General features: G+C 64.3%; 191 protein-coding genes, 6 tRNA genes and 2 pseudogenes. 116 read left to right on the forward strand and 83 right to left on the reverse strand.

The window, feature by feature from the left end:
* The 7 genes and pseudogenes from AC1Y2B_RS04415 to AC1Y2B_RS04445 form a co-directional block, all read right to left on the reverse strand.
* Window positions 1–416, reverse strand: a pseudogene (locus AC1Y2B_RS04415) (homoserine dehydrogenase); the annotation flags it as partial.
* 66 nt (window positions 417–482) lie between these two features.
* Window positions 483–689, reverse strand: a complete 207-nt coding sequence (locus AC1Y2B_RS04420; RefSeq protein WP_482251852.1) for a hypothetical protein — start codon at window positions 687–689, stop codon at window positions 483–485.
* Window positions 690–827: 138 nt separating this feature from the next.
* The gene (locus AC1Y2B_RS04425; RefSeq protein ID WP_482251853.1) at window positions 828–1,739 is read right to left on the reverse strand and encodes a pirin family protein; all 912 of its coding nucleotides are present in this window, start codon (window positions 1,737–1,739) and stop codon (window positions 828–830) included.
* Between the two features lie 150 nt (window positions 1,740–1,889).
* Entirely contained in the window at window positions 1,890–2,468 is a 579-nt protein-coding gene (locus AC1Y2B_RS04430) for a TadE/TadG family type IV pilus assembly protein (protein WP_482251854.1), read from the reverse strand.
* Between the two features lie 10 nt (window positions 2,469–2,478).
* Window positions 2,479–3,024 (reverse strand): TadE/TadG family type IV pilus assembly protein, encoded by a 546-nt coding sequence (locus tag AC1Y2B_RS04435; protein ID WP_482251855.1) that lies wholly within the window; start codon window positions 3,022–3,024, stop codon window positions 2,479–2,481.
* A complete protein-coding gene (locus tag AC1Y2B_RS04440; RefSeq protein WP_482251856.1) occupies window positions 3,021–4,646 on the reverse strand; it encodes a pilus assembly protein TadG-related protein in 1,626 nt (541 codons plus the stop codon). The genes AC1Y2B_RS04435 and AC1Y2B_RS04440 overlap by 4 nt, the downstream gene beginning before the upstream one ends.
* 319 nt (window positions 4,647–4,965) lie before the next feature.
* Complete coding sequence (locus tag AC1Y2B_RS04445) at window positions 4,966–6,609, reverse strand: pilus assembly protein TadG-related protein (RefSeq protein WP_482251857.1); 1,644 nt, start codon at window positions 6,607–6,609, stop codon at window positions 4,966–4,968.
* Between the two features lie 372 nt (window positions 6,610–6,981).
* On the opposite strand from AC1Y2B_RS04445, the gene AC1Y2B_RS04450 reads away from it, so the two are divergent.
* From AC1Y2B_RS04450 to AC1Y2B_RS04510, 13 genes are all read left to right on the forward strand, one after another.
* Entirely contained in the window at window positions 6,982–8,415 is a 1,434-nt protein-coding gene (locus AC1Y2B_RS04450; protein ID WP_482251858.1) for a Glu/Leu/Phe/Val family dehydrogenase, read from the forward strand.
* 277 nt (window positions 8,416–8,692) lie between these two features.
* Window positions 8,693–9,943, forward strand: a complete 1,251-nt coding sequence (locus AC1Y2B_RS04455; protein WP_482251859.1) for a sarcosine oxidase subunit beta family protein — start codon at window positions 8,693–8,695, stop codon at window positions 9,941–9,943.
* A gap of 9 nt (window positions 9,944–9,952) precedes the next feature.
* Entirely contained in the window at window positions 9,953–10,222 is a 270-nt protein-coding gene (locus AC1Y2B_RS04460) for a sarcosine oxidase subunit delta (RefSeq protein WP_482251860.1), read from the forward strand.
* Entirely contained in the window at window positions 10,219–13,122 is a 2,904-nt protein-coding gene (locus tag AC1Y2B_RS04465) for a sarcosine oxidase subunit alpha family protein (protein ID WP_482251861.1), read from the forward strand. The genes AC1Y2B_RS04460 and AC1Y2B_RS04465 overlap by 4 nt, the downstream gene beginning before the upstream one ends.
* On the forward strand, window positions 13,115–13,639 hold the full coding sequence (locus AC1Y2B_RS04470; RefSeq protein WP_482251862.1) for a sarcosine oxidase subunit gamma: 525 nt from the start codon (window positions 13,115–13,117) through the stop codon (window positions 13,637–13,639). Before AC1Y2B_RS04465 ends, AC1Y2B_RS04470 begins: the two co-directional genes overlap by 8 nt.
* Before the next feature lie 164 nt (window positions 13,640–13,803).
* Window positions 13,804–15,738, forward strand: coding sequence for a DNA primase (gene dnaG / locus AC1Y2B_RS04475; protein ID WP_482251863.1), 1,935 nt, complete (start codon window positions 13,804–13,806; stop codon window positions 15,736–15,738).
* Between the two features lie 98 nt (window positions 15,739–15,836).
* On the forward strand, window positions 15,837–17,840 hold the full coding sequence (gene rpoD / locus AC1Y2B_RS04480) for an RNA polymerase sigma factor RpoD (protein ID WP_482251864.1): 2,004 nt from the start codon (window positions 15,837–15,839) through the stop codon (window positions 17,838–17,840).
* Between the two features lie 429 nt (window positions 17,841–18,269).
* On the forward strand, window positions 18,270–18,542 hold the full coding sequence (locus AC1Y2B_RS04485) for an HlyU family transcriptional regulator (protein ID WP_482251865.1): 273 nt from the start codon (window positions 18,270–18,272) through the stop codon (window positions 18,540–18,542).
* Window positions 18,543–18,608: 66 nt separating this feature from the next.
* Window positions 18,609–18,998 (forward strand): hypothetical protein, encoded by a 390-nt coding sequence (locus AC1Y2B_RS04490; protein ID WP_482251866.1) that lies wholly within the window; start codon window positions 18,609–18,611, stop codon window positions 18,996–18,998.
* Between the two features lie 248 nt (window positions 18,999–19,246).
* Complete coding sequence (nrdR, locus tag AC1Y2B_RS04495; RefSeq protein ID WP_482251867.1) at window positions 19,247–19,714, forward strand: transcriptional regulator NrdR; 468 nt, start codon at window positions 19,247–19,249, stop codon at window positions 19,712–19,714.
* Window positions 19,715–19,818: 104 nt separating this feature from the next.
* Window positions 19,819–20,256 carry a VOC family protein gene (locus AC1Y2B_RS04500; protein ID WP_482251868.1) on the forward strand — a complete coding sequence of 146 codons (438 nt, stop codon included), beginning with the start codon at window positions 19,819–19,821 and terminating at the stop codon, window positions 20,254–20,256.
* A 58-nt stretch (window positions 20,257–20,314) separates the two neighbouring features.
* Entirely contained in the window at window positions 20,315–21,235 is a 921-nt protein-coding gene (denD, locus tag AC1Y2B_RS04505; RefSeq protein ID WP_482251869.1) for a D-erythronate dehydrogenase, read from the forward strand.
* Entirely contained in the window at window positions 21,235–21,903 is a 669-nt protein-coding gene (locus AC1Y2B_RS04510; RefSeq protein WP_482251870.1) for an SDR family NAD(P)-dependent oxidoreductase, read from the forward strand. Before denD ends, AC1Y2B_RS04510 begins: the two co-directional genes overlap by 1 nt.
* A gap of 143 nt (window positions 21,904–22,046) precedes the next feature.
* On the opposite strand, the gene AC1Y2B_RS04515 is transcribed toward AC1Y2B_RS04510, so the two are convergent.
* On the reverse strand, window positions 22,047–22,496 hold the full coding sequence (locus AC1Y2B_RS04515; RefSeq protein ID WP_482251871.1) for a GNAT family N-acetyltransferase: 450 nt from the start codon (window positions 22,494–22,496) through the stop codon (window positions 22,047–22,049).
* A 108-nt stretch (window positions 22,497–22,604) separates the two neighbouring features.
* Between AC1Y2B_RS04515 and murD the strand changes: the two genes are divergently transcribed.
* From murD to recN, 15 genes are all read left to right on the forward strand, one after another.
* Window positions 22,605–24,008: a UDP-N-acetylmuramoyl-L-alanine--D-glutamate ligase gene (gene murD, locus AC1Y2B_RS04520; protein WP_482251872.1), complete on the forward strand. Its 1,404-nt coding sequence runs from the start codon at window positions 22,605–22,607 to the stop codon at window positions 24,006–24,008.
* Window positions 24,009–24,010: 2 nt separating this feature from the next.
* Entirely contained in the window at window positions 24,011–24,478 is a 468-nt protein-coding gene (locus AC1Y2B_RS04525; protein ID WP_482251873.1) for a GFA family protein, read from the forward strand.
* A 228-nt stretch (window positions 24,479–24,706) separates the two neighbouring features.
* Window positions 24,707–25,870: a peptidoglycan glycosyltransferase FtsW gene (locus tag AC1Y2B_RS04530; RefSeq protein ID WP_482251874.1), complete on the forward strand. Its 1,164-nt coding sequence runs from the start codon at window positions 24,707–24,709 to the stop codon at window positions 25,868–25,870.
* 1 nt (window position 25,871) lies between these two features.
* Window positions 25,872–26,984, forward strand: a complete 1,113-nt coding sequence (locus tag AC1Y2B_RS04535; RefSeq protein ID WP_482251875.1) for a UDP-N-acetylglucosamine--N-acetylmuramyl-(pentapeptide) pyrophosphoryl-undecaprenol N-acetylglucosamine transferase — start codon at window positions 25,872–25,874, stop codon at window positions 26,982–26,984.
* Entirely contained in the window at window positions 26,981–28,381 is a 1,401-nt protein-coding gene (murC, locus tag AC1Y2B_RS04540; protein ID WP_482251876.1) for a UDP-N-acetylmuramate--L-alanine ligase, read from the forward strand. Before AC1Y2B_RS04535 ends, murC begins: the two co-directional genes overlap by 4 nt.
* Before the next feature lie 305 nt (window positions 28,382–28,686).
* Complete coding sequence (locus AC1Y2B_RS04545) at window positions 28,687–28,971, forward strand: DUF2484 family protein (RefSeq protein WP_482251877.1); 285 nt, start codon at window positions 28,687–28,689, stop codon at window positions 28,969–28,971.
* 3 nt (window positions 28,972–28,974) lie between these two features.
* Window positions 28,975–29,226, forward strand: a complete 252-nt coding sequence (locus tag AC1Y2B_RS04550) for a DUF2484 family protein (protein WP_482251878.1) — start codon at window positions 28,975–28,977, stop codon at window positions 29,224–29,226.
* Between the two features lie 190 nt (window positions 29,227–29,416).
* Window positions 29,417–30,343: a UDP-N-acetylmuramate dehydrogenase gene (murB, locus tag AC1Y2B_RS04555; RefSeq protein ID WP_482251879.1), complete on the forward strand. Its 927-nt coding sequence runs from the start codon at window positions 29,417–29,419 to the stop codon at window positions 30,341–30,343.
* 35 nt (window positions 30,344–30,378) lie between these two features.
* A complete protein-coding gene (locus AC1Y2B_RS04560) occupies window positions 30,379–31,299 on the forward strand; it encodes a D-alanine--D-alanine ligase (RefSeq protein ID WP_482251880.1) in 921 nt (306 codons plus the stop codon).
* Entirely contained in the window at window positions 31,287–32,177 is an 891-nt protein-coding gene (locus AC1Y2B_RS04565) for a cell division protein FtsQ/DivIB (protein ID WP_482251881.1), read from the forward strand. The genes AC1Y2B_RS04560 and AC1Y2B_RS04565 overlap by 13 nt, the downstream gene beginning before the upstream one ends.
* Window positions 32,174–33,508, forward strand: a complete 1,335-nt coding sequence (ftsA, locus tag AC1Y2B_RS04570) for a cell division protein FtsA (RefSeq protein ID WP_482251882.1) — start codon at window positions 32,174–32,176, stop codon at window positions 33,506–33,508. Before AC1Y2B_RS04565 ends, ftsA begins: the two co-directional genes overlap by 4 nt.
* A 234-nt stretch (window positions 33,509–33,742) precedes the next feature.
* Window positions 33,743–35,341, forward strand: coding sequence for a cell division protein FtsZ (gene ftsZ / locus AC1Y2B_RS04575; RefSeq protein WP_482251883.1), 1,599 nt, complete (start codon window positions 33,743–33,745; stop codon window positions 35,339–35,341).
* Window positions 35,342–35,555: 214 nt separating this feature from the next.
* Complete coding sequence (gene lpxC, locus AC1Y2B_RS04580; protein WP_482251884.1) at window positions 35,556–36,476, forward strand: UDP-3-O-acyl-N-acetylglucosamine deacetylase; 921 nt, start codon at window positions 35,556–35,558, stop codon at window positions 36,474–36,476.
* A gap of 119 nt (window positions 36,477–36,595) precedes the next feature.
* Window positions 36,596–37,441: an outer membrane protein assembly factor BamD gene (locus AC1Y2B_RS04585; protein ID WP_482251885.1), complete on the forward strand. Its 846-nt coding sequence runs from the start codon at window positions 36,596–36,598 to the stop codon at window positions 37,439–37,441.
* 54 nt (window positions 37,442–37,495) lie between these two features.
* Window positions 37,496–39,139, forward strand: coding sequence for a DNA repair protein RecN (gene recN, locus AC1Y2B_RS04590; RefSeq protein WP_482251886.1), 1,644 nt, complete (start codon window positions 37,496–37,498; stop codon window positions 39,137–39,139).
* Here recN and AC1Y2B_RS04595 read toward each other — a convergent pair.
* From AC1Y2B_RS04595 to AC1Y2B_RS04605, 3 genes are all read right to left on the reverse strand, one after another.
* Complete coding sequence (locus AC1Y2B_RS04595) at window positions 39,122–39,502, reverse strand: DUF4440 domain-containing protein (RefSeq protein ID WP_482251887.1); 381 nt, start codon at window positions 39,500–39,502, stop codon at window positions 39,122–39,124. The genes recN and AC1Y2B_RS04595 overlap by 18 nt on opposite strands.
* Complete coding sequence (locus tag AC1Y2B_RS04600) at window positions 39,499–40,146, reverse strand: DUF1638 domain-containing protein (RefSeq protein WP_482251888.1); 648 nt, start codon at window positions 40,144–40,146, stop codon at window positions 39,499–39,501. The genes AC1Y2B_RS04595 and AC1Y2B_RS04600 overlap by 4 nt, the downstream gene beginning before the upstream one ends.
* Before the next feature lie 105 nt (window positions 40,147–40,251).
* On the reverse strand, window positions 40,252–40,950 hold the full coding sequence (locus tag AC1Y2B_RS04605; RefSeq protein WP_482251889.1) for a corrinoid protein: 699 nt from the start codon (window positions 40,948–40,950) through the stop codon (window positions 40,252–40,254).
* Between the two features lie 154 nt (window positions 40,951–41,104).
* Between AC1Y2B_RS04605 and AC1Y2B_RS04610 the strand changes: the two genes are divergently transcribed.
* On the forward strand, window positions 41,105–42,196 hold the full coding sequence (locus AC1Y2B_RS04610; RefSeq protein WP_482251890.1) for a PA0069 family radical SAM protein: 1,092 nt from the start codon (window positions 41,105–41,107) through the stop codon (window positions 42,194–42,196).
* 309 nt (window positions 42,197–42,505) lie between these two features.
* Here AC1Y2B_RS04610 and bmt read toward each other — a convergent pair whose 3' ends face one another.
* Window positions 42,506–43,522, reverse strand: coding sequence for a betaine--homocysteine S-methyltransferase (gene bmt, locus AC1Y2B_RS04615; protein ID WP_482251891.1), 1,017 nt, complete (start codon window positions 43,520–43,522; stop codon window positions 42,506–42,508).
* An 11-nt stretch (window positions 43,523–43,533) separates the two neighbouring features.
* Complete coding sequence (locus AC1Y2B_RS04620; RefSeq protein ID WP_482251892.1) at window positions 43,534–43,848, reverse strand: DUF1476 domain-containing protein; 315 nt, start codon at window positions 43,846–43,848, stop codon at window positions 43,534–43,536.
* A gap of 220 nt (window positions 43,849–44,068) precedes the next feature.
* On the opposite strand from AC1Y2B_RS04620, the gene AC1Y2B_RS04625 reads away from it, so the two are divergent.
* The 3 genes from AC1Y2B_RS04625 (at window position 44,069) to AC1Y2B_RS04635 (ending at window position 46,201) form a co-directional block, all read left to right on the forward strand.
* Complete coding sequence (locus AC1Y2B_RS04625; protein WP_482251893.1) at window positions 44,069–44,830, forward strand: phosphoribosylaminoimidazolesuccinocarboxamide synthase; 762 nt, start codon at window positions 44,069–44,071, stop codon at window positions 44,828–44,830.
* A 17-nt stretch (window positions 44,831–44,847) separates the two neighbouring features.
* A complete protein-coding gene (purS, locus tag AC1Y2B_RS04630; RefSeq protein WP_482251894.1) occupies window positions 44,848–45,087 on the forward strand; it encodes a phosphoribosylformylglycinamidine synthase subunit PurS in 240 nt (79 codons plus the stop codon).
* Between the two features lie 76 nt (window positions 45,088–45,163).
* The gene (locus AC1Y2B_RS04635) at window positions 45,164–46,201 is read left to right on the forward strand and encodes a zinc-dependent alcohol dehydrogenase family protein (RefSeq protein ID WP_482251895.1); all 1,038 of its coding nucleotides are present in this window, start codon (window positions 45,164–45,166) and stop codon (window positions 46,199–46,201) included.
* A 234-nt stretch (window positions 46,202–46,435) separates the two neighbouring features.
* Here AC1Y2B_RS04635 and AC1Y2B_RS04640 read toward each other — a convergent pair whose 3' ends face one another.
* The 8 genes from AC1Y2B_RS04640 to AC1Y2B_RS04675 form a co-directional block, all read right to left on the reverse strand.
* Window positions 46,436–47,530: an acyl-CoA dehydrogenase family protein gene (locus tag AC1Y2B_RS04640; RefSeq protein ID WP_482251896.1), complete on the reverse strand. Its 1,095-nt coding sequence runs from the start codon at window positions 47,528–47,530 to the stop codon at window positions 46,436–46,438.
* 143 nt (window positions 47,531–47,673) lie between these two features.
* A complete protein-coding gene (locus AC1Y2B_RS04645) occupies window positions 47,674–49,242 on the reverse strand; it encodes a CRTAC1 family protein (protein WP_482251897.1) in 1,569 nt (522 codons plus the stop codon).
* Window position 49,243: 1 nt separating this feature from the next.
* On the reverse strand, window positions 49,244–50,560 hold the full coding sequence (locus AC1Y2B_RS04650; RefSeq protein WP_482251898.1) for a vanadium-dependent haloperoxidase: 1,317 nt from the start codon (window positions 50,558–50,560) through the stop codon (window positions 49,244–49,246).
* A gap of 155 nt (window positions 50,561–50,715) precedes the next feature.
* Window positions 50,716–52,017 (reverse strand): xylose isomerase, encoded by a 1,302-nt coding sequence (gene xylA / locus AC1Y2B_RS04655; protein ID WP_482251899.1) that lies wholly within the window; start codon window positions 52,015–52,017, stop codon window positions 50,716–50,718.
* 8 nt (window positions 52,018–52,025) lie between these two features.
* Complete coding sequence (xylB, locus tag AC1Y2B_RS04660; protein WP_482251900.1) at window positions 52,026–53,465, reverse strand: xylulokinase; 1,440 nt, start codon at window positions 53,463–53,465, stop codon at window positions 52,026–52,028.
* Window positions 53,465–54,229 (reverse strand): ATP-binding cassette domain-containing protein, encoded by a 765-nt coding sequence (locus AC1Y2B_RS04665; RefSeq protein ID WP_482251901.1) that lies wholly within the window; start codon window positions 54,227–54,229, stop codon window positions 53,465–53,467. The genes xylB and AC1Y2B_RS04665 overlap by 1 nt, the downstream gene beginning before the upstream one ends.
* A gap of 8 nt (window positions 54,230–54,237) precedes the next feature.
* Window positions 54,238–55,566: a sugar ABC transporter permease gene (locus AC1Y2B_RS04670; protein WP_482251902.1), complete on the reverse strand. Its 1,329-nt coding sequence runs from the start codon at window positions 55,564–55,566 to the stop codon at window positions 54,238–54,240.
* A gap of 153 nt (window positions 55,567–55,719) precedes the next feature.
* Window positions 55,720–56,745 (reverse strand): substrate-binding domain-containing protein, encoded by a 1,026-nt coding sequence (locus AC1Y2B_RS04675; protein WP_482251903.1) that lies wholly within the window; start codon window positions 56,743–56,745, stop codon window positions 55,720–55,722.
* 234 nt (window positions 56,746–56,979) lie between these two features.
* On the opposite strand from AC1Y2B_RS04675, the gene AC1Y2B_RS04680 reads away from it, so the two are divergent.
* Window positions 56,980–58,257 (forward strand): ROK family protein, encoded by a 1,278-nt coding sequence (locus tag AC1Y2B_RS04680; protein ID WP_482251904.1) that lies wholly within the window; start codon window positions 56,980–56,982, stop codon window positions 58,255–58,257.
* 69 nt (window positions 58,258–58,326) lie between these two features.
* On the opposite strand, the gene iolE is transcribed toward AC1Y2B_RS04680, so the two are convergent.
* Complete coding sequence (gene iolE, locus AC1Y2B_RS04685; protein WP_482251905.1) at window positions 58,327–59,232, reverse strand: myo-inosose-2 dehydratase; 906 nt, start codon at window positions 59,230–59,232, stop codon at window positions 58,327–58,329.
* Window positions 59,233–59,430: 198 nt separating this feature from the next.
* Here iolE and AC1Y2B_RS04690 point away from each other — a divergent pair, with 198 nt between their 5' ends.
* Window positions 59,431–61,752, forward strand: a complete 2,322-nt coding sequence (locus AC1Y2B_RS04690; RefSeq protein ID WP_482251906.1) for a Tex family protein — start codon at window positions 59,431–59,433, stop codon at window positions 61,750–61,752.
* A gap of 127 nt (window positions 61,753–61,879) precedes the next feature.
* Here AC1Y2B_RS04690 and tldD read toward each other — a convergent pair whose 3' ends face one another.
* Window positions 61,880–63,301 (reverse strand): metalloprotease TldD, encoded by a 1,422-nt coding sequence (tldD, locus tag AC1Y2B_RS04695; RefSeq protein ID WP_482251907.1) that lies wholly within the window; start codon window positions 63,299–63,301, stop codon window positions 61,880–61,882.
* A 333-nt stretch (window positions 63,302–63,634) separates the two neighbouring features.
* Here tldD and coxB point away from each other — a divergent pair, with 333 nt between their 5' ends.
* The 12 genes from coxB (at window position 63,635) to AC1Y2B_RS04755 (ending at window position 74,063) form a co-directional block, all read left to right on the forward strand.
* Window positions 63,635–64,468, forward strand: a complete 834-nt coding sequence (gene coxB / locus AC1Y2B_RS04700) for a cytochrome c oxidase subunit II (protein ID WP_482252036.1) — start codon at window positions 63,635–63,637, stop codon at window positions 64,466–64,468.
* Between the two features lie 76 nt (window positions 64,469–64,544).
* Window positions 64,545–65,501 carry a heme o synthase gene (cyoE, locus tag AC1Y2B_RS04705; RefSeq protein ID WP_482251908.1) on the forward strand — a complete coding sequence of 319 codons (957 nt, stop codon included), beginning with the start codon at window positions 64,545–64,547 and terminating at the stop codon, window positions 65,499–65,501.
* Entirely contained in the window at window positions 65,501–65,716 is a 216-nt protein-coding gene (locus tag AC1Y2B_RS04710) for a hypothetical protein (RefSeq protein WP_482251909.1), read from the forward strand. The genes cyoE and AC1Y2B_RS04710 overlap by 1 nt, the downstream gene beginning before the upstream one ends.
* Complete coding sequence (locus tag AC1Y2B_RS04715; RefSeq protein WP_482251910.1) at window positions 65,716–66,294, forward strand: cytochrome c oxidase assembly protein; 579 nt, start codon at window positions 65,716–65,718, stop codon at window positions 66,292–66,294. The genes AC1Y2B_RS04710 and AC1Y2B_RS04715 overlap by 1 nt, the downstream gene beginning before the upstream one ends.
* A 27-nt stretch (window positions 66,295–66,321) precedes the next feature.
* Window positions 66,322–67,155 (forward strand): cytochrome c oxidase subunit 3, encoded by an 834-nt coding sequence (locus tag AC1Y2B_RS04720; protein WP_482251911.1) that lies wholly within the window; start codon window positions 66,322–66,324, stop codon window positions 67,153–67,155.
* Window positions 67,156–67,266: 111 nt separating this feature from the next.
* The gene (locus AC1Y2B_RS04725; protein WP_482251912.1) at window positions 67,267–67,944 is read left to right on the forward strand and encodes an SURF1 family protein; all 678 of its coding nucleotides are present in this window, start codon (window positions 67,267–67,269) and stop codon (window positions 67,942–67,944) included.
* Window positions 67,944–69,329, forward strand: a complete 1,386-nt coding sequence (gene thrC / locus AC1Y2B_RS04730; protein WP_482252037.1) for a threonine synthase — start codon at window positions 67,944–67,946, stop codon at window positions 69,327–69,329. Before AC1Y2B_RS04725 ends, thrC begins: the two co-directional genes overlap by 1 nt.
* The gene (locus tag AC1Y2B_RS04735; protein WP_482251913.1) at window positions 69,326–70,585 is read left to right on the forward strand and encodes a M16 family metallopeptidase; all 1,260 of its coding nucleotides are present in this window, start codon (window positions 69,326–69,328) and stop codon (window positions 70,583–70,585) included. Before thrC ends, AC1Y2B_RS04735 begins: the two co-directional genes overlap by 4 nt.
* On the forward strand, window positions 70,585–71,169 hold the full coding sequence (locus AC1Y2B_RS04740; protein WP_482251914.1) for a GNAT family N-acetyltransferase: 585 nt from the start codon (window positions 70,585–70,587) through the stop codon (window positions 71,167–71,169). Before AC1Y2B_RS04735 ends, AC1Y2B_RS04740 begins: the two co-directional genes overlap by 1 nt.
* Before the next feature lie 78 nt (window positions 71,170–71,247).
* Complete coding sequence (locus AC1Y2B_RS04745) at window positions 71,248–71,784, forward strand: DUF1697 domain-containing protein (protein WP_482251915.1); 537 nt, start codon at window positions 71,248–71,250, stop codon at window positions 71,782–71,784.
* A gap of 36 nt (window positions 71,785–71,820) precedes the next feature.
* Window positions 71,821–72,621, forward strand: coding sequence for an MBL fold metallo-hydrolase (locus AC1Y2B_RS04750; protein WP_482251916.1), 801 nt, complete (start codon window positions 71,821–71,823; stop codon window positions 72,619–72,621).
* Between the two features lie 38 nt (window positions 72,622–72,659).
* Entirely contained in the window at window positions 72,660–74,063 is a 1,404-nt protein-coding gene (locus AC1Y2B_RS04755) for an FAD-binding oxidoreductase (protein WP_482251917.1), read from the forward strand.
* Between the two features lie 271 nt (window positions 74,064–74,334).
* On the opposite strand, the gene AC1Y2B_RS04760 is transcribed toward AC1Y2B_RS04755, so the two are convergent.
* The 6 genes from AC1Y2B_RS04760 to ctaD all read right to left on the reverse strand — a co-directional run bounded on the left by AC1Y2B_RS04760 (window position 74,335) and on the right by ctaD (window position 79,943).
* A complete protein-coding gene (locus tag AC1Y2B_RS04760) occupies window positions 74,335–74,712 on the reverse strand; it encodes a DoxX family protein (protein ID WP_482251918.1) in 378 nt (125 codons plus the stop codon).
* Between the two features lie 82 nt (window positions 74,713–74,794).
* Complete coding sequence (locus tag AC1Y2B_RS04765; RefSeq protein WP_482251919.1) at window positions 74,795–75,343, reverse strand: adenine phosphoribosyltransferase; 549 nt, start codon at window positions 75,341–75,343, stop codon at window positions 74,795–74,797.
* 9 nt (window positions 75,344–75,352) lie between these two features.
* A complete protein-coding gene (locus AC1Y2B_RS04770) occupies window positions 75,353–75,676 on the reverse strand; it encodes a DUF2269 family protein (protein WP_482251920.1) in 324 nt (107 codons plus the stop codon).
* 677 nt (window positions 75,677–76,353) lie between these two features.
* Entirely contained in the window at window positions 76,354–77,217 is an 864-nt protein-coding gene (locus AC1Y2B_RS04775; RefSeq protein WP_482251921.1) for an S-methyl-5'-thioadenosine phosphorylase, read from the reverse strand.
* Between the two features lie 190 nt (window positions 77,218–77,407).
* A complete protein-coding gene (locus AC1Y2B_RS04780) occupies window positions 77,408–78,130 on the reverse strand; it encodes a hypothetical protein (RefSeq protein ID WP_482251922.1) in 723 nt (240 codons plus the stop codon).
* A gap of 136 nt (window positions 78,131–78,266) precedes the next feature.
* Entirely contained in the window at window positions 78,267–79,943 is a 1,677-nt protein-coding gene (ctaD, locus tag AC1Y2B_RS04785) for a cytochrome c oxidase subunit I (RefSeq protein WP_482251923.1), read from the reverse strand.
* A gap of 479 nt (window positions 79,944–80,422) precedes the next feature.
* Here ctaD and AC1Y2B_RS04790 point away from each other — a divergent pair, with 479 nt between their 5' ends.
* Window positions 80,423–82,366 carry a calcium-binding protein gene (locus AC1Y2B_RS04790; protein WP_482251924.1) on the forward strand — a complete coding sequence of 648 codons (1,944 nt, stop codon included), beginning with the start codon at window positions 80,423–80,425 and terminating at the stop codon, window positions 82,364–82,366.
* A gap of 13 nt (window positions 82,367–82,379) precedes the next feature.
* Here AC1Y2B_RS04790 and lipB read toward each other — a convergent pair whose 3' ends face one another.
* The gene (gene lipB, locus AC1Y2B_RS04795) at window positions 82,380–83,105 is read right to left on the reverse strand and encodes a lipoyl(octanoyl) transferase LipB (RefSeq protein ID WP_482251925.1); all 726 of its coding nucleotides are present in this window, start codon (window positions 83,103–83,105) and stop codon (window positions 82,380–82,382) included.
* An 81-nt stretch (window positions 83,106–83,186) separates the two neighbouring features.
* Between lipB and AC1Y2B_RS04800 the strand changes: the two genes are divergently transcribed.
* From AC1Y2B_RS04800 to speB, 8 genes are all read left to right on the forward strand, one after another.
* On the forward strand, window positions 83,187–84,422 hold the full coding sequence (locus tag AC1Y2B_RS04800; protein WP_482251926.1) for a peptidoglycan-binding domain-containing protein: 1,236 nt from the start codon (window positions 83,187–83,189) through the stop codon (window positions 84,420–84,422).
* A gap of 102 nt (window positions 84,423–84,524) precedes the next feature.
* A tRNA-Leu gene (locus AC1Y2B_RS04805) sits at window positions 84,525–84,611 on the forward strand.
* Between the two features lie 347 nt (window positions 84,612–84,958).
* A complete protein-coding gene (locus AC1Y2B_RS04810) occupies window positions 84,959–88,729 on the forward strand; it encodes a Hint domain-containing protein (protein ID WP_482251927.1) in 3,771 nt (1,256 codons plus the stop codon).
* A gap of 212 nt (window positions 88,730–88,941) precedes the next feature.
* Window positions 88,942–90,036: an ABC transporter ATP-binding protein gene (locus AC1Y2B_RS04815; protein WP_482251928.1), complete on the forward strand. Its 1,095-nt coding sequence runs from the start codon at window positions 88,942–88,944 to the stop codon at window positions 90,034–90,036.
* 66 nt (window positions 90,037–90,102) lie between these two features.
* Window positions 90,103–91,176, forward strand: coding sequence for an ABC transporter substrate-binding protein (locus tag AC1Y2B_RS04820; protein WP_482251929.1), 1,074 nt, complete (start codon window positions 90,103–90,105; stop codon window positions 91,174–91,176).
* A 55-nt stretch (window positions 91,177–91,231) separates the two neighbouring features.
* Complete coding sequence (locus AC1Y2B_RS04825; protein WP_482251930.1) at window positions 91,232–92,488, forward strand: ABC transporter permease; 1,257 nt, start codon at window positions 91,232–91,234, stop codon at window positions 92,486–92,488.
* A gap of 10 nt (window positions 92,489–92,498) precedes the next feature.
* Window positions 92,499–93,470, forward strand: coding sequence for an ABC transporter permease (locus AC1Y2B_RS04830; RefSeq protein WP_482251931.1), 972 nt, complete (start codon window positions 92,499–92,501; stop codon window positions 93,468–93,470).
* 23 nt (window positions 93,471–93,493) lie between these two features.
* Window positions 93,494–94,450: an agmatinase gene (speB, locus tag AC1Y2B_RS04835; RefSeq protein WP_482251932.1), complete on the forward strand. Its 957-nt coding sequence runs from the start codon at window positions 93,494–93,496 to the stop codon at window positions 94,448–94,450.
* A 115-nt stretch (window positions 94,451–94,565) separates the two neighbouring features.
* Here the strand turns inward: speB and AC1Y2B_RS04840 are convergent, their stop codons facing one another.
* From AC1Y2B_RS04840 to AC1Y2B_RS04870, 7 genes are read right to left on the reverse strand one after another with little or no spacing between them, the layout of a single operon-like run.
* The gene (locus AC1Y2B_RS04840) at window positions 94,566–95,501 is read right to left on the reverse strand and encodes an AEC family transporter (RefSeq protein ID WP_482251933.1); all 936 of its coding nucleotides are present in this window, start codon (window positions 95,499–95,501) and stop codon (window positions 94,566–94,568) included.
* A gap of 5 nt (window positions 95,502–95,506) precedes the next feature.
* Window positions 95,507–96,313, reverse strand: a complete 807-nt coding sequence (locus tag AC1Y2B_RS04845) for an MBL fold metallo-hydrolase (RefSeq protein ID WP_482251934.1) — start codon at window positions 96,311–96,313, stop codon at window positions 95,507–95,509.
* Entirely contained in the window at window positions 96,313–97,122 is an 810-nt protein-coding gene (locus AC1Y2B_RS04850) for a TatD family hydrolase (RefSeq protein ID WP_482251935.1), read from the reverse strand. Before AC1Y2B_RS04850 ends, AC1Y2B_RS04845 begins: the two co-directional genes overlap by 1 nt.
* 1 nt (window position 97,123) lies before the next feature.
* A complete protein-coding gene (locus AC1Y2B_RS04855; protein ID WP_482251936.1) occupies window positions 97,124–98,245 on the reverse strand; it encodes a DNA polymerase III subunit delta' in 1,122 nt (373 codons plus the stop codon).
* Complete coding sequence (gene tmk, locus AC1Y2B_RS04860) at window positions 98,242–98,865, reverse strand: dTMP kinase (protein WP_482251937.1); 624 nt, start codon at window positions 98,863–98,865, stop codon at window positions 98,242–98,244. Before tmk ends, AC1Y2B_RS04855 begins: the two co-directional genes overlap by 4 nt.
* A 7-nt stretch (window positions 98,866–98,872) precedes the next feature.
* Complete coding sequence (locus AC1Y2B_RS04865; RefSeq protein ID WP_482251938.1) at window positions 98,873–100,024, reverse strand: D-alanyl-D-alanine carboxypeptidase family protein; 1,152 nt, start codon at window positions 100,022–100,024, stop codon at window positions 98,873–98,875.
* 40 nt (window positions 100,025–100,064) lie between these two features.
* The gene (locus AC1Y2B_RS04870; protein WP_482251939.1) at window positions 100,065–100,925 is read right to left on the reverse strand and encodes an SPOR domain-containing protein; all 861 of its coding nucleotides are present in this window, start codon (window positions 100,923–100,925) and stop codon (window positions 100,065–100,067) included.
* Between the two features lie 608 nt (window positions 100,926–101,533).
* On the opposite strand from AC1Y2B_RS04870, the gene AC1Y2B_RS04875 reads away from it, so the two are divergent.
* The 6 genes and pseudogenes from AC1Y2B_RS04875 to msrB all read left to right on the forward strand — a co-directional run bounded on the left by AC1Y2B_RS04875 (window position 101,534) and on the right by msrB (window position 106,917).
* Window positions 101,534–101,623: transfer RNA gene (locus tag AC1Y2B_RS04875), tRNA-Ser, on the forward strand.
* Window positions 101,624–102,139: 516 nt separating this feature from the next.
* The gene (locus AC1Y2B_RS04880; protein WP_482251940.1) at window positions 102,140–103,582 is read left to right on the forward strand and encodes a hypothetical protein; all 1,443 of its coding nucleotides are present in this window, start codon (window positions 102,140–102,142) and stop codon (window positions 103,580–103,582) included.
* Between the two features lie 202 nt (window positions 103,583–103,784).
* Window positions 103,785–104,390 carry a helix-turn-helix domain-containing protein gene (locus AC1Y2B_RS04885; RefSeq protein ID WP_482251941.1) on the forward strand — a complete coding sequence of 202 codons (606 nt, stop codon included), beginning with the start codon at window positions 103,785–103,787 and terminating at the stop codon, window positions 104,388–104,390.
* Window positions 104,391–104,416: 26 nt separating this feature from the next.
* Window positions 104,417–104,809: pseudogene (locus AC1Y2B_RS04890) on the forward strand (efflux RND transporter permease subunit); the annotation flags it as partial.
* 26 nt (window positions 104,810–104,835) lie between these two features.
* Window positions 104,836–106,173, forward strand: a complete 1,338-nt coding sequence (locus tag AC1Y2B_RS04895) for an efflux transporter outer membrane subunit (RefSeq protein WP_482251942.1) — start codon at window positions 104,836–104,838, stop codon at window positions 106,171–106,173.
* Between the two features lie 297 nt (window positions 106,174–106,470).
* Entirely contained in the window at window positions 106,471–106,917 is a 447-nt protein-coding gene (gene msrB / locus AC1Y2B_RS04900) for a peptide-methionine (R)-S-oxide reductase MsrB (protein ID WP_482251943.1), read from the forward strand.
* A gap of 69 nt (window positions 106,918–106,986) precedes the next feature.
* Here msrB and AC1Y2B_RS04905 read toward each other — a convergent pair whose 3' ends face one another.
* The gene (locus AC1Y2B_RS04905) at window positions 106,987–107,982 is read right to left on the reverse strand and encodes a hypothetical protein (protein ID WP_482251944.1); all 996 of its coding nucleotides are present in this window, start codon (window positions 107,980–107,982) and stop codon (window positions 106,987–106,989) included.
* An 810-nt stretch (window positions 107,983–108,792) separates the two neighbouring features.
* Between AC1Y2B_RS04905 and AC1Y2B_RS04910 the strand changes: the two genes are divergently transcribed.
* Genes AC1Y2B_RS04910 through AC1Y2B_RS04920 form a run of 3 tightly spaced genes read left to right on the forward strand, consistent with a single transcriptional unit; the run spans window position 108,793 to window position 111,109 of the window.
* Window positions 108,793–109,692, forward strand: coding sequence for a TolB family protein (locus AC1Y2B_RS04910; RefSeq protein WP_482251945.1), 900 nt, complete (start codon window positions 108,793–108,795; stop codon window positions 109,690–109,692).
* Window positions 109,693–109,734: 42 nt separating this feature from the next.
* Entirely contained in the window at window positions 109,735–110,199 is a 465-nt protein-coding gene (locus AC1Y2B_RS04915; RefSeq protein WP_482251946.1) for a heme-degrading domain-containing protein, read from the forward strand.
* Between the two features lie 7 nt (window positions 110,200–110,206).
* Window positions 110,207–111,109, forward strand: coding sequence for a polysaccharide deacetylase family protein (locus AC1Y2B_RS04920; RefSeq protein WP_482251947.1), 903 nt, complete (start codon window positions 110,207–110,209; stop codon window positions 111,107–111,109).
* Here AC1Y2B_RS04920 and AC1Y2B_RS04925 read toward each other — a convergent pair.
* Both AC1Y2B_RS04925 and AC1Y2B_RS04930 read right to left on the reverse strand, forming a co-directional pair.
* Complete coding sequence (locus tag AC1Y2B_RS04925) at window positions 111,106–111,744, reverse strand: DMT family transporter (RefSeq protein ID WP_482251948.1); 639 nt, start codon at window positions 111,742–111,744, stop codon at window positions 111,106–111,108. The genes AC1Y2B_RS04920 and AC1Y2B_RS04925 overlap by 4 nt on opposite strands.
* A 6-nt stretch (window positions 111,745–111,750) precedes the next feature.
* Complete coding sequence (locus AC1Y2B_RS04930) at window positions 111,751–111,984, reverse strand: hypothetical protein (RefSeq protein ID WP_482251949.1); 234 nt, start codon at window positions 111,982–111,984, stop codon at window positions 111,751–111,753.
* An 87-nt stretch (window positions 111,985–112,071) separates the two neighbouring features.
* On the opposite strand from AC1Y2B_RS04930, the gene AC1Y2B_RS04935 reads away from it, so the two are divergent.
* The 3 genes from AC1Y2B_RS04935 to AC1Y2B_RS04945 are packed head-to-tail and all read left to right on the forward strand — an operon-like array spanning window position 112,072 to window position 114,063.
* A complete protein-coding gene (locus AC1Y2B_RS04935) occupies window positions 112,072–113,091 on the forward strand; it encodes an LLM class flavin-dependent oxidoreductase (RefSeq protein ID WP_482251950.1) in 1,020 nt (339 codons plus the stop codon).
* A 9-nt stretch (window positions 113,092–113,100) separates the two neighbouring features.
* On the forward strand, window positions 113,101–113,292 hold the full coding sequence (locus tag AC1Y2B_RS04940) for a 4-oxalocrotonate tautomerase (protein ID WP_482251951.1): 192 nt from the start codon (window positions 113,101–113,103) through the stop codon (window positions 113,290–113,292).
* Between the two features lie 3 nt (window positions 113,293–113,295).
* A complete protein-coding gene (locus AC1Y2B_RS04945) occupies window positions 113,296–114,063 on the forward strand; it encodes an alpha/beta fold hydrolase (RefSeq protein ID WP_482251952.1) in 768 nt (255 codons plus the stop codon).
* A gap of 453 nt (window positions 114,064–114,516) precedes the next feature.
* Here AC1Y2B_RS04945 and AC1Y2B_RS04950 read toward each other — a convergent pair whose 3' ends face one another.
* On the reverse strand, window positions 114,517–115,122 hold the full coding sequence (locus AC1Y2B_RS04950) for a TetR/AcrR family transcriptional regulator (RefSeq protein ID WP_482251953.1): 606 nt from the start codon (window positions 115,120–115,122) through the stop codon (window positions 114,517–114,519).
* Between the two features lie 70 nt (window positions 115,123–115,192).
* On the opposite strand from AC1Y2B_RS04950, the gene tgt reads away from it, so the two are divergent.
* The 3 genes from tgt to lon all read left to right on the forward strand — a co-directional run bounded on the left by tgt (window position 115,193) and on the right by lon (window position 119,491).
* Window positions 115,193–116,323: a tRNA guanosine(34) transglycosylase Tgt gene (tgt, locus tag AC1Y2B_RS04955; RefSeq protein WP_482251954.1), complete on the forward strand. Its 1,131-nt coding sequence runs from the start codon at window positions 115,193–115,195 to the stop codon at window positions 116,321–116,323.
* Window positions 116,320–116,862 (forward strand): hypothetical protein, encoded by a 543-nt coding sequence (locus AC1Y2B_RS04960; RefSeq protein ID WP_482251955.1) that lies wholly within the window; start codon window positions 116,320–116,322, stop codon window positions 116,860–116,862. The genes tgt and AC1Y2B_RS04960 overlap by 4 nt, the downstream gene beginning before the upstream one ends.
* 220 nt (window positions 116,863–117,082) lie before the next feature.
* Window positions 117,083–119,491, forward strand: a complete 2,409-nt coding sequence (gene lon / locus AC1Y2B_RS04965; RefSeq protein WP_482251956.1) for an endopeptidase La — start codon at window positions 117,083–117,085, stop codon at window positions 119,489–119,491.
* Between the two features lie 85 nt (window positions 119,492–119,576).
* Here lon and AC1Y2B_RS04970 read toward each other — a convergent pair whose 3' ends face one another.
* From AC1Y2B_RS04970 to AC1Y2B_RS04990, 5 genes are all read right to left on the reverse strand, one after another.
* On the reverse strand, window positions 119,577–119,783 hold the full coding sequence (locus AC1Y2B_RS04970) for a hypothetical protein (protein ID WP_482251957.1): 207 nt from the start codon (window positions 119,781–119,783) through the stop codon (window positions 119,577–119,579).
* 106 nt (window positions 119,784–119,889) lie between these two features.
* Window positions 119,890–120,096 (reverse strand): hypothetical protein, encoded by a 207-nt coding sequence (locus AC1Y2B_RS04975; protein WP_482251958.1) that lies wholly within the window; start codon window positions 120,094–120,096, stop codon window positions 119,890–119,892.
* A gap of 70 nt (window positions 120,097–120,166) precedes the next feature.
* A complete protein-coding gene (locus AC1Y2B_RS04980; protein ID WP_482251959.1) occupies window positions 120,167–120,373 on the reverse strand; it encodes a hypothetical protein in 207 nt (68 codons plus the stop codon).
* 116 nt (window positions 120,374–120,489) lie between these two features.
* Window positions 120,490–120,699 carry a hypothetical protein gene (locus AC1Y2B_RS04985; protein WP_482251960.1) on the reverse strand — a complete coding sequence of 70 codons (210 nt, stop codon included), beginning with the start codon at window positions 120,697–120,699 and terminating at the stop codon, window positions 120,490–120,492.
* Between the two features lie 110 nt (window positions 120,700–120,809).
* The gene (locus AC1Y2B_RS04990; RefSeq protein ID WP_482251961.1) at window positions 120,810–121,019 is read right to left on the reverse strand and encodes a hypothetical protein; all 210 of its coding nucleotides are present in this window, start codon (window positions 121,017–121,019) and stop codon (window positions 120,810–120,812) included.
* 315 nt (window positions 121,020–121,334) lie between these two features.
* Here AC1Y2B_RS04990 and AC1Y2B_RS04995 point away from each other — a divergent pair, with 315 nt between their 5' ends.
* The 7 genes from AC1Y2B_RS04995 (at window position 121,335) to AC1Y2B_RS05025 (ending at window position 127,331) form a co-directional block, all read left to right on the forward strand.
* Complete coding sequence (locus tag AC1Y2B_RS04995; protein WP_482251962.1) at window positions 121,335–121,829, forward strand: HU family DNA-binding protein; 495 nt, start codon at window positions 121,335–121,337, stop codon at window positions 121,827–121,829.
* 12 nt (window positions 121,830–121,841) lie between these two features.
* Window positions 121,842–121,916, forward strand: a tRNA-Val gene (locus AC1Y2B_RS05000).
* Between the two features lie 161 nt (window positions 121,917–122,077).
* Window positions 122,078–122,938 (forward strand): protein-L-isoaspartate O-methyltransferase family protein, encoded by an 861-nt coding sequence (locus tag AC1Y2B_RS05005; protein WP_482251963.1) that lies wholly within the window; start codon window positions 122,078–122,080, stop codon window positions 122,936–122,938.
* Window positions 122,939–123,092: 154 nt separating this feature from the next.
* The gene (locus AC1Y2B_RS05010) at window positions 123,093–123,962 is read left to right on the forward strand and encodes a protein-L-isoaspartate O-methyltransferase family protein (protein ID WP_482251964.1); all 870 of its coding nucleotides are present in this window, start codon (window positions 123,093–123,095) and stop codon (window positions 123,960–123,962) included.
* 14 nt (window positions 123,963–123,976) lie between these two features.
* Window positions 123,977–126,565, forward strand: coding sequence for a spermidine synthase family protein (locus tag AC1Y2B_RS05015; protein WP_482251965.1), 2,589 nt, complete (start codon window positions 123,977–123,979; stop codon window positions 126,563–126,565).
* A gap of 229 nt (window positions 126,566–126,794) precedes the next feature.
* Window positions 126,795–127,151 (forward strand): hypothetical protein, encoded by a 357-nt coding sequence (locus AC1Y2B_RS05020; RefSeq protein ID WP_482251966.1) that lies wholly within the window; start codon window positions 126,795–126,797, stop codon window positions 127,149–127,151.
* A 104-nt stretch (window positions 127,152–127,255) separates the two neighbouring features.
* Window positions 127,256–127,331: transfer RNA gene (locus tag AC1Y2B_RS05025), tRNA-Val, on the forward strand.
* A 95-nt stretch (window positions 127,332–127,426) separates the two neighbouring features.
* On the opposite strand, the gene purU is transcribed toward AC1Y2B_RS05025, so the two are convergent.
* The gene (gene purU, locus AC1Y2B_RS05030) at window positions 127,427–128,311 is read right to left on the reverse strand and encodes a formyltetrahydrofolate deformylase (protein WP_482251967.1); all 885 of its coding nucleotides are present in this window, start codon (window positions 128,309–128,311) and stop codon (window positions 127,427–127,429) included.
* Between the two features lie 379 nt (window positions 128,312–128,690).
* Between purU and AC1Y2B_RS05035 the strand changes: the two genes are divergently transcribed.
* The 5 genes from AC1Y2B_RS05035 (at window position 128,691) to AC1Y2B_RS05055 (ending at window position 135,287) form a co-directional block, all read left to right on the forward strand.
* Complete coding sequence (locus tag AC1Y2B_RS05035; RefSeq protein ID WP_482251968.1) at window positions 128,691–130,142, forward strand: aldehyde dehydrogenase family protein; 1,452 nt, start codon at window positions 128,691–128,693, stop codon at window positions 130,140–130,142.
* On the forward strand, window positions 130,139–131,134 hold the full coding sequence (locus AC1Y2B_RS05040) for a membrane dipeptidase (RefSeq protein WP_482251969.1): 996 nt from the start codon (window positions 130,139–130,141) through the stop codon (window positions 131,132–131,134). Before AC1Y2B_RS05035 ends, AC1Y2B_RS05040 begins: the two co-directional genes overlap by 4 nt.
* Window positions 131,131–132,786 (forward strand): hypothetical protein, encoded by a 1,656-nt coding sequence (locus AC1Y2B_RS05045; protein ID WP_482251970.1) that lies wholly within the window; start codon window positions 131,131–131,133, stop codon window positions 132,784–132,786. The genes AC1Y2B_RS05040 and AC1Y2B_RS05045 overlap by 4 nt, the downstream gene beginning before the upstream one ends.
* Complete coding sequence (locus AC1Y2B_RS05050) at window positions 132,783–133,424, forward strand: DUF3726 domain-containing protein (RefSeq protein WP_482251971.1); 642 nt, start codon at window positions 132,783–132,785, stop codon at window positions 133,422–133,424. The genes AC1Y2B_RS05045 and AC1Y2B_RS05050 overlap by 4 nt, the downstream gene beginning before the upstream one ends.
* 120 nt (window positions 133,425–133,544) lie before the next feature.
* Window positions 133,545–135,287 carry a hypothetical protein gene (locus tag AC1Y2B_RS05055; protein WP_482251972.1) on the forward strand — a complete coding sequence of 581 codons (1,743 nt, stop codon included), beginning with the start codon at window positions 133,545–133,547 and terminating at the stop codon, window positions 135,285–135,287.
* A 46-nt stretch (window positions 135,288–135,333) separates the two neighbouring features.
* Here AC1Y2B_RS05055 and AC1Y2B_RS05060 read toward each other — a convergent pair whose 3' ends face one another.
* From AC1Y2B_RS05060 to AC1Y2B_RS05115, 12 genes are all read right to left on the reverse strand, one after another.
* Window positions 135,334–136,044, reverse strand: a complete 711-nt coding sequence (locus AC1Y2B_RS05060) for a CpXC domain-containing protein (protein WP_482251973.1) — start codon at window positions 136,042–136,044, stop codon at window positions 135,334–135,336.
* Window positions 136,045–136,062: 18 nt separating this feature from the next.
* Window positions 136,063–141,189: a hypothetical protein gene (locus tag AC1Y2B_RS05065; protein ID WP_482251974.1), complete on the reverse strand. Its 5,127-nt coding sequence runs from the start codon at window positions 141,187–141,189 to the stop codon at window positions 136,063–136,065.
* A gap of 154 nt (window positions 141,190–141,343) precedes the next feature.
* On the reverse strand, window positions 141,344–142,180 hold the full coding sequence (locus AC1Y2B_RS05070; protein WP_482252038.1) for an NAD-dependent epimerase/dehydratase family protein: 837 nt from the start codon (window positions 142,178–142,180) through the stop codon (window positions 141,344–141,346).
* A 2-nt stretch (window positions 142,181–142,182) separates the two neighbouring features.
* Window positions 142,183–143,379 (reverse strand): pyridoxal phosphate-dependent aminotransferase, encoded by a 1,197-nt coding sequence (locus AC1Y2B_RS05075; protein ID WP_482251975.1) that lies wholly within the window; start codon window positions 143,377–143,379, stop codon window positions 142,183–142,185.
* 1 nt (window position 143,380) lies between these two features.
* Window positions 143,381–144,145 carry an HpcH/HpaI aldolase family protein gene (locus AC1Y2B_RS05080; RefSeq protein ID WP_482251976.1) on the reverse strand — a complete coding sequence of 255 codons (765 nt, stop codon included), beginning with the start codon at window positions 144,143–144,145 and terminating at the stop codon, window positions 143,381–143,383.
* Window positions 144,142–145,341 carry an NAD(P)/FAD-dependent oxidoreductase gene (locus AC1Y2B_RS05085; RefSeq protein WP_482251977.1) on the reverse strand — a complete coding sequence of 400 codons (1,200 nt, stop codon included), beginning with the start codon at window positions 145,339–145,341 and terminating at the stop codon, window positions 144,142–144,144. The genes AC1Y2B_RS05080 and AC1Y2B_RS05085 overlap by 4 nt, the downstream gene beginning before the upstream one ends.
* A complete protein-coding gene (locus tag AC1Y2B_RS05090; RefSeq protein WP_482251978.1) occupies window positions 145,342–147,051 on the reverse strand; it encodes a hydantoinase B/oxoprolinase family protein in 1,710 nt (569 codons plus the stop codon).
* 1 nt (window position 147,052) lies between these two features.
* A complete protein-coding gene (locus AC1Y2B_RS05095) occupies window positions 147,053–149,167 on the reverse strand; it encodes a hydantoinase/oxoprolinase family protein (RefSeq protein ID WP_482251979.1) in 2,115 nt (704 codons plus the stop codon).
* A 76-nt stretch (window positions 149,168–149,243) separates the two neighbouring features.
* The gene (locus AC1Y2B_RS05100) at window positions 149,244–150,134 is read right to left on the reverse strand and encodes a LysR family transcriptional regulator (protein ID WP_482251980.1); all 891 of its coding nucleotides are present in this window, start codon (window positions 150,132–150,134) and stop codon (window positions 149,244–149,246) included.
* A 105-nt stretch (window positions 150,135–150,239) separates the two neighbouring features.
* Window positions 150,240–151,079 (reverse strand): class II fructose-bisphosphate aldolase, encoded by an 840-nt coding sequence (locus AC1Y2B_RS05105; protein ID WP_482251981.1) that lies wholly within the window; start codon window positions 151,077–151,079, stop codon window positions 150,240–150,242.
* The gene (locus AC1Y2B_RS05110; RefSeq protein ID WP_482251982.1) at window positions 151,076–151,909 is read right to left on the reverse strand and encodes a 5-deoxy-glucuronate isomerase; all 834 of its coding nucleotides are present in this window, start codon (window positions 151,907–151,909) and stop codon (window positions 151,076–151,078) included. Before AC1Y2B_RS05110 ends, AC1Y2B_RS05105 begins: the two co-directional genes overlap by 4 nt.
* A complete protein-coding gene (locus tag AC1Y2B_RS05115) occupies window positions 151,890–152,885 on the reverse strand; it encodes a PfkB family carbohydrate kinase (RefSeq protein WP_482251983.1) in 996 nt (331 codons plus the stop codon). Before AC1Y2B_RS05115 ends, AC1Y2B_RS05110 begins: the two co-directional genes overlap by 20 nt.
* A gap of 89 nt (window positions 152,886–152,974) precedes the next feature.
* On the opposite strand from AC1Y2B_RS05115, the gene AC1Y2B_RS05120 reads away from it, so the two are divergent.
* The 3 genes from AC1Y2B_RS05120 to AC1Y2B_RS05130 are packed head-to-tail and all read left to right on the forward strand — an operon-like array spanning window position 152,975 to window position 156,135.
* Window positions 152,975–154,084, forward strand: coding sequence for a Gfo/Idh/MocA family protein (locus AC1Y2B_RS05120; protein ID WP_482251984.1), 1,110 nt, complete (start codon window positions 152,975–152,977; stop codon window positions 154,082–154,084).
* Window positions 154,081–154,965, forward strand: a complete 885-nt coding sequence (locus AC1Y2B_RS05125; RefSeq protein WP_482251985.1) for a sugar phosphate isomerase/epimerase family protein — start codon at window positions 154,081–154,083, stop codon at window positions 154,963–154,965. Before AC1Y2B_RS05120 ends, AC1Y2B_RS05125 begins: the two co-directional genes overlap by 4 nt.
* A 12-nt stretch (window positions 154,966–154,977) precedes the next feature.
* Window positions 154,978–156,135, forward strand: a complete 1,158-nt coding sequence (locus AC1Y2B_RS05130; RefSeq protein WP_482251986.1) for a Gfo/Idh/MocA family protein — start codon at window positions 154,978–154,980, stop codon at window positions 156,133–156,135.
* Here AC1Y2B_RS05130 and AC1Y2B_RS05135 read toward each other — a convergent pair.
* Together AC1Y2B_RS05135 and AC1Y2B_RS05140 are read right to left on the reverse strand one after the other, a co-directional pair.
* Complete coding sequence (locus AC1Y2B_RS05135; protein WP_482251987.1) at window positions 156,132–157,118, reverse strand: LacI family DNA-binding transcriptional regulator; 987 nt, start codon at window positions 157,116–157,118, stop codon at window positions 156,132–156,134. The genes AC1Y2B_RS05130 and AC1Y2B_RS05135 overlap by 4 nt on opposite strands.
* An 11-nt stretch (window positions 157,119–157,129) precedes the next feature.
* On the reverse strand, window positions 157,130–157,936 hold the full coding sequence (locus AC1Y2B_RS05140) for a DeoR/GlpR family DNA-binding transcription regulator (RefSeq protein ID WP_482251988.1): 807 nt from the start codon (window positions 157,934–157,936) through the stop codon (window positions 157,130–157,132).
* A gap of 96 nt (window positions 157,937–158,032) precedes the next feature.
* On the opposite strand from AC1Y2B_RS05140, the gene AC1Y2B_RS05145 reads away from it, so the two are divergent.
* From AC1Y2B_RS05145 to AC1Y2B_RS05185, 9 genes are all read left to right on the forward strand, one after another.
* On the forward strand, window positions 158,033–159,481 hold the full coding sequence (locus AC1Y2B_RS05145) for an L-fucose/L-arabinose isomerase family protein (RefSeq protein WP_482251989.1): 1,449 nt from the start codon (window positions 158,033–158,035) through the stop codon (window positions 159,479–159,481).
* Window positions 159,478–160,290: a transketolase gene (locus tag AC1Y2B_RS05150; protein WP_482251990.1), complete on the forward strand. Its 813-nt coding sequence runs from the start codon at window positions 159,478–159,480 to the stop codon at window positions 160,288–160,290. The genes AC1Y2B_RS05145 and AC1Y2B_RS05150 overlap by 4 nt, the downstream gene beginning before the upstream one ends.
* Window positions 160,290–161,246, forward strand: a complete 957-nt coding sequence (locus AC1Y2B_RS05155) for a transketolase family protein (protein ID WP_482251991.1) — start codon at window positions 160,290–160,292, stop codon at window positions 161,244–161,246. Before AC1Y2B_RS05150 ends, AC1Y2B_RS05155 begins: the two co-directional genes overlap by 1 nt.
* Window positions 161,243–162,688, forward strand: coding sequence for an FGGY-family carbohydrate kinase (locus tag AC1Y2B_RS05160; RefSeq protein ID WP_482251992.1), 1,446 nt, complete (start codon window positions 161,243–161,245; stop codon window positions 162,686–162,688). Before AC1Y2B_RS05155 ends, AC1Y2B_RS05160 begins: the two co-directional genes overlap by 4 nt.
* 107 nt (window positions 162,689–162,795) lie before the next feature.
* Window positions 162,796–163,710, forward strand: a complete 915-nt coding sequence (locus tag AC1Y2B_RS05165; protein ID WP_482251993.1) for a DMT family transporter — start codon at window positions 162,796–162,798, stop codon at window positions 163,708–163,710.
* A 145-nt stretch (window positions 163,711–163,855) separates the two neighbouring features.
* The gene (locus AC1Y2B_RS05170) at window positions 163,856–167,182 is read left to right on the forward strand and encodes a transglutaminase family protein (RefSeq protein ID WP_482251994.1); all 3,327 of its coding nucleotides are present in this window, start codon (window positions 163,856–163,858) and stop codon (window positions 167,180–167,182) included.
* Window positions 167,183–167,224: 42 nt separating this feature from the next.
* On the forward strand, window positions 167,225–169,867 hold the full coding sequence (locus AC1Y2B_RS05175) for a circularly permuted type 2 ATP-grasp protein (RefSeq protein ID WP_482251995.1): 2,643 nt from the start codon (window positions 167,225–167,227) through the stop codon (window positions 169,865–169,867).
* A complete protein-coding gene (locus AC1Y2B_RS05180) occupies window positions 169,867–170,763 on the forward strand; it encodes a transglutaminase family protein (protein ID WP_482251996.1) in 897 nt (298 codons plus the stop codon). Before AC1Y2B_RS05175 ends, AC1Y2B_RS05180 begins: the two co-directional genes overlap by 1 nt.
* Window positions 170,764–170,916: 153 nt before the next feature.
* Window positions 170,917–171,309: a DUF4177 domain-containing protein gene (locus tag AC1Y2B_RS05185; RefSeq protein WP_482251997.1), complete on the forward strand. Its 393-nt coding sequence runs from the start codon at window positions 170,917–170,919 to the stop codon at window positions 171,307–171,309.
* Here AC1Y2B_RS05185 and AC1Y2B_RS05190 read toward each other — a convergent pair whose 3' ends face one another.
* The 5 genes from AC1Y2B_RS05190 to fabI all read right to left on the reverse strand — a co-directional run bounded on the left by AC1Y2B_RS05190 (window position 171,310) and on the right by fabI (window position 174,988).
* Complete coding sequence (locus tag AC1Y2B_RS05190; protein ID WP_482251998.1) at window positions 171,310–172,413, reverse strand: pyridoxal phosphate-dependent aminotransferase; 1,104 nt, start codon at window positions 172,411–172,413, stop codon at window positions 171,310–171,312.
* Window positions 172,414–172,505: 92 nt separating this feature from the next.
* Complete coding sequence (locus AC1Y2B_RS05195; RefSeq protein WP_482251999.1) at window positions 172,506–173,006, reverse strand: DUF2127 domain-containing protein; 501 nt, start codon at window positions 173,004–173,006, stop codon at window positions 172,506–172,508.
* A 21-nt stretch (window positions 173,007–173,027) separates the two neighbouring features.
* A complete protein-coding gene (gene gpt, locus AC1Y2B_RS05200) occupies window positions 173,028–173,534 on the reverse strand; it encodes a xanthine phosphoribosyltransferase (protein ID WP_482252000.1) in 507 nt (168 codons plus the stop codon).
* An 18-nt stretch (window positions 173,535–173,552) separates the two neighbouring features.
* Window positions 173,553–174,164 carry a LysE family translocator gene (locus AC1Y2B_RS05205; RefSeq protein ID WP_482252001.1) on the reverse strand — a complete coding sequence of 204 codons (612 nt, stop codon included), beginning with the start codon at window positions 174,162–174,164 and terminating at the stop codon, window positions 173,553–173,555.
* Window positions 174,161–174,988 carry an enoyl-ACP reductase FabI gene (fabI, locus tag AC1Y2B_RS05210; RefSeq protein WP_482252002.1) on the reverse strand — a complete coding sequence of 276 codons (828 nt, stop codon included), beginning with the start codon at window positions 174,986–174,988 and terminating at the stop codon, window positions 174,161–174,163. The genes AC1Y2B_RS05205 and fabI overlap by 4 nt, the downstream gene beginning before the upstream one ends.
* Window positions 174,989–175,083: 95 nt before the next feature.
* Between fabI and pdxH the strand changes: the two genes are divergently transcribed.
* The 8 genes from pdxH to tdh all read left to right on the forward strand — a co-directional run bounded on the left by pdxH (window position 175,084) and on the right by tdh (window position 181,555).
* Window positions 175,084–175,686: a pyridoxamine 5'-phosphate oxidase gene (pdxH, locus tag AC1Y2B_RS05215; RefSeq protein WP_482252003.1), complete on the forward strand. Its 603-nt coding sequence runs from the start codon at window positions 175,084–175,086 to the stop codon at window positions 175,684–175,686.
* Window positions 175,687–175,825: 139 nt separating this feature from the next.
* Window positions 175,826–176,353 carry a cold-shock protein gene (locus tag AC1Y2B_RS05220; protein ID WP_482252004.1) on the forward strand — a complete coding sequence of 176 codons (528 nt, stop codon included), beginning with the start codon at window positions 175,826–175,828 and terminating at the stop codon, window positions 176,351–176,353.
* Entirely contained in the window at window positions 176,353–176,808 is a 456-nt protein-coding gene (locus AC1Y2B_RS05225; RefSeq protein ID WP_482252005.1) for a DUF192 domain-containing protein, read from the forward strand. The genes AC1Y2B_RS05220 and AC1Y2B_RS05225 overlap by 1 nt, the downstream gene beginning before the upstream one ends.
* Window positions 176,809–176,881: 73 nt before the next feature.
* Window positions 176,882–176,958: transfer RNA gene (locus AC1Y2B_RS05230), tRNA-Pro, on the forward strand.
* Between the two features lie 155 nt (window positions 176,959–177,113).
* The gene (locus AC1Y2B_RS05235) at window positions 177,114–178,544 is read left to right on the forward strand and encodes a protein adenylyltransferase SelO (RefSeq protein ID WP_482252006.1); all 1,431 of its coding nucleotides are present in this window, start codon (window positions 177,114–177,116) and stop codon (window positions 178,542–178,544) included.
* Between the two features lie 93 nt (window positions 178,545–178,637).
* Window positions 178,638–179,195, forward strand: a complete 558-nt coding sequence (locus AC1Y2B_RS05240; RefSeq protein ID WP_482252007.1) for a helix-turn-helix domain-containing protein — start codon at window positions 178,638–178,640, stop codon at window positions 179,193–179,195.
* 150 nt (window positions 179,196–179,345) lie between these two features.
* On the forward strand, window positions 179,346–180,533 hold the full coding sequence (locus AC1Y2B_RS05245) for a glycine C-acetyltransferase (protein WP_482252008.1): 1,188 nt from the start codon (window positions 179,346–179,348) through the stop codon (window positions 180,531–180,533).
* Complete coding sequence (gene tdh, locus AC1Y2B_RS05250) at window positions 180,530–181,555, forward strand: L-threonine 3-dehydrogenase (protein WP_482252009.1); 1,026 nt, start codon at window positions 180,530–180,532, stop codon at window positions 181,553–181,555. The genes AC1Y2B_RS05245 and tdh overlap by 4 nt, the downstream gene beginning before the upstream one ends.
* Before the next feature lie 184 nt (window positions 181,556–181,739).
* Here the strand turns inward: tdh and serS are convergent, their stop codons facing one another.
* Window positions 181,740–183,029 carry a serine--tRNA ligase gene (serS, locus tag AC1Y2B_RS05255; RefSeq protein ID WP_482252010.1) on the reverse strand — a complete coding sequence of 430 codons (1,290 nt, stop codon included), beginning with the start codon at window positions 183,027–183,029 and terminating at the stop codon, window positions 181,740–181,742.
* Between the two features lie 319 nt (window positions 183,030–183,348).
* Between serS and yajC the strand changes: the two genes are divergently transcribed.
* From yajC to AC1Y2B_RS05275, 4 genes are read left to right on the forward strand one after another with little or no spacing between them, the layout of a single operon-like run.
* Entirely contained in the window at window positions 183,349–183,681 is a 333-nt protein-coding gene (gene yajC / locus AC1Y2B_RS05260) for a preprotein translocase subunit YajC (RefSeq protein ID WP_482252011.1), read from the forward strand.
* Between the two features lie 7 nt (window positions 183,682–183,688).
* On the forward strand, window positions 183,689–185,368 hold the full coding sequence (gene secD / locus AC1Y2B_RS05265; RefSeq protein WP_482252012.1) for a protein translocase subunit SecD: 1,680 nt from the start codon (window positions 183,689–183,691) through the stop codon (window positions 185,366–185,368).
* A gap of 11 nt (window positions 185,369–185,379) precedes the next feature.
* Window positions 185,380–186,360: a protein translocase subunit SecF gene (secF, locus tag AC1Y2B_RS05270; protein ID WP_482252013.1), complete on the forward strand. Its 981-nt coding sequence runs from the start codon at window positions 185,380–185,382 to the stop codon at window positions 186,358–186,360.
* Between the two features lies 1 nt (window position 186,361).
* On the forward strand, window positions 186,362–186,715 hold the full coding sequence (locus AC1Y2B_RS05275) for an Mth938-like domain-containing protein (RefSeq protein WP_482252039.1): 354 nt from the start codon (window positions 186,362–186,364) through the stop codon (window positions 186,713–186,715).
* Between the two features lie 225 nt (window positions 186,716–186,940).
* On the opposite strand, the gene AC1Y2B_RS05280 is transcribed toward AC1Y2B_RS05275, so the two are convergent.
* The 4 genes from AC1Y2B_RS05280 to AC1Y2B_RS05295 form a co-directional block, all read right to left on the reverse strand.
* The gene (locus AC1Y2B_RS05280) at window positions 186,941–188,215 is read right to left on the reverse strand and encodes an NAD(P)/FAD-dependent oxidoreductase (protein WP_482252014.1); all 1,275 of its coding nucleotides are present in this window, start codon (window positions 188,213–188,215) and stop codon (window positions 186,941–186,943) included.
* Window positions 188,215–189,006 carry an exodeoxyribonuclease III gene (xth, locus tag AC1Y2B_RS05285; protein WP_482252015.1) on the reverse strand — a complete coding sequence of 264 codons (792 nt, stop codon included), beginning with the start codon at window positions 189,004–189,006 and terminating at the stop codon, window positions 188,215–188,217. Before xth ends, AC1Y2B_RS05280 begins: the two co-directional genes overlap by 1 nt.
* A gap of 35 nt (window positions 189,007–189,041) precedes the next feature.
* Window positions 189,042–189,740 (reverse strand): hypothetical protein, encoded by a 699-nt coding sequence (locus AC1Y2B_RS05290; protein WP_482252040.1) that lies wholly within the window; start codon window positions 189,738–189,740, stop codon window positions 189,042–189,044.
* A gap of 74 nt (window positions 189,741–189,814) precedes the next feature.
* Window positions 189,815–190,141 carry a HesB/IscA family protein gene (locus AC1Y2B_RS05295; protein ID WP_482252041.1) on the reverse strand — a complete coding sequence of 109 codons (327 nt, stop codon included), beginning with the start codon at window positions 190,139–190,141 and terminating at the stop codon, window positions 189,815–189,817.
* Window positions 190,142–190,534: 393 nt separating this feature from the next.
* Between AC1Y2B_RS05295 and AC1Y2B_RS05300 the strand changes: the two genes are divergently transcribed.
* Window positions 190,535–191,719, forward strand: coding sequence for a deoxyguanosinetriphosphate triphosphohydrolase (locus AC1Y2B_RS05300; RefSeq protein WP_482252016.1), 1,185 nt, complete (start codon window positions 190,535–190,537; stop codon window positions 191,717–191,719).
* A gap of 83 nt (window positions 191,720–191,802) precedes the next feature.
* On the opposite strand, the gene AC1Y2B_RS05305 is transcribed toward AC1Y2B_RS05300, so the two are convergent.
* Together AC1Y2B_RS05305 and AC1Y2B_RS05310 are read right to left on the reverse strand one after the other, a co-directional pair.
* Complete coding sequence (locus tag AC1Y2B_RS05305; protein ID WP_482252017.1) at window positions 191,803–192,267, reverse strand: disulfide bond formation protein B; 465 nt, start codon at window positions 192,265–192,267, stop codon at window positions 191,803–191,805.
* Window positions 192,268–192,274: 7 nt separating this feature from the next.
* Window positions 192,275–192,859: a YqaA family protein gene (locus AC1Y2B_RS05310; protein WP_482252018.1), complete on the reverse strand. Its 585-nt coding sequence runs from the start codon at window positions 192,857–192,859 to the stop codon at window positions 192,275–192,277.
* Window positions 192,860–192,968: 109 nt separating this feature from the next.
* Between AC1Y2B_RS05310 and ypfJ the strand changes: the two genes are divergently transcribed.
* The 4 genes from ypfJ to AC1Y2B_RS05330 all read left to right on the forward strand — a co-directional run bounded on the left by ypfJ (window position 192,969) and on the right by AC1Y2B_RS05330 (window position 200,063).
* Complete coding sequence (ypfJ, locus tag AC1Y2B_RS05315) at window positions 192,969–193,814, forward strand: KPN_02809 family neutral zinc metallopeptidase (RefSeq protein WP_482252019.1); 846 nt, start codon at window positions 192,969–192,971, stop codon at window positions 193,812–193,814.
* Between the two features lie 69 nt (window positions 193,815–193,883).
* Window positions 193,884–193,967: transfer RNA gene (locus AC1Y2B_RS05320), tRNA-Leu, on the forward strand.
* 956 nt (window positions 193,968–194,923) lie between these two features.
* Entirely contained in the window at window positions 194,924–196,633 is a 1,710-nt protein-coding gene (locus tag AC1Y2B_RS05325) for a Hint domain-containing protein (protein WP_482252020.1), read from the forward strand.
* A gap of 205 nt (window positions 196,634–196,838) precedes the next feature.
* A complete protein-coding gene (locus tag AC1Y2B_RS05330; protein ID WP_482252021.1) occupies window positions 196,839–200,063 on the forward strand; it encodes a Hint domain-containing protein in 3,225 nt (1,074 codons plus the stop codon).
* On the opposite strand, the gene AC1Y2B_RS05335 is transcribed toward AC1Y2B_RS05330, so the two are convergent.
* Entirely contained in the window at window positions 200,033–200,638 is a 606-nt protein-coding gene (locus AC1Y2B_RS05335; protein ID WP_482252022.1) for a nucleotidyltransferase family protein, read from the reverse strand. The genes AC1Y2B_RS05330 and AC1Y2B_RS05335 overlap by 31 nt on opposite strands.
* Before the next feature lie 123 nt (window positions 200,639–200,761).
* On the reverse strand, window positions 200,762–203,182 hold the full coding sequence (locus tag AC1Y2B_RS05340) for a GcvT family protein (protein ID WP_482252023.1): 2,421 nt from the start codon (window positions 203,180–203,182) through the stop codon (window positions 200,762–200,764).
* A gap of 202 nt (window positions 203,183–203,384) precedes the next feature.
* Between AC1Y2B_RS05340 and AC1Y2B_RS05345 the strand changes: the two genes are divergently transcribed.
* Window positions 203,385–204,635 carry a calcium-binding protein gene (locus tag AC1Y2B_RS05345; protein ID WP_482252024.1) on the forward strand — a complete coding sequence of 417 codons (1,251 nt, stop codon included), beginning with the start codon at window positions 203,385–203,387 and terminating at the stop codon, window positions 204,633–204,635.
* A gap of 35 nt (window positions 204,636–204,670) precedes the next feature.
* Here AC1Y2B_RS05345 and AC1Y2B_RS05350 read toward each other — a convergent pair whose 3' ends face one another.
* The 5 genes from AC1Y2B_RS05350 to AC1Y2B_RS05370 form a co-directional block, all read right to left on the reverse strand.
* Window positions 204,671–205,996, reverse strand: a complete 1,326-nt coding sequence (locus AC1Y2B_RS05350) for a branched-chain amino acid ABC transporter permease (RefSeq protein ID WP_482252025.1) — start codon at window positions 205,994–205,996, stop codon at window positions 204,671–204,673.
* A gap of 1 nt (window position 205,997) precedes the next feature.
* Window positions 205,998–207,005, reverse strand: a complete 1,008-nt coding sequence (locus AC1Y2B_RS05355; RefSeq protein WP_482252026.1) for a branched-chain amino acid ABC transporter permease — start codon at window positions 207,003–207,005, stop codon at window positions 205,998–206,000.
* A gap of 3 nt (window positions 207,006–207,008) precedes the next feature.
* Window positions 207,009–207,719, reverse strand: coding sequence for an ABC transporter ATP-binding protein (locus AC1Y2B_RS05360; protein ID WP_482252027.1), 711 nt, complete (start codon window positions 207,717–207,719; stop codon window positions 207,009–207,011).
* Between the two features lie 125 nt (window positions 207,720–207,844).
* Window positions 207,845–208,627 (reverse strand): ABC transporter ATP-binding protein, encoded by a 783-nt coding sequence (locus AC1Y2B_RS05365; protein WP_482252028.1) that lies wholly within the window; start codon window positions 208,625–208,627, stop codon window positions 207,845–207,847.
* 107 nt (window positions 208,628–208,734) lie between these two features.
* A complete protein-coding gene (locus tag AC1Y2B_RS05370) occupies window positions 208,735–209,931 on the reverse strand; it encodes an ABC transporter substrate-binding protein (protein ID WP_482252029.1) in 1,197 nt (398 codons plus the stop codon).
* 279 nt (window positions 209,932–210,210) lie between these two features.
* Here AC1Y2B_RS05370 and AC1Y2B_RS05375 point away from each other — a divergent pair, with 279 nt between their 5' ends.
* A complete protein-coding gene (locus AC1Y2B_RS05375) occupies window positions 210,211–210,570 on the forward strand; it encodes a DUF4189 domain-containing protein (protein WP_482252030.1) in 360 nt (119 codons plus the stop codon).
* Window positions 210,571–210,694: 124 nt separating this feature from the next.
* Window positions 210,695–211,105: a DUF805 domain-containing protein gene (locus AC1Y2B_RS05380; RefSeq protein WP_482252031.1), complete on the forward strand. Its 411-nt coding sequence runs from the start codon at window positions 210,695–210,697 to the stop codon at window positions 211,103–211,105.
* On the opposite strand, the gene AC1Y2B_RS05385 is transcribed toward AC1Y2B_RS05380, so the two are convergent.
* Complete coding sequence (locus AC1Y2B_RS05385; RefSeq protein WP_482252032.1) at window positions 211,102–212,127, reverse strand: GlxA family transcriptional regulator; 1,026 nt, start codon at window positions 212,125–212,127, stop codon at window positions 211,102–211,104. The genes AC1Y2B_RS05380 and AC1Y2B_RS05385 overlap by 4 nt on opposite strands.
* A 151-nt stretch (window positions 212,128–212,278) precedes the next feature.
* Between AC1Y2B_RS05385 and AC1Y2B_RS05390 the strand changes: the two genes are divergently transcribed.
* The gene (locus tag AC1Y2B_RS05390) at window positions 212,279–213,649 is read left to right on the forward strand and encodes a class II 3-deoxy-7-phosphoheptulonate synthase (RefSeq protein ID WP_482252033.1); all 1,371 of its coding nucleotides are present in this window, start codon (window positions 212,279–212,281) and stop codon (window positions 213,647–213,649) included.
* Window positions 213,650–213,739: 90 nt separating this feature from the next.
* Here the strand turns inward: AC1Y2B_RS05390 and AC1Y2B_RS05395 are convergent, their stop codons facing one another.
* Both AC1Y2B_RS05395 and AC1Y2B_RS05400 read right to left on the reverse strand, forming a co-directional pair.
* Window positions 213,740–214,168: a GlcG/HbpS family heme-binding protein gene (locus tag AC1Y2B_RS05395; RefSeq protein WP_482252034.1), complete on the reverse strand. Its 429-nt coding sequence runs from the start codon at window positions 214,166–214,168 to the stop codon at window positions 213,740–213,742.
* Window positions 214,169–214,230: 62 nt separating this feature from the next.
* Window positions 214,231–214,944: a PAS domain-containing protein gene (locus AC1Y2B_RS05400; protein ID WP_482252035.1), complete on the reverse strand. Its 714-nt coding sequence runs from the start codon at window positions 214,942–214,944 to the stop codon at window positions 214,231–214,233.
* 193 nt (window positions 214,945–215,137) lie between these two features.
* On the opposite strand from AC1Y2B_RS05400, the gene AC1Y2B_RS05405 reads away from it, so the two are divergent.
* The coding region (locus tag AC1Y2B_RS05405; RefSeq protein ID WP_482252042.1) for a YicC/YloC family endoribonuclease at window positions 215,138–215,235 on the forward strand (98 nt) is incomplete at its 3' end.

Consider the following 215,235-nt stretch of genomic DNA (forward strand, 5'->3'; position numbering starts at 1 on the left):
GCGACAGCGGCTTCAAACCGGATCACCCGGCCCGCAGATTCGGCCGCCATGGCCAGAGCCTGCCCATGATGCGCCAAAAGCGCCTTGTTGGCCGTCACCACATCCTTGCCTGCGGCAATCGCCGCTTCGGTCGCCAGACGGGCCGGGCCCTCATGACCGCCCATGACCTCAACGAAAACGTCGACGTCCGGGCGCTGCGCCAAGGTCACCGGATCGGTCTCCCAGGCATAGCCCGACAGATCCGCATCGCGGGCCTTTTTCGGGTCGCGGGCCGAGACGGCAACGATCTGAACCTTGCGCCCGCTGCGCGCCTCGATCAGCGCAGCATGGCGCTGCACGATCTTGACCACGCCGATGCCCACAGTGCCAAGACCAGCCAGTCCGATGCGAAGGGCGGGGGATGGGGTCTGGTGCATGGGTACCTCGTCTGAATTGCTGCAGAGCCTGTTAGCCGTTTCGGTCCGCCAGTGCAACGCAGCCGCTTAACGTGCCACCGATGCCGCCCAGTCGCGCAATGCCGCAGCCCCCGCAACCAGCGGCGCGCCGCGATTGGCGGTTCCCGCCTCCGGGGCGAATTGTGATTGCGGCAGCAAGGCCGGTGCAGCACCCGACCGCGTCCCTGCGGGCCAGTCAATCTTGGGATAGGCCGAACAGGCCGACAGCATCAGGGCAATCAGGGCATAGCGCATGAACCCTCTTACTCTGCTTTCGTCTTCGCTTTCCACAAATATCCTCGGGTGTGGGGTCTGGGGAGAGGGCAGACAGCCCGCTCCCCAGCTGGGTCGCCAGAGGCGCGCGCGGGCTTTGCCCGCGCGCCCTTGTTTGCCCTAGTGCGCCGGACGGATGAAGGTCCCGTTGCGCAGGTCCGTCATCGCCTGCCGGATCTCGGCATCCGTGTTCATCACGATGGGCCCGTGCCACGCCACCGGCTCCTGGATCGGCGCGCCCGAGATCAACAGGAACCGCACGCCGTTCTCGCCCGCCTGCACCGTCACCTCGTCGCCCGCGCCGAAGTTGATCAGCGTGCGGTTGCCCGACATGTCGCGGATGTTGACCTCTTGTCCGCGGACCTCCTTCTCCAGCAGCACGCCTTGCGGGCGGCTGGCGTCGCGGAAGTTGCCCTGACCCTCGAAGACATAGGCAAAGGCATTGCGGCGGGTGTCGACCTTGAAGGTCTTGCGGCGGCCCTCTGGCACGAAGATGTCCAGATACTGCGGCTCGGCGGCGATGCCGTCGACCGGGCCCTTCTTGCCGCGGAACTCACCCACGATCACCTTCACCACCGTGCCGTCATCCTCCAGGATGTCCGGAATGTCGCGGCCCTTGACGTCCTGATAGCGTGGCGCGGTCATCTTCAGCGCCTTGGGCAGGTTGGCCCAAAGCTGGAAGCCATGCATCTGACCCTTGGCGTTGCCGAAGGGCATTTCCTGATGCAGGATGCCTGACCCCGCCGTCATCCACTGCACATCGCCGCCCTTCAGCATGCCCTTGTTGCCAAGGCTGTCGCCATGTTCGACCGAGCCCGCCAGCACATAGGTGATCGTCTCGATCCCGCGGTGCGGGTGCCACGGGAAGCCCTTGACGTAATCCCGCGGGCTGTCGCCACGAAAGTCGTCGAACAGCAGGAAGGGGTCGGTCTCGCTGGTCTGACCAAAGCCGAAGGCGCGGTGCAGGTGGACGCCTGCACCCTCCATTGTCGGACGGGCAAGCGAGGCGGATTTGACGGGACGGATGGACATTGCGGTCTCCTGTAACGGTTGACTGCAAAATAGGATGCATTGGCCCCCTGCGCCAGTGCATGAAAGGCGCCTTTTCCACAGGTACTCTCTGCAATGCTGCACAGACGACGCCCGGATCAGTGCCTAGGCGACTTCAATCTGTTCGGCGCGTCAGGCCGGGCAGCTGACGGCATCCATGGGAATGCATGGCAGGAAACGTGGCCGCGTCACGATGAACTCGCTGAAGGTCTGGGCATTCAGGCCGACATTGAACGCCGGCACATAGGGCACCTGAACCTCCACGATCACCACATAGTCCCCCGCGGTCATCGTCGGGATCTGTGCGGTAAAGTTCTGCAAGGTGGCCGTCGTCAGGGCGGGCAGGTCCGCGGCGTTGGTGGTCCGCGACCAATGCACTTCAAAGCGCGAGTTGACCGAACTCCAGGTGACCGAGGTCACCCGCATCGTTGCGTTCTGATCGCGGTCGATCAGGTACTCCACCACTTGCTCCAGCCCGGTGATGTAGCTTGAGGTGATCCCGGTCTCGGCCCGCGACAGCATGTCCGAGACGGTATAGGTGGCCTTTTGCACGGTGTTGAGCGAGCGGAAACAGTCCCAATAGACGAACAGGCCCACATAGGCCCAAAGCAGCAGCGGTAGCACGATCACCGCCTCGGCGATGACGGCAGCATCCTCGTCGCGCAGGAAACGCCGGGCGCTTGCGGTCAGACGGTGGAGCATGGGTTTCATGGCCATCCCCTCAACTCGGTTCCACGACGAAGGCACTTCGGGCCAGAAGCGCATAATTGCCCTGACTGTCGAGTGGTATGGCCAGGGCCAGTCCCATGCCGGGGAACATGGCCGGCAGGCTGACGCAGACGCGCACCAGCATCATGTCATTCTCTTGCCCGGCGTTCAGCGAGACCACCGGCTGGACCGGTGCCGTGCGGTTCACACAATGGGTGATGTCGGTCGGGATCGACCAGGTTGTCGTGGTGATCCGGTCCAGTTCAATGGCGATGTTGTTCTGGCAGTTGGGGAAAATGATGGTGCGGTCGCAGATTTCCTTTTTCAGCACCGCGTTGGTGACCACCGGATAATGCCCCAGCCGCAGTTCGCGCATCGTCATGTCCACCGACTGTTCCAGCAGGATTTCCCGCGTCATCAGCAAACCGCTTTCGAAGGAGGACATGAAGATCAGCAGGATCACCGGCACGACGATCACGAATTCCATCGAGGCGGTCCCGTCCTCGCGCCGCAGCGCGCGGATCAGGCGATGGACAAGATGGCTCAGGGCGGGGATCATTGGGTCAACCTCAATTGGCTGATGTTGTTGGCAATCGCGGCAAAGGCCGTGCTGATCTGGATTCCGCTTGCATCAAAGTAATGCGCATCCGACGAGGCGCAGGCGCGGATCTGGGTTTGCCCGTTGGTCGGCGCTTCGAAGGCGATGCCATAGACGATGACCCCGGCCTGTTTGGCGGCGGTGCAGGCCGACTGCATCTGCGTGTCCATCGCGGTCGTGGCGGTCTGGGTGCGGAACAGGTTCATCTGGGTGCTGAAGGTGGCAATCCCCGGCGATGCATAGAAGGTTTGCGCAACATACTGCATCCCCAGCGCGGCCCAGACTTCCGGCCAGGTGCGGCCGGTGGTGCCGGCGATGACGGCGGCCGGGTTGTAGCAATCGGTGTTCAGCGGCGAGGCCCCGTTCCAAGGCCGCGATTGCCAGACCCCCAGATGCGGCACCCAGAACGGCCGGCTGGCGCAGATCGTGGCGGGCGAGGTGTTGTTGACCTTGCTGACATGAAAGATCGACCAGCGGCTGTCACTGGTGGCTTGCCACAGCGGCGACAGGCCGGTCTTGTACGCGGAATTGACCCGCTCTTCGGCGAAGTTCTCACCGTCGGTCATCAGCACGATGACCTTCATCGCATCCGGGGCAGCATAGTCCAAGGGCCGGCCGGCCATCGTTGCGGGCATGTTTCCTGCGGCGATGGTGCTGGTGTAGACCGACTGCACCGAGGGATCCAGCAGCGTCATCCCCCATTTCATCCCGGCGTTGATCGAGGTGGCCCCCACCGCCACCAAGCCGTTGATATAGCCTTGCAGGGTCGCGATATCCTGTTGCGGCAGCCGCACGATATTGCCGCCGGTGCCGGGCGGGTTGCCGGCGTAATAGATGCCGCCGCCGACTGTCGGGCACCATTTGTTGACCTCGGACGGGGTCTGGGTGCCAGAGCCGGAATAGGTATCGACGTTGGAGGTCATTGACAGCGGCGTCGCGGTGGAAATCGCATAGCTGCTGTAGACCGAAGCAGGCAGGTCCACGCAGTCCACCCCGGCTTGCGTGCTGCTGGCGGGCAAGCCGTTCAGATCGGCCATGGTGAACTTGCTGCGCAGCGTCGGCCCCAGATTGACCTGCCCGTTGAAGGGCACGATGCCGATGGATATCTTGTGCTCCACGTCATTGGTCAGAACGGACGTGACGAAAGCATTCGCCGCGTTCTTCAGATTGACCAGCTTGCTGTTGGACGCCATCGAACCCGACACGTCCAGCACCAGCATGATTTCCACATTGTTGATGCGCTGTTCGGCATCCGACACCCCGAAGGCATCCAGCTTGTCGATCCCCATCAGGTGCAGGAAGATCGGGTTTGTCTGCTCGAAGGCGTTGGCCTTGACGTTGCGGAAGTTCAACCCGCGCGTCACGGTGACCGAGGTCAGGTCCGACATCAGCCCGGCCTTGCGGAAGTAATCCTCTACCACGCTCTTGGGATCACGGGCCTGCGTCAACGAGGCCGCGGCCAGGGTGGAGCGGTCGAGCGTGTTCTGCAACGCGGTGCGGCGGGCTTCATAGCGCATAAGATCGACCGCAATGCCGCCCATCATGATCATCAGCATCATGAACATCAGGGCGAAAATGGTCATGGACCCGGTTTCGTCGTGACCAAAGCGCATCATCCGCCGCAAACCGAACCGGGGGCCCCGGCTTGTGAACGGCCCCGGACGCTGTGCCCGAACTGAGATTGCACGTTTCATCGACACTACCCGCTACCACGGCCCGCCGCGTGCCGCCCGGAATCGGGAAGTGGCACGGCATGGCTTTCCAAAGGCCATCTACTTTCAGGGCTGGGGCGAAATTATGTCGCGAATGTGAGCGCATTTTGCAGACCCACGGCAAAGAGGGGGAAGTGTCGGAAAATCCGGCGAACAGCGGCCGGAAACGCTCCGGCCCGCCGTGGTTTGCCTATTGCGTCAGCTTCAATTGGGTCAGGTTGGCGGCGATGGTCTGGAACACCTGCTGGATGGTGTTGCGATCGGCGATGAAGGTGTGATCCGCATGGGCGCAGGCCGTGATCACGTCATTGCCATGCTGCGGCGCCTCGACCGTGATGCCGTAGATCGAGACACCATTGGCGCGTGCCTGATCACAGCTGACCTGAAGCGAGGCATCCATGTCCGGCACTTGGGCATAAGTGGCCTGCATGGCATTGACCATCGTGTTGTACACGGTCGTGCTGGCATTGGTGGCGCTGCTGCCTTGCGGGCGGGCATAGAACTGCCAAGCCACGTAAGTCATCTTCAGATTGGCCCAGATGTCCTTCCAGTCCTGCTGCACCGCCGCCCCGCCACCGGCCCAGGCCGCCGCCTGATAGGTGCCCAGATGCGGCACATACCAGGTATTGGCCCCCGCCCAGGCCGGACGGCCCGAGGTGACCTGCACCGAATATTTGCCATCCGGCGCCTTCCAGATCGGCGAGGGGCCGGTCTTGTAAGCATCCACGATGCGGTTGTGCGACACATGCTCGCCGTCCGTCATCAGCACCACGATCTTCATCGCCTTGGGGTCGCCATAGTCGAAGGGGCGGGCGGGCAGGCTGGCCGGTATTTTGCCTGCCGTTATGAAGTCGGCATAGGTCGACCGCATCGAGGGATCCAACAGCGCAAGGCCCCATTTCATCCCCAGCGTGATCGAAGTGTTGCCGCCCGCCTGCAGGGCATCAATCTCGGATTTCAGCGTGGTGACGTCATTGGTGGGCAAGCGGACGATGTTCACCGTCGTCGGCTGACAGAAGGCAGAGCTGTAGTTCGGCTTGGCATAGTTCACATCGGTCGCCGAAACATAGGCGTTGGTCCGGTTGGTGGCATAGGCGATGTCGGCATAAGCCATCATCGGCATCGGATCGGTCAGCGACAGCGCCTGCGAGGCCCATTCGGATGTCGGGATTTCAACGCAGTTGACGTCCGCCACGCCAGCCCGGTTGGTCAGGTTGAACTTGGCCGCCAGATCTGCCCCGATGTTGACCTGCGCATTGTAGGGCACGATCGCGATCGACACCCGGTGGTGCGGGTCATTGCCCATCACGGTGTCGACGAACTGATCCGCCGCGATCTTCAGATTGGCGATCTTTTGCCCCGACATCGAGCCTGACACGTCCAGCACCAGCACGATTTCCAGATTGCTGATTGCCTGTTCCGCCTCGCTGATGCCGCCGGCATCAAACTGGTCGATGCCCATCATGTGCAGGAAGATCGGATGGGTGTCAGCCACGCCGACGCTGTGCACGATCCGCTCATTCATCGCCGAGGTGACCTGAACCGATTTCAACTGCTCGGCCAGCCCCGCCTTGCGCATGTAATCCTGCACCACCGCCGTCGGGTCCAGCGCCTGATCCAGCGAGGCCGCCGCCAGCGTGGCGCGGTCCAGCGTGTTCTGCAGCCGGGTGCGGGTGTGTTCGAACCGCATCAGATCGACGGCCAGCCCGCCCATCATCAGCATCAGGATCAGAAACATCAGCGCGAAGATGATCAGGGCCCCGTCGTCGTCGCGCTGAAACGTGCGGGCGCAATGACGGACGCGGCCAAGACCCCGGGCGATTGACTCAAGCATGGCATCCCATCCCAAAACCAAGGCGAGCCTGAAATCCGGCCCGATCCATGACGCCCCACCGCCATCCATTTGTCCAAAAGTTGTGAAGAAATAAAGGCAAATGTGTCATGGCTACACCTTTCGGGTAGGGTGCTGAACAATGGCCAAATCCGGCGCGGGATTGTCACGCGCAGCGCAACACCCAATTGGGACAAGGTCGGCGCAGACCGCCACAGCACCGTCAGAATTGCCTTTTTCCGAATCACTTCGAAGGCATTTTCAAGCCAAACCCGCGATTTTGACCGAAGCATTGGTGACCAAAGTGTTTATCCTACCCAAACGGATCGCAGCGGGACCGTGCCCCGCGACCCGCGATCCCTTGGGGAGGACGTCATGACATCCAATCAAGAACCCAGCTTTCGGGATTCGGTCGACCTGATGTTCCGCCGCGCGGCCAAGTTCATGGACCTTGGGCCGGGGCTGGAAGAAAAGATCCGCGTCTGCAATTCGACCTACACCGTGCGTTTCGGCGTCCGCTTAAGGGGAGAGATCAAGACCTTCACCGGCTACCGCTCGGTCCATTCCGAACACATGGAGCCGGTCAAAGGCGGCATCCGCTATGCCCTGTCCGTCAGTCAGGACGAGGTCGAGGCGCTGGCAGCCTTGATGACCTACAAATGCGCCCTGGCCGAAACGCCATTTGGCGGCTCCAAGGGTGGCCTTTGCATTGACCCGCGCGAATGGGATGAACATGAACTGGAACAGATCACCCGCCGATTTGCCTATGAACTGATCAAGCGCGACCTGATCAACCCGGCCCAGAACGTCCCCGCCCCCGACATGGGGACAGGGGAGCGCGAGATGGCCTGGATCGCGGATCAGTACATGCGGATGAACACCACAGACATCAACGGCCGTGCCTGTGTCACCGGCAAGCCGATCAACGCGGGCGGGATTCAGGGCCGGGTCGAGGCAACCGGGCGCGGCGTGCAATATGCCCTGCGGGAATTCTTCCGCCACCCCGAGGATGCGGCGAAAGCCGGCCTCTCCGGCGGTCTCGATGGCAAGCGGATTGTGGTGCAGGGCTTGGGCAACGTCGGCTATCACGCCGCCAAGTTCCTGTCCGAAGAAGATGGCGCCAAGATCATCGCGGTGGCCGAACGCGATGGGGCGGTGGTCAATGAGGCGGGCCTTGACATCGAGGCGCTGCGCCAGTGGATGGCCGCCAACAAGGGCGGCGTGAAGGGTTTTCCCGGTGCCACCTTCACCGAGCAATCCTCTGCCGCGCTGGAACTGCCCTGCGACATCCTGATCCCGGCCGCGTTGGAAGGTGTCATCAACCTCACCAACGCCGATCGCATCAAAGCCCCCCTGATCCTCGAAGCCGCCAACGGCCCGATCACCTTCGGCGCGGACGAGGTGCTGCGCGCCAGGGGCACGGTGATCATCCCCGACCTTTACGCCAATGCCGGCGGCGTGACGGTCAGCTATTTCGAATGGGTCAAGAACCTGTCGCACATCCGCTTTGGCCGCATGCAGCGCCGCGCCGAAGAGGCCCGCTCGCGCCTTCTGGTCGAAGAGCTGGAAAAACTTTCTGCCGAACAGAACCTTGGCTGGACCCTTGGCCCCGGGTTCAAAGAGAAGTTCCTGCAAGGTTCTGATGAACTGGCGCTGGTCCGCTCGGGCCTCGATGACACGATGCGTACCGCTTATCAGGCGATGCGCGAGGTCTGGCATGGCAGGGCAGGGGTCGAAGACCTGCGCGTCGCAGCCTACATCGTCTCGATCAGCCGGGTCGCCGCCACCTACAAATCCAAAGGCCTGTAACCCCTTCCGGGGATCATGCGCGGATCGCCCCTTGGGCCCAACCCAACCCGTGCGCCCGGTGATGTGCTTCTTGCCAAATACGCCTGCCGACCCCCGGGGCTGACGGCAGGCATCAAGCGCCCGCAGGATGGGCAATCTGCCCATGTTCCGGGCCGCCCGTCCCCCGCACCCCTTGCCTGCGACACCTTTTGTCGCGGGCAGGCCAGTTGTTTGCCGCCACCTGTTGAATAACCCTGTAAAACCCGCAACACTCGGGGCAAGTCAACAGGAGTCCGCGATGCGCTATTCGGGCTGGAACGTCATCAAAGAGGGGCTCTTTGGCAACAAGGGCTGGGGCAAGGCGTGGCGCGATCCCGCCCCCAAGGCCGAGTATGACGCCATCATCATCGGGGGGGGCGGACACGGGCTGGCCACCGCCTATTACCTTGCCAAAAACCACGGATTGACCAACATCGCCGTGCTGGAAAAGGGCTACCTCGGGTCCGGCAACATCGGCCGCAACACCACCATCGTACGCGCCAACTACTTCCTGCCCGGCAATTCCGAGTTCTACTCCCACTCTCTGAAGCTGTGGGAGAAGCTGGAGGGCGAGCTCAACTACAACGTCATGCATTCGCAGCGTGGTCACATCATCCTGTTCCACTCCGACGGCCAGCGTGATGCGGCGGTGCGGCGGGGCAATGCCATCGTCAATCAGGGCGATGACGCCGAACTGCTGTCCGTCCCGCAACTGAAAGAGATGCTCCCCTACCTCGACTACAGTCAGACCCGTTTCCCGATCTACGGCGGCCTGATCCAGCGCCGCGCCGGGACCGCCCGCCATGACGCAGTGGCCTGGGGCTATGCCCGCGCCGCCGACCAACTGGGCGTCGATCTGATCCAGAACTGCGAAGTCACGGGCATCGACATGGCAAACGGCAAAGTCACCGGTGTCCAAACCACCCGAGGACCGATCCGCGCCAAGAAGGTCGGCATGGTTGTCGCCGGGCGCTCCTCTCAGGTTGCCGCCATGGCGGGCATGCGTCTGCCCATCGAATCCCACGTGCTGCAGGCCTTCGTGACCGAGGGGCTGAAGCCCGTCATCGACAACGTCGTCAGCTACGGGATGGGCCACTTCTACATCAGCCAGTCCGACAAGGGCGGTCTAGTCTTCGGTGGCGACATCGACATGTACGCAAGCTACGCCTCTCGCGGCAACCTGCCGATGGTCGAACACGTGATGGAAGCCGGCATGACCCTGATGCCGATGCTGGCCCGCGCCCGCGTGCTGCGGTCCTGGGGTGGCATCATGGACATGACGCCTGACGGGTCCCCCATCATCGACAAGACCCATATCGACGGCCTTTTCGTCGACGCCGGCTGGAACTACGGCGGCTTCAAGGCCGCCCCGGCCTCGGGCTGGTGCATGGCCCATTTGATGGCCACCGGCCAAAGCCATGACGTTGCCCGCCGCTTCCGCCTTGACCGTTTCCGCACCGGACACGTCATGGACGAAGAAGGCACCGGCAGCCAACACAACTTGCATTGAGGCCCAACCATGCGCCTGACCTGTCCCCTCTGTGGCACCCGCGACCGGCGAGAGTTCTATTACTCCGGGTCCGACGACTACCTGAACCGCCCTGCCGCCGATGCGCCCATCGAGGCGTGGGATGACATGCTGCACCTGCGGACCAATCCCGCCGGGGTGACCAAGGACCTGTGGTACCACGAAACCGGCTGCGGTTCCTGGCTGGTGGTGACACGCAACACCGTGACCCATGCGGTGCTTGCCACCGAACTGGTCGCAGCCCGGAAAGGTGCCAAATGAGGATCGCAGGCAAAGGTCTGATCGACCGCACCGAACCCGTCACCTTCACCTTCGACGGCACCCGCTATCATGGCTTCAAAGGCGATACGCTGGCCTCGGCCCTGATGGCCAATGATGTCAAACTGGTGGGGCGCAGCTTCAAATACCACCGCCCGCGCGGCATCCTGACCGCAGGCCCCGAAGAGCCCAACGCCATGGTAGAGGTGCTCGACAACGGCAGCCAGACGCCCAACACCCGCGCCACTGTGCAGGAAATCTACGAGGGGCTGACCGCCCAAAGCCAGAACCGCTGGCCCTCGCTGCGCCATGACGTGATGGCGGTGAATGACCTTGCATCGCCATTCCTCGGCGCAGGCTTCTATTACAAGACCTTCATGTGGCCGCGCGCCTTTTGGGAAGGCCTGTACGAACCGATCATCCGCCGCGCCGCGGGCTTGGGAAAGCTGAAGCCGCAGCACGAAACCGCGTCTTACGAAAAAGCCTTCGCCTTCTGCGACCTTCTGGTGATCGGCTCCGGTCCCGCCGGCCTGATGGCCGCCCTGACCGCCGCCCGCAACGGGGCCGACGTGATCCTGGCCGAGCAGGACAGCCTGATGGGCGGTCGCCTGCTGTCCGATGACAGCGTGCTGAGTGGCGCGTGGTTGACGGAGACCCTTGCCGAGCTGAAGTCCCTACCCAACGTCCGCCTGATGGCCCGCACCACCGTTGTGGGCGCCTATGACCAAGGCACATATGGCGCGCTGGAGCGGGTCGGCCTGCACCTGCCCAACACACCCAATCTGCCGCGCGAATGCTTCTGGCGCATCGCGGCGGGCCAAGCCATCATGGCCACCGGCGCGCTCGAACGCCCGATCGCCTTCACCAACAACGACCGCCCCGGCATCATGCTGGCCTCAGGCGCACAGACCTACCTGAACCGCTTTGGCGTCACACCCGGCGACAAGGTCACGCTCTACGCCACCAACGACAACGCCCGCACCGTCGCCCGCCAGTTGATCGCCGCCGGCGTCAAGGTCGTGGCCATCCTCGACAGCCGCCCGGACGCCTCCCATGTCGAGGATTGCCCGGTCTACCTTAACGCTTCGATCACCGACACCGCCGGCCGCCATGGCCTGACGCAGATCTCTGGCCACCATCAGGGCGGCGATTTTCAGATCGACACCGATTGCCTCTTGATGTCCGGTGGCTGGAACCCGCTGGTCAACATCGCCTGCCATCAGAACGCGCGCCCGTCCTGGCGCGAGGATATCGCAGCCTTCGTCCCGCATCCCGGCATGGTGCCGGGCTTGGCGGCGGCGGGTGCGGCGAATGGCGCCTTCTCCACCCACGCCGCCCTGGCGGAGGGGCACGACACTGCACTTGCCGCGCTGACGGCGATGGGAAAACCTGCGGCCTCGCAAGACCTGCCGCAGGCCGAAGACGCGCCCTACACGCTGCAAGCTCTCTGGCACGTTCCCGGCAAGGGCCGCGCCTGGCTGGATTTCGCCAATGACGTCACCGTCAAGGATGTGAAGCTGGCCGCACAGGAGGGCTACACCTCGGTCGAGCATATGAAGCGCTACACCACCCAAGGCATGGCGCCCGACCAAGGCAAGAATTCCAACGTCGGCGCCCTTGCCGTGCTGGCGGATGCCACCGGTCGCGGCATCGCCGAAACCGGCACCACCACCTTCCGCCCGCCCTTCACCCCCGTCTCCATCGGCGCGCTCGGCGCAGGCGGGCAGGGCGCAGGCTTCGCCCCGCAGCGTTACATGACCTCCGACCAAGCCTCGCGCGACCGCAACGCGCCGATGGTCGAGGCAGGCCTGTGGTACCGCCCCAGCTACTTCCCCAAACCGAACGAGACCACCTGGCGCCAATCCTGCGACCGCGAGGTGCTGATGGTCCGCTCTGCCGTTGGCGTGGCAGATGTCTCGACGCTGGGCAAGATTGACATTCAAGGCAAGGACGCCGCCCGCTTCCTCGATTTCGTCTACACCAACACCTTCTCGACCCTCGCCGTGGGCAAGGTGCGCTATGGCCTGATGCTGCGCGAGGATGGCTTCGTCATGGACGACGGCACCACGGCGCGGCTTGGGGAAAACCACTACCTCATGACCACCACCACCGCGGCTGCAGGGCAGGTGATGCGCCACCTCGACTTCATCCACCAAGCCTACTGCCCCGACTTCCAGGTCCGCTTCATCTCGGTCACCGAAAGCTGGGCACAGTTCGCCGTGGCAGGCCCCTTGTCGAAGATGCTGCTGAACTCGCTCCTCGACACGCGGCTGGAGGATTTTCCCTTCATGTCCTGCGGCACCGTCTCGGTTGAAGGGGTTGCAGCCCGTCTCTTCCGCATCTCCTTCTCGGGCGAGGAGGGATATGAAATCGCCGTCCCCACCGCCTATGGCGAGGCGCTGTTCCGTGACCTCTTGGCCAAGGCCGAAACCCTCGGCGGCGGCCCCTACGGGATGGAAGCGCTCAATGTCATGCGGATCGAAAAGGGTCTGATCACCCATGCCGAAATCCATGGCCGCGTGACCGCCTTCGACATCGGCATGATGAAGATGGTGTCAGCCAAAAAAGACTGCATCGGCAAGGCCGCCAGCCTCCGCCCCGGCCTGAACGGGCCAGAGCGCGAACAGCTCGTCGGCCTGCGCTGCGAGGCCGCCATCGGTGCGGGCGCCCACCTTTTCACCCCCGGCGACAAGGTTGAGCGGGTGAACGACCAGGGCTATGTCACCTCGGTCTGCTGGTCGCCGACCTTGGGAACCAATCTGGCGCTGGCCTTCCTGAAGGACGGCCGCGCCCGCCATGGCCAGCGCATCCGCCTTGTGGACCACATGCGCAAGACGGATGTCATCTGCGAGGTGACCGACCCGGTCTTCCTCGACCCGGAAGGAGCGAAACTCCGTGCCTAACCTCATCGCCAAATCCGCCATTGCAGGCCATACCCCCGTCACCCGCGCCGCCACCACGCTGTCCGAGGCGCACGTCGGCCCGATCACCTCGATCGCGGTCTTCCCCGGCGCCTTGGCTGAGGTCACCACCCGCCTTGGCGCCTTTCCCGCCCCGAACACCATGGCTGGCAACCTGATCTGGACCGGCCCCGAACAGGCCTTCCTGCTCGGCACCGCAGCCCCTGACCTCTCGGGTCTGGCCGCTGTGACCGACCAGACTGGCGGTTGGGCCGCGCTGTGCCTGAAAGGTCCCCAAGCCGCCAACGCCCTGATGCGCCTGATCCCGCTTGACCTGCGCGAGGGGCATTTCCCGCCCGGCACATCCGCCCGCACCCCCCTGGGTCACATGCAATCGGTCCTGATCCGCGACTCCGACGGCTTCCTGATCCTCGTCTTCCGCTCCATGGCCCGCACCGCCTGGCACGAGATCGACACAGCGCTCCACGCTCTGGAGGCCCGCGCCACCGCCGGCGTCTAACGCCCGTCCCGCTTTCATCTGTTCCCAAATATCCCACCGGAAGGGTCCGGGGAGGGTGTGAAACCCTCCCCGGGCAGGGGGGTTCGGGCGGGGCTGCAGCCCCCCCGACACCGGGTCCGCCGAGCGTGCTGGACAGATGGGCCGCAAGACCACATATACAAGCCATGGCCCTCCCACCCGGATTCCTTGACGAACTGCGCACCAGGCTGACCCTGTCTCAGGTCGTCGGCCGAAAAGTCACTTGGGATGCGCGCAAGTCCAACATGGCCAAGGGCGACTTCTGGGCGCCGTGCCCGTTCCATCAGGAAAAGTCGCCGTCCTTCCATGTCGATGACCGCAAGGGGTTCTACTACTGCTTCGGCTGCCACGCCAAAGGCGACGCCCTGACCTTCGTCAAGGAAACCGAAAACCTGTCGTTCATCGAAGCCGTCGAACTTCTGGCCCGCGAAGCCGGCATGGTGATGCCCGCCCGCGACCCCGGCGAGGCGCAGCGGACGGAAACCCGCACCCATCTGGTTGACGTGATGGAGGAAGCGGTCAAATGGTTTCGCCTGCAACTGAAGACCTCCGCCGCGTCCGAGGCCCGCGCCTATCTCGCCAAACGCGGGCTTTCTCCTGAGGCGCAAGACCGCTGGCACATCGGCTTCGCGCCAGATCAGCGCCAAGGCCTGTTTACCGCCCTGACGCAAAAGGGCATCGCCCCGCAATTGATCATCGACGCCGGTCTTGCGATCAAGCCCGACGGCACGGAAGGTGGGCGCGAAGGCCCACCCTACGACCGCTTCCGGGGCCGCATCATCTTCCCGATCCGCGATGGACGGGGCAGGGCGATCTCATTGGGCGGCCGCGCGATGGACCCGGCCGCTCGCGCCAAATACCTCAACGGCCCGGAAACCCCGCTGTTTGACAAGGGCCGCAACCTCTACAACCTCGGCCCGGCGCGTGAGGCCGCAGGCAAAGGCCTGCCCCTCATCGTCGCCGAAGGCTACATGGACGTCATCGCCCTGTCCGAGGCCGGCTTCAAAGCCGCCGTCGCCCCCTTGGGCACGGCGATCACCGAGGACCAGCTGCGCCTGATGTGGCGCGTTGCCGACGAACCCCTGATCTCGCTGGACGGCGACAGCGCCGGGATCCGCGCCGCCCTGCGCCTGGTGGACCTTGCCCTGCCCATGCTGGAAGCCGGCAAGGGCTTGCGCTTTGCGATCCTGCCGGGGGGCCAGGACCCCGACGAACTGATCAAGGCGCAAGGCGCCCCCGGCATGCAGAAGGTGTTGGACACGGCGCAACCCATGGTCCAACTGCTCTGGCAACGGGAAACCGAGGGCAAGGTCTTTGACAGCCCCGAACGCAAGGCCGCCCTCGACAAGACCCTGCGCGCCCTGATCAACCGCATCGCCGACCCCTCGATCCGCAGCCACTACACCGAGGAAATCCGCCGCCTGCGCGCTGACCTCTTCGGCCCCGCCGTCAAACCGTTCCGTCCCTGGACGCCGCGCGCCAAGGGCCAGAAGCCCGACACCAACCCGCAGCCCCTGTCGTCGACCCGGGCCTCGGCGCTGGTGCGGGGCGACGAAAACATGGAAGAAGAACTGCGCGAAGCGATGATCCTTGCCACCCTGATCACCCACCCTTCACTGATCCATCGCTTTGAATCCGATCTTGACCGCCTTGACCTGATCACCGACGACCATCGCCACCTGCGCCAGATCCTGCTGTCAAACCCCGAGGCCGCGCTGCCCCGCGTCCTGCAAGGCCATCCCGCCCTTGACGCGCTGATGGCGCGTCCCCATGTGCAGATTGCTCCACCCGTTCGCAACAAACAGGATGCAGACCTCGCCATGCTCTGCCTTGCTGAGGAATTTGCCAAACTGGATGCCTTGCGCGGTGCCCGCCGCGAAGTGGCCGATGCGATGGAAGACCTGACCGGCATCGCGGACGAGGGCCTGACCTGGCGTCTGGCGCAAGCCGCCAGTGCCCGCCACCGCGCCGATCACCCCAACCGCAACGACACCGCCGACCTTGGCGAAGACCGCAACGCCCTGTCAAACCATCTGCAAGCCTTGATTGATTCGAAAGTCTGGGAAAAGAAACCGCGCTGACACCCTGCAACTCGCCGCCGATTCGGAGTATTCATCCGAACCTGCGACCGATTCGCTATGATTCGCACAACCGATTCGCATCCATGACCGGAGCCCCCATGGCCATCAAAGACACTGACGAAGCCAAGCCCGAAGGTGAAGATCCGGATGTCTCGCTCGACATGAGCCAGGCGGCGGTCAAGAAGATGATCGCGGACGCCAAAGAACGCGGCTACCTCACCTACGACCAGCTGAACTCCGTCATGCCGCCCGAGCAGGTCTCGTCCGAGCAGATCGAGGATGTGATGTCGATGCTGTCCGAAATGGGCATCAACATCATCGAAAACGAAGAGGCCGAAGAAGGCGAGGTCGAAGGCGGCGAGTTGGTGGAAACCTCCTCATCGTCGCGCGACGTCGCAGTTGTCTCAACCACGACCGAAGCGCTGGACCGCACCGATGACCCGGTCCGCATGTACCTGCGCGAAATGGGTTCGGTCGAACTGCTAAGCCGCGAAGGCGAAATCGCCATCGCCAAGCGGATCGAAGCCGGCCGCAACACGATGATCGCCGGGCTGTGCGAAAGCCCGCTGACCTTCCAGGCCATCATCATCTGGCGCGACGAACTTCTGTCCGAAGAAATTCTGCTGCGTGACGTGATTGACCTTGAAGCCACCTTCGGCCGCAGCCTTGACGGCGAAGACGGCATCGTGGGCGCCGATATCGAAGGCCTCGACATCGGCGGCGCACCCGCCGCCCCGCGCCGCGCCGCGGGCGGAGAGCCCGAGCTTGACGCCGACGGCAACCCCCTGCTGGGCGTGGTCGAAGACGACGAGGACGATGAAGACGGGGCTGCCATGTCGCTGGCCGCGATGGAAGCCGCGTTGAAGCCGAAGGTTCTGGAAACCCTCGACCTGATCGCGCGCGACTACGGCAAGCTGGCCGAGATGCAGAACCTGCGGATGGACGCAGCGCTCAGCGTCAAGGACCGCTTCACCGCCGTGGACGAAGCCGCCTACCAGAAGCTGCGCTCGGAAATCGTTGTGCTGGTCAACGAACTGCACCTGCACAACAACCGGATCGAAGCGCTGATCGACCAGCTGTACGGCATCAACCGCAAGATCATGTCGATCAACTCCGGCATGGTGAAGCTGGCCGACGCTGCCCGCATCAACCGCCGCGAATTCATTGACGAATACCAAGGCTATGAACTCGACCCGACCTGGGTGGACCGCATGGCCGCCAAAGCCGGTCGCGGCTGGCAAGTGCTGATCGAGAAGTCCCGCAAAGCCATCGACGACCTGCGCGCCGACATGGCCGAGGTCGGCAAGTATGTCGGCGTCGACATCTCCGAATTCCGCCGCATCGTGAACCAAGTGCAAAAGGGTGAGAAAGAAGCCCGCCAAGCGAAAAAGGAAATGGTCGAAGCCAACCTGCGCCTCGTCATCTCGATCGCCAAGAAATACACCAACCGCGGCTTGCAATTCCTTGACCTCATCCAGGAAGGCAACATCGGCCTGATGAAGGCCGTCGACAAATTCGAATACCGCCGCGGCTATAAATTCTCGACTTACGCCACCTGGTGGATCCGCCAAGCCATCACCCGCTCCATCGCCGATCAGGCCCGCACCATCCGTATTCCAGTCCACATGATCGAGACGATCAACAAGCTGGTCCGCACCGGTCGCCAAATGCTGCACGAAATCGGCCGCGAACCGACACCGGAAGAACTGGCCGAAAAGCTGCAAATGCCGCTGGAAAAGGTCCGCAAGGTGATGAAAATCGCCAAGGAACCAATCAGCCTTGAAACGCCCATCGGTGACGAGGAAGACAGCCAACTCGGCGACTTCATCGAAGACAAGAACGCGATCCTGCCGCTGGATTCCGCCATTCAGGAAAACCTGAAGGAAACCACGACCCGCGTTCTGGCCAGCCTCACCCCCCGCGAAGAACGCGTCCTGCGCATGCGCTTCGGCATCGGCATGAACACCGACCACACGCTGGAAGAAGTCGGTCAACAGTTCTCGGTCACCCGCGAACGCATCCGTCAGATCGAGGCGAAGGCCCTGCGCAAGCTCAAGCACCCAAGCCGGTCACGCAAGCTGCGGAGTTTTCTGGATCAGTAATGGCCAGCAATCGCGAAATCGCACAGTCCATCATCGAATGCTATGTCCGGTGCCGGCAAATGAGCGAAGTCGTTTTCTTGTCTTATGGCCAAATGTCTGACCTCATCGGTCGCCCCCGACAAAACCGTCTGTCGGGGGCGCCTTTGGGTTTGGTTCGTGATCTATGTCGCGACAGGGGCATTCCAGACATCGCCACGGTGGTCGTCGGGGTGGAAAGTCTCAAAGACGGCCCAGTGAAACCGGCTGAGGCTGCACGTGCCAAACATGGGGGTTGGCCGGGATTGAGGCGGCAGGAACAAGCTCGCGCGTTGTCCTTCGATTGGGCAACCTGACGATCATAGTCGGCAACACTCAAGACGCGCAGGCCTGATTGTACCGCCCCTTCGCCCGCACGGTGACATCTCGCAGCCTACAACCCGGAGCCCCGAAATGAACCTCCTTTCCCGCCTCTTCGGCAAATCCCCCGCCGCCGCCCTTCCAGACCCCATCCTGCACAAGTCTTGCCGCATCTTCCCGCAGCCCCTCCGCGAGGGGGGCAGCTTTCGGGTTGCGGCGCGGATCGAGAAGGATTTCGGTGACACCGTCAAAACCCATCTTCTGCAGCGCGCCGACACCTGCACCTCGTTGGAGGAGGCCACCGCCATCTCCATCGCAAAGGCAACGCAGGCCATCGACCAGTTGGGCGACACGCTCTTCGCCTGAGGGCCATGGACGCCGCGCCCCGCTTGGCCTAAGGCCAACCCAGCCCTTCCGCTCCGGAGCCACCCGATGTCCGATCCCAAAGCCGTAACCCCCCTGACCCTTGAACGCGCCGAGGCCACCCTCCGCATCGTGGCCGAGGCGGTGATCGCCGGCGAGGCGGCTTTGACCTATTCCGACCTTGCCCGTCGTCTGGGCATGTCGAAGGTCAACGGTCAGGGCCTCAACTCCTATCTGATCGCGGCCGCGGCACTCTGCGCCGAACGGGGCCTGCCCAACGTGGGCACGTTCATCGTCTCGCATGCCAGCCTGCAGGCGGGGCAGCCCTTGCCCGCCGAAGGCTCCTTCTCGGACATTTTCTACGTCAAGACCGGTCTTGCGCGCGAAGACGTGCCCGCCGAACAGGACCGCGTCCGCAGCTTTGATTGGCAAGGCATGCTCGCCCCGAAGCAAGACTGAAGCGCCCCAAGTCCCGGCGTGCGCCGCTTGCACGCCGGTCCATGCCCCCGCCCCGGGGCCCAAGGGGCAGCCAAGCCCAGTAACGGGGGCAGGGCCTGAGTCCGCGCCGCCACACCTTGGCCCCCATATCTAGCAGCTTGGCGATCTTTGTGGCCGAACCCTGCCCATCTCCTCTATGGTTAGGCGCAATAAGGGGGACAACCCCCAGACGTCCGAGGCAGGTTCCAACACATCAAAGGTGCACATCCATGCGCTGCCCATTCTGCGGCAATATCGACACGCAAGTGAAAGACTCCCGTCCGGCCGAGGATCACGTCTCGATCCGCCGCCGCCGGTTCTGTCAGGCCTGCGGCGGCCGTTTCACCACCTATGAACGCGTCCAGCTGCGCGACCTCGTGGTGATCAAATCCTCCGGCAAGCGCGAGGATTTCGACCGCTCCAAGCTCGAACGCTCCATCCGCATCGCCATGCAGAAACGCCCGATCGAGCCCGAACGCATCGACCAGATGATCTCCGGCATCGTGCGGCGGCTGGAAAGCCTGGGCGACACCGACATCCCCTCGAAAACCATCGGCGAGATCGTCATGGAAAGCCTCGCCCGGATCGACACCGTGGGCTATGTCCGCTTCGCCAGCGTCTACAAGAACTTCCAGGCGGCGGATGATTTCGACAGGTTTGTCAGTGAGTTGCGACCGACGACAGGTGGCGAGGAATAAGCCAAAGGCCCCATATGGGGCCTTTGCCATATCCAAGCCGCTGCCACAGAAATCCGGCTGCTTCATGCGGACCGGATCGGCGGCCTTCATGAGCAGGGCACCAGATGACGGTCAAGCGGATGGACAACGTGGGTATCGTCGTTGCGGACCTGTCCGCCGCGATAGATTTCTTCCTCGACCTCGGTCTAAAGCTTGAAGGCCGCGCCATGATCGAAGGCGAATGGGCGGGTCGTGTCACTGGCCTTTCGGATCAGCAGGTCGAAATTGCCATGATGCGCACGCCAGACGGTCACAGCCGCATCGAACTGTCGCGTTTTCTTGCGCCAAAGGTCATTGAAGATCATCGGACGGCTCCGGTGAATGGCCTTGGCTACTTGCGGGTCATGTTCACGGTAGAAGATATTGACGTCACACTCGCAAAACTCTTCCAGCGCGGTGCCCAACTGGTGGGCGAGGTCGTGCGCTATCAGGACATCTACCGTCTCTGCTACATCCGCGGGCCAGAGGGGATTCTGATCGGACTGGCGCAGGAACTGAAGTAAGGCCCCCTTGCCCCGCCTCCCGTCCTCCGCCATCCTCCCATCCAAACAGGGGGACACCATGCACATTCTCATCCTCGGCGCGGCAGGCATGATCGGCCGCAAACTCGCGGCTTCTCTCGCCCCTGACCACACCCTCACCCTCGCCGACGTCGTCCCGCCCCCTGCCTTTCCCGGCGCCACGACCCTCACGCTGGACCTGACCGCCGCAGCCGCCCAGACCCTGATTGCGGGCCGCCCGGATGCCATCATCCACCTCGCCGCGATCGTCTCGGGTGAGGCTGAGGCGGATTTTGACAAGGGCTATGCCACCAACCTCGACAGCACCCGCGCGCTGCTGGAGGCGATCCGCCTGACACCGGGTTACAAACCCAAATTCATCTTCGCCTCCTCCATCGCCGTCTTCGGCGCCCCTTTCCCGGCGAAAATCCCCGACGATTTCTTCCTGACCCCCCGCACCTCCTACGGCACCCAGAAAGCCATCACCGAGCTTCTGATCTCCGACTATTCCCGCCGCGGCTTCATCGACGGCATGTCGATCCGTCTGCCCACGATCTGCGTCCGCCCCGGAACCCCGAACAAAGCCGCCTCGGGCTTCTTCTCCAACATCATCCGCGAACCGCTGGTCGGCAAACCCGCCATCCTGCCCGTGGCCGACACCACCCGCCACTGGTTCGCCAGCCCCGCCTCGGCGGTGGGCTTCTTCCGCCACGCCCTGACGCTTGACACGGCCAAACTGGGCGACCGCCGCGCCCTTTCGATGCCCGGCCTATCGGCCACCGTGGCCGAGGAAATCGAGGCCCTGCGCCGTGTCGCAGGCCAGAAGGGCGTTGACCTGATCACGCACCAACCCGATGAAACCATAGCTAAAATTGTCGCCACCTGGCCGTCGGATTTCGACACGAGCCGCGCCAACGCCTTGGGCTTCAAGGCCGAGACCACTTTCGACCAGATCATCGCCGCCCATCTGGCCGAAGCCTGATGCGGCCCAAGACCCCCACAGCGCTCGTCACCGGCGGCAATCGCGGCATCGGCTATGCCATCGCCAAGGGCCTGATCGCCCAAGGCATCAGCGTCACCATCGGCGCGCGCAGCGAGTCCGAAGGCCGCACCGCCGCCCAGGCCCTCAACTGCCGGATGGCCCATATCGACCTTCTCGACCCCGACACTTATTTCGACGCCTTCACCAAGTCGGGCGGCTGGGACATTCTGGTCAACAATGCGGGCATCCTGAACGACGTCTCGCTCCTCGACAAAGGCTCCGACTTCGCCACGGCGATGGAGGTGATGGTGTCGGCCCCCCTTGACCTGATCCGGCTGAACACACCCCATTGGCGCAACACCGGCTGGGGCCGCATCGTCAACCTGTCCTCGGGTCTGGGCAGCCACGCCAGCGGCCTGAACGGTCCCGGTGCCTATTCGGTGGCCAAGGCCGCGCTCAACGCCCTGACCCGGGTGCTGCCGCGCGACCTGCCACCCGGTGTCAAGGTCAACGCCTGCGACCCGGGCTGGGTCGCCACGCGCATGGGCGGCCCTTCCGCCCCCCTCGTCGTGGAACAGGGCGCCGACACCCCGATCTGGCTGGCGCTTCTGCCCGACGACGGCCCGACCGGCGGCTTTTTCCGCAAGCGCCAGCCTGCCGCCTGGTAGGCGCCGCGCTCTGCGGACCCAGCCGGGGAGGTTTCACACCTCCCCGGACCCCTCCGTGGGATATTTGGAGAAGGCGAGAGGAAACAGTCTCCCGCACCTCCATTTGCTCCTTTTGAAATACGCCCCGCGGAGCGTCCGGCCTGTCAGCTCTCGACCGGGATGGAATAGAGGATGAAATCGGATTTCGGTCGGTAGCTGTCATAGAGCCTGCGTCCGGCATAGTTGTACTCCTGCGTCAGCCAGCGCACGTTGCCGATGCCCCGCGACTTGGCAAAGCCGATCACATGGTCGATCAAGGCCCGCCCCACGCCGCCGCCCCGCACATCCGGGCGGACGTAGAGGTCCGAGAGGTAGACGACCTTGCCGCCCGACAGCGAGCGGTGGATCAACTGGTATTGGACCATCCCTGCCACCTTGCCGTCCAAGACTGCCACATCGGCCCAGAAGTCTTCGGCGCCGCCAAAGATCCAGTCCCAGACCGCCGCCTTTGCCTCGGCCGGGGCCGTGGTCTTGTAGAAGGCCGCATAGGCGTCAAACAGCTCTTCCCAGACCTCGCGGTCTTGAGGTGTCAATGGGCGGATTTCAACAGACATGGCATTCTCCCTTTTCTGCGACCCTCGCCGCGTCATGCGACGCCGTCAACCGCTTGCGGCCCATACCCCGCTTCGGGCATGGTCCCGGCGCAAGCAAAGGATATGCGCATGATTCCGGTCATTGGCTACAACGGGCAAAAGGTTGCGGTGCTGGGGCTTGGCCGCTCGGGACTTGCCACCGCCGCCGCTCTCATCGCCGGTGGCGCCGAGCCGCTGTTGTGGGACGACGCGCCAGAGGCCCGCGCCAAGGCGGAAGCCGCAGGCCACATCTGCACCGACCTCAACCGCGCTGCGGCGCTGGACGGCGTGGCCGCCCTGATCACGTCTCCCGGCATTCCGCATCTGTACCCGGCCGCCAACAAGATCATCGCCCGCGCGATGGAATTGGGCATCCCTGTCGACAATGACATTGGCCTGTTTTTCCGCTCCTACGCCACACAGGACTGGGATGGGTTCGAAACCGCCCCTCGCGTCGTCTGCGTCACCGGATCAAACGGCAAATCCACTACGACGGCGTTGATCCACCACATCCTCGAAGAGGCCGGACGCCCCACTCAGATGGGCGGCAACATCGGCCGCGGCGTCCTTGACCTCGACCCGGCGGTGGATGGAGAAGTCGTCGTCCTTGAACTCTCCTCCTACCAGACCGACCTTGCCCGCTGCCTGACCCCGGACATCGCCATCTTCACCAACCTCTCGCCCGACCATCTGGATCGCCACAACGGCATGGGCGGCTATTTCGCCGCCAAGCGTCGCCTGTTTGCCGAAGGCGGCCCTGACCGCGCCATCATCGGCGTCGACGAGGTGGAGGGCCGCTACCTTGCCAACCAGATGGCCGACGGCCCGAACGACGACCGGGTGATCCGCATCTCCTCGGGTCAGAGGCTCGACAATTTCGGCTGGACGGTGTTTGCCCGCAAAGGCTTCCTCTCCGAATGGCGGCGCGGCAAGCAGTCCGCCTCCATCGACCTGAGGGAAATCAAGGGCCTGCCCGGCGCCCACAATCACCAGAACGCCTGCTGCGCCTATGCCGCCTGCCGCACGCTGGGTCTGGCGCCCAAACAGATCGAGGCCGCGCTGCATTCCTTCGCAGGCCTGCCGCACCGCAGCCAACTGGTCGGTGAGCGGGCAGGGGTCCGCTTCATCAACGACAGCAAGGCCACCAACGTCGACAGCGCCGCCAAAGCCCTGCAAGCCTTCCCGAAAATCCGCTGGATCGCCGGAGGCTTGGGCAAAGAGGGCGGCATCAAGGGCCTGTTGCCGTTTGTCGGCTCGGTCCAGAAAGCCTACCTCATCGGCCACTCCGCCCGCGACTTCGCGCTCGAACTGGGCGACCTGCCGCATGAGATCTGCGAAACGATGGACCGCGCCCTGACCGCCGCCGCGTCTGAGGCCCAGCCCGGCGAGGTCGTCCTCCTCGCCCCCGCCGCCGCCTCTTTCGACCAATACCCCAACTTTGAAAAGCGCGGCGAAGACTTTACCGCTCGCGTCAAAGCCCTGCTGGAGGCCTGAACATGAACGGCAAATGCACCTGCGGCGCGGTCCACTACCGCCTGACCCAGAAACCCCTCTTCACCCATTGCTGCCACTGCACCTGGTGCCAGCGCGAAACCGGAAGCGCCTTCGCGCTGAATGCCATGATCGAAACCGAATGCCTTGAGGTGACCGGAGCGGTCGAGGAGATCGTCACCCCCTCCAACTCTGGCAAGGGCCAGATCGTGGCCCGCTGTCCGGCCTGCAAGGTGGCGCTCTACAGCCATTACGCCGGGGCAGGGCGCCTGATCGCCTTCGTCCGCGCAGGCACCCTTCTCAACCCGGCCGAGTGTCCGCCCGATATCCACATCTTCACCTCCACCCAGCAGCCGTGGCTGACGCTTGACAACCGCGTGCCAGTCTTGCCGGGCTATTACGACCGCAAGGCCCACTGGCCGCAAGCCAGCCTTGACCGCCGCACGGCCCTGCTGGCCCGCGCGGCGCCCTGACCGCCGCCCGCACCGCAGGCCCCATTTTAATTTGCTCCTTGCCAAATACTCCCGCCGGAGGCGAACGCCGGCCAATGGCGTGGCATTTGCCGTACTTGCCTTGGGCGATCTGCCCATCTTCGGCCAGCCCGCCAATACCGTCTAGCCAGCCCCGCCAACATGGGCTAGTCTTGCGCGTGATCCGGGGCCAACCCGGACATATCGGCAGTCAGGCAAGCAGGCGGTCCCATGACAGAAATGGTTTACGGCTCAATGCCCTCGCGGGCGCGGGAGCCGGTTCTTCCGCGCTGGTGGCGCACCATCGACAAATGGACGCTGACCGCCATCCTGGCGCTCATGGGCATCGGATTGTTGCTGGGCCTCGCCGCCTCGGTTCCGCTCGCCTCGCGCAACGGCCTGCCGCCCTTCTACTACGTGCAGCGCGAATTTGCCTTCGGGGCCGTTGCGCTGGCCACGATGCTGGGCTTTTCCATGCTGTCGCCCGACGCCATCCGCCGCATCGGCGTGCTGGGCTTCGGCTTCGCCTTTGTGTCGCTGATCTGTCTGCCCTTCCTCGGCACCGACTTTGGCAAGGGCGCCATCCGCTGGTATTCGCTGGGATTCATCTCGTTCCAGCCGTCCGAGTTTCTCAAGCCCGGTTTCATGATCGTCTCCGCCTGGCTGATGGCCGCCTCGATGGAGCTGAACGGCCCGCCCGGCAAGCTGTTCTCCTTCGGCCTGCTGGTCGTGATCGTGGGATTTCTGGCCACCCAGCCTGACTTCGGCCAGACCATGCTTTGCGTCTTCGGCTGGGGCGTGATCTATTTCGTCGCCGGCGCGCGGATGACGCTGATCGCCGTGATCATGGGCCTCCTCGTCTTCGGCGGCAACTTCGCCTACCACCATTCCCAGCACTTTGCCCGCCGGATCGACGGCTACCTCAACGCCGATGTCGACCCGCGCAGCCAGATCGGTTACGCCACCAACGCCATTCAAGAGGGCGGCTTCTTTGGCGTCGGCGTCGGCAATGGCCAGGTCAAATGGACCCTGCCTGACGCCCACACCGACTTCATCATCGCCGTCGCAGCCGAGGAATACGGCCTGATCCTCGTCCTTGTCATCATCGGTCTCTATTGCGCCATCGTCATGCGCTCGCTGATCCGATTGCAGCGCGAGAGGGACCCCTTCGTCCGTCTCGCAGGCACCGGGCTGGCCTGCATCTTCGGTGTGCAAGCCATGATCAACATCGGCGTCGCCGTCCGCCTGCTGCCCGCCAAGGGCATGACTTTGCCCTTCGTTTCCTACGGCGGCTCCTCGGTCATTGCGGCCGGCATCACCGTCGGCATGCTTCTGGCCCTGACCCGCACACGTCCGCAGGGCGAAATCAGCGACCTCTTCAAGCGGGGCCGCTAAGGTGGCCCCCCGCACGGAACACCCGGCCCCGCTGCTGCTGATCGCGGCGGGCGGCACCGGCGGCCACATGTTCCCCGCCCAGGCCCTGGCCGAGGCGATGGTGGCCAAGGGCTGGCGTGTCCGCCTGTCCACCGATGCCCGCGGCGCCCGCTACGCCGGTGGCTTCCCCGAGGCGGTTCAGCGCGTCGTGCTCTCGTCCGCCACCTTTGCCCGGGGCGGCATCCTGTCCCGCCTGTTCGTCCCGATCCGCGTTAGCGCGGGCATCATCTCGGCCCTCTGGCAGTTTTCCCGCGACCGGCCCGCTGTCGTGGTGGGCTTTGGCGGTTACCCGACGATCCCGGCCCTCACCGCCGCCTGGCTCTTGAAACTGCCGCGGATGATCCATGAACAAAACGGCGTCCTTGGTCGGGTCAACCAGATCTTCGCGCGCCGCGTCGACAAGGTCGCCTGCGGCACCTGGCCCACCCAACTGCCCGAGGGCGTCACCGGCGACCCGGTTGGCAACCCGGTGCGCCAGGCCGTCCTCGACCGCGCCGGCGCACCCTATATCCCGCCGGGGGATTACCCGATGAGCCTTGTGGTCATCGGCGGCTCGCAAGGCGCTCGCGTCCTGTCCGATGTCGTGCCCGCCGCCCTCGCGGCCCTGCCTGAAACGCTCAAGTCCCTCCTGCGCATCGCCCATCAGGCCCGGGCCGAAGATCATGACCGCGTCGTGGCCTCCTACGCCGCAGGCGCACTTGAGGCCGAGGTTCAGCCCTTCTTCACCGACATCCCACGTCGCCTGTCCGAGGCGCAGCTGGTGATCTCGCGCTCGGGTGCCTCCTCGATCGCCGACATCTCGGTGATTGGCCGCCCCTCGATCCTGATCCCCTATGCCTTGGCCACCGGCGACCACCAGACCGCCAACGCCCGTGGTCTGACCGAAGCGCAGGCCGCCATCACGGTGCAGGAAGCCACCCTTGACACCGCCCGCCTGACCGCCGACATCGCCGCCATCCTGCAGGCCCCCGAAAAGGCCGAACACATGGCCGCCGCCGCCTTGGCCCAAGGTCGCCCGGACGCCACCATCCGCCTCGCCTCTCTGGTCGAAGCCCTAGCCGGAGTTCCAAAATGAACGCTGCCACCAAACTGCCGATGGAACTCGGCCCCATCCATTTCATAGGCATCGGCGGCATCGGCATGTCCGGCATCGCCGAGGTGCTGATCACCTTGGGCTACCGCGTCCAAGGCTCCGACGCCCGCGCCTCCAAGATCACCGACCGCCTTGTAACCCTTGGCGCCACCTTTTTCGAGGGTCAGGCCGCCACCAACATCGGCGATGCCGCCGTGGTCGTGATCTCCTCGGCCATCAAAAAGGGCAACCCGGAACTGGAAGAAGCCCGCCGCCGCAAGCTGCCCGTCGTCCGCCGGGCAGAGATGCTGGCCGAACTGATGCGCCTCAAATCCAACATCGCGATTGCAGGCACCCACGGCAAGACCACCACCACCACGATGGTCGCCACGCTTCTGGACAAGGGCGGCTTTGACCCCACCGTCATCAACGGCGGCGTCATCCACGCCTACGGCTCCAACGCCCGCGCCGGGGCAGGGGAGTGGATGGTGGTGGAAGCCGACGAATCCGACGGCTCGTTCAACAAACTCCCCGCCACCATCGCCATCGTCACCAACATCGACCCCGAACACATGGAGCATTGGCACACCTTCGACGCCCTGCGCAAAGGCTTCCTCGATTTCGTGTCCAACATCCCTTTCTATGGTCTGGCCGTCTGCTGCACCGATCACCCCGAAGTGCAGGCGCTGGTCGGTCGCGTCACTGACCGCCGCGTGGTGACCTTCGGCTTCAACGCCCAAGCCGATGTCCGCGCCATCCGTTTGCGGCACGAGTCTGGGAAAACCACCTTCGACGTCCTGTTGCAAAATGAAGACGGCCAACCCGTCATCGAAAACTGTACCCTGCCGATGCCGGGTGATCACAACGTCTCCAACTCCCTCGCCGCCATCGCCGTCGCCCGCCACCTTGGCATGAAGCGCGACGAGATCCGCGACGCGCTGGCCAGTTTCGCCGGCGTCAACCGCCGCTTCACCAAAGTGGCCGAGGTGAACGGCGTGACCATCATCGACGACTATGGCCACCACCCGGTCGAAATCGCCGCCGTCCTGAAGGCTGCGCGGCAAGCCACCAAGGGCCGCGTCATCGCCATCCACCAGCCGCACCGCTACACCCGGCTTGCGAACCTCTTCGAAGAATTCTGCACCTGCTTCAACGAAGCTGACGTGGTCGCCATCGCCGACGTCTACGCCGCCGGCGAAGACCCGATCCCCGGCGCCGCGCGGGATGATCTTGTCGCAGGCCTGATCGCCCACGGCCACCGCCACGCCCGCGCCTTGCTGGACGAGGCCGACCTGACGCGGCTCGTCAAAGAGCAAGCCCGTCCCGGTGATCTTGTGGTCTGCCTCGGCGCCGGCTCCATTTCGGCCTGGGCCAACGCCCTTCCCGCCAAGCTGGTCTGAGCCCCGAATTTTCTGCGAAAATTCCCGCCGCCGAATTTTCGCAGAAAATTCGCCCCACCCTCTCGAATTTTCGCCGAAAATTCGGTCTCCGATTTTTCGCAGAAAAATCGTGAAGCCTGGCAATTTCCTAAAAGATCCTTAACGGAATTCAGAAAACATAGCCAATTCAATCCCTTAACCTGCATTGCACGCGTGCAATCGCGCAGCTTTCAGACCCGGCCGCCGCCAAAAAGCCGCCCTTCCTCCGCACCCAGGCCGCTTTCCCCCCGCATCCTCGCCGCCATCACATCGCAAGTGGAGGCCCCATGACCCCCCTCATCCTCGGCGCCCTTTGGGTCATTGCGGCCGCCCTTACCGCCATCCTGCCCTTGCGCAGCCAGATGGTTCCCGGCCTTGCCCTCCTCGCCACCGCCCCGATCCTGCTGATCTGGATCGGCGTCACCCAAGGCTTCGTCTGGGTGGCCGCCGGCCTCTTCGCCGTCCTGTCCATGTTTCGCCGCCCGCTCAACTACCTGATCCGCCGCACCCTCCACCTCCCGCTCCCCGACCTTCCGCCCGAGCTGCAATCCCGCGCCGCCCCAAGGCTGTGACCCATGCTGCCCCTCACTGCCGCCTTCCTCTGGCTCATCGCCGCCAATCTGATCGCCATGTTCCCCAGCAAAGACCACCATTGGCGCGCCGCCCACGCCCTCATCGCCATCGGCCTCCCCCTCCTGATCTGGATCTTTCAAACCCACGGAGCCCTCTGGACCCTGGCATTCCTCACGGCTGCCGGATCGATCCTCCGCTGGCCCCTCTGGTTCGTACTCCGCTGGTGCAAAGCCCGCTTTCTTGGCCGGCTCTGAGGGCATCGTGCACCCCAGCATCGGCCTTCTGCGCGAAAGGTTAACACATCGGCGGTCTTGCGCGCGTAGAGACGGAAGGAAGACCGAAGGAAGTCGTCGGCAAGACCGCCCGCTTGGACCACATCGCTCCCCTTCTTGCCACATCGCACGCACTCTTGCGTCGATTTCGCCCCACGGCTAGCAAGGCCACATGAGCACGCTTCCGATCCCCCGTGGCACCCTGACCCCCAACCGTTCGCTTGCGGACCTCACCTGGCTGCGCGTCGGCGGGCCGGCGGACTGGTTGTTTCAGCCCGCGGATGAGCAGGATCTTGCCGCCTTTCTGGGCGGTCTGGACGCCTCTATCCAAGTTTTCCCGATGGGGGTCGGCTCGAACTTGATCGTGCGGGATGGCGGCGTCAGGGCGGTGGTCATCCGCCTCGGGCGGAATTTCAATTCCATTGAAATTCAAGAAGATAGGGTGATTGCCGGGGCGGCGGCGCTGGATGCGCATGTGGCAAGGCGGGCTGCGGAAGCGGGGTTGGACCTGACCTTTCTGCGCACCATTCCGGGCTCCATTGGCGGGGCGGTGCGGATGAATGCGGGGTGTTATGGGTCTTATGTGAAGGACCACCTGATCGAAATCCGCGCCGTGACAAGGGCCGGAGAGGTCGTGACGGTCCCGGCGAAGGACCTGCATCTGGCCTATCGGCAATCGACCCTGCCCGAAGGCCATGTGATCACCCAAGCGGTTTTCCGCGCAACCTATGGCGATCCTGCAGCGCTTGAGGCCAAGATGTTGGAACAGATCGCCAAGCGCGACGCCAGCCAACCCACCAAGGACCGCTCGGCCGGCAGCACCTTCCGCAATCCGGTCGGCCACTCCTCTACCGGCAAGGCGGATGACAGCCACGAGTTGAAGGCCTGGAAGGTGATTGACGACGCCGGAATGCGCGGTGCGAAAATCGGCGGGGCGCAGATGTCGCTGATGCACTCCAACTTCCTGATCAATGCCGGTGGCGCAACTGCCGCCGATCTGGAAAATCTCGGTGAGGAAGTGCGAAAAAGGGTTTTCCAAGACTCCGGTATCAGGCTAGAGTGGGAAATCATGCGTGTCGGCGAACCGACGGCAAAATAATAATAAAACCGGCTTCAAGTCCGGATGAGGCAGTGATGGTGGGCAAGTCTGCAACAGCAGGCTCCCGCGTGGCGGTTTTGATGGGTGGGCTTTCCGCAGAGCGGGAGGTTTCCTTGTCATCGGGGCGCGAATGCGCCAATGCCTTGCGGGTGGCAGGTTACGACGTGGTTGCGCTGGACGCGGGCCGCGACCTTGCCGCACGTTTGGCCGACATCAAGCCTGCCTGTGTCTTCAATGCGCTGCATGGTCGTTGGGGCGAAGATGGCTGCGTTCAGGGGCTGCTGGAATGGTTGGGCCTGCCCTATACCCATTCTGGCGTACTGGCCTCTGCCCTTGCGATGGACAAGTCGGCGGCCAAGGCGGCCTATGTGGCGGCTGGCCTGCCGGTCGTGCAGTCCGTGCTGGCCACCCGGGATCAGGTGGCGGCCGCGCACGTCCTTCCGCCGCCCTATGTGGTCAAACCCAACAACGAAGGCTCCTCGGTTGGGGTCTATATCGTGCGTCCGGGCGCCAATGCCCCGCGTCTGGCAGAGACGATGCCGGACACCGTGATGGTAGAAACCTATGCGCCAGGGCGAGAATTGACGGTCGCCGTGATGGGCGATCGCGCACTGGCGGTCACTGACATCATCACCGAAGGCTGGTACGACTACGACGCCAAATACAAGGCCGGCGGCAGCCGCCACGAAGTTCCCGCTAAACTTCCGGCAGAGATTTCAGCAGCTTGCCTTGATTACGCCCTGCGCGCCCATCGGGCCTTGGGCTGCCGCGGCCTAAGCCGCACCGACTTTCGCTGGGATGAGAGCCGCGGGTTGGAAGGTCTGATCCTGCTGGAAACCAACACCCAGCCGGGCATGACGCCGACATCGCTGGCCCCCGAACAGGCCGCCCATTGTGGCATCTCGTTCCCTGAATTGTGCGCCTGGATCGTGGAGGATGCCTCATGCAATCGTTAGGTCGCGCCATTCCCTTGCGCCGGGATCCGGCGCCATCCCGTTGGGCCTATCGGATGCACCGGCTGTGGCTGACGCCGCTGTTCCGCGTCACCATGCGCGTCGGAATGCCCGCGTTTTTCGTCGTGCTGGCGATGGGGATTTACCTGTCAGATGCCACGCGCCGCGAGAATTTCGCCAACCTGGCCACCGCCGCCCGCGACAAGGTGACCGAGCGCCCGATGTTCATGGTCAACCTTCTGTCGATCGACGGCGCGTCGCCGGAACTGGCCGACGCCGTGCGCCAGAAACTTGACCTGCACTTGCCGCAATCCTCGCTTGCGCTGGATCTCGACGCGATCCGGGTCAATGCCGGCAAACTGGACGCGGTGGAAAGCGCCGTGGTGTGGCTGGGCGCGGGCAATGTGCTGCAAGTCTCGATCACCGAGCGCAAGCCGGCGTGGGTCTGGCGCACCGGGCAGGGCCTGATGCTGCTGGATGCCACCGGCCACCGGATCGCCGGACTTGCCACCCGGGCTGACCGGGCGGATCTGCCGCTTGTGGCGGGTGAGGGCGCCGACACCGCGGTGGTCGAGGCGACCGCCATCCTGCAGGCGGCCAGCCCGCTGGCCTCTCGCGTGCGGGGCCTGGTCCGGGTCAGCGATCGCCGCTGGGACCTGATGCTGGACCGCAATCAGACCGTCCTTCTGCCCGCAGATGGCCCCGTTGCCGCCGTCGAAGGGCTGCTGGCGCTTGATAAAGCCGAAAACATTCTCGCCCGAGACCTTGTTGCCGTTGACCTGCGCAACCCGCAGCGTCCCGTCCTTCGCCTTGCCCAGACGGCACTGGATGCCTTGCGCCAGTCTGAGGGCCTTACCGTTTCCACGGAGTCCAAGACATGACCGACCTCTATCAGTCTCAGCGCGCCATGCGGAACATGCGCAAAGCCGCCCTTCAGCGGGGTGTGATTGCCATTCTGGACGTGGGCACCTCGAAGATCGCCTGCCTGATCCTGCGGTTCGACGGGCTGGAAGAGGGGGTGGAGCCTGATGGCGTGGGGTCCATGGCCGGGCAGTCGGATTTCCGGGTGATCGGGGCCGCGACGACCAAATCGCGCGGCGTCCGCTTCGGTGAAATCTCGGCGATGAACGAGACGGAACGCGCGATCCGTACCGCCGTGCAGGCCGCGCAGAAGATGGCCAATGTGCGGGTCGATCATGTGATCGCCTGCTTCTCGGGCGGCGAGCCGCGCAGCTACGGGCTGGCCGGAGAGATTGAACTGCAAGACACCGTGGTGAAGGAAAACGACGTGGCCCGCGTGTTGGCCGCCTGTGACGTGCCCGACATCGGCGAAGAGCGCGAGGTGATCCACGCGCAGCCCGTCAACTTTGCACTCGACCATCGCACCGGCCTTGGCGATCCGCGCGATCAGATCGGCAACCGTCTGGCCTGCGATATGCACCTGCTGACGGTGGATGCGGCGGTCGTGCAGAACCTGCTGTACTGCATCAAGCGCTGCGATCTGGAATTGGCGGGGATCGCCTCGTCGGCCTATGCCTCGGGCATTGCTTCGCTGGTCGAGGATGAACGGGAACTGGGGGCGGCCTGCATCGACATGGGCGGCGGGTCGACCGGCATTTCGATCTTCATGAAAAAGCATATGATCTTCGCGGATTCCGTGCGCCTGGGTGGCGATCATGTCACCTCTGACATCGCGCAATGCCTGCATGTGCCGACCGCGGTGGCCGAGCGGATCAAGACCAAGCATGGCGGCGTTCACGCCACCGGCATGGACGACCGTGAGATGATCGAGATCGGCGGCGACAGTGGCGACTGGGACAAGGACCGCCGTCAGGTCAGCCGCACCGAACTGATCGGCATCATTCGCCCCCGGGTCGAGGAAATTCTGGAGCAGGTCGCCGAACGGCTGGATGCCGCAGGCTTCTCGCACCTGCCCAGCCAGCAGATCGTGCTGACCGGTGGCGCCAGCCAGATCCCCGGACTGGATGGCTTGGCCAGCCGAATCCTTGGCCAGCGCGTCCGGATGGGGCGTCCGCTGCGCGTGCAGGGTCTGCCGCAGGCGGCCACCGGGCCGACCTTCGCCTCGACCGTCGGGCTCTGCCTGTTCGCGGCGCACCCGCAAGACGAGTGGTGGGATTTCGACATTCCGTCCGAACGCTATCCCGCGCGGTCGTTGAAAAGGGCCCTCAAATGGTTCCGCGACAACTGGTAAACCGCAAGATCCAGAGGTTTGGCCGATATGCGGGGCCAAACCGGCACAATTCCCCATATTTTGTGGGCAACGTAATGTTTTTTCGTGACCTTGAGGTGCACTGTGGGTAGAATCGGGGATAAGTCGGGTTCTGTCTCATCGCTTGGGGCAAAAGGGCAGGGGCCGGGCGTGGGACAGAATGATAAAAGGCAGCGCGGGGCCGCTGCTTCACAACAAGAAACGGCGGGTCGTAGAATGACATTGAATTTGATGGTCAATGCAGAGCGCGAAGAATTGAAGCCGCGCATCACGGTGTTTGGCGTCGGCGGTGCCGGGGGCAATGCGGTCAATAACATGATCGACAAGAACCTTGAGGGCGTCGAATTCGTCGTGGCCAACACGGATGCGCAAGCGCTGCAACAAAGCCGCGCGGGCAACAAGATCCAGATCGGCCTGAAGGTCACCGAAGGGTTGGGCGCTGGGGCGCGCCCCTCCGTCGGGGCGGCCGCGGCCGAGGAATCGATCGAACAGATCGTGGATCACCTGGCTGGTGCGCATATGTGCTTCATCACCGCCGGGATGGGCGGCGGCACCGGAACGGGTGCGGCGCCGATCATCGCGCAAGCGGCCCGCGAGTTGGGCGTGCTGACGGTGGGCGTGGTCACCAAGCCCTTCCAGTTCGAAGGCAACAAGCGGATGCGTCAAGCCGAAGAGGGCATCGAGGCGCTGCAAAAGGTCGTCGATACCCTGATCGTCATCCCCAACCAGAACCTGTTCCGGCTGGCCAACGAACGCACCACCTTCACCGAAGCCTTCGCGATGGCCGATGATGTGCTGTATCAGGGCGTCAAGGGTGTCACCGACCTGATGGTGCGGCCCGGCCTGATCAACCTCGACTTCGCCGACGTGCGGTCCGTGATGGACGAGATGGGCAAGGCGATGATGGGCACCGGGGAAGCCACGGGCGCGGATCGTGCCGTGCAGGCGGCCGAAAAGGCCATCGCCAACCCGCTGCTTGATGAAATCAGCCTGAATGGCGCCAAGGGTGTTCTGATCAACATCACCGGCGGCTATGACCTGACGCTGTTTGAATTGGATGAAGCCGCCAACATCATCCGCGAGAAGGTCGATCCGGACGCCAACATCATCGTCGGCTCTACCCTCGATGTCTCGATGGAAGGCATCCTGCGCGTGTCGGTCGTGGCGACCGGTATCGACATCAAGACGGCCAAGGCGGAAACGCCCGTCACCCGCCGCTCGATGCACGAGCCTTTGAAGCCGATGCCCGCACCGCAACCCGAAGCGCGCCGCGAGCCGCCGATGCCGCTGACCCAGCCGGTCGCGCAACCGCGTCCGGCGCCGCAGCCGCAAGCCCGTGCGCCCGAACCGGTGCAAGAGCAGTACGAAGAGCAGGAGGCCTATGAACCGGAAGTCGACGAGGTTCCGGCCCCGGCGTACCGTCCCGCTCCGCAGCCCGAGCCGCGTCAGGCGCCCGCCGCCCGCGATCAGCGGGACGCCGACGCGTCCAGCTTCATCGCGCCGCGTCCGCGTCCGATGGGGTCGCCCTCGCCGGAAGCCATGGCGCGCCTGCAAGCCGCTGTCAGCAAGCCGCAAGGCGCACAGCAGCAACCGGCCCGCAGCCCCGCACCGCTGTCCAAGCCGCAACCCAAGCCGGCGGAACGTCCGCGCTTTGGGATCGGCAGCCTGATCAACCGCATGGCCGGGGCGCACGCCGAAGCCACCCAGCCGGGCCGCGCCCAGCCGCAAGTCACCGCCTATGATGACGAGCCGGAATTGTCGGCCGATCAGGAACGGATGGAGATTCCCGCCTTCCTGCGCCGTCAGGCCAACTGAACCGGTCCGAACAGACCCGTAACACAATAAGAAAGCCCAAGCATCGTCTTGGGCTTTTTTCTAACCTTATCATGGTATTGGCGGGCGTTCTTGCCCTGTTACACTCCGTCACAAATGGTGAGTTGAGATTAGGGGTCTTGCGCCTTAGCTAGGGGCCAAGCAGGGCGGACCTCAACAAACCGCCAGAACCCCTAGTCAAGCGATTGAGGCCTTCGTGCAAAATACAGTCAAATCCGCGGTGACGTTCAAGGGCATGGGTTTGCACTCTGGCAAGCCCGTGCGCATGACCGTGCGCCCGGCGTCGGCTGACTATGGCATCTGGTTTCGCCGCACCGATCTGATGGACGGCGACACGCTGATCCCGGCCCGCTGGGATGCAGTTGTGTCCTCCAAGCTGTGCACGCTGGTGGCCAATGACGATGGCGCGCAGGTGTCGACGATCGAACACATCATGGCGGCGCTGGCGGGTCTGGCCATCAACAACGCCCTGATCGAGATTGACGGGCCGGAAGTGCCGATTCTGGATGGCTCTGCCGCTCCCTTTGTTGCGGCGATTCTGGCCAAGGGTATTCGGGCGCAGGCTGCTCCGGCGCGGGCAATCCGGGTTCTGAAGACCATTGAAGTGCGCGATGGCGCGGCTGTGGCCCGCCTGGAACCGGCCGAAATGCTGGAGATCGACTTCCGCATCGACTTTGCCGAAGCGGCGATTGGCCAGCAGGCCCGCCACCTCAACATGTCAAATGGCGCTTTCGTGCGCGAACTCTGTGATTCCCGCACCTTCTGCCGGCAGTCCGACGTTGATGCGATGCGCGCGCGCGGGTTGGCTTTGGGTGGCACGCTGGACAATGCCGTGGTCTTTGACGGGGACCGCGTGCTGACGCCGGGTGGTTTGCGCCATGCCGATGAACCGGTGCGGCACAAGATGCTTGACGCTTTGGGCGACCTTGCCCTCGCCGGGGCGCCCCTCTTGGCGCGTTACACCGGTGAGCGGGCCGGTCACGCCCTGACCAACCGTCTGTTGCACAAGCTGTTCGCCACGCCGGGGGCCTTTGCCATCGACGATTGCGACGCTTTGGCCGGTGGAAAGCTGCCCGGCGTCGGTGTGCACCGTGGCGATCTTCCCCTTTACGCATAAGCCTGTGCGGCAACGGTGAAACCCGTTTTGCGCCCCGGATTTTTCTGTGCTAGGACACCGTCAAGGATAGGCGGGCGCCGGGTGCGTTCTGCTTCGTTGGGTTGGGGATAGGTTGGACGATGGCAGTCGGAAGGTCAGGCGCGGCGCGTGGGGTGGGCATGGCGCTGATGATGGCCGTCTTGACGGCATGTGCGGCGCCCGCGCCCACAACACTCCCGCTGGAGAATTACACCGCCGAGGAAATCTACAAGCGCGGCGATCTTGAGCTGACTGGCAAGAATGATCCAAAGACCGCCCTGACCTATTATCAGGAGGTCGAGCGTCTTTATCCCTACACCGAATGGGCCAAACGCGCGCTGATCATGCAGGCCTTTACCCTGCACAAGACCAAGAACTACGAAGAGTCGCGGGTGGCGGCACAACGCTACCTTGATTTCTACCCGGCGGGTGAGGACGTGGCCTATGCCCAGTACCTTCTGGCCCTGTCCTACTATGACCAGATCGACGAGGTTGGTCGTGATCAGGGTCTGACCTTCCAGGCTTTGCAGGCGCTGCGTGTGGTGATCGAACAATATCCCAACAGCGAATATGCCAAGTCGGCGATGCTGAAATTCGACCTCGCCTTCGACCACCTTGCCGCCAAGGAAATGGAAATCGGGCGGTTCTACCTCAAGCAGGGCCATTACACCGCTGCCTTGAACCGGTTCCGCACCGTGGTGCAGGATTATCAGACCACCAGCCAGACCGCCGAGGCGTTGGAGCGGTTGGTGGAGTGCTACCTTGCGCTTGGCTTGCCGAACGAGGCGCAGACCGCTGGCGCGATCCTGGGCTACAACTATCAGTCCAGCCCCTTCTATCAGGATGCTTTCGCGCAGCTGAAGAAGCAGGGTCTGGCCCCCGAGGCGCGTGGCACCAGCTGGCTTTCCACGATCTATCGCCAGATGATCAAGGGCCAGTGGCTGTGAGGTCACGGTCGGGACGTTGGATGCGCACGGTTTGCGCATCCGTTGGATGGCGTGATGCTGCGCAGTCTTGATATCCGCGATGTGCTGATCATTGACCGGCTGGAACTGGCCTTTCAGCCCGGCCTCAATGTTCTGACCGGCGAAACGGGCGCGGGAAAGTCCATCCTGCTGGATGCGTTGGGATTCGTTTTGGGCTGGCGGGGTCGCGCCGACTTGGTGCGGGCCGGCGCCGCGCAGGGCGAGGTGATCGCGGTCTTTGACCTTCCAGAAGGCCATGCCGCCCGCGCCGTGCTGGAGCTGGCCGGGATCGAGGTCGAGGACGAGTTGATCCTGCGCCGCACCAACTCGGCCGATGGCCGCAAGACCGCTTACATCAACGACCGCCGCGCCAGCGGCGAGGTGCTGCGCGACCTGTCGGACACGCTGGTGGAATTGCACGGCCAGCACGACGACCGGGGTCTTTTGAACCCGCGCGGTCATCGCCAGTTGCTCGACACGTTCGCCGCCTTGGACCTGTCCGGCCTGCGCACGGCGTGGCGGGCGCGGTCTGATGCGCTGCGCGATCTGGCTGAGGCCGAGGCGCGCCTTTCGGCGATCCGCAGCGAAGAAGACTTTCTGCGCCATGCCGTGGCCGAACTTGACAAGCTGAACCCCGAGGCGGGCGAAGAAGCCAAACTCGACACCGCGCGTCGCACGATGCAGGCCGCGGCCCGCATCCGCCAAGACATCGCCCGCGCACATGAGGTGCTGGGGCAGGGGGCGGACCATGCGATGCAGGACGCGCTGCGCTGGCTCAATGGTGCGGCGGACAAGGCCGAGGGCAAGCTGGACGCCGCTTTGGCCGCGCTGGAGCGCGCCATGGTGGAATTGTCAGAGGCGCAGACCGGGGTGGAAAGCTGCCTTGACGCGCTCGATTTTGACGTGGGCGCGCTGGAGCGGCTGGAGGAGCGCCTGTTCGCCATCCGGGCGTTGGCCCGCAAACATGGCGTTCTGCCTGACGATCTTGGCCCCCATGCCGCAACCCTGCGGACCCGGCTTGAGGCGCTGGATGGCGGCGAGCGGGGCCTGATGCGCCTGAAACAGGCAGCGGCCTTGGCGGAAGCCGATTACATGCGCCGGGCCGAGGCGATGAGCACGGCACGCCGTCTGGCCGGTGCCCGTCTGGATGGCGCTATGGCAGCCGAACTGGCCCCGCTGAAGATGGAGCGCGCCGTCTTCCGCACCGATTTCGCCCCAGCCCAGCCCGGCCCCGAGGGTCAGGACGAGGTGACCTTCACCGTCGCCACCAACCCGGGCGCACCTGCGGGGCCGTTGAACCGCATCGCCTCGGGCGGGGAACTCAGCCGGTTCCTGCTGGCGCTGAAGGTCTGCCTGACCGGCCAAACCCCCGGCCTGACGCTGATTTTCGACGAGATTGACCGGGGTGTCGGCGGGGCCACCGCCGATGCCGTGGGCCGCCGTCTGGCACAACTGGCGTCTGGCGCGCAGGTTCTGGTGGTGACGCACTCACCGCAGGTGGCAGCGCTTGGCGCGCATCATTGGCGGGTGGAAAAGCGCGTGGTGGATGAGGTGACGCTGTCCACCGTCACGCCGCTGGACCCCGACGCCCGAACCGAGGAGATCGCGAGAATGCTGGCCGGTGACACGATCACCGAGGCCGCGCGGGCCGCTGCCCGCGCGCTATTGGCTGGTGGCTGAGAAGGTCAGGCTGACCGCCCGCCACCCCGTCTCTGCCGTCACCACCGCCGTCAGCAGGGCGCCAAAACGCGGCAGTTCCTGCCCGGCTTCATCCTGCGCACCAGACACGACAAAGCGCTGCGTCAACACCGTGACCTGCGGCCCCAGATCGCGCAGCTTGACCTTGCCTGTCACCAGACGCGACGCCGCGAAGATCCCGGCAAACTCTCCGGCAAAGGCGGCGTCAGCCTCTTTCGCGCCGGTCAGACTGGCGCCCGTCAGGGTCAGTACATCAGCATCCTCGACCAGCAGGGCGGCCATGCCAGCGGAATCCTGCCGCCCGAAGGCCGTGGCGAACCGTTTTGCGAAGCTTTCGGGCGTCATGCCTGGGCCACCCGCTCCATGGTGGTGGCCAGATCGCCATACCCGGTGAAGCGACGTTCATAGGCCAGCCCAAGCCGGCGGGCGCAGTCTTCGGCCTTTGCGTCAAGCGCGGGGTCATTGGTCTGTGCCTGATAGACCAGCTTGGTGTAATTGCCGAAATACATGTCGCGCAACTGCGGATGGCGGTCGAGGCCCATGGGTTTCCAGACAAAGGCATCGAACTGCCGGACCAGAAAATCCGTGAGGTAGAAGGCCGTGATTTCGCTGTCCAGATGGGTGGCGAACTGGGCATTGCCTTCAAAGAACGAATAGCAATGCGGCCCTTCAATCATCTCGACGCCCAATTCCTTGCATTTTTGCTGCAATTGGCCGCCGGTGCCGCAATCGGCGTAAAGGATGAACATCGCGGCATAGGTGGGCCGCTGCTCGGTGACCACGCGTGCCACTTCGGCGGTGATCTTGTCGGGGTAAAGGTGCAGTTTGGCGGGCAGGCACTGCAGGTCCATGTGGGTCCAGCCATTGGCCTTGATGACGGCCAGCACCTCATGGGCCAGCGCCCCGCAGGCGATCAGCAGGACGCGGCCGTGGTGGGCGGGCGCAAGGCCGGCCTCCGTCAGGGTGATGTCGTCGGGAAGTTCTGCCATCGGTCACTCCGTCCCCAGAAGATGGGCGCTGCGCAGGCGCTTGCCAAGCGGCAAAAGAAAAGCCCCGGGCCATCGACCCGGGGCGTGACGTACCTGAAGCCGAACTCAGACGTTCGGGCGGTTGTGCTTGCGGGCGACATAGGCCTTGGCGGTTTCCACGGCCACGGCAGCATCCCGGCAATAGGCGTCTGCGCCGATGGCCTTGGAGAATTCTTCATTCAGCGGCGCGCCACCGACCAGAACGATGTAATCGTCCCGCATGCCCTTTTCCTTCATCGTGTCGATCACGACCTTCATATAGGGCATCGTCGTGGTCAAAAGTGCTGACATTCCAAGGATATCGGGCTTTTCGCTTTCCAGCGCTTCCAGATATTTCTCGACCGAGTTGTTGATGCCAAGGTCTTTGACTTCAAAGCCTGCGCCTTCCATCATCATGCCGACAAGGTTCTTGCCGATGTCATGAATGTCGCCCTTGACGGTGCCGATCACCATCTTGCCCATGCGCGGCGCGCCGGTGGCGATCAAGAGCGGCTTCAGGATCGCCATGCCGCCCTTCATTGCGTTGGCGGCCAGCAGCACTTCGGGCACGAAGAGGATGCCGTCGCGGAAGTCGGCGCCGACGATGGTCATGCCGGCGACCAGCGCCTTGGTCAGCGCGTCATAGGGCGCCCAACCGCGCGAGATCAGAAGGTTGACACCCTCTTCAATCTCTTCGCGCAGACCGTCGTAAAGGTCGTCATGCATCTGCAGGACAAGTTCATCATCGGACAGTTCAGAGAGGATGATTTCGTCATCGTCGGCCATGCTGAGGCTCCTTCGGGGCGTTTTGTCGTCAATGGGGCCAAAGCCTGCGACGGACTTTTCCTTTAGCGACATGCGCCGGATGAAAGCCGACAGCAAGGGAAAAGGAAAGCAGAATCGTCTGGAAAGTGTTCGTGAAATGTTCCAGATTGGAGGCATGGAACCCAAAGAAAACAGCATTTTGCCGGGACAGCGCCTGCGGGGACGTGGGGCGGGCAGCAATGACACCGGGCGGTATGAGGCGACGTCGCGGGTCGCTTATGACGATGGGTGGGATATTGCCGAGGAGATGAAGCTGGTGCGGACCGAGGTGCGGGTGGAAAATCCGCGTTCGGCAATCACTTACAACACCTCGCCCGATCTGCCGTTTGACCGGTCGATCAACCCCTATCGCGGGTGCGAGCATGGCTGCATCTACTGCTTTGCAAGGCCCTCGCATGCCTATCTGAACCTGTCGCCGGGTTTGGATTTTGAGACGCGGTTGGTGGCAAGGCCGGGGATTTCGGCGGTGCTGGAGCGGGAGCTGCGGTCGAAGTCCTACAGGGTGGCGACGATTGCGATTGGGACGAATACTGATCCTTATCAACCGATTGAGGCCGAATATGGCGTGATGCGCGCGGTGTTGAAGACCTTGTGGACCTTCCGCCATCCGGTCGCCATCACGACAAAGGGGACGCTGATTGAACGCGATCTGGACCTGCTGGTGGCTTTTGCCAAGGCCGGGCTGACGCGGGTCGGGGTCTCGGTGACGACGCTGGATGCGGTTCTGGCGCGGCGGATGGAGCCGCGGGCGGCCTCTCCGGCGCGGCGGTTGGAGGTGATCCGGCGGCTTTCGGCGGCGGGAGTGCCGGTCAGGGTGATGATTTCCCCAATGATTCCAGGGCTTTCCGATCACGAGCTGGAGCCTGTCATGGAGGCCGCGGCCGCGGCGGGAGCGGTGGCGGCGAGTTTCATCAACCTGCGGCTGCCGCGGGAAGTGTCGCCTTTGTTTCAGGATTGGCTGGCGGCGCACTACCCGGACCGGGCGGCCAAGGTGATGGCGCGGGTCCGGGAGCTGCATGGCGGCAAGGATTATGACGCGGCCTGGGGCAAAAGGTTCAGGGGCGAGGGGATTTGGGCGGAGTTGATGGCGCGGCGCTTTCATGTGGCGCTGGCGCGGCTGGGGCTGGACCGGGTGCAGCCGCCGTTGCGGACGGATTTGTTCGCCGTGCCGTTGGAACAGGGGGCGCAGCTTGGGTTTGATCTGTGACGCGCAGGTGTTGCCGAAAGGTGAATGCGCAACACCGGTGGGGAGCGAATCAGCGTGTATTTCAAAGGTTAATGCAGGAAATCAGCGGTTTGGGCGCGTATGTTTTGCGTCGTTTATCCGTCGGTTTCCCGTCGTTCTTTTGTAGGTACAGACCGTCCCGAGGGGTGGGGTTAACGCAACGTTCGTTGGGGTCGATGGTGCGCAGAAGCGCACCCTACGGGCGTGGGTTTCAGGGGTGGCTTTGGCGTTGGGTAGGATGGGCCATTGGCCCATCTTTGGGTGAGATGGGCCAATGGCCCATCCTACCTTTTAGCCGCGACGGTTGCGGCGTTCGCGCTTGGGGTCGCCAGAGGTGTCGCCGGTGCCATCGGAGGCCGAGGAGAAGGCTCCGAGTTTGGCCTGAATGTCATCCGTCGTGGGCTTGGGACCACGGGGACGCGACTCCAGTGCGGCGCGCATGGCGGCGAGGTGGTTGGGCATGGTGCCACAGCAGCCGCCGATGATCTTGACCCCGGCGTCGCGGGCGAGGACGGCGTATTCGGCCATCAGCTCTGGCGTGCCATCATAGTGGATGTGGCCGTCGTGATACTTCGGGATGCCGGCGTTGCCCTTGGCGATGATCGGGCGCGAGGTGCCGGTCATCTCAAACCCCAGCACGGTGCGCATCAGGTCAGAGGCGCCGACGCCGCAGTTGGCGCCGAAGGCCAAGGGCGGGTGGGCCATTTTCTCGACCTTCTCGGCCAGAGAGGCCGAGGTGATGCCCATCATGGTGCGACCGGCGGTGTCAAAGCTCATCGTGCCGCACCACGGCAGGCCTGCGTTCACCGCAGCCTCGGCGGCGGCGGCGTATTCTTCGAAGGCGGACATGGTTTCGATCCACAAAACGTCCGCGCCGCCTTCTTTCAGCGCCTCGGCCTGTTCCTGGAAGATTTCGACGGCCAAGGCATGGGTCATGCTGCCCATCGGTTCAAAAATCTCACCGGTGGGGCCGATGGAGCCTGCGACCACGACGGGGCGACCGGCGGCATCGGCAATCTCGCGCCCCAGAGCGGCGGCGACGCGGTTGAGGTCGCGGACCTGACCTTGGGCGTTGTGCAGCTTCAGCCGGGCTGCGTTGCCGCCGAAGGAGTTGGTCAGGAACAGGTCAGACCCGGCATTCACCGCATTGCGATAGAGCGTGCGGATGTTGTCGGGCTTGTCGAGGTTCCAGAATTCCGGAGGCTCTCCGGAGGAGAGCCCCATGTTGAACAGGTTGGTGCCCGTGGCGCCATCGGCCAAGAGCCAGTCACGCGTCGAGATCAGGCGGGACAGAAGGTCTTGGGCCATCGGGCTTCCTTTCAGAATTCGTTCATCAGTTGCGCTTTGGCGACCGGCAGAAGTTCGGCCAGTTTCCGGCGCACGTCCTCGGCGCTGGCTTTGCCGCCCAGATCGCCCGCGACCTTGCGCACGACGTCTTCGGTGCCGGCTTCTTCGAAGTCGGCATTCACCACGTCGAGTGCATAGGCGGCGGCGTCATCGCCGGATTTGCCCAGCAGGTCCGCGGCCCACAGGCCCAGAAGTTTGTTGCGCCGGGCCTCGGCACGGAACTGCATTTCGGAATCATGCGCGAACTTTGATTCAAAGGCGTGTTCGCGGTCGTCGAACGTGGTCATGATGTGGCCCCCGGCTTCACGGTTTTGTTCCCCCTCCATATGCCTTCCGGATTGCGTTACCGCAAGAGGAAGCGGGTGCAAAAGCCCGTGGTCGGGTGTGGCCGGGACTTGCCACCTTGCCGGGGCCATGGGCTTGGCTTATAGCCCGAGGAATGAGGGGCCGGCGCCCATGGTGCCGCTAAGGGCATGCGCGCGCGCCCCCGAAGGGTTCGGAGCGTTCATGGCACGGCGCAAGAAGATCTACGAGGGCAAGGCGAAGATCCTGTACGAAGGGCCGGAGCCGGGCACCCTTGTGCAGTATTTCAAGGACGAAGGGGCTGCGGGCCCCACCGCGACCGAGGGGGAAAACCTCGCCTCGGAAGGCAAGGGCGTGCTGAACAACCGGCTGTCGGAATTCTTCATGTCGGGGTTGAACTCGATCGGGGTGCCGACGCATTTTATCCGCCGGATCAACATGCGCGAGCAGTTGGTGCGGGAGGCGGAAATCGTGCCGCTGGAGGTGGTGGTGCGCAACTTTGCCGCAGGCGATCTGTCGGCGCGGTTGGGGATCCCCGAGGGCACGCCGCTGCCGCGGCCGATTGTGGAGTATTTCTACAAGGACCCGCGGCTGAACGCTCCGCTGGTGTCTGAAGAGCATATCATTGCCTTCGGCTGGGCCAGCCAGCAGGATCTGGACGATATCATCGCACTTGCTCTGCGGGTGAACGACTTTCTGTCCGGCGTGATGCTGGGCGTGGGCATCCGTCTGGCCGATTTCCGCATCGAAGTGGGCCGGATCTGGGAAGGCGATTACATGCGCCTGATCGTGGCGGATGAGATCAGCCCGGATTCCTGTCGTCTGTGGGATCTGCGCCGCCCGGAAGGGGCCGCCTCGACGCCCGAGCCGGGGCCTTTGGCCGATGTCTATACCGAACTGGCGCGGCGCTTGGGGGTTTTGCCCTCTAACGTCACCCATGCGCCGAAACCGACCTTGATCAACTGAAAAAGCGGAGACCCCGAATGAAAGCCCGTGTGACCGTCATGCTGAAGACCGGGGTGCTGGATGTGCAAGGCGAGGCCGTGCGCTTTGCGCTTGGCACGCTGGGCTTTGCCGGGGTGAATGGGGTGCGGCAAGGCAAGGTCATCGAGCTGGATCTGGCCGAGACCGACCGGGCTGTTGCCGAGGTGGCGGTCAAGGCGATGTGCGAGAAGCTGTTGGCCAATACGGTGATCGAAGGCTACAAGATCGAGATCCTGTAAGGCGCGCCGGACGCCTTCGGGCCTCTTGACCCTGCCGACGCACTGGTTCACCCCTTGGCAAAAGGGGAGGCTGCCGATGCGCGCTGCTGTGATACGGACCTATCAAGCTGACCTCAGTCTGGAGACCGTGCCGGACCCGGTGTGCGAGCCGGATGGCGTGGTGGTCAAGGTGCTGGCCTGTGGCATTTGCCGCAGCGATTGGCATGGCTGGATGGGCGAACATGCCAAGGTCAAGCCGGGGGCCATTCCGGGGCATGAATATGTCGGCGAGGTCGTGGCCGCAGGGCCTTTGGCGCGCTGGTCCGTCGGCGATCAGATCATCGCGCCCTTCATTCTGGCCTGTGGCGACTGCCCGGAATGCCGGTCAGGCCAGACCACGACCTGCCGGGCGCAGCGCGTGCCGGGCTTTGGCGAACCGGGGGCCTGGGCGGAATATGTCTCGGTGCCGCATGCGCACAACCTGACGCGGTTGCCCGAGTTCCTGACGCCGGCCTTGGCGGCGGGGCTTGGCTGCCGGGTGACGACGGCCTATCACGCCTTGACCGGGCGGGCTGCGATCCAGGCGGGCGAGTGGCTGGCGGTGCATGGGACGGGGGGCATCGGCCTTTCGGCCTTGCTGATCGGGCAGGCCTTGGGCGCGCGGGTGGTGGCGGTGGATGTGGTGCCCGAACGGCTGGCCCATGCCAAGGCGCTGGGGGCCGAGGCTGTCCTCAACGCCGCGGAGGGCAATACCGCGGCGCGGATCGTCGAGCTGACGGGCGGCGGGGCGCATGTGTCCATCGAAGCCTTGGGGATCGAGGCCACGGCCAATGCCTCCATCGAGTGTCTGCGGCCCTTGGGGCGGCATGTGCAGGTGGGGATGCCGACCGGGCATCAGGCCAGGATGGTGATCAACATGAACGCGGTCTACATGAAGCAACTGGCGCTTTATGGCACACGGGGGATGCCGGCCTGGCGCTATCCTTCCCTTCTGAGCCTGATCGAGACGGGCAAGGTCGATGTGCGCCCCATCGTGGCGCGGCAGGTGCGGCTGTCGCAGGCCAGCGCCGAGCTGCGCATGTTCAACGGGCCGATGCCGCCCGGCGTGGCCGTGATCACCGATCTTCTGGGCTAGCGCCTCGCCCTCGGTGCGGGCCGGGTCACGATTTTTCTCCGAAAAATCAAGGGCGCTCCGCGCGGGAGTATTTGGGAAGGCGCAAGCGCAAGGGGGCTGCATGCCCTATGCCGCCGATCCCCGCGGCCCCCCCCCCGAAAGCACCCCCCCAAGCCCCCCCCTTCATTCAGGTTCAAATATCCCACGGGGGTGCGGGGGTGTGAACCCCCCGCGTCTGCCGCCGGGGCAGGGCGATCACGGCCGGTCTTCGGAAAAGCGGTCGATGCCGGCGGTGTTGGTTTGCAGCCGGGCGTTGGAGACCATGATCGGGCCCGAGAGGATGTCGCGCAGCGGTTCGGTCAGGGAATAGGGGCCCGCGTCGCTGTAGCCGCGCAGGCCGGTGATTTCGAGGCAGGCCAGCACCACGTCGCGGGCGGCGGTGGAGGCGAGGATCTTCAGGCGGTTGATGCGGGCGGCGGCATCCAAGGGCGCTGCGGCGCGGGCCTCGGGCAGGTTGTCGCGGATCAGGGCGTTGATCAGGTAGTGCTGGTTGCGCAACTCGGACAGGCGGGTCTGGACGGCGGGTTGGGCGGCGTCTGGCACCTCGGCCTTGGCATAGCGACGGGCGGTGTCCAGTGCGCGGGCGGCCAGACCGCTCCAGACCGCGGCCCACAGAAGATGGCTGGCGGGGGTCATCGTGGCCGAGGCGATGCTGGCGAAAGGCTCTGCGAAGATCGCCTGCGGCGGGTAGCGGAAAGTGAAGCGGTAGGCGGCGTTGTGGATGCCCTGCATGCCCAGAAGCTGATGCGGGTGGCGGATGACGGCCTCGGTCGCGTCGGCGCGGACAAGGACCATGCGCTGGACCGGGCGGGGCCCGCTGTCGTCCATCGCGGTGACCAGAAAGGCTGCGGCTTGGGGGACATAGGAGGTGTTGGAGGTGTCCTTGACGAGGACGCCCGCCTCGATCCGGGCGGTGGCGCGGTGGATGTTGCCGCCGGTCAGGGGTTCGGAGACCACGGAGGCGATCAGGCCCTGCACCGCCACCAGCGCGCGGAGTTCGCCCGCGAGGTAATCGGAGCCGGCCAGATGGCCAGCCCAGACCGCCAGTTGCGCCATGTGCATGGCGTAGATCAGCCCGGCGGAGGCGGAGCGGCGCGACAGGTCGAAGGTGACGGCCACGGCGTGAGACAGGGGTGCTGCCTCGCCCCCAAGGGCTTGGGGCAGGGTGAAATGCAAAAGGCCCGCGGCGCGGCACCAATCGATCAGCGCCGCGCAGATCGCGACCGGGGTGCCCTGCGGATCGGGCAGCGTGGCGAGGCGTTTGGCAAGGGCGGGATCGGAAATCGGCATGGGCGTCCTGTCGTGCAACAGGGCCAGTCTAGTCGGCGGAAGGCTGCGGCGAAAGCGCCTTCCGCCGGGGGCCGGGTGCGGCCTGATTGCGCAGTGTTTCCGTGCGCGGTGGTTCCGTCTGCGGTGGTTCCGTGGGCGGTGGTTCAGTGCGCGGTGGGGGCCTTGCCTTTGGTCAGGTCATAGAAGGCGTCGCCGGTGACCTTGGCCCAGTCGCCCTGCGTGCCATCGGGCCACAGAACGCGGACCTCGGCCTCGGTCTTGTCCCCCAGACCGAAGTGCCACCAGCCCAGTTGACCGCCGGCATGGCCGCCGCCGGAGGTGATCTCGCGCTGCTGGACCTTGTCGCCGAGGCGCACTTCGATCCAGGCGCCGATCGCATCGCGGTTGCCGCCGTCCTGATGCAGCGCCAGTTGCAGCCAGTGGCCGAGGGGTTCGCCAGCGATGCCGGTGCCGGCGTTGCGCCAGACCTCGGCCCCGTCGTTGCGGTTGACCACCACAAGGTCCATCTGGCCGTCGCCGTTGAGGTCGATCACCGAAGCGCCGCGCGCCTGCTTCATGCTGGCTACGCCCGCCTTGTCACCGGCCTCGGCGAAGGTGCCGTCGGGCTGGCCGAGCATCAGGTTGTTGGGGTCCTTGGCGGCGAAATCGGGCATGGCGGAGACATTGCCCTTGGCCACGAACAGGTCTTGCCGGCCGTCATTGTTCACGTCCTGAAACTCTGCATGCCAGCCGGTCGAGGGGCGCAGGTCGCCGCCGGTGTAGGGGCGTTGGGCGATGGCATGATCGGCGAAGGCCACGTCCTTGTAGGTGGCCTTGTCGGGGGCACCGGCCAGAACCTGCAGTTTGCTGTCGGCCATCGAGGTCATGAAATAATCCGGCAGGCCGTCGCCGTTGACATCGGTGGAGGCGATGCCCATGCCCCAGATCTTCAGGGGTTTCCACCCCTCTGCCGCGGTGTAGAGGGCCGGGGCCTTGCCGGGGTCGACGTGCCACATCTGTTCGGTGCCGCCCTTGTAATACTCCCGGTCGTTGGCCACCCGCAGCCCGGGCGTGCCCGAACGGTTCCAGTCGGTGAAGAGCATGGAGAGGGCGCAGAAGCTGGGTTTCAGGGGCAGGGGGGCGTCGAAGGCTTGGCCTTTGGGGCGGTAGAGGGCGTTTTCGGTGCAGCTTCCCCAGGGGAAGGCGTCTTGCGTGCGGTCGATATAGGTGCCGATGGCGAGGGTGGGCCAGTCGTTGCCCTTCTCCCATGTGGCCGAGAAGGCGGTGGACCACAGGTCGCGGCCTTGAAAGCCCCAAGCCTCGTTGGCGCGGTGGAAGTGGCAGTTGCCCTCGCCCTGCATCACCACGTCTTCGCCCGAGCGCAGGATGACGAGGTCAAGGATGCCGTCGCCGTTGATGTCGAGCGGATAGGCGCCGGTGACGCGGTCAAGTTCCGTGCCCGAAGCGATGGCGGTGAACTTCAGCGCGCCGCCGGTGGCGCTGTCGTTGCGGTAGAGCGTGGCTTTGCTGGTGCCACCAGCCATGAAGAGGTCGGGCTTGCCATCGCCCGAACAGTCAAAGGCTGCGACGCCACCGCCGGCCATGAACTCCCAATCGCCGGTATAGGCGCTGGTGATGCCGGAGGTGGCGGTTTCGTCGAGGTATTTCGGGATGATGACGGCATCATCGGCGAAGGCGGGGGTGGCGAGGAGGGCAAGGATCAGGCGACGCATCTTAAGCCCTTGTCTTGAGGTTGACGGCGAACTGGCCGACGCAGGCACCCAGCTTCTGGCCGTTTTCAATGGCGGGGCGGAAGTGGATGCCGCCGTAGAGGCGCGAGATGGCGGCCTCGTTCGCGGCATCCCAGAAGCCCTTGAAGCTGCGCTGGGGCACGCCGTCGGGGGTGGGGCTTTGGTCGGTGAAGCCGTAGTTTTCGCCGAAGAGGGCGGTCAGTACGGTGGCCCCGGCAGCCGATTGCACCGAGTGGCCGGATGGGTATTCCGGGAAGGGTGGCGTGGTCAGGATCGGGTTCCAGGTCTTGTCGATCAGTTTCTGGATGTAGGTGACGGGCCGGATCGTGTCGTAGTGGTATTTGGCGGCCCAGCAGGCGATGAAGGCATCGGCTTGCGCCACGCCGACGCGGGCGAGGGCCTCGACCAGGGCGGTCAGGTCCAGCGATTTTTCCTGCGCCACCTGCATGAGGATGGCCACCCAATGGCCGGGCGGCGTCCAGGTCAGCATGGCGTCATCGGACCAGAATCGGGCGATGGTGGTTTGTTCGGGCGTGAGAGATTGCGTGGTCTGATAGACCTCGTTCGCCTGCGCGTAGAAGGCCGAGGCCTTGTCTTCGGAATAGGGCGTGGGATCGGCGATGCCGCAGGGGTTGGGCGAGGGCAGCGCGAAGGGGCGGTTCTGGCCCCAGGACGGCAGGAGGGGCGCCTGTTGCAGCACGATCTTGGAGGTGGGCACCCATTCGCCGGGGACTTTCTTCAGGTCCCACTTGGCGGGGAAGCCCATGTTGTCGATCACCGCGCCGCCGTCGGTGTTGCCCCAGTCGAGGACCGCCTTGGCCAAGGTGGCGCCGTAGCTGCGCGAGGCGGCGACGACATCGGCGGCGACGCCTGCGGCGGATTGGTCCGCCAGTTTGGCGGTCAGCGTTTGCAGGGCGTGCTGGCCGGTCGGGCCGGTGTTGGCAAAGAAGCTGTGGATCAGGGGATCAAGCACCGCGTTCAGGATGACGGCGGTGTCATAGGGCTGCGAGGGCGCGCGGTCGGGCAGTGTGGCAAGGCCGTTCAACTGGCCGGCCAGCGAGCGCAGGGCCTTGTCGCCCGAGGCCAACGCCTCGAACACGGCCACACCCATATAGGCCAGCGCGCGGCTGGAGACGGGGGGCGTCATGGTGGGCGTGTGGCGCACCAGTTCGAGCGCCAGTTTGTACCAGGTGTCCAGCACCTTGGCCGCCACCGCATCCCGCGTGTCGGCATAGGCCGAGCTGGTTCCGGCCAGAACGGCCAAGGCCACGCCGGCTGTCAGAAATGTGCGCCGTTTCATCGTCCGCCCTCCCAAGCTTTGATCTCGCTGTGCGGGGGGCAAACCCTGCTCCGCCCGCCTGTCACCAATAGACCCTGCCAGACCGAACGATTGTCCGCGCATGTGGTCCGCAATGCCCCGGGGATGTGCGCCCCCGGGGAAGGGTCTGCTTCGGTTCAGACGAAGCGGTTCCAGAGGTTTTCCAGCCGTTCCTGACGGCCCGACTTCGGCTGCGGTTCCAGCCCTTCGGCGGTGACGCGGGCGGCGGCTTCGGCAAGCCCGCCCTTCAGCATGGCTTGGGCGGCGGGGGTGGCCCAACCGGCGTAACGCTCGGCCCGGGCCTTCTCCAACCCGCCGTCTTCCAGCAGGGCGGCGGCGGCTTTCAGGGCGCGGGCGCAGGTGTCCATGCCGCCGACGTGGCCGAGGATCAGGTCTTCGGCGTCAAGGCTTTGGCGGCGGATCTTGGCGTCGAAGTTGGTGCCACCGGTGTGCAGGCCGCCGTTCTTCAGGATCTCGTAATAGGCCAGCGCCATTTCGGGGGTGTTGTTGGGGAACTGGTCGGTGTCCCAGCCGGACTGGTAGTCATTCCGGTTCATGTCGATGGAGCCGAGGATGCCCAGAGAGACCGCCAGCGCCAGTTCGTGTTCGAAGGAATGGCCGGCAAGGATGGCGTGGCCTTGTTCGATATTGACCTTCACCTCTTTCTCCAGCCCGAACTGGACGAGGAAGCCGTAGACGGTTGCCACGTCGTAGTCGTACTGGTGCTTGGAGGGTTCCTGCGGTTTCGGTTCGATCAGGATCGTGCCCTTGAAGCCGATCTTGTGCTTGTACTCGACCACCTGTTGCAGGAAGCGGCCGGCATGTTCGCGCTCGGCCTTGAGGTCGGTGTTGAGCAGGGTTTCATAGCCTTCGCGACCGCCCCAGAGAACGTAGTTCGCCCCGTTCAGCTTGTGGGTGGCGTCCATGTTCGCCTTCACGGTGGCGGCGGCATAGGCGTAGACGTCCGGATCGGGGTTGGTGGCAGCCCCGCTCATCCAGCGGCGGTTGGAGAACATGTTGGCGGTGCCCCAGAGGAGCTTGGTCTTGTGGGTCGCCTGCTTTTGCCCAAGGTAATCAACGAGTTCTTCGAGGTTCCTTGTGCTTTCCGCGAAGGTCGCACCCTCGGGGCGCACGTCGGCGTCGTGGAAGCAATAGAAGGGGGCGCCAAGGATGTCGAACATCTCGAAGGCGGCGTCGGCTTTCAGTTTGGCCAGTGCCATCGTCTCGCCGAACCACGGGCGCAGCAGGGTCTGGCCGCCGAAGGGGTCGTGGCCCTGATACGCGAACGAATGCCAGTAGGCCACGGCGAAGCGCAGGTGGTCTTCCATCCGCTTGCCCATGACCAGTTCATCGGGGTTGTAGTGGCGGAAGGCGAATTCGTTGGTGGAATTCGGGCCCTCGTATGTGATCGCCGGGATGTTCTTGAAGAAATCGGTCATTTTGGGCCTCAGTGGCTGAGTTTCTGAATGGCAGCAGCGGCCGCCTTGTAGCGGGCGTGACCGGCGTCGAAGGCGGCGGTCAGGCGGGTGTCGGGGTCGATGGTGCGGGCGATGGGGGGCATGGTGGCGATTTCGGCGCCACCGCCGGTGGCGGCCATCAGGCCCAGGCGGGCGGCACCCAGCGCGCCGCCGAAGTCACCGGCGGCGGGGACGAGGACGGGGCAATCCAGCGCCGTGGCGATGGCCTTGAGCCAGTAGTCGGATTTCGAGCCGCCGCCGACGGCGAGCAGGCTTTCCAGCTTGGTGCCGGTGGCGGCAAGGGCGTCTCGGCTGTCGCGGAAGGCGAAGGTGACGCCTTCCAGGACGGCGCGGGTGCCTGCGGCGCGGTCGGTCTGGTGTTCAAGGCCCAGAAACGCACCGCGGATGGCGGCGTCGTTCAGGGGGGTCCGCTCTCCGCCAAGGTAGGGCAGGAACAGGGCTTTGCCGGGGGCTTGCAGCGGGCCCAATTCACCGGTGAGGGTGGCGGCGGTCTGGCCGACGAGGGTGGCGTACCAGTTCAGCGCATCTGTTGCCGCCAGCACAACGCCCATCTGGTGCCAGGTGTTGGGCAGGGCGTGGCAGAAGGTGTGGACGGCGGTGGCCGGATCGGGCTGATAGCCGTCATTGGCGGCGAAGAGCACGCCCGAGGTGCCAAGGCTGACAAAGGCCTGACCGGCCTTGACCACGCCGACGCCGACGCCCGCGGCGGCGTTGTCACCCGCGCCGCCCGCCACGACCACGGCTTTCGGCAGGCCCCAGCGGCTGGAAAGTTCGCCGCGGACATGGCCAGAGACGGCGGAGCCTTCGACCAGGCGGGGCATCTGGGCGCGGGTCAGGCCGGTGGCTTTCAAGAGGTCATCCGACCAATCGCGCGCGCCGGTGTCGAACCATGCGGTGCCGGCGGCGTCGGACATTTCGGAGACATGCTCTCCGGTCAGCCAGAGGCGCAGGTAGTCTTTCGGCAGCAGGACCTTGGCGACCTTGGCCCAGATTGCCGGTTCGTGTTTGCGGACCCAGTTCAGCTTGGGTGCGGTGAAGCCCGGGAAGACGATGTTGCCGGTGACGCGGCGGAAGATGGGATCGTGGTCCATCTCTGCCGCTTCCTCGAAGCTGCGGGTGTCGTTCCACAGGATGCATGGCCGCAGCACGTCGTCCGCCCCGTCCAGCAGGGTGGCGCCATGCATGTGGCCCGACAGGCCGATGCCACGGACGGACCCCAGCCCATGGGCCGCCAGCTTGTCAAACACCGCTTCGGCGGCGGTGATCCAGCTGTCGGGGGCTTGCTCGCTCCACCCGTCATGCGGGCGCTGGACGGTCAGGGGGGACACGGCTTCCGCCACCACCTTCTGATCGTCGTTGATGAGAATGCCCTTCAGGCCCGAGGTGCCAAGGTCCAGTCCGATATACATCACGCAGCCTTTGCCGGTTTCTTGCCGAGGATGATCATGCCGAGGATGTCTTCATCGGTCACCTCGTTCACATTCACGGTGCCGACCAGCTGGCCGTTCTTCATCACCGAGGCGCGGTCGCAGAGTTTCATGACGTTGTGAATGTCATGTTCGATCAGGAAGATGCCAAGGCCCTGGGCCTTCAGCTCTTCGATCAGCTCTGAGACCATCTGGGTTTCATGCGGACCAAGGGCGGCGGTGGGTTCGTCCATGATCAGGATTTTCGCGTTGAAATAGACCGCGCGGGCGATGGCGACGGACTGGCGCTGGCCGCCGGACAGCGCGGACACCGGCACGTTGAACTTGCGGAAGTTCGGGTTCAGGCGGCCCATGATCTTGCGGGTTTCAGCCTCCATCGCGGATTCGTCGAGGAATCCGCGCGACGACACCAGTTCCCGGCCGAGGAACAGGTTGGAGGCGGCGTCGAGGTTGTCGGCCAGGGCGAGGGTCTGGTAGATCGTTTCGATGTTCTGGGCGCGGGCGTCGCGGGGGTTGTTGATCTCGACCTTCTGGCCGTTGATCAGGATGTCGCCGCTGTCGGCCTTGTAAGCGCCCGACAGGCACTTGATCAGCGTGGATTTGCCCGCACCGTTGTGGCCCAGAAGGCCCACGACCTCACCCGGGTGCAGGTCGACCGTGACGTGATCAACCGCCTTGATGCCCCCGAAGGAAATCGAGATGTCGCGCATCTCGACCAGAGGGGTGCCTTTGACTGCGTTTGCCATGTTGTCCCTCACTTGGTTTTCTTGCGGTAGATGTTGTCGACATAGACCGCCACGACCAGAACCGCGCCGACCACCATGCTTTGGATCGAGGTGTCAAAGCCGATCAGCACCATGCCGGTGCGCAGGGATTCCATGACCAGCGCGCCGAGGATCGCGCCGTAGATCGTGCCGACGCCACCCGCCAGAGAGGTGCCCCCGATGACGGCGGCGGCGATGACGTAGAGCTCGTCCGAGAGGCCAAGCGCGTTGGTGGCCGAGTTCAGGCGGGCCGAGGAGACGACGGCGGAGAGGCCCGCCAGCATGCCCATCAGCGCGTAGATGCGGACCAGCATCCATTTGGTGTTGATGCCGGCCAGGGCCGCCGCCTCGGGGTTGCCCCCGATGGCGAAGACATAGCGGCCAAAGCGGGTGCGGGTCATCAGGAAGGTCATGCAGATGCCGACGACGGCGAGGATCAGGACCGGGATGGCGTAGCCGTGGCTGATGAACAGGCCTTCGGGCGGCACGGTGATGTTGTTGGCGGCGGCATAGGCCTTCACGATGCCGGCGGGCCAGGGGTAGGAGTTGACCAGAAGGGTGGCCCCGATGATCAGGCCGCAGCCGAGGATGGCCATGAAGATCTCGGCCCACATCGGGCGGGTGGCGAACTGGTGCTTTTGCCGGTTGGCGCGGCCCGAGCGCAGCGCCAGCAGCACCGCGACGCAGCCAAGCGCCCCCACGACCCAGCTGCCCCAATAGCCAATCGCCCCGTAAGGCCCGCCGCCCAGCAGGGCGAAGTCGGCATCGACCGGGGAAATCGTCTTGCCGTTGGCGACAAGGAAGGCGGCGCCGCGGAAGAACATCAGCCCGCCGAGTGTGACGATGAAGGAGGGAATGCCAAGATAGGCGATCAGCAGGCCGTTGAAGGTGCCGACGACGATGCCCAGTAGCATGCCGACAATCACGGTGATCACCCAGATCATCGGGCTGCCAAGGCCCAGGTAATCCGGCAGGATGTTGACCTGCAGCACGCCCATGATCATGGCGATGAAGCCGAGGACCGAGCCGACCGACAGGTCGATGTTGCGCGTGACGATGATCAGCACCATCCCCGTCGCCATGATCCCGATCGACGAGGTCTGGACCGACAGGTTCCACAGGTTGCGCGGCGTCAGGAACGCCCCGCCGTCGCGGAAGATCGCGCCGTAGAAGTGAAAGCCCAGCCAGATCACCAGAAGCGCGCCCGCCATGCCCAGAAGGCGGGTGTCGATCTCGGTGGCTTTCAGGAAGCGGGTCACGGGGTTGGCGGCAGCGTCGGCCGTGCTAAGCGGCGGGGTCGGTCGGGTCTGATCGCTCATGCGCTCATCCTCCTCGTCATCTGACCGTTGAAATTCAGGCGGGGAACGGTCTTGCACCGCAACATCCCGCAAAAACGGAGCGGGCAGAGGCCCGGCTCGTCGTAAAGGAAGACCGGCGCCACCCAAGGGCGGCGCCGGAGATCAGGTCAGGCCTTACTTGCAGGCGGCGACGTCGGGCAGGGCACCTTCACAGGCTTGCGCCTTGGTGATGTGGCCGCCGTCGATGGCGAGGTTCAGCGTGTCCTTGGTCAACGCCGTCGGCGTCAGCAGGATCGCGTTCATCTCGACCTTTTTCGGGCCGTCAGAGAACTTCACAGCGCCCTTGATGGCGTCCATCTTGGCGCCGTCTGCCAGCTGTGCGGCGATTTCGCCGGCAGCCTTGCCCAGAGCGCGGCTGTCTTTCCAGACCGAAACGGTCTGGGTGCCACGTGCCACGCGGTTGATCGCGGCAAGGTCACCGTCCTGGCCGCCCAAGGCAACCGTCAGGCCCTGTGCTGCCAAGGCGGCGGCAGCGCCACCGGCCATGCCGTCGTTTTCCGACAGAACGGCGTCAACCTTGTTGTTGTTGGCGGTCAGGATCTGCTCCATGTTCTTCTGAGCATTTTCCGGCTTCCAGCCGTCCGAGAACGACTCGCCGACGATCTTGATATCGCCCTTCTTCACGGCATCGCCGATGACCGACATCATGCCTTGCAGCAGGAAGCCCGCGTTCGGATCGCCCGGGTCGCCCTTGATGATGGCATAGTTGCCCTTCGGAACGGCCTTCGAGACTTCGGTGGCGATGATCTTGCCGACGCCGATGTTGTCGAAGGTCAGATAGAAGGTGCGGTTGTCTTCGATCAGGCGGTCGTAGCCGATGACCGGGATGTTTTCGGCAGCGGCCTTGTCGACGGCCGGCCCGATGGCATCCTTGTCCCAGGCGTTGATGATCAGGACATTGGCGCCTTGCGCGATCAGCGCGTCGACGTCATTGAGCTGCTTTTCCGACGAGGATTGCGCATCGGCGGAGATGTAGGTGTCACCCGCAGCTTCGATCGCGGCCTTCATGGCAGCTTCGTCGATTTTCCAACGCTCTTCCTGGAAGCTGGCCCACGACACGCCAATCTTCTTGCCATTGGCATAAGCGGCGGTCGAAAGACCGGTCGCCGCGATGATCGCGGCCAAAAGTATCTTACGCATTCAAATCCTCCCATGGATGCGGCCAGCGTATGGCCGTCCCTGCAGATTCGCCGGGACTGGGCGGAAATTGCCGCGAATAAATTCAGTTGTCAAAATAAAAGTGATGGGCCACACTGGAACGTGTCGGATTGCGGGCAGATTTTACGCCGCAATGCGGAAAATATGACAGAAGCAGTGACCGAAATCCAAAGTCGTTGCGTAGGGCGGTTGGGCTTTCGTTCGGGGTGTGAAGAAATGCGCAGGGGACTGCCCGGATCATCGGAAGACGACATGCGCGTGGGCTGCGGCCCGCTGATTGCGCCGTGGTCTGAACAGATGCGCCCGCTGCGGCAGCAGATTTTCGACCGGGTGCGCGCCTCGGGTCTGGTGGCGCGGGTGCAGTTGGCCAAGGACCTGGGGGTCTCGCCGGCTTCGGTGACCACGATGACTTCGGAACTGATCGAGGCGGGGCTGATCGAAGAGGTGGCGGTGCCGCGCGAGATCGATTCCGGGCGCGGGCGTCCGGCGGTGGCCTTAGGCGTGCGCGGCGCGGCGCATTGCGTGGTGGGCATGAAACTGTCGGACCGTGAGCATACCGCCGTGGTGGTGGATTTTGCCGGCACCATGCTGGCCGATGCCGCGATTGCGCGCGAGCCCGGACCCTCGACCCTGCCCGCCATGCTGGACGCGGTGGAGCACCTGCTGGATCAGGTCTGCGCCAAGGCCGGGCTGGCGCGGGCCGATCTGTCGGCGGTTGGGATCGGCGTGCCGGGGTTTGTCGATCATACCGAGGGCATGGTGCACTGGTCCTCGACCCTGACCGAACGGGCGGTGCCGCTGGCCTCGGCGGTGCAGGGGCGGCTGGGCCTGCCGGTCACGATCGACAACGATGCCAATCTGGTGGCGCTGGCGGAGCTGTGGTTCGGCGCCGGGCGCGCGCTGGCCGATTTCGCGGTGGTGACGATCGAGCATGGCGTCGGCATGGGCTTTGTGATGAACCACCGCATCTATCGGGGCGCGCAGCGTCTGGGGCTGGAACTGGGCCACACCAAGGTGCAGCTGGACGGCGCGCTGTGCCGCTGCGGCCAGCGCGGCTGTCTGGAGGCCTATGTCGCCGACTATGCCCTCGCGCGCGAGGCGGTGACGGCGCTGAACCTCAACCACAGCCAAAGCCTGTCGATGCCGGTGCTGCTGGAAAGCCTGTATCAGCACGCCAAGGCCGGCAATGGCACGGCGCGCAGCATCTTCCGCCGGGCCGGGCGCTATCTGGCGATGGGGCTGGCCAATGTCGTCAACCTGTTCGATCCCGCGCTGATCATCCTGTCCGGCGAGCGGATGAAGTACGACTATCTTTATGCCGCCGAAACCCTGGCCGAGATGCAGGATCTGGTGATCAACTCGGGCCGTCCCAGACCGCCGATCGAGATCCACGCCTGGGGCGATCTTCTGTGGGCGCATGGCGCGGCGGCGCTGGCGCTGTCGGTGGTCACGGAAAAGGCGCTGGCGGTGCAACGGGATATGGCGGCGCAGTGATGCTTTCGCGGCACTGTCCCCGCGCGGTGTCCGCGTAGGGTGGGGTTGAACCCCACCCTACCAGAGGCGTCAGGCTGCCACGACCGTGTAACCCGCAGCCGCCATCACGCGGTGCAGTTCCTTGTTGCCCTTGGTCGACCATTCCAGCGGCGGCGCCTTCTTGGGGTCCTGCTCGGCTTCCACGACGAACCAGCCTTCATAGCCGTACCCGGCCAGCTTCTTCACGATGGCTTCGAAATCGAGGCTGCCATCGCCCGGCACCGTGAAGGCACCCTTCACCACGGCGTCGAGGAAGCTTTCCTTGCTGCGGTCCAGCGCGTTGATGACATCCATCCGCACGTCCTTGGTGTGGACATGGGTGATCCGGGCATGGTGGTTGTCGATGGCGCGCAAGACGTCGCCGCCGGCAAAGGCCAGGTGGCCGGCGTCAAACAGCAGCGGGATGCCCGCGCCGGAGTGTTTCATGAACAGGTCCAGCTCGGCTTCCGTCTCGATCACCGCGGCCATGTGGTGGTGGTAGGACAGCGGCATGCCCTGTTCGGCGCACCATTCGCCGAACTTGGTCATGTTGCGGGCATAGGCCTTGATCTGCTCTTCGTCGAGTTTCGGCTTCGTGGACAAGGGCTTGGAGCGGTCGCCCTGCACCGAGCGCGCCACTTCGCCGTAAACGATGCACGGCGCCTTGGCTGCGATGAACAGGTCCATCTGGGCGCGGATGCGGTCCTTGTTCTCTTCCAGATCGCCCTCCAGCACGGTGCCCGAGAACCAGCCGCCGCAGACCGAAATCCCGTATTTGGTCAGGATCGGCCCCAGTTCGCCCATGTTCATCGGGAAGCGGCGGCCGGTTTCCATGCCGGTATAGCCTGCGACCGAGGCTTGCCGCAGGCATTCCTCAAGGCTCACGTCATCGGACAGTTCCACCAGATCGTCGTTCCACCAGCAGATCGGGGAAATCCCCAGCTTGGCTTTCAGCATCGCAGCACCTTTGGGTTTGGATTTTCCTTGGCCTAGCGATTCCTCCGATTCCCGGCAAGAGGTGTAGAATAAAAATTCCAAAAATGGCGCATCTTGTCACAGACATGTCATCGTTTCACGTCGGTGTCGCGGGGGATTTTCGGGTTGCGAAAGCGGCCCGGGGGACTATGTTCACCCTCCCTTCCAAAGGAGACTGCCATGGCCAGCCCGCGTCCCATTGCCCAGATCATCGCCAGCGAAATCGCAGCCACGCCGGGTCAGGTTCAGGCGGCAGTGGAGCTGTTGGATGCCGGCTCTACCGTGCCCTTCATCGCGCGCTATCGCAAAGAGGTGACCGGGGGGCTGGATGACACGCAACTGCGCAACCTGGCCGAACGGTTGGTCTATCTGCGCGAATTGCAGGCACGGCGCGAGGGGATTGCCGCCTCGATCACCGAGCAGGGCAAGATGACGGAGGCCCTGGCCAAGGCGATTGCCGGGTCGGTGACGAAGGCGGAGCTGGAAGATCTGTATCTGCCCTACAAGCCCAAGCGCCGGACCAAGGCGATGATTGCGCGGGAACTGGGGTTGCAGGGGCTTTATGAGGCCATCGTGGCGGATCATGCGGCCGATCCGGTGAAGCTGGCGGCGGCTTATGTGAAAGAGGGTGTCCCGGATACCAAGGCCGCGCTGGAGGGGGCGCGGGATATTCTGGCCGAGGGTTTGGCCGAGAATGCCGACCTTCTGGGCCGCCTGCGCCACCATATGAAGCAGGTGGCGCGGCTGTCTGCCAAGGGTGTGGCGGGCAAAGAGGCGGAAGGGGCGAAATTCTCGGACTATTTCGCGCATTCCGAACCCTGGCATTCGGCCCCGAGCCACCGGGTGCTGGCGATGCTGCGCGGGCAGAACGAGGGGGTCCTGGCGCTGGATCTTGAGGTGGACCCAGAGGCTGCGAAGGGCGAAAGCCCCTGTGAACGGGCCTGCGCCGCGGTTGTTGGCGCCTCTGGCCGTGGTCCGGGCGATGCCTGGCTGCGGGAGGCTGCGGCCTGGGCGTGGCGGATCAAGCTGCGCACCAGTCTGACGCTGGACCTGATGGGCGAGATGCGCGAGCGGTCAGAGACCGAAGCGATCCGGGTTTTTGCGCGGAATTTGAAGGACTTGCTCTTGGCCGCGCCGGCCGGGGGGAAGGCCACGATGGGGCTGGACCCCGGCATCCGGACGGGTGTCAAGGTGGCGGTGGTCGATGCCACGGGCAAGGTGGTGGCCACGGATGTCATCTATCCGTTCCAGCCGAAGAGTGAGGTGCGGCAGAGCCAAGTCACCTTGGCGCGGTTGATCGGGGCGCATGGCGTCCGGTTGATCTCGATTGGCAATGGCACCGGGTCTCGGGAGACCGAGAAGCTTGTGGCCGATATGCTGGCGGTCTTGCCGGGCGAGAAGCCCACCAAGGTGATCGTGAGCGAGGCAGGGGCCTCGGTCTATTCGGCGTCGGAACTGGCGGCCAAGGAGTTTCCGGATCTGGATGTGAGTTTGCGGGGGGCTGTCAGCATTGCGCGGCGCTTGCAGGACCCCTTGGCGGAGCTGGTGAAGATCGAACCCAAGGCGATTGGGGTTGGGCAATATCAACATGATGTGGATCAAAGCCGTTTGGGGCGCAGCCTTGGTGAGGTGGTGGAAGACGCCGTGAACGCGGTGGGGGTGGAGTTGAACACGGCCTCGGCCCCCTTGCTGGCGGCGGTTTCCGGGCTTTCGGCGGGCTTGGCGCAGGCGATCGTGGCGCACCGCGATGCGAATGGGCCGTTCAAGACGCGGAAAGAGCTGCTGAAAGTGGCGCGGCTGGGGCCGAAGGCCTTTGAACAGGCGGCAGGGTTCTTGCGCATCCGCGGCGGGGCGGAGCCGTTGGATGCGTCAAGCGTTCACCCGGAGGCCTATGATGTCGCTCGGAAAATCGTGGCGGCCTGTGGGCGGGACATTCGGGCGATCATGGGGGATTCTGCCGCGTTGGCGCGGCTGGACCCGCGGGCCTTTGTCGATGAAAAGTTCGGGTTGCCGACGGTGAAGGACATTCTGGCGGAGTTGGAGAAACCGGGCCGTGACCCACGCCCCGAGTTCAAGACGGCGACCTTTGCCGAAGGTGTCAATGAGATCAAGGACTTGAAGGTTGGGATGCTGCTGGAGGGCACCGTCACCAACGTCGCGGCCTTTGGGGCATTTGTTGATATCGGCGTGCATCAGGACGGTTTGGTGCATGTCAGCCAGTTGGCCGACACGTTCGTGAAAGACCCCCATGCGGTGGTCAAGGCGGGGGATGTTGTGCAGGTGCGGGTGGTCGAGGTGGATGCCGCCAGAAAGCGCATCGCCCTGACAATGAAGAAGGATTCCAGCGGAGCGCGCGAGCAGGTGCGGGAACGGGGGGCCGCGGCACAAGGCCAAGCGGCACCGAAGGGCAAGCCGGGGCCGATGCAGGCGGCGCCGAAAGCGCAGCCGTCCTCGGGCGGGGCTTTTGCCGACGCGTTGAAGGGCAAGTTTCCGGGCCGCTGACGGTTCGCGGCGCGGTCGAAGCCACGAATTTTCGTCGAAAATTCGAGAAAGTCCAATTTTCGACGAAAATTGGAAGCCAGATTTTCGCCGAAAATCTGGCCGCAAAATCTTCGTCGAAGATTTTGGCTTAGCTGGCCGATCCACCGACGGTGAGGCCGCCGATCATCAGGGTGGGTTGACCCACCCCCACCGGAACCCATTGCCCGGCCTTGCCGCAGTTGCCGATGCCGGGGTCAAGCTTGAGGTCGTTGCCGATGGCGCGGATCTGCTTGAGCGCGGTGGCACCGTCGCCGATCAGAGTGGCGCCTTTGACGGCGTTGCCTATCACGCCGTTCTTGACGCGGTATGCCTCGGTGCAGGAGAACACGAACTTTCCGTTGGTGATGTCGACCTGACCGCCACCGAAGCCCACGGCATAGATGCCGTCTTTCAGGCTGGCGACGATGCTTTCGGGGCTGTCGGTGCCGGCCAGCATGTAGGTGTTGGTCATGCGCGGCATCGGGATATGGGCGAAGCTTTCGCGCCGGCCATTGCCAGTGGCGGCCACACCCATCAGGCGGGCGTTCTGGCGGTCTTGCATGTAGCCAACCAGAATGCCGTCTTCGATCAGGACATTGCGCTGCGAGGGCGTGCCCTCGTCATCGACCGAGATCGAGCCGCGACGGTTGGGAATTGTGCCATCGTCCAGTACGGTCACGCCCTTGGCGGCGATCTGCTGGCCCATGAGGCCGGCGAAGGCCGAGGTTTGCTTGCGGTTGAAATCCCCCTCGAGCCCGTGGCCGATGGCTTCGTGCAAGAGGATGCCGGGCCAGCCAGGCCCGAGGACGACATCCATCATCCCGGCCGGGGCGGGTTCGGCGTGCAGGTTGACAAGGGCGATGCGCAAGGCTTCGCGCAATTGGGCTTGCCAGAAGGCGGGTTCCAGCAGGGCGGCCAGACCGTGGCGGCCGCCGCCACCGGTGCCGCCTTGTTCGCGCTTGCCGTTTTCCTCGACCACGACCGAGACGTTCAGGCGGGCCATCGGGCGGATGTCGGACAGGCGCAGGCCTTCGGGGCGCAGGATCTCGACCTCTTGCAGGCCGGCGGCGATGGTTGCCGAGACCTGGATGACACGGGGGTCAAGCGCGCGGGCGTAGGCGTCAATCTCTTTCAGGATGTCGATCTTGGCGGCGAAGACGGCATCGGCCATCGGATCGGCATCGGTGTAAAGCTTGATGTTGGTGCCCTTGGGGGGCGGGGCCATGGTGCCGCCGCCATCGCCCACCGCCAGTTTCGTGGTCTCGGACGCACGCTTCATGGCGGATTCGGAGATTTCGGTGGCATGGGCATAGCCTGCGACTTCGCCGCGCACGGCGCGCAGGCCAAAGCCTTCGGAGGCGTCGTAGCTGGCGGTCTTGATGCGGCGGTCATCCAGCACGATGGCCTCGGACCGGCGGCGTTCGAGGAACAGCTCGCCGTCATCGGCGCCGGATGTGGCGTCGCGCAGGATGGCCAGGGCGGCGGCCTCGTCGAGGTTGGTTTCAAACGGGCGGAAGGGGGCGTCGGTCATGTCGGGGGCTTTCCAAGGGATGGATGCAACCTAGGTGTTGCGCGAGGGCATCGCAAGGCGGCGGCGATGACTTCCTTGTGGCGGGGCAGGGTGCGGTTGCCCCGTTCTGTGGGCGCCACCTGTTGCCGGAGCGGGCGAAGCGGTGGGCAAATTCGGGCGCCGGGCCTTGAAACTGCAGCCAGCGCACCATCTTCCTCTTCACTTTCTCTTGTCGCCGCCCGGCTAATATGGTTTCAGGAGCGACAGAAACAACGGGATTCTGCCTGGCATCAGGCATGTCCGAAATAGGCGGCGGGACAGCCGCGTAGGGAACGGGAATTGAACATGAGTGTTATGACCCAACTTCGCGGTCTTTCGTCTCTGGTGCTGGCCGGTGTGACGACTTTGGCGCTGGCTGGTTCGGCAGCGGCAGAGGCTTTGCAGGAAATCGGCGTTCCGCAGGCGGAGAAGATGGGCTTTCAGCCGCCGTCGACCCCGGTTGCCGTGGAAGCGCAGGGGCTTGAGACGATGGTCATGTGGATCATCTCGGTGATCACGGTGTTTGTCTGTGTGTTGCTGCTGTATGTGATCTTCCGCTTCAACGCCAAGCGCAACCCGGTGCCGGCGAAGTTCACCCACAACACGCCGCTGGAAGTGGCATGGACGCTGGTGCCGATCCTGGTGCTGGTGTTCGTGGGCTCGTTCTCGCTGCCGGCGCTGTTTGATCAGATGGAAATTCCTGCGGCCGATCTGACCGTGAAGGTCACCGGCAACCAGTGGTTCTGGTCCTATGCCTATCCGGATGCGAACGTGTCGTTCGACTCGGTTCTGCTGGAGAAGAAGGATCTGGCCGCGGCGGGCTACAAGGACAGCGACTATCTGCTGGCCGTCGACAACGCGCTGGTCGTGCCGGTGAACAAGGTGGTCAAGGTCGAGATGACCGGGGCTGACGTGATCCACGCCTGGGCTGTGCCGGCGTTTGCTGTGATGCACTCGGCCGTGCCGGGCCGTCTGGGCGAGACCTGGTTCAAGGCGACGCAGGAAGGCATCTACTTCGGCCAGTGCACCACGCTGTGCGGTCAGGGCCACGCCTACATGCCGATCGAAGTGAAGGTTGTGAGCCAGGAAGCCTACGACAAGTGGCTGGAGCAGGCCAAGGGCGGCAACTATCAGCTCGCCTCGAACTGAGGTTTGCGGCGGAACCAATGGCAGGGGCCCCCGCGCGGGGGCCTTCGTCTTGCAGGGACTAGGGAAAGCTGGGCACATGACGGATACGCAGGTTTTCAGTGACGCGGGCGCAAGCGCTGACGTTGCGGCGGCCGAGCCGGGCTTTGGCGATTTCGTGCAGCTTCTGAAGCCGCGCGTGATGTCTTTGGTCATCTTCACGGCCTTTGTGGGGATGATCGTGGCGCCGGTGCATCTGCCGCCGGTGGCCTCTTTCACCGCGATCCTGTTCATCGCGCTTGGCGCGGGGGCGTCCGGTGCGCTGAACATGTGGTGGGATGCCGATATTGATGCGCTGATGCGGCGGACCATGAAGCGCCCGGTGCCGTCGGGCCGCGTGCAGCCGGGCGAGGCCTTGGGGCTTGGCATGGCGCTGTCGGTGGCTTCGGTGATCATGCTGGCGCTGGCGGCCAATCTGTTGGCGGCGGGGCTGCTGGCCTTCACCATCTTCTTTTACGTTGCGATCTATTCGATCTGGCTGAAGCGCCTGACGCCGCAGAACATCGTGATCGGTGGCGCGGCCGGGGCTTTCCCGCCGATGATCGGCTGGGTGGCGATGACCGGGTCAGTCTCGCTGGAAGCCTTCCTGATGTTCGCGCTGATTTTCATGTGGACGCCGCCGCACTTCTGGGCCTTGGCGCTGTTCATGAAGGACGACTATTCCAAGGCCGGGATTCCGATGCTGACGGTGACGCATGGCCGCAAGTCCACCCGGCGGCATGTCATGGTCTACACGGTTCTGCTGGCCCCTGTGGCGCTGGCGCTGGGGTTCACCTCGATTGGCGGGCCGGTCTATCTGGCAACTGCGGCGGTCTTGAACGCGGTCTTCCTGTGGGGGGCCTGGCGCATCGTGCGGCGTGACGAGGTCATGGCCGAAGCGGACAAGTACAAGGTGGAAAAGAAAGTCTTCACCTTCTCGTTGCTTTACCTTTTCGGGCATTTCGGCGCATTGCTGGCTGAGGCCGTGCTGCATGGCCTTGGATACGGAGCACTGTGATGGCCTTCAAACCCGAGCATGAAATTTACGGTCGCCGCCTGTCGCGCAACGTGGGCGTGGGCGTGGCGCTGGCGGCTTTCGTCATCCTGTCCTTCGCGCTGACGGTCGAGAAGGTGACGCATGGCGACCCGATGCACGCCCTTGAGGGCAAGGGCGCGGTCAATCCCGACGGCACGCCGATCGTGCCCGGTGCCGTGGTTCAGGACGGCAACTGATGACCGAGCGTACCCCTCAACAAAAGACGGCGCGCTGGCTGGTGCTGGTGGCACTGGTCATGGTGTCGCTGTCGTTTGCGGCGGTGCCGTTCTATTCGTGGTTCTGCAAGACGACCGGCTTTGGCGGCACGACCTCGGTCGCCAAGCACGCGCCCGCACAGCCGCTGGAGCAGACGGTGACGGTGCGCTTTGACGCCTCCAAGGACCGCGACATGCCCTGGACCTTCAAGCCGGTGCAGAATTCCATGGTCCTGCACATCGGCGAGACGGGGCTGGCGTTCTTTGAGGCCTCTAACCCGACCGACCATGCCGTGGCGGGGCAGGCCAGCTACAATGTCACCCCGGATGCGGCGGGCGGCTACTTCACCAAGATCGCCTGTTTCTGCTTCACCGCCCAGATTCTGCAGCCGGGTCAGACCGTGCAGATGCCCGTCACCTTCTACGTTGACCCTGCCATCGTGAACGACCGCGAAAGCAAATATGTCAACGAGATCACCCTATCCTACACGTTCCACCAAATCCCGCTGGATGTCGCCGAGGCAGCCCTTGCCCAGACGACGTCCAAGCCGATAAACTGACACATAAGAAACGAGGGAGCCCGAGCCATGGCCACCGAAGCTGCGCACGCCAAGAACCACGACTACCATATTCTGCCGCCGTCGCTGTGGCCCTTCCTGGGGGCCGTGTCGGCCTTCCTGATGCTGGGCGGCATGGTGATTTGGATGAACCACGGCGCTTCGACCCGGGGCACGCCGTTTGTGGCGCTGATCGGGCTGCTGGGGGTGTTGTACACCATGTACGGCTGGTGGTCGGCGGTCATCCGCGAGGCCAACACCGGCGACCATACCCCGGTCGTCCGCATCGGCCTGCGCTATGGCTTCATCATGTTCATCATGTCCGAAGTGATGTTCTTTGCCGCCTGGTTCTGGACCTTCTTCAAGCACCGTCTGTATCCGATGGGACCGCTGAGCCCGATCCAGGACGGTGTCTGGCCGCCCGCCGGGATCGAGACCTTCAACCCCTGGCACCTGCCGATCATCAACACGCTGATCCTGCTGTGCTCGGGTGCGGCGGCGACCTGGGCGCACCATGCGCTGGTGCATGACAACAACAACCGCAAGGACATGAAGCAGGGGTTGGCGCTGGCCGTCATTCTGGGCGTGATGTTCACCTGCTTCCAGGCTTACGAATACGCCCATGCGGGCTTCTCGTTTGCCGGCAACATCTATGGCGCGTCGTTCTTCATGGCGACGGGCTTCCACGGCGCCCACGTCATCATCGGGTCGATCTTCCTGCTGATCTGCCTGATCCGCACCTATCAGGGCGATTTCACCCCCGAGGCCCACATCGGCTTTGAAGCGGCAGCCTGGTACTGGCACTTCGTGGACGTGGTCTGGCTGTTCCTGTTCGCGGCGGTCTACGTCTGGGGTCAGGGCTGACCCCAAGGCTGGGGGGCTTCGCGTCCCCCCAGACCCCCCTGCGGGATATTTGGACCTGGATGAGAAGGGGGCGCGGGGTTTGCGCCCCTTTTGCTTTGGCGGAGAGATGTGATGCGGCGGATGATCGGGCCTGTGCTGTTTGGGGTGATCGGGGTGGCTACTCTGCTCTCGCTGGGCGTTTGGCAGCTGGAGCGGCTGACCTGGAAAGAGGCCAAGCTGGCCGCAATCAACCATATGCTGGTCGATGCGCCGGTGGCTTTGCCTGCCGCCGTGACGCTGGAGGCGGACCGCTATCGCGGGGTGACCGTGACCGGCGCCTACACGGGCGAAGTGGTTTTCAAGCTGGACAGCCTGCAGGATCAGGGCCCGGGCAAGAAGGTGATTGCGGTGTTCCAGACCGCCGATGGGCGGCGGGTTCTGGTGGACCGGGGGATCTGGCTGGATGGCACCACGGCCACGCCGGCGGCCGGGCATGCAGCGACCGTGGTCGGCAATCTGGACTGGCCGCAGGAGGCTGACAGCTACACGCCGCCGCCCGACCCCAAGACCGGGTTGTGGTTTGCCCGCGATGTGCCGGCGATGGCCAGGGTCCTCAACACCGAGCCGACACTTATTGTCGCGCGCGCACCCACCGGTGACGGGATTGTGCCGATGCCGCTGGACACATCCTCTATTCCCAATGACCACTGGCAATATGCCATGACATGGTTTTCGTTGGCTCTTGTCTGGTTCGTGATGACAGTCTTTCTGTTGTGGCGTATCAGGCAGCAAAGTTCGAAGGCGGCATGATGCGTTATATCTCTACCCGGGGTACGGCCCCGGTCCTGACATTCGGCGAAGCGATGATGACCGGGCTGGCGCGCGATGGCGGGCTTTATGTGCCCCAAGCGGTGCCGCAGTTTTCAAGTGCGGACTTCGCGGCACTGGCGGGCAAGTCTTATGAAGAGATTGCCTTTGCGGTGATGAAGCCCTTCATGGGCGATACCTTCACGGATGACGAATTCCGAGGGCTGATCGCCAAGGCCTATGCGGGATTTGGCCATCCGGCGCGGGCGCCCTTGAAGCAGCTGGCCCCGAACCATTTCCTGCTGGAGCTGTTCCACGGGCCGACGCTGGCCTTCAAGGACTTCGCCATGCAGTTGATCGGGCAGATGATGCAGGCGGACTTGGCCAAGTCGGGCGAACGGATCACCATTGTCGGCGCGACCTCGGGCGATACCGGGTCGGCGGCGATCGAGGCGTTTCGGGGCTTGGCCAATGTCGATGTGTTCATCCTGTTCCCGCATGGCCGGGTCAGTGATGTGCAGCGGCGGCAGATGACAACCCCGACCGAGGCGAATGTCCATGCGCTGGCGATTGACGGGTCATTTGACGATGCGCAGGCGCGGGTCAAGGACATGTTCAACGACTTCGCCTTCCGCGACGGCGTTCGGCTGGCGGGCGTGAACTCGATCAACTGGGCGCGGGTGCTGGCGCAGGTGGTGTACTATGTCAGCAGCGCGGTGAGCCTTGGCGCGCCGCATCGGAAGGTCAGCTTCACGGTGCCGACGGGAAATTTCGGTGACATTTTCGCCGGGTATATCGCGCGCTCGATGGGGTTGCCGATTGAGCAACTGGTGATCGCCACCAATCAGAACGACATTCTGGATCGGGCGCTGCGATCTGGTGCCTATGCGATGGATGGCGTGAAGCCGTCGATCAGCCCCTCGATGGACATTCAGGTGTCGTCGAACTTCGAACGCGCCTTGTTTGATGCCTACGGGCGGGATGGGGCGGCGGTTGCAGCCCTGATGGACGAGGTAAAGGCGGGCGGGTTCACGATTTCGCAAGCCGCTTTGCAGATGCTGCGGGCGACCTTTGCGTCGGGGCGGTGTTCGGAAGCGGAGACGCTGGCGACGATCCAGCGCACCTTTGCCGAGACCGGCGAGTTGCTGTGTCCGCATGGCGCGGTGGGGGTCAAGGTGGCGGAAGAGCATTTGGGGCCTGTCCCGATGATCACGCTGGCCACGGCGCATCCGGCGAAGTTCCCGGATGCGGTTGAGCAAGCCTCGGGCCTGCGGCCCGGCTTGCCGCCGCGCATGGCGGATTTGTTTGACCGGCCCGAACGGGTCACACGGGTGCCCAATGACCTTGGTGCCCTTCAATCTTTGGTCCGCGAAAGGATCGCCCGGTGACTGTACGCCTGACCACGCTCGACAATGGCCTTCGGATCGTGACCGAGCATATGGCGGGGCTGAAAAGCGCCTCTGCCGGGATTTGGGTGATGGCGGGCGGGCGGCATGAGCGGCCTGAACAGAACGGCATTGCCCACTTTCTGGAGCATATGGCCTTCAAAGGGACCGAAAAACGCACGGCCTTGCAGATTGCCGAGGAGATCGAGGACGTTGGTGGATATATCAACGCCTATACCTCGCGTGAGATGACGGCCTATTACGCGCGGGTGTTGGAAAGCGATGTGGGGCTGGCGCTGGATGTGATTGGGGATATCGTCCTCAACCCCGCCTTCCATGAGGCGGATATCGAGACCGAACGGCATGTCATCCTGCAGGAAATCGGGCAGGCGCTGGATACGCCGGACGATATCGTGTTCGACTGGCTGCAAGAGGTGTCCTACCCCGACCAACCGTTTGGCCGCACGATCCTTGGGCCCGAGGAGCGGGTTGGCGCGTTTTCGGCTGCGGATCTGAAGGGCTTTGTCGGTGAACGCTATGCGCCCGGAGAGATGATCCTGTCGGCGGCGGGGGCGGTGGACCATGACGCCATCGTGCGCGAGGCGCAGGCCACGTTCGGCGGATTAAAGGCGCGGCCCGCGCTGGGGTTCGACGTGGCGCGTTTTGCCGGGACCGAGCGGCGCGAGGTCAAGGATTTGGAGCAGGTCCATTTCGCCATGGCCTTTGACGGGCCGGGCTATCGCCATGCCGATGTGCATACGGCGCAGGTCTATGCCACGGCGATGGGCGGCGGCATGTCCTCGCGTCTGTTCCAGAAGATCCGCGAAGAGCGGGGCCTGTGCTACTCGATCTTCGCGCAGGCGGGTGCTTATGAGGATGCAGGTCAGATCACCTTGTATGCCGGAACCTCGGAGGACGAGATCGAGGATCTGATGCATCTGACGATGGATGAGATGAAGCGCGCGGCCGAAGACATGACCGACGCCGAAGTGGCGCGGGCGCGGGCCCAGATCAAGGCCGGGATGCTGATGGGGCTGGAAAGCGCCTCGTCCCGGGCAGAACGGATTGCGCGGCTGATGGCGATCTATGGCCGGGTGCCGGATGTCGACGAGGTGGTGGCCAAGATCGACGCCGTCACCACGGCGGATGTGCGCCGCTTTGCCGAAGGGCTGACCACGGCGGGATCGGCGCTGGCGCTGTACGGCCCGGTTGAGGCGGCCCCGACGCTGGAGGCAATCCGGGAAAGGTTGCGCGGCTGATGTTCGGCCTGAAGAAGAAGCCGAAGATCGAGACAGAGCGCATGACGCTGCGCTTGCCCAGCCATGCCGATTACCGCACCTGGGCCGAGTTGCGCGAAGGATCCGCCGATCATCTGGTGCAATGGGAGCCGGTGCGGGCGCCCGATCATCTGTCCCGCAAGGCCTTTACCAACCGGGTCTACTGGGCGGCGCGGGCCGAGGCGCAGGGCACGGCGCTGCCGCTTATGCTGATCCGCCGGGCCGACAACCTGCTGATCGGGGCGATTACGCTGGACAATATCCGCCGCGGGCCGGTGCAGGCGGGGACTTTGGGCTATTGGATCGGCCGGCCCCACGCCCGGCAAGGCTATATGCGCGAGGCGATCCAGTCGGTCGTGCATCACGCCTTTCAGGTGATGGACCTGAGCCGGATCGAGGCGGCCTGCCTGCCGGAGAATGCGCCCTCGCGCGGGGTGCTGGAGAAATGTGGCTTCAAGTATGAAGGGGTGGCGCAAAGCTACCTGCAGATCAACGGGCGCTGGCGCAACCACGTGCTTTACGCCAATCTGCGCCATGACCGGCGCGGCAAGACCGAGGTCGGGTAACGGGGCCCTTGCTGGGCTGCGCACCCCCCTTGGGGCACTCTGGCGGGATATTTCCGCGAATGTGAAAGGGGGAAGAAGGTGGAGCCTTTGATCCTGATGTTGCGCGGGGTGAATGTCTCGGGCGCCAACACGCTGCCGATGGCGGCCTTTCGCGAGATGCTGACGGGGTTGGGGCTGCGGCGGGTGCAGACCTATATCCAAAGCGGCAATGCGGTGTTTCTGGGCGAGCGGGACGGGCTTGAAGCCCGGGTGGCCGATGGGTTGCGGACCAATTTCGGGCTGACGGTGCCGATCTTCGTGCGGACCTTGGACGCGATGGCCACGACCCTGACGGCCAATCCCTTCGCGGCAGAGGGCGCTTTGGAGGGCGCCAAGGTGCATATCCTGTTCCTGCAGGGCGATGTCACGCTCAAGCCCGGGCTGGAGGCCCATGCCACCCGCGGAGAGCGCTTTCATCTGGGGCAGGGGGCCTTCTATCTGCACACGCCGCAGGGCTTTGGCACCTCATCGGTGGTGGAAAAGCTGCCGCGCTATCTGAAGGGCGCGATGACGGCGCGCAATCAACGCTCGGCCCTGGCCATTCTGGATATGGCGCGGGGATTGACGGGAACGTGATTGCGCGCGGGTGGGCTTCGGTGGCAGGCTGGCGTCATGCGGTGGTTGCTGGCCCTTTTGCTGATCTTGCCGGTCTGGGCGCGGGCAGAGACCCTGCCCTCGGACTGCGTTGCTTTGGCTGATACCGGCGCCACCGTGATCCCGGCGCGCTATGGGGTGCCGCCACCCGCAGGTCTGGTGCGGATCCGCTACATCGACCATGCGATGTTCGCCATCGAAACGCCGGGCGGCTTGATGGCCGTGACCGATTACAACGGCAAGATCGGCAATGCGGATGTGGTGCCTGACATCGTCACGATGAACAACTACCATGACAGTCATTTCACCAACCACCCCGACCCCCGCATTCCTTTGGTGATCAAGGGCTGGGGGCCCCCGGGTCAGCCGGCGGCGGTCGACATTGACTTGGGCGAGATGCGGCTGCGCAATGTCACCAGCGACCTGCGCGGGCCCTTTGGCGAGGGGGCGCGCAAGGACGGCAACTCGATCTTCATCTTCGAGGTGGCGGGGTTGTGCATCGTGCATCTGGGCCATCTGCATCAGATCCTGACGCCCAGCCAGTTGGCCTTGATCGGGCGGGTCGATGTGCTGATGGTGCCGGTGGATGGCGAATACACCATGTCGCAAGCCGCGATCATCGGCGTGGTGCGGTCGCTGCACCCGCGCATCGTGCTGCCGATGCACTGGTTCACGCCCGAGATTCTGGCGCAGTTTCTGGTGGACATGAAGGCCAATTACCCCGCGCATATCGTGGGGGGACCGGAAATCGAGGTCTCTCGGCAGGGTCTGCCACTGGCCCCCGAGATTGATGTTCTGACGCCGCAACCTTTCCCCTGAGGATGCGAGGCGCTAAGACGGGGGCAAGGAGACCCGATATGCTCAACCCCGCCGACCCCGCTTTTCTGTCCGCCCTTGAAGGCCAACTGCCGCCCGGTACGCTGCGCCCGGCAGAGCCGCGCTATCTGGAGGAGCCGCGTGGCAAATGGCGGGGTGAGGCGGCGGCGGTGGCCTGCCCTGATTCCACCGAAGCGGTGGCGGCGATCGTCAAGGCGGCGGCGGCGTCGCGGGTGGGCATCGTGCCATGGGGCGGTGGCACCGGGCTGGTGGGGGCGCAGGTGATGTCCGACGGGCCCTTGCCGCTGATCGTGTCACTGGAGCGGATGAACCGCATCCGCGGCATTTTCCCGGCCGAAAACGTACTGTTGGCCGAGGCGGGGGTCATCCTGTCGGATGTCCACAAGGCGGCCGAGGCGGTGGGGCGGATTTTTCCGCTGACGCTGGCCAGTCAGGGCTCGTGTCGGATCGGCGGCAATCTGGCCACCAATGCGGGCGGGGTGAATGTGGTGCGCTATGGCAATGCACGCGATCTGTGTCTGGGGCTGGAGGCGGTGCTGCCGGATGGCAGCATCTGGCATGGGCTCAAGCGGCTGCGCAAGGACAACACCGGCTATGATCTGCGCGGGCTGCTGATCGGGGCAGAGGGGACCTTGGGCGTGATCACCGCCGCCAGCCTGCGGCTTTTCCCGCAGCCCAAGGCCGAAGGCGCCGCGCTGATGGTGGTGCCGGACCCGGCCGCCGCACTGGCGCTTCTTGCCATGGCCCAGGACCGGCTGGGCGGCGTCTCGGCCTTCGAACTGATCGCCGGCATGGGGCTGGAGTTTCTGGCCGAGACGATGCCGCAGATCCGTCAGCCCTTTGCCGACAAGCCGGATTGGATGGTGCTGATTGACATCGGTCTGGCCGTGGGCGCGCCGGAGGAGGCCTTGACCGATCTGTTCGCCGAAGCCTTGCAAGCGGGGTTGGTCACCGATGGCATCATCGCGCAAAGCGGTGCGCAACGGGCCCGGTTCTGGGAGCTGCGCGAGACGATCCCTTTGGCCAACCGCGCCGTTGGGGCCATCGCCAGCCATGACATCGCGCTGCCCTTGGGCGAGGTTGCGGGCTTCATCCGCGACGCGGGGCCGGCGCTGGCGGCCCTTGGCCGGTGGCGTATCAACTGCTTCGGCCATCTGGGCGATGGCAACCTGCATTACAACGTCTTCCCGCCGAAAGGTGAAAAGCCCTCGGCCTACAAGGCGATGGTCGGGCCGGTGCAGGATCTTGTGCATGCCATGGCGGTGGCGCGCGGCGGGTCCTTCAGCGCCGAACATGGCATCGGCCGGCTGAAGGTGGCCGATCTGGAGCGCTATGGCGATCCGGCCAAGCTGGCGGCGATGCGGGCGGTCAAAGCCGCGCTGGACCCCTTTGGCATCATGAACCCGGGGGCCGTGCTGCGCTGAAGCGCCCTTTTCATACTTGTGCAAATATCCCCGGGTGGGTCCGGGAGGGCAGGCGGCCCTCCCGGCCTGAATGAAGCAGGCAGGGGCCAAGAAACCAGCACGCCCTGCCGGAGAACCGACAGGGCGCTGGGGTGGGTAGGTGGGTCACGTGTTGCAAGCAGCGCCCATCCGGCTGGGTGAACCGGACAGGACTGGTGTATGCCGATTCGGGTTAGCAATTGGTAAACGCGAAACGGCACAGGTCCGTTGGGCCACCGGAACGTGACAGGACCTAGCGCCGTCCGGGCCAGCGCAGGGTCCACCGCCCCGGTCCCTGTGCCGCCAGAATGAACAGGCCCCCTGCGATCGACCAGTTCTTGACCATGATCGTCACCTGCCAGGGATCGGCACGCAACTGCCAGTGAAAGTAGCTGGTAAACAGGCAATAGCCCGCCATCACCAGCGCCCAAGCCGCAATCCCCGGTCCGAAGATCAGCGCCAGCCCGGCCACCAGATCAAAGGCCGCAACCGGCCAGACCAGCCCCGCAGGCAACCCGATCGAGGTGATCATCTGCACCACCGGGGCCGGATCGGTGGCCTTCTGCACGGCGCCGCCAAGAAACAGCAGGGCGATCAGCAGGCGGCCCAGAAGGTTGATGATATCTTTCATCCGCCAAAGCTGGCAGAGCCGCGCCGCCAAGGCAAGAAATCTGTCCCGCAGGGCCGGTCACCTTGGCGTGTGGCCTGCGGTTCTAAAGCCCGTCGAACGCGCAGAGCGCGTGGACCTCCATGCCCATCGCCTCCAGCTTCTTGCGGCCGCCCAGGGCGGGCAGGTCGACGACGAAGGCGCAGCCGACGACCTGCGCGCCCAGACGCTCGATCAGGCGGATGCCGGCCTCGGCGGTGCCGCCGGTGGCCAAGAGGTCATCGACCAGCAGGACCTTATCGCCCGGTGCCATGGCGTCATCATGGACCTCGACCACCGCTTCGCCATATTCCAGCTTGTAGGATTGGCTGATGGTCTGGCCCGGCAGCTTGCCCTTCTTGCGGATCGGCACGAAGCCGGTCGAGAGCTGGTGCGCCACGGCACCGCCCAGGATGAAGCCCCGCGCCTCCAGCCCGGCCACCTTGTCGATGCGCAGGCCCGCATAGGGTTCAAGCAGCTGATCGACACACATGCGAAAGCCGCGCGGATCGGCGAACAGCGTGGTGACATCGCGGAACAGGATGCCCTCATGCGGGAAATCGACGATGGTTCGGATGTAGTCCTTGACGGTCCGGGTCTTGACGGCCTTGTTCATCGCTTGTCCTCAGGTGAAGTCGGGTTTCGATACCATGAGCCGGAAGATCGCCACAAGCGCGGTGAAGGCGGGCCAAGGCATGTCGAACCAGATCTGGCGCAGGCCGAGTGCCGCAGGCAGCACCGGGCCACCGGCGGGGCGGCGGCTCAGGTCGCGGATGCGCCGCTGCAGGTGCCCCACGGGCGCCCGGGCAGAGAGGGCGAGGCCCTGCACCGCATCGGCCGCCATCACCCCGGGCTCGGTCTTTGAACAGCCGGTCAGCGGCTGGATGACGCCGGCGGGGAGGCGGAAGACCCAGTCCGCCCTTACCACGCCAGCGGCTGTGCGGGCCACGCTGCCCGCCGTGCCGCGCGTAGACCATCTGGAATGCGGCGCCGAAAAAGACGGGCGAGAACAGGCTGTGCAGGGTCTTCGCCACGACGGACAGGTCCCTCACCGCGCCTCAACCCGGGGGAGGGGGCTCGATCCAGCCAAGGCCTCGGCACCTGCAGGGCGGCGAAGGCGCACGGGGCCTTGGAACCGCCGAACGAGGACCTGGTCATAACCAGACCGGGGGCCGGATGGTGTTCCCGGCCACCCGTGCCGCCATCTGGCGTTGTCCTTGGGCGACGGGGCGATCTGTCTGCAGGCCGAGGGCCGAGATCAGCAGGGCGTGCCGGTCGGGTTCAAGGGCTGTGGGCGCCGCGCTCGGGGTCTCCTGATGGACCGTGCGGCCATGCGCCTTTGTGCCGGTCAGATGGCCTGCGGCGTCGATCGGGTGGGCGTCCCGCTGTGGCGGGCGCTTTAAGGCGGGTCATGGCAGGCGGGCGCGATGATTTGGGCCTTCCCCGAGGCAAACTCATCGCCGCGCGGTGTTCGAGGCGGCGGTCCGTGGTTGGGACCGCGCCCCCCCAGTCGCGCAGGACAAAGGCGATGGTGGAGCCAAACAGGCCTTCCGCGCCAGGGCCCAGTACTTCATGCTATGGCACCTTGATCCCGCCCCGGCGACGGACCCGAAGCGGCGTTGGGTCTTACAGCACCCGCCCGGCCACCGCGTCAAGTTTGGCCAGAAGATCAGGGTCGCGTTTGGCCGGGGTGGTCATCAGGGCGAAGCTCAGCGCGCGGTCACAGCCGCAGGGACACGGCGTGGGATGGGTCAGGTGGCGGGGCAGGGCGGCGACCAGAGAGCGCGCCTGCGCGGCGTTGGCGGTGAGGGTGGCAATGACTTGGGCCACATCCACCGCGCCGTGGCCTTCGTGCCAGCAGTCGTAATCGGTGACCATGGCGATGGAGGCGTAGCAGATCTCGGCCTCACGGGCGAGTTTGGCTTCGGGCATGCCGGTCATCCCGATCACATCGGCACCCCATTGCCGGTAAAGGCGACTTTCGGCGAGGGTGGAGAACTGCGGCCCCTCCATCGCGAGATAGGTGGCGTCTTGGTGGAGCGGGATGCCTGACGCGGCGGCGGCTTGGGTGACGGCCCTGCCCAATCGGGCGCAGGTCGGGTGGGCGACCGAGACATGGGCGACGCAGCCGGGGCCGAAGAAGGACTTCTCGCGGGCGAAGGTGCGGTCGATGTACTGGTCGACGAGGACGAAATCACCGGGCTTGTAGTCGACCCTCAGGCTGCCCACGGCGGAGACGGCGAGGATGTCGGTGCAGCCGAGGCGCTTCAGGGCGTCGATATTGGCGCGGTAGGGGACGGTGGTGGGGCTGTGGACATGGCCGCGGCCGTGGCGGGGCAGGAAGGCCATGGGAGTGCCGTTCAGGGTGCCAGTCAGAACCTCATCCGAGGGGGCGCCCCAGGGGGTGTCGAGGGTGACCCACTGGGGCGCCTCGATCCCGTTGATTTCATAGACGCCCGACCCGCCGATGACGCCGATTTTGGGGGACATTTGGGGCTCCTGTGGTGGTTTGAAGGGGAGAATAGGGGGGAGGTGGGGGAGAGTCTACGGGTGTGAAATGCGGGGGATTGCACGCGTGCAATGGGGGGTAAGGGGTTGATTTTGTGATCTTATTGGGTGTGGTGTTAAGGGTTTGTTAGGATTTTAGGCGGGCAGAGTCGGGGCAAGCCCCGACCTACGGTCACCGTGACAGGGCGATGATCAGGCGCGGCGAGGCGTTGAGTTTGAGGAGCAAGGCTACGGGGACGGCGACCGGGTTCTGGCACGGCGTGTCGATATAGGCCATGCTGTATGGCATGAGCATCAGGGCATGGGCTTTGGCATCTGGCCAGATCAGGAAGCTGTGGGTGTCGTGGGTCAGGACGTCGGTGCAATCCAATTCGTTGGTGTCAGGGTTGTTCGCGGGGTCATGGGCCCAGAGGCTCAGGTAAAGATCGGTCAGGGGTTTCACACCTGCGAGCGCCTTTTCCTCGCTCCATGTTGCCGGATTTTCATCCTCTGGCAGCGGGCGCAGGGCGTTGGGAAGGAGCGAAACTGGGTCGATGGACTCGCCGGATTTCAGATCGAACAGCAGGACCCATCGGTCGGTCCAAGGGTGGCCGGTGTTGCAATAATAGCTTTGGCCGTATTGGATCCCGAGGAAGTATGGGCCGTTGAGGGTGACATCCGCCCAGCTGGAAAAGTCTGCGTTCGGTTCTTCAAGGCAGTCGTTTCGGGCTTCGATAGCCTTGGCGTCTTCTGCGGCAAGCACGGCGTTGATCTTCTGCACGAAGGTGTCGTTGCCTGCGACCCTTGGCAGGGCGGCAAGGTCAGGGGCAAGGGGGGGACGGACGATCAGAGCGAGGTGCTGTCCGTCCGCCTTCAAAGGCAGGGGAAGCAAACTGGCAAGGATGGCAGCGATCAAACGGCGCGTTGAAATCCTTGGGCGGGAAAGGTGGGGTGAAACCCCACCCTACGAGACGTGGCGGGCTTTTGTAGGGTGGGGTTTTACCCCACCTTACAAAAGCAAAAGGCCCCGGTTTCCCGGGGCCTTTGTCGCTTTAGTGTGCGTGGGAGTGGTCCCAGTCTTCCCGCTTGGGCAGCTGCTCGAACGTGTGTTCGGGCGGCGGGCAGGTCAGGGTCCATTCCAGCGTATCGGCGTATTCGTTCCAGTAGTTCTTCACGGTGATCTTCTTGCCGAAGAACAGCGAGTAGAAGATCACGACGATGAAGAACACGAAGGAGGCGAAGGACAGGAAGGCGCCGTAGGACGAGATCTTATTCCAGTAGGCGAAGGCTTCCGGATAGTCGATGTAGCGGCGCGGCATGCCTTGACGGCCGAGGAAGTGCTGCGGGAAGAACGTCAGGTTGGCCCCGATGAACATCGCCCAGAAGTGCAGCTTGCCCGCCCATTCCGGATACTCGCGGCCCGACATCTTGCCGAACCAGAAGTAGATCCCCGCGAAGATGCCGAACACCGCACCCAGCGACATCACATAGTGGAAGTGCGCCACGACGTAGTAGGTGTCGTGATACATGCGGTCGACCGGAGCCTGGCTGAGCATGATGCCCGTCACGCCGCCCACGGTGAAGAGGAAGAGGAACCCGAAGGCCCAGAGCATCGGCGTCTTGAACTCGATCGAGCCGCCCCACATGGTGGCGATCCAGCTGAACACCTTCACGCCGGTCGGAACCGCGATGACCATGGTGGCCATCATGAAGTACGACTGCTGGGTCAGCGACATGCCGACGGTGTACATGTGGTGCGCCCAGACGACGAAGCCCAGAACACCGATCGCAACCATCGCGTAGACCATCGGCAGGTAGCCGAACACCGGCTTCTTGGAGAAGGTCGAGATGACGTGGCTGATGATGCCGAAGGCCGGGATCACGATGATATACACTTCCGGGTGGCCGAAGAACCACAGGATGTGCTGGTACAGGATCGGGTCGCCGCCGCCCGCCGGGTCAAAGAAGGTCGTCCCGAAGTTGCGGTCGGTCAGCAGCATGGTGATGGCGCCAGCCAGAACCGGCAGCGACAGAAGGATCAGCCAGGCGGTCACGAAGATCGACCAGGCGAACAGCGGGACCTTGTGCATGGTCATGCCGGGGGCGCGCATGTTCAGGAAGGTGGTGATCATGTTGATCGCGCCGAGGATCGAGGAGGCACCCGACAGGTGGACGGCGAAGATCGCGAGGTCCATCGCGTAGCCGTCTTCCTTGGCCGACAGCGGCGGGTAAAGCACCCAACCAACGCCCGCGCCGTGACCACCCTCACCGCCCGGTGCAAACACCGACAGCACGGCGAGCGCGGAGCCGGCAACATACATCCAGTAGGACAGGTTGTTCATGCGGGGGAAGGCCATGTCCGGCGCACCGATGTGCAGCGGCATGAAATAGTTGCCAAAACCGCCGAACAGGGCGGGGATGACGACGAAGAACATCATCAGCACGCCGTGCGCCGTGATCAGCACGTTGTACTGGTGGCCGTCGGGTGTGCAGGGTGTGCTGGCATCGGCAAACAGCCGCAGGCCTTCGGCGCAGAAGTACTGCACGCCGGGGTTCATCAGTTCCAACCGCATGTAGACGGTGAAAATGACCGAAATGAAACCGACGAGCCCGCCGGTGAAGAGGTAGAGAACCCCGATATCCTTGTGGTTCGTCGACATGAACCAGCGGGTGAAGAACCCCTTCTGCTCATGCCCATGGTCGTGGCCATGGATGGCTGCGTCGGCCATTGGCGTCTCCCGTTGTCGTTGCCTCGATTGGGGTCAGGAGTCGCCCCCTGTCCCGTAACAAAGGTGGTTCTAGTGTGGGTGCGGACGCAGGGCAATGGCGGATATGTGCCGAAGTGTTGAAAACAAGGGGCCAAGCCGGGGTCGTGCCCTTGAACAGGCGAGGGTGGCGACAGGGCGCGGGGCGATGCCACGGGGCGGCGCCACGACGCTCTGGGGCGTTGTTTCCAGTTCGCTTTCCTTTTGATGCAAATTTTCGGAGTTGCTTCGGGCGGTCGGGCCTCATAGCGTTTTTTGGAGCGCTGCGGTCCGGGTCGGGCTGGCGAGGCGTGGGACGTGGGATTGGCGTGCGATTGAGAGTGTGATGCTGGCGGTGTGATCTTTGGAAGGGTGGCGCGAAGGATTTGGCGGCTTAGGTTGGGCGGCAGGGATTTTGCTTCGGGTATGGGGCGCGGGATATTCAGTAAGGTGATTGGGACGCGATGACTGTTTTCAAACTGACGGCCAAGGACGATGATTTCATCAAATTCGACGGCAGCACGGCTGGTGATGACACGGTCTATGGCTATGCGGGCAATGACAGCATTGATCCGGGTGCTGGCAGCAACGTGGTCTATGGCGGGGCGGGCAACGACAACATCTCGGCCTTGGCGGCGCTGGACGTGCAAAATCAGATGTTCGACGGCGGGTTGGGTGATGACCGGCTTTTTGTCAGGGTCCGGGCTGACAGCCATGACACGCTGACGGGCGGCGACGGTAATGATGTGCTTGGCACCTACGGCACCTATTTCAGCGGTCACCAGTTTGGCGTCGTGCTCGTGCCCAGCTATGTCCTGACGGCGGATGCCGGGGCGGGCAATGACACGGTCTATGTCGGATCAGTCCTGTTTGATGTGCAGGGCGGCGCGGGAAACGATCTGTTGGTCCTGCAATATGACAAGGCCGAAGACGCGCTGGTCTTTCATGTAGAGGGTGCCGTGGTGTCGGGTCAGTTGGGCGCTGACACTTTGGGCACGATCCTGGGGTTTGAGTCCTATGATGTGCATGGTGGCGCGGGCAATGACCTGATCTTGCTGGGTTCGGGCAATGACAGTGTCGTGGACAACGCAGGCGATGATACGGTCTATGGCGGTGCGGGCAATGATGTGATCGGTCTGGAAGGGCCGGATGGAGCGATCCCCGGCCATGACGCCTTTTACGGCGGGGCGGGCAAAGATATCATCGTCGCCCATGCAGGCTTTGCCGTCGCCTCTGGCGGTGACGGGGCCGATAGGGTCGGTGCCCGTTTTGATATGTCCGATCCCACGCGCGGCGCCATTCTGGCAGGGGGCGCGGGGACGGACGCGCTGTTCCTGGAGTTCGACACTTCGGGCCAAGGTCCTGAGGCGCATGATCTGGTGCTGAACAAGACGGCCTCGGGTTGGGCCGTTGTCTTGGACGGCGCAAGTCTGAGCCTTGCCACCGGATTCGAGCAACTGAGCTTCAAAGGCCAGTTCGATCACCTGTCGATGCAGGGCAAGGCCCTGACGGATCGCGTCACCGCGACAGCCGCAAGCGCCGATCTGGCGATGGGGGGCGGCGATGATCACATCAAGCTCACTCTGTCCGGGGCGGGGCCGAACCATCTGGACGGCGGTACGGGAACCGACCGTCTGGTGATGGACGTCGCCTATGTCGCGGATATCGGGCCGATGAGTCTGGACACGCGAACCGCGGCGGGCACGCTTCAGATCGGCTCTGCCGCGGTGGGCAGCGTGACGGGGTTCGAGTCGATCTGGGTGACCGGGTCCACCTATGGCGACGTGATCCGTCTGGGTGCCGGAGATGACCATATCTACGGCGGTCTTGGCGGTTGGGTGAGCCATGACCTGACGGGCCTTGGCATGAGCGATCTTCTGGATGGCGGCGCGGGCAACGACCTGATCCGGTCCGCGATGACGGCGCCGAACCTGTTGCCCGAAACGCCCGTTCAGGACACGCTGATCGGCGGCACCGGCAATGACACGCTGGTCGGCTGGTCCGGCGATGACAAGCTTTATGGCGGCAGCGGCAATGACCTGCTGACCGGTGGGCGGGGCGTGGACATTCTGTCAGGCGGCACGGGCGATGACGTATTCCTTTTTGCGGCTGCCGACAGTGGTGTGGACACCGGGTCGATCGACAACATCCTTTCGTTCATCAGTCATACTGTCAGTGCCAGCCATCACGACCGCATCGACCTGTCGCAAGTCTTGCAACCGTCCAACGCACATTTGACCTTCATCGGGACGGCGAACTTCACCGCAGATCATCAGGTGAGGCTGAACCAGATTGGCAACAGCACCTTCGTCGAGGTGGATTTCGACGGGGTGCGCGGCGTGGATATGCGGATTTGTCTGGTCGGTATCAACGCCAGCGCGGTGAACGCGTCCGACTTCATTCTGTAGGCAAGAGGGCAGGTCAGGTCTGGCAGGCGGCCGCCTGGTGGGGGGAGAATGCGCCAAGCGTTTGAAAATGATTTGGAAATTCGGCGATCAGGGCGACGTCAAGGTCGGCCAGGGTCACTGGCAGGCCAAGGTCGACCAGCGAGGTCACGCCGTGGTCACGGATGCCACAGGGCACGATGCCGGAGAAGTGGCTGAGGTCGGGTTCCACATTGATCGAGATGCCGTGAAACGACACCCAGCGGCGCAGTTTGACACCGATGGCGGCGATCTTGTCCTCGCGCATCGAACCGTCGGGATTGGCGGGCTTGTCGGGGCGGGTGACCCAGACACCGACACGACCGGACCGGCGCTCGCCCTTGACGTTGAAGCTGGCCAGCGTGCCGATCACCCAGTTTTCCAGATGACAGACGAACTGGCGCACATCGCGGCCGCGCCGGTTGAGGTCCAGCATCACATAGGCCACGCGCTGGCCGGGGCCGTGATAGGTGTACTGGCCGCCGCGCCCGGCGTCGAAGACCGGGAAGCGGGTTGGATCGGTCAGATCCTTGGCCTGGGCCGAGGTGCCGGCGGTGTAAAGCGGCGGGTGTTCCAGAAGCCAGATCGCTTCGGGCGCGGTGCCGGCCGAGATGGCGGCGACGCGGGCCTCCATCGCGGTAAGGGTCTCGGCATAGGGGGCGAGGCCGGGCAGGGTGGTGATGTCCGGCAGGGACAAGGCCGGGAAAGCTGCGTCGTTTTGCATGACGGATTTATTCAGTATTCACTTTGGACAGTCCAAAGTTCTGGTAGAGTGACGTCATAGGGATTTTGGTGGAGAATTGAAATGCGTTTCAGAGCCGTGGGCGCAGTTTGTATTGCCATGATGGCCTTGCCAGCGCCGGTTTATGCCAATGGCGGCGATATTGTGGGTGGCTTTATCGCGGGCATGATCGGGGCCGCGATCGTCAATGACGCCAGCCGGCATTCGCATCGGGTCTACGCCATGACCGAGGCGGAACGGCAATCCAATCTGGAGGTGCAAACCTCGTTGAACTATTTTGGCTATAATGTCGGTCCGCCTGACGGGGTTTTCGGGGGCCGCACGCGGCAGGCGATTGACGCCTATCAGGCCTTTCTCGGTGACCCTGTCACCGGCACTTTGAACGAGTTCGAACATGGCATCCTGGTGGGGGCCTATAACCGCGGCATGGCGGGCGGGCCTGCGGTGTCACAGTTGATCCTGACCGATCCCCTCGGTTCGCGCGCGCTGTTGATGCAGCAGCGCGATCAAATGGCCGGGATTCAGGCCCCGGCGGCGCCCGCCGTCCAACCGGCCCCGGCCGTGCAACCCACGACCCAGCCTGCGCCAATGGCCCTGCCGAATTTCGTGGGGTCGGGGTCGGCGCTGGTCTCGCTGGCCTCTCACTGCAACAAGATCAGTCTGCAGACCAACGCGAATGGCGGTTTTGTCACTGACGCGACAATGTCCGACCCGGAATTCGCACTGTCGGAACAATTCTGTCTGGCGCGGACCTATGCCATGTCGGAGTCCGAGGATTTGCAGGCCAAGATCACCGGCTTCACGCCGCAGCAAATTCAGGACCAGTGCGCGGGCTTCGGGCCGCTGTTGAAAGATTATGTCGCGGCGGTCTCGCTGAAGCCCGAGGCAGAGGTGCTATCGGGCGTGCAGGGCTTTGCCATGAGCAGCGGCATGGCTCCGGCGCAACTGGCCGCAACGGCGAAGATCTGTCTCGGCGTCGGCTATACCACCGACAACATGGATGTCGCCGTGGGCTCTGCCTTGATCCTGACCGCGCTGGGCCAGAATGCCTATGCCGAGTTTCTGGGCCACCATCTGACGCTGGGCTTTGGCACCAGCCAGCGCCGCGATCTGGCCCTGGCCTGGTATGACACGGCCCTGAAGGCGATCTTGGCCGGTGAGGCGGGGGTGGTACCTGCGAACCCGGATCGGGCCAAGGTCTTGCAGAAGGCCACTTTTCTGATCGGGGGCGGTACGGCGCCGCAGACCGCGCCCAAGCCCGTGGCGGTGGCTTTGCCGAACTTTTCGGCCAATCCCTGAGCGGGAGCTTCGGCGGCGCGGATTGATGCGGTGGGCGCGCAGATTCCCTCTTTTCTTCCGCGCCTTCACCCGCTAAGAACCCCGCACCTGAGCCGGATCGATGCGGATGTGGCGGAATTGGTAGACGCGCAGCGTTGAGGTCGCTGTTCCTTAACCGGAGTGAAAGTTCGAGTCTTTTCATCCGCACCAATCCGGCCAGGTTACCCTCCCCACCACCAAAAAGCGGTCGAGCCAGAGTGGCGAGATCCGTATGTTTGGAAGACGGGCCGCTTTGCGGCATTGTCAGGTCAATTCCTTAAAATTGCTGCTTTAACCTAACCTTAGGCGCTGTGTCGCACTGTGCTTGGGCTGGGTGCGTTGGTCCCGGCCCGGGGGCGGATATCATGGCGATGCGAGGGGCAGGGGGCGCGACGAGGGCGCCGGTTGGGGCAGGACCGCGCCGACCGCCTGTTTGGCGCATTGCTGCCCGCGTGACGGGGGGCTGAGGCATGGCGTCAAGCTCTGGAAGTTCCGGAAGTTCCGGAAACGCGGGCGGATTGAGCCCGACGTTCAACTGGATCTATCTCGGCACCTCCTCGACCCAGATCGACCCGACCGAAGGCAATCAGACGGCAGAGGATGCCGGCAAGCTGGTGGGCACCAGTTACGGATCGAAGGACGATCCGCTGATGCACCATATCACCGCAACCACGCTGATCGACAATGGCGGTCTGGCGGGCACGCTGGATATGGACAACACCGGGTCAAAGACCGAAGTCGGATCCAACGATCAGTTCACCACCGACACCGGCACCGGCAAGGCAACCTATACGTTCGACGGCACCTCGATCTACGAGGCGACGGTGACCTATACCGACGGCACCACGGCCTCGGTCACGGCGGTGGTGGTGCAAGATACGACGGGCAAGCTGTTCTTGGCACCCGAGACGACCAATGACAACGACACCGCGGCCTATGAGGCGAGGCCGATCCAGTCTGTGACCCTGACCGGGATGAGTGGTGGGAATGCCTATCTGGGTCTGTCCAGCAGCCGCTATGTCACCGGCTTTGACGACGGCTATATCGACGGCACCGCCAACGGCGACTTGATCAACAACAATTTCGTCGAGGCGCTGACCGGTGGCACCGACAAGGTGGACAATGGCGACGCCGGGCCGGGTGGCGTGGGCGATGACGATGTCATTCGGGCGGGGGCGGGCAATGACAGCATCTATTCCGACAAGGGCAATGACACGGTCTTTGGCGGCGACGGCAACGATCTGGCCTATGGCGGCGATGGCAACGAGTCCCTGCTGGGCGAGGCGGGCGACGACACGCTGAACGGCGACAAGGGCAATGACCAGATCTATGGCGGCACGGGCAATGACCAGGTTTTCGGCGGCGATGGCAACGACTACCTCAGCGGTGACGATGGCAACGATACGCTGAACGGCGATGCCGGGGATGACACGATCTATGGCGGTCTGGGCAATGACCTCGGCTATGGCGGCGACGGCAATGACTATGTCAGCGGCGATGATGGCAACGACACGCTGTCTGGCGATGCGGGCAGGGACGCGGTCTATGGCGGCACCGGCAGCGATCAGCTTTTTGGCGGCGCGGATGATGACAGCCTGTACGGCGGCGCTGACGCGGATACGCTGACCGGCGGGGCCGGGGCTGACAGTCTGGACGGTGGCGCGGGGACAGACACGGCGGACTATTCCGCCTCGGGGGCGGGGGTCAATGTCACGGTCAACGGGTCCGCCAACACCGGCGGCGATGCGCAGGGCGACACGCTGACCGGGATCGAGAATCTGACCGGCTCGGGTTATGCCGATACGCTGGGCGGCGACGGCGGGGCCAATGTGCTGTCCGGTGGGACGGGCAATGATGCGCTGTCGGGGGCTGCGGGCAATGACAGCCTGTACGGCGGCGCTGACGCGGATACGCTGACCGGCGGGGCCGGGGCTGACAGTCTGGACGGTGGCGCGGGGACAGATACGGCGGACTATTCCGCCTCGGCGGCGGGGGTCAATGTCACCGTCAACGGGTCCGCCAACACCGGCGGCGATGCGCTGGGCGACACGCTGACCGGGATCGAGAATCTGACCGGCTCGGGTTATGCCGATACGTTGACCGGCGATACCGGCAACAACATGCTTTATGGCGGGGCTGGGGCCGATCAGATGTTCGGCGGCGGCGGCAACGACCTTTTCTACGGCGGGGCGGATGGCGACTATGTTGTGGGCGGCGCGGGCGATGACCAGCTCTATGGCGATGCCGGCAATGATACGCTGTATTTTGGGGCGGGCAATGACACGGTCTATGGGGGCGATGGCAACGACCTCATCGACGACACCAACGGCGCGCAGGATGCCGGGGTCAATCTGGTCGATGCCGGGGCGGGCAACGACACGGTCTGGACCGGCGACGGTGCTGACACGGTGCTGGGCGGCGACGGCGACGATGTCCTGTCCGGAGAGAGCGGCAATGACAGCATGGACGGCGGCACTGGCAACGACATCGTCGATGGCGGCGATGGCGATGACAGTCTGACGGGCGGCCTTGGCCAGGACATCCTGTACGGCGGTGCCGGCAATGACAGCCTCGACGGCGGCCTTGGCAACGACCAGCTTTACGGCGGGGCGGGCAATGACGTGCTTTATGGCGGCGGCAGCCTTGGGATCCTGACCGACCCGACCGGCAATGATGTGATCTATGCTGGCGATGGCAATGATCTGGCCTATGGCGGGTCCGGCGACGACACGCTCTACGGTGGCTTGGGCAATGATCTGGCCTATGGTGGCGATGGCAACGACCTGATTTTGGGCGACGCCGGCAATGACACGATGATCGGCGATGCCGGAAACGACAGCCTGTTGGCCGATGTCGGCAATGACCAGATCTTTGGCGGTGCGGGCAATGATGCCGAATGGGGCGGCGACGGCAATGACCTGATGTCGGGCGGCGACGGCAATGACCTGCTGCAGGGCGAGGCGGGGGATGACAGCCTGTCCGGCGACGCCGGGGCCGACACGCTTTATGGGGGTGATGGCAATGACGCCATGGATGGCGGCACGGAAAACGACCTGATCTATGGCGGCGCCGGTCAGGATTCGGAAGCGGGCGGTTCGGGCAGCGACTCTTTGTATGGCGATGCCGGCGATGACAAGCTGAGCGGTGACGCCGGGCAAGACCTGCTGGTGGCGGGCGATGGCAACGATGTCATCTCAGGTGGCGACGATCAGGATTGGGTGGAAGGCGATGCCGGCAATGACCTGATCTATGCGGGCAGCGGCGACGACGTGGCCCTTGGCGGGACCGGGGACGATACGCTTTTTGGCGAGGCCGGCAATGACCTCCTGCTGGGGGCTGAAGGCAACGATGCCCTTGATGGCGGCGCTGGCGATGACACGCTGCTGGGGGGCAGCGGCGCTGACACGCTGACCGGCGGAACCGGCCACGACCTGTTCGAACTGTCGGCGGGTGACGGTGCCGATCGCATCGCAGATTTCGAGATGACGGTGAAGGAGGGGCAGACGACCGACCAACTGGACGTCTCGGGCCTGAGCAACCCGGACGGCTCGCCCCTCAAAAGCTTCGACATTGCGGTGTCGGATGATGGCCATGGCAATGCCCTGTTGCAGTTTCCGGGCGGCGAAAGCGTGGTGCTGGTGGGCGTGAGCCCGCATGAGGTGTGCCAGCCTGGGATGCTGCATCAGATGGGGGTGGTCTGCTTTTCCCAAGGCACGCGGATTGCCACACCGCAGGGGCCGCGCGCGGTGGAGGGACTGGCCTGCGGTGACGTGGTGATGACACAGGCCGGGGAGGCGCGGATCCTGTGGCGCGGCATGCGGCGGCTGGATGCGGCGGCGTTGGCGGACCGGCCCGATCTGCGGCCCGTGCGGCTGCGGGCCGGGCACTACGGGCTGACCGAGGATCTGGTCGTCTCGCCTCAACATGGGATCAAGGTGGGGGACGCATTGATCCGGGCGCGGCATCTGGCGCTGTGGGGGCAGGGGGCGCACGTGGCGCGCGGGCTGCGGGCCGTGACCTACCATCACCTGCTGTTGCCGCGACATGCCCTTGTTCAGGCCGCGGGTGGATGGAGCGAAAGCCTTTATCCGGGGCGGGAGGCGCTGCGGACACTGGACTGGCAAGACCGCGTCTGCGTTGCCCGCCGGATCGCCGGCGCGGATCGAATCGAGATGGCGAGGCTTGAGGCCTTTTACGGTCCACGCTGCCTGCCGCTGCTGTCGGGCCGGGCGGCCCGGCTGGCGTTGAGCCTTCAGGCGCGGCAGATTCGCCCACTGTTGAGCGGCTGAACCCGGCCGGTCTGCCGCCCGGTCTTGCAAACTGCCGCAATTCTAGCCGCCTTGCCGTTCTTGAGGGCAAATCCGGCGCAAAAAGCCCGATAGCCGCCGCATCTCCATGGGTAGCCTTGTCGTCAAAGAAGCCAATTGCAATCAGCTTCAGCAATGGCTTAACTCTTGAGCAACAAGGCCGGAAAACGGCTGTGACAGACGGGGAGAACGGCGTGACAGCACTTGGCGCCAACGATGCTTTTGTCGCTTTTGACCATGTTCAGAAAAGTTACGACGGCGTTTCGCTGGTCGTGAAGGATTTGAATCTGTCGATCGGCAAGGGCGAGTTTTTGACGATGCTGGGGCCGTCGGGTTCTGGCAAGACAACCTGTCTTATGATGCTGGCCGGGTTCGAGACTGCCACGCATGGCGAAATCACGCTGGACGGCACGCCGATCAATCAGGTGCCGCCGCACAAGCGCGGCATCGGCATGGTCTTCCAGAACTACGCCCTTTTCCCGCACATGACGGTGGGGGAAAACCTGTCCTTCCCGCTGGAAGTGCGCGGCATGGCCAAGGACGCGCGCGAGGTGAAGGTCAAGCGGGCGCTCGACATGGTGCAGATGGGCGCCTTCATCAACCGCCGTCCGGCGCAGCTTTCGGGCGGCCAGCAGCAACGCATCGCCTTGGCGCGGGCGCTGGTGTTTGACCCGAAACTTGTGTTGATGGACGAACCCTTGGGCGCGCTGGACAAGCAGCTGCGCGAGCATATGCAGTTTGAAATCAAGCACCTGCACGAAAGTCTTGGCATCACGGTGGTTTACGTCACCCATGATCAGGGCGAGGCGCTGACCATGTCGGACCGGGTGGCTGTGTTCAACGACGGCCGCATCCAGCAGCTGGCGACGCCCCAAGACCTGTACGAACGCCCCGAAAACAGCTTCGTCGCCCAGTTCATCGGCGAGAACAACCGCCTGCCCGGCACGATCGAGGATATCGGCAATGGCCGCTGCCTTGTTCGTCTGGAAACTGGCGAGTTGATTGACGCGACCCCGGTGAATGTCACCACCAAGGGCGCCAAGACCGTGGTCTCGATCCGGCCGGAGCGGGTGGAGGTGGAAAACCTCGCCCCCGGCGCCCATGCCATCGAGGCCGAGGTGCTGGAGTTCATCTATATGGGCGATCTTTACCGCACGCGGCTGCGCGTGGCCGGGTCAGAGGATTTCGTCATCAAAAGCCGCAATGCCCAAGGACAGCGCGTTCTTGTGCCGGGCGAAAAGATCAAGGTCGGCTGGCATCCGCAGGATGCCCGGGCGCTCGACCCTTGAGACGACGCTGAACGGGCGCCATGCCCCAAGGCCAACAATGAAACGACGTTCAACAAGGAGAGTTGCATGAAGAAGTTCCTGATCCTGACGACCGCCCTGACCGGCTTTGCCTTCGCGGCACAGGCCGACATCACGGTGATGTCCTGGGGTGGTGCCTATGGCGCGGCCCAGACCGAAGGCCACCTGAAGCCCTTCACCGCCAAGACCGGCATCGGCGCCGTGATGGTTGACAGCGACAACCCCGCAACGCCGATCAAGGCGCAGGTCGAAGCTGGCAACGTCACCGTCGACGTGGCTTCGGTGGAATATGCCGACGCGATCCGTCTGTGCGACGAAGGCGATCTGGAAAAGATCGACCCGGCCTCGCTGCCGGCTGGCGACGATGGCACGGCGGCCAAGGATGACTTCATCGCCGGCGCTGTGACCGATTGCGGCGTCTCGACCGACGTTTGGGCAACCGCGTTTGCCTATGACACCAGCAAGATCACTGGTGACGGCCCGAAAACCGCGGCCGACTTCTTCGACCTGACCAAGTTCCCCGGCAAGCGCGGCCTGCACAAGGGCGCCAAGGCCGTTCTGGAATTCGCTCTGATGGGCGACGGCGTGGCCCCGGCTGACGTCTACAAGACCCTGTCGACCCCGGAAGGCGTCGACCGCGCGTTCAAGAAGCTCGATACCATCAAGAAGGACGTTGTCTGGTGGGAAGCCGGTTCGCAGGCCCCGCAACTGCTGGCTGACGGCGAAGTCGCCATGACCACCTCCTACAACGGCCGGATTTTCAACGCCGCTGTCGCCGAGGGCAAGCCCTTCAAGATCGTCTGGGACAGCCAGGTCTATGAAAACGAAATGTACGTGATCCCGAAAGGCGCGCCGAACAAGGATCAGGCCCTGCAGTTCATCCAGTACGCGACCTCGACCCAGGGCGAGCGTCAGCAGGCCCAGCACATTTCCTACGGCCCGGCCCGCAAGTCCTCGATGAAGGACCCGATCATCTACACGGATGGCAAGACCGAAATGGGCCCGAATGTGCCCACCAACCCCGACAACATGAAGACCGCGCTCGGCTCGGACTTCCAGTTCTGGGTGGACCATGACGCGGAACTGAACGACCGCTTCAACGCCTGGCTTGCTGCCAACTGAGACTGACCAGCGGGCGCGGGGAGACCTCGCGCCCGCCCTTCCCGACAGGTGACCGATGGCCGACGCAACCTCAACCGCTCCCTTGCTGCAAACGGCTGACGGGCGCCCGCTGAAGGCGGCGCTGGCCAAGGCCCAAGGCAAGGCAAAACGGCGTGCCTTCTTTCTGGTGCTGCCGCTTCTGGCTTTCGTGGTGTTGAGCTTTGTCTTCCCGATCCTGCAGATGCTGCATCGTTCGGTTTACAATGACGGCTTTTCGTCCAATGCGCCCACGGTGGCGGCGTGGTTCGCCAGCCATCCGCAGGGCGCCGAGATTGATGAAAGCGCCTATGCCGCACTGGTGACGGACCTGATCCAGATGCAGACCGACAAAACCGCGGGTCAGGCCGGTACCCGGATCAACTATGTCTATCCCGGCATGATTTCGGTTTTCAAATCGACCGCCCGCGATGCGTCCAAGATGGTGCCGCCGCTGAAAGACGCGATGCTGGCCGCCAATCCGATGTGGGGCGACCCGGTGCTGTGGGTGGCGATGCGCAATGCCGCCTCGGCCTATACCACCGACTTTTACATGGCCTCGACCGACCGCAAGCATTCCGCCTATGGCGGGACCGAGCCGGTTGCCCCCGACCAGCGCATCTATGTCTATCTGTTCATCAAGACCTTCGTGCTGTCGGCCGTGATCACGGTGCTGTGCCTGCTGTTGGCATTCCCGATCGCCCATTGGATGGCGGTCCTGCCGATGGCCAAATCCAACTTGCTGATGATCCTTGTGCTGCTGCCGTTCTGGACCTCGCTTCTGGTGCGGACCAGCGCGTGGATCGCCATTCTGCAAGAGCATGGGGTGATCAACGACATCCTTGTTGCACTGCATCTGGAAGACGACGGCCACCGGCTGGAGATGATCTACAACCAGACCGGCACGATCATCGTGATGACGCATATCCTGCTGCCGTTCATGGTGCTGCCGCTCTATTCCGTGATGCGGGTGATCCCGCCGAGCTATGCCCGCGCCGCCCGGTCCTTGGGGGCAACCAGCTGGACGACCTTCCGCCGCATCTATCTGCCGCAGACATTGCCCGGCATCGCCGCAGGCTCGCTGTTGGTGTTCATTCTGGCTGTGGGGTATTACATCACCCCCGCGCTGGTCGGGGGGGCGGATGGGCAGCTGATCTCAAACCTGATTTCCTTCCACATGAACAAGGCCAATTGGTCGATGGCCGCCGCCTTGGCCGCCATCCTGCTGGCGGCCGTGCTGATCCTGTACTGGCTGTATGACCAGCTGATCGGCATCGATCGTCTGAAATTGGGCTGAGGAGACCAAAATGGCACTTCCCGTCTACGCCAGCCCGCTGGAACGCGTGTGGTATTACAGCTTCCGGGCCATCTGCATCGCGGTCTTCGTCTTCCTTGTGGCACCGATCCTGATCGTGATCCCGCTGTCTTTCAACGTGGAGCCCTATTTTACGTTTACGGCCAAGATGCTCAGCTTCGATCCGACGGGCTATTCGCTGCGCTGGTATGATCTGCTTCTGACGCAAGGCCTGCAAAGCCCAGATGGCCCGCGCGACTGGGCCTGGTGGCAGCAGGTCTGGGAGCAGGCGACCTGGGTGAAGGCCGCCAAGAACTCGGTCTGGATCGGGATCTGGGCCACGCTTCTGGCGACCATTCTGGGCACCACGGCGGCCTTGGGCCTGTCACGGCCGGAAATGCCCTATCGCCGGCTGATCATGGCGATCCTGATCTCGCCGATGATCGTGCCGATCATCATCATCGCCACGGGGCTGTTCTTCGCCTATTCCTCGACCTGCGTGGACCCGCATTCGGCGCTTGGCGCGCTGGTGGCGCCGGTCCTGTCGGCGAAGGGCTGTCTGGCGAACACCCATCTGGGGATCATTCTGGCCCACGCCACACTGGGCATCCCCTTCGTGATCATCACTGTCACGGCGACGCTGTCAGGTTTTGACCAATCGCTGATCCGTGCCTCGGCCAGCCTTGGGGCCAGCCCGCGCACCACGTTCTTCAAGGTGATCATGCCGCTGATCCTGCCGGGCATCATCTCGGGCGGGCTGTTCGCCTTTGTCACCTCGTTTGACGAGGTGGTGGCGGTGCTGTTCATTGCCGGCCCCGATCAGCAGACCATCCCGCGCCAGATGTGGAACGGCATCCGCGAGGCGATTTCGCCGGCCATCCTGTCTGTCGCAACGATCCTCGTGATCATCTCCATCGCCCTTTTGACCTCGGTCGAGGTGCTGCGGCGGCGGAGCGAGCGGTTGCGCGGGATGACCCCGCAATAATCCCCAAGGCAAGCAAGGACACCATGGCAAACGCGTATGATTCCGGGCGGCTGAACCTGCCCTTCGTGGGGATTGCGACTTTCGGCAAGCGGCCCTATGTGGCCGACTGGTCCGCGATTGACGCCGATGTGGCGGTGATGGGCGCGCCCTTCGACTTTGGCACGCAGTTCCGCGCCGGCGCCCGGTTCGGCCCAAGGTCCGTGCGCGAGGCCTCGACCCTGTTCAGCTTCGGGCATGCCGGCGCCTATGACCACGAGGACGACTGCACCTATCTGCCGCAATCGGTGCGGATCGTGGATATTGGCGATGCCGATATCGTTCACACCGACACCAGCAAAAGCCACGCCAATATCCGCACCGGGGTAGAAGCGATCCTGAAGGCGGGCGCGCTGCCGGTGGTGATCGGCGGTGACCATTCGGTGAATATCCCCTGCATCGAGGCCTTTGCGGGACAGGGTCCGATCCACGTCCTGCAAATCGACGCGCATCTGGATTTCGTGGATGAGCGGCATGGCGTGAAGGTCGGCCATGGGTCGCCCATGCGGCGGGCGGCGGAGAAGGACTATGTGACGGGCCTGACGCAGGTCGGCATCCGCAACGTGTCGTCCACCGCGCGCGATGGCTACGAGGCGGCGCGGGCGATGGGATCTGACATCCTGTCGGTCCGTCAGTTCAGGGCGCTGGGTCCCGAGGCGGTGGCCGCGCGGATTCCGCAAGGGGCGCGGGTTTATGTGACGCTGGACATCGACGGCTTCTGCCCCTCGATTGCGCCGGGAACCGGGACGCCGAGCCACGGCGGCTTCCTGTACTATGAAGTGCTGGAACTGCTGCAAGCGGTGGCGCGGGACTTTGACGTCGTGGGGATCGATCTGGTGGAAGTGGCACCCGATTATGACCACAGCCAGTCGACGTCGATCCTGGCGGCGCAGGTGCTGCTGAACTTCCTGGGGTTCATCTTCCACAAACGCGGCGCGCGTTGAGCCTGCGAAGCGCGGATTTCACAGGCCCGCACCCGTGCCAAAGAGGCGGGGGTTTCACACCCCCGCACCCCCGTGGGATATTTAGGAACAGATGAAATAGGGGGGCCGGGGGGGCTCAGGGCAGGATTTGCAGCCAGATCCAGGCGGTGAAGATGGAAAGCCCGGTGGCGATCAGCACGGCGGAGGCGTTGGCGCGGCGCCCGGTGGCGTAGAGATGGGCGAAGAGATAGGCGTTGGCGCCCGGTGGCATGGCGGCGGTGACGGTGGCCGAGCGCAAGGACGCCACGTCAAGCTGGAACAGCTGCCCGAGCCCGTAGGTCACCACAGGGTGGAGGCCCAAGGAGACGCCGACGATCAGCGCGATCACGCCGACCTCTCCCTCGGGTTTGTAGCGGTAGAGGACGCCACCCAGCCCGAACAGTGCCGTGGGAAGGCCGGCTTTGCCCAGCATGTCGGTGGCCGCGTCCAGCGCTGCCGGCATATGCAGGCCCGAGAGGTTGAGGACAAAACCCGCCGAAATTGCCAGCACGAGGGATTGCGAGAAGATCGCCTTTACCACTTGCAGCGTCAGCACCTTGGCCGACAGGCCTTGACCATGGCTGCGCACCAGTTCCATCAGCGTGATGCCGAAGGCGTAAAACATCGGCGAATGCATGGCGATGATGGCGTAGTTGCCCGACAGCGCCGCCGTGCCGTAGGCCCGCTCGGTGATCGACAGGCCCAGCAGCAGGGAGTTGGAGAACATGCAGGCAAAGCCGGTCGTCACCGCCTCCTCAAGTGGGCGCTTGAACAGCTTCCAGGCGCCGAAGAAGCCTGCGGCGAAGCACAGGAAAGCCCCGGTGTAAAAGCTGGTGATCAGGCCGGGGTTGAAGCTGGTCTTCAGGTCCAGCAGGGCAATCTGCCGGAACAGCAGGCACGGCACCGCGATGCCTTGGCTGAACCACATCAGGGCATCCACGGCGGCGGGGCCGAAATTGCCCCATTTCGCCATGCCATAGCCGGCACCGATCACGAAGAACACCGGCAGGATGACGTCAAGCAGCAGGCCCATGCCGCTTAGCCCTGATTGTCGAAGCTGATCACCATGCCATCATAGGCAGGCTCGATCCCCTTGGGCAGTTCTGCGCAGAGGGTGGCGTAGTCCATCTCGATATGCATGTTGGTCAGGACGCCGTGTTGCGGGCGGGCGCGGTTCAGCCAATCCAGCGTCATGTCGAGGTGCGCATGGGTCGGGTGTGGCTTGCGGCGCAGCGCGTCCACCACCCAGCAGCCCAGTCCCTGCAGCAGAGCCCAGGACGCCTCGGGGATCGCCACGGCGTCGGGCAAGTAGGCGAGGGGGCCGATGCGAAAGCCCAAAGCCTCCATCGCGCCGTGGTCGGCGGTGAAGGGGGTAAAGGTGATCGGGCCTGCGGGACCGTCGACCGAAAATGGGCCATGACCGATGGCGTGCAGGTCAAGAATAGAGGGGTAGGGCGACTCCTCGGCCTGCACGAAGGCGTAGGAGAAGCGCGACATCAGCGCGTCACCCGTCGGTCCGTCGGCCCAGACCTTCAGCCGCTGGCGGGTGTTGAAGACGATCTGGCGCAGGTCGTCGATGCCATGGGTATGGTCGGCGTGGGAATGGGTGAAGACCACGCCGTCCAGTTCGCCAATGCCGGCATCAAGCAACTGGTCGCGCATGTCCGGCGTGGTGTCGATCAGGACGCGGGTGTGCTTGTCACCGGTCACACGTTCGACCAGCATCGAACAGCGGCGGCGGCGGTTCTTGGGATTGGTGGGATCACAGTCCCCCCAATGGCCGCCGAGGCGCGGCACGCCGCCCGACGATCCGCAGCCGAGGATGGTGAAGCGCAGGGTGGACATCAGGCAGCCTTCGCGGCACGGGCCGCTTTGGTGAAGAGACGGTCGAAGTTGGCGCAGGTCGCGGCGGCGAATTCGGCTTCGGTGATGCCGAAGATCGCAGCACCGGTCTTTGCCGTGAAGGCGGTGTAGGCGGGCTCGTTCCGTTTGCCGCGGTGCGGGATCGGCGCGAGGTAGGGGCTATCTGTCTCAACCAGGATGCGGTTCAAGGGGGCACTGGCGAAGATGTCGCGGACCTCTTGGCTTTTGGGGAAGGTCGCGATGCCGGACATCGAGAGGTAGAATCCCATTTCCAGCGCTGCCTGCGCCAGGCGAGGGCCGGAGGAAAAGCAATGCATGACGCAGGGATAGGGGGCGATCTTCATGCCTTCCATGAGGATGGCTTCCATGTCGTTATCCGCCGAACGGGCGTGGATGATGAGGGGGAGTTGGGTGGCTTGGGCGGCTTCGATGTGGATGCGCAGCGACACCTTTTGAATCTCGGCGCTGTCGGCGGTGTAGTGGTAATCAAGGCCGGTTTCCCCGATGCCGACGAATTTCGGGTGTTTGGCATAGGCCACCAGTTGGTCGACCGTGACCAGCGGCTCTTTGGCCGCGCTCATCGGGTGGATGCCTGCGGCGTAGTAGACGCCGTCATGCGCTTCGGCGATGGCGCGGACCACGGGTTCCTGGTGCAGCTTGGTGCAGATCGTGACCATGCGGGTGACACCGGCCGCGCGGGCGCGGGCGATGATGGCATCGCGCTCGCCTTCGAAATCGGGGAAATCGAGGTGGCAGTGGCTGTCGACAAGTTCGAATGGAGCGTTGGTCATGTCACCTCTGGGCGACAAGCGCTGCTGTCTCGTCTACCTTCAGGACCATATCCATGAGAAGGGCGGAAGGGTCAAGGTTGACGGCCTTGCCCTTGCGCGCCCGCAGGCCCAAATGTTGCGCCAGGTCAGCCCAGGTGCGCGCAGCGCCTTCGGAAGCGGCAAGGCGCTCGATCAGTTGCGCTTCGCCCTTGGCGGCTTCGGGCGGCAGGGTGCGGGTGGCTGCGGCGCGTGCAAGGCGGACGAGGAAGGCATCCAAGAGCGTGACGGTCAGATCGAAGGCTTCCGGCGTCTTGCGGTTGGCCCCGGCGTCGGCCAACAGGCGGGCGAGGTTGCGGTCCATCTTCGGCAGGGTGGAAAACAGGCGGATCAGCGCGGCATACAGCTTCAGGCCGTCGAGGTTCGACAGGCGGAAAGCCTCGCCGACCGAGCCGCCAGCCAGTTGCGCTAGGCCCTCGCGGTCGGCGGGGTCGATGGCGGCACCGGCCTGGGTCAGCGCGTCGGACAGGTCTTGCGGTTTCAACGGGGCCAGACGCAGGTCGCGGCAGCGGGAGCGGATGGTGGGCAGAAGGTCGGCGGGCTGGTGGCTGATCATCAGGAAGGTCACCTTGGCCGGCGGCTCTTCCAGCAGTTTCAGGATGCCATTGGCGGCGGAGCGGTTCATGTCGTCGGCGGAGTCGATGATCACGACCCGGCGGCCGCCGTCGGCGGCGGACAGGGACAGGAAATTGCGCAGGGTGCGGGTTTCATCCACCGTGATGTCGGCACGCAGGCGTTCGGCCTTGTCGTCATAGGGACGGCGCAGCAGGAACAGGCGCGGTTCGGACAGGGCCAGCAGGCGGTGAGAGACCGGATCGCTGTCTGGGATATCCAGCGTGGCGGGCTTGGGCGGGCTGAAGAAGCCGCCGTCATCCTCGGGCGTCGCCAGCAGGAAGCGGGCCAGACGCCAGGCGAGGGTGGCTTTGCCCACACCTTTCGGGCCGGAGATCAGCCAGGCGTGGTGCAGACGCGACGAGTTGAAGGCCGACAGGAAGGTCTCTTCGGCGGCTTGGTGGCCGAAAAGGTGTTTGGTCTCCCGCGGATGCGGGGCACCTTCCAGACGGTCGGGCTCGGGGATGTCGCTCATCTGAGGTGGGCGAGGGCGAGGGCGGTGATTTCAGCGGCGATCTCGGCCTCGGCGCGGGTGCCGTCGATCACGCGAAAGCGCGGTTCGCGGGCGGCGAGGGCAAGAAAGCCGGCGCGCATCCTGGCCTGCAGGGTCAGGCCCATGTCTTCAAAGCGCATTTCCTTGCCGGCGCGGGTCTGGGCGCGCGACAGGCCCACCTCGGCGGGCAGGTCGACCAGGAAGGTCAGGCCGGGTTCGACGCCGATCATCAGGGCGTGGAGCTTGTCGACCGTTTCGGACAGATCGCCGCGCGAGATGCCCTGATACATCCGGGTGGAGTCTGCGAAACGGTCGGTGATCACGACCGCACCCCGGGCCAAGGCCGGGCGGATGGTCTTTTCCAGATGGTCGCGGCGGGCGGCGGTGAACAGCAGGATTTCCGTTTCGGCGGACCAGCGGTCGGGATCGCCTTCCAGCACCAGACGGCGGATTTCCTCGGCCCCGGGGCTGCCGCCGGGCTCGCGGGTCAGCACGACCTCAAGCCCGGCGTTCCGCAAGGCAGTGGCCAGCAGCCGGGCTTGCGTGGATTTGCCGGAGCCGTCGATACCTTCGAAGGAAATGAACCGCCCGGTGTTCTGCAAAGGTGCCTCAGATGCCGTAGCGCGTGCGCAATTGGGTCACGGCGGCCATCACGCGGTCCATGAAGCCAGCCGCCCCAACATCCGCTTCGGCCAGAAGGTCAACGTGCTGGTCGGGCAGGTCGGGCAGATGGATCACGAGGTCGGCCAGCTTGGCACCCTTGGCAATCGGCGCCTTGATCGGGCCGGAGTAGACCACATCGGCCGAGACATCATCGGGCGCCCCTGCCGGGATCAGCAGGCGCAGGTCCTTGTCCGGCACCAGCCCAACCTTGGCGGCATTGCCAAGGAAGACATCGGCCTGTGCCACCTCGACCCCGGCCTTGACGACGGTTTTCAGGGCAAACTGGCGAAAGGCCCAGTCAGCGATGCGTTCAGCTTCCTGGGCGCGGTCCTTGTCAGTGGGCAGGCCGTTGAAGGCAAAGACGATCCGACGGTCACCCTGCTTGACCGAGCCGACCATGCCGTAGCCGGCCTCCTCGGTGTGGCCGGTCTTGAGGCCATCCGCGCCGATTCCCAGCTTCAGCAAGGGGTTGCGGTTGTTGGCATTGGCGGGCGAGCGGTTCTTGTAGTTGTAATCGGTCTGGGCAAAGACCGGGTAAAGTTCGGGATAGGTCTGGATGATATGGACCGACAGCATGCCAAGGTCCTTCATGCTCATCCGTTGGCCGGGGTCGGGCCAGCCCGAGGAGTTGGCGAAGGTAGAGTTTTGCAGCCCAAGGGTCTTGGCCCGCTCCGTCATCTTGCGGGCAAATTCGTCTTCCGAGCCTTCAAGCCCTTCGGCCACCACCGTGCAGGCATCGTTGCCAGAGTTCACGATCATGCCTTGGATCAGTTCCTGAACGGTCGGACGATCGCCCTGCTGCAAGTACATGGTCGATCCGCCTTGCGCGGTGAAGCTGACGGCCTTGGCCGAGACGCCGAAGGTCGTGTCCATCTGGACGCGGCCGTCCTTCAGCGCCTCGAACAGCATTTCCACGGTCATCAGTTTGGACATCGAGGCGGGCGGCACCGCCACATCGCCATTCTTGTCCAGAAGGACCGTGTTGGTCGTCATGTCATAGACCCAGGCATGGGTCGCAGCCGTTTCAAAGGCTTGCGCCGGAAGGGCGGATAGAAGCGCAAAAGCCACGAGACAGGCGAGACGGCGCAGCAGGGTCATTTGGTGGTAGTCCTTTGATTGCGGTCCCCGAAGGGTCCATTCAGCGTTTCAGGACGTAGGCGTCCTTGAAGCCCGCCGATTTGATCTTGGCCAGCAAAGCGCCATCGCCCCGGGCGGTGACACTCCACAAGTCTTTGCCGTGGCTGGTTTCCTTGGTGGTTGTCGCGATCACACCGGCCTTGGTCAGCACATCGGACGCCCGCTTGGCATTGGCCTCGACTGAGAAGATCCCGATCTGGATCAAGGCTCCGCTGCCTTGCGACACCGTCGGCAAGACCGTCTGGGCTGCGGGTTTGGCGGCAGGTTTCGTGGCGGGGGCCGTTGCTTGCGCGGTCGTCTGCGCCATCGGCGCAGCGGGCTTGGTGACGGTTTTGCCGCCGGCGCGGGGTGTGGCCGTCACGCCATCCAGCGCAGCTGCGTCAGTTGCCGCGACATCGGTCTTGCCCGATGTGGGTTTTGCCGGGACGGCGGGGCTTGCCGCAGTCTGGCCCGGGCTGCCCACGCCTTCATTGGCGTCCAGCAACGGCTTGCTGGCATCCGGAGCCGGGGCGGGGGCTTCATCCCGGCGCAGGGCGGTGACGCTGATCATCGCGGGCTCTCCGGCCAGCAGACCCAGGGCATCCGCCGCATCCGACGACAGTTGCAACTTCGGTCCCGGCAGCGAGGCATCGCGCTGGAACAACCCGCCGATCACGAACTTGCCATTGGCCGGATTGCGCATGATCACCCGTTCGGGGTTCTTGGCATCCGGCGAGGCGACCCAGACGCCGCCCAACGAGGGCCTGCCGTCCCACAGGCCCTTGTCGGAGGCCTGAAAGACTTCAGGCGCCTCGACATCATGATCGACCAGACGAACTGAGGTGGCCGGCGTCGCGGCGTCGGTGCCCGTCGTGTTTGCCACTGCGGCATCCGTACCTTCGGACCCGGTTCCGGTGCCCGGCACGCAAGCTGTCAGCGCCAGGGAAGCGGCGCCAACCAAAATCCAAGATTTTAACAAATTTCCTGCCATTCCAAGCCCCATGCTTTGCGCAGTCTGTCGCCGCGCTTGCCTGCCACATCTCGTGCAAACCAGAATATCGCGGCGGATCAGGGTCTTTCGCCCTATATTCGCCCCGTTGACCCATCCGGTTCCAAGGCAAAAAAGCCTGTGGTTCCGGACAAGTCATCCCGGTTTCACGATCCGGGCCCATGCTCACACACCCGGTTCGGGCGCATCATAGCGACAAGCCGTGCGGCAGGGAAGGGTGGCTCTGGCCCGCGTGAAAGCCGGAAGCGGAAAAGAGCCCGGCACACCCTTTCAGAATCGTGCGTCCATCGCCATCCCACCCGCCGTCGGACAGTCGGCGGGAATGCCGCACCGCCGTGGCTCTGCCGCGCATTTTGCAACTTTCGGTGCTGCCGCTCTGGACGCAGAAATGAGATTGTGGGTAGAAGGCCTTGCGGATCAACCGCGAGAGGCGCACCGGGATCCGTCCTGCAACGCGCCGATCGCACAGACCGCGACGGTATGGAAGTGTGGCCGAGTGGTTTAAGGCTCTAGTCTTGAAAACTAGCGTGGGGGGAACCCCACCGTGGGTTCGAATCCCACCGCTTCCGCCACCCCCCTTTGAAATCATTGGGCACTGCAGGGTGCATCACGTCTGGGTCCCGCTGCTTTGAAGGATGAGCTGCAGGTCTCGCCGCAGGTCTTGGGGCCGGCGTACCAGGCGGCCTTGGTTGATGGGGTGATGCCACGCCTGCAGCTTGCAGAAATCCTGTACCTTGGCGACCGGCAGGGGCGTTGGAGAGGTGAGGGTGGCCTGTCGTGCCAAAGCCGTGTGCTGTCGTGGCGCGGCGGCCTGTCGTGCCTTCGGGACGTCCACTTATGAAAACGCCGGCGGTGTCACGGGAGTGCCGTCGCAAGTATATGATCCGTAATGATAAAATATGACCCTCGTCCGCCTCGGGCTTTGTGGCGCTTATAATTCCAATTTTGCGACCTGAGGCAGGTTCAGGTATACGGGGGGTCCGGTCCGTCCAGATCATGCGCATGAATTTGCTTCCGAACCCTATGGGTCTGGGCGGCTTCAGCATGTTCGGCGGCCACGCGATGCTCCATCAATTCAAGGACTTCAGATGACAAAACCTGCAAAACGCTCCGGAATGGCGCTTGGCCTGACAGCGGTTGCCACGCTTGCCCTGCTCGCCGGGTCCGCCTGGGCGGCAGACAGTGCCGGCGTGCTGGACACGACCTTTGGCGCTGCGACCGATGATGGCACCCCGGCGGGTGTCGTGTCGACCTCGCTGGGCAAGGGCGACGACGTGGCCAATGATCTGGCGGTTGGCGCGGATGGTTCGGTTCTGGTGGTGGGCAACCGCACCGCAGACACCGGCAATGACATCGTGCTGGTGCGCTACAAGGCCGATGGTACCTTTGACCCGAGCTTCGGGGCCAGCAAGGATGACGGCACCCCGGATGGCGTGGTCGACATTTCGTTGGGCAAGGGCGACGATTTCGGCACGGCCACGGCGGTGCAGGCGGACGGCAAGGTTCTGGTCGCAGGCTACCACGTTGACGGCAAATCGACCAACATCTTCGTGCTGCGCGTCAATGCCGACGGCACGCTGGATGACAGCTTCGGCAAGTCCGACGACGGCACCCCGAACGGCATCGTCAACATCTCGCTGGGCGACGGCAATGAAGAAGCCCGCGATCTGGCGATCCAGGCCGATGGCAAGATCGTCGTGGTTGGGGATTCGGTTGTGGCCGATGGCTCGACCAATATCGTCGTGGCGCGGCTGAATGCCGATGGCACTGCGGACGCCAGCTTCGGCAAGGGCGATGACGGCACCCCGGACGGGTTCGTTGAAACCTCGTTGGGCAAGGGCGACGACAAGGCCAATTCGGTGGTTCTGCAAGCCGATGGCAAGATCGTCGTGGCCGGCACCCATGTGGCCGAGGACGGTTCGTCCAACATCCTTGTGGCGCGCTATGACGCGGCCGGCGTGGCCGATGCCACCTTCGGCACGGCCAAGGATGACAGCCCGGATGGCTTCGTGAACATCTCGCTGGGTGCTGGCAATGACGAAGCCCATGGCGTGGCGCTGCAAGCCGATGGCAAGATCGACGTCGTGGGCGACACGGTTGGCGCCGATGGCTCTTCCAACATCGTTCTGGCGCGGCTTGGCACCGACGGGACCCCGGACGCCAGCTTCGGCAAGGGCGATGACGGCACCCCGGACGGCTTTGTGCAAACCTCGCTGGGCAAGGGCAATGACTTCGCCAACGGCCTGGCAGTTCAGGCTGATGGCAAGATCGTTGTGGTGGGCGACCATCAGGACACCACTGGCAGCAACATCGCCGTCGCCCGCTACACAGCGGATGGCGCGCTGGATGCGACCTTCGGCACCGCGGATGACGGCACCGAAAACGGCATCGTCAACCTGTCGCTTGGCGCGGGCGATGACACGGCCAGCAGTGTGGCCCTGCAAGGCGACAAACTGGTGGTTGTCGCGGGCACCACGACTGCGACCGACGGCTCCAAGAACATCGCGGTTCTGCGCCTGACGGCCCAGTGATCTGACGGTCCAGTGATCTGACGATCCAGTGATCTGACGATCCGGCGCGACCAAAAGCAGGCGGAGGGTGTCTTTGACGCCCTCCGCCGTACTCTTTCTGATAGGTCGTCATCTTTCGCTTTGGGTGACCCTGTTCCAAAGTCCCGTCCCATTTTTGCCCCGAACAGCTTAGTTCGCCCGCAAGGCAATCGTGAGTTCAAGGATGGCACCCGCTCCCCACCCGTTTTCGGCAGAGTTGCGGGGATGGCGCAAAGCCATCGGCCTGAAGCAGGACGCCTTGGCCCATCTGCTGGGTGTGACCCAAGCCGCTGTTTCGCGTTGGGAGGCGGGTCTGGACATGCCGTCGCGCCCCTTGATGCTGCGGCTGCGGGACATGATGTGCGCGTCCAGCGAGGATCGCCGCAAAGTCGACGGATTTGCCTTGGCCCAACAGGGCACGCTTCAGGCGTCTTACGATCTGGATGGGGTCAAACTGCTCAACGCGTCGCGCGGGTTGCAGCAGGCTTGGCCGCGCTTTGCGGCGCTGTCCAGTCTGCGGCTGATGGATCGGCTGGTCGGAGAGGCCGCCACGCTGTTGCACGACGATGAATTTGTGCGCCTGATCCGGCGGGGTGAGGTGGCGATGGTCTCGGCGATCAGCGACCGGCATGTGTCGCTGGAAATGGACAGCCCGTTTCGCCATCGCTGGCTGGCCACCTTTCGGGGCTATGGGCCGCGCATGGTGGTCAACATGACCTATGAACTTTGTGAGGCGGATGCCGCCCTTGGCATCGAGCGGGTGGTTCGGCTGGATGACTTGGTCGACTGACCGCCAAGCCGGGGCAGGGGCTTTGGTGGCGCCTGCCCTTGGTGATCCTGACGCCGATCCGACTGACCTTCCTTGGGATCATGGCAGGCCACTGGCTGTTCGGCGCGCCCTTCTAGGCCGCAGCCATGATCGGGCCTGTCGCCTTGGCGGGGATCATCTTGGGCAACGCGATCCTCTTGGCCGGCTTCATGCGCACCGGCGGGAACGGAAGGGTCACCTTCGACGTTCTGATCGAGGCCGGGGCGATCCGCTTCAAGCCGATTCTCTTGACGGCGGTCGCCGCCATGATCGGCGCGGCGGTGATCCTGTCCGACCCAATCTGTCAGGGTCTGGCGATCTCGTTGTTGTTCGGGCTGATGTCGTCGACCCTTCTGACCGCTCTGGTCATCCCCGCCCTATATCGAGTGTTCAAAACGTGACCCAGTTCCCAAGTTTGCAACGACCCTTGCCTGTTCTGGCCCTGCTGCTGGCGGGCTGTGCCCCGGTGCCCTATCAGACGCCCCCGCTTGTGGCGCCGGCGGCCTTTGATGGCGCGCAGGCCGCGCAGGCCCAAGCCACCGACCCGCAGTGGTGGACCGCCTTCCGTGATCCGGCGTTGACCCAGCTGGAGGCCACCGGACTGGCGCAGAACCTGACCGTGCTGCAGGCGGTTGCCCGCATTCAGGAGGCGAGGGCCAATGCCGGGGTGGCAGCGGCCATCGGCCTGCCGCAGGTTGGCCTGTCGGCCACTGCCGGCTTCACCGATCCCAGCGGTGGCGCCGCCATCACCGCCGAGGCGGCGGGCACCAACCTCAGCTGGATGGTCGACCTGTTCGGTCGGGTCGCCTCGGCCCGGTCGGCCTCGCATGCGCAACTGGATGCGGCCTATGCCTCGGCCGATGTGGCACGGATTGCCTTGGCCGGAGAAGTGGCCAGCGCCTATGTCGACCTGCGCTATTTTCAAAGCCGCATCGCCCTGACACAGGACAGCAAGGTCAGCCGCCGCAAGACGGCTGATCTGGTGCAAAGCGCCTTTGCAGCCGGAGCGGCCACCAAGCTGGACACCCTGCGCGCCGATCAGCTGATTGCGATCGCTGATGCGCAGTTGCCCACGCTGGAGGTGGGCTATGCCCAGGCGCTGAACCGGCTGGCGACGCTGACCGGTCAACCCTCGGCCAGCCTTGCCGCCAGCCTGGGTCGGGGAGTGGCGCAGCCCGTGCCTCATGTCCGCGCCGCAGTGGGGGTTCCGGCCGATGTGCTGCGCCACCGCCCCGACGTCATCGTGGCCGAACGCGATCTGGCCTCTGCCTATGCCGCCATCGGCGTGGCGCGGGCTGACCTTTACCCATCTCTGACCCTGGGCGGCAGCATCACCGCCTCGGGGGGCAGCGGCGGATTGGGCAGCCCCGCCCGGTCGTTCGGGCCGACGCTGAACCTGCCGCTGTTCACCGGCGGCAAGATCCGCAATGCCATCAGCGCTGCCCAATCACGCGCCAATCAGGCGGCGCTTGTCTGGCAAGCCGCCGTTTTGAATGCGGTCGAAGAGATCCAGAACGCGCTGGCCGCCTACTCTCGCGACGGGCGCAACATGGCCGCACAGGAACGGCTGATGAGCATCTCGGTCCAGACACTGGATCTTGCGCGCTCCAGCTTCCAGATCGGTCAGGGCGACTTTCTGTCCGTGCTGGAGGCCGAGCGCACCCTGCTGGACGCCCGCGCCGCCCTTGCCGATGCCAACCGCGCCCGCGCGCTCAATTTCATCCGCCTCAGCATCGCAACCGCCGACGGCGTCACACCACACTGACACACCACCGGCGCGACGCAGAAGGCCGGAGGGGGCCGCGTGATGAAACCCAGCACGCGCGTTTGCCGGCCTTCCCGCGATGCGGTGCAACCAACTGAACGTCGGCATTTTCTGGCTGCGCTGACAAAAAGGGCAAAGCCGGGTCTTCAGGACCACGCAAAGGGCCGAAAGGGGGCACCCATAGCGTCCCGATCCCGCAACCTACCGCAGGCGGGGTAAAGATCTTCGCTTCAACGGAATGGAATTTTCCGTCAAGAACCCCCATCTTGAGAGAATCCCGCACAAAAGGCGTTGAAGATGGACATGTACAAGAAAACCAAGGAAGCGCTTGCCGCACTGACCCCGATGCAGTTTCGCGTCACCCAGGAGAATGCGACCGAGCGTCCGGGCACGGGCGAGCATTTGCACACCGACGAACCCGGGATCTATGTTGACATCGTGTCGGGCGAGCCGTTGTTCGCCTCGTCTGACAAGTTCGACTCCGGCTGCGGTTGGCCCAGTTTCACCAAGCCGATCGTGCCAGAGTTCGTGAACGAGCTTCGCGACGTCTCGCATGGTATGGTGCGCACCGAAGTCCGCTCGACCCACGGGGACAGTCACCTCGGCCATGTCTTCAACGACGGTCCGCAAGAGGCGGGCGGTCTGCGCTACTGCATCAACTCGGCTTCGCTGCGCTTTATTCCGCGTGACGAGATGGAGGATCAGGGCTACGCGGCCTATCTGGATCAGGTGGAGGATATCTGACTGCCGCGATCCCGACAGACGGCGGTCGCACTGCTGCAGGGATCGCAGAACGGCGGCGCTGGGTCCCGATCAGCGCGACAATCCGGGGATGCGGTCAAAGACCCAGGTCAAGGGATCATCGACCCAGGCTTTGGTGACATATTCGTCATGATCGACGCCCGGTGTTGCCAGAAAGCTGACCGATCCCGGCACCAACTGCGAGGGGGCCTGGGTGGAATAAGCGATCCGGCGGGATTTCAGCTTGTGCTCCAGCAGGGTGTTTTCCGCTTCCGAGGCTTCGGAAAACGCGGACAGGAAGAAGGCGCGGCGGCTTGACCGGATCCAGGTCACGAAGCGATCGGTTTCGGCGTAAAGCGCGTCCAGCAGGACGACGCCCATCAGCCGCTTGCCAACCCCGCCCAGCGTGATGGCATAGGCGGCCGGATTGTAGCCGCCGCTGAACGCCACCAGAATGATCGGCAGTCTGGCGAAATGCGCTTTGGTCTCGTGCGCGCCGATCAGATCGGCAAGTGCCACATGCGCCTCGGTCATGAAGCGGGCAAAGGCGCCTTCTTGCCAGAACTGACCCGCGCTGGAATCAAGCGCGTCGACGGCAAACTGCGGGGCGATCAGGGCCGCGTTGAGGCTGGAGCCCTGCAACTGGTCCAGCACCCGTTGACGCGCGATGACATCCCGTTGCAGCGTCGATTGATTGCCGTGGAAGAAGACGATGATCGCGGCCTTCTTGCCAAGGTCGAAGCCGGCCGGCAACGCCACCAGCACGCGGTTGTCAGAATAGGTCTGATCCTCGAAATAAACCCCGCCCCGCGGGGCGGTATGGCCCGCCCGGCCATTCAGCGACACGTCAAGGAATTTTGCCCCGGTGTCGGGTCGGATACCCTTGTAGGGAAACGGTGCGGCGGCAAAGTGGTACAGGCTGGCTTTCATCGTCGGCAGGGGACCTCTTGCGGTGGTGGCCCCGGCCGAGCCTGGCGTGCCGATCCCGCTGATGCCAAGCGCAACCGATGCCGCCAGCCGCGTGGCAAGGCGTCCAAAGCTGCGGCGTGAATACACACGGGTGAGCATCGCGTCGGATCGGCCCCCTCAGGTGAAGCGGCGGGACCGGAAAACGGTCCGCCTGTTCCAGGTTACCAAGGTCAAATCTAGCACGGCGTCGTTGCCTCACAAAGCCTTGGCTTGCGAGAGGCCGGGCGCGAAGGCGTTAAATCGCTGCGCTGCAAGACTTGGTGCGGATGTTCGCCCCCAAGCGCAGGGCACAAATGGCGCCGTCTGCGGGTGGCGCCGCGCCTTTCGCCACGCTACGGGACAGGGCGACAACTTTCCCGAGGGCGCACCGGGGATTGTCTTTTGCCGACAGGGGTCATTGGATGGGACGCGAACAGCTTGATCCCGGCATCGGCATAAGTGGTGTCCGGTCCGGGCTGGACGTCAGACCAAGCGGATTGGCAGCGCCGGGCGAAGCCGCCGTGTGGATCTGGGGTCCACGCTGGATGGCATCGACGCTGCCGCCAGCCGTCCAGGGTCCGGCACGGCAGGTTGGGCCAGGGCCAGCCCGTGCCAAGGAACTTGACACGGACGGCGCTTTCCGCCCGTTTGGAATGGCGGCCGTCTGTGCTGCCGCGTCGTCGGATCCCTGCCGTCCAAAAGCCCGTGGGGGATCTGAAAGGTCCCGATCGTCAGGCCCACAGAGACCCGCAGCCGAGACCGCTTGCCAGCGGTCGGCTGGCTGCTTCATAAGCGGCAGACAAGATGGGACCTCAGGATTGCAAACCCGGTGGTGCCAGACCTGACGACCCAAGCGTGAACAAGACCGGGCCCCCATCTCCGCAACGGATCGGCATAATGCCGCCAGACAGCCAAAGGAAAGGCACCGCCATGAAAGTACCGCCCCGCACGCTTGGCCCCCATCAGCGCTGTCAGGTCTGGGTGCATGACGCCCGAACGGGCAGCAACACGCTGATCTTCGAAACGCGTGACCTGCTGCTGGAGGCGCCGAACTGGACGCTGGACGGGGCGGCGCTGATCTTGAACGGCGACGGTGTGCTGTGGCGGTTGCCGGTGGCGGCACCTGCCTTGACGCAGATCGTCATCGCGGGCGTGCCCAACCTGAACAACGACCATGTGCTGGACCCGGATGGCACGCATGTCTTCCTGTCGGCCTATGACGATTGGCACCTGTACCGCGCGCCCTTGGCGGGTGGTCAGGCCACGCGGATTTCCGGCAAGGAGGGGCCAGAGGGTCTGTTGCACTTCCTGCACGGCGTCTCGCCGGATGGCCGGCAATTGGCCTTCGTCGGGGTGCGGGCCGAGATCACTTCGGCCAACTTCACCTTCATTTCGGCTGACATCTGCACCATGTCGAGCGACGGCACCGGCTTTCGGGTGATCACCCAAGGCAGCGCGCCCAATGACGGGCCCGAGTATAGCCCGGATGGTGCCTGGCTGTACTTCAACACCGAAACCTTCACGGGCCATGCGCAGATTGCCCGGATGCGGCCCGATGGCGCGCAGGTCGAGCGTCTGACCCACAGGCCCACGGTGGATTGGTTCCCGCATCTGTCGCCTGATGGCAGCCGGGCCGCCTATCTGGCCTTTCCGCCCGGCACAGTGGGCCACCCGGCCGATCTTTGGGTCGAAGTGATGACGGTGGAAGCGGACAACTGGGCCCAAGCCAAGGTCGCGGCGCGGATTTTCGGTGGGCAGGGCACTATCAACGTCAACTCCTGGTCGCCCGACAACGCCCGGTTTGCCTATGTCGCCTACCCGATCGACTAATCCCCAGACCTGACCGCCCCCTGGAAAGAAGAGACAGACCTTATGGCCTATACCGTTGAAAGCCTTGCAAAAGAACAAGACAGCCTGATGCTGGAGCGCTTCGATTACGACACCGCGTGGCGTTTGGGCACCCTGATCCACGCGCGTGCCGCTGCCCGGCAGGCCCCGGTCGGCATCTCGATCAGCCATGGCGATGCGCTGGTGTTTGTTTCCCTGTTGCCGGGCGCGACGCGGGACAATCTGGACTGGATGGCGCGCAAGCGGGCCGTGGTGCTGCGCTTTCACCGCAGTTCGCTGGCGATGCGGCTGGAGGCCGAGGCGGGCGGCTATGACTTCAACGCCCGCTTCCTGTTGCCGCCGTCCGAGTTCATTGCCAGCGGCGGCGGCGTGCCCTTGCTGTTGCGCGGTGGCACTTTGATTGGTGCCGTGGCGGTCAGCGGGTTGCCGGATGTGGAGGACCACCAGATGGTTGTCAGCGCCTTGCGCGATCTGATCGGCCAGGCATGAGGCGGAGGTGACCTTGTTGACCGCGAAACGCATGCCGATGGCGGGCTTGCTGCAAGGGGCTTTCGGGACCATCGCCGCGACACCGGGTTACCAGCGGGACCGGCGTTGGGGTGAAGTCCGCTGCGTCGCCCGATTTGTCCGGCGGCTGCTGGGGCGCAGCAAGGTGGCGGCCCAGATGCACGGCGCGACGCTTGCTTTGGCCTTGGCTGTGGCAGCCTGTCCCGCCATGGCCGGCAGCCTGCCCAAGTTGATCGAGCCCGGCTTGCGGCTTCCCACCAGTCCGCCCGGCATCACGCGGGTGGCGTTGACCTTTGACGCCTGCGACGGCCATGTGGATCGCCGCATTCTGGATGCCTTGGAACAGGGCAACATCCCCGCAACGCTGTTTATCAGCGGCAAGTGGCTGGCGCGCAATCCGACGGTGTTTGCCGAACTTCTGGCGCGGCCGGACCTGTTCGAGCTGGAGGATCACGGCGCGCGCCATGTGCCGGCGGTCGACTATCCTACGGCGGTTTATGGCTTGAAGGCCGCCGGATCGCCCGAGGCGGTTCACGCGGAAGTGGCGGACGGGGCGGCGGCGATCGTGGCGGCAGGCGGAGCTGCGCCGCACTGGTTTCGCGGGGCGGCAGCGGTCTATGACGCCTCTGCCATGACGTCCATCGCAGGACAAGGATATGAAATTGCAGGATTTTCAAGGAATGGCGATGCCGGGGCCAGTCTGTCGGCGCGGGCCGCTGCCAAGGTGATCGGTGCGGCGCAGGATGGCGATGTGATCTTGTCGCACATCAACCAGCCCAAACGCGCGGCGGGCGCTGGCGTGGTGGCCGGGATTGCCGCGTTGCAGGCCCGCGGCGTGGTTTTCGTCCGATTGCAGGATGTCTTCCCGCCCCGCATCGGCGGACGCCTCTAGGCCTCTTGCCGCAGGCGCCAGATGCCATGTGTCACCAGCGCCGCCAGAATGACCGCGCCGCCGAACAGGCTGAGCGGGGCAGGCGCCTCGCCCACCACGGCCCAGACCAGCAAGGGAGAGGCCACGATCTCCAGCATGGTGATCATCGACACTTCGGCCGCTGGCAGGTGGCGCGGGCCGATCATCTGCAAAGCACAGCCCGCCGCCAGCACGACCGAGCCGTTGAGGCTGACCATGGCCCATTGCGTGGCATCGAAGGCGTGGTGCGGGGCGAAGGGATAGGCCAGAAGAGCGGTGGTGAAATAGCCCAAAGCCGCCGGTACGATCAGGCTATGGGCCGATGTGTGGCGCAAGATGACGTAGTATCCCGCCGCCGCCGCCGCATTGATCAGGGCCAGCGCATCGCCCAGAAGCCTGCCACCGCCCAGTGATCCGCTGGCGATGATCAGCACCCCGGCAAAGACGGCGGCCATGCACAGGACCGTCATGCGCGGGATCCGCTCGTTCAGGGCCAGAAAGGCCATCAGCGCCGCGATGAAGGGCGAGGAGGCGTAAAGCAACATGGTGTTGGCAACACTCGTATGACCAAGCGCCATCAGGTACAGAAACGACCCCAGCCCCTGCGACGCGATCAAGAGCAGCTAGGGCCAGGACACCAGTTCCCGCCAGGTCGGAAAGGCTTGCGGGGCGAACAGGGCCGTGCCGACCAGCGTGACCACGCCACCGATCAGCCCGCGCCAGACGGCAATGTCCATGGTGTCGGCCGCCATCAGCCGCACCAGAAGCGCGTCCGGCACGAAAAGCATGGCCCCGGCGAGGGTGAAAGCCAGGCCCAGGCGGGGATTGGGGGCGAAAGTCTGTGTCAGGTGGGTCATGGCGCCAGAAATCAGGTCTTGGGGGTGAAGGGAAGGCTTGACGCAATTGTACGGATGTACAAGATTTGCCGAAAGAGGGAGGCTTTCATGGATTTCGTGCATTTCCTGTCCAGCCACATGCTGGATCCGGCCTTGGGTGGCAAACAGCTTTACCGCAACATGGTTGAACAAGCCGTTCATGCAGAGGCCGTGGGCTATGACGGCGTGGCGCTGCCAGAGCATCATCTGGTCAATGTGCTGCTGATCCCCTCTCCGTTGCAAATGGCGGTGAAGGTGGCGGCGCATACCAAACGGGTACGGCTGGTCACCTCGGTCTGTCAGTTGCCTTTGCGCGATATGCGGGTCTTTGCCGGTGAGGTGGTGCAGGCGCAGGCCTTGTGCGACGGGCGGCTGATGCTGGGGGTGGGCAAGGGGGCATTCGGGTATGAGACCGAGCGGCTTGGCGTGCCCTTTGGCGAGACCAAGCCACGGTTTGAAGAGGCTTTACAAGTACTTGAGGCCTTGCTGACCCGGGCGGATGTGTCTTGGGACGGGCTGCACTACAAGTTCGAGGCGCTGACGATCATGCCGCGGCCCGAGGATCCGATTCCGCTGATGCTGGGGGTGATGCTGCCTGCCGGGATCGAGGCGGCGGCGGCCAAGGGCTATCATGTGCAGACAACGCCCTTGGGGGCAGCGCATGGGCAGTTGGAAGCGCAGGTTTCGGCCTTCCATCGCGGCAAGGCGGCGGGGGGGCATGCCAACCGGCTGTCCTTGCAGCGCGGGGTGTTTCTGGTGAGGTCGGAGGCCGAGCGGCGGCGGATGGTGGAGTTTGCGCATCGCTACTACGCCAGCTTCGACAATGTCTTCGGCGGGCCGGGGATTGTCGATCAGGGCATCATCCGGCCCTTGCCGCGCAGCCAGACGGCTGAGGAGTTGGGTCAGAATATCCTGATTTGTCAGAAGGATGAGATGATCGACCGGCTGGGCGGCTATGCGGATCTGGGGATCGACGAGGTGATTGTCACCTCGATCTTCGGCCAGCCGCAGGATGAGACTTTGGACATGATGTCCGCGCTTGCGGGAGAGGTTTTCCCGCATTTCCGCAAATCCAGCAAAGCAGCCTGAGGAGGCCAAATGCCTGTTATCCGGATTGAAATGTTCGAAGGTCGTACCAATGACCAGAAGCGCGCCTGTGCCGAGGCCGTCACCAAGGCCTGGGTCGATACCTGCGGTGGTACGCCGGGGTCGGTGACGATCATCTTTGCCGATGTCGCGAAAAGCGACTGGGCCTCGGCGGGCAAGTTGGCCTCGGACCCCAAGGAGTAGGCGATGCGCAGCGCGTATTCGGTGGCGGGGCAGGGGCCTGCCTTGTTCCTGATCCATGGGATCGGGGCGCGGCGGGCGACGTTTGACCGGATGGTCGAAGGGCTGCGGGACAAATTTACCTGCATTTCCTATGACTTGCGGGGGCATGGGCTTTCGCCTTTGCCGGACGGGCGGTTTGGGCTGGATGATCTGGTCGATGATCTGGAGGAATTGCGCGTCCGGTTGGGGGTGGAGACGGCGCATTTCGCCGGGCACTCGCTGGGCGGGATGATCGGGCCGCGCTATGCGCTGCGGTATCCCGAGCGGGTGTTGTCTTTGGGGCTGTGGTCGACGGCGGCGTTTCGGACGGAAGATGACAGCGCCAAGGTGATGGGCGTGGTAAAACTGATGCGAGACAAGGGGATAGGTCCGGTGCTGGACACCCTGACGGCGCGCTGGTTCACCGATGCCTTTTGTGCCGCGCGGCCCGATGTGATCGAATGGCGCAAGAAGCAGGTGATGGACACACAGGCGGACGTATTCCTCAATGTCTTTGATATCTATGCCGAAACGGAAATGGCACCTTGGTTGCACGAGGTGAAGGCGCCCTGCCAGATCATCACCGGTGAGCTGGATGGCGGCTGCAACCCACGGCTCAACACGCTGATCCATGCGGCGCTGCCGGGGTCGGAGCTGGTGATCCTTGACGGGCTGAAACACGCGATCTTCATTGAGGCGACGGAGGTGGTGCTGCCCCATGTGCGGCGCTTCCTTTTGGCGCAGGCGTCCTGAGCCAAGCCATTGAGAACGGTGGATTAACCGGCCCGGAGCCTTGCTTCGGGCCGGTCTTTTGTGCGTCGTGCCTGCGTCAGTTTTTTGTCGTTCTTTTGTAACGACGCGCGCGGAGGAAGCGCTGCGTTAACCAAGGTTTCGGAACTCGGTTGGCGGTGTGGCTGTGACGGAGGCCCCCTCCCTCTCCCTCCCCCTGAAGGGGGAGGGGAGCGCCCGTTCTGGGATGCTGGCACGGGGTGACAGGCGGGCAGGGTCGCGGGCCCGCCGCAGGGATTTGGCACGGCGCAGGGGAACGGGCGGGCATGGCTTTGCCGCTGCGGTGTCGGCGTGTCGACGGGGCGGGACTTGGGGGGCGGGGCTTGGGGGGCGGGACTGGGGGGGGGGGGGCAGGACTGGGGGGGGGCGCGACTGGGACTGTGGGCTTGCGCCGGGGCGCTTGGGTCAGCCGTAGGGTCAGCCATTTTGGCCGGGGCTGCTCAGTTCGCTTTGCGCGAGTTTGAGGCAGAGGCTGAGGCCGTTGTCGACCGCCGTCTGATCGCGCCTGCGCATCCAGTCGAGCCAGAGGCCGTCAAGCGTGGCCATGATCAGGTCGGTGACGGCGGGGATCCGGGGGCTGGTGGCGGGCGTGCTCAAGCCCTGAAGATGGCTGATCAGTTCGGCCCGGTAGCGGTCATAGAGGGCGCGCTCGGTCTGCGCGATGGCGGGGTGGGAGAGGGCGGCGCTCCACAGGTCGATGCGCATGCGCAGGTGCGGCGGCGCGAGGAACTGGGCGGTGAAGCCGGCGGCAAGGAAGGCCTTGAGGCGCTCGGTCGGGGTGGACAGGCTGGCGAGCAGGGATTCTTCGGCCTGACGCAGTTGGTTCGAGGCGAGGCGGTAGGCTTCGGACAGAACCTCGTCCATGGTGGCGAAATGATAGGAGATGTGGCCGAGCGACAGTCCCGCCTCGGCCGCGATCTTGCGGGCGGTGAGGGCGGCGTAGCCATCGCGCTGCAGGCAGGTGAGGGCGGCTGCGGCGATGTCTTGGCGGCGGCTGGTGGCGCGGGGGCTGCGGTGTATCATCTGCCTTCGGGGGTGGCCTCTTGGCTTTTTGGCCTGTCTGACGCAGAAGGGCAAGCTGATGGAGGGTCCCATGGCGACACGCTTTGCATTTGATATCCACGCGACGGACGGACGGGCGCGGACCGGTGTGATCTCGACCCCGCGGGGCGAGATCCGCACGCCGGCGTTCATGCCGGTGGGGACAGCGGCCACGGTGAAGGCCATGATGCCCGAAAGTGTCCGGGCCACCGGGGCGGACATTCTGCTGGGCAACACCTATCACCTGATGCTGCGGCCCACGGCGGAGCGGATTGCGGCGCTGGGTGGGTTGCACAAGTTCATGAACTGGGAGCGGCCGATCCTGACCGATTCCGGCGGGTTTCAGGTGATGAGCCTGTCGGCCTTGCGCAAGATGTCGGAAGAGGGGGTGCGCTTCTCGTCCCATATCGACGGGTCCAAGCATATGCTGAGCCCGGAGCGAAGCATGGAGATCCAGAAGCTGCTGGGGTCGGATATCGTCATGTGCTTTGACGAGTGCCCGGCCTTGCCTGCAACCGATGAGGCGGTGGCCAAGTCGATGCGGCTGTCGATGCGCTGGGCGCAACGGTCGCGCGATGCGTTTGGCGACCGGCCGGGGCATGCGCTGTTTGGCATCCAGCAAGGCGGGGTCAATCAGGATCTGCGCGGCGAGAGTGCGGAAAAGCTGCGGGCGATTGGCTTTGATGGCTATGCGGTGGGCGGGTTGGCGGTGGGCGAGGGGCAGGAGGCGATGTTCTCGGTTCTGGATTATGCCCCGGGGATGCTGCCGCAGGACAAGCCGCGGTATCTGATGGGGGTGGGCAAGCCGGATGACATCGTGGGGGCGGTGGAGCGGGGCATCGACATGATGGACTGTGTGCTGCCGTCGCGGTCTGGCCGCACCGGGCAGGTCTGGACGCGGCGCGGGCCGGTGACGATCAAGAACGCCCGGCATCAGGATGACCCGAGGCCGATTGACGAGGCTTGCACCTGTCCGTGCTGCCGGAACTACAGCCGCGCCTATCTGCATCATGTGTTCAAGGCCGAGGAAATCATCGCCAGCATGCTGATGACCTGGCACAATCTGCATTACTTTCAGGAGCTGATGCAGGGCTTGCGCGATGCGATTGCGGCGGGCAGATTGGCGGCGTTTGTGGCGGAGTTTCATGCGCAGAGGGCGCAGGGGGATATAGAACCGAGATGAACAGGCTGGCGTTTCTGGCAGGTGTGCTGACGGCGCAGGCGGCTTGGGCGGCGGATGACTGCGGGCTGACGGCGGATCAGGTCAAGGCGGTGCCGCAGGCGCTGGTGGGCACCTGGAATGGCGTGTTCCGCGACGGGATGGCGGTGCAGGATGGCAAGCCGCAGGCCTTGCCCGCCGATGCCACGGTGCAGAAGATCGTGCTGACGCTGGACGGCGGCAAGCTGACGCTGGCGGTGGATGACATGTTCCCGGCCATCGCGTTCGATCCGGTGGCCGATGTGCAGGACTATGCGCTGCCCGGCGAATCTCCGCTGGCGGCGGCCGAGTTTCTGGCGCCCGAGGTGACGGCGGCCGGGCTGACATGTGACCCCGCCAGCCTGCCGCAGGTGCAGGGCACCAGCACGGTGGACAGCGATGTGACCTCGACCTTCCGGATCATCGGTCTGACGCCGGATCAGGTGGTTCTGGTGATCCGGGGCAGCGGCCATGGTCTGGCGGCGCGGGCGGTGTTTGACCTGACGCGCGCGGCCAAGGGATAGGCTTGTGCGGCAAACCGCTGACGGGCGCTGCTTCGCTTTACCTTGATCCGCAGGCGCGCTTGCGCCGATTTCAATAGCCCATCATGATGCATGTGATTGTGATGGGGCCCCCCGGTTGACTCGGGGGCTTGGCACTACCAGATATAGCCCACGAACAGGGGAAGGCCCCAAAAGTTGCCGACGCTCGGGACTGCGGCCTTCCTGCCAGAAAGGAACCAAGATGACGGACAAGTTGTCACAAAGCTACCCGGTGTTGCCGCTGCGCGACATCGTGGTGTTTCCGCATATGATTGTCCCCTTGTTCGTGGGCCGCGAAAAGTCGGTCCGCGCGCTGGAAGAAGTCATGGCGGATGACAAGCAGATCCTTTTGTCCTCGCAGATTGACCCCTCGGTCGATGATCCGGGCACCGAAGGCATTTACCGCGTGGGCGTTTTGGCCAACGTGTTGCAGCTGCTGAAGCTGCCCGATGGCACCGTGAAGGTGCTGGTCGAGGGCAAGGCGCGGGTCAAGATCACCGAGTTTGTCGCCAATGCCTCGTTCTTCGAGGCCAAGGCCGAACGCTTGCACGAAGTGCCGGGCGACAAGGCCTCGGCCGAGGCGATGGTGCGGTCGGTGACCGATGAATTCGAACGCTACGCCAAGATCAAGAAGAACATCCCCGAAGAGGCTTTGCAGGCCGTTTCCGACACGCATGAGCCGGCCCGGTTGGCCGACCTTGTGGCCGGGCATCTGGGGGCCGAGGTTTCCCTGAAGCAGGAAATCCTTGAGACCTTGGACGTGGCCGAGCGGCTTGAGAAGATTTTCGGCCATATGCAGGGCGAAATGTCCGTGCTGCAGGTCGAGAAGAAGATCAAGACCCGGGTCAAGAGCCAGATGGAGAAGACCCAGCGCGAATACTATCTGAATGAGCAAATGAAGGCCATTCAGAAGGAATTGGGCGATGGCGAGGACGGCCAGAACGAATTGGCCGAACTGGAAGAGCGCATCTTCAAGACCAAGTTCAGCAAGGAAGCCCGTGAAAAGGCGGAAGCGGAACTGAAGAAGCTGAAGGCGATGTCGCCGATGTCGGCGGAAGCGACGGTGGTGCGCAACTATCTGGACTGGCTGCTGTCGGTTCCGTGGGGCACCAAGAGCCGCGTCAAGAAAGACCTGATCGAGGCGCAGAAGGTCTTGGATCTGGACCATTACGGTCTGGACAAGGTCAAGGAACGCATCGTCGAGTATCTGGCGGTGCAGGCGCGCTCGGCCAAGCTGAAGGGGCCGATCCTGTGCCTCGTCGGTCCTCCGGGCGTGGGTAAAACCAGCTTGGGGCGGTCTGTGGCGAAGGCGACCGGGCGTGAATTCATCCGGATTTCCTTGGGTGGCGTGCGCGACGAGTCTGAAATCCGCGGTCACCGTCGGACCTATATCGGTTCCATGCCCGGCAAGATCATCCAAGCGCTGAAGAAGGCGAAGACCACCAACCCGCTGATCCTGCTCGATGAAATCGACAAGATGGGGCAGGACTTCCGGGGTGATCCGGCGTCCGCGATGCTGGAGGTTCTGGATCCGGAGCAAAACAGCACCTTCACCGACCACTATCTGGAAGTGGAATACGATCTGTCCAACGTGATGTTCATCACCACGGCCAACTCGTACAACATGCCCGGACCGCTGCTCGACCGGATGGAGATCATTCCGCTGTCGGGTTACACCGAAGACGAAAAGCTTGAGATCGCCAAGGGCCACTTGCTCCCGAAGCAGATCAAGGCGAACGGGTTGAAGAAGACCGAATTCTCGGTCTCGGATGCCGCTTTGACTCATGTGATCCGGTACTACACCCGGGAAGCAGGCGTGCGGAATCTGGAACGGGAAATCGCCAAGCTGGGCCGCAAGGCCATCACGGATATTCTGAAGGCCAAGACCACCTCGGTTGTGGTGGATGAGGCCAAGGTTGAGGAATATCTGGGCGTGCAGCGCTATCGCCATGGTTTGGCGGAGAAGGAAGATCAGGTTGGTGTTGTCACCGGCCTGGCCTGGACTTCGGTCGGTGGGGAAATCCTGCAGATTGAGGCGCTGAAGCTGCCGGGCAAGGGCCGCATGAAGACGACCGGGAAACTGGGCGACGTCATGAAGGAGTCGATTGAGGCAGCCAGTTCCTATGTTCGCTCGGTCAGCCCCGCCCTTGGGGTGAAGCCGCCGAAGTTCGAGACGATGGATATTCACGTCCACGTGCCGGAAGGGGCGACGCCGAAGGATGGGCCCTCGGCTGGTCTGGCGATGGTGACCTCGATCGTGTCGGTGATCACGGGCATTCCGGTCCGCAAGGACGTGGCGATGACTGGGGAAGTGACGCTGCGCGGCAACGCCTTGCCGATTGGCGGCTTGAAGGAAAAGCTGCTGGCCGCACTGCGGGCGGGCATGACGACCGTGCTGATCCCGGAAGAAAACGCCAAGGATCTGGTGGATATTCCGGAGAACGTGAAGCAGGGGCTGAAGATCATCCCGGTGAGCCACGTGCGCGAAGTGCTGAAGATCGCGCTGGTGCGGGACCCGGTGCCGGTCGAGTGGGATCAGGAGGCAGAGGATGCCGCCGCCGCCGCCCGTCAGGCCAAACGGGACGAGGTGGCGAGCCCGACCGCCCATTGAGTGAAAAAGGCGCCCCGCGGGGCGCCTTTTGCTTTTGCGGGCTGGGGCGTCCAGCCGGATGACCCAAGCCTTGGCGGTGCCAGCCTCAGCCGGGCGAGCCGTTGCCCCCGGAGGCCACAGCAACCAGAACCAGGATCAGCAAGAGCGGGACCACAAGGCCGCCCGCGCTGGAGGACGTGGTGGCCTGGGCCACGACGGTCGGGGCGACAACGGCTTCCTTGACGCCACCTGCCGTGGCCACGGAGGCAGACAATGCAAGTGCCGCAGCACCTGCCAAAGCAAGACGACGCATGTTGAACTCCTTCTGGGGGGCAAACTGAAGTGTTTGCCGACCCAAGCCATACTGCGCGAATTGCCGCGTTTCGCAACAGGTGATCGGTTGCGAAACGCGCCAGCGATCACGCGTTCGGTGTGCTGCCGCCCGAGGCAACCGCCACCAGAACCAGGATCAAGAGCAAGGGCACCACAAGCCCCCCTGCGCTGGACGAGGTGGTGGCTTGGGCCACGGCCGCAGGGGCCACGACGGCCTCTTTCACGCCACCGGCTTGGGCGACAGAAGTCGAGACGGCAAGGGCCGCGACAGCGGCAAGAATGTAACGACGCATGGGGATTATCCTTCTTTCATCAGGTCAAACTTTGCCACAGGCCGGCGTGAAAAGACCGGCCGTGTCAGGGTCAGGTCGGGTTGCTGCTGCCGCCGGAGGCCACGGCCACCAGCACGAGGATCAGCAGGAGCGGCACGACCAGTCCGCCCGCGCTGGAGGACGTGGTGGTTTGCGCCACGACGGTCGGGGCCACCATGGCCTCTTTGACACCGCCGGCTTGGGCAACCGAAGCGGTAAGGGCAAGTCCAGCCACGGCAGCCAGAATATAACGACGCATCATGATCTCCTTTGGTGCAACAGGTTCAGGCCTGCTGACGGTTGCTGAGAATGCAGCCCCGGGTGGGGTCCGCCGGGGCAGAAGGACGGGTCATCCTGCCGCGACGGGCCACCGGGTCACCGCACGACGGAATTGCTGCCGCCGGACGCCACGGCGACCAGCACCAGAATAAGCAAGAGCGGCACGACCAATCCCCCCGCACTGGAGGAGGTGGCGGTCTGGGCGACGACGGTCGGGGCCACGACAGCCTCTTTCACGCCACCGGCCTGCGCGACCGTGGCCGTCAGGGCCAATCCGGCCACAGTTGCAAGAATAAGACGACGCATTGTGATCTCCATCTGATCATCCGTTGAACCCGGCCTTGGCCGGGCGATCCTGGTGCGGCAGATGCGGGCGGGCCTGTCGCGGCCTTCGCCCGCACGGCTGCGCAGAAGGTTCAGTCAATCGGCGTGCTGCTGCCGCTGGATGCAACGGCGACCAGGACCAGAATCAACAGCAACGGCACGACCAAGCCGCCCGCGCTGGAGGAGGTTGTGGTTTTGGCAACGACGGTCGGGGCTACAACAGCCTCTTTGACACCGCCGGCATTGGCAACTGAAGCCGAAAGCGCAAGTGCCGCGGCACCGGCCAGAAGGAAACGACGCATTCTAATCTCCCTGTGAACGTCAAGTTATACCGGGCTGTCAAAAGGCGACAGCGCAGCGGCCATAGCGAGACGCAAGGATCGGCAGAACGATTCGTCGGCCCGCGATGCCACTGTTCCAAAGATTTAGGACCAGAATGATCGGTCAGAAACACTTTTGAATAGTTTTGCGAAAAAGGATTGCGACACTGGGCAAATTGGTCGCAGGGAAACGCGCTTTGGCGTGGTGGATAGGCCATGTGAGGGAAATATCACCAACCTTCGACAGGCTGTAACACTTGTTTGCATTCGGTTGGCCAGGCGATAGGGTCGGGGAGAATGCAGACCAATCTGGGGATGATCGCCATGGCCGCCAAATCTAACGAAGACACCCCGGCGCGGGTTGCAAGGCCCAAGGCTGCGGGCAAATCTGCCCAGCGGCCGAAAAAGACGGCCGGTGCCGCGGCCTTGGTGCAGGATCCGGTGGACGCAGGGCAGGGGACTGCGGGCCTTGTCCACACCTTGGGCGGGCGCGACACGGCGGTCTTGAAGACCAAGGACCTGATCGACCGGGTCACCGAGGTCTCGGGTGGCAAGAAGAAAGATGTGAAATCCATCGTCGAGGCCGCGCTGGCACAGATCGGCGCAGCCCTTGGCCGGGGGGAAAGCCTGAACCTGCAAGGCTTTGGCCATCTGCGCGTCGCCCGCAAGGCGACGGCCGACAGCCCGGTGGCGACGCTGAAGCTGCGTCAGGGCGAGGCGGGCAAGGCCAAGCCGAAATCTGATGCCGGCGAAGAGAAAGACACTCTTGCGGAGGATTCCGATCAAGGCTAAGTAGCCGCCATCGGGCGATTAGCTCAGCGGTAGAGCGCTTCGTTCACATCGAAGATGTCAGCGGTTCAAATCCGTTATCGCCCACCATTATCTCCGCCAGAACGGCGTCGTCTTTTGCGAAAGACGACGCCGTTTTGCTGTGAGCCGGGCGCATGTCTGGCGCAATCGTCTGGCTTCACGCGCTTTTGACTGGGACCTTTCGCGCCCGAAGCGTTACGCCTTTGGTCATGGCAGCCGGAGTGAGCCCCATGGACCGCAGAACCTTTCTTGCCCTTTGCGCGGCCGCCGCCGCCGCGCCGGATCTGGCTTTGGCCACGGTGCCGGTGCCCTATGATTGGGCCGCCACGCCGCCGATGGACGATCGGGCCAAGTACATCGACTGGATGGTGGCCAACCGGGGCGAGGATCCGGATTTTCTGGGTCAGCGCTTTGATCGTTTCCTGCAGTTGATCGCCCATGACGACATCTGGAACGACCGCAACAAGCGCGCCTACCTGATGACCCCGCGCGAGGAATTCGTCACGGCGGCCAACCTGTCACGGGCCTATCAGGTTCACTACCTCGACATTGGTTTTGGGGTGACGATCACCGGGCCGCATTCGGTGGCGCGGATGACCAACACGATCGACCCCCAGAGGGGCGAGCGCGTGCTGGAGGTGGGGACCGGGTCGGGCTATCAGTCGGCCTATCTGTCGAACCTGACCGATCAGGTGTTTTCGATCGAGATCGTGCAGAAGCTTTATGAACGCACCGGCGGGGTCTACGAGGCCCTGATCGCCAAGGGTTACAGCGAATATTCCGCCATCACCCGCAAGAACGATGACGGCTATTATGGCTGGGAGGAGCATGCGCCCTTTGACAAGATCATCGTCACCTGCGGCATTGACCATGTGCCGCCGCCCTTGCTGGAGCAGTTGAAACCCGAGGGGGTGATGGTCATTCCGGTCGGCCCTCCGGGGGCGCAGCATGTCTTGAAGGTGACCAAGACCCAAGGGGCGGACGGCAAGATCACGGTGGCGCGGTCAGACATTTACCATGGATCGGTCGTGAACTTCGTGCCGCTGACCAAGCTGCAGGATGGCAAGATCGTCGGAACCCATTTCAACTGACCCATGATCACCTAGATTTGTGCGGCCCCCGCTGCCTAAATCAGGAGCAAGGTTCAAAAAGCCATTGACTTGGCGAACCGGTCGCTTTGGTGTCTGGAAGCAACGCCGTGGACAAGGGCGCAAGGCAACAACGCATGATGACGGGGACAAACTGATGAATCGACGGTCATTTCTGGCTGGAACCGCTTTGGCAGCCGTGGCGGCAGGGTATGGCAATCTGGCGCAAGCTGCGGTTCCGACGCCCTTCGACTGGACGGCGATGCCGCCGATGGACGACCGTCAGGCCTACATCGACTGGATGGTAAAGACGCGCGGCGAGGACCCGACCTTTCTGGGCCAGCGCTATGATCTGTTCCTGAACACCGTTCAGCACAAGGACCTGTACGACGATCCCAACAAGCGCGCCTTCCTGATGACCCCGCGCGAGGAATTCGTTCTCAAGCGCAATCTGGACCGGGCCTATGCGTCGGATTTCCTCGACATCGGCTTTGGCGTGACGATTTCGGGCCCGCGTCTGGTGGCACGGATGACCTCGGTCCTGCAGGTGCAAAAGGGCGACAAGGTGCTGGAGATCGGCACCGGCTCTGGCTACCAGTCGGCCTACCTGTGCCATCTGACCGATCAGGTCAATTCGATTGAAATCGTGAAGCCCTTGTTTGAACGCACGGGCGGCATCTATGCCGACCTGATCGCGCGCGGCTATACCGAGTTTTCAGCCGTGCAGCGCAAGAATGACGATGGGTATTATGGCTGGCCGGAAAACGGGCCGTTCGACAAGATCATCGTCACCTGTGGCATCGACCATGTGCCGCCGCCCTTGCTGGAACAGCTGAAGCCCGATGGCGTGATGGTCATCCCGGTCGGGCCTCCGGGGGCGCAGCACGTGTTGAAGGTGGTCAAGACGCTGGGGGCGGATGGCAAGTTCACCGTGGCGCGGTCTGACATCTATCACGGGTCGGTCGTGCCCTTCGTGCCCTTCACCAAGCTGGAAGACGGCAAGATCGTCGGGACACACAACAATTGACCCAAAGTTCGACGGTGACGCGCGCACCCCGGGGCCTGCGGCTTTACGGGGCGGTGGGGACTTTGGCCGGGGCGGTGATTGCGTTGCAGATCACCGTCATGCGGGTGTTCGCGGTCGGATCCTGGAGCCATTTCGGCTCGTTGGTTGTCAGTCTCGCCATGCTGGGCTTTGGCATGGCGAGCGTGTTCATCTTCCTGATGAAGGGCTGGCTGGACCGGCACGGACAGGGCGCAGCCCTTGCCGCGCTGGTGCTGGTCGGGCCTTTGGCGGTTGCGGCGAACCTTGTGGCGCAGATGGTGCCGTTCAACGCGATCTTCCTGATCTCGGATCCGATGCAGAAGTGGCGGCTGCTGGCGAATTTCCTGCTGTATCTGCTGCCGTTCCTGTCGGGTGCATTCTTTCTGGGCATCGTGTTCCGGCAGGGCAAAGAGCATTTCAACCGGTTGTATTTTGCCGACCTGCTGGGGTCTGGTCTGGCAGGGCTGGCGATTCTGGGTGCGCTTTATGTGCTGCCGCCGGAAAGGCTGTTGATCGCGCCGCTGGTGCTGTGGGCGGTGGCGCTGGTTTTGTGGATCGGGCTGCAGCCGGCAAAGGTTGGCGTGGCCGTGGTGGGGGCTGGTGTGGTGCTGGCCGCCTATCTGACGCTGCCTGCCGCCCTTGGCGTGCCGGACATTGCGGTGTCGTCCTACAAGGGCGTGTCTTATGCCCGCAATTTCCCCGATGCCAAGCGGCTTTACCGCAGCATCTCGCCCTTCGGGGATCTGCAGGTCTATTCCAGCTCTTACATGCACTTCGCCCCCGGCCTGTCGGACAACGCGGCCTTCAACGTGCCCGAGCTGCCCGCCAACACCTATGTCGGCATGTTCATCGACGGCGAGGGGCCCTCGGGCATCATGCGCACCCTGCCGGCTGAGGATGCGGCCTATTACCAATACCTGCCGATGTATTACCCCTATATCGTCAAACCGCAGGCCAAGACCTTTGTGGTGCAATTCGGCGGCGGGCTTTCGGCGATGACGGCGTTGAACGCCGGGGCGTCCGAGGTCACCCTCGCCGAGGCCAACCCCGAGGTGCTGCGCGCCTTTCGTGCGCCCGAACTGAAAGAGGCCACCGGCAATATCCTCGCCGATCCGCGGGTGAAGGTGGTGGATTATGACGGGCGGCTGTTTCTGGCCCATACCGATCAGCGCTATGACGTGATCGACCTGAGCCTTGCGGATTCGGTCGGCCTGTCCAACCCGGGCGGTTTCGCGATTTCCGAGAAATACGCCTATACGCAGCAGGCTTTGGAAGCCTATATCCATGGGCTGGCGGACGGTGGCGTGCTGTCGGTGACGCTGTGGAACAAGGAAGAACCGCCGAAATCGGTGCTGCGCTTTTATGCCACGATGGCCAAGGCTGCACAGGCGGCGGGCGGTGACTGGGCCAAGTCCTTGTTTGTCAGCGAAAGCTACCTGTCGACCACCACGGTCCTGTACAAGAAGGGCGGCTTCACCGAGGCCGAGATCACGGCCCTGCGCCAGCACACCGCCGATCTGTCGTTCGACGAGGTCTATTCCCCCGGCTTTGTGTTCGATCCGGCCGAGGGCAAGGGGATACTGGCGCAATATCAGGCCTCGATCTTCGGCAATGGCACGGCGGATTCGCCGACCTCTGGCGATGCGCCGAAGGCGGGGGACGCCTCGGCCTCGGCGGATGCCAGCACGGCAAATGCCTCTGACTCGCCCGACGATGGCAGCCAGAGCGCCGTACCCTCGACCACGCTGGCGCGGCTGATCTGGCAGGGGTTGGTGCAGGGCGGGGCGGCGGATGTGACGTCGCAGTATGTGTTTGACGTGCAACCCTTGACCGACGACCGGCCCTATTTCGCAGGCTACATCCGCCCCGCCGATCTGACCAAGACGCTGGACCGTCTGGACACGGTGCAGGACGACTGGGGCTATCTTCTGTTGTGGGCGACGCTGGCCGTGGCCTGCCTTGCCGCCGCCGTGCTGATCCTGCCGCCGATGATCTTTGGCGGGCGCGCCGGCATGGGGCGCGGCAAGCTGGCGATCATCGTCTATTTCGGCTGTCTTGGCCTTGGCTACATCACGGTCGAGGTCGGGCTGATCAGCTGGTTCACCCGGGCGCTGACCAATCCGACCATCGCCGCCTCGATCGTCTTGTCGGGGATGCTGGTGTTTTCGGGCCTTGGCAGTTGGGTGGCCGAGAAGATCGCCAACGCGGGGCGCATCCTGCCGGTTCTGATGGGGACGATTGCGCTGTGTCTGGCGGCCATGACGCTGGTCTTGCCCGCCGCGCTGGAGGCGATTGGCGCCTTGTCCTACCTGGGTCGCATCGCCTGTTGTCTTGGGATTGTCGCGCCGGTGGCCTTCCTGATGGGCTTCCCGATGGCCACGGCGATGAACTGGCTGGCCGCGCGGGGGCGGGATCAGATGTTCGTCTGGGCCTGGGGGATCAACGGCAGCTTTTCGGTGATCGGGGCGGCGGCGGTGCCGCTGATTGCGGTGACCTTCGGGCTGTCGGCGGTGCTGGAGGTGGCGGCCCTGGGCTATGGTCTGGCGATGCTGGCCTTCCTGCGGCTGGTGCGAAGCCAGTCCTGACGCGGAAAGGGGGGCGTCCGGCGCCCGCCCTGCCCGATTCGATGGCGTTGGGCGGCCTTTGCCGCCCATGCCGTGGCCTTGACCAAAGCGCCGTAATTTTCGCTTTCGATTCACCAAGGCTGCCTTATGTTAGCCCGGTGCGCCAAAGATACTTGACCGCAGCGCAAAGGGAATTCAAAAGGAAATCTCCCAATGTGCTTGGTGGGCACGTTTAAGGAGGGGATTGAACATGAAAAGCTTCGTATTGTCTGCACTGTTCGCTGCAAGCCTTTGCGCCCCGGCCTATGCCGATGAAGTGGCCAAGGGGCACAACCTGATTATGGTTCAGGGGGTGGCAAATTTCTCGTTGGACGTGGTGAAACAATGGGCGGCCAGCGCAGATCCCTATGCCGCGATGGCGGCACCGATTGTTCCGAATGCGTTCTTTATCAAGGTCTCGGATGCGCGCCGCTCAGTTCTGACCGGGGTGTCGGCGGGGGCCAAGTCTTTGGCGGACGCTGACAGCCAGGCGCTTGCCAATTGCGAGGCGATCCGTTCCAAGGACATGCTGCCCTGCGTGATCGTGGCGCATGTCAGCCCAAGCTGAAGCCAAGGTCTGACGGACACGACCTGTTCGACCAGACTGTCGTCCTGGCCAAGGGGACAGATGCGCTTGCGTATCCGGCGAACCTTGGCTAAAGGGCGGGCTGCGGGTGGTTAGCTCAGTTGGTAGAGCATCTCGTTTACACCGAGAATGTCGGCGGTTCGAGACCGTCACCACCCACCATTTCCCCGACAGAAGCGTACCACTGGCGGAAGGCCCTGTTGTGACGGGCCTTGCCGCCTTTGTGCTTTGTCGCTGTGGGACGGGCCAGCTTGCGGTCAGCCCATGCGCTCTGACGCGAAGGACCCCGGAGAGGCGGGGAAGACCACGGTCTTGGAGCCGTTCAGGAAGACGCGGCCATGGACATGGGCATGGATCGCGCGGGCCAGCACCTGGGATTCCACATCGCGGCCAAGGCTCACATAGTCCTCGTTCGACTGGGCATGGGTGACGCGGGCGGTGTCCTGTTCGATGATCGGACCCTCGTCCAGATCGGCGGTCACGTAATGCGAGGTGGCCCCGATCAGCTTGACGCCCTTTTCGAACGCCTGCTTGTAGGGATTGGCCCCCTTGAACGACGGCAGGAACGAGTGGTGGATGTTGATGATCCGCCCCGACATGGCGTGGCACATGTCTTCGGACAGCACCTGCATGTAGCGCGCCAGCACGATCAGATCGGCCTTGGTTTCGCGCACGATGCGCAACTGCTCTGCCTCGGCGGCGACCTTGTTGGCTTTGGTGACGTTGATCAGATGGAAGGGGATGTCCTGCATCACGACGGTCTTCTGATAGTCGAGGTGATTGGAGATCACGCCGACAATTTCGATGGGCAGGGCGCCAATGCGCGACCGGTAAAGCAAGTCATTCAAGCAGTGGCCGAAGCGCGACACCATGATCAGGACGCGCTGCTTGGCGGCCTCGTCGAAGAAATCGGCCTGCATGGCGAAGCGGTCGGCAATCGGGGTGAAGCCTTGGCGCAGATCGGCAAGGCTGCGGCCTTCTTCTGAGCGGAAGCTGATGCGGGTGAAGAAGTTGCCGGTTTCCAGATCGTCGAACTGGGCGCTGTCGGTGATGTTGCAGCCGGCCTCGGCCAGATAGGTCGAGATGGCCGCGACGATGCCGCGGGTCGAGGCGCATTGGACGCGCAGGGCGAAGTTGGTCATGTCGGGCGTTCCCTTTCTGCGGACCCTCTGCCGGTGGCGCTTTGGTCTGGAGGCTTTGGTCTGGGGGCGGAGGGTCTTGCGGGCATTTGCGGCCTTCGGGATGCAGCACGCAAGCCGCGAACTGAATTGGCTGACGCAAAGCCCGGGGCTGTGCCGTTTTCATCATCGCGGTGCCTGTGATTGCGGCGGTCCAGGGCCTGCAGCGGATACCACGCCCAAGGCGCGTGGCAGCGGCGGATGCCGCGTTCGGGCGGTCAAACCCGCCGGTCCTTTGGGTTTTCATTGCATCCCAGCCCGCTGCGCCGCATTCTGCGGTTCAGCAAGTTGCGGCCTTTGAGTCTTCGCAGACCGTGGCGGCACGCCAGGGGCAGGACTTGGAATGACACGACACACAGGCAACCATGTTGCGGGCCGCTGGATCAGCGGTGCGACCACGCTGGAAAACCGCAACCCCTCTGACCTGTCGGACGTGATCGGGCATTACGCGCAGGCCAGTGCTGCAGAGGTGGACGAGGCGGTGGCGGCGGCACGTCAGGCGCAGCCGATCTGGTGGGCTGCGGGCATCCAGAAGCGACATGACGTCTTGATGGCGATTGGCACCGAACTGATGGCCCGTGCGGCCGAGATTGGCAGCCTGCTGGCGCGCGAAGAGGGCAAGACGCTGCCCGAAGCCAAGGGTGAGGTGTTTCGCGCGGGCCAGTTCTTCACCTACTCTGCCGCCGAGGCGCTGCGGGTGATCGGCGATCATGCCCAAAGCGTGCGGCCGGGGATCGAGATTGACGTGCGGCGCGAACCGGTTGGGGTGGTGGCGGTGATCAGCCCGTGGAATTTCCCGGTGGCCACGCCGTCGTGGAAGATCGCCCCGGCGCTGGCCTATGGCAATGCCGTGGTCTGGAAGCCTGCCAACCTGACCCCGGCCTCGGCCGTGGCGCTGACCGAAATCATCGTGCGGCAGGATATCCCGCCTGGCCTGTTCAATCTGGTGGCCGGACCGGGGCGCGAAGTGGGCCAGCGGCTGGTGGACCATCGCGGCATTGATGCGATCAGTTTCACCGGGTCAGTGCCTGTCGGGCGCGGCATTGCGGCCTCGGCTGTGGCCAACATGACCAAGGTGCAGATGGAGATGGGGTCAAAGAACCCGATGCTGATCCTCGACGATGCCGATATGGGGCTGGCGGTGACCCATGCGGCCAATGCGGCCTTTGGCGGGACCGGGCAGAAATGCACCGCCGCCTCGCGGTTGATCGTGCATGCGGCGGTGCATGATGAATTTGTCGATCGGCTGGTCAAGGCAGCGGAGGCCTTCACGGTTGGCCATGCCTTGGGCGAGGGGGTGCAGATCGGCCCGGTTGTCAGTGCCGATCAACTGGCGCAGAACCTTGACTATGTGGCGCTTGGCCGGGCCGAGGGGGCCGCGCTTTTGACCGGTGGGGTGCGGCTGCAGCGGCCGACAGAGGGCTATTTCATGGCCCCCACCGTTTTTGCCGCAACCCGCAACGACATGCGGATCAACCGCGAAGAGATGTTCGCCCCCATCACCTGCGTCATCAAGGTCGACAGCTATGCCGAGGCTTTGGCGGTGGCCAATGACAGCGAATTTGGTCTGACGGCGGGGATCATGACGCGGTCACTGGCCCGCGCCAGCCACTTCCGCGCCCATATGCGGGCGGGGTGCGTCATGGTGAACCTGCCCACGGCGGGGACGGATTATCACGTGCCGTTCGGCGGGCGCGGGTCGTCCAGCTTCGGGCCGCGCGAACAGGGGTCCTATGCGGCGGAATTCTACACCGCCGTCAAGACCGCCTACGTGGCCGCAGGGGCGCCGGAATGACCCCCGCCCTTCGGATCGACGGGCTGCAGTATGCCAACTGGTCGGAAAAGATCTTTCGCCAGATGCGGCAGGGTGGGTTGGATGCGGTGCATGTCACGATCACCTACCACGAGACCTTCCGTGAAACCGTTCTGAACATCGAGGCGTGGAACCGCTGGTTCGACCGATTTCCCGACCTGATCTTTCAGGGTCGCAGCGCGGCCGACGTGGCCCTTGCCCGCGCCACCGGCCGCACCGCGATCTTCTTCGGCAGTCAGAACCCCAGCTGCATCGAGGATGACATCGGGCTGGTTCAGGTGCTCCACACGCTTGGCCTGCGCTTCCTGCAATTGACCTACAACAACCAGTCGCTGTTGGCGACCGGCTGCTATGAGGCCGAGGACATGGGCCTGACCCGGATGGGCCGCGAGGTGGTGGCCGAGATGAACCGCGTGGGGCTGGTGGTGGACATGAGCCATTCCGCCGAACGCTCGACCCTGCAGGTGATCGCGCATTCCACCCGGCCCATCGTGATCAGCCACGCCAATCCCGCAGCCTGGCATCCCGCCAAGCGCAACAAGTCGGAAACGGTTCTGCGGGCCTTGGCGGAAAGCGGGGGGATGCTGGGCTTTTCGCTCTATCCGCATCACCTGAAGGGGGGCAGCCACTGCACGCTGCCGGCGTTCTGTGAGATGATCGCCCGCACCGCAGACCTGATGGGGGTGGAGCGGTTGGCGATTGGCACCGACCTGTGTCAGGATCAGCCCGACAGCGTGGTGGCGTGGATGCGCTCTGGCCGCTGGACGAGGCAGGTGGATTATGGCGAGGGCAGCGCCGCAGCGCCGGGCTTTCCGCCGATGCCAAGCTGGTATCAGGACAACCGCCACTTTGGCGCCATCGCCGGGGGGCTGACCGCGATCGGCATGGCGCAAGCCGAGGTTGCGGCGGTCATGGGCGGCAATTGGCTGCGCTTTTTCGAGACGAGTTTCGGCCCTGAAAGGTCCGCGCCATGATCCCCGACCCCGCAGGCCCGTCCGCCTGTCGCCGTCCGCCGGCGCAGGTCATGCGTCTGGCCCGTCTGGGCAGCGCCCATCCGACGCGGCTGTCCTTTCTGCGCGTGCTGTTGCGCCGGATGTGGCGCGAGGGTTGGACCTTCGACCGCCCGGTCTTCGAGCTTGACGCCAAGGGTGTAGGCCGCGCCGTCTATCGCGCCATGGGACCGGAACGGACCTACAGCCTTGTGGCCTTCGCCCATGATCTGCCCGATGACATGCGGTCTGACCGGGTGATTGCCACCGCCTGGGACGCCACCTTTGCGCTGTTCGATGGCACCCCAACCCCGGCTGACCTTGACCGGCTGCAAGCCAATGTTCCCCTTCAGGAAGCGGGCCGTATTGCCTCGTCGGAACTGTCGCTCAGCCGGGCCAACCGCTCGGTCCGGCTTTTTGCCCATGTGGTGGCGCGCTTGGCGTCAGGCCAGCAGCCCGATGCCGCCGAGATCGAGGCGGTGGGCTATCTGATGCGCACCACCGCCGTCTATGGCTCGGGCAAGTTCGGTGCCGCGGACCGCGCCGTGATCGCAACCCGCCCCGAACTGCGCGCGCCGTTTCAGGCCGAGATGCTGTCGGTCTGGCTGACGCGCAGCTTCACGGTGGATCTGGTGGAACATCTGGCCGCCGTCCAAGGCGGGGCCAAGGCGGTGCGGCTGGACACGGCGCTGCGCCGCCGTCTGGGGGTGGGCAATTCCACAGGGCTGGGGCTGGCCCCGTTCCTGATCCGGCATCCCACGCTGCTCAACAACTGGGTGATGGTGCGGGAAGAGGCTTTCGCGCGCGTCCGGGCGCAGCCGCGGGCCACAGCGCAGACCGTGGCGGCCTTTCACGCCGCCCTGCAAGAGGCGATGCGAAACGCGCAAAGCTGGGTCTCGGATCATCCGGTGCAGATGGCCAGGCTGGCCTGTCTGCGCGCGGATCTGGCGCGGATTGCGGCCAAGGGCGTGCCGGCGGGCGCAGATCCGTGGCAGGCTTTGTGGCACTGGGGGCAGGAGACCCTGTCGCTGGAGGGACAGGAGGCGCTGGTGGCCCTGATGCTGGAGCCGCATGGTGACCTGATTGATGGTCTGGCCGACTGCATGGACGCCGATGAGGCCAAGGCCTTCGCGCTTGAGGGGGCGCAGACGGTGGCTGCCTTCCGCGCGGGCCTTGTGCAGCGCTATGCTTGGGCTTTGGAGACCGACTATGACCAGCCACAGAACGCGGCGCGGTTCTGGTATGTGTCGGAAGAAAAGCTTGAACCCCGGCTGGGGGACAGGTTTCACGAGGACGGGGCCGCGCTGGAATTGCCGATCGGCATTGGGCGGATGGCTGCGGCGCTGGCCGGTGCGCTTGCGGATTGGCCGGGGGATTTGCCGATGGCGCGGTTCCTGCTGGCGCATCCCGAACACCGCTTCATGGTGCGGCGGGTCCAGCAATCGGCGCACTATCCCTATATGGAGCTTCAGGACAACCTGCTGGCGGCGGATATGCTGCCCATCGACATCCTGCGCTGCAAGCTGGCCTTCTTCGGGGCCAGCCACTTTGATCCAAGGTCCGACCGCTGGGTCCGCATCGCGCTGTTTCAGGGCCTGCCCTATCCCGATGATCTGGCCGGCGAGGCATCTCCATGACGATGCTGTCGCTGAGCGAGGTGGAGGCCATGGCGCTGAAGGCGGCGCGTGGGGCGGGATTCGACTGGGGGCTGGCCGAAGAAGCCGCCTTCGCCGCCCGCTGGCTGGAAGGGCAGGGGATTGCCGGGCTGACGTTGCTTGCGGCGCATCTGGACCGGATGGACCGCGTGTCCAGGCCCGTCCTGACGATGACAGGGCGGCTCTGGGCCTCGACCGGGACAGAGCCGCTTTGTCCGATTGTGGTGGGTGCCGCGCTGAATGACCATTTCGACCTGCCCGAAGGCGCAGCGCAGGGTCCGGTCCAGTTGACCGATGTGGCCTGCCCGGCGCTTCTTCTGCCAGCCTTGGCCAATGCAGCCGCCCGCAGCGGCGCCGCGGTTCTGGTGGATTGGGGATCGACGCAAGTTGTCGTATCGGACCGTGTCTTGCTGACCGTGACCGGGGCCGAGGGGCTTTTGGCCGAACGCGCGCCCCGTGTCAGCCTTGCCGTGGCACGACCTTCGGCCTTGGCGCCGCTCAGGCACGCCCTTTCGGCAGAGACGTCAGGCATTCTCGACCGGCTGATCTGGCGCACCTATGTTCCGGCCTCTGACCAGTCGCGGCGGGATGCGGGCGCGGCCGGGAGGGATGACATCTGACCGGCCCGCTGCATCGGGGCTGACAAACAGTTGCTTTTGGCGGTCGGGCCTTGCTAATCTTGACCCAGCAATTGCCGCTCGCCTCTCAGGCTGCCGATTTTCAGGACAGGATGTGACGCCATGCCCCACAGCGATGATGACATCAAGGACATCAAGGCGATGATTGCGGTGGCCAAGAAGGGGCCGGTCAATATCGGCATCTGTCTGGGCAAGACGCCGGAAGGCACCATCATCAAGATGGACCGCAAGCGCAATCCGACGATGCTGGCCAAGCAGGCCAAGGCCGAGGGTGAGACCGTCAAGATCATCGCCGGGCGGATCGAGATTGACGGCAAGGACGCCACCATCACCTGCGCCGAAGAGCCGGCGGGCAATGTGGCCAAACTGCTCAAGACCGCGTTCAAGGACATGATCCAGGTGTCTTTGGATTTCACCTTCGTGGTCGAGGAAGATGCCGCCGGTGAACGTGAGAGCGAGGAGGCGGCACCCGCCTCCGCCCCCGCGTCGGGGCCGTCCGCGACGCCCGAGGTCGGAGCGAGCGGCTCGGCCCAGGACCCGGGGGCGACCAGGGCGCAGTGGGATGCGGCCTGGGGCGAAGTGGAGCCGAAATTGGCCGCCGTGCTTGGAAAAGCCGGGTCCGAAGCCGCCAAGCTGACCGCTGTGCGTGACTTCGCCTTGGGCAAGGCGGCCACGGCGCAGTTCGATGCCGCAATCAAGGCGTTGAAATCGCTGGTCCAGCTTATGGCCTCGGTTGCCAAGCCTGCCGACAGCGCCGCCCCCGATGTGCCCGAGATCGACGCCAAGGCCTTGGTGCAGCAATTGGGCCAGATCAAGCCGCAGGTCACGGCGCTGCAAGGCCCGGTCGGCGTCAAGCTGACCGAGATGTTCACCGCGGCCGTCGGGCTGGTCAAAGCCGGCGCGCTGAAAGAGGCTGCGGCTGAGGTGGGCAAGATCACGGCGGCTTTGGGCAAGATCGCGGCGTCGACCGCGCAGGCGGCGGCGCGCAGCGCTGCGGCGGCACCCGAAAGCGCCTCCACCGCCGAGGCCCCCAAGGCCGCGCCGGATCCGGCCATGGCCAAGCTTGCCACGGCTGAGGGCAAGCTGCGCGCCGAGGTTGCGGCGCTGCCCGGCGGCGATGCGAAATCCGCACTGCTGGCGGTGCTGGACAGGGTCGGCCAAGCCGTGGCTTCGGGCGATGCGGGGGCTGCAAACGCAGACCTGACCCGGGTCGCGGACGGCCTGAAGCTGCAGGCCGAGGTGGATCGGCTGGCCCCGCTGGTTGCCGCTGCCGCCGCACAGGGCAAGGTCGCCGATGTGAACGCCATGACCATGCTGTTCCATCTGGTCGCCGAACAGGTGCCGGCGGCAAACCATGCCAAGGCCATGGAAAACCTCGCCAAGGTGGCGGGGATGATCGCGGAGGGCGCCAAGCAGGGCAAGACCGCGTTTGAAGAGGCCATCCCGGAGGATGTGCGCCCCTTTGCCACCTCGCGGCTGAACTGGGCCACCACGCGCCAGACCCTGCGCGCCGAACTGGGCAAGCTGCAAAAGGCCATTTCCGACACCTTCGCCGGGATCGACGGGCTGGAGGGCGCGGCCAGTGACTTCAGCCCGTTGTTTCACCATCTTGACGGGCTGGATGACCGGTTGGAGGCCAAGCTGGACGAGATCGTCAATTCCCAGCCCGGACCCGAGCGCGTCAAGCTGCGCGGCGAGGCCCGCAAGCTTCTGGCGGCCTATGCGGCGGAACTGTCCAACCCGTTCTTTGCCGAGGTGGACAAGGACAATGGCTTTGTCTCTGTCGCGGTGGCGTCAACGGCGCGCAGCGTGATGGCGGACCTGTCCAAGGTGCTGGCGGCCTGAGCCGGGGCCAAGCCTTGTCCCAGACAGCAAAAGCCCGTGACGCCGGTCAGGACACGAGCGGCGCGGTAGCGCGGCCTTCGCCGAGAAACAGCTTTTGCATGTCGACGAACGGCCCATCCGTCAGCGTCGCACGCAAGGCCGACCAGGCCTCGGGCTTGGCGAGGATATCATCGTAAAGACCGCGCTTGACGTTGAAGCTTTGCTGCACCGCCTGCGTTTCGGCATCGACCCAGACCATGCGGAACACCCGGTCATCGACCTCTGCCACCCGAAGGTCGGTGCCCGCAACAAAGGGGGCATCCTTCAGGCGGCGCATCAGGTCCATCTTCATCATCTCGACCGTGACGTCATCGAGGCCTGCGGCCCGCAGGTAGATCTTTTCGCGGATCGCGGGCCAGCCAAAGCAGACCCGCACCGTCAGCAGGTCCGCCACCTCGCGCGCCGCGGCGGGGACATTGGCCCCGAACGAGGCGTCGAAGACCCCGCCGATCTCATCCTCGACCGCGGGCCAGTCCAGCGCCCGTGGGGCGGGCAGGCCGGCAATCCACTGGCCGTGGCCAACATCCAGATAGTTGAACAGCGGTGCCAGCCGGAACGCTTCGTGGCAGGCGGGGCAGGTGGTGATCTGGAAGGTGTCGTCCAGAATGGCGTCGCGGAAATCGGGTCTGCGGTCGGCATTGACGCTGCCCACGGCCGGCATGTTGACCACGGTCTGGCAGTTCGGGCAGGTCACGTTGGAGTTGGTAAACAGCGACATCGCGTAAGCCTTTCCTGCTTAAAGGTCCTTGAGCCAGCTTGCGGCGGGATGTTTGGGGTTCAGCTTGCCGGTGTGGAAGGCGGCGTAAAGTTCCGAGAACCATTCCCCCGGCGCGCGGAACTGATAGCCGCTGACACCCTTCTTGCGCTCGCTCAAGGGATAGCTGGTCCAGACGCCGCTGTAGCTTTCCTGATAGACCGTGCCGCCGATCGCCACCGCCTTGGCCGAGGCATCCGACGACCACGGGCTGACATCGTTGCGTGCCCGGTCCACCCACATGCGGCATTGGACGCGGCTGTTCTCCCAGTCTTCCGGCGTGGCACCGCCAGCCGGTTCCGGGATCGGCGGTTCCTTGGTGCCTGACATGTAATCGGCCACATAACCCGCATCGTATTTGTACTGCGCCGCCACCAGGCGGGCGATGGGCAGGGTGTTGCCGCCGTATTCCTCCCATCCGGCCAAGGCCTTGCCCCGCGTCTTCATGAAGCCCTTCTTGTCGTCCACCGCATGGCCCACCTCATGCAGGGTGTTCCAGTTGAAATAGGTGATCGGCTCACTGGGGACCGGCTTGCAATCGGGTTCGATCTCGCTGAGTTCGTGTTCCAGACCGACGCCATAGATGCCGCTGTCGCCAAACTCGCCCTCGCGCATGGTGACGCGCTTGGGCCCGCCATAGTAGGAGCCGGTAGCCTTGCCCTCGGTCGCCTCGAATTCCAGCATGGAGTCGTTGTCCAGCGTGTCGCTGTCGGGCAGGGCGGTCATGGCGGTGTAGAAGCGCTGGATGTTCGGGCCTTTGCCATCGCCATCGGCCTGATCGGGATAGGTGGTGTTCTCTTCGGTGATGGCGTCGATTTCCTCTTGTGTCGCCGTGGGGTTGTTGGTGGTGAAGGTGTTGATGGCGGCTTGATCGACCACGGGCTTGTTGATCACCAGCCGGCAGCCATAGCGGGCCTCGAAGGCCACGCGCAGGACCTTCTTCTTGGCGACATCCGATAGCGTCGCAACAAGGGCGTCGAGCTGCCTGGACCCGTCTTCGCGGGCCAGGATCTTCTTGATTGCGGCCGGGTCCGGCGCCTTGTCACCCGCCATCTCGGCCTTCAGAAGGGCGGATTCCTGCAGCTCCTGCGCCTGTTGCAGGCGCTTCAAAGCGGCGGGGTGGTTGTGCTTTTCGGCCAGATCATCGGCGGTTGCGATCATCTGGCGGGCCAGGGCGATGTCGTCCTTCATGGCAAAGCGCTGGTCGTGGCGGTCCATCCTTGCCAGTTCCACCGTGATGGCGTCGCGCAGGGCCACATGCTTGACCTGCGCCTCCGCCGCCAGCTTCAGGCGCAGGAAGTCCTTGAGGACGGCTTCGATTTCCGCCTGAACCTCGGCACGTTTTGCGGGGCCGGGGTCGCTGCGGACCGCCGTCATGGCGCTGTCGAGCCTGCCTTGCAGCCCGGTCAGCCCATCACGGACAAAGGCTGCCATGGGCAAGGCCAGCAGGTCCGAGATGTCCTTCTGCGCCTTGGCCTCGGATTGCGACAGTTGGGCGTAAAGCCCCATGCCCAGCCGGGCCAGCGCGCAGGCATCCATCGCGTCCTTGATCTTGGCGACGCAGGCGGTGGCGTCGGTGGTCAGGGTTTCGGCCTCGTCCAGATCGGCCTTGGCCCCCATGATTTCGGCCAGAACGAACAGCGCCTCGGGGTCTTTTTGCTGGTCCTTGACCCGTTGGCGTGCCGCTGCGATCTGCTTTTTCAGCGCCGCTTCATCGCCCGAGGGGGCGGATTTGGCATCCTCGATCACCTTGCCGAAGGCGAGGTGATCCTCGGCGGTCTTCCTGGCCGTGGCGCAGCCTGCGATCAGCAGGTCAAATTCGGTCTTGGCCCCCTGGAAGTCGCCCTTGTCGCCCAGCGTGACCCCCGCCGCATGCTGACCGCGCAGGCGGGCGACGGCGGGTTCGATGGCCTCGTGGTCGTTGATCTTGCTCAGGTCCGCCAAGGCCTTGCCAGCGTCGGTGCGGGCGGTGCGGTAGGCCTGATATTCCACCAGGGTCGGACCCAGCGCCAGACAATCGGCTGCCAAAGGATCGAGCCGCTTCTTGGCGCCGCCGAAGTTGCGCAGCTTGGCCTGCTCCAGCGCCGCCGCATAGCGGGCTTCGAGGGCGGCGATCTGGTCTTCGATGAAGGCGTTGTCGATCGGGCGCTGGTCGGTCAGCTTCTTCAATTCGGCCGCACTCTGGACCCGCACGGGCTCATAGGCCTTGCCGGCAATAACCAGCGCCTTGGCCGCTTCGCCGGTGTGATAGGCTTGCGTGGCGATGCTTTGGACGGCCTTGAACGCCTTGGCCGTCATGATGTCGCGGCCTTTGGTCTTCAACTCCAGAAGTTCGTCCATTTCGGGCTTGGCATAGGCGGTGATCTCGGCCGGGGTGCCCTCAAGCTCGACTTCGTCGATCTTGTCCAGCAGCCACTGCTGATAGACCCGCTCGGCTTCGATCAGATCCTCGGCCACGGCCGTGTAGGCGGGGGCCAGCTTGGCGCCCTCTGCCGCCTTGATCTTGGCCTTGGCCGCCTCGCCCGCCTTCAGAAGGTCGGTGATTTCCGTCTTGAGGTCCTTCATCCGCTTCAGTTCGGCGGCGAGGGTTGGCTGCAGCGCCACATCATCCAGTTCTGCGATCGAATCCTCGACGGCATCGCGGTCGGCGATCATGTCATTGAAGGCTGCGACCTTGCGCTTGGCCTTGGTCATCAGGGCCTGCGCCTGCATGGCCAGCCCGATGCTGGCCCCGTAGCCAAAGCCGGGCGCCTGGTTTTGCGTGTCGGCGGTCTGCATCAGATTGTCGGCCGCATCGAGTTCATCGGTGATGACGTCATCGACATTCTCGGCAGGCAGGTCGGTGATGTCCTTGGCGACCGGCGTTTCGATGGCCAGAAAGGCCGCCCGCTCACCCGCCAGTTTGATCACGCGGCCGCAGTCGTCGATGGCCTGTTTCAGCAGGGCCTCGGCCTGGGTCGGGTTCGGGGGGGTGCCGGTGGCCGCAGCCCGGGCCTGCGTCGCCTTGTTGGCCGCGGCAGAGCGCAGCGAGGTGAAGGTGCCCGCGCCGTCCTCGCCCGCCGCCGCTTGCGCGGCTTTGCCATAGGCCGCGTAGGCGGCGTTGAAGTTGGTGGCGATGGTGGCAAAGGCCGGATCGGTCTTGGCATTGGCCACCTTGTCTGCCGCCACCTTGACCGATTTGATCTTGGCCACCTGCGCCTTGCACAGGTTCAATGTCTCGACGGCACCTTCCCAGTCCTTGGCATCCTTTTGCGCCACGGCATTGGCCAGAAGGGCCTCGGCCCCGGCAAGCGGTTGGGCGGCGATGCCATTGTCCTTTGATTTCAGGTCCTTGATCTGGGTGTCGAGGTCCTTGTGCAAGGCAAGATAGTCCTTGGCGACATCCGCCAAAGCCAGCTTTTCGGCCTGCAGACCGGCCGACGCCGTCACGATCCTGGAGGCCATCGCCCATTCGCGGATCTTGGCCCCCGGTGCCACCAAAGCCTCTGCCCGGGTTTTGTCAGCCAAGAGGCGTTGGTAGAAATCCTCGATGGCGACGCGGCCTTCGACACCGTCGCGGTCCTTGATCTCTTTCAGGCGGTCCTCGAATTCTTCCTTGTCGGTGAGATAGGTCTTGATTTCGTCGATCTTGGAGACGAGCGCGCCGCGCAAGGATCCCAAGCCGGTCATCTTGGTAATGGCCCCGGCGATGTTTGTGGTGCTGAGCGTGTTGGCGGCCTGCAACTGGGTCTTGAAGATTGCCAGATTGGGCGCAATGCCGGCCTTCACCTCGCCGGTTTCCTTCTCAAAGTCGGTCAGGCCGTCTTCAAGCCATTGATATTGGTCATCGAACTCCTCCGCATGGCGCACAAGGATCCGCGCCTTCTCCACTGCGGCGGGGATGGCGTCGTACTTGGCCACGGCCTCGGCCAGCTTGCCGGCGGTGGTGGCGGATTTGGCATCGGTCAGCAGTTTTTCGGCAGCCTCGACCGCCAGCCGCACCTCATCCAGCGCCTTGGGCGCGGCCGAGAGCGTGCCCACCAGCGTCTCGCGCACGGCGCTGACGGCGGCGAGTTCGGCCACGTCATCGGCCACCTTGAACAGGGCGGCACATTTGGCCGGCACCTCTTTGACCGCGGTCAGGGCGGCGGGAAAGTCAAAGGCGTTGGCTTTTTGCACCCCCGTCGCCATGGCGCTGTCCAGTTTGGTAATCTCGGGGGCGATATAGGTCACGTCGCCGGCCTGCTTGTGCGCCTTCATGTCGGTCAGGGCCGATTGTGCCGCCTGCCGGGCCTTTTCATAGGCGGCGTGGTCCAGCAGAAATTGATCCGCCTTGGCGCCAAAGTCTGTCACAGGGGCCTCGGCGTCGGTCACCTTCTTGGCAATGGCCGTGGAATCATCGGTGTCGGCCACAGTCAGCGCGCCGTGCGCGGTATCGCGGGCCAGCGTCAGGGCCGGGGGCCAGACATTGGCAAAGGCGGCGGTGCAGCGCGTCTCGATCTGATCCAGACGGGTTTGCAGCGGCTTCATTCTGGCCAGTTCAGCCTTGCGCCGGGCATCTTCGGTCAGCGCCGTCTTGCTGTCGGCAACCGATCCCACCGCTTGCGGCGATCCGGGCTTGGCCCCGGCGATCAGTCCTTCCAGCTTGGTGTACATCGTCATGGCGGCAACGAGGTCGGCCTTGCCGCCCTTGGCGGCCCGCTCATTGGCCATTTCCCAGGTGGCCTGCAGCAGCAGACGATTTTCGGGCCGTTTGGCCAGCGCCTCCTCGACCGGTATCCTCAGCAGGGCCCGGCGGTCATCGCAATCGGACTGCAGTTGCGAAAGGTCGATCAGCCCATTGATTTCGTTCAGCTTGTTCAACGCGCCGTTGAGGTCGGTCTTGCCGCCCTTGCCCTCAAGGATGGTTTGGGCCAGCTTGATCTGTTCGGTCAGTTGCCGACCGGTTTCGGCGTTCACCAGATTTGCCGCGGCCTTTCGGGTCCCTGCGGCGGCGGCATTGAACAGCCGGAACTCCTGCTCTTTGGCGGCGCGTTTTTCGGCGGCTTTCTTCTTCTGGAAATGCACGTCGATCGAGCAGTATTTTTCCAGAAAGCTGATCTGCTTGTCGGTCAAATCATTGTCGGCCAAAGTGCAACCTCCTCCTCAAAGTCAGTCCGGGGTGACGCGAGGCCGGTGGCAGGGTGCGGCAAATCCGCGCGGCCTTGGGGTCAGGTTAGGGCAAGCTTTGAGTCCCGTCTACACCCGGCTTCCCCCTGAGGGGGAGGCCGGCGCCGGCACGCCGTCAGACCTTCTTGGCGTCGTTCACGATGTTCATCGTGGCCATCCCGCTGTTGCCAAGCGCGACCGAGGCGAAGGGGCCGCCGTGGCACATCTGACCCGGATCGCGGGTATCGACGGCCGGGGCTTCGGTCAGAATGCGGTCGGCAAAAACCTCGGCATTGTCCTTGGGGCGGAAGCCAAGGAAGCTGGCCTTGGCATTGTCGACCGGGGCGCGGTCGTTGCCCGACACACCGTAAACCACCGTGAAGCCCACAGTCGGCGTATCAATCGCCCGCGTCACCAACTGGATCAGGTCGTCATAAGACAGCCAGGTCCCCAAGGCGCGGGCCGAGGTGACTTGAGCGCAGGACAGGATGCGAAGGTGCACCGATTCCAGCCCGCGTTTTTCCCAGTACATCCGGCCAAGGTCTTCGGCAAAGCACTTGGCCAGCCCGTAGAAGGTGTCGGGCCGGTGCGGCACATCGGTGCCGATGAACTCGGCGCGGGGATACATGCCCACCGCGTGGATCGACGAGGCATAGACCACCCGCTTGACGCCGTGGTGATGGGCCGCTTCCCAGACGTTGTAGGCGCCGATGATGTTGGGGCCGAGGATTTTCTCGAAAGGCGCCTCATCGCCGATGGCGCCGAAGTGGATGACCATGTCGGCCCCCGCAATCACCGCTTCCATCGCGGCCTTGTCAGCCAGATCGGCCTGCACATAGCGTTCGCCCGGATAAAGCGTGCCGATGTCGGCCAGAAGATCGGTCGAAACCAGCTCTTCCGCCAGTTTGAGCAGGGGCTCGCGCAGGTACGAGCCAAGCCGGCCAGCGGCTCCGGTGAGGACCAGGCGTTTCAGTTTCATGTCTTGTCCTTTGAGAGGGTAGCCACCGCCTTGGCCAGCCGACCCATGGCGCGGGTCAGCGTGGCATCCGAGGTGGCCGTCGAGATGCGAAAGAAACCGGGCGTCTCGTAGACAGAGCCCGGCACGGTGGCGAGGCCGGCTTCCGTCAGAAGCCAGTCCGTGAAGGCCACATCATCGCGGATTGCCCCGCCCAGCAGGGCCGAGCAGTCGATCAGGGTGTAGAAGGCTCCGCCGGGGTTGCGCAAGGCAAGGCCGGGGATTTGGGCGATATGGGTCATCACCAGATCACGACGCCGCTGATAGGCCTGCCGGAATGTTGCAACACAATCCTGCGGCCCGGTCAGCGCGGCCAGGGCCGCCGCCTGCGCAATCGAGCAGGCGCCAGAGGAGATCTGGCTTTGCACCGTCGTCATCGCCGCAATCAGCGCTTTCGGCCCGGCGCCATATCCGATGCGCCAGCCGGTCATCGCATAGGCCTTTGATACGCCATTCACCGTCAAGACCCGGTCCGCCAGATCAGGGCAGGTCGCCGCAAAAGAGGCGAAGGGCTGGCCGTCAAACAGGATGGACTCGTAAATCTCGTCCGACAGGATCAGGACATGGGGGTGGCGGCGCAGCACCGCGCCCAAGCCGGCAAAATCTGCGGCGCGGTAGACCGCGCCGGAGGGGTTGGAGGGCGAGTTCAACATCACCCAGCGGGTTTTGTCGGTGATGGCGGCCTCCAGCGCAGCGGGCTGCAGCAGGAAGCCCGTCTGGGACGTGCAGGCCACGGTAACAGGCTGCCCGCCGATCACCGAGACAATGTTGCGGTAACTGTCGAAATAGGGGGCGCACAGGATCACCTCGGCGCCGGGGTCCAGCGTGGCCATCATGGCGTCGAAGATCACCTGTTTCGCGCCGTTGGAGATGATGATCTCCTCTGGCGTGAAGGTCAGCCCATTGTCGCGCCGGAACTTTTCCACCACCGCTGCCCGCAGGGCCGCCGTGCCTTGCGTGTTGGGATAGCGCGTCTCGCCGCGCAAGGCCGCCTGATGCGCCGCCTCGATGATATGCGCGGGGGTGTCGAAATCCGGCTCTCCAAGCCCAAGATCAATCACGTCCTGCCCCGCCGCAACCATCGCCTTGGCCTTGGTCGAGATGGCGGCAGAGGCCGAGGGCTTGACGGTTCTGAGGCGCGAAGTGGCGAAATCCATCCTAGGCCTTCATCGTTTTCAACAAGGCGTCAGCACCCCGCGACAGGATGCCGGTGTCGACCCCGCAGGCCACAAAGGTGAAACCCTCATCCAGAAGCTTGCGGGCAAAGGTACTGTCACCGACCAGCGTGCCGACCGGAATACCGGCCGCCATCAGCCGCTTGGCGGCGGGCAGGATGAATTCCCAGATGTCGGGATGCATCGGCTGGCCCAAAATCCCCATGTCCGCGCCAATGTCGGCTGGGCCAAAGAACACCCCGTCACAGCCTTGAACCTGTCCGATCTCGACCGCCAGATTGACCGCCGCCCTGGTTTCCACCTGCAGCAGCACGGCCAGTTCGCCCTCGGCCTTGGTGAAGTAGTCTGTCACCCGGCCGAACTTGTTGGCCCGGGTCGAGGTCGACACGCCGCGAATGCCGTGCGGCGGATAGCGGGTTGAGGAGATGGCCTTCTTCGCCTCATCGACCGATTGCACCATCGGGAACAGCAACCCCGGCGCGCCGATGTCCAGAAGGCGCTTGACCAGCACCGCATCGTTCCATTCCGGCCGCACCATTGCCGTGGTGTCATAGGCGGCGAAGGCCTGCAGCTGGCCAAGGACCGAGGTCAGGTCATTGGGCGAATGCTCCATGTCGATCATGGCCCAGTCAAAGCCCGCACCGGCAATGATCTCGGCGGCGAAGGGCGAGGAGAGGCCGACCCAGACCCCGATCTGCGGTTGGCCAGCCCGGATGGCCGACAGGAAAGCGTTCGGTTTGACGTTCATATGATGGCGCCTTCGATCAGGGGGCGGTTTTCGGCGATGCGTTCAAATCGGAACGGGGAAAGGTCAAGGCTGCGGAATGCGCCATAGGTCAGCCACTCGGCGGTGCCGCGCCCCATGGCGGGCGATTGTTGCAGCCCGTGGCCGGAGAAGCCGTTGAGGAACAGGAAGTTCGTCACCTCGGGGTGCGGCCCGACGATCGCGTTCTGGTCCAGCGTGTTGTAATCGTAATGCCCCGCCCATTCGCGCACCACCTTGACCGCCTCGAAATGCGGGATGCGGGTGGCGAGGATCGGCCAGACATGGTCCTGCCAGATGTCGTGGTCCATGGCGAAGTCATCAAACGCCACCGCCGGGTCATGGTCGGCATGGGCACCGACCAGATAGGTCGTGTCAGAGTCGGTGCGGAAGTGGACGCCCGTCGGGTCGATGGTCAGCGGCAGATCGCGGGAGAGCGGGGTCTCAGGCTTGACGATCCACGAATAGCGCTTTCGCGGTTCGATCGGGATCGTGATGCCAGCCATCGCCGCCATCTTGGCCCCCCGCGTGCCTGAAGAATTCACCACCTGACCGCAGGCCACCACCTGCCCGGTCGCCAGCGTCACGCTTTCAATCCGGTCGCCATTGCGCGTGATCGCGGTCACCTCGTTGGTGATGTATTCGATGCCACGGGCCTTTGCCTGACGGCGGAACCAGTCGAACATCGTGTAGCCGTCGAAATAGCCTTCGTCCTTGGTGTTGATGCTGCCCAGAGCCAGATCGTCGACGGTGTAGAAGGGATATTCGGCCTTGATCTGATCCGGAGACATGATCCGGGTTTCAGCGCCCAAGGACACCTGCAAGGCCTGCTGCGCCCGCAGCACCTTGGCGAAGCCTTCATCGGCGGCCAGATACATGTAGCCAAAGTTGCGGATCTTCAGCTTGGGCGCATCGCCGCCCATGTATTTCGGCAGGTTCTGCGAAAACTCGGCCCCGAACTGCGAAATCCGGATGTTCAGCTCGGTCGAGAACTGCTGGCGGATCGAGGAATTCGACAGGCTGGTGGCCGCGAATTCATAGCTCTGGTCGCGCTCCACCACCAGAACGCGGCCTTGGAAGTCCTTGTTCTCGGTCAGAAACCACGCGGTGGAGGAGCCGGTGATGGCCCCCCCGATGATCACAACGTCATAGGCGGAATGCTTTGGTGCGTCTTGGGCCATTCAGGCGGTCTCCCCTTTGCGCGCAGCCGCCATGACCTCGGCGATTTCGGCGTCCGACAGGCCATAGACGGTGCGTGCCGTCATCTCGGTTATGTATCCCAGTGCCAGATCGCGGCGGGTTGCGGCCCGGTCGCGCTGGCTGACCGCACCGTAGCCAGCGCCGCCGGGGAAGGCCATCATCACCTTGCGGCCATAGGGTACGAATTGCTTGCCCTTGCCCTTCATTATCACGCCATCGTCCTGCGCAATGGTGGTGGGGGCACCTTCCAGCCCGCCCCTGCGGCCTCGGGCGGGGTGGTTGACCCGGTCGAACATGGCCGAGATGTCGAACTCATGCCCTTCGCGGGCCCCCACTTCCATGAACTGGCCCAAACCGCCGCGATATTTGCCTGCACCGCCCGAGTCGGGGCGAAGTTCCTTGCGCCAGATGATCACCGGGCCGACTTGTTCGGTGGCCTCGACGGGCATGGTCATGACACCCGAGGGGAAGGCGGTGGCGCTCATGCCGTCCAGCGTGGGCCGTGCGCCAGAGCCGCCGGAGTTGAAGGTCAAGACCTCAGAGCGGACGGCATCCGCCGGGGCCGGTGCGTCGGTGCGGGGACGCAGCGAGACCTGGAAGTTGCAGAGGCACCCGGCGCCCTCGGCGGGGACGGTGTCGGGGAGGATCTTGTCGAGCGCGTCATAGATCGTGTCGGGGACCATGTGGCCGATCACGTGGCGCAGAGCCACCGGGGCGGGGTGGACGGCGTTGACGATGGAGTTGACCGGGGCCGTGATCCGGAAAGGTTCCAAAGACGCCGCGTTGTTGGGAATTTCCGGCGCGATGGCGCATTTCAGGGCGTAGCAGGCATAAGCCTTGGTGTAGACCAAGGGCACGTTGATGCCCTTCTTGTCGAGACCCGAAGTCCCCTCCCAATCACACATCACGTGGTCGCCGTTGAAGGAGACCTTCACCTTGAGGTCGATGGACCGGTCGTAGCCGTCAATGGTCATCGACCCCTCGGCCGAGACTTGGGGCAGGGCGGCGATGCGGGCCAGCGTCGCCTGATGCGAATTCGTCAGGATGAAATCGGAAATGCCATCGAGGGAGGCGAGGTTGAACTCCACCATCATGTCAATCAGGCGGCGGTGGCCGATCTCGTTGCAGGTGGCCAGCGCGTAGACGTCGCCGACCAATTGATCCGGTTCGCGCACATTGCCGCGGATGATGCGGATCAGGGTGGCGTCGACGGTGCCCTTGTCGATCAGCTTCATGATCGGGATATAAAGGCCCTCTTCGTAGACCGAATTGGCGTCAGCCCCGAAGCCGCGACCGCCGATGTCGACGATATGGGCGGTGCAGGCGAAGAAGCCCGCAAGCTGACCTTGGTGGAAGGACGGCGTGCAGACGGTGATGTCGTGCAGGTGGCCGGTGCCCTCCCACGGGTCGTTGGTGATGTAGACATCGCCCTCGTGGATGTTCTCGCGGCCAATGCGGCGGATGAAGTGGGGGACGGCGTCGGCCATCGCGTTGACGTGGCCGGGGGTGCCGGTGACGGCCTGGGCCAGCATCTGCCCTTCGGCGTTGTAGACGCCGGCGGAGAGGTCACCCGCCTCACGGACCGAGGTGGAAAAGGCCGTGCGGACAAGCGCTTGCGCCTGTTCTTCCACGATGGAAATCAGGCGGTTCCACATGACCTGATAGACGACTTTGGAAAGCTTCGCGGTCATCTCACGCCCCCTTCACGGTGATGTCGATGCAACCATCGGCCAAGGCCATGGCCTGGCGCGAGGAGGGCAGCACGATGGTCGTCTCTTCCTCGGTGATGATGGCGGGGCCAGCGATGCGATTGCCCGGACCGAAGGCAGTGCGGTCATAAATGCCCGCACTGTGGCTGCTCCCCAAGGCGGCGTCGAACAACGGACGCTGTCCGGCTTGGGGCGGCGCGGCACCGGGAATGACCGCAGCCGCCCGGTCCACGGGGGCGGAGGGGGTGTAGGCGTTAACGGACCAGACGGTGATTTCCACCTCCATCCCCTCGACCGTGCGGCCAAAGAGGTTGGCATAGTCTTCCTCGAAGCGCCTGAGGAAGGTGACGGGGCTGGCGTCGCGCGCCTCCTCGGGCGTCAGGGGCACGGGGATTTCCCAGCCTTGGCCCTTGTAGCGCATGTAGACCTTGTAGTCGGCCTTGATGGGCGAGGTGGCGTCGCAGGAGCGGACAAAGCGGGTCGCCTCTTCCTGCATGTCGGCGAAGAGGGCGCGGACAGCGGCCGGGTCAAAATCCCGGGCCTTCATGAAGACCGACCGATTGGATTCAAAGCTGAACGGTGCGCGCAGGAAGCCGATGGCAGAGCCCACACCCGCGCCCTGCGGGATCAGGCAGCGGGTGACGCCCAGCTTTTCACACAAGCGTCCGGCGTGCAGGGGCGCTGCACCACCGAAGGCGATCATCGTGTAGTCCGACAGATCCTCGCCGTTTTCAACGGCATGGACGCGGGCGGCGTTCGCCATGTTTTCATCGACGACTTCGGCCAGTCCCCAAGCGGCCTCCAGCGTCGGCATCTGAAGCCGATCCGCCAGCACCGCATCCAGCGCCACTTTGGAGGCCTCAGGATAAAGCGGGATCGTCCCCCCGGCGAAATTGTCTGGGTCCAGCTTGCCAAGGATCAGGTCGGCATCGGTCACCGCCGGACGTTCCCCCCCCCGGCCATAGCAGGCGGGGCCGGGTTCGCTTCCCGCACTTTCCGGCCCGACCCTGATCTGGTTCATCGCATCGACCCGCGCCAGCGAACCACCGCCTGCGCCGATTTCCACCATGTCGATGACAGGGATCGAGATGGGCATGCCGGAGCCCTTCTTGAACCGGTAGGTGCGGGCAACTTCAAACACCCGCGCCGTCTTGGGGGTCTGGTTGCGGATCAGGCAGATTTTCGCGGTGGTGCCGCCCATGTCGAAGGACAGGACTTTGTCGAGGCCATGCCGGGCTGCGATGTCGGCGGCAAAGACAGCACCACCTGCAGGGCCGGATTCCACCAGACGCACCGGGAATTCGGCGGCACTTTCAATCGAGATGATGCCGCCGCCCGAGTGCATCAGGAACACCGGGCAATCGGCCCCCTCAGCCGCCAGTCGATCTGCCAGACGGCCAAGGTAGGACTTCATCAGAGGTTTGATATAGGCGTTGGCGATGGTCGTGTTGAACCGCTCATACTCCCGCATCTGCGGTGAAACCTCGGACGACAGCGAGATCATCACACCGGGCAGACGTTCCATCAGCACATCGCGGATCAGCCGTTCGTGCGCGTCGTTGACGTAGGAGTGCAAGAGACCCACGGCGATGCTTTGATAGCCCGCCTCGCGCAGCGTGTCGGCCAGCGCTTCCACCTCGGCGCGGTCCAGCGGGATCAGGACGTCGCCGCGTGCGACCATGCGTTCCTCAACCACATAGCGGCGGTTGCGGGGCAAGAGGGGTTCGGGCAGGGTCAGGTTCAGGTCGTATTGTTCAAAGCGGCTTTCAGTGCGCATCTCGATGACGTCGCGGAAGCCTTGCGTGGTGATCAGGGCCGTCTTGGCGCCGCGTCGCTCGATCAGGGCGTTGGTGGCAAGGGTGGTGCCGTGGATGATCTGGCTGATGACGCCGGGCGAAATCCCGGCCTTGGCGCAGACCCGGTGCATGCCTTCGACGATGGCATCCTCGGGTGCGGCATAGGTGGTCAGCACTTTGGTCGAGTGCCGCTGCAGCAGTGCGCCAAGGGCGGGCTTTGCGTTGGGATCAGGCCCGATTTCCAGCACCACGTCGGTGAAGGTCCCACCGATATCAACGCCAAGCCGGGCCACATGTGCCATGAGAGTCTCCTTGATCCTGGTGGCAGGCTAGACCATCCCGCACATCAGGAAAAATCGTTTCTTCGTATCGCAAGGATCAGAATTTCGTATCCTCGGGTGGGAAAAGCCGCTGGGCGAGGGAGGCAGCCTCGGTCACATAGGTCGGGGCAGGGTCGCCCTCGTGGCGGGCATGGAACTGCAGGGCGCCGGGGTGCCAGCCATAGTCCAGTTCGCGCAACGCCCCAGAGGCGAGCGGTGCGGCCAGCATGGCGCGCGGCAGGCAGGCGATGCCGAGGTTGTCGAGCGCCATCTGCAGGCAAGCCGACATATTGGAACTTGGCACCAGACGCGCGATGCCCAGCGGGCGGAAGTGGTCCTCCAGTTGGCGAAAGGGGACGGTGTTGCGGGCATGGGTCAGGATCGGGTGACGCATGATGTCGCCCGGCGAAAGGGGGGTCAGGGGCAGATCAAGGCCCGGTGCGGCGATCCAGACATAGCTCGATTGGCCCAAAGTCAGGCTGTGCCGCGTCTTTCGGTCAAACGGGCCGTTCTGGAAGGCCAGATCAAGGTCGCGGTCAAACAGGGCTTTGGACAGGTTGGCCGACAGGTCGACCGTCAGTTCCACCGTGATGTTGGGAAACCGCGCCTTCATTTCGACCAGAAACATCCGCAGCCATGTGTGGGCGACCATCTCGGACACGCCCAGCCGCAGGGTGTCGCGGAACAGGGTGTCGTCATCGGCCGCCGCCACAAAAGCATCGAGTGCTGCCAGCACCTTGCGGGCAGGCGTCAGCAAAGAGCGGCCCTTCTGCGTCAGCCGCACGGAGCCTGCATCCCGCTCCATCAGCACGACGCCCAACTGCGCCTCCAGTTGGGCGATGCGGTTGGAGATGTTGGGCTGGGTGGTGTGCAGCCGCTCGGCGGCCCGCCGGAAGCTGCCAAGGTCGGCGACGGTGACAAAGGCTTCGATGTGTTTGACGTTCAGCACGCGGTGGCTCCCTTCCCGCGACGTCTTACGGGGAAACCGGGGGCCAGGCAAACGATGCGGGCCACGCCCGGGCGCGGCGCGATTGATCGCGCCGCGGGGCCGCGATCAATCGCGGCCCGGGCACAGCGACCGGATCGCCGTGCGCGCGGCCTCTGTCAGGGGCGGGATCGTGTCGGACAGGATCTGGATCCGGTCAAAGCGCGCGGCATCCCGTGCCAGACTGTCGCGCAGCGCCGCGCCGAAGGCCTGCCGCAATTCGGTGCCGATGTTGACCTTGCAGACCCGGCTTTCCGCCGCCAGCCTTGCCCGCAGCCCCGCATCAAGGCCAGAGCCGCCGTGCAGCACAAGGGGCAATGCCGGCGCTGCCGCCTCGATCGCCTTGAGGCGGGGCCAGTCGACCGTGGCCCCCGGCGTGGTCATCAGATGGCTGGTGCCGATCGAGATCGCCAGCGCGTCCACGCCGGTCTCACGGGCGAACCGGGCAACCTCGGCAGGGTCGGTGCCTTGCGAGGCGGCACCCGCAGCGTAACCGACAAAGCCCAATTCGCCCTCCACGCTGACGCCCTGCGCGTGGGCCATGGCCACGACCTCGGCGGTGCGGGCGATGTTTTCAGCCAGCGGCAGGGCGGAGCCGTCGTACATGACAGAGGTGAAGCCAAGATCCACCGCCTGACGGCAGACGGCCAGACTTTCGCCATGGTCAAGGTGGCTGACGATGGGCACTGAAGCGCCTTCGGCCAGCGTGCGGAACATGGCGGCCAGTACGGGCAGGGGCGTGTGGCGGCGGCAGCCCGGGCCGGCTTGCAGGATGACAGGGCGCGCCTCGGCCTCGGCGGCCCGCACAAAGGCCACGGCATCCTCCCACCCCAGAACCACCAATCCAGCGACGGCAGTGCCATCGGTCAGGCAGGGGCGCAGGACGTCCGAGAGGGTAGCACAGCTCATTTGAACTTCGCGATCATGTCCTTGATGCCGGGGATCGTCTCGATCTGGTCGGCGTGTTCGGGCTGGAAATACTGCACCAGCGGACGCTGGGTCAGACCGCCGAGGATGGTGAAGTAGTACATCTGATACCCGGGCAGCACGCAGCACGGATGATAGCCCTTGTCGATGGCGACGGTCGATCGGTCCATCAGGTGATAGGCGTCGCCAACCTTGCCCTCTTCGCGTTGCAGCATCTGCAGGCCCGAGCCGTGGGGCGGGTTGAAGCGGAAGTTGTAGACCTCGTCATGCCGCGTCTCCAGGGGCAGGCGGTTGGTGTCGTGCTTGTGGCTGGGAAAGCCCGACCAGCCGCCCGCGCCCACGGTATAGAGTTCCGACACCAGCAGGCGGCCGACGCGGTCATGGTACTTTTGGCCGAGGATATGCTTGATCTTGCGGTGGGTCTTGGTGTCATCCGAGCCGTATTGCACCATGTCCACGTCGCGAACGGCAAAGGCCGGGCGGTATTCGGCAAATCGGGCGCCGGCGATGAACACCTCGGCGGCGGCGGTGCAGGTGAGGGTGGCGGGCACGCCTGACGGCACATAGACGCCCTCTGGTTCGCCATCCCAGACGTTCAGGCGGCGCTTGCCAATGTCGCGGAAGTCCTGCCCGTCGGTGCTGACGTCAACCGTCCCGGTGGCGGGGACGATGCAAGTCTCATATCCCGGAACATGGCTGATGAAACGGTCACCCGGCGCCAGAGTGACGATGTTGAAATAGACCAGAGGCACCAGCGGGTCATCCATTCCGATGATCGCCGTGTTGTGGTTGTCATGCGGGGCGATGTGCATTGGTCTCTCCGAAGGCGGTTATGAATTGGTCGAGTTCGGCAGGGTCCGGACTGGCGGGGGCGCAGCCGACACCGGCCACGATCATCGCTGCGGTGGCAGAGCCACGCCGGACGGCCTCGGGCAGCGTCAGCCCCTTGGCCAGGGCGGCCAGCAGGCCGCCCATGAAACCGTCGCCCGCCCCCATCGGCTTTTGCGCTGCCACCGGGAAGATCGGCGTCTCGAACTCGGCCTGCGCTGCGAAGGTGGTCGAGCCTTCGGCACCGCGCTTGTAGATGGTGAACAGCGCCCCCGCGGCAAGATCGCGGGCAAGGCCCGGACCACGGTCATAAGCCCAGGCGATCAGGCCGAATTCCTCGTCATTGCCGATCACCGCGTCGCAGGTCTGGGCCACACGCAGGCAGACCGATGCCGCCTCGGACGGCGAGGCCCAGGCATTGACGCGGTAGTCAAGGTCAAGAAGCGTCAGCGCGCCCGCCGCCTTGGCCTGCTTGATGGCGCGCAGGGTGGCGCTGCGCGACGGCTCGGCCGACAGGGCGGTTCCGGTCACCACCAGCGCCCCGATGGCAGTGAAATCGACACCAGCCACTTGGTCCGCCGAAAGGGTCAGATCGGCCGCCGCGCTGCGGTACAGCACAACCCGGCAGTCTGTCGCGCAGGTCTCCGTCACGGCGAGACTGTTGCGCGCGGCCACCGACAGCACATGCCGGCGGTCCACGCCGTAGCGATCCAGTTCGGCCAGGCAATAGCGCCCGACCGCATCATCCGAAACGCAAGACAGAAGGCTCGCCCCCGCGCCCTGCCGGGCCAGTGCCACCGCGATATTGCCCGCCGATCCGCCAAGCGCGGGGGTGAAGCTAAGCGCCTCTTCCACTCGTGTGCCCGGCGGATGGGCGTATAGGTCCATGCCGACACGGCCCAGAACCACAAAGCGGTTCAAGGCAAAGCGCGTCATCTCGGCGGGGTAGAGCAGGACCATCAGACATCCGTTCGGATTGGGGTTGCCTTGTCGTGCGGGTGAGGTTACCTGTTTTGCAACCGGTTGCAAACCTTTTCGGGAGGGTCACGATGGGTGAAATCGGCATCGGAATTATTGGCGGCGGCTACATGGGCAAGGCCCATGCGGTGGCGTTCGCAAGCGTTGGCGCGGTGTTCAACCCGGGGCTAAGGCCAAGGCTGGAGATGGTCTGCGCCACGTCGGAGGCGCGTGCCGAAGGCTACCGCGCGGCCTATGGCTTTGCCCGTGCTACGGCGGATTGGCGCGTGCTGGTTGATGATCCAAGGGTAGAGGCGGTGGTGATCGCCTCACCTCAGGAAACCCATCGCGCCATTGCCGAACGGGCCTTCGCCCTTGGAAAACCCGTGCTTTGCGAAAAGCCGCTGGGGGCCAGTCTGAAGGACAGTCTGGCGATGGTGGCGGCCGCCAAAGCATCAGGCGTCACCAACATGGTCGGCTTCAACTACATCCGCACGCCCGCCTCGCAGTACGCCCGCGCTTTGGTGCAAGCGGGTGCGATTGGCGAGGTGATCTGGTTTCGCGGCGAACATACCGAGGATTTCGACAGCGACGGCCAGCGCCCCGCGCAGTGGCGCAACTTTGGCGAGGCAAACGGCACGATGGGCGACCTGGCCCCGCACATGATCAATGCGGCCTTGGCCTTGGTCGGCCCGATTGCGCGGCTGACGGCGGATATCGGCACGGTCTACCCCGACCGACCGGGGGCCGAGGGGCGGGCGGTCAACGACGACATCGGCCAGTTCCTTTGCCGTTTTGCCAACGGTGCAATGGGGCATCTGAGCTTCAGTCGCGTCGCCACCGGACGCAAGATGGGCTATGCCTATGAAATCACTGGCACAAAGGGCGCGATCCGCTTCGACCAGGAGGATCAGAACGCCCTCTGGCTTTACAAGGCCGAGGGGCCGGAGGCGCAGCGCGGTTTCGCCAAGATCCTGACCGGACCCGCCCATCCCGACTATCTGCCGTTCAGTCAGGGCCCCGGCCATGGCACCGGCTATCAGGAACAGATCGTCATCGAGGCGCGGGATTTCCTGCGCGCCATTGAAACCGGCACGCCCGTCTGGCCCACCTTCGCGGATGGTCTTGCGGTTGCCAAAATCATCGCCGCCGCCCGCCACTCGGCGGCCACGGGGGCTTGGGTCAATCTGGAGGCCACATGATCCGCATCGGCAATGCGCCCTGTTCCTGGGGCGTGGAATTCGCAAACGACCCCCGCAATCCAAGCTGGCGCAAGGTGCTGAGCGATTGTGCAGGGGCGGGCTACAAGGGCATCGAACTCGGGCCTGTCGGCTTTATGCCCGAGGACCCGGCGGTGCTGGCCGATGCCTTGGCCGAGAACGACCTGACCCTGATCGGCGGCGTGGTTTTCCGGCCCTTCCACGACCCCGCCGCGTGGGACGATGTCTGGGACGGTGCCACCCGCACCTGCAAGGCCTTGGTGGCGCATGGCGCGCAGCATCTGGTGCTGATCGATTCCATCTCGCCCCGCCGGGCGCCGACCGCTGGCAGGGCGGGTGAGGCCGAGCAGATGGATGCTGCCGAGTGGAAAGCCTTCACCGACCGTATCCGCACCGTGGCGCAACTGGGTGTCGATCATGGGTTGACCGTGGGCATCCATGCCCATGCAGCGGGGTTCATCGACTTTGAACCAGAGCTGGAACGCTTGCTGGCTGAAACGGATGAAAGCCTGCTGAAGATCTGCTTCGACACCGGCCACCACTCCTACGCCGGCTTTGACCCCGTGGCCTTCATGCGCCGCCATATCGGTCGCATATCCTATATGCATTTCAAGGACATCGACCCGGTTGTTAAAGCAAATGCCGTGGCGCATCGCACCGGCTTTTACGACGCCTGCGGGCAGGGCATCTTCTGCAACTTGGGTAAGGGCGATGTTAATTTCGCCTCGGTCCGGCAGATATTGCTGGAAGCGGGTTTCGAGGGCTGGTGCACGGTTGAGCAGGACTGCGACCCCTCGGGCGGCACCTCTCCCATCGACGACGCGCGGGCGAACCGCGACTATCTTTCCTCCATCGGGTTCTGAGAAAGGGTCATCATGGCACGGTTGAATTGGGGCATGATCGGGGGCGGTGACGGCAGCCAGATCGGCCCGGCGCATCGTTTGGCGGCAGGGTTAGACGGGCTTTACACCTTCACCGCCGGGGCTTTGGACCATAGCCCGGCGGCAGGTCGCGCCTTCGCGCAGCGTTTGGGCGTGGCAGCGGATCGCGCTTATGGCGATTGGCGCGAGATGCTGGAAGGGGAGCGGAACCGGCCTGACAAGGTTGATCTGGTGACGGTGGCGACGCCGAACTCCACCCACTATGAAATCTCCAAGGCCTTCCTTGCGGCGGGCTTCAACGTCCTTTGCGAAAAGCCGATGACGGTGACCGAGGCCGAGGCGGAAGACCTGGTCAAGACCGCCCGCGCCGCCGGTCGCATCTGTGCGGTGAACTATGGCTACACGGGCTACGCCCTCGTACGCCACATGCGTGCCATGGTGGCGCGGGGTGACATCGGCAAGGTGCGGCTGGTCGTTGCCGAATTCGCCCATGGCCACCACGCCAATGCCGCCGATGCCGACAACCCGCGCGTTCGCTGGCGGTATGACCCGGCGCTGGCTGGGGCGTCGGCCCAGTTCGCCGACTGCGGCATCCATGCGCTGCACATGGCGAGCTTTGTGACTGGGCAAGAGGTCGCCAAACTGTCCGCCGACTTCGCCTCGTGCCTGCCTGGGCGGGTGCTGGAAGATGACGCGATGGTCAACTTCCGGATGGACGGCGGCACTGTTGGCCGCCTCTGGACCTCCTCTGTGGCGATTGGCCGCCAGCACGGCCTGACAATTCAGGTCTTTGGCGAGACTGGCGGCCTGCGTTGGGCGCAAGAGCAGCCGAACCAATTGCACTACATGCCTTTGGGTCAGCGTCTGCAGATCATCGAACGAGGGGAGGGCAACCTGTCGCCCGAGGCTGATCGCGCCAGCCGGGTTACCGTGGGCCATGCCGAGGGCATGCCCTTGGCCTTCGGCAATATCTACCGTGACTTGGCCGAGGGGATCATGGCGGCGCGGGACGGCCGCAAGGCTGACCCCGCGATCAGTCTTTATCCGGTGGCAGAGGACGGCTTGCGTTCCATCGCGGCAATCCATGCGGCGGTGGCTTCGGCGGGTCGCCAGGGTGAATGGGTCGACGCCCGCCCGCTGATGTTCCGCTAAAACGGGCGCAGGGTGCCGCGTTCGACGATGTGACAGGGGAAGATGCGCGCCTCGACCGGGCGGGCGGGGTCACTGAGCCGCGCCCGCATCAGGTCGATGGAGCCTGTGACGATGGCATCGAAGGGCTGGTGGATGGTGGTCAGGTTGATATTGGCCCAGCCCGCCATCTCCATGTCGTTCAGCCCGATCAGGCCAAGGTCATCCGGCACCTTCAGCCCTGCCGATTGGGCCGCGGACAAGGCTCCAATCGTCAGCACGTCATCGGCGCAGAAATAGGCCTGCGCATGGGGGGCGGACAGAAGTCGGGTCATCTCGGCCCGTCCCGGTTCAAAACCATAGGCACCGGCAAAACTGGCGCTGGCCTGGATGCCTGCCGCCTTGGCGACCTGCAGGAACCCTGTCAGGCGATCTTGGGTGGTCGAGGCCGCCTCTGGCCCGCCCATGAAACCGATGGAGCGATAGCCCCGGTCCATCAGCGTCTGGGCCGCCATGGCCCCGGCGGCGATGTTGTCGATGGCGACCACATCGGTGACCCCCGTCACCCGACCAAAGGCATGCACCACCGGCACCCCGGCCGCCTGAAACGCCGCCGCAAAGCCATCTGGCAGGTGCGAGGTTGCCACGATCACGCCGTCGACCGAGTATTGCCGCAGCAGGGTCAGAGAGCGCGCCGGGTCCGTCTCCTCCGACAGGTTCACCAACAGGGGGCGCAGGCCGTGGTCCTGCAGGCCGCGGGTGAAGAGGTCGAAGATGTGCAGGAAAACCGGGTTGTGGAAGTTGTTGCTGACCAGGCCCACCAGTTGCGTCTTGCGCGTCGTCAGGCTGCGGGCCAGCATGTTGGGGCTGTAGCCAAGGGCCTCTGCCGCAGCCTCCACCCGCGCCCGCATCGCCGCAGACACCGAGGCCCCCGGCGTGAAGGTGCGTGAGACAGCAGCGCGCGAGACCCCCGCCTTTTCCGCCACATCTGCCAGAGTCGCCGCCATGCTGCCCTTTCCTAATGTGCGATTAGAACCTTGATGCCGCGCGCCTCAAACGCTTGCGCATCGGCATCGGAAATCCCTGCATCGGTGATGAAGGACTGAATGACCTCCAGCGCGCCAAGGCGGGTGAACGAGGATTTATTGATCTTGGAACTGTCCGCCACAAGATAGACATGGGCGGCGGCCTTGATCATCGCCTCTTTCAACTGCAGGTCGGCGAAGGACGGATAGGTCAGGCCGGCATCCAAAGCCACCCCGGCGGTGGCAAGGAACAGCTTTCCCGCAAAGATGTTGCGGAAGTACTCGACCGACTTGTCGCCGGACAGCGACAGCGTCGGCGCCTTGAACTGCCCGCCCGGCATATGGACGGCAAAGCCCGGCACGGCGCCGAGGATCAGCGCGATGTTCAGGGCATTGGTGATCACCGTCAGGTCCTGGCGTGTGGTCAGCCGCGTCGCAATCTCGGTCGTGGTGGTGCCGGCATCGAGGATCAAGGTCTCGCCATTGCCGACCAGACTGGCCGCCAGCGCGCCGATCTTGCGCTTTTTCTCCATGTTTTCCTGATGATGCAGCGCCACCGCATTCACCTGCGCCGGAACGGAGGTTAGGAACGCCCCGCCATGTTCGCGGGTGACGGTGCCCTCCTGCTCCAGCCGTTCCAGATCTTGCCGGATCGTGGCCTCGGATACCTGAAACGCCCCCGCAAGGTCACGCACCCGGGCCGAGCCTTCTTCCTGAATCCACTCCAGAATCCTGCGGCGGCGGGGTTCGGACAGAAGGCCGGTCAGGGGTTCGGCGGGTGGTTTCAGGGCGGGTTTCACGGGCGGTCCTTTGCTTTCCCATAGCATACCGCAAAGAGTTTCGATTGCAAACGAAAGCATTCAGCGTTAAACGACATCAAACGCAAGGAGGACGCGATGGCATTGCATATCAAACGGCAGGTGACTTTGGCTGTGGTGATCGGGTCGCGGGCCTTCTTCAGCCCCGCCCCCTGTCAGGACTCGCGCCGCGAGACCCTGGCGCATCTGGAGCGGCTGGGGATCAAGGCTTTGATCCTGCCTTATGAGGCCACGGCCAATGGCGCCGTGCAAAGCATCCCGGATGCGGAACTTTACGCCAGCTTCTTCAAGAGCCACCGGGATGAGATTGACGGGCTGGTGATCTGTTTGCCCAACTTCGGCGACGAAATTGCGATCTCTGAACTGGTGAACCGCGCCAAGTTGAACGTGCCGATCCTGCTGCAGGCCAGCAATGACGAGGTCGACAAGGTCTCGGTCAGCCAGCGCCGCGATGCCTTCTGCGGCAAGATCTCGGTGACGAACAACTTCTACCAATACGGCGTGCCGTTCACCGAAACCACCAGCCACACCTGCGACACCTCCTCGGCGGAGTTTGGTGCGGACCTTGAAAGGTTCTCGCGGGTGTGCCGGACGGTGAAGGGGCTTCGCGGCGCGCGGCTGGGGGCGATCGGGGCGCGGACCGGGGCGTTCCAGACCATGCGCTACAGTGAAAAGCTGTTGCAGGCCTCGGGCGTCACGGTCGTCACCGTCGATCTGTCCGAGATGATCGGGGCGGCGGGGCGGGTCAGTGACAGCGATGCCGAACTGATCACCAAGCTGGAGAAGATCAAGGCCTATGGCACCATCCCGGCGCATATCAAGCCAGAGCAGATTGCCAAGCAGGCCAAGTGGTCGCTGGCGGTAGACCGCTGGATTGAAGAGAACGAATGCGACGCCTCGGCCATCCAGTGCTGGCGGTCCTTGCAGGACAATTTCGGCTGCGCGACCTGCCTGACGATGAGCATGATGGGCGAGGAACTGATGCCAAGCGCCTGCGAGGTCGACATCATGGGCGCCTTGTCAATGTACGCCTTGGCGCTGGCAAGTGGAGCGCCACCGGCGATCCTCGACTGGAACAACAACTACGGCAATGAGGTCGACAAGTGCGTCTGCACCCATTGCGGCAACTTCCCCAAGAAGTTCATCGGCTCGACGCCAGAGATCAGCGAACTGGACGTGCTGGGCACCGTGATTGGCCGCGAAAAGTGCTTTGGCGCGGTCAAGGGCAAGGTGAAGGCGGGGGATATGACCTTCTTCCGGGTGTCGTCGGATGATCGCAAGGGTACGCTGAAGACCTATCTGGGGCAGGGGGCCTTCACGGATGATCCCTTCCCGATGGATGGCGGCATTGCGGTTTCCCACGTGAAAGACCTGCGCAAGCTGATGCGCTTTGTCACGCAAAACGGCTTTGAACATCACGTGGCGATGGTGCGCGGCCACCATGCCGATGTGGTGAACGAGGCTGTCACCCGTTACCTCAACTGGCCGATGTACCACCATGGCGCGGAAGCCGAGGTGCGGTTGTGACGAACGATCCGGTTCCGAACATCCAGGCCAAGGCGCTGTGGATGCGCCGCAGGGCGTTCCAGATGGTGTATGAGGCGCAACTGGGCCATCCCGGTGGCGACTTCTCGGCCATCGACATCATGGCGACGCTGTATTTTGGCGTGTTGAATTACGATCCCCAGCGCCCGGACTGGGCTGAGCGGGACCGTTTCATCATGTCCAAGGGACATGCAACCGGTGCGCTTTACACGGTCCTGTCGGCGGCTGGCTTCTTCCCGGACGATTTGCTTCTGACCTACATGGGCAACCGGTCGAAACTGAACGGCCATCCCAACCGCAACTATCTGCCGGGGGTTGAGACCAACACCGGGCCGTTGGGACATGGAATGCCCGTGGCCGCAGGGATCGCGATTGCAGGTCAGATCACCGGGGCCAACTACCGCACCTTCGTTCTGACCGGGGATGGCGAATTGCAGGAAGGCTCCAACTGGGAGGCGGCCAACCTTGCCGGCCACCGCAAGCTGTCGCACCTGACCCTGATCGTCGACCGGAACCGTTTGCAGCAGGGGGCCGGCACCGAAGAGACCATCACGATGGACCCTTTGGACGACCGCTTCCGCGCTTTTGGCTGGGATGTGGTGATGCTCGACGGCCATGATCACGCGGCCCTGCTGGCGGTGCTGTCGGCGCCACCGGGCGACAAGCCTCGGGCAGTGATCGCCAACACGGTCAAGGGCAAGGGCGTCTCTTTCATGGAGCATCAGGCCAAATGGCACCACGGGGTGCCCAATGCCGCGCAATTCGCGCAGGCGATGGAGGAACTGGTCTGATGGCGCATGCTGTTGAAACCGTGGGGCTTTATGACTGCCGCGATGCTTGGGTGAAAACCCTGGTCGCGTTGGCCGAGGCGGATGACCGCATCGTGACCGTGGTCAATGACTCGGTCGGATCGTCGAAACTTGGGGCCTTTCAGACGAAATTCCCCGACCGTCTGATCAACGTGGGGATTGCTGAGCAGTGCATGGTGGGCGTTGGCGCTGGTCTTGCCAATGGCGGGCGGATTCCCTTCGTCTCGGCGGCGTCGTGCTTTCTGACCGGGCGTTCGCTGGAGCAGGTGAAGGCGGACATCGCTTATGCCAATTTCAACGTGAAGCTGATCGGCCAATCCTCTGGCATCGCCTACGCGGAACTGGGGCCGACGCACCATTCCATCGAGGATTTCGCCTGGCTGCGCCCCTTGACCAACCTGACCGTGATCTGCCCCGCCGATGCGTGGGAGACGGCGGAGGCGGTGAAATGGGCGGCCGCGCATGAAGGCCCGGTCTATATCCGCCTGTCGCGGATGCCGGTGCCAATGCTGGATATTCCAAACCGAGTCTTCCGCCCCGGCAAGGCCGAACTGGTGCGAGAGGGGCATCAGGTTGCCATCCTCGCCTGCGGCACTACGGTGCATCTGGCAGCGGCGGCGGCGGACCTGTTGAAGGCTGAAGGCATCTTCGCACGGGTGCTGAACTTCTCAACCATCAACCCGCTTGATGAAGCGGCTCTTGATGCGGCCGCCGAGACCGGCGCGATCGTCACCGTCGAGGAGGCCGGCATTCGCGGCGGGCTTGGCGGGGCTGTGGCGGAATACACAGCCTCCAACCGGCCGGTTCCGGTGGAGCGGGTCGGGTTTCCGGGCTTCCTGCCGACCGGCTCGCTGGAGTATCTGTTCAAGGAAAATGGCCTGACCGCGGACGGCATCGCCGCCGCCGCACGGCGTTCGATGATCCGGGCCGCAAGATGAGCTTTGTGCTGGCGATTGACCAAGGCACGACCAACACCAAGGCTGTTCTGGTCGATGAGGGCGGGCAGATCGTCGCCCGCGCCTCAAGCCCGCTAACCACCGTCTATCCGCAGAACGGCTGGGCCGAGCAATCGGCCTCTGCCATCTGGGCCAGCGTTCAGGCGGTGATCGCCGATCTGGTGGCGCAGGCGACGGGCGAGATCAAGGCCATCGCCATCGCCAACCAGCGCGAGACTCTGGTCACCTGGGACGCTGACACCAGCCAGCCGATCCATCCCGCGATCATCTGGCAATGCCGCCGCACGGCAGAGGTCTGCGAGGGCCTGATCGCCGCTGGCTATGATGCGGCTGTCGTGGCCGCCACAGGCCTGGGGATCAACCCGCTGTTTCCGGCCTCCAAACTCGGTTGGGTGATGCGCCATGTGCCTATGACGCAGGCGCTGGCCGACAAGGGGACGTTGCGGGCGGGGACGGTGGATGCTTGGCTTTTGTGGAACCTGACCGGCGGGGCCAGCTTTGCCACCGACCATTCCAACGCCTCGCGCACGCAGCTGTTCGACACGGAAAAGCTGGCGTGGAGCACGGATCTGTGCGCCCTGTTCGGCGCGCCGATCAGCGCATTGCCGCAGCCCATGCCGTCGGACAGCCGGTTTGGCGCGACGGCGGAGACCACGGCATTGCCTGCCGGCGTGCCGATCCTTGCCATGATGGGCGACAGCCACGCCGCCCTGTACGGCCACGGCATCCGCGCGCCCGGCACCGTCAAGGCGACCTATGGCACCGGGTCCAGCCTGATGACCCTGACGCCGGGGCGGGTGGCCTCGTCCAACGGGCTGTCAGGCACGATTGCCTGGAGCGACAAGGCCGGCACGGCCTATGCGCTGGAGGGCAATATCACGGTCTCTGCCCAGGCGGCGGCTTTCATGGCACGTCTTCTGGGGCTGTCGGTGCAGGCCCTGTCGGATCTGGCGCAAACCGTGCCGGACAGTGGTGGCGTGGCCTTTGTCCCGGCGCTGGCGGGTCTCGGTGCCCCGCATTGGGATGACCATGCGACCGGCATTGTCACGGGCATGACCCACGGCACGACAAGTGCCCACTTGGCGCGGGCGACGTTCGAAGCGATCACCCTGCAAATCGCCGACGTACTGGCGGCGATGGAGCGCGACATGGGCCAAAGCCTTGCCACGCTGCGGGCGGATGGCGGTGCTTCGGCCAATCCGTTCCTGATGCAGCTTCAGGCCGATGTCCTGCAACGCCCCGTGCTGCAAAGCCCGGTGGAAGAGGTGGGCGCCCTTGGTGCCGCCGCCATGGCCTTTGCCCGTCTGGGCCATGCGATGCCACTGGAGCAATCGCCACCCGCCCGGTTCGAGCCCGGCCCCGAAAATCCCGCACGGACGCAAGTCTGGGCGCAGGCGGTGGCGCGGGCGAGAGCCAAGGTCTAGGGCGCGGGTTCGAGGGCTATGCTGCAGGTGCATGGCGGCTTGTCGGGAATGCAGGGTTATCGCTAACGGCCTGCGCCTGTATGCACAGGTATCCCAAAGGAAATCCCATGGCCGACGTGACCTATACCGCTGCCCAAAGCCGCCCGACGCAAGGGGCGGTGCTGATGGCGCTGGCCGTGCTGTTGTTTGCCTGCATGGATGTGACGACCAAGCATATGGCGCTGACCTACGCTGTGCCGCTGATCGTCTTTATGCGCTATGCGGGCAATCTCTTGGCCTTGCTCGCCGTATTCGGGCCGCGCAAGGGGCGCAGCCTGTTCGCCGTCCAACGGCGTGGATGGGTTCTGCTGCGGTCTGTCTGTCTGGCCTGCTCTTCGCTGTTCGCGGCATTGGCGTTCCAGCGGATGCCGGTGGCAGAGACGATTTCGATTGTCTTCCTTGCCCCCTTTGGCGTGATGCTCCTGGCCGGTCCCCTGCTGGGCGAGAAGGTGGGCCCTTTGCAATGGATGGCGGCTTTGCTGGGATTTGCCGGTGTGCTTCTGGTCGTGCGGCCGGGCAGCGGCCTTGACCCTTACGGCGTCCTGTTTGCGATGATCACTGCGGCGTCGAGCATCGTCTACAACATGCTGTCACGCTCGCTGGCCCGGTCCGAGACGACCGAGGCCATGCTGGTCTGGACCGCCATAGCCGGCACGGTGTTGTTTGGCGCGGCCCTGCCGTGGAGCCTGCCACCGGTCCTGCCCAGTGTCGTGGACCTTAGCCTGTTCGCCGCCATGGGCCTTCTGGCCACCGCCGGGCATTTCATGTTCACCCAAGCCTGCCGTGTCGCCCCGGCCTCTGTCATTGCCCCGGTCAACTACCTGCAACTGGTGTGGTCTGGTCTGCTGGGTGCGCTGGTCTTCGGCCAAGTGCCGGATCAGATCGGGCTGGTCGGCATCGGGCTGATCGCCCTGGGCGGGGTTTCGGCGGCGATTTGGCCGATGATCGCGCCACGCCTGATCCTCAGGGCTGAGGTCTGCTGAAGCGGCGGGCTTTTTCGGGTGATATGCCCAAATATCAGGCATATCTGAACAACCCGCCACCGCGCTTCACGCTTCCCCGTGCCCCCGACGGCTGTCATGCTAGGCAGGATGCAGAGTGCGGGTCCCACGGCCCGGCGGAGGTTTCATGTCGATCAAAGCGTCCATCTATCACCTGACCCACTACAAGTATGACCGCCCCGTCATCCTTGGCCCGCAGGTCATCCGCCTGCGGCCCGCGCCGCACAGCCGGACCAAGGTGATCTCGCACAGCCTGAAGGTGTCACCGGCCAACCACTTCGTGAACCACCAGCAGGACCCGTTCGGCAACTGGCTGGCGCGCTTCGTGTTTCCCGAACCGGTGACCGAGTTCAAGATCGAGGTTGATCTTGTGGCCGACATGACGGTCTACAACCCGTTTGACTTCTTCGTCGAGGATTACGCCGAACATTGGCCCTTCACCTATGCGTCCGACCTGACCGAAGATCTTGAGATTTACCGCCGGGCAGAGCCTGTCGGGCCGGAACTGGACGCTTTCCTGCGGATGGTCCCCAAGACCCGGACCCGTACCACCGATTTCGTGGTGATGCTGAACGCGATGATTTCCGGCAAGGTGCGTTACACGATCCGGATGGAACCCGGCGTGCAGACGCCCGAGGAAACGCTGTCGATCGGCAGCGGGTCGTGTCGCGACAGTTCGTGGTTGCTGGTGCAGGCGCTGCGCCATTTCGGCTTTGCGGCGCGGTTTGTGTCGGGCTACCTGATCCAGTTGAAGCCTGACCTCAAGGCCCTGGATGGCCCCTCGGGGACGGAGGTGGATTTCACCGACCTGCACGCCTGGGTCGAGGTCTATATTCCCGGCGCAGGCTGGGTGGGGCTTGATCCGACCTCGGGTCTTCTGGCCGGAGAAAGCCATATCCCGCTGGCGGCGACCCCGCACTACCGCTCCGCCGCGCCGATTTCGGGGCTGGCCAGCTTCGCCGAGGTGGAATTCGCTTTTGACATGAAGGTGGCCCGAGTGGCCGAACACCCGCGCATCACCAAACCCTTCAGTGAGGAAAGTTGGAACGATATCAACGCTTTGGGGCATAAAGTTGATGCAGTGCTTGAAGCGGGTGACGTGCGTCTTACCATGGGCGGCGAACCGACCTTCGTGTCGATCGACGACTATCAGGGTGAGGAATGGAACACCGCCGCCGTCGGTCCTACCAAGCGCGCCAAGGCCGACGAGTTGATCCGACGCCTGCGCAGTCGCTTCGCGCCCGGGGGCTTTCTGCACTATGGTCAGGGCAAATGGTATCCCGGCGAAACCCTGCCGCGCTGGACCTTCTCGCTGTACTGGCGCAACGATGGCCAGCCGATCTGGCAGAACCCGGCCCTGATCGCCGAAGAGGGCGCGCAGACTGGCGTCACCCCGCTGGATGCGCAGGAATTGCTGCGTGAGATTGCAGCCGAGCTGGATCTTGAAGAGGAGAACATCCTTCCCGCCTATGAGGACCCGGCCACTTGGCTGGTCAAAGAGGCGAACCTGCCCGCCAATGTCACCCCCGCCAATTCCGAGTTGAAGGACGCCGAGGCGCGGCACCGTTTGGCGACCGTCTTCAATCGTGGCCTCAATGAGCCGTCAGGCTTCATCCTGCCGGTGCAAAGCTGGCAAAGCCGCGCCTACGGTAAACGCTGGCGGTCGGAAAAGTGGCGGCTGCGGCGCGGCTACATGTTCCTTGTGCCCGGCGACAGCCCGGTCGGCTACCGCCTGCCGCTGGAAAGTCTGCCGTGGATCCCCGCCTCCTCCTATCCCTACATCAACCCGACCGATCCCACGGTGGAACGGCCCCCTTTGCCCCCCGTTGCCCCCTTGGACGCCGAGCGCAAATCGCAGCCGAGGGCAAGCTTTGTCGCCAACGCGCCGCAGGGTGACCAGATCAACCAAGGCTCGCCCATCATGGAGGTGGACGGCTATATCCGAACCGCCTTGTCCGTCGAACCCCGCGACGGGCGGCTTTGTGTCTTCATGCCGCCGGTGGTCAGCCTTGAAGATTACCTCGACCTTCTCCACGCCGCCGAGGCCGCCGCCAACCGCCTGGGCCTGCCGGTTCACATCGAGGGCTACGCCCCCCCCCATGACCCGCGCCTGAACGTGATCCGGGTGGCACCCGATCCGGGGGTGATCGAGGTCAACATCCACCCCGCCCGCACTTGGCAAGACTGCGTGGATATCACCACGGCAGTTTATGAAGAGGCCCGCCAGTCCCGGCTTGGGGCTGACAAGTTCATGATCGACGGCAAGCATGCCGGAACCGGCGGCGGCAACCATGTTGTGGTGGGCGGGGCCACGCCCAACGACAGTCCCTTCCTGCGCCGCCCCGATCTGCTCGCCAGCCTGATCCTGCACTGGAACCGGCATCCGTCATTGTCGTACCTGTTCTCGGGCCTTTTCATCGGCCTGACCAGTCAAGCCCCGCGCATGGACGAGGCGCGGCATGATGCCCTGTATGAGATGGAGATTGCGCTTAGCCAGATCCCCGCGCCGGGGCAGGGCAATCCGCCGCCCGCGTGGCTGGTGGACCGGCTCTTGCGAAACATGCTGACCGACAGTACCGGCAACACCCACCGGTCGGAAATCTGCATCGACAAGCTTTACTCCCCCGATGGGCCAACGGGCCGCCTTGGTCTGGTGGAATTCCGTGGCTTCGAGATGCCGCCGGATGCGCGGATGAGCCTTGCGCAACAACTGCTGCTTCGCGCGCTGATCGCCCGCTTCTGGAACGCCCCGGCCAAGGGCGAGATGACCCGCTGGGGCACTGCCCTGCACGACCGCTTCATGCTGCCGCATTACGTCTGGCAGGACTTCCGCGATGTGCTGGCCGACCTGCGCCAGCACGGTTTCCCGATGCAAGAGGACTGGTTCGAGGCGCAGGCCGAGTTCCGCTTCCCCTTCTGTGGCGAGGTCACCTATGATGGCGTCCATCTGGAGCTGAAACAGGCGCTGGAGCCGTGGCACGTGCTGGGCGAAACCGGGGCCTTGGGCGGCACGGTGCGCTATACCGACAGCTCGACCGAGCGTTTGCAGGTCAAGCTGTCCGGCGGCAATCCCGGCCGCTACACCGTGACCTGCAATGGTCGCGCCTTGCCCTTGGCGGATGTCGGGGGCGGTCAGGCCGTGGCGGGGGTGCGCTACAAGGCCTGGCAACCGGCGACCGCGATGCATCCGGTGCTGCGCATCGACGCGCCCCTGACGTTTGACATCTATGATACCTGGTCGAACCGGGCGCTTGGCGGCTGCACCTATCACGTCAAGCACCCCGGCGGGCGCAGCTACGACACCTTTCCGATCAACGGCAACGAGGCCGAGGCGCGCAGGCTGGCCCGGTTCCAGCCCTTTGGTCATACGGGAGGTTTCTATACGCCTGCCTCGGAACGTGTCTCGAATGAGTTCCCGATGACACTTGACCTCCGCCGCCCCATCGGGCTCTAACCGATGAGCCCTGATGATCGCAAACATCCTGCAAAACCTGTCATGCCGACTTCCGGCAAGGCGGGTGCAGGGGCCGCGTCGGGGCCAGAGGAGCGGGCGGGTTTGGACAAGCTGAAAGCGGAAGCCGGCAAGGGCGAGGCGACGAATGCCGTGGCCGGTAAGCCGGGTACCGGCCTGCCGGGATCTGCGAAGTCTGACCCCGGGAAGTCTGACCCCGGGAAGTCTGCGCCGGGCTGGGCCGAGATTGTCCGGACCGAAGCCGAAAAGGCTGCAGCGGAAAAGGTCGCTGAAAAGCTTGCCGCGGAACATGCCAAGGTCGCCAGACTGGCGCAGGCTCTTAAGACGTACAGGCCGCTGACCGCTACGCCGGATGAAATGGTCGACGACACCGGCACATTGCGTCCGCTGTGGAGCGACTTTGCCAAGGCCTTTGCCGAGCTTACACCGGAAGACATCGACCGCCGCACCGCAAGAGCCGAGCAGTATCTGCGCGACTCCGGCGTGTTCTACCGCCAATACGGCGGCGGTGAATCCGTCGAACGGCCTTGGCCCCTGTCGCCCATCCCGGTGCTGATCGCGGAATCCGATTGGGAGACGCTGGTCCCCGGCCTGATCCAGCGCGCCGAACTGCTTGAGGCGCTGATGGCCGACCTGTACGGCGAAAACCGTCTGGTCGAGGGCGGGCATCTGCCGCCCAGCCTGATCACCGCCAACCCCGAATGGCTGCGGCCCATGGTCGGCATCACCCCGCAGTCCGGTCACTACCTGCATTTTCTGGCCTTCGAGATTGGCCGTGGCCCGGATGGCCAATGGTGGGTGCTGGCCGATCGCACCCAAGCGCCTTCGGGCGCGGGCTATGCCTTGGAAAACCGCGTCGCCACCTCGCGCGCGTTCAACGAGCTTTATGCGCAGGGTCACGTCCACCGCCTGGCGGGATTCTTCCGCGACTTCCGCGACGCGCTTCTGGGTCTGCGGCAGGACAGGGACGCCCGCGCCGCGATCCTGACACCGGGGCCCCTGAACGAGACCTATTACGAACACGCCTACATTGCCCGTTACCTTGGCATCACGCTGGTGCAGGGCGAGGATCTGGTGGTGGAAAACGGCCGCCTGATGGTGCGCACGGTTTCGGGGCTCAAGCCCGTCGATGTGCTGTGGCGGCGGCTGGACGGAAGCTACGCCGACCCGGTGGAGTTGAACGCGGCCTCTCGGCTTGGCACGCCGGGCATGGTTTCCGCCCTGCGGGCCAATGGGCTGACGATGGTCAACGCGTTAGGCTCTGGCATTCTGGAAACCCGGGCGCTGATGGCTTTCCTGCCCAGCCTTGCGCCCCGACTGGTCGGCGCGGCGCTGAAGCTGCCCAACATCGCGACATGGTGGTGCGGCGGGGCAGCGGAACGCGCCGAAGTGGCCGAGGCGCCCAAACGCATGCTGCTGTCCCCGGCCCTGGCCACCGGCCTGCCCTTTGACCGTCAGGAAGAGATCATTGCTGCCGCGACCCTGTCGGCCAAGGACCTGAAAGCCAAGCTGGAGGCCGAGGGCAGGGGGCTGGTGGCGCAAGAGGCCGTCACCCTGTCCACCACGCCGGCGCTGGTCGATGGCAAACTGGCGCCGCGCCCAATGACACTGCGCGTGTTTCTGGCGCGTACACCCGAGGGTTGGCAGGTCATGCCCGGCGGTTTCGCCCGCATCGGCTCCACCCCCGACCCCACGGCGATTGCCTTGCAGCGGGGCGGGACGGCGGCGGATGTCTGGATCGTCTCGCCCAAGGAAGTGCCCGCCGTCTCGATGGTGCCCACCGTCACGGGGCCATTCCGGCGCATGGGACCCGGGGCCTTGCCGTCGCGGGCGGCGGACAATCTGTTCTGGCTGGGCCGCTATATCGAGCGGACCGAAGGGCTGGTGCGCCTGCTGCGCGCCCGCAACATCCGGCTGGCAGAGACCGGGGCTGCGGCCGCGCCGATCCTTGCCGCGCTGCAACCCTTGTTCAAATCGCGCGGCATCGACCCGGTGCCGGGAATTCCGCCGGGCCTGTTGGACACGCTGGCGGCGGCGATTGCCAGCGCGGGGCAGGTGCGTGACCGCTTCTCGCCCGACGCTTGGCAGGCGCTGGTCGATATCAACAAGACCGCCCGCCGCATGGCCTTGCAGGTGACGGCAGGGGATGATGCCGCGCGTGCCTTGTCAGCCCTGCTGCGCAAACTGGCGGGCATTACCGGGCTTGTGCATGAAAACATGTACCGCTTCATGGGCTGGCGCTTCCTGACCATCGGCCGGTTGCATGAACGGGCCATGGGGATGACCGAAATCCTTGCCGTGCTGGCCGATGAAAAAGCCGCACCGGGTGCCTTGGACCTTGCCATCGAATTGGGCGACTCGGTCCTGACCCACCGCCGCCGCTTTACCGTGGCCACCTCGCGCGATACGGTCATCGACCTGCTGGCGCTGGACCCGATGAACCCCCGCTCTGTCCGCCACCAGATCGAGGCGCTGGACGAACAGGTCCGCATGCTGCCGGGGGCCGAGGAAAACGGTGTCCTCTCACCCCTCGCCCGCGCCATGCTGCGCTGCCAGACTGACCTTGCCACGCAAGAGCCAGAAACCCTGACCACCGCCGCGCTTTGGGCGTTCCGGGGCCAGGTGGCGGCGCTGTCGAACCTTGTCACAGAGGCGTACCTGCGCTGATGGAATATGATCTGCGCCTTGTGATCCGATATGACTTTGACCGGCCCACCGGGGCGGGGCGGCAATTGCTACGCATTCAGCCGGCCAGTATGGCTGCCCAGCAAATCGTGCTGTCCTGCGACATCGCCATCACCCCCGATCCCTCTGAACGGCGCGAGTTCACAGACTTTTTCGGCACAAAGGTGCTGGAAGTCGTCATGGCACCCGGTCTGACCAAATGCGAGATTGCGATGACCGCCAAGGTCGTCCGCCAGCCCTTGGGGCAGGAGCTGGACATGTCGCCCCCGCTTGACCGTCTGTGCGCGGAGCTGGAAGAGATCACCGAGATCGGCGCCACCTCGCCGCACCATTTCCTGTCCGCCTCGCCCCGCATCGCGCAGGACGCGGACATTGCCGCCTTTGCGCGGGATGCGGTGAAGGGGGCGCAAACCACAAGGGCTGCGATTGCCGCCGTCGGCAACGCGCTTCACAGGTACATGACCTTTGACGGCAAGGCGACCGAGGTCGACACGCCGCCCGCCGAGGCGTTCCGGCTGAAACGCGGCGTCTGTCAGGACTTTGCCCAGATCATGATCGCCGGCCTGCGCAGCCTTGGTATTCCTGCGGCCTATGTCGGTGGCTTCCTGCGCACCCTGCCGCCGCCCGGCAAACCGCGGCTGGAGGGGGCGGACGCCATGCATGCCTGGGTCCGGGCCTGGGCCGGGGCCGAGGCCGGCTGGCTCGACCATGACCCGACCAACGCGGTCTTCGCCGACACCGATCACATCTGCGTGGGACATGGCCGCGATTATGGCGACGTGGCCCCGGTCACCGGTGCCTTGCGGATGGATGGCGGGCAAAAGGGCAGCCACGCGGTCGATCTGATCGAGCGTCCGGCGGTCAGACGCCACGCCTAGCGGGAGGCTGCCACGGCTCTACCATAGGCTGCAGGTGACGCAGCGCCGCCTCACCCGCTCGGCGATTATCTTTGCCCCACTTGGCCTTGCCCCCCGAATCTCTGTAAGGTATGCGCTGTTGCCCGTCTGGTGGGCTTGCGGTTCGAGGGTCCGATGCAACATTACGAATACCGTGTGGTGCCAGCGCCGCGCAAAGGCGAAAAGGCCCGTGGTCTGAAAACCGGCGAAGAGCGGTTTGCTTTTGCGCTGACCGGGCTGATGAACCGCATGGGGGCGGAAGGCTGGGAATACCAGCGTGCCGATACCCTGCCGATGGATGAACGGGTGGGGCTGACCGGTTCGAAGACCTCGTTCCAGACGCTTCTGGTGTTCCGCCGTCTGGCCGAGGATCTTGGCAGCGAGGTGGTCGAGACCACGATGGGCCAATTGCGCCTGACCTCGCTTGAGCCGGGAACGGTTGGCTCTCCGCTGTTGGGGGCAGCAATCCAGCCGGTGGGGGCCGCCCCGGCCTTAGGCCCGGCCAACCCCGATCTTGCGGCGGAATAGTCAGGCCAGATCGGCCAGCGCCAGCGGCAAGGCTGCCGCGAAGGCCGCCATCGAAGGCTCATCCCCGATGCTGACCCGGATGCAGCGGTCCAGCGGCGCAATCCCGGGCATCCGCACAAAGATATCCCGGGCGATCAACGCCTTGAGCAGGGCGCGGGCATGGTCGCCATCGCCCAAGCAGTCCATCGTGACGAAGTTGGTGGCCGAGGGCAGGGGGCGCAATCCGTTATCGCGTGCGATCTGGCCCAGGTGCTGCCGCCCGGCCTCGGCCCATCGCCGCACCGCCTGCAGGTGAGCCTTGTCGCCAAGGGCTGCAATCCCTGCAGCCTGCACCACCCGCCCCACGCCGAAATGGTTGCGCACCTTGTCGAAGGCCTGCGCCAGATCGGGCGCCGCCAAGGCATAGCCCAACCGCAGCCCCGCCATGCCATGCGCCTTGGAGAAGGTGCGAAAGCGGATCACCCTTGGGTCATCGGCGGCCACCTGCGCCTCGGTCCCCTCGGGGGCCAGTTCGACATAGGCCTCGTCCAGCGCCAGAAGACAGCCGTCCGGCAGCGCCTCGATCATCTTGGAAATCACGGCGGCCGGATGATGGCTGCCCATCGGATTGTCGGGGTTGGCAAGATAGATCAACCGCGCCCCGGTCTGCCGGGCCAAGGCCACCAGCGCGTCGGGGTCCTCGAAATCTCCGGCATAGCGGGCGCGGTGCAGGGTGCCGCCAAAGCCCGCGACATGGAAGTTGAAGGTCGGATAGGCCCCAGCAGAGGTCACCACGCCATCACCCGGCGCGACCAGCAGCCGCACCAGCAGCCCCAACAGCGCGTCGATGCCCTCGCCCACCACGACATGGGCCGCGCTTACGCCATGATGCGCGGCAATCGCGGCCTTCAGGTCAAAGCATTCCGGATCGCCATACATCCAGACATCCTGCGCCGCCGCCCGCAGCGCCGCCACCGCAGCAGGAGAGGGGCCGAACAGGCATTCGTTCGCGCCAAGCCGGGCCGCGAAGGCCCGTCCACGCGCGCGTTCTTGTGTCTCGGGCCCGACAAAGGGCACGGTGGAGGGCAGGCTTGCCGCCAGGGGTGTCAGGATCGGTGGTGTCATGCCGCCAAATCTGCCTCGGAACCGCCGGTGGTTGCAATCCCCCCGGCGTGCGAAGTGTGACCTGTCTCAGTCCGGCGTGCCGTGCGGCCCCGTCAGTGCTTGTGGCCGTGGGTCAGCTTCAGGACATTCCATTCGCGCCAGACCAGCACGATCATGATCAGATCAAGCACGGTCAGCACCAGAAAGCCCAGACTGCCGAAGGTCAGGAATTCATGGAACTGATAGATCACGAAGCCTGCCAGCAGCGCCATCGCCCCCGGATAGGCCCACAGGATGCGCCGGGCCAGCATCAGAACCATCAGGAACTTGATCGCGCCATGGCCCAGAAGGTACAGCGCGTAAAAATGCTGATCGGTCACCGTGAACTTGGCAGCCAGCCCATGCACGACCTGCGCCATGTCGGCATCCGGATTGTCGGTCAGGTGATTGCGCAGTGCCCAACCGACAAAGTTCAGGATCGTGAGGTTCGGCGTGAACAGCAGGCCCAATCCGCCCAGACTCTCGCCTGCCGCGAACAGGCCTTTCAGGACGAGGCTCGCCTCGAACAGCCAGTGCAGTAGTTTCCCGAGCCGGCTGGTCGGATTGATCAACATGTCACCCTCGTTCCGCCCCCATCAGTCCTGGCCGCGGAACGGCTGAACATATTGCAGGGCCATATCCCACGGGAAGAATATCCAGGTATCCTGTGACACTTCCGTGATGTAGCTGTCGACCATCGGCTTGCCCGAGGGTTTTGCATAGACCGTGGCGAAATGCGCCTTGGGATATAGGCGGCGCACCAGTTCCAGCGTCTTGCCGGTATCGACCAGATCATCGACAATCAGAATGCCGGTGCCGTCGCCCATCAGCTCGGGCTGCGGGGCCTTGGTCACAATGGCTTCGGCCGCCTGCGACTGGTGAGAGTAGCTTTTCACGCTGATCGTATCGACCACGCGGATGTCCAACTCGCGGCTGACGATCATCGCCGGTACCAGCCCGCCGCGCGTGATGCCCACCACGGCGCGCCAGGCGCCATTGTCGGGGCCCTTGCCATCCAGCCGCCACGCCAGGGCGCGGGCATCCCGGTGGATCTGGTCCCAGCTGACGTGGAAGCCTTTTTCATGCGGCAAGCGGTCGATCATGGTATCCTCGGAAGGTTGTCAGAAAGCGGCGATCTTGATCCCCAGGAGAGCAAGCAATCCTCCCAGGGTGCGGTCAATCACCGTTTTCAAGCTGATATAGGCATGCCGCGCGCGGTTGAAAGAGAAAATCCGTGCGACGGCGGAATTCCACAGGGTTTCGTTCACAAAGACAACACACAGCAGGGCGGCATAGACCCAAGCCGGCGTACCCTGCGGCACGGTGCCCAGAAAGATCGCCGAAAACAGAACGGCGGGTTTGGGGTTGGACAACTGGGTCCACAGGCCCAGCCGGAAGGCGGCAAGGTCCCCCCGTGGCACCAGCGTCTCGGTGGAGGCGATCGGCTGATCCGCATCGCGCCACAGGCCCCAAGCCATCCACAACAAATACGCCGCCCCGCCCAGCCGCAACGCCCACAGCAGCGAGGGGGCCGCCTGAAACACCAGGTTCAGCCCGAACAGCGCCGCCGACGCCCAGACCACGCCGCCGACGCCAATGCCCGTCGCCACGAAGATCCCGGCCCGCAAACCCTCGGTCAAGCCGATGCGCGCCGACATCAGCACCGCAGGACCCGGGCTGAACGCCACCATCAGATGCATCAAGGCGACGGTCAGGAAGGCCGCGAGTGTCATTGCCCGTCTTTGCGCCCCGTCACCACGTCGATGTCCGGCGCGTCAACCGCCTTCATTCCGACGACGTGATAGCCCGCATCGACATGCAGATTCTCGCCTGTGGTCCCCGAGCCAAGGTCGGACAGCAGGTACAAGGCGGCCTTGCCGACCTCTTCCTGATCGACGTTGCGGCGCAGGGGCGAGTTCAGTTCATTCCACTTCATGATGTACCGGAAGTCGCCGATCCCGGACGCGGCCAGTGTCTTGATCGGCCCGGCAGAGATCGCGTTGACGCGGATGCCGTCCTTGCCCAGATCCTCGGCCAGATACTTGACCGAGGCTTCAAGGGCGGCCTTGGCAATGCCCATCACGTTGTAGTGCGGCATGACCTTTTCGGCCCCGTAGTAGGTCAGCGTCAGCAGGCTGCCACCGTCCGTCATCATCGCCGCAGCCCTGCGGCTGACGGAGGTGAAGGAATAGACCGAGATGTCCATCGTCATCGCAAAATTTGCCTTCGACGTGTCGACATAGCGGCCGCGCAACTCATTCTTGTCGGAAAAGCCGATGGCGTGGACCAGAAAGTCGATCTTGCCCCATTTTTCGGCCAGCCGGGCGAAAAGGGCATCGATAGACTCCTCGTTGCCGACGTCGCATTCCACCATCTCTGACATGCCGATCGACGCGATCAGCGGGTCGACGCGCTTTTTCAACGCCTCACCCTGATAGGAGAAGGCCATCTCGGCCCCGTGGTCCGCCAGTGTCTTGGCAATGCCCCAGGCAATCGATTTGTCGTTCGCCAGACCCATGATGAGCCCGCGCTTGCCTGCCATAAGTCCAGTTGACATTCGGTCTTCCCCAGCCACCCTATCCGCTGGACCCGGTGTAGGCGAAAGCTGTTGCTGCATCAAGGGCAGGGCTGACGTGAGGGAAGGAACCACGAATGGACAGAACAGGCATCTTTGCAGGGGATGACCCCTTTGCCTTGGCCAAGGCATGGTTGGCTGAAGCCGAAGCCACCGAGATCAACGATCCCAATGCCATGGCCCTCGCCACGGTGGACGAGGCGGGCCTGCCCAACGTCCGCATGGTGCTTCTGAAAGACATCGAGGATGCGGCTTTCGTGTTCTACACCAACTATGGATCAAAAAAGGCGCTCGAGGCCGAGGGCGCCGGCAAGGCGGCCTTCGTGATGCACTGGAAATCCCTGCGCCGGCAGATTCGCGTCCGTGGCCTGATCACGCGCGAGGAGGGGCCGCAGGCGGATGACTACTACGCCTCGCGCAGCCTGAAATCCCGCTTGGGGGCCTGGGCCAGCCAGCAATCACAGCCCCTCGCCTCGCGCGCCACGCTGATGGCCGAGGTGGCCAAGGTCACCCTGGTGCAGGGCCCCAACCCCAAGCGTCCGCCCTTCTGGGGCGGCTTGCGCATCACCCCGGTCGAGATCGAATTCTGGGCGGATGGCGCCTTCCGCCTGCATGACCGCTTCCGGTGGACACGGCCCGATTCTTCCAGCCCATGGTCGGTGGAACGCCTCAATCCATAAGGCAAGCTTTTTATCAACAGGTAAAAACTATTCCTTAGGATAGGACGTCGCCCCTTTCGCATCTTTGCCTCTTGCATGTTCGTTTTTGTTCGAGTCATGCATGTGCTTGCGAGACTTACACCGGAAAATACCGCGCATTATGGAAGACGAAGACAAGGCGCCCTTGGCCATTCAGGGACGGGTAAAATGGTTTGATCCCGGCAAGGGGTTTGGCTTCATCGTCGCCGATGAGGGCGGATCTGACATACTGCTTCACGCCAATGTGTTGCGGAATTTCGGGCAAAGCTCGGTCTCGGATGGCGCCGCGATCACGGTGAAGGTGCAAAAGACCCCGCGCGGCCAGCAGGCGGTCGAGGTGCTGGACATTGCCCCGCCACCCGGTGCGCAATTGAACCTGACGGAAGAAGACGGTGCGGTTCCAGAGGATTACACCGATCTGGCGCTGGAACCGGCGCGGGTGAAGTGGTTTGACAAGGACAAGGGATTCGGCTTTGCCAATGTTTTCGGGCGGTCGGAAGATGTGTTCGTTCACGTGGAAGTCTTAAGGGTGTCGGGTTTTGCCGACCTTCAGGCGGGCGAGGCGGTGTGCCTGCGCATCATGGAGGGCAAGCGGGGCCGGATGGCAGTGCAGGTGGTGTCATGGGAAGGTGCTTTGCGTCGCGGCTGATGGCTGTTGCGTTCATGATGGGGATGGCGGGCGCGGCCGATGCCGACTGTGCGCCGGACGCGGTGGATTTGCGCTGGACCGGCGGTCAGGCCCGCTTCTCGGTCGAGATTGCCGACACCGATGCCCTGCGCGAAAAGGGTCTGATGAACCGCGATCACATGGCCGCCTCGCAGGGGATGCTCTTTGTCTTCTCTGCGCCGGAACATGCGTTCTTCTGGATGAAGAACACGCTGATCCCGCTGGATATGGTCTTTGCCGACCAGACGGGCCGCGTGACCGTGGTGCACCCCAATGCAGTGCCGGGCGACCTTACGCCGATCGACGGTGGTCTTGGCGTAGAATATGTCCTTGAAATAAATGGCGGATTGGCGGCGCGCATGGGTATCGTGCCGGGTGCAGACCTGCGTGCGGCGCGGATTGATCCGGCCAAGGCAGCGTGGAGCTGCGCCAACTAGGCCAGCAATTGCGTCTGAATGCGCAGCAGGCGCTTTTCATCGGCGGCTAAACCCGCTAGGAAGCGACAAGGTACGGAGTGTAGCGCAGTCTGGTAGCGCATCTGGTTTGGGACCAGAGGGTCGGAGGTTCGAATCCTCTCACTCCGACCACCTTCCTCAAGGCCAAAGGGTCCACAAGGACCGGCGACGCGCGACCAAGGTCGGATCGGTCTTGGTGTCAGGTTGCAGGAATTGACAAGCGGCGCCATACGGCCCCAGACTTGCCCCGATCTCCCCAGACGCCATATTTGGGGAAAGGAGACGCCATGACCCTGTCCTTCCAGCACTCTTACGCCCGCGATCTGCCGGGCACTTATCTGCGCGATCGGCCTGCCGTGGCGCCCGCGCCGCGCCTTCTGGTGCTGAACGAGGCCCTGGTGCGTGATCTTGGGCTGGACATTCAGGACCTGGCCGACAATGCCGCCCTTTGGTTTTCCGGCGCAGCCTTGCCCGACGGGGCTGACCCGATTGCGCTGGCCTATGCCGGCCATCAGTTCGGCGGGTTTTCGGCGCAGTTGGGCGACGGGCGGGCGCATTTGCTGGGCGAACTGGTCACGCCGCGGGGACGCTTTGATCTGCAGCTCAAGGGCTCGGGCCGCACGCCGTTTTCGCGCGGTGGCGATGGCAAGGCGGCGGTCGGGCCGATGCTGCGTGAATACCTGATCTCTGAGGCGATGGCCGCGCTTGGCGTGCCCACCACGCGGTCCCTGGCGGTGGTGGCAACCGGCGAGGCGATCTGGCGCGACAGCGGCAAGCTTCCGGGGGCCGTTCTGGCGCGGATTGCGGCCAGCCACATCCGCGTCGGCACCTTCCAGTTCTTCGCGGCCCGGGGCGATACCGCGACCCTCAAGACTCTCACCGCCTATACCATCGCACGGCATTATCCCCATCTGGCCCCGGATGACGCGCTTGGCCTGTTTGACGCCGCAACCGCCCGTCAGGTCGATCTGATCGCCGCATGGATGGGCATGGGGTTCATCCATGGCGTGATGAACACGGACAACATGGCGCTGTCGGGCGAGACGATCGACTACGGCCCCTGCGCCTTCATGGAGGCCTATGCCCCGGGCACTGTCTTCTCCTCGATCGACCGGCAGGGACGCTATGCCTATGCCAACCAGCCGCAGATCCTCGCCTGGAACCTGTCGCGGCTGGCCGAGGCGCTGCTGCCGCTGATCGACCCTGATGAAAGCCGCGCGGTCGAGATTGCCAACGCCAGGCTGGACGCCATCGCCCCCGCCTATCGCAAGGCGTGGGAGGCCGTGATGCGCCGGAAGTTGGCCCTTTGCGAGGATGATCCTAAGGGCGGCGCGCTGGCTGATGCGTTCCTGCAGGCCATCACCGGCGCCGACTGGACCCTGTCGTTCCGCCGCCTCGCCGAGGCCGCCGAAGGGCGCGAGGCGGCATTGCTGGCACTGCTGCCGGATCCGGCCCCGCTGATGGCCTGGCTGCCGGCGTGGCGGTCGCGACTGGGGCCCGACGCCCCGGCCCGCCTGCGCGCCGCCAACCCGGCCCTCATCCCGCGCAATCACAAGGTCGAAGAGGCGCTGGACGCCGCGACCCTTGGCGATATGACCCCCTTCACCGCCCTTCTGGCCGCCCTCCGCACGCCCTTCGCCATCGATCAGGGCCGCGAGGGATTTGCCTTGCCGGCCCCGTCCGGCTTTGGCCCCTATGTTACCTTCTGCGGCACCTGACCCTTTCAGACTTGCACAAATATCCCCGCCGGAGGCTTCTGCGGCCCGACCAAGGCGTTGACGGCAGGGGCTTGCCTGGCGTCATATGGCGCCATGAACCCGCGCTCCGAGATCCATGACCGTCTGGCCGCCTCTTTGCGAGAGGCGCGCAAAGCGCGTGGCCTCAGCTTGGATGCGGTGGCCAAACTCTCGGGGGTCAGCCGCTCGATGGTCAGCCAGATCGAGCGTGGCGAATCCTCGCCCACCGTGGCCACGCTGTGGAATCTGACCCAAGCCCTGCAAGTCGATTTCGCCGGCCTGCTGGAGGGCCGCCCCGCCCCCGGCATCGAGGTGATGCGGGCCGATGCCGCCCCGATCATCGCCGGCCGCGGCCGCAATCTGGTGATCCGCATCCTGTCGCCTGCCGAAGCCGTCGGAGAGCACGAGATGTACGATCTGACCTTCGGTGCGGAGGGCGATCTGGTCAGCGATCCGCATTCTCCGGGCTGCCGTGAACAACTGACGGTGATCGAAGGGCAAATCCGCGTGATTTCCGGCGAGGAGGAAACCCGTCTTGGCCCCGGCGACACCGCCCGCTATCCCGCCGACCGCCCGCACGCGATCCACGCCGCGGCGGCGGCGCGGGCCATTCTGATCGTGCAGGACAGCTGATACCGCCGGGGGTTTCACACCCCCGGACCCCCGTGGGATATTTGGGCCTGAATGAAGGGGAAAGGTGTCCTGCATTACGGATGTGTATCCGTTATATTGACATACGCGTCCGTTTGCACGACATTCCGCTAAATTGGAGGAAATTCCGCCATGTCAGACATTTTTCTGGACCACCTGAAACAGACCCTCGCGGGGATCGAGGCCGAGGGCCTGATGAAGCGCGAACGGCTGATAGACGGCGCGCAGGGGGCGCGGATTTTGGTGGGCGGGCGAGAGATGCTCAACCTTTGTGCAAACAATTACATGGGGTTATCGGACGATCCTCGACTAATTTCTGCGGCCAAGGCGGCACTGGACAGCCACGGCTACGGCATGGCTTCGGTTCGGTTCATTTGCGGGACGCAAGGTTTGCACCGGCAGTTGGAGCAGCGGTTGGCAGAGTTTCTGCGGATGGAGGATTCGATTCTGTTCGCCGCCTGCTTTGATGCCAATGGCGCGGTGTTCGAACCCTTGCTGGGCGAGGCGGATGCGGTGGTCTCGGACAGTCTGAACCATGCCAGCATCATTGACGGGATCCGGCTGTGCAAGGCCCGGCGGTTTCGCTTTCAGAACAATGACATGGCGGACCTGGAGCGGCAGTTGCAGGCGGCGCGCGACGGGGGCGCGCGGTTTGTTCTGGTGGTGACGGACGGGGTTTTCTCGATGGACGGCACCTTTGCCAATCTGGGCGAAGTCAGCCGTCTGGCCACGGCCTATGGCGCTTTGGTCATGGTTGATGACTGCCATGCGACGGGGTTTGTCGGTCCGCAGGGCCGGGGCACTCCAGCGCGGGCAGGGGTGCAGGTGGACATTCTGACCGGGACACTCGGCAAGGCGTTGGGGGGGGCTTTGGGGGGGTATATCGCAGGGCCGCAGCCGGTGATTGACCTGCTGCGGCAGAGGGCACGGCCCTATCTGTTCTCCAACGCCCTGCCGCCGGTGGTGGTGGGGGCGGCGCTGGCGGCTTTGGATATTGTCGAAGCTGCCGACGATCTGCGCGCGCAACTGGTTGAGAATGCAGCGTATTGGCGCGCAGGGCTGGACGCCTTGGGCTTCCGTTTGCTGCCCGGCAGTCATCCGATCGTGCCGGTGATGATAGGCGAGGCGCCACTGGCGCAGGCTTTTGCGCGGGCTTTGGATGCGCGGGGTGTGATGGTCTCGGCTTTCTTCTTTCCGGTGGTGCCGCGCGGGCTGGCGCGGATCAGGACGCAGATGAATGCGGCGCTGACGCGGGACGATCTCGATTTCGGGCTGGAGGCCTTTGCGGATGCGGGGCGTGAGGTGGGGGTGCTGTCATGAAGGCTTTGGTCAAGGCTGCGGCAGAGGTGGGGCTTTGGGCGGAAGAGCGCCCGGTGCCCGACATCGGGCCGGAGGATGTGCTGATCCGGGTCAAGAAAACCGGCATCTGCGGCACCGACATTCACATCTGGAACTGGGACGAATGGGCTGCGAAGACGGTGCCGGTCGGGCTGGTGACGGGGCATGAGTTCGCGGGTGAGATTGTTGAGAAAGGCGCGTTGGTTCAAGGGCTTGAGATCGGGCAACGCTGCTCGGGCGAGGGGCATCTGATCGGCAAGCTGAGCCGCCAGAGCCGGGCCGGACGCTTCCACCTTGACCCTGCGACGCGAGGGATTGGCGTCAATGAACCGGGGGCCTTTGCGGAATATCTGCGGCTGCCGGCCTTCAACGTGGTGCCCTTGCCGGATGCGATTGATGATGACATCGGCGCGATCCTCGACCCTTTGGGCAATGCGGTGCATACGGCGTTGTCCTTCGATCTGGTGGGCGAGGATGTCCTGATCACAGGGGCCGGGCCGATCGGCATCATGGCGGCGGCGGTGGCACGCCATGTCGGGGCACGGCATGTGGTGATCACGGACGTCAATCCGGCGCGGCTGGAGCTTGCGGCGCAGGTCGCGGATGTGACGCCGGTGAATGTGGCCAAGGAAGACCTGCGCGCGGTGCAAGGCCGGCTCAAGATGGCGCAAGGCTTTGATATCGGGATGGAAATGTCTGGAAATCAGCAGGCGTTGGATCAGATGATCGACAGCCTGGTCATGGGCGGCAAGATCGCCATGCTGGGGATTCCGCCGGGGAAATCGCCGGTCGACTGGAGCCGGATCGTGTTCAAGGCGATCACCATCAAGGGCGTTTACGGGCGGGAGATCTTCGAGACCTGGTACAAGATGATCGCCATGCTGGAAAACGGGTTGGACGTTCGCAAGGTGATCACCCACCGCTTCAAGGCGGCGGACTTCGTGCAGGGGTTCGAGGTGATGCGCTCGGGACTGTCCGGCAAGGTCGTGCTGGACTGGACCTGAACAAATCGAGCGCTTCGCGCAAGCCTTTTGTCTCGCCTCTGGCCTGCGGCCAACCGGCTCGGACGCTGCGCTCCGCGGGGAGTATTTGGGAAGAAGCAAGCCGCAAGTGCTTCTTTCCATTGCTCCTTTGGAAATACTCTCGGGGGGTGAAGCCGAAGGCGAGGGGGGCAGACGGCCCCCCTTCTTAGGTCAGGGCACCGTCGGCGGCGATGCGGGTCTTGCCGCCGAGGTAGGGGTGCAGTGCGACCGGCAGGTCGACCGAGCCGTCGGCCTGCTGGCCGTTTTCCAGCACCGCGATCAGGCAGCGGCCGACGGCGAGGCCGGAGCCGTTCAGGGTGGCCACGAACTCGGGCTTGCCGCCGGCGCTGCGGCAGCGGGCGTTCATGCGGCGGGCCTGGAAGGTGCCGCAGGTGCTGACCGAGCTGATTTCACGGTATTTGTTCTGGCCGGGCAGCCAGACTTCCAGGTCGTGGGTCTTTTGCGCGCCAAAGCCCATGTCACCGGTGCACAGCACGATGGTGCGGTAGGGCAGGCCCAGTTTTTCCAGGATCGCTTCGGCGCATTTCGTCATGCGGTCGTGTTCGGCCAGCGCGGTTTCGGGGCTGCAGATCGTCACCATCTCGACCTTCTCGAACTGGTGCTGGCGCAGCATGCCGGTGGTGTCCTTGCCCGAGCTTCCGGCCTCGCTCCGGAAGCATTGGGTATGGGCGGTCATCCGGATAGGCAGTTGATTTACCTCAAGAATATCGCCCGCGACCGAGTTGGTCAGGGTGACTTCCGAGGTGGGGATCAGCCACCAGCCATTGGTGGTCTGATAGCTGTCCTCGGCGAATTTCGGCAACTGGTTGGTGCCGTACATCGCCTCTTCCTTGACCAGAACCGGGGTCCAGGTTTCCACAAGGCCGTGTGCTTCGACGTGGGTGTCGAGCATCAGTTGCGCCAGGGCGCGGTGGACGCGGGTCACGGCACCTTTGAGCACGACAAAGCGGCTGCCCGACAGTTTGGCCGCGGTGGCGAAATCCATGTTGGGCGCTATGCCCTTGATATCGAAGTGTTCCTTTGGCGTGAAGTCGAAGTTCTTGGGGTTGCCCCAGCGGTGGATCTCGACATTGTCCGCCTCGTCGCGGCCGGTTGGCACTTCGTCGAGCGGCAGGTTGGGGATGGTCAGCAGGAGGTTGCGCAGGGCGGCATCCTCGGCGGCGGCTTCTTCGGTAAGGCGTTGAATTTCGGCCTTTTTCTCTGTCACCAGGGCGCGCAGGCGGTCGAATTCGGCGTCATCGCCACGGGCCTTGGCGGCGCCAACCTCTTTGGAGGCGCGGTTTTGGTCGGCGGTGGCGGTTTCGGCGGCGAGGATCTTGGCCCGGCGGTCTTCATCCAGCGCCAGCACCTGAGAGGACAGGCCCGACAGTCCACGGCGCGAGAGGGCCGCGTCGAAGGCGGCGGGGTTTTCACGGATGGCGCGGATGTCGTGCATGATGGCTACCTTCTAGTGGCATATGCGCCCCATATGCCCGATCCTGCGGTGTTGGAAAAGCCAAGAATGCCGCGTCATTTTGCTGTCGTTTGCCCGCAGGGTTTGCGTAGGGTTTTTGTAGCTACAGTGCGTTCGGTGGCTTTGCAGGGTCTTCACCTTGAAAAGCGCGGGTCAAGGCGACATCTGCGGGGGGCAGGCGGGGTCCTTTGCCCGTCTTGGGCCTGCCTTGCACCTGCCCCCCCGAGGCTATAGGGTGCGGCAAAATTTCCGGGTGGCTGGCGCCGTCCCGGACGTATGACCTTGACCGAAAGGACGACCGATGTTCGTGACTGCCGCTTTTGCTGACACCGCTGCGCCGATGGGGGCTGCCGGCTCCAGCATTGCTTCCTTCCTGCCGCTGGTCGTGATTTTCGGGATCATGTACATGCTGGTGCTGCGGCCGCAGCAGAAGAAGATGAAAGACCTGAAGGCGATGGTCGAGGCCGTGCGCCGGGGCGATCAGGTGCTGACCGGCGGTGGCATCATCGGCAAGGTCACCAAGGTGGGCGACGATGGCGTGCTGGAGGTCGAGATTGCCGAGGGCGTCAAGGTCAAGATCGCCAAGCATACGATCACGCAAGTGATGTCCAAGACCGAACCCGCGGCGTCCTGAGACCGACATGCAGCTGGAAACCCCTCTTTGGAAGCGCGTGCTGATCTGGGCCGTCGTGGTCGTCGGTCTGGTGATGGCGGCGCCGAACCTGTTTTACACCCGGGTTGAAACCCATAACGACGCGCTGACGGCGATTGCCAAGGCGGAAAAGCTGGGGCAGGCGGCGACGCCGGAGCAGCAGGCGGCGGCGGATCAGTGGCCGTCCTGGGCCCCGTCCTCCCTCGTCAATCTGGGCCTTGACCTGCGCGGCGGGGCGCATCTGTTGGCAGAGGTCCAGTTGACCGATGTGTACAAGCAGCGGATGGACGCCTTCTGGCCTGAGGCGCGCGACGCCCTGAAGGACGTGCGCGATGCGACCGGGCCGGTCAAGCGCAAGCCGTCGCCCGATGGCACGCTGACGATCACGGTCACCAATCCCGATGGCATGGCGGCAGCACTGGCCAAGGTGCAGAGCCTGACCTCGAACGTGGTCAGCCTGACCGGGGCGGGGCAGAAGGACATGAATGTCGTGGCCAATGGTCAGGACATCGTGGTGACGCTGTCGGATGCCGAGAAGGCTGCGACCGACAACCGGACCATGCAGCAAAGCCTTGAAATCATCCGTCGCCGGGTTGACGCGGCGGGCACGCGCGAACCGTCGATCCAGCGGCAGGGGGCCGACCGGATCCTGATCGAGGTGCCCGGCGTAGGCTCGGCCGAGGAACTGAAGAAGATCATCGGCACCACGGCGAAGCTGACCTTCAACACCGTGGTCAGCACGACGACCGACAAGACCGCGGCGCCGGGCCTGGGCAATCTGCTGCTGCCTTCGGCCGACCGGCCGGGCGAGTTTCTGGTGGTGGAAGAAGCGCCGGTTGTGACGGGCGACGATCTGGTGGATGCGCAGCCCAGCTTTGACCAGAACGGGCGGCCTGCCGTCAGCTTCCGGTTCAACACCACCGGGGCGCGCAAGTTTGGCGTCTATACCGGTGCGCATGTCGGCGAGCCCTTTGCCATCGTGCTGGACAATCAGGTGATTTCCGCCCCGACCATCCAGACCGCCATCACCGGCGGGTCCGGCATCATCACGGGCAACTTCACGGTGGAAGCCTCGACCAATCTGGCGGTGCTGTTGCGGGCGGGGGCCTTGCCTGCGACGATGTCCTTCCTGGAAGAGCGCACCGTGGGTCCGGAACTGGGGCAGGATTCGATTGACGCGGGCAAGGTGGCGGCTGTGGTCGGCATGGTGCTGGTGGGCGCCTTCATGTTGGCCAGCTATGGTCTGTTCGGCTTCATCGCCGATGTGGTGCTGGTCTTGAGCATGGGGATCATCTTCGGCGTTCTGTCGATGATTGGCGGCACGCTGACGCTGCCGGGGATCGCCGGCCTGGTGCTGACCATCGGGACGGCGGTCGATGCCAACGTGCTGGTGTTCGAACGCATCCGCGAGGAATTGCGCCACGCCAAGACGCCGGCGCGGGCGATCGAGCTGGGCTATGAGCGGGCGATGTCGGCGATTGTCGATGCCAACGTCACCACGTTGATCACGGCGATCGTGCTGTACTTCTTTGGCGCCGGTCCGGTGCGCGGCTTTGCCGTGGCATTGGGGATCGGCATCATCACCTCGGTCTTCGCGGCGCTGTATGTGACGCGGCTGATCATCCAATTGTGGTTCAACTGGCGCAAGCCCAAGACCCTGATCGTGTGAGGAGAACCATCATGGCATGGCGTTTGCGACTGGCACCGGAACACACGACCTTCGACTTCTTCAAGCATCAGTGGCTGACCTTTGGCGGGTCGATGTTCCTGATGGTGGCCTCGTTCGTCCTGTGGGGCGTCATGGGGCTGAACTTCGGCATCGACTTCAAGGGCGGCACCACGCTGCGCACCGATTCGACGACGGTGATCGACACGGCGCTGTACCGCTCGACCCTGGAGGGGCTGAAGCTGGGCGATGTGGCGATCAACGAGGTCTTCGACCCCTCGTTCCGGGCCGATCAGCATGTGGCGGCGATCCGGCTGTCGGCCCCCAAGGGGGCCGATCAGATCGACGCTGATGGCATGGCCAAGGTCAAGGCCGCGCTGACGGCGGTGGACCCCAACATCAAGTTCATCTCGGAGGAAACCGTCGGGCCGAAGGTGTCGAGCGAGCTGGTCTGGTCGTCGATCAAGGCGCTGGCCTTCACCTCGTTCGGGATCATGGCCTATATCTGGCTGCGGTTCGAATGGCAGTTCGCGCTGGGCGGCGTGCTGGCGCTGCTGCATGACGTATTCATCACGGTGGGGGTCTTTGCGCTGTTCCAGATCAAGTTCGATCTGACCATCGTGGCGGCACTGCTGACCATCCTGGGCTATTCGATCAACGACACGGTCGTGGTGTTTGACCGGCTGCGGGAGAACCTGATCAAGTACAAGACCATGCCGCTGAAGGATGTGATGAACCTGTCGGTGAACGAGACCCTGAGCCGGACGCTGGCCACCTCGTTGACCACGCTGATCGCGGTGGGGTCGATGCTGGTGCTGGGCGGCGACGTGATCCGCGGCTTCAGCTTCGCCATCTTCATCGGGATCATTCTGGGCACCTATTCCTCGGTCTATGTCGCCAAGAACCTTGTGCTGTTCCTGGGGCTGGACCGGACCGACAAGCCGAAAGCCACCGGCAAGGGTGCGGACCACGAGTTCGCCAATATCGATGCCTGACATCCGGTTGACCGAGATCAGCTATGGTTCGGCCCTGGCCATCGAAGGCTATGGGCCGGGCTTTTTCCGGGTGGGCAAGCATGTGCTGCGCGGGGCCTGTCTGGTGACGCCTTGGGATGCCGGACCCTGGGGCGGCCTGGGGGACTGGGAGGTTCCCTTGACGCTGCAGGGCAAGATCGACGTGCTGATCGTGGGGACCGGCGCGGAGATCGCCCATATCCCGTTGGAGTTCCGCCGCGCCTTTGACGAGGTGGGGATCGGGGTCGAGGTGATGAACTCGCCCGCGGCGGCGCGGACCTATAACGTGCTGTTGGGCGAAGGGCGGCGCATCGCCGTGTGTCTGACGCCGGTCTGATCGGTGTCGTCTGGCCGAGCGGTGTCAGGGGAGCCGAGCGGTGTCGGGGGGCGGTTGAGTGTCGGGGGGCAGTTCGCAGGGTGGCCCGCGTCTCAGGCTCCCACGGGAGCCCTCGGCGCGGGCGCGGAGGGGCCAGCCCCTCCGCCCCTCCCGTGCTGGAAGGGCTGTCTGCCCTTCCAGACCATCCCGAGGATATTTCTGCACAAGTGAAGCGGCAGGGGCGGCTTAGGCGTGGCGTTCGCGCCAGTGGTCCTGGGCTTGCAGATACCAATAGGTCAGTTGGGCTGCCGCGAGGCCAAGGGGCCCGCCGGCGTGGTCAAGCCCCCAGGGTGCAAACATCTTGAGGCGGTCGGATTGCTGCAGGATGGCTTCGGCCAGAACCTTGCCGGCCATGGCGGTGGTGTTGAGGCCGTGGCCGCCGAAGGCGGTGATGTGCCAGACCCCGGGCTGCAGGAGCCCGATTTGCGGCATCAGGTGGCGGGCATAGGCCATGAGGCCGGACCAGGCCAGCTCGGTCTTGAGGGGGGCCAGCTGGGGGTAGACGTTCAGCATGGCCTTGCGCAGCTCTTGCGCGACACCTTGCGCGGAGGCGGCGCGGGTGGTGATGCGGCCCCCCCAGAGGAGACGCCGGCCGCCCTCGACCAGGCGGTAGTAGTCGGAGGCGCGGCGGTCGTCGAGGACGGCGGCGCGGGTCTTGATGGTCTGCGCCAGCAGGTCGGGCGCGGGTTCGGTCAGCATCATGTAGGTGGCGATGGGCAGGACGGCGCGCTTGAGGCGCGGGATCAGCGGGCCGGTGTAGCCGCCGGTGGCGAAGATGGCCCGTTGGGCGGTGACATGACCTTCGGGCGTGCGGATGCGCTTTTGCGGGCCAAGGTCGACGCCGGTGGCCGGGGTCTGTTCGTAGATCGTGCCGCCGAGGCGTTCCACCTCGCGCGCGAGGCCGCGCAGGTAGTTCAGCGGGTGGATGTGGAAGGCCTGATCGTCGGCCAGACCGTGCCGGTAGCGGGTGGTCGACAGGCGGGACTGGATGGCATCGCGCGATAGGTAGGTGAAGCCATAGCCGTAGTCGCGCTGGAACTCTGCGGCATAGGCATGCAGGTCTTGCACGGCATCGAAGCGGCGCAGGTTCAGGAGGCCGGGGATCGGATCGGCCTCGGTGATGTCCAGGGTCTGGATGTGGGCGCGCAGGCGCTGGACGCCTTCGATGGTCAGGCGGTGCAGGGCGCGGGCGCGGTCGGGGCCGACGCGGGCCGCAATCGCCTCGCTACCGCAGGCGAAGGCGGGGGAGACGATGCCGCCGTTGCGGCCTGATGCGCCGAAGCCGATGGATTGGGATTCAAGCACGGTGACCTTGACGCCCTCACGCGCGAGTTCCAGTGCGGTGGTCAGGCCTGCAAGGCCGCCGCCGATCAGGACGGTGTCGGTGTCATGATTGCCTTGCAAGGGGGGCCGGGTGGTGAGGTCGGTGCGGGTCTGGGCGTAGAAGGTCTGCGGGTACATCAGGCGTCAAGCTCGATCCAGGTTGGCACGTGGTCGGAGGGCTTGTCGCGCCCGCGCACGGCTTTGTCGATGCCGGACTCTTGCAGAAGATCGGCGGCTTGCGGCGACAGGAGAAGGTGGTCGATGCGGATGCCGTTGTTGCGCTCCCACGCGCCGCGCTGGAAATCCCAGAAGGTGTAGAGGCCCGGGGCCGGGTGGCGGGCGCGGATGGCGTCGGTCAGGCCGAGGTTGAGGAGGCGCTGATAGGCCGCGCGGGTTTGCGGCAGGTAAAGCGCGTCGGCCAGCCAGTCCTTGGGGGTGGCGGCATCTTCGGCCTGCGGGATGACGTTGTAGTCGCCGCACAGGACAAGGGGTTCTTCCAGCGCGAGGAGGTCGCGGGTGCGCGACAGCATGCGGTCGAGCCAGTGGAGTTTGTAGTCGTATTTCGGGCCGGGGGCCGGGTTGCCGTTGGGCAGGTAGAGGGCGCAGACGCGGACGGGGCGTTTGCCCATCACGGTGGCCTCGATCCAGCGGGTTTGCTCATCGGCTTCGCCATCGGGGTTTTGGCCGGGCAGGCGGCGGGTGATGTCTTCGAGCGGCAGTTTGGAGAGGATGGCGACGCCGTGAAAGCCCTTCATGCCGTGGGTTTCGACCTGGTAGCCGAGGGATTCGAAGGGCTCGCGCGGGAAGGCCTCGTCCACGGATTTGATTTCCTGCAGGCAGGCGACATCGGGCTGGGCTTCGCGCAGCCAATCCAGCAGAGCCTCGGTCCGGGCTTTGATGCCGTTGATGTTGTAGGTGGCGATTTTCATATGGGCGGGCTCCTGATCCCGCCCTTGTTAGCGCGTCAGGCGGGGGCTGTCACCTGTGCGGCGGCGAGCCAGAGCGCATCGAGCGCGTCGATCGCGGCCACGTCGAAGCGGTGGGCTTCTTCCCAGTATCGGCCGGAGGGGACGTGGTAGTTGAGGGCTTCTTCCTTTGCCATGGCTTGGGCCGCGAGCGTTTCGTTGAAGGCGGCGGGTTGGGTCTGGGGCAGGGTGTCAGGCGTGGCGCGGGGGAAGACGAGGCGCGAGGGGCCGGTGGAGAGGTTGACCATGGCGCAGCCTTGTTGGGCCGCGAGGATCATCAGGCGGGCGGATTTCGCCTCCAGTGAGCGCAGGGTGATGTCGGGGCGCAGCGGGTCGGGGGTGCCGGTGCCGTAGAAATGCGTGTTGCCGGTGGCGGGGTAGTGCATGTCGCAGCCGAGGACCGCGATTACGCTTGGTTTCAGGGCGGCGAGCATCCAGTAGGCGGTGGTGAAGGCCATGGTGCCGCCGGCATAGACAAAGCCGCCGTAGAGGTTCTGGGTGGGAACGAAATCCTCTTGCAGGATCAGGCGCTGGTGGGGGGCCGGTGTTGGGCGGCGGTCTTCGGGGAAATCCCACGGGCAGCACAGATCGTCCCAATCGGGACGGATGCGCCAAGCGTTGTTGATGGTGACGATCCGGTCGAACGGCGCCCGGGACCAGTCGCGGGCCGCCACGGCATTGGGCGCCGAGCCGAGCATGAGGGTAATGGTCACAGGTATATCCTCCGGAATTGAGGTCCGAAGCTAGCGCGTCTGAACGCGAAGGCGAGGCTTCAGAGGGAAAAGGAGGTGCCGCAGCCGCAAGACGAGACGGCATTGGGGTTTTCAATGACGAACCGCGCGCCGATCAGTTCGGCGGTGAAGTCGATGGTGGCGTTGGACAGGTAGGGCAGCGAGACTTGATCCACGAGGACACGCTGGCCGTCCTTTTCGAGGATCAGGTCATCGGCGGCGGGGTCATCGAGCTTGATGTCGTATTGAAATCCCGAGCAGCCGCCGCCTTCGACCGCGACGCGCAGGGCTTTGGGCTGGCCGGTCAGGTGGGCGATTTCGGCCAGACGGGCGAAGGCGCGGTCGGTGACACGGGGCGGCAGGGTCAGGGTCATGCTGTGATCTCCTTGAAGCATCAAGATAGGCCTGTGGCGGGCGTTGTTCAAGGCGCGTGACGGGGCACGTGACGGGGCGCGTGACGGGGCACGATTTTTCTCCGAAAAATCCGGGGGAGGCAGAGGACGATTTTTCGACGAAAAATCGGGTGCCTCCGGCGGGAGTATTTGGGGAAGGCGCAAATCGGGTGTCGGGCGGCGGGCCTTTGGGGGGGGTGGGCAAGGACCGCACCGGGTGGAGATTGGGGTGCCAAAGTGGGGCAGAAGATTCTGGACCTGCTTGAAAGGTCGCGCTGGGGGGAAGACTGGGCGGAGGGGGGGCTGCGCATGGGGCTGGCACTGGGCGTCTGGCGCGGTATAACGGGGGAAATTCCGTCGTGAGGTCACATGCTTGCGCCTTTTGCCTGCCATCCGGATCAATCGCGTGGGCGGTTGCATGACGAGAAGCTGTCGTCGTTTCGCTCTCCGTTTCAGCGGGACCGCGACCGGATCATCCATTCCAGCGCCTTTCGGCGGCTGAAGCACAAGACGCAGGTCTTTGTCGAGCATGAGGGCGATTATTACCGCACGCGGCTGACCCATACGATCGAGGTGGCGCAGGTGGCTCGGACGATCTCGGGTGTGTTGGGGTTGAACACGGATCTGGCGGAGGCGGTGGCGCTGGCGCATGATCTGGGCCACACGCCGTTTGGCCATACCGGCGAGGATGCGATGGAGCGGTTGATGGCGCCCTATGGCGGCTTTGACCACAATGCGCAGGCCTTGCGGATCGTGACGCGGCTGGAGCGGCATTATGCGGATTTCGACGGGCTCAACCTGACATGGGAGACCTTGGAGGGGATTGCCAAGCACAATGGGCCGGTGCGCGGGCCCAATGCCGAAGAAAAGCATGCGGGGCCTTTGCCTTACGCTTTGGCGGAGGTGAATGCGGCTTGGGATCTGGAACTGGACACCCACGCCAGTGCGGAGGCGCAGGTGGCGGCGATTGCCGATGATGTGGCCTATAGCCACCATGATTTGCATGATGGGTTGCGGTCGGGGCTGTTTTCCGAGGCTGATCTGATGGAATTGCCGGTGACCGGGCCTGCCTTTGAGGAGGTGGACCGGCTGTATCCGGGCCTGGACAAGATGCGCCGTAGGCATGAGGCGCTGCGGCGGGTGTTTGGGCGGATGGTGGAGGATGTGATTGCGGTGGCGCAGAACCGGCTGTCCGCGGCGCAGCCGAAGTCTGTCGAGGAGATCCGGCACCTGGGGACGACGGTGATCCGCTTCTCCAAGCCCCTGTATCAGGAGTTGAAGGCGATCCGGTCGTTTCTGTTCACGCGGATGTACCGGGCCCCCTCGGTCATGAAGGAGCGGGCGCGGGTGACGCAGGTGGTGGATGGGCTGTTCCCGCTGTTTCTGGCCGATCCGGGGCTGTTGCCGGCGGAGTGGCAGGCGGATGTGGCGGTGGCGCGGGGGGATGCAGAACTGGCGCGGGTGGTGTGTGATTATGTGGCGGGGATGACGGACCGCTTTGCGCTTCAGGAGGGGGAGCGGTTGTTGGGTGGAAGCTTTGTCTCGCCGCTGTAGAGCGGGGGGCCAGCCCCCCGCGCCCCCCGGGATATTTGGGAACCGATGAATGAGACGCGCCGGTGTCAGGCGGTTCGGGTGGGTCAGGACTTCTTGAGCGCCGCCAGCCAGAAGGCCACCAGAGCCAGCGACAGGAGCATGTTCCAGGAGGCCATCGACAGGCCGAACATCTGCCAGGCCACCTGGTCGCATTTCACCACCGGGGCTGCGAAGATTTGGGCGGTGAGGTCTTTGGCCGATTGCTTGAGGTCCATGCTGGAGCCGCAGGTGGAGAGCCACCAGCGACGCTCTACCCCGGTGTGGTAGAACCCGTAGGCGGCGGAGGTGAAGGCGGCGGCGGCCCCGCAAAGGGGGAGCAGGCGGGCGAGGATGGTTTTGGGGATCAGGAGGGCCAGGAGGCCCAACCCCACGGCGGCGAAGTGGGGGTAGCGCTGCATCCAGCAGAGGTGGCAGGGCTGCAATCCGCCGATGTACTGGAAGGCATAGGCCGCGGCCAGGGCCGCGGCAGAGCCGCCCGCGGCGAGGAGGATCAGAAGGGTTCGCGACATTTGGACCTCAGATAAAGGATTTTGCCAGCCATAGCACGATGCCCAGAGCCAGCACGATCAGGGCTGCGGTGGCAAGGCGCTTCTGGATCAACTCTGCGATAGGTTCGCCCCAGCGTTGCAGCGCCCAGCCGAGCAGGAAGAACTTGACGCCGCGCGCCACCACGGCGGCGAGGATGAACAGCGGCAGGTTGAAGCCGATCGCCCCGGCGAGGATCGTCACCACCTTCATCGGCGGCAGGTGGGCCGCGCCGGAGGTGATCAGGAGGAGGAGAATGGTGCCGGTGCCGGTTTGGGCCTTGAGCGCCTCGAACGCGGGCATGGAGTGCCAGAAGTTCAGGATCGGGGCGGCGATGACATCGAACAGGAAATGGCCGATCATCCAGCCGAAGATGCCCCCCAGGACCGAGGCCACGGCGGCGATGGCGGCGTAGCGCATCGCCCGCTCTGGCCGGGTCAGGCACATGGGCAGGAAGATCACCTCGGCCGGCAGGGGAAAGACCGAACTTTCGACGAAGGCCACGATGGCAAGCGCGGCCTCGGCCCGGGGCGAGCGGGCTTCGGCCAGAAGGCGTTGGGTCAGACGTTCGAACATGGGCAGCCCCCAAGGTTAGCGGGGCTTTGGCGGCTTTGTGCGACAAGGTCAAGGCTTGAGCGGTGCGGGCTGTGCGCTCTAGGGTGGCCGGGTCAGGGTGGAGGTGGGGATGGAGTGGCGTGGGCGGCGGCAAAGCGGCAATATCGAGGACCGTCAGGGGCAGGGCGGCGGCGGCGGCGGACGCGGGCTGGGCATCGGCTCGGTTGGGGTGCTGGCGGTGGTGGTGGTGGGCTGGTTCTTCGGCATCGACCTGACCCCCTTGCTGAACGGCGGGGCCCTGCAGGGCAGCGGCCCGACCCGGCAGGCCGATCCTGCGGCCAGCGAATTTGTCGCGGTGACGCTGGGCGATACCGAAGACGTCTGGGCCAAGGTGTTTCAAGAGCAGGTCGGCCAGCCGTATCATCCGGTGACGCTGGTGCTTTATGCCGGGGTGACGGACTCGCCCTGCGGGGATGCCTCGGGGGCGACGGGGCCGTTTTATTGCCCGGGCGACCAGAAGGTCTATCTGGACACCGATTTCTTCAACACGCTGAGCCGCGACCTTGGGGCGAAGGGCGATTTCGCCAATGCCTATGTGGTGGCGCATGAGGTGGGCCATCATGTGCAGGACGAGTTGGGCATTTTGGGCAAGGCCAATGCGCTGCGCGCCAAGGTGTCGGCGGCGCAAGGCAACGCCATCTCTGTCCGGATCGAGCTGCAGGCCGATTGTTTTGCCGGGATCTGGGGCCGCGATGCCAAGACGCAGTTCGGCTCGATCGACCCCGGCGATTTCGAAGAGGCGATCAATGCCGCGCGCAAGATCGGCGATGACACCTTGCAACGCGGCGCGGGACAGACGCCGCGGCCCGACAGTTTCACCCACGGCACCTCGGCCCAGCGGGCGAAGTGGTTCCAGATCGGGCTCAATACAGGCCAGATCAGCGCCTGCGACACATTTTCCGTGAAAAACCCGTAAGTTTTGCGGACTTGCCCCCCCGTCGGGGCGTTGACGCCGCGGCGCAGGGGATTTAAACCCCCGGTCAGTGCGGGCGTGGCGGAATGGTAGACGCGGCAGACTCAAAATCTGCTATCGCAAGGTGTGTCGGTTCGAGTCCGACCGCCCGCACCAGACGATCTCACAGATGTGATGATCGCGGCGGCAAATCCCCCTGAACTTTGCGTGAACAGACTGCGGTGCAACTGCGGCGGTATCGTGATTTGGCGCCTTTCGGTCGGCGAGTGATTCGGGCAAGGTGAACGAAAGAGATCGGATTTCTGTCAAAGGTTGTGCAAATTCGTCGAAATTGGTGCGGAGCGGGAAACGCCCGGACCGGGAATTGGGCGACAATGCGGCGAAACTTTGGATCGTGCTTAATGCCCCCGATTGTTTCCAGTTGCACGACATGCGGCAGGTCTTGGCGGTGGAACCGGGCTGAAATCGGCCAAATTCTGCGGATTTTGCGGGGCCACGGTTTCCATTGCCGAAACAGAAGGGCTTTGGGCGGGTGAATTCGAGGGCGAGGCACTCTCCAAATGTGTAGGAGATGTGCACCTAAGAGTAGGTTCTGCCATTTTTTTACTTTTCGTAACCCTTAACGATAGGTATTCAGAAGGGGTCCTGTTCAAGAGGACAAAGGCCGTGGGGGCGGTCTGTAAGTGGTGTTGCACAGCATGGTGCGGGATAAGGGTTAAGGCTCGGTCGTTCATTTGGGATCTGCTTCCAATCTGCCGCGGCGACGTGATCGCTGGGGCTGAACCGAGAGCTCATACGTCTCGTATCGCAACGATCACAGGCAGTCCGGCGTCTGGCTCGGCTTGAAAAGGCCGTCGATGCCTGCGTCCGCACCTGGAGGCCGGCATCAGTCAGGAGAGGGGAAGCGGCGGGCTGCAAGGCTGTCGCTTTCGTTCATCGGAACCGGGGGATCGTCCTTCGGGGGTGGCGACGGAGCGGATGATGACGTGTGACGCGATGCAAGGGACCCCGATGGCCGCAAGCGGTGCGGCGCTGGTCTGCGGCTTGCGCGTCGTGCCGGGTCTGATGCGCGTCCCGTCCATCCACGCAACGCGGTAATGAGGGGACCAGTCATGAGCCAAGCCTATTTTTACATCGACACCCATGGCAATCACTGCACGGTCCAGCCGGATTGTGTCACTCAGCACAGCGACGGCTGCTGGTATGACGATCACGGCCACCAGTGCCATCCCGAGCTGGACGGCATCGTGCAGGGGACGGCGGGCAATGATCTGATCGACACCCATTACACCGGCGACCCGCAAGGCGACATGATCGACCACAACGACCAGATCCTGGCCGGGGCGCATGCCAATGATGACCTTGTCTATGCCTATGGCGGCAATGACACGGTTCTGGCGGGCGAGGGCAATGACCTTGTCTATGGCGGCGACGGCAATGACAGTCTGGACGGCGGCCACGGCAACGACACGCAATATGGCGACGCGGGCAATGACACCATCGTCGGCGGCGACGGCTGCAACCTGTCGGTTGGCGGTGCGGGCGATGACAGGTTTGTGGGCGGGGCGGGGTCGGACACCTTCTATGGTGGCACGGGTCAGGACAATCTGGACTACACCCATTCCGGCGCGGGCGTGACCGTCAACCTCAGCACCTTCGAGATCCATGGCGGCGATGCCAACGGCGACCAGATCGGCAGCGGGATCGACGGGGTCTACGGCTCGAATTTCGCCGACAGCCTGACCGGGTTTGATCAGCAGGGCACCGGCCCGGGCGATACCTTCACCAACGAATTCTACGGCAATGGCGGCAACGACACCATTTCGGGTCTGGGCGGCAATGATGTGCTGTTTGGCGGTGCCGATCAGGACCACGTTTATGGCGGCGCGGGCGATGACCATGTCTCTGGCGATGCCGGCAATGACGATCTGCATGGCGATGCGGGCAATGACACCGTCGATGGCGGCACCGGCAATGACTCGATTGACGGCGGCGCGGGCGCGGACCATTTGTCGGGCGGCGATGACGCCGACCATTTCAGCGGCGGCACCGCCGGCGATGTGGTGGATGGCGGCGAAGGTGGCTTTGACCACGACACGCTGGATCTGACCGGCGCGGGCCCGTTGCACATCATCTACGACCCGAACAACCATGAGAACGGCACGGTCGAGTTCCTTGACCCGACCGATCATCATGTCACCGGGACGATGACCTTCCAGAACATCGAATGTGTGATCCCCTGCTTTACCCCCGGCACGCTGATCGCGACGCCGCGCGGTGAAGTGCCGGTGGAAAGCCTGCGGCTGGGCGACCGGATCATCACCCGCGACAACGGCATGCAGGAAATCCGCTGGATGGGTCGCCGCGACATGACCTGGGCCGAGTTGAGTGCCGCGCCGCATCTGCGGCCGGTTCTGGTGCGCCAGGGTTCGCTGGGCAATGGCCTGCCAGAGCGTGACATGATGGTGTCGCCCAACCACCGCATGCTGGTCGCCAATGACCGCACGGCGCTGTATTTCGACGAGCATGAAGTGCTGGTCGCGGCCAAGCATCTGATCTCCTCAAAGGGGGTGCATTCGGTGGACTCGGCTGGGGTCAGCTACATCCACTTCATGTGCGACCGTCACGAGGTTGTGCTGTCGAACGGGGCCTGGACCGAAAGCTTCCAGCCTGGCGATATGACGCTGAAGGGGATGGGCAATGCGCAACGTTCGGAAATTTTCGAGCTTTTCCCGGAATTGAAGACGGAAAACGGATTGGAAAACTACATTTCGGCCCGCAAGACTTTGAAGAAGCACGAGGCGGCGCTGTTGGTGCGTTAGGATTTATGCAGCAGATCGGGGGCAGCCCCGGTCTTTGGGAAAGGAGGGCTTCGGCCCTCCTTTTTTCATGGTCTGTGGCCGCAATGGGGCAGGGCCGCGAAGCTGCCGCAATCGGGCGGCTTTGGCCGCAGAATGCCCGCAAACCTGACCCAATTCGGAAAGATTAATCTCGTATTCGTGTCGAACTTTGTCACGAGGTTCGAAAATGCCGGTCTATGGCGGTTCTGCGTCCAACGATTCCCTGGTGGGGGGCAATCCCTCGGATTCCATTTCGGGATTGGCGGGGGACGATACGCTGCTGGGCAATGGCGGCAATGACAGCCTGTATGGCGGCGATGGCAATGATCTGCTTTACGGCGGCACCGGCAACGACATTCTGGACGGTGGTGCGGGCAATGACACGCTGGAAGGCGGCAGCGGCCTGGACACGGTGACCGGCGGCGCGGGCGATGACACCTTCATTCTGACCGGCACCTTTGGCAATGACAGCCTGACCGGCGGCGAAACCGCCGAGACCTTTGGCGACCGGATCGACGCCAGCGCGCTGTCGGTGGGGGTCACGGTGACGCTGACCGGGTCCGAGGCGGGCACGGTCTTTGACGGCACCAGCCGGGCCAGCTTCACCCAGATCGAGGATTTCACCCTGACCGGGCAGAGTGATCTGTTCAACGGGGCCAATGCCACCCTGTCGGTCGATGTCGATGCAGGGGCGGGCAATGACACGCTGATCGGCAGTTCGGCGGCGGATACGCTGATCGGTGGGTTGGGGTCGGACAGCATCACCGCGGGCGATGGCAACGACACGGTCTATGACGAGTTCAGTAGCAATGCCGGCGCGGGCGGCGCCGATACGGTGGATCTGGGGGCGGGGGATGACACCTACATCGGCTCTGGCACCGGGGTTGCCGACAATGACCTGATCTATGGCGGCGACGGCAATGACACGATCGCAACCCAAGGCGGGATGGATACCGTCTATGGCGGGGCGGGCAATGACCGCATCACGCTGGGCAATGACACGCTGGCCAGCGCTGGCGACGCGGCCTATGGCGGCGATGGCGCCGACACCGTTCTGGGCGGCAACACCAATGACACGATCGACGGCGGCGCCGGGGGCGACAGCCTGTCGGGCGGTGGCGGCAATGACGTGCTGTATGGCGGCACCGGTGCGCCGATTGGCACGACCTATATCACCAACGGCACCTTCACCGCAGGCTCGGCCGGGTGGAGCGGCACGGATCTTGAGACGAACTACACCGAGAACGCCTATTTCTCCAACGGCTCGTCCAACAATGTGGCCGAGGTCGACGGGAATGCGGGTCAGATCACCGTCATGCAGCAAAGCTTTGATGTGTCGGGGGCGCAGACCGCGCAGCTGACCTTCCGGTCGGTGGTGCGGACAGCGGGCACGGTGGGGACGGATGGCTTCCGGGTCGACGTTCTGGATTCCTCGGGGAAGGTGATCGGCACGATGACGGTGCTGCCGGGGTCGAACACGACCTGGGCGAATTACAGCCTGAACTTCAGCTTCCCCGGGGCGGGCACCTATACGCTGCGCTTCACCGAGTTGGGCAACAATGACAGCCTTGGCGCGCTGGTCGATGACGTGCAGATCACCGCGACCTCGGCGGTGGCGGATGCCGGATCGGACACGATCAGCGGCGGCGATGGCAATGACACGCTGTACGGGCTGGCGGGCAACGACGTTTTGACCGGCGATGCGGGCAATGACCTGCTGTATGGCGGGGATGGCAATGACAGCCTGACCGGCGGGGATGGCAACGACACGCTGTATGGCGATGCCGGGAATGACACTCTGTCGGGCGATGTGGGGAATGACCTGCTGTATGGTGGGGATGGCAATGACAGCCTGTCGGGCGGGGATGGCAACGACACGCTGTATGGCGATGCCGGAAATGACACTCTGTCGGGCGATGCGGGCAATGACCTGCTGTACGGTGGCGACGGCAACGATGTGCTGGATGGCGGGGCGGGGGACGATACGCTGTCTGGCGATGCCGGGGATGACACGCTGACCGGGGGCGCAGGCAACGACGCGCTGTCTGGCGGCGATGGCAACGACCAGCTTTATGGCGGCGATGACGCAGATACGCTGTCGGGCGGGGCGGGCAATGACCTTTTGTCCGGGGATGCCGGGACGGACCTGCTGCATGGCGACGACGGCAATGATCAGATCTTCGGCGGGGCGGATGCGGACACGCTTTTTGGCGATGCGGGCAATGACAGTCTGAGCGGCGATGCCGGGGCGGATCAGCTTTACGGCGGCACCGGCGACGACCAGCTGTCCGGCGGGTCCGAGAATGACACGCTGTCAGGTGATGCGGGCAACGACAGTCTGGATGGCGGCACCGGGGCGGATTCCTTGGACGGTGGCGACGGCAATGACCATCTCGACGGTGGCACCGGCGATGACACGCTGTCGGGCGGGGCTGGCGATGACGTGCTGCATGGTGGCGACGGCAACGATGCCTTGTTTGGCGGCGATGGCAATGATGTGCTTTTTGCCGATGGCGGCACGGATCAGCTGTCGGGCGGGGCGGGCGATGACACGCTCTACGGCAACCAGTCCAACGAGCTGTTCACCGCCGAGGCGGGCCATGACCATGTCTATGGCGGCGATGGCAACGACACGTTCATCGGCGGCATTGGCGACACGGTGGACGGTGGAGCGGGCTTTCATGACACGCTGGACCTGTCGGCCTGGGGCTGGGCGCATACCAACATCCTGTACGACCCGCTGAACCCGCAAAGCGGCACGGTGGAGTTTCTGGATGCGCAGGGCCATGTGGTTGGCACGATGGATTTCTCCAATATCGAGAAGGTCTTGCCCTGTTTTACCCCAGGCACCCGGATCTTGACCGAGCGCGGCGAGGTGGCGGTACAGGATCTGGTGGCGGGGGACCGGGTTCAGACGCTGGACCATGGGGTGCAGGTGCTGCGCTGGGTGGGCCAGCGGGCGCTGTCGCTGGCTGATCTGATCGTGCAGCCGCGCCTGCGGCCGGTCAGGATTGCCGCCGGGGCGCTGGGTCTGGGCCTGCCGGAGCGCGACATGATGGTCTCGCCGCAGCACCGGATGCTGGTCGAGGGGGGGCGGGCCGAGATGCTGTTTGGCGAGGCCGAGGTTCTGGTGGCGGCAACGCATCTGACCGGGCTGGATGGGGTGGAGGAGGCGTTTCCCTATGGCGTGACCTATATCCACCTGCTGTTTGATGCCCATGAACTGGTGCGGGCCGATGGCACCTGGACCGAAAGTTTCCAACCGGCCGAGCGGACCCTGGCGGATATGGACGCCGACCAGCGGGCCGAGATTGCGGCGCTGTTTCCCGACCTGTCAGCGGGACTGTCCGGCTTTCCTGCGGCGCGGCTGACCTTGAAGGCTCATGAGGCGCGGGTGTTGCTGGCGGTCTGACGCCAGGCGGCCCAAGCCTCGGGCGTGTCAAGGTCGGTGAGGGCGTGGCTGTCGGGCAGGGCGATCAGCCGGACGCGCGCCTTGTGGGCCTGCAGGAGGGCGCGGGCGCCCTCGTCTCCGGTCAGGGCGGCGAAGGCGGGCAAGAGGTCAGGCGGGAAGATCACCGGATGGCCGGGGCTGCCGTCTGCGGCGGTGGCGCGCAGGATGGCGTCGGGGTGTTCGCTGGCGGCTGCAATCATCTGGCGCAGGTCGGCGCTGGTCAGGTCCGGCATATCGGCGGGCAGGATGAGGAGGCCGCCGCGCTGGGTTGCGGCGGCGGCCGCCCGCAGGGATGCCGAAAGGCCGCTGGCCGCGTCGGCGATTGTCAGGGTCTGCAGGGGCAGGTCGGCGAGGGCCCTGTGGCGGGCGGCGTCGTCAGGCCGCAGGGTGATCAGAACTTGGCCATGCGCGGCCAGAGCCCGTTGCGCGGTGCGGCGCAGCAGCGGGATGCCGTCGATTTCGGTCAGAAGCTTGTCCGTGCCGCGCATTCGGCGGGAGCTGCCGGCGGCGGGGATCAGGAGGGTCAGGTCTGACATCGGTGGCGCCCTTTGCGGGCGGAAGTGCAGAGAGTCTCAGATGCCCTGCACCCCCGTGGGATATGTCTTGGCACGGATCAGGCAAGGGGCCGCGCGCCGCCTGGCAGCGCGCGGCCCTATGGTTTAGGCGCGCATGCGGCCGCCATCGTCCCAAAGCGGCGCAAGGTGGACGCGGGCGGGGCGGCGCTGGCCGAGGATTTCAACCTCAAGTTCAAGGCCGTCAACGACGCGGTCGGCGGGGATGAAGCCTTGGGCCACCGATTTGCCGGTCCAGTGCGAGAAGCCGCCGGAGGTGCACCAGCCGACGACGTTGCCGTCCAGCCAGATCGGCTCCCAGGCGACCACGTCGGCGTCATCGACATCGACGACGATGGGGACGAGTTTGCGCGACGGGCGCTTGGCTTTTTCGGCCGAGGCGGCGGCCTTGCCGATCCAGTCAACGGGCTTGTTCCAGGCGATGAAGCGGTCAAGGCCGGTTTCCGCCGGGGTATAGTCGGGCGAGAATTCGCGGCCCCACGACCCGAACCATTTGTCCAGACGCAGGGACATCATCGCCCGCATGCCGAAGGCGCGCAGGCCAAGGTCGGCGCCGGCGGCGTTCAGGGTGTCCCAAAGCTGGCGGACCGACATGTGGTCGGTGAAAATCTCGTAGCCCAAGTCGGCGGTGTAGCTGACACGCTGGACGAGGCAGTTTGCCATGCCGACGGTCATCTTGCGGACGTCCATGAACTTGAACGCCTCTGCCGAGACATCCGAGCGGGTGACGCGGGCCAGCAGCTCGCGTGCCTTGGGGCCGGCGATCTGGAAGCCGGTGCGGGCGTCAGAGACGTTTTCGACCGTGACCCCGTCCATCGCATTCTGGTCGAACCAGCGCGAATGCCAGCCTTGCGCGCCGTAGCTGGCGGTCAGCTGGAATTCGGTTTCCGACAGGCACGAGACCGTGAAGTCACCGATGATCTTGCCGGAATGGGCAAGCATCGGGGTCAGCGACAGGCGGCCGGGTTTGGGGATGCGGCCGGCCATGATGCGGTCAAGCCAGGCGCGGGCGTTGGGGCCCTTCACCAGGTATTTGCCGAAGTTCTGCACCTCGTTGATGCCCACGCCTTCGCGGACGGCCATGACCTCTTGCCGGGTCGCCTCCCACGCGTTGGAGCGTTTGAAGGACGGCTCTTCATAGCGCGGCTCGCCGGGCAGGGCGTAGTAGTTCGGCACTTCCAGCCCGTATTGCTGGCCCCAGACGGCGTTCATCTTGTCGAACACCTCGTACATCGGGGTGGTGCGGAAGGGGCGGGCGGCCGGGCGTTCCTCGTTCGGGTAGCCGACCGAGAAGCGCATCTGGTAGTTCTCGATGACCTTCGGGACGGTGTATCCCGGAGAGGTCCAATTGCCGAAGCGGGCGACGTCGAAGCCGCGCGGGTCACGTTCAACCTCGCCGTGGATCATCCACTGCGCCAGCGCGAGGCCCATGCCGCCGCCTTGAGAGAAGCCGGCCATGACGGCGCAGGCGCTCCAATAGTTGCGCAGGCCGGGGACCGGGCCGATCAGCGGGTTGCCGTCGGGGGCAAAGGTGAAGGGGCCGTGGATGACGCGCTTGACGCCGGAGCGTTCCAGAACAGGGATGCGGCGGTAGGCGAAGTTGACCGAGTCTTCGATCTTGTCGAATTGCTCGTTCAGGAGTTCGTGGCCGAAGTTCCACGGCGTGCCATCGACCGACCAAGGCTCGCAGGGCTTTTCGTAGAAGCCGATGCACATGCCGCGGCCTTCCTGACGCAAGTAGAACTCGCCGCCCGGGTCCATGACATGGGGGAATTCCTTGCCGGTCTTCAGGATGTCCATGATTTCCGGGATGTCGTCGGTGACGATGTACTGGTGCGCCATCGGCAAGAGCGGCAGGTAGACGCCGGCCATGGCACCGACTTCACGGGCCCAGAGGCCGCCGGCGTTCACCAGATGCTCACACGTGATGGTGCCCTTTTCGGTGACGACTTCCCAGCCGTCCTTGGTGGGGTTGGTTTCCAGCACGCGGTTGTGCAGGATGATCTCGGCGCCGCCCATGCGGGCCGCTTTCGCATAGGCGTGGGTGGTGCCCGAGGGGTCAAGGTGGCCATCCAGCGGGTCATAAAGGCCGCCGAGGATGCCCTTGGTGTTGACCAGACCGTCGGTCAGCTTGTGGATTTCCTCGGGCGTCAGGATTTCGGTGTCCAGCCCCATGTAGCGGTGCTTGGCGCGTTCGGCTTTCAGCTGTTCAAACCGCGCCGCATTGTCGGCCAAGGTGACGCCGCCGACATGGTGCAGGCCGCAGGACATGCCGGTAATCGCCTCAAGCTCTTTGTACAGGCGGATCGTGTAGCCTTGCAGCGCGGCCATGTTGGTGTCGCCGTTGATCGTGTGGAAGCCGCCTGCCGCGTGCCAGGTGGAGCCCGAGGTCAGGTCGGACCGCTCGATCAGGGTCACGTCCGACCAGCCGAGTTTGGTCAGGTGATAGAGGACCGAGCAGCCGACGACGCCGCCGCCAATGACCACCACGCGGGTATGGGATTTCATGATCGTTCCTTTGAGGCCGAAGTTTGCGCCAGACAATACCGATGAAGCGGTGAAGTCACGTCAGATGGCGACATCGGGCGTCGCGGATAGGATTGTCGTGCGGGCTGCGTCCTTTGCACGGCGCTTGCCCCGTTAACCTGGTCTTCACCATTATCAACTTAAAGTTGCGGCAATGAATTCTTAACCAAGTCGAGGGGTCGGCATGTCGACGTTCAAGTTTTCCGAAGCGAACCTTGGGTTCTTTGGCTACACGCAGCTGGCGAATTATGTGGTCAGTCAGCGGGGCGACACCTCGACGACGCTGGATTGGAACACCGGCCTTGGCGCTTTGGATCCGACGCATTTTGCCGCCCATGTCACGCTGACCTATTCCGGCTATGCCAGCTATCAGGTCGAGGATGGCGTGGATGCCGGGCAGACCCGGGTGACGGCGGGCCTGCTGACCGAGGTGGCCTTTACCGATGCGGGCGGCGCGCTGCTTTTGGACATCAGCAATCTGTCGGTGCGGTTGCCGATCTTCATGGCGCAACTGCAGCAGGGCAATGCCTTCGCCGCGTGGCAGTTGCTGAGCCATTCCGGGGCGACCTTTGTCGGATCATCCTCGGCGGCGGGGCCGGGGCATGCGGGTACCGGTGACGTGATCGAGACGACGGCGGGCAATGACACGGTGACCGCCCTGGGTGGCGACGATTTCGTGCGCGATCATGGCGGAGCCGATGCCTACTTTGGCGGCAGCGGCTTTGACACGCTGGCCTATGACGGCTGGAACCTGACGCCGTGGCTGGTGACGCAGGGCCTCACGGTCAACCTTCTGCTGGGCACGATCCGGGGGCCGGACGGGCAGCTGGATACGGTGGCCGGGTTCGAGGCGATCACCGGCACCTTCATGAACGACACGATGCGCGGCAATGCCGGGGCCAACAAGTTCGAGGGGGGCGCGGGGGCGGATTATTTTGACGGGCGCGGCGGGCGCGATACGGTCAGCTATGCCGATGACGCGGGCATGGGCGGCACCGATGGCATCCGGGTCAACCTTGCGGCGGCGACAGTGCGCGATGGGTTTGGGTTTGTCGACAAGATCTACAATGTCGAGATCATCATCGGCACCGCCGTGCGGGACACCTTTTTCGACAACGGGGCCGACAACAGCTTTGACGGGGGGGCCGGCAATGACACGCTGCATTTCAGCGGCGGCGATGATCTGGGCCATGGCGGGGCCGGGGCCGATACCTTTGTCTTCGATGGCACGTTCGGCGATGATGTGGTCGACGACTTCTCGCTGGCGGAGGGGGATCACATCCGGATCAGCGGGGCGGTCAAGTTCAGCGATCTGCAGTTGAGCGACATTCTGACCGACGACGGCCCGGCTGCGCTGATCACCTTCGGCAACAACACGGTCACGCTGACCGGGGTTGCGGCGGCGTCGTTGCACGCCGCGGACTTCGGGTTGTGACGCGGGGCTCTGGCCTTGCAGCCAGAGCCCCTCCCTCATTTTTCCGGCAAAAGGCCGCGTGGGCTGAAGCGCAGCACCAAAAGCAGCGCCACGCCCAGCGTCAGAAGGCGGAACTGCGGGGCAATGTCGATCAGGTGGCTTTTCAAGGCGCCGTCCTGCATGTCGGCCGTCACGGCCCCCATCAGCAAGGGCCCGGCGTTGTCCACGATCAGCCACAGCCAGCCCACCAGAAGCCCCCCCAGAACCGAGCCCCAGTTGTTGCCCGATCCGCCCACGATCACCATGATCCAGATGAGGAAGGTGAAGCGCAGCGGCGTGTACTCGCCCGGCACCAGTTGACCCAGCATCGAGACATACATGGCCCCCGACATCCCCACCACGGCGGAACCGAGGATGAAGATGATCAGATGCTGGCGCTTGACGTCCTTGCCCATGGCGGCGGCAGACACCTCGTTGTCGCGGATGGCGCGCATCATGCGGCCCCAGGGCGAGTTCAAGGCGCGCTCCAGCAGCCAGATCAGGGCGCCCAGAACCAGCGCGAACATCACGATGTAGATGCCCTTGACGGCGAGGGTCGAGGCGGTGATCGGGCTTAAGCCCCAGTTGGCGCAGAAGGCCAGAAATCCGGGATTGGCCTGCATGTCAACTTCCAGCGGCACCGGCCAGGGACGCGGCAGGTTGATGAAGTTCTTCACCCCCCGCGCCATCCAGTCTTCGGACTTGACGGCGGTGATGACGATCTCGGCGATGCCAAGGGTGGCGATGGCCAGATAATCCTCGCGCAGGCCAAGGGCGATCTTGCCGATGGCCCAGGCCGCGATGGCGGCGAAAAGACCGCCCACCGGCCAGGCCCAGATCGAATTCAGGCCGAAGCCGCCAATGTTGCCATAGGTGGCGGAATCAAACCCCTCGATCGCGGTCACGGCGGGGTCGAAGATGGCGCGGTACAGGAAGAAGCCGCCGATCAGGATCACGGCAACCGCCAGATTGCGCAGCCGTCCGGCCGGCATCCGGCCCCAGGCCAGAACCGACAGAGCGATGACCGCCACCGCCGTCGCAAGCCCCAGGATCACCTGCCAGCCCGCCGACAGGAACACGCCGGGACCCGTGGCCGCGAAAGCCTGCGGCACCGGCGCGCCCGAGATGAAGACCACGGCCAACCCGCCCAGGGCAATGGAGCCGACGATGCCGGTGGAAAAGAGGCCGGCATAGCCCCATTGCATGTTGACCCCCAGCGCCATGATGGCGCTGAGAAGCCCAAGGATCAGGATGTTCAGGCTGACGTTCCACGACATCAGCAGGCCAGTCAGCACGTAAAGGCCGGCAACCCCGGCAAACAGATAGACCGCACGGGTGTTCATGTCATTTCCCCTTGTTGAACAGCCCATTGGGCATGAACAGCAGCACGATGATCAGGATCGAGAAGCTGACGGCGAATTTGTAGTCGGTCGACAAAAGCTGCATCAGGCTGTCGGGCGCCCAGCTGTCAGGAACAAGGTAGGTGATGACCTTCTTCCAGGCATAGGTGACCACAACCTCGGAAAAGGCCACGACAAAGCCGCCCGCAACCGCGCCCATCGGCGATCCAAGCCCGCCCACCACCGCCGAGGCGAAGATCGGCAGCAGAAGCGAGAAGTAGGTGAAGGGACGGAAGCTTTTGTCCAGCCCATAGAGCGTGCCTGCGATCACGGCGAGGGCTGCGGCGATGACCCAGGTGACCTGCACCACGCGGTCGGGATTGATGCCAGAGAGCAGCGCCAGATCCTCGTTGTCCGAAAAGGCCCGCATCGATTTGCCGGTGCGGGTCTTTTGCAGGAACCAGAACAAAGCGGCCATGGTCAGAAGGGCCGTGACCAGCGTGACGGCGGTGGTGCCTTTGATCGACAGCCCCTCGGCCAGCCCGGTCCAGTCCTTGAACTGCTGGGCCGAGATCAGGAAGCGGCCACCATCGGCGAAGTTCTGCTCCTCGGTGCCGATGATCATCCGGACCAGACCGTTCATGATGAACATGACGCCGGCCGAAACGATCACCAGAATGATCGGCTTGGCCTTCTGCCGGCGGTAGAACCGATAGACCATGCGGTCGGTGCCCAGAAGCAGAACCGAGGTGACGATGATGCCGAAGGGCAGGGCGAGAATGGCAGTGGGCAGGGGAGCAATCGAGATGCCCATGCTTTCAAACCACCAGGTGAACAGGATCACCACCATGGTGCCGAAGGCCATCGTATCGCCCCAAGCGAAGTTGGAGAACCGCAGGATGCCGAAGATCAGGGTGACGCCAAGAGCGCCCACTGCCAGCTGAGCGCCATACGAGGCGGCGGGCAGGATGACGAAGTTCAGCAGGGCGACAAGCGCGTTGAGGAAGTTCATGGCTCAGCCCCCCAGGAAGGTGCGGCGGACGTCGGGGTCGGCCAGAAGGGCCTCGCCGGTGTCGGTGTAGCGGTTGGCGCCTTGGACGAGGACATAGCCCTTGTCGGCGATGTTCAGGGCCTGGCGGGCGTTCTGTTCGACCATCAGGATCGAGATGCCAGACCGGGCGACCTCGATGATGCGGTCGAAGAGTTCGTCCATCACGATGGGGGAGACGCCGGCGGTGGGTTCGTCCAGCATCAGAAGCTGCGGCTGGGTCATCAGGGCGCGGCCGACGGCGACCTGCTGGCGCTGGCCGCCGGACAGTTCGCCCGCCGGCTGCAGGCGCTTGGTCTTCAGGATCGGGAACAGGTGGTAGACCTGCTCCAAAGTGCCCCGGATGTCATCGCGGCGCAGGAAGGCGCCCATTTCCAGATTCTCTTCCACCGTCATCGAGGTGAAGATGTTGTGGGTCTGCGGCACGAAGGCCATGCCCTTGGCGACGCGGTCTTGCGGTGACAGCTTGGTGATATCTTCGCCATTCAGCCGGACCTGGCCGCCGCGCAGTTTCAACATGCCGAAGACGGCTTTCATGGCGGTGGACTTACCCGCGCCATTGGGGCCGACGATCACGGCGATCTGGCCTTTTTCAACGGCGATGGTGCAGGCGTGCAGGATGTCGGTGGCGCCGTAGCCACCGGTCATCGCCTCGCCGATCAGGAAGGGTTCAGCCATGTGCGGCCTCCGAAACGGATTTTCTGCGAAAATCCTGAACACGAATTTTCGTACGAAAATTCGACGGGGCAATCTTCGCAGAAGATTGGAATGCAGGATTTTCGTAGAAAATCCGGGGGCTGCGGTCAGGCATTGGCCACCACCTTGTTCTTCAGGCCGGTGCCCAGATAGGCCTCGATCACGCGCTCGTCGTTCTTGACCTGATCGACGGTGCCCTTGGCCAGCACCTTGCCCTCGGCCATCACGATGACCGGGTCGCAGATGCGGGCGATGAAATCCATGTCGTGTTCGATAACGCAAAAGGTATAGCCGCGTTCCTTGTTCAGCCGCACGATGGCGTCGCCGATGGTGTTGAGAAGCGTGCGGTTCACACCCGCGCCGACCTCGTCCAGAAACACCACCTTGGCGTCGACCATCATGGTGCGACCCAGTTCGACCAGCTTCTTCTGGCCGCCAGAAATCATCCCGGCCTTTTCATCCGCGATATGAGAGATCGTCAGGAATTCAAGGACTTCATCGGCCTTCCTGCGCAGTTCCGCCTCTTGGCGGGCGATCAGGCCGCGCCGGAACCATGTGTTCCACAGCACCTCTCCGGCCTGGGCGGCGGGCACCATCATCAGGTTTTCCCGCACCGTCATCGACGAAAACTCATGCGCGATCTGGAAGGTCCGCAGCAGGCCCTTGGCAAACAACTGGTGCGGCTGCAGGCCGGTGACATCCTCGCCATCCATCAGCACGCGTCCCGATGTCGGCTTCAGCCGCCCGGCGATCACGTTGAACAGCGTGGTCTTGCCCGCTCCATTCGGCCCGATGAGCCCGGTGATGGAGCCTTTGGCGATTTCAATCGACGCGCCATCCACAGCGCGAAAGGCCCCAAAGTGCCGGTGAAGGTCCTCGACGACGATCATCTTTTCCCCTGTTCCCCCTGTGGCCCTTATGGGCTCTTGGGTCGTTTCGACATGGCAACGGCCCGAAGCATGACGCTTCGGGCCGCGCAGTATGATCTAGCAGGCGATCAACGATACTTCACGGTGACGAACTGGCCGCCCTTGATGTCGAACTGCTTGTAGCGGCCGGCGGATTCGCCCGGCCCGATCAGGGTCACGCCCGAAGCGCCATCATAGTCGATGGCCTTGCCTTGTGCGATCAGGTCTAGTGCCTTGCCCAGTTCGCCCGGCAGGATCTTGACGCCCGAGCCGTCCGCCGGCCCGTTGGCGATGTCCATGATCTTTTCCTTGTAGACCTTGGGATCGGACGAGCCTGCCGCGTTCATCGCCAGCATGATCAAAGCCGCAGCGTCATAGGATTCGCTGGCGTAGGGCGAAGAGGCGTCAAACGGCGTTGCGTTCTTCTTGCCGATGTCCAGCAGGATGGCTGCGCCGGGCGAGTCGGACGAGGCGACCTGGCCATAGGAGCCGTCGATCGACGCGCCGAAGTTCTTGGTCAGCGAGTCGCTCACCATGCCGCCGGGCAGTTCGAACTTCGAGAAGGCGCCGGTGTCGAGAGCTGCACGGATGATGCCCTTGCCGCCTTGGTCGACGTAGCCAGCCACGACGAGGATATCGCCGCCGGCTGCCGCCAGCGAAGCCACTTCAGCCGAGAAGTCGGACTTGGCGTCGTCATGCGGGATGTCGATGGTGACTTTGCCGCCGAGCTTGGTGAACGAGGTCGAGATCGCGTCCGCCAGACCCTTGCCGTAGTCCGAGTTGGAATAGGTCAGGGCGATCGACTTCACGCCGTGTTCTTGCAGGATCTGTGCGGCAACTTCGCCTTCGCGGGCGTCCGAGGGCGCGGTGCGGAAGAACAGGCCGTCGTCGTCCGCAGTGGACAGGGCGGGCGAGGTGGCCGAGGGCGAGATCATGACGATGCCGTTCGGACGCGCCACTTTTTGCAGGATGGCGCCGGTCACGCCAGAGCAGTCGCCGCCGATGATGCCCTTGACGCCGTCAGAGGTGACCATCTTTTCCGCAGCCGTCACGGCCACGTCGGCGCCGGTGCAGGTGGTGTCACCCGTCACGTCCGAGAAGGCGAACTTCGACTTGCCCGAAGCGTTCACTTCCGCAATCGCGGCTTCCGCAGCGTTCTTCATGTGGCCGGTCAGGGATTCAATCGGGCCGGTGAAGCCGAACAGGATACCCAGCTTGACGTCTTCCGCCGAAGCGGCCCCCGCGCAAAGTGCGACAGCAGCCGTCGCGAGCAGTAGTTTTTTCATTCTTATCTCCCATGTTGGATCGCAATCCTGACCAGAGCCTAGTGTGGCGCGGATGAAAAGAAAAGCGTCTCCTCCACCCGAAAAGGATGCACTTTTGGCCAGTCTGGCGCGGGTGACGTTGGGTCATTTGCGCAAGAGCGTGGCAAACGGGCGTCACAGAGGCAGAAGTCGTATGGGGCAGACCTTGACGCAGCGCCCCGCTATCGCCACCTATCAGCTCACGAACCCGTGTCCCGGGCGGCGATCCGTCCGGGGGGCTTTGAGGTTGAAAGGACGACGATGTCTTATCCCATGGCGGCTGCCCTGATCCTCGTTTCGGCTTTGGCCACACCGGCTGCGGCTGGTCCGCTGTTTGGCGCGATTGCCTTCTCGCCCTCTACCGGCAAAGTGGGGCTGGGCTACAATTTCGGCACCAAGGGCGAGGCTGCGACCGAAGCGGTCACGCAATGTGGCGTGGGCGATTGCGATGCCGTGGTGGTCTTTCCGAACTGCGGCGCGGTGGCTGTGGGTGACGGCTATGGCATGGGCTTTTCGGCCGACAAATCGGCCGCCAAGGCGGAAGAGACGGCGTTGGCCAATTGCTCGGGCTATACATCCAACTGCCTGATCGTTCAGTCCTACTGCAACGAAGGCTCGTAATCTGGCAGGGCAGGGGCAGATGGCCCGGTCTGCGGCGGGGGGCTGCGCGCTTGGCGCGCAGGCGTCTGGTGTCCGGTGGCGCTTTGCCAAGGCATGACCCGCGTCCGGGCTGCGGAAGGGTGCCATGACACCGCGTCAGGCCATCATCACGCTGTACAGCCGGCAAGGCGATTTCGCCGGCCGCTCGCCCCGGTCCGAGGCGGGATGGGGGCTGGTGTATGGCGGGACGGTCGTGATGGGCTGTCTGGCGCCCCTTGTGGCGGTGGTGGCGCCAAGGCTGTTTGGCATGGCACCCGATCCGTCCGGTGCAGCCTTGGCCTACATGGAGGTGATCGGGGCGATGGCCTTCTGGGCCTTGCTGACGGTCAAGCCGCTGGCAGCCCTGCTGGTCCGCCGCCTGCATGATCTCAACCGTCCGGCGATGGCGCTGGTGGTCGTGCTGATCCCGGTGGCGGGTCTGGTCGTACTGATCCTTTGGCTGTGCCAGCGCGGCACCCCGGGGCCCAACCGGTTTGGGCCCGACCCATTGGCCTAGATCGACAGCCGGCCCACGGTCGGCGGGGTGGGGGTGCCTTGCGTGCCACGTTCGCGGTAAGGCGTGGTGTTGTAGTGGCTGCGGTAGCATTTCGAGAAATGCGAGGGGCTGGCGAAGCCACAGGCCAGGGCGACGTTGATCACCGACATGTCCGTCTGCATCAACAGGTTGCGGGCCTTTTGCAGGCGCAGTTCCATGTAATAGCGCTTCGGGCTGCGGTTCAGATAGCGGCGGAACAGCCGTTCCAGCTGGCGCGTCGACATGCCGACCTCTTCGGCCAGATCGGCGGGCGACATCGGGTCCTCGATGTTGCCTTCCATCATCTGGATGACCTGGGACAGCTTGGGGTGACGGACGCCAATACGGGTCGGGATCGACAGGCGTTGAGTGTCCTGATCGGTCCTTGGGGTGGAATAGATCAGCTGGTCGGCCACCGTGTTGGCAACGTCTTCGCCATGATCTGCGGCGATGACCTTCAGCATCAGGTCGAGGGATGAGGTGCCGCCGGCGGTGGACCACCGGTTGCCGTCCATCACGAAGACCGACTTGGTCAGGACAACGTCTTCGAATTCCTCAAGGAAGCCATCCTGATTTTCCCAATGGATCGTCGCCTTCTTGCCATCCAAAAGCCCGGCCTTGGCCAGCGCATAGGCGCCGGTGCACAGGCCGCCGATGGTGGCGCCGCGCCGCGCCTCGCGCCGCAGCCAGTTCAGCACGGCCTTGGTGGCGGCCTTTTGCACGTCAATCCCGCCGCAAACCAGAAGGATGTCATCGCGCTCGATCTCTTCCAGACCCATGTCCAGCTTGAAGGAAGCGCCATTCGAACAGGTGGCAATGTCACCGCCCTCGCCCGCCAGCGCCCAAGTGTAGACCTTGTCCCCCACAACGCGATTGGCGATGCGCAGGGGTTCGATCGCCGAGGCGAAGGCCAGCATGGTGAATTTGTCCAGAAGCAGGAAAACAAAGCGCCGGGGCGCCTCGGGCTTCGAGGTCTGGGTGGCTTTGCGCGGTGCGGTGGACATGTTGCGACCTGACGTGTCGTTATTGACGCAAGGAAACAGGAAATTCTCCGCTCCGCAAGGGGTGAAGCGGGAAAATCACCCGCCTTTCGCCCTTTGCTTTCGGTGACGATTTCCTTATATCGCTGTGAAATTCTGACGTGAGGACCATGCAATGACCAAAGGCTGGACAAAAACCGACTGGCGCGCGAAGCCGCGGGTGCAAATGCCCGACTATCCCGATCAATCGGGACTGAAAGCGGTTGAGGCCCAGCTTGCGAAATATCCGCCGCTGGTCTTTGCCGGTGAAGCGCGCAAGCTGAAAAAGCAACTGGCGGCGGCGGCTGAGGGCAAGGCCTTCCTGTTGCAGGGCGGCGACTGTGCCGAGTCGTTCGCGGAATTCAGCGCCGATAACATCCGCGACACGTTCCGCGTCATGCTGCAGATGGCGGTCGTCTTGACCTATGGCGCCAAGGTGCCGGTCATCAAGGTAGGCCGGATGGCGGGGCAGTTCGCCAAGCCGCGCTCGACCCCGAACGAGACGGTCGGCGGCGTGGAATTGCCCTCCTACAAGGGCGACATCATCAACGGCTTCGACTTCACCGCAGCGGCGCGGATTCCCGATCCGCAGCGCATGTTGCAGGCTTACACGCAGTCGGCGGCGTCCTTGAACCTGCTGCGCGCCTTCTCGACCGGTGGGTTTGCCGACATTCATCGGGTTCACGCCTGGACGTTGGGCTTTGCCGAGCATGACAAGGCAGAGCGTTACCGCGCCCTGTCCAACCGCATCTCTGACGCGTTGGACTTCATGAACGCGGCGGGGATCACGTCGGACACCGCACCTTCGCTGGCGACGGTGGACTTCTACACCAGCCATGAGGCGCTGCTGCTGGAATATGAAGAGGCCCTGTGCCGCATCGATTCGATCACCGGGCAGCCGGTGGCCGGGTCGGGCCACATGATCTGGATCGGCGACCGCACCCGTCAGCCCGACGGCGCGCATGTCGAATTCGCCCGGGGCGTGCTGAATCCGATCGGCCTGAAGTGCGGACCGTCGACCACGGCGGAAGACCTGAAGGTGCTGATGGCCAAGCTGAACCCGGCCAACGAACCGGGCCGCCTGACCCTGATCGCCCGCTTCGGCGCCGGCAAGGTCGGTGATCACCTGCCGCGTCTGATCAAGACCGTGCAGGCGGAAGGCGCCAACGTGCTGTGGTCCTGTGACCCGATGCATGGCAACACGATCAAGGCGGCCTCGGGCTACAAGACGCGGCCGTTCGAATCGGTGCTGCGCGAAGTGCGCGAGTTCTTCGAGATCCACAACGCCCAAGGCACCATCCCGGGCGGCGTGCATTTCGAAATGACCGGCAAGGACGTGACCGAATGCACCGGTGGTTTGCGTGCGGTGACGGACGAGGATCTTTCGGACCGTTACCACACCGCCTGCGACCCGCGCCTGAACGCCAGCCAGTCGCTGGAACTGGCGTTTCTGGTATCGGAAGAGCTTTCGGCCCGCCGCGACGTGCAGCGCCGCGTGGCCCTGTAACCGCAGGGTTGTGATCGAGACAAGATGGAAAAAGGCCCCGCATCGAGCGGGGCCTTTTTCCTGTGGTGCCCGTCCTGCCGCGGCAGCCGGTCAGCCGCCGTCACCGATCAGCCCAGCGGCAGCGATGCCCGCCAAGCCTGCCGCCTCGTCATTGTCGGAATTGTCGCCCGAGATGCCGATGGCCCCCAGAATGGCCTTGTCAGCGCTGCGGATCAGCACGCCACCCGGCACCGGCACGATCCCGGTGTCGATCATCGGGGCGACGCCGGCGAAGAAATGCGGCCGGTCCTTGGCCAGTTTCTCGACCCCGCGCGACCCCATGTTGAAGGCCAGCGCCCCCCGGGCCTTGGCACGGGCGACGTTGAACCGGTCAAGGCTGGACCCGTCCTCGGAAGCGACCGCGATCACCGCAGCTCTGGCATCCAGCACCACGACGGTCAGTGGGCGCATGCCCTTGGCATGGGCATGTTCCAGCGCGCTGGCCAGGATCTTGTGGGCGAGGGCAAGGGTCAGGGTCATCACGTGTCTCCCAATTGGCAACGCCATTTAGCGCAGACTCATCGGGTCGCGGCAAGGGACACTCAGTCTCGGGAGTAGACCAGCCGCAGGTTCGGCTTGCCGCGTGGCGGGCGCGGCGTGAAGGGAACCGCTGCTTCGGCCAAAGCGCGGACCGGTGCGGGTAGGGCCTGCACCGGCGGCAGATCGGGCAGGCGGCGGTCCGGGGTCTGCCGCTCGGTCTCGCGGCGCGCGGTGCGGCGGCGTTCGATCACTTCGCTCATCAGGCCAGAGATCGCAAAGCGGCGTGGCGCGCGGCCAAGCGCACCCTCCATCGCCAGACATCCCAGCGCCAGATCCGTCTCGCCCTTGGCCCCCACCAGCGGCAGCACCATCATCCGGGCCTCCAGCGCGGGGCGGCCAATGCCGCGCTCGGCCTCAAGCCACAGTTCCAGCACGGCGGGGCCGGAAAAGACGCCTTCCAGCCCATCCGCCAGACGGCTGCGCACGGCCGGTTCAAACAGCGCCGAGATCGGCATGCCGCGCACGTCCATCCCCATCAGGTCATGCAACTGCATCCCTGCAATGCGGAAGCGGCCAATGCCGGGGGCAACGCGTTCCAGAAGGAAGGTATTTTCCAACGCGCCCGCAATGCCGCGCGGATCAATCCTGTCGCGTTCGGGCAGCGCGCCGCCGTCCCGCAGGCCCTCCCAATAGGCGCGAACCTCTGCCAGCATGCCAAAGCGCGACCCGCCCGAGCCACCGGACTTTCCACCACGACCCAAGAATGACAATGCCATGCGCGACGTCCTTGTGACAGCCCGTGGTCGTGGCGCTAGGCACTTGACCGGCGGTAGGTTAATCATGCAGCAACGTGGGTTACTGATGTCTTAACATATACCCTTCGTGCGGGATTTGGCGGACAATCTCGACAAATGGTAAACATCTGCAGCTTGGGGTTGTGTGCCCCCAAGGCAGAAGCGGGAGAGCGGAATGACCATCTCGATGACAGGCTTTGCGGCGCGCAAGGGGCAGGGGGTGGGGCATTCGTGGTCCTGGGACCTGCGCTCGGTCAATGGCAAGGGGCTGGA

The sequence above is a fragment of the Stagnihabitans sp. genome (assembly GCF_964946895.1).

Coding starts and splice junctions, on each gene's coding strand:
- AC1Y2B_RS04935 (WP_482251950.1), top strand. CDS start 112,072: ATGGATTTCGTGCATTTCCTGTCCAGCCACATGCTGGATCCGGCCTTG.
- AC1Y2B_RS04595 (WP_482251887.1), bottom strand. CDS start 39,502: ATGACGCCCGAAAGCTTCGCAAAACGGTTCGCCACGGCCTTCGGGCGG.
- AC1Y2B_RS05145 (WP_482251989.1), top strand. CDS start 158,033: ATGGCATTGCATATCAAACGGCAGGTGACTTTGGCTGTGGTGATCGGG.
- AC1Y2B_RS04490 (WP_482251866.1), top strand. CDS start 18,609: ATGTCCGATCCCAAAGCCGTAACCCCCCTGACCCTTGAACGCGCCGAG.
- AC1Y2B_RS04945 (WP_482251952.1), top strand. CDS start 113,296: ATGCGCAGCGCGTATTCGGTGGCGGGGCAGGGGCCTGCCTTGTTCCTG.
- AC1Y2B_RS05170 (WP_482251994.1), top strand. CDS start 163,856: ATGTCGATCAAAGCGTCCATCTATCACCTGACCCACTACAAGTATGAC.
- AC1Y2B_RS04565 (WP_482251881.1), top strand. CDS start 31,287: ATGCAATCGTTAGGTCGCGCCATTCCCTTGCGCCGGGATCCGGCGCCA.
- murC (WP_482251876.1), top strand. CDS start 26,981: ATGAACGCTGCCACCAAACTGCCGATGGAACTCGGCCCCATCCATTTC.
- AC1Y2B_RS04515 (WP_482251871.1), bottom strand. CDS start 22,496: ATGTCTGTTGAAATCCGCCCATTGACACCTCAAGACCGCGAGGTCTGG.
- AC1Y2B_RS04640 (WP_482251896.1), bottom strand. CDS start 47,530: ATGCCGATTTCCGATCCCGCCCTTGCCAAACGCCTCGCCACGCTGCCC.
- ypfJ (WP_482252019.1), top strand. CDS start 192,969: ATGGAGTGGCGTGGGCGGCGGCAAAGCGGCAATATCGAGGACCGTCAG.
- AC1Y2B_RS04635 (WP_482251895.1), top strand. CDS start 45,164: ATGCGCGCTGCTGTGATACGGACCTATCAAGCTGACCTCAGTCTGGAG.
- AC1Y2B_RS04855 (WP_482251936.1), bottom strand. CDS start 98,245: ATGAGCGACATCCCCGAGCCCGACCGTCTGGAAGGTGCCCCGCATCCG.
- AC1Y2B_RS04455 (WP_482251859.1), top strand. CDS start 8,693: ATGCGCTATTCGGGCTGGAACGTCATCAAAGAGGGGCTCTTTGGCAAC.
- AC1Y2B_RS04435 (WP_482251855.1), bottom strand. CDS start 3,024: ATGATCCCCGCCCTGAGCCATCTTGTCCATCGCCTGATCCGCGCGCTG.
- murB (WP_482251879.1), top strand. CDS start 29,417: ATGAGCACGCTTCCGATCCCCCGTGGCACCCTGACCCCCAACCGTTCG.
- AC1Y2B_RS05290 (WP_482252040.1), bottom strand. CDS start 189,740: ATGCTCGGCTCGGCGCCCAATGCCGTGGCGGCCCGCGACTGGTCCCGG.
- AC1Y2B_RS04940 (WP_482251951.1), top strand. CDS start 113,101: ATGCCTGTTATCCGGATTGAAATGTTCGAAGGTCGTACCAATGACCAG.
- AC1Y2B_RS05075 (WP_482251975.1), bottom strand. CDS start 143,379: ATGGATTTCGCCACTTCGCGCCTCAGAACCGTCAAGCCCTCGGCCTCT.
- ftsZ (WP_482251883.1), top strand. CDS start 33,743: ATGACATTGAATTTGATGGTCAATGCAGAGCGCGAAGAATTGAAGCCG.
- AC1Y2B_RS04775 (WP_482251921.1), bottom strand. CDS start 77,217: ATGTCCCCCAAAATCGGCGTCATCGGCGGGTCGGGCGTCTATGAAATC.
- AC1Y2B_RS05355 (WP_482252026.1), bottom strand. CDS start 207,005: ATGAACTTCCTCAACGCGCTTGTCGCCCTGCTGAACTTCGTCATCCTG.
- tdh (WP_482252009.1), top strand. CDS start 180,530: ATGAAGGCTTTGGTCAAGGCTGCGGCAGAGGTGGGGCTTTGGGCGGAA.
- AC1Y2B_RS05335 (WP_482252022.1), bottom strand. CDS start 200,638: ATGTCAGACCTGACCCTCCTGATCCCCGCCGCCGGCAGCTCCCGCCGA.
- AC1Y2B_RS04830 (WP_482251931.1), top strand. CDS start 92,499: ATGGCACTTCCCGTCTACGCCAGCCCGCTGGAACGCGTGTGGTATTAC.
- AC1Y2B_RS05160 (WP_482251992.1), top strand. CDS start 161,243: ATGAGCTTTGTGCTGGCGATTGACCAAGGCACGACCAACACCAAGGCT.
- AC1Y2B_RS04625 (WP_482251893.1), top strand. CDS start 44,069: ATGGCACGGCGCAAGAAGATCTACGAGGGCAAGGCGAAGATCCTGTAC.
- AC1Y2B_RS05395 (WP_482252034.1), bottom strand. CDS start 214,168: ATGACCCTGACCCTTGCCCTCGCCCACAAGATCCTGGCCAGCGCGCTG.
- AC1Y2B_RS05060 (WP_482251973.1), bottom strand. CDS start 136,044: ATGTCGCTGTTTACCAACTCCAACGTGACCTGCCCGAACTGCCAGACC.
- dnaG (WP_482251863.1), top strand. CDS start 13,804: ATGGCCCTCCCACCCGGATTCCTTGACGAACTGCGCACCAGGCTGACC.
- AC1Y2B_RS05365 (WP_482252028.1), bottom strand. CDS start 208,627: ATGATCGTCGTCGAGGACCTTCACCGGCACTTTGGGGCCTTTCGCGCT.
- AC1Y2B_RS04825 (WP_482251930.1), top strand. CDS start 91,232: ATGGCCGACGCAACCTCAACCGCTCCCTTGCTGCAAACGGCTGACGGG.
- AC1Y2B_RS05045 (WP_482251970.1), top strand. CDS start 131,131: ATGATCCCCGACCCCGCAGGCCCGTCCGCCTGTCGCCGTCCGCCGGCG.
- AC1Y2B_RS05310 (WP_482252018.1), bottom strand. CDS start 192,859: ATGTTCGAACGTCTGACCCAACGCCTTCTGGCCGAAGCCCGCTCGCCC.
- purS (WP_482251894.1), top strand. CDS start 44,848: ATGAAAGCCCGTGTGACCGTCATGCTGAAGACCGGGGTGCTGGATGTG.
- AC1Y2B_RS05350 (WP_482252025.1), bottom strand. CDS start 205,996: ATGAACACCCGTGCGGTCTATCTGTTTGCCGGGGTTGCCGGCCTTTAC.
- AC1Y2B_RS05095 (WP_482251979.1), bottom strand. CDS start 149,167: ATGGCACATGTGGCCCGGCTTGGCGTTGATATCGGTGGGACCTTCACC.
- AC1Y2B_RS04885 (WP_482251941.1), top strand. CDS start 103,785: ATGGCACCCGCTCCCCACCCGTTTTCGGCAGAGTTGCGGGGATGGCGC.
- AC1Y2B_RS04850 (WP_482251935.1), bottom strand. CDS start 97,122: ATGACCAACGCTCCATTCGAACTTGTCGACAGCCACTGCCACCTCGAT.
- AC1Y2B_RS04620 (WP_482251892.1), bottom strand. CDS start 43,848: ATGACCACGTTCGACGACCGCGAACACGCCTTTGAATCAAAGTTCGCG.
- AC1Y2B_RS04950 (WP_482251953.1), bottom strand. CDS start 115,122: ATGATACACCGCAGCCCCCGCGCCACCAGCCGCCGCCAAGACATCGCC.
- AC1Y2B_RS04975 (WP_482251958.1), bottom strand. CDS start 120,096: ATGCGTCGTTACATTCTTGCCGCTGTCGCGGCCCTTGCCGTCTCGACT.
- thrC (WP_482252037.1), top strand. CDS start 67,944: ATGCGTTATATCTCTACCCGGGGTACGGCCCCGGTCCTGACATTCGGC.
- AC1Y2B_RS04545 (WP_482251877.1), top strand. CDS start 28,687: ATGACCCCCCTCATCCTCGGCGCCCTTTGGGTCATTGCGGCCGCCCTT.
- AC1Y2B_RS05370 (WP_482252029.1), bottom strand. CDS start 209,931: ATGAAAAAACTACTGCTCGCGACGGCTGCTGTCGCACTTTGCGCGGGG.
- AC1Y2B_RS05090 (WP_482251978.1), bottom strand. CDS start 147,051: ATGACCGCGAAGCTTTCCAAAGTCGTCTATCAGGTCATGTGGAACCGC.
- AC1Y2B_RS04880 (WP_482251940.1), top strand. CDS start 102,140: ATGACAAAACCTGCAAAACGCTCCGGAATGGCGCTTGGCCTGACAGCG.
- AC1Y2B_RS05220 (WP_482252004.1), top strand. CDS start 175,826: ATGGAAGACGAAGACAAGGCGCCCTTGGCCATTCAGGGACGGGTAAAA.
- AC1Y2B_RS04820 (WP_482251929.1), top strand. CDS start 90,103: ATGAAGAAGTTCCTGATCCTGACGACCGCCCTGACCGGCTTTGCCTTC.
- AC1Y2B_RS04665 (WP_482251901.1), bottom strand. CDS start 54,229: ATGGCAAACGCAGTCAAAGGCACCCCTCTGGTCGAGATGCGCGACATC.
- AC1Y2B_RS05115 (WP_482251983.1), bottom strand. CDS start 152,885: ATGGTCCTGCTCTACCCCGCCGAGATGACGCGCTTTGCCTTGAACCGC.
- AC1Y2B_RS04905 (WP_482251944.1), bottom strand. CDS start 107,982: ATGCTCACCCGTGTGTATTCACGCCGCAGCTTTGGACGCCTTGCCACG.
- AC1Y2B_RS05280 (WP_482252014.1), bottom strand. CDS start 188,215: ATGTACCCGCAGACCTTCTACGCCCAGACCCGCACCGACCTCACCACC.
- AC1Y2B_RS05235 (WP_482252006.1), top strand. CDS start 177,114: ATGACCCTGTCCTTCCAGCACTCTTACGCCCGCGATCTGCCGGGCACT.
- AC1Y2B_RS05055 (WP_482251972.1), top strand. CDS start 133,545: ATGCCCCACAGCGATGATGACATCAAGGACATCAAGGCGATGATTGCG.
- serS (WP_482252010.1), bottom strand. CDS start 183,029: ATGCACGACATCCGCGCCATCCGTGAAAACCCCGCCGCCTTCGACGCG.
- AC1Y2B_RS04420 (WP_482251852.1), bottom strand. CDS start 689: ATGCGCTATGCCCTGATTGCCCTGATGCTGTCGGCCTGTTCGGCCTAT.
- AC1Y2B_RS05190 (WP_482251998.1), bottom strand. CDS start 172,413: ATGACACCACCGATCCTGACACCCCTGGCGGCAAGCCTGCCCTCCACC.
- AC1Y2B_RS05225 (WP_482252005.1), top strand. CDS start 176,353: ATGGCTGTTGCGTTCATGATGGGGATGGCGGGCGCGGCCGATGCCGAC.
- AC1Y2B_RS04605 (WP_482251889.1), bottom strand. CDS start 40,950: ATGGCCGACGATGACGAAATCATCCTCTCTGAACTGTCCGATGATGAA.
- tgt (WP_482251954.1), top strand. CDS start 115,193: ATGGCGACACGCTTTGCATTTGATATCCACGCGACGGACGGACGGGCG.
- AC1Y2B_RS04465 (WP_482251861.1), top strand. CDS start 10,219: ATGAGGATCGCAGGCAAAGGTCTGATCGACCGCACCGAACCCGTCACC.
- AC1Y2B_RS05175 (WP_482251995.1), top strand. CDS start 167,225: ATGCCGACTTCCGGCAAGGCGGGTGCAGGGGCCGCGTCGGGGCCAGAG.
- AC1Y2B_RS05345 (WP_482252024.1), top strand. CDS start 203,385: ATGTCGACGTTCAAGTTTTCCGAAGCGAACCTTGGGTTCTTTGGCTAC.
- AC1Y2B_RS04425 (WP_482251853.1), bottom strand. CDS start 1,739: ATGTCCATCCGTCCCGTCAAATCCGCCTCGCTTGCCCGTCCGACAATG.
- AC1Y2B_RS04990 (WP_482251961.1), bottom strand. CDS start 121,019: ATGCGTCGTTTCCTTCTGGCCGGTGCCGCGGCACTTGCGCTTTCGGCT.
- AC1Y2B_RS04460 (WP_482251860.1), top strand. CDS start 9,953: ATGCGCCTGACCTGTCCCCTCTGTGGCACCCGCGACCGGCGAGAGTTC.
- AC1Y2B_RS04755 (WP_482251917.1), top strand. CDS start 72,660: ATGCTCAACCCCGCCGACCCCGCTTTTCTGTCCGCCCTTGAAGGCCAA.
- fabI (WP_482252002.1), bottom strand. CDS start 174,988: ATGTCAACTGGACTTATGGCAGGCAAGCGCGGGCTCATCATGGGTCTG.
- lon (WP_482251956.1), top strand. CDS start 117,083: ATGACGGACAAGTTGTCACAAAGCTACCCGGTGTTGCCGCTGCGCGAC.
- AC1Y2B_RS04610 (WP_482251890.1), top strand. CDS start 41,105: ATGGAACCCAAAGAAAACAGCATTTTGCCGGGACAGCGCCTGCGGGGA.
- AC1Y2B_RS04750 (WP_482251916.1), top strand. CDS start 71,821: ATGCGGTGGTTGCTGGCCCTTTTGCTGATCTTGCCGGTCTGGGCGCGG.
- AC1Y2B_RS04960 (WP_482251955.1), top strand. CDS start 116,320: ATGAACAGGCTGGCGTTTCTGGCAGGTGTGCTGACGGCGCAGGCGGCT.
- cyoE (WP_482251908.1), top strand. CDS start 64,545: ATGACGGATACGCAGGTTTTCAGTGACGCGGGCGCAAGCGCTGACGTT.
- AC1Y2B_RS05325 (WP_482252020.1), top strand. CDS start 194,924: ATGAGCCAAGCCTATTTTTACATCGACACCCATGGCAATCACTGCACG.
- AC1Y2B_RS04510 (WP_482251870.1), top strand. CDS start 21,235: ATGCGGCCCAAGACCCCCACAGCGCTCGTCACCGGCGGCAATCGCGGC.
- AC1Y2B_RS04765 (WP_482251919.1), bottom strand. CDS start 75,343: ATGAACAAGGCCGTCAAGACCCGGACCGTCAAGGACTACATCCGAACC.
- AC1Y2B_RS05010 (WP_482251964.1), top strand. CDS start 123,093: ATGAATCGACGGTCATTTCTGGCTGGAACCGCTTTGGCAGCCGTGGCG.
- AC1Y2B_RS04970 (WP_482251957.1), bottom strand. CDS start 119,783: ATGCGTCGTCTTGCTTTGGCAGGTGCTGCGGCACTTGCATTGTCTGCC.
- gpt (WP_482252000.1), bottom strand. CDS start 173,534: ATGATCGACCGCTTGCCGCATGAAAAAGGCTTCCACGTCAGCTGGGAC.
- bmt (WP_482251891.1), bottom strand. CDS start 43,522: ATGGCCCAAGACCTTCTGTCCCGCCTGATCTCGACGCGTGACTGGCTC.
- AC1Y2B_RS05360 (WP_482252027.1), bottom strand. CDS start 207,719: ATGGCTGAACCCTTCCTGATCGGCGAGGCGATGACCGGTGGCTACGGC.
- ftsA (WP_482251882.1), top strand. CDS start 32,174: ATGACCGACCTCTATCAGTCTCAGCGCGCCATGCGGAACATGCGCAAA.
- AC1Y2B_RS04585 (WP_482251885.1), top strand. CDS start 36,596: ATGGCAGTCGGAAGGTCAGGCGCGGCGCGTGGGGTGGGCATGGCGCTG.
- rpoD (WP_482251864.1), top strand. CDS start 15,837: ATGGCCATCAAAGACACTGACGAAGCCAAGCCCGAAGGTGAAGATCCG.
- AC1Y2B_RS04430 (WP_482251854.1), bottom strand. CDS start 2,468: ATGAAACCCATGCTCCACCGTCTGACCGCAAGCGCCCGGCGTTTCCTG.
- iolE (WP_482251905.1), bottom strand. CDS start 59,232: ATGCTGAAAGCCAAGCTGGGGATTTCCCCGATCTGCTGGTGGAACGAC.
- AC1Y2B_RS04915 (WP_482251946.1), top strand. CDS start 109,735: ATGGCCTATACCGTTGAAAGCCTTGCAAAAGAACAAGACAGCCTGATG.
- AC1Y2B_RS04445 (WP_482251857.1), bottom strand. CDS start 6,609: ATGCTTGAGTCAATCGCCCGGGGTCTTGGCCGCGTCCGTCATTGCGCC.
- xylA (WP_482251899.1), bottom strand. CDS start 52,017: ATGACCGATTTCTTCAAGAACATCCCGGCGATCACATACGAGGGCCCG.
- AC1Y2B_RS04800 (WP_482251926.1), top strand. CDS start 83,187: ATGCGTTTCAGAGCCGTGGGCGCAGTTTGTATTGCCATGATGGCCTTG.
- secD (WP_482252012.1), top strand. CDS start 183,689: ATGCAGCTGGAAACCCCTCTTTGGAAGCGCGTGCTGATCTGGGCCGTC.
- AC1Y2B_RS05080 (WP_482251976.1), bottom strand. CDS start 144,145: ATGAACGTCAAACCGAACGCTTTCCTGTCGGCCATCCGGGCTGGCCAA.
- coxB (WP_482252036.1), top strand. CDS start 63,635: ATGACCCAACTTCGCGGTCTTTCGTCTCTGGTGCTGGCCGGTGTGACG.
- AC1Y2B_RS05185 (WP_482251997.1), top strand. CDS start 170,917: ATGCAACATTACGAATACCGTGTGGTGCCAGCGCCGCGCAAAGGCGAA.
- AC1Y2B_RS04645 (WP_482251897.1), bottom strand. CDS start 49,242: ATGCGTCGCCTGATCCTTGCCCTCCTCGCCACCCCCGCCTTCGCCGAT.
- pdxH (WP_482252003.1), top strand. CDS start 175,084: ATGGACAGAACAGGCATCTTTGCAGGGGATGACCCCTTTGCCTTGGCC.
- AC1Y2B_RS04980 (WP_482251959.1), bottom strand. CDS start 120,373: ATGCGTCGTTATATTCTGGCTGCCGTGGCTGGACTTGCCCTTACCGCT.
- AC1Y2B_RS05305 (WP_482252017.1), bottom strand. CDS start 192,267: ATGTCGCGAACCCTTCTGATCCTCCTCGCCGCGGGCGGCTCTGCCGCG.
- AC1Y2B_RS05240 (WP_482252007.1), top strand. CDS start 178,638: ATGAACCCGCGCTCCGAGATCCATGACCGTCTGGCCGCCTCTTTGCGA.
- AC1Y2B_RS05110 (WP_482251982.1), bottom strand. CDS start 151,909: ATGCACATCGCCCCGCATGACAACCACAACACGGCGATCATCGGAATG.
- lipB (WP_482251925.1), bottom strand. CDS start 83,105: ATGCAAAACGACGCAGCTTTCCCGGCCTTGTCCCTGCCGGACATCACC.
- AC1Y2B_RS04725 (WP_482251912.1), top strand. CDS start 67,267: ATGCGGCGGATGATCGGGCCTGTGCTGTTTGGGGTGATCGGGGTGGCT.
- tldD (WP_482251907.1), bottom strand. CDS start 63,301: ATGACCGACGCCCCCTTCCGCCCGTTTGAAACCAACCTCGACGAGGCC.
- murD (WP_482251872.1), top strand. CDS start 22,605: ATGATTCCGGTCATTGGCTACAACGGGCAAAAGGTTGCGGTGCTGGGG.
- AC1Y2B_RS05340 (WP_482252023.1), bottom strand. CDS start 203,182: ATGAAATCCCATACCCGCGTGGTGGTCATTGGCGGCGGCGTCGTCGGC.
- AC1Y2B_RS04450 (WP_482251858.1), top strand. CDS start 6,982: ATGACATCCAATCAAGAACCCAGCTTTCGGGATTCGGTCGACCTGATG.
- AC1Y2B_RS05005 (WP_482251963.1), top strand. CDS start 122,078: ATGGACCGCAGAACCTTTCTTGCCCTTTGCGCGGCCGCCGCCGCCGCG.
- AC1Y2B_RS05040 (WP_482251969.1), top strand. CDS start 130,139: ATGACCCCCGCCCTTCGGATCGACGGGCTGCAGTATGCCAACTGGTCG.
- AC1Y2B_RS04670 (WP_482251902.1), bottom strand. CDS start 55,566: ATGAGCGATCAGACCCGACCGACCCCGCCGCTTAGCACGGCCGACGCT.
- recN (WP_482251886.1), top strand. CDS start 37,496: ATGCTGCGCAGTCTTGATATCCGCGATGTGCTGATCATTGACCGGCTG.
- speB (WP_482251932.1), top strand. CDS start 93,494: ATGGCAAACGCGTATGATTCCGGGCGGCTGAACCTGCCCTTCGTGGGG.
- AC1Y2B_RS05085 (WP_482251977.1), bottom strand. CDS start 145,341: ATGGCCCAAGACGCACCAAAGCATTCCGCCTATGACGTTGTGATCATC.
- AC1Y2B_RS04845 (WP_482251934.1), bottom strand. CDS start 96,313: ATGTCCACCCTGCGCTTCACCATCCTCGGCTGCGGATCGTCGGGCGGC.
- AC1Y2B_RS05180 (WP_482251996.1), top strand. CDS start 169,867: ATGGAATATGATCTGCGCCTTGTGATCCGATATGACTTTGACCGGCCC.
- AC1Y2B_RS05135 (WP_482251987.1), bottom strand. CDS start 157,118: ATGGCGGCGACTCTGGCAGATGTGGCGGAAAAGGCGGGGGTCTCGCGC.
- AC1Y2B_RS05155 (WP_482251991.1), top strand. CDS start 160,290: ATGGCGCATGCTGTTGAAACCGTGGGGCTTTATGACTGCCGCGATGCT.
- AC1Y2B_RS04680 (WP_482251904.1), top strand. CDS start 56,980: ATGCGCAGGGGACTGCCCGGATCATCGGAAGACGACATGCGCGTGGGC.
- AC1Y2B_RS05245 (WP_482252008.1), top strand. CDS start 179,346: ATGTCAGACATTTTTCTGGACCACCTGAAACAGACCCTCGCGGGGATC.
- denD (WP_482251869.1), top strand. CDS start 20,315: ATGCACATTCTCATCCTCGGCGCGGCAGGCATGATCGGCCGCAAACTC.
- xylB (WP_482251900.1), bottom strand. CDS start 53,465: ATGTATATCGGACTGGACCTTGGCACCTCGGGCCTGAAGGGCATTCTC.
- AC1Y2B_RS04710 (WP_482251909.1), top strand. CDS start 65,501: ATGGCCTTCAAACCCGAGCATGAAATTTACGGTCGCCGCCTGTCGCGC.
- AC1Y2B_RS04500 (WP_482251868.1), top strand. CDS start 19,819: ATGACGGTCAAGCGGATGGACAACGTGGGTATCGTCGTTGCGGACCTG.
- AC1Y2B_RS05195 (WP_482251999.1), bottom strand. CDS start 173,006: ATGTTGATCAATCCGACCAGCCGGCTCGGGAAACTACTGCACTGGCTG.
- yajC (WP_482252011.1), top strand. CDS start 183,349: ATGTTCGTGACTGCCGCTTTTGCTGACACCGCTGCGCCGATGGGGGCT.
- AC1Y2B_RS05330 (WP_482252021.1), top strand. CDS start 196,839: ATGCCGGTCTATGGCGGTTCTGCGTCCAACGATTCCCTGGTGGGGGGC.
- AC1Y2B_RS04550 (WP_482251878.1), top strand. CDS start 28,975: ATGCTGCCCCTCACTGCCGCCTTCCTCTGGCTCATCGCCGCCAATCTG.
- AC1Y2B_RS05035 (WP_482251968.1), top strand. CDS start 128,691: ATGACACGACACACAGGCAACCATGTTGCGGGCCGCTGGATCAGCGGT.
- AC1Y2B_RS04985 (WP_482251960.1), bottom strand. CDS start 120,699: ATGCGTCGTCTTATTCTTGCAACTGTGGCCGGATTGGCCCTGACGGCC.
- AC1Y2B_RS04485 (WP_482251865.1), top strand. CDS start 18,270: ATGAACCTCCTTTCCCGCCTCTTCGGCAAATCCCCCGCCGCCGCCCTT.
- ctaD (WP_482251923.1), bottom strand. CDS start 79,943: ATGGCCGACGCAGCCATCCATGGCCACGACCATGGGCATGAGCAGAAG.
- secF (WP_482252013.1), top strand. CDS start 185,380: ATGGCATGGCGTTTGCGACTGGCACCGGAACACACGACCTTCGACTTC.
- AC1Y2B_RS04560 (WP_482251880.1), top strand. CDS start 30,379: ATGGTGGGCAAGTCTGCAACAGCAGGCTCCCGCGTGGCGGTTTTGATG.
- xth (WP_482252015.1), bottom strand. CDS start 189,006: ATGAAAATCGCCACCTACAACATCAACGGCATCAAAGCCCGGACCGAG.
- AC1Y2B_RS05390 (WP_482252033.1), top strand. CDS start 212,279: ATGACCAAAGGCTGGACAAAAACCGACTGGCGCGCGAAGCCGCGGGTG.
- AC1Y2B_RS05105 (WP_482251981.1), bottom strand. CDS start 151,079: ATGAGCTGTGCTACCCTCTCGGACGTCCTGCGCCCCTGCCTGACCGAT.
- AC1Y2B_RS05400 (WP_482252035.1), bottom strand. CDS start 214,944: ATGGCATTGTCATTCTTGGGTCGTGGTGGAAAGTCCGGTGGCTCGGGC.
- AC1Y2B_RS04720 (WP_482251911.1), top strand. CDS start 66,322: ATGGCCACCGAAGCTGCGCACGCCAAGAACCACGACTACCATATTCTG.
- AC1Y2B_RS05205 (WP_482252001.1), bottom strand. CDS start 174,164: ATGACACTCGCGGCCTTCCTGACCGTCGCCTTGATGCATCTGATGGTG.
- AC1Y2B_RS05300 (WP_482252016.1), top strand. CDS start 190,535: ATGCTTGCGCCTTTTGCCTGCCATCCGGATCAATCGCGTGGGCGGTTG.
- AC1Y2B_RS04690 (WP_482251906.1), top strand. CDS start 59,431: ATGGCCAGCCCGCGTCCCATTGCCCAGATCATCGCCAGCGAAATCGCA.
- AC1Y2B_RS04930 (WP_482251949.1), bottom strand. CDS start 111,984: ATGACCCACCTGACACAGACTTTCGCCCCCAATCCCCGCCTGGGCCTG.
- AC1Y2B_RS04760 (WP_482251918.1), bottom strand. CDS start 74,712: ATGAAAGATATCATCAACCTTCTGGGCCGCCTGCTGATCGCCCTGCTG.
- AC1Y2B_RS04650 (WP_482251898.1), bottom strand. CDS start 50,560: ATGAAACGGCGCACATTTCTGACAGCCGGCGTGGCCTTGGCCGTTCTG.
- AC1Y2B_RS04715 (WP_482251910.1), top strand. CDS start 65,716: ATGACCGAGCGTACCCCTCAACAAAAGACGGCGCGCTGGCTGGTGCTG.
- AC1Y2B_RS04675 (WP_482251903.1), bottom strand. CDS start 56,745: ATGCGTAAGATACTTTTGGCCGCGATCATCGCGGCGACCGGTCTTTCG.
- purU (WP_482251967.1), bottom strand. CDS start 128,311: ATGACCAACTTCGCCCTGCGCGTCCAATGCGCCTCGACCCGCGGCATC.
- AC1Y2B_RS05380 (WP_482252031.1), top strand. CDS start 210,695: ATGACACCGCGTCAGGCCATCATCACGCTGTACAGCCGGCAAGGCGAT.
- AC1Y2B_RS04910 (WP_482251945.1), top strand. CDS start 108,793: ATGAAAGTACCGCCCCGCACGCTTGGCCCCCATCAGCGCTGTCAGGTC.
- AC1Y2B_RS04530 (WP_482251874.1), top strand. CDS start 24,707: ATGACAGAAATGGTTTACGGCTCAATGCCCTCGCGGGCGCGGGAGCCG.
- msrB (WP_482251943.1), top strand. CDS start 106,471: ATGGACATGTACAAGAAAACCAAGGAAGCGCTTGCCGCACTGACCCCG.
- AC1Y2B_RS04740 (WP_482251914.1), top strand. CDS start 70,585: ATGTTCGGCCTGAAGAAGAAGCCGAAGATCGAGACAGAGCGCATGACG.
- AC1Y2B_RS05050 (WP_482251971.1), top strand. CDS start 132,783: ATGACGATGCTGTCGCTGAGCGAGGTGGAGGCCATGGCGCTGAAGGCG.
- AC1Y2B_RS05385 (WP_482252032.1), bottom strand. CDS start 212,127: ATGTCCACCGCACCGCGCAAAGCCACCCAGACCTCGAAGCCCGAGGCG.
- AC1Y2B_RS04840 (WP_482251933.1), bottom strand. CDS start 95,501: ATGGGCCTGCTGCTTGACGTCATCCTGCCGGTGTTCTTCGTGATCGGT.
- nrdR (WP_482251867.1), top strand. CDS start 19,247: ATGCGCTGCCCATTCTGCGGCAATATCGACACGCAAGTGAAAGACTCC.
- AC1Y2B_RS04600 (WP_482251888.1), bottom strand. CDS start 40,146: ATGGCAGAACTTCCCGACGACATCACCCTGACGGAGGCCGGCCTTGCG.
- AC1Y2B_RS04865 (WP_482251938.1), bottom strand. CDS start 100,024: ATGACCCTGCTGCGCCGTCTCGCCTGTCTCGTGGCTTTTGCGCTTCTA.
- AC1Y2B_RS05165 (WP_482251993.1), top strand. CDS start 162,796: ATGGCCGACGTGACCTATACCGCTGCCCAAAGCCGCCCGACGCAAGGG.
- AC1Y2B_RS04440 (WP_482251856.1), bottom strand. CDS start 4,646: ATGACCATTTTCGCCCTGATGTTCATGATGCTGATGATCATGATGGGC.
- AC1Y2B_RS05020 (WP_482251966.1), top strand. CDS start 126,795: ATGAAAAGCTTCGTATTGTCTGCACTGTTCGCTGCAAGCCTTTGCGCC.
- AC1Y2B_RS04525 (WP_482251873.1), top strand. CDS start 24,011: ATGAACGGCAAATGCACCTGCGGCGCGGTCCACTACCGCCTGACCCAG.
- AC1Y2B_RS05120 (WP_482251984.1), top strand. CDS start 152,975: ATGGGTGAAATCGGCATCGGAATTATTGGCGGCGGCTACATGGGCAAG.
- AC1Y2B_RS05125 (WP_482251985.1), top strand. CDS start 154,081: ATGATCCGCATCGGCAATGCGCCCTGTTCCTGGGGCGTGGAATTCGCA.
- AC1Y2B_RS05130 (WP_482251986.1), top strand. CDS start 154,978: ATGGCACGGTTGAATTGGGGCATGATCGGGGGCGGTGACGGCAGCCAG.
- AC1Y2B_RS05375 (WP_482252030.1), top strand. CDS start 210,211: ATGTCTTATCCCATGGCGGCTGCCCTGATCCTCGTTTCGGCTTTGGCC.
- AC1Y2B_RS04790 (WP_482251924.1), top strand. CDS start 80,423: ATGACTGTTTTCAAACTGACGGCCAAGGACGATGATTTCATCAAATTC.
- AC1Y2B_RS04995 (WP_482251962.1), top strand. CDS start 121,335: ATGCAGACCAATCTGGGGATGATCGCCATGGCCGCCAAATCTAACGAA.